This window comes from Pseudorhodoplanes sinuspersici (assembly GCF_002119765.1).
Classification (GTDB): Bacteria; Pseudomonadota; Alphaproteobacteria; order Rhizobiales; family Xanthobacteraceae; genus Pseudorhodoplanes; species Pseudorhodoplanes sinuspersici.
Map to the genome: position 1 here is coordinate 5,720,758 of NZ_CP021112.1, position 228,577 is coordinate 5,949,334.

The 228,577-nt window shown below is 59.9% G+C and carries 212 protein-coding genes, 1 tRNA gene and 6 pseudogenes (2 of these 219 running past the window's edge); 93 read left to right on the forward strand and 126 right to left on the reverse strand.

Features of this window, described 5'->3' with window-relative positions; genetic code table 11:
- The 9 genes from CAK95_RS27730 to CAK95_RS27770 form a co-directional block, all read left to right on the forward strand.
- On the forward strand, positions 1-495 hold the 3' portion of the coding sequence (locus CAK95_RS27730) for an alpha/beta fold hydrolase (protein ID WP_086090903.1). It extends 366 nt beyond the left edge of the window; only the last 495 of its 861 coding nucleotides appear in the window; its start codon lies off the left edge, out of view; the stop codon is at positions 493-495.
- A gap of 26 nt (positions 496-521) precedes the next feature.
- The gene (locus CAK95_RS27735) at positions 522-1,301 is read left to right on the forward strand and encodes an enoyl-CoA hydratase-related protein (RefSeq protein WP_086090904.1); all 780 of its coding nucleotides are present in this window, start codon (positions 522-524) and stop codon (positions 1,299-1,301) included.
- 69 nt (positions 1,302-1,370) lie between these two features.
- Positions 1,371-2,183, forward strand: a complete 813-nt coding sequence (locus CAK95_RS27740; RefSeq protein ID WP_086090905.1) for an SDR family NAD(P)-dependent oxidoreductase — start codon at positions 1,371-1,373, stop codon at positions 2,181-2,183.
- Between the two features lie 20 nt (positions 2,184-2,203).
- Positions 2,204-2,524, forward strand: coding sequence for a hypothetical protein (locus tag CAK95_RS27745; RefSeq protein WP_086090906.1), 321 nt, complete (start codon positions 2,204-2,206; stop codon positions 2,522-2,524).
- Positions 2,525-2,697: 173 nt separating this feature from the next.
- A complete protein-coding gene (locus CAK95_RS27750; protein ID WP_183044193.1) occupies positions 2,698-3,906 on the forward strand; it encodes an ABC transporter substrate-binding protein in 1,209 nt (402 codons plus the stop codon).
- A gap of 82 nt (positions 3,907-3,988) precedes the next feature.
- On the forward strand, positions 3,989-5,875 hold the full coding sequence (locus tag CAK95_RS27755) for an ABC transporter permease (RefSeq protein WP_086090907.1): 1,887 nt from the start codon (positions 3,989-3,991) through the stop codon (positions 5,873-5,875).
- A complete protein-coding gene (locus CAK95_RS27760; RefSeq protein ID WP_086090908.1) occupies positions 5,872-6,645 on the forward strand; it encodes an ABC transporter ATP-binding protein in 774 nt (257 codons plus the stop codon). Before CAK95_RS27755 ends, CAK95_RS27760 begins: the two co-directional genes overlap by 4 nt.
- Positions 6,642-7,373: an ABC transporter ATP-binding protein gene (locus tag CAK95_RS27765; RefSeq protein WP_086090909.1), complete on the forward strand. Its 732-nt coding sequence runs from the start codon at positions 6,642-6,644 to the stop codon at positions 7,371-7,373. The genes CAK95_RS27760 and CAK95_RS27765 overlap by 4 nt, the downstream gene beginning before the upstream one ends.
- A 147-nt stretch (positions 7,374-7,520) precedes the next feature.
- Positions 7,521-7,982 (forward strand): MarR family winged helix-turn-helix transcriptional regulator, encoded by a 462-nt coding sequence (locus CAK95_RS27770; protein WP_086090910.1) that lies wholly within the window; start codon positions 7,521-7,523, stop codon positions 7,980-7,982.
- A 55-nt stretch (positions 7,983-8,037) separates the two neighbouring features.
- On the opposite strand, the gene CAK95_RS27775 is transcribed toward CAK95_RS27770, so the two are convergent.
- The 6 genes and pseudogenes from CAK95_RS27775 to CAK95_RS27805 all read right to left on the reverse strand — a co-directional run bounded on the left by CAK95_RS27775 (position 8,038) and on the right by CAK95_RS27805 (position 16,059).
- Complete coding sequence (locus CAK95_RS27775; protein ID WP_245303546.1) at positions 8,038-10,296, reverse strand: xanthine dehydrogenase family protein molybdopterin-binding subunit; 2,259 nt, start codon at positions 10,294-10,296, stop codon at positions 8,038-8,040.
- Positions 10,297-10,343: 47 nt separating this feature from the next.
- The gene (locus CAK95_RS27780) at positions 10,344-10,823 is read right to left on the reverse strand and encodes a (2Fe-2S)-binding protein (protein WP_086090912.1); all 480 of its coding nucleotides are present in this window, start codon (positions 10,821-10,823) and stop codon (positions 10,344-10,346) included.
- The gene (locus tag CAK95_RS27785) at positions 10,820-13,150 is read right to left on the reverse strand and encodes a xanthine dehydrogenase family protein molybdopterin-binding subunit (protein ID WP_086090913.1); all 2,331 of its coding nucleotides are present in this window, start codon (positions 13,148-13,150) and stop codon (positions 10,820-10,822) included. Before CAK95_RS27785 ends, CAK95_RS27780 begins: the two co-directional genes overlap by 4 nt.
- Entirely contained in the window at positions 13,147-14,004 is an 858-nt protein-coding gene (locus CAK95_RS27790) for an FAD binding domain-containing protein (RefSeq protein WP_086090914.1), read from the reverse strand. The genes CAK95_RS27785 and CAK95_RS27790 overlap by 4 nt, the downstream gene beginning before the upstream one ends.
- A gap of 220 nt (positions 14,005-14,224) precedes the next feature.
- A pseudogene (locus tag CAK95_RS30530) lies at positions 14,225-15,189 on the reverse strand (amidohydrolase family protein).
- A gap of 21 nt (positions 15,190-15,210) precedes the next feature.
- Positions 15,211-16,059 (reverse strand): cyclase family protein, encoded by an 849-nt coding sequence (locus CAK95_RS27805; RefSeq protein WP_157699775.1) that lies wholly within the window; start codon positions 16,057-16,059, stop codon positions 15,211-15,213.
- Positions 16,060-16,222: 163 nt separating this feature from the next.
- On the opposite strand from CAK95_RS27805, the gene CAK95_RS27810 reads away from it, so the two are divergent.
- From CAK95_RS27810 to CAK95_RS29460, 3 genes are all read left to right on the forward strand, one after another.
- A complete protein-coding gene (locus CAK95_RS27810) occupies positions 16,223-16,825 on the forward strand; it encodes a cupin domain-containing protein (protein WP_183044194.1) in 603 nt (200 codons plus the stop codon).
- Positions 16,743-18,176 (forward strand): amidase, encoded by a 1,434-nt coding sequence (locus CAK95_RS27815; protein WP_198343775.1) that lies wholly within the window; start codon positions 16,743-16,745, stop codon positions 18,174-18,176. The genes CAK95_RS27810 and CAK95_RS27815 overlap by 83 nt, the downstream gene beginning before the upstream one ends.
- Positions 18,177-18,375: 199 nt before the next feature.
- Positions 18,376-18,543: a hypothetical protein gene (locus CAK95_RS29460; protein WP_157699776.1), complete on the forward strand. Its 168-nt coding sequence runs from the start codon at positions 18,376-18,378 to the stop codon at positions 18,541-18,543.
- A 106-nt stretch (positions 18,544-18,649) separates the two neighbouring features.
- Here the strand turns inward: CAK95_RS29460 and CAK95_RS27820 are convergent, their stop codons facing one another.
- The 9 genes from CAK95_RS27820 to CAK95_RS27865 all read right to left on the reverse strand — a co-directional run bounded on the left by CAK95_RS27820 (position 18,650) and on the right by CAK95_RS27865 (position 27,886).
- Positions 18,650-19,663, reverse strand: a complete 1,014-nt coding sequence (locus CAK95_RS27820; protein ID WP_086090920.1) for a formate dehydrogenase subunit gamma — start codon at positions 19,661-19,663, stop codon at positions 18,650-18,652.
- A gap of 76 nt (positions 19,664-19,739) precedes the next feature.
- Entirely contained in the window at positions 19,740-20,336 is a 597-nt protein-coding gene (fdh3B, locus tag CAK95_RS27825; protein WP_086090921.1) for a formate dehydrogenase FDH3 subunit beta, read from the reverse strand.
- A 12-nt stretch (positions 20,337-20,348) separates the two neighbouring features.
- Positions 20,349-23,321, reverse strand: a complete 2,973-nt coding sequence (locus CAK95_RS27830; RefSeq protein WP_086090922.1) for a formate dehydrogenase subunit alpha — start codon at positions 23,319-23,321, stop codon at positions 20,349-20,351.
- A 258-nt stretch (positions 23,322-23,579) separates the two neighbouring features.
- The gene (locus CAK95_RS27840; RefSeq protein ID WP_086090924.1) at positions 23,580-24,356 is read right to left on the reverse strand and encodes a Cro/CI family transcriptional regulator; all 777 of its coding nucleotides are present in this window, start codon (positions 24,354-24,356) and stop codon (positions 23,580-23,582) included.
- A 123-nt stretch (positions 24,357-24,479) separates the two neighbouring features.
- Positions 24,480-25,169 carry a DUF3306 domain-containing protein gene (locus CAK95_RS27845; RefSeq protein ID WP_086090925.1) on the reverse strand — a complete coding sequence of 230 codons (690 nt, stop codon included), beginning with the start codon at positions 25,167-25,169 and terminating at the stop codon, positions 24,480-24,482.
- Positions 25,166-25,696 (reverse strand): DUF3305 domain-containing protein, encoded by a 531-nt coding sequence (locus CAK95_RS27850; protein ID WP_086090926.1) that lies wholly within the window; start codon positions 25,694-25,696, stop codon positions 25,166-25,168. The genes CAK95_RS27845 and CAK95_RS27850 overlap by 4 nt, the downstream gene beginning before the upstream one ends.
- On the reverse strand, positions 25,693-26,700 hold the full coding sequence (locus tag CAK95_RS27855) for a DUF6352 family protein (RefSeq protein WP_086090927.1): 1,008 nt from the start codon (positions 26,698-26,700) through the stop codon (positions 25,693-25,695). Before CAK95_RS27855 ends, CAK95_RS27850 begins: the two co-directional genes overlap by 4 nt.
- On the reverse strand, positions 26,697-27,236 hold the full coding sequence (locus tag CAK95_RS27860) for a DUF6505 family protein (RefSeq protein WP_086090928.1): 540 nt from the start codon (positions 27,234-27,236) through the stop codon (positions 26,697-26,699). The genes CAK95_RS27855 and CAK95_RS27860 overlap by 4 nt, the downstream gene beginning before the upstream one ends.
- Positions 27,233-27,886, reverse strand: a complete 654-nt coding sequence (locus tag CAK95_RS27865) for a biotin/lipoate--protein ligase family protein (protein WP_245303547.1) — start codon at positions 27,884-27,886, stop codon at positions 27,233-27,235. The genes CAK95_RS27860 and CAK95_RS27865 overlap by 4 nt, the downstream gene beginning before the upstream one ends.
- On the opposite strand from CAK95_RS27865, the gene CAK95_RS30100 reads away from it, so the two are divergent.
- The 3 genes from CAK95_RS30100 to CAK95_RS27875 all read left to right on the forward strand — a co-directional run bounded on the left by CAK95_RS30100 (position 27,885) and on the right by CAK95_RS27875 (position 31,470).
- Positions 27,885-28,022, forward strand: a complete 138-nt coding sequence (locus CAK95_RS30100; protein ID WP_245303548.1) for a hypothetical protein — start codon at positions 27,885-27,887, stop codon at positions 28,020-28,022. The genes CAK95_RS27865 and CAK95_RS30100 overlap by 2 nt on opposite strands.
- Before the next feature lie 124 nt (positions 28,023-28,146).
- Positions 28,147-30,123: a 4Fe-4S dicluster domain-containing protein gene (locus CAK95_RS27870; RefSeq protein ID WP_086091702.1), complete on the forward strand. Its 1,977-nt coding sequence runs from the start codon at positions 28,147-28,149 to the stop codon at positions 30,121-30,123.
- Between the two features lie 102 nt (positions 30,124-30,225).
- Positions 30,226-31,470: a c-type cytochrome gene (locus tag CAK95_RS27875; RefSeq protein ID WP_245303549.1), complete on the forward strand. Its 1,245-nt coding sequence runs from the start codon at positions 30,226-30,228 to the stop codon at positions 31,468-31,470.
- A gap of 39 nt (positions 31,471-31,509) precedes the next feature.
- Here the strand turns inward: CAK95_RS27875 and CAK95_RS27880 are convergent, their stop codons facing one another.
- Genes CAK95_RS27880 through phnG form a run of 10 tightly spaced genes read right to left on the reverse strand, consistent with a single transcriptional unit; the run spans position 31,510 to position 39,149 of the window.
- Entirely contained in the window at positions 31,510-32,121 is a 612-nt protein-coding gene (locus CAK95_RS27880; RefSeq protein ID WP_086090930.1) for a pyridoxamine 5'-phosphate oxidase family protein, read from the reverse strand.
- On the reverse strand, positions 32,121-32,825 hold the full coding sequence (locus CAK95_RS27885) for a DUF1045 domain-containing protein (RefSeq protein ID WP_086090931.1): 705 nt from the start codon (positions 32,823-32,825) through the stop codon (positions 32,121-32,123). Before CAK95_RS27885 ends, CAK95_RS27880 begins: the two co-directional genes overlap by 1 nt.
- A complete protein-coding gene (gene phnN, locus CAK95_RS27890) occupies positions 32,825-33,433 on the reverse strand; it encodes a phosphonate metabolism protein/1,5-bisphosphokinase (PRPP-forming) PhnN (RefSeq protein WP_086090932.1) in 609 nt (202 codons plus the stop codon). Before phnN ends, CAK95_RS27885 begins: the two co-directional genes overlap by 1 nt.
- The gene (locus CAK95_RS27895) at positions 33,430-34,587 is read right to left on the reverse strand and encodes an alpha-D-ribose 1-methylphosphonate 5-triphosphate diphosphatase (protein ID WP_086090933.1); all 1,158 of its coding nucleotides are present in this window, start codon (positions 34,585-34,587) and stop codon (positions 33,430-33,432) included. The genes phnN and CAK95_RS27895 overlap by 4 nt, the downstream gene beginning before the upstream one ends.
- A gap of 2 nt (positions 34,588-34,589) precedes the next feature.
- Positions 34,590-35,288, reverse strand: a complete 699-nt coding sequence (gene phnL, locus CAK95_RS27900) for a phosphonate C-P lyase system protein PhnL (protein WP_086090934.1) — start codon at positions 35,286-35,288, stop codon at positions 34,590-34,592.
- Between the two features lie 7 nt (positions 35,289-35,295).
- Positions 35,296-36,084 carry a phosphonate C-P lyase system protein PhnK gene (phnK, locus tag CAK95_RS27905; RefSeq protein ID WP_086090935.1) on the reverse strand — a complete coding sequence of 263 codons (789 nt, stop codon included), beginning with the start codon at positions 36,082-36,084 and terminating at the stop codon, positions 35,296-35,298.
- A 54-nt stretch (positions 36,085-36,138) separates the two neighbouring features.
- Positions 36,139-37,020, reverse strand: coding sequence for an alpha-D-ribose 1-methylphosphonate 5-phosphate C-P-lyase PhnJ (locus CAK95_RS27910; RefSeq protein ID WP_086090936.1), 882 nt, complete (start codon positions 37,018-37,020; stop codon positions 36,139-36,141).
- Positions 37,017-38,129, reverse strand: a complete 1,113-nt coding sequence (locus tag CAK95_RS27915; RefSeq protein ID WP_086090937.1) for a carbon-phosphorus lyase complex subunit — start codon at positions 38,127-38,129, stop codon at positions 37,017-37,019. The genes CAK95_RS27910 and CAK95_RS27915 overlap by 4 nt, the downstream gene beginning before the upstream one ends.
- 2 nt (positions 38,130-38,131) lie before the next feature.
- Positions 38,132-38,731 carry a phosphonate C-P lyase system protein PhnH gene (gene phnH / locus CAK95_RS27920; RefSeq protein ID WP_086090938.1) on the reverse strand — a complete coding sequence of 200 codons (600 nt, stop codon included), beginning with the start codon at positions 38,729-38,731 and terminating at the stop codon, positions 38,132-38,134.
- Position 38,732: 1 nt separating this feature from the next.
- On the reverse strand, positions 38,733-39,149 hold the full coding sequence (gene phnG, locus CAK95_RS27925; RefSeq protein ID WP_245303550.1) for a phosphonate C-P lyase system protein PhnG: 417 nt from the start codon (positions 39,147-39,149) through the stop codon (positions 38,733-38,735).
- A gap of 164 nt (positions 39,150-39,313) precedes the next feature.
- On the opposite strand from phnG, the gene phnF reads away from it, so the two are divergent.
- From phnF to CAK95_RS27955, 6 genes are all read left to right on the forward strand, one after another.
- Positions 39,314-40,057 (forward strand): phosphonate metabolism transcriptional regulator PhnF, encoded by a 744-nt coding sequence (phnF, locus tag CAK95_RS27930; RefSeq protein WP_086090940.1) that lies wholly within the window; start codon positions 39,314-39,316, stop codon positions 40,055-40,057.
- Positions 40,058-40,343: 286 nt separating this feature from the next.
- Positions 40,344-41,273, forward strand: coding sequence for a phosphonate ABC transporter ATP-binding protein (phnC, locus tag CAK95_RS27935; protein WP_086090941.1), 930 nt, complete (start codon positions 40,344-40,346; stop codon positions 41,271-41,273).
- 103 nt (positions 41,274-41,376) lie between these two features.
- Positions 41,377-42,462 carry a phosphonate ABC transporter substrate-binding protein gene (phnD, locus tag CAK95_RS27940; RefSeq protein WP_245303551.1) on the forward strand — a complete coding sequence of 362 codons (1,086 nt, stop codon included), beginning with the start codon at positions 41,377-41,379 and terminating at the stop codon, positions 42,460-42,462.
- Positions 42,463-42,525: 63 nt separating this feature from the next.
- The gene (gene phnE / locus CAK95_RS27945) at positions 42,526-43,335 is read left to right on the forward strand and encodes a phosphonate ABC transporter, permease protein PhnE (RefSeq protein WP_086090943.1); all 810 of its coding nucleotides are present in this window, start codon (positions 42,526-42,528) and stop codon (positions 43,333-43,335) included.
- Between the two features lie 558 nt (positions 43,336-43,893).
- Positions 43,894-44,679 (forward strand): GntR family transcriptional regulator, encoded by a 786-nt coding sequence (locus tag CAK95_RS27950; RefSeq protein ID WP_086090944.1) that lies wholly within the window; start codon positions 43,894-43,896, stop codon positions 44,677-44,679.
- Between the two features lie 208 nt (positions 44,680-44,887).
- Complete coding sequence (locus CAK95_RS27955; protein ID WP_342587976.1) at positions 44,888-46,402, forward strand: EAL domain-containing protein; 1,515 nt, start codon at positions 44,888-44,890, stop codon at positions 46,400-46,402.
- 76 nt (positions 46,403-46,478) lie between these two features.
- On the opposite strand, the gene CAK95_RS27960 is transcribed toward CAK95_RS27955, so the two are convergent.
- Entirely contained in the window at positions 46,479-46,805 is a 327-nt protein-coding gene (locus tag CAK95_RS27960) for a DUF2853 family protein (RefSeq protein WP_086090946.1), read from the reverse strand.
- Positions 46,806-47,289: 484 nt separating this feature from the next.
- Between CAK95_RS27960 and CAK95_RS27965 the strand changes: the two genes are divergently transcribed.
- The 3 genes from CAK95_RS27965 to CAK95_RS27975 all read left to right on the forward strand — a co-directional run bounded on the left by CAK95_RS27965 (position 47,290) and on the right by CAK95_RS27975 (position 48,849).
- Positions 47,290-47,748: a YidB family protein gene (locus CAK95_RS27965; RefSeq protein WP_245303552.1), complete on the forward strand. Its 459-nt coding sequence runs from the start codon at positions 47,290-47,292 to the stop codon at positions 47,746-47,748.
- 83 nt (positions 47,749-47,831) lie between these two features.
- The gene (locus CAK95_RS27970; protein WP_086090947.1) at positions 47,832-48,089 is read left to right on the forward strand and encodes a GlsB/YeaQ/YmgE family stress response membrane protein; all 258 of its coding nucleotides are present in this window, start codon (positions 47,832-47,834) and stop codon (positions 48,087-48,089) included.
- Between the two features lie 157 nt (positions 48,090-48,246).
- Positions 48,247-48,849 carry a lipase family protein gene (locus CAK95_RS27975; protein WP_157699778.1) on the forward strand — a complete coding sequence of 201 codons (603 nt, stop codon included), beginning with the start codon at positions 48,247-48,249 and terminating at the stop codon, positions 48,847-48,849.
- A gap of 33 nt (positions 48,850-48,882) precedes the next feature.
- Here CAK95_RS27975 and CAK95_RS27980 read toward each other — a convergent pair whose 3' ends face one another.
- The 15 genes from CAK95_RS27980 to CAK95_RS29480 all read right to left on the reverse strand — a co-directional run bounded on the left by CAK95_RS27980 (position 48,883) and on the right by CAK95_RS29480 (position 65,466).
- Entirely contained in the window at positions 48,883-50,166 is a 1,284-nt protein-coding gene (locus tag CAK95_RS27980; protein WP_086090949.1) for a cytochrome c, read from the reverse strand.
- A gap of 11 nt (positions 50,167-50,177) precedes the next feature.
- Positions 50,178-50,723 carry a (2Fe-2S)-binding protein gene (locus CAK95_RS27985; RefSeq protein ID WP_086090950.1) on the reverse strand — a complete coding sequence of 182 codons (546 nt, stop codon included), beginning with the start codon at positions 50,721-50,723 and terminating at the stop codon, positions 50,178-50,180.
- Complete coding sequence (locus CAK95_RS27990) at positions 50,720-53,542, reverse strand: xanthine dehydrogenase family protein molybdopterin-binding subunit (protein ID WP_086090951.1); 2,823 nt, start codon at positions 53,540-53,542, stop codon at positions 50,720-50,722. The genes CAK95_RS27985 and CAK95_RS27990 overlap by 4 nt, the downstream gene beginning before the upstream one ends.
- A gap of 262 nt (positions 53,543-53,804) precedes the next feature.
- Positions 53,805-54,893 carry a transporter substrate-binding domain-containing protein gene (locus tag CAK95_RS27995; protein ID WP_086091704.1) on the reverse strand — a complete coding sequence of 363 codons (1,089 nt, stop codon included), beginning with the start codon at positions 54,891-54,893 and terminating at the stop codon, positions 53,805-53,807.
- 126 nt (positions 54,894-55,019) lie between these two features.
- Positions 55,020-55,352, reverse strand: coding sequence for a PsiF family protein (locus tag CAK95_RS30330; protein ID WP_086090952.1), 333 nt, complete (start codon positions 55,350-55,352; stop codon positions 55,020-55,022).
- Positions 55,353-55,634: 282 nt separating this feature from the next.
- Positions 55,635-56,123 (reverse strand): hypothetical protein, encoded by a 489-nt coding sequence (locus tag CAK95_RS28005; protein WP_147413585.1) that lies wholly within the window; start codon positions 56,121-56,123, stop codon positions 55,635-55,637.
- 1,724 nt (positions 56,124-57,847) lie between these two features.
- On the reverse strand, positions 57,848-58,582 hold the full coding sequence (locus CAK95_RS28010) for a GntR family transcriptional regulator (protein ID WP_183044195.1): 735 nt from the start codon (positions 58,580-58,582) through the stop codon (positions 57,848-57,850).
- A 1,137-nt stretch (positions 58,583-59,719) separates the two neighbouring features.
- A complete protein-coding gene (locus tag CAK95_RS29470) occupies positions 59,720-59,863 on the reverse strand; it encodes a hypothetical protein (RefSeq protein ID WP_157699779.1) in 144 nt (47 codons plus the stop codon).
- A gap of 10 nt (positions 59,864-59,873) precedes the next feature.
- Positions 59,874-60,431, reverse strand: a complete 558-nt coding sequence (locus CAK95_RS28020) for a hypothetical protein (protein WP_086090955.1) — start codon at positions 60,429-60,431, stop codon at positions 59,874-59,876.
- A 274-nt stretch (positions 60,432-60,705) separates the two neighbouring features.
- A complete protein-coding gene (locus CAK95_RS29475; RefSeq protein WP_157699780.1) occupies positions 60,706-60,876 on the reverse strand; it encodes a hypothetical protein in 171 nt (56 codons plus the stop codon).
- A gap of 18 nt (positions 60,877-60,894) precedes the next feature.
- The gene (locus CAK95_RS28025; protein WP_157699781.1) at positions 60,895-62,226 is read right to left on the reverse strand and encodes an RHS repeat-associated core domain-containing protein; all 1,332 of its coding nucleotides are present in this window, start codon (positions 62,224-62,226) and stop codon (positions 60,895-60,897) included.
- A gap of 223 nt (positions 62,227-62,449) precedes the next feature.
- Positions 62,450-62,524 (reverse strand) — tRNA-Glu (locus tag CAK95_RS28030).
- A 60-nt stretch (positions 62,525-62,584) separates the two neighbouring features.
- Positions 62,585-63,787, reverse strand: a complete 1,203-nt coding sequence (locus CAK95_RS28035; protein ID WP_245303553.1) for a M48 family metallopeptidase — start codon at positions 63,785-63,787, stop codon at positions 62,585-62,587.
- Positions 63,771-64,928, reverse strand: a complete 1,158-nt coding sequence (locus CAK95_RS28040; protein WP_342587977.1) for a YjgN family protein — start codon at positions 64,926-64,928, stop codon at positions 63,771-63,773. The genes CAK95_RS28035 and CAK95_RS28040 overlap by 17 nt, the downstream gene beginning before the upstream one ends.
- Positions 64,929-65,304: 376 nt before the next feature.
- Positions 65,305-65,466 (reverse strand): hypothetical protein, encoded by a 162-nt coding sequence (locus CAK95_RS29480; protein WP_157699782.1) that lies wholly within the window; start codon positions 65,464-65,466, stop codon positions 65,305-65,307.
- 131 nt (positions 65,467-65,597) lie between these two features.
- Here CAK95_RS29480 and CAK95_RS29485 point away from each other — a divergent pair, with 131 nt between their 5' ends.
- Complete coding sequence (locus CAK95_RS29485) at positions 65,598-65,840, forward strand: hypothetical protein (protein ID WP_147413589.1); 243 nt, start codon at positions 65,598-65,600, stop codon at positions 65,838-65,840.
- 226 nt (positions 65,841-66,066) lie between these two features.
- On the opposite strand, the gene CAK95_RS28045 is transcribed toward CAK95_RS29485, so the two are convergent.
- Together CAK95_RS28045 and CAK95_RS28050 are read right to left on the reverse strand one after the other, a co-directional pair.
- Entirely contained in the window at positions 66,067-67,086 is a 1,020-nt protein-coding gene (locus tag CAK95_RS28045) for an NAD-dependent epimerase/dehydratase family protein (RefSeq protein ID WP_086090957.1), read from the reverse strand.
- 587 nt (positions 67,087-67,673) lie between these two features.
- Entirely contained in the window at positions 67,674-67,985 is a 312-nt protein-coding gene (locus tag CAK95_RS28050; RefSeq protein WP_120265379.1) for a hypothetical protein, read from the reverse strand.
- Between the two features lie 347 nt (positions 67,986-68,332).
- Between CAK95_RS28050 and CAK95_RS28055 the strand changes: the two genes are divergently transcribed.
- Positions 68,333-68,932 (forward strand): PadR family transcriptional regulator, encoded by a 600-nt coding sequence (locus tag CAK95_RS28055; RefSeq protein WP_086090959.1) that lies wholly within the window; start codon positions 68,333-68,335, stop codon positions 68,930-68,932.
- The gene (locus CAK95_RS28060) at positions 68,929-69,234 is read left to right on the forward strand and encodes a DUF2218 domain-containing protein (RefSeq protein ID WP_086090960.1); all 306 of its coding nucleotides are present in this window, start codon (positions 68,929-68,931) and stop codon (positions 69,232-69,234) included. Before CAK95_RS28055 ends, CAK95_RS28060 begins: the two co-directional genes overlap by 4 nt.
- A 59-nt stretch (positions 69,235-69,293) precedes the next feature.
- On the opposite strand, the gene CAK95_RS28065 is transcribed toward CAK95_RS28060, so the two are convergent.
- The 4 genes from CAK95_RS28065 to CAK95_RS28080 form a co-directional block, all read right to left on the reverse strand.
- Positions 69,294-69,497: a hypothetical protein gene (locus tag CAK95_RS28065; RefSeq protein ID WP_120265380.1), complete on the reverse strand. Its 204-nt coding sequence runs from the start codon at positions 69,495-69,497 to the stop codon at positions 69,294-69,296.
- A 329-nt stretch (positions 69,498-69,826) separates the two neighbouring features.
- Positions 69,827-70,129 (reverse strand): hypothetical protein, encoded by a 303-nt coding sequence (locus CAK95_RS28070; RefSeq protein WP_147413591.1) that lies wholly within the window; start codon positions 70,127-70,129, stop codon positions 69,827-69,829.
- A 104-nt stretch (positions 70,130-70,233) separates the two neighbouring features.
- Positions 70,234-70,443, reverse strand: coding sequence for a cold-shock protein (locus CAK95_RS28075; protein WP_086090963.1), 210 nt, complete (start codon positions 70,441-70,443; stop codon positions 70,234-70,236).
- 217 nt (positions 70,444-70,660) lie between these two features.
- The gene (locus CAK95_RS28080) at positions 70,661-71,014 is read right to left on the reverse strand and encodes a hypothetical protein (RefSeq protein WP_086090964.1); all 354 of its coding nucleotides are present in this window, start codon (positions 71,012-71,014) and stop codon (positions 70,661-70,663) included.
- Positions 71,015-71,044: 30 nt separating this feature from the next.
- Between CAK95_RS28080 and CAK95_RS28085 the strand changes: the two genes are divergently transcribed.
- The 6 genes from CAK95_RS28085 to CAK95_RS28110 all read left to right on the forward strand — a co-directional run bounded on the left by CAK95_RS28085 (position 71,045) and on the right by CAK95_RS28110 (position 76,539).
- Positions 71,045-72,040, forward strand: coding sequence for an RluA family pseudouridine synthase (locus CAK95_RS28085; RefSeq protein WP_086090965.1), 996 nt, complete (start codon positions 71,045-71,047; stop codon positions 72,038-72,040).
- A gap of 229 nt (positions 72,041-72,269) precedes the next feature.
- Positions 72,270-73,178, forward strand: coding sequence for an RNA polymerase sigma factor RpoH (gene rpoH, locus CAK95_RS28090; RefSeq protein WP_086090966.1), 909 nt, complete (start codon positions 72,270-72,272; stop codon positions 73,176-73,178).
- A 222-nt stretch (positions 73,179-73,400) separates the two neighbouring features.
- Positions 73,401-74,495, forward strand: a complete 1,095-nt coding sequence (locus CAK95_RS28095; protein ID WP_086091708.1) for a linear amide C-N hydrolase — start codon at positions 73,401-73,403, stop codon at positions 74,493-74,495.
- Between the two features lie 350 nt (positions 74,496-74,845).
- Positions 74,846-75,688, forward strand: coding sequence for an alpha/beta fold hydrolase (locus CAK95_RS28100; protein ID WP_086090967.1), 843 nt, complete (start codon positions 74,846-74,848; stop codon positions 75,686-75,688).
- 181 nt (positions 75,689-75,869) lie between these two features.
- Positions 75,870-76,151 (forward strand): hypothetical protein, encoded by a 282-nt coding sequence (locus CAK95_RS28105; RefSeq protein WP_086090968.1) that lies wholly within the window; start codon positions 75,870-75,872, stop codon positions 76,149-76,151.
- Positions 76,152-76,281: 130 nt separating this feature from the next.
- The gene (locus CAK95_RS28110) at positions 76,282-76,539 is read left to right on the forward strand and encodes a DUF6894 family protein (RefSeq protein WP_086090969.1); all 258 of its coding nucleotides are present in this window, start codon (positions 76,282-76,284) and stop codon (positions 76,537-76,539) included.
- 67 nt (positions 76,540-76,606) lie between these two features.
- Here CAK95_RS28110 and CAK95_RS28115 read toward each other — a convergent pair whose 3' ends face one another.
- Together CAK95_RS28115 and CAK95_RS28120 are read right to left on the reverse strand one after the other, a co-directional pair.
- Positions 76,607-78,100, reverse strand: a complete 1,494-nt coding sequence (locus CAK95_RS28115; protein WP_086090970.1) for a hypothetical protein — start codon at positions 78,098-78,100, stop codon at positions 76,607-76,609.
- A gap of 53 nt (positions 78,101-78,153) precedes the next feature.
- Positions 78,154-79,440 (reverse strand): adenylosuccinate synthase, encoded by a 1,287-nt coding sequence (locus tag CAK95_RS28120; protein WP_086090971.1) that lies wholly within the window; start codon positions 79,438-79,440, stop codon positions 78,154-78,156.
- 321 nt (positions 79,441-79,761) lie between these two features.
- Here CAK95_RS28120 and CAK95_RS28125 point away from each other — a divergent pair, with 321 nt between their 5' ends.
- Together CAK95_RS28125 and CAK95_RS29680 are read left to right on the forward strand one after the other, a co-directional pair.
- Positions 79,762-80,694: a DMT family transporter gene (locus CAK95_RS28125; protein ID WP_183044196.1), complete on the forward strand. Its 933-nt coding sequence runs from the start codon at positions 79,762-79,764 to the stop codon at positions 80,692-80,694.
- Positions 80,695-80,871: 177 nt separating this feature from the next.
- A complete protein-coding gene (locus CAK95_RS29680; RefSeq protein ID WP_086090973.1) occupies positions 80,872-81,348 on the forward strand; it encodes a hypothetical protein in 477 nt (158 codons plus the stop codon).
- A 117-nt stretch (positions 81,349-81,465) separates the two neighbouring features.
- Here CAK95_RS29680 and serA read toward each other — a convergent pair whose 3' ends face one another.
- The 3 genes from serA to CAK95_RS28145 form a co-directional block, all read right to left on the reverse strand.
- Positions 81,466-83,052 carry a phosphoglycerate dehydrogenase gene (serA, locus tag CAK95_RS28135; RefSeq protein ID WP_086090974.1) on the reverse strand — a complete coding sequence of 529 codons (1,587 nt, stop codon included), beginning with the start codon at positions 83,050-83,052 and terminating at the stop codon, positions 81,466-81,468.
- 179 nt (positions 83,053-83,231) lie between these two features.
- Positions 83,232-84,404 (reverse strand): phosphoserine transaminase, encoded by a 1,173-nt coding sequence (locus tag CAK95_RS28140; RefSeq protein WP_086090975.1) that lies wholly within the window; start codon positions 84,402-84,404, stop codon positions 83,232-83,234.
- Positions 84,405-84,558: 154 nt separating this feature from the next.
- The gene (locus CAK95_RS28145) at positions 84,559-85,461 is read right to left on the reverse strand and encodes an outer membrane protein (RefSeq protein WP_157699783.1); all 903 of its coding nucleotides are present in this window, start codon (positions 85,459-85,461) and stop codon (positions 84,559-84,561) included.
- Positions 85,462-85,659: 198 nt separating this feature from the next.
- On the opposite strand from CAK95_RS28145, the gene CAK95_RS28150 reads away from it, so the two are divergent.
- Positions 85,660-86,688, forward strand: coding sequence for an acyltransferase family protein (locus tag CAK95_RS28150; RefSeq protein ID WP_245303554.1), 1,029 nt, complete (start codon positions 85,660-85,662; stop codon positions 86,686-86,688).
- Between the two features lie 51 nt (positions 86,689-86,739).
- On the opposite strand, the gene CAK95_RS28155 is transcribed toward CAK95_RS28150, so the two are convergent.
- The 8 genes from CAK95_RS28155 to CAK95_RS28190 form a co-directional block, all read right to left on the reverse strand.
- Positions 86,740-87,603, reverse strand: a complete 864-nt coding sequence (locus CAK95_RS28155; RefSeq protein WP_086090978.1) for an outer membrane protein — start codon at positions 87,601-87,603, stop codon at positions 86,740-86,742.
- Positions 87,604-87,883: 280 nt separating this feature from the next.
- Entirely contained in the window at positions 87,884-88,366 is a 483-nt protein-coding gene (bfr, locus tag CAK95_RS28160) for a bacterioferritin (RefSeq protein ID WP_086090979.1), read from the reverse strand.
- Positions 88,367-88,492: 126 nt separating this feature from the next.
- Complete coding sequence (locus CAK95_RS28165) at positions 88,493-88,735, reverse strand: (2Fe-2S)-binding protein (protein WP_086090980.1); 243 nt, start codon at positions 88,733-88,735, stop codon at positions 88,493-88,495.
- Positions 88,736-88,833: 98 nt separating this feature from the next.
- On the reverse strand, positions 88,834-89,640 hold the full coding sequence (locus tag CAK95_RS28170; RefSeq protein WP_086090981.1) for a phosphate/phosphite/phosphonate ABC transporter substrate-binding protein: 807 nt from the start codon (positions 89,638-89,640) through the stop codon (positions 88,834-88,836).
- 3 nt (positions 89,641-89,643) lie between these two features.
- Entirely contained in the window at positions 89,644-90,648 is a 1,005-nt protein-coding gene (locus CAK95_RS28175) for an ornithine cyclodeaminase family protein (protein ID WP_086090982.1), read from the reverse strand.
- Positions 90,649-91,623 carry a Bug family tripartite tricarboxylate transporter substrate binding protein gene (locus tag CAK95_RS28180; RefSeq protein ID WP_198343776.1) on the reverse strand — a complete coding sequence of 325 codons (975 nt, stop codon included), beginning with the start codon at positions 91,621-91,623 and terminating at the stop codon, positions 90,649-90,651.
- An 82-nt stretch (positions 91,624-91,705) separates the two neighbouring features.
- The gene (gene vapC, locus CAK95_RS28185; RefSeq protein ID WP_157699784.1) at positions 91,706-92,116 is read right to left on the reverse strand and encodes a type II toxin-antitoxin system VapC family toxin; all 411 of its coding nucleotides are present in this window, start codon (positions 92,114-92,116) and stop codon (positions 91,706-91,708) included.
- 7 nt (positions 92,117-92,123) lie between these two features.
- Complete coding sequence (locus CAK95_RS28190) at positions 92,124-92,324, reverse strand: type II toxin-antitoxin system VapB family antitoxin (RefSeq protein WP_086091710.1); 201 nt, start codon at positions 92,322-92,324, stop codon at positions 92,124-92,126.
- 42 nt (positions 92,325-92,366) lie between these two features.
- Between CAK95_RS28190 and CAK95_RS30260 the strand changes: the two are divergent.
- Positions 92,367-92,527, forward strand: a pseudogene (locus tag CAK95_RS30260) (cyanase); the annotation flags it as partial.
- A gap of 34 nt (positions 92,528-92,561) precedes the next feature.
- Here the strand turns inward: CAK95_RS30260 and glmM are convergent.
- Together glmM and CAK95_RS28205 are read right to left on the reverse strand one after the other, a co-directional pair.
- Positions 92,562-93,905 (reverse strand): phosphoglucosamine mutase, encoded by a 1,344-nt coding sequence (gene glmM, locus CAK95_RS28200; RefSeq protein ID WP_183044197.1) that lies wholly within the window; start codon positions 93,903-93,905, stop codon positions 92,562-92,564.
- A 52-nt stretch (positions 93,906-93,957) separates the two neighbouring features.
- A complete protein-coding gene (locus CAK95_RS28205) occupies positions 93,958-94,245 on the reverse strand; it encodes a hypothetical protein (protein ID WP_086090985.1) in 288 nt (95 codons plus the stop codon).
- Between the two features lie 131 nt (positions 94,246-94,376).
- Between CAK95_RS28205 and CAK95_RS28210 the strand changes: the two genes are divergently transcribed.
- From CAK95_RS28210 to CAK95_RS28225, 4 genes are all read left to right on the forward strand, one after another.
- A complete protein-coding gene (locus tag CAK95_RS28210) occupies positions 94,377-95,567 on the forward strand; it encodes an alpha-hydroxy acid oxidase (RefSeq protein ID WP_086090986.1) in 1,191 nt (396 codons plus the stop codon).
- 133 nt (positions 95,568-95,700) lie between these two features.
- Entirely contained in the window at positions 95,701-96,315 is a 615-nt protein-coding gene (locus CAK95_RS28215) for a TetR/AcrR family transcriptional regulator (RefSeq protein WP_183044198.1), read from the forward strand.
- A gap of 86 nt (positions 96,316-96,401) precedes the next feature.
- A complete protein-coding gene (locus CAK95_RS28220) occupies positions 96,402-97,262 on the forward strand; it encodes a DMT family transporter (protein ID WP_086090987.1) in 861 nt (286 codons plus the stop codon).
- 343 nt (positions 97,263-97,605) lie between these two features.
- Positions 97,606-98,796 carry a D-alanyl-D-alanine carboxypeptidase/D-alanyl-D-alanine-endopeptidase gene (locus CAK95_RS28225; RefSeq protein WP_086090988.1) on the forward strand — a complete coding sequence of 397 codons (1,191 nt, stop codon included), beginning with the start codon at positions 97,606-97,608 and terminating at the stop codon, positions 98,794-98,796.
- Positions 98,797-98,982: 186 nt separating this feature from the next.
- On the opposite strand, the gene CAK95_RS28230 is transcribed toward CAK95_RS28225, so the two are convergent.
- Together CAK95_RS28230 and CAK95_RS28235 are read right to left on the reverse strand one after the other, a co-directional pair.
- On the reverse strand, positions 98,983-99,951 hold the full coding sequence (locus CAK95_RS28230) for a Bug family tripartite tricarboxylate transporter substrate binding protein (protein ID WP_086090989.1): 969 nt from the start codon (positions 99,949-99,951) through the stop codon (positions 98,983-98,985).
- A 72-nt stretch (positions 99,952-100,023) separates the two neighbouring features.
- Positions 100,024-101,010, reverse strand: coding sequence for a dihydrodipicolinate synthase family protein (locus CAK95_RS28235; protein WP_198343777.1), 987 nt, complete (start codon positions 101,008-101,010; stop codon positions 100,024-100,026).
- A gap of 140 nt (positions 101,011-101,150) precedes the next feature.
- Between CAK95_RS28235 and CAK95_RS28240 the strand changes: the two genes are divergently transcribed.
- The 4 genes from CAK95_RS28240 to CAK95_RS28255 all read left to right on the forward strand — a co-directional run bounded on the left by CAK95_RS28240 (position 101,151) and on the right by CAK95_RS28255 (position 105,068).
- Positions 101,151-102,098 (forward strand): LysR family transcriptional regulator, encoded by a 948-nt coding sequence (locus CAK95_RS28240; protein WP_086090990.1) that lies wholly within the window; start codon positions 101,151-101,153, stop codon positions 102,096-102,098.
- Between the two features lie 107 nt (positions 102,099-102,205).
- Positions 102,206-102,787, forward strand: a complete 582-nt coding sequence (locus CAK95_RS28245) for a Spy/CpxP family protein refolding chaperone (RefSeq protein WP_086090991.1) — start codon at positions 102,206-102,208, stop codon at positions 102,785-102,787.
- 275 nt (positions 102,788-103,062) lie between these two features.
- Positions 103,063-103,749, forward strand: coding sequence for a response regulator (locus CAK95_RS28250; protein ID WP_086090992.1), 687 nt, complete (start codon positions 103,063-103,065; stop codon positions 103,747-103,749).
- 80 nt (positions 103,750-103,829) lie between these two features.
- A complete protein-coding gene (locus tag CAK95_RS28255) occupies positions 103,830-105,068 on the forward strand; it encodes a sensor histidine kinase (RefSeq protein ID WP_086090993.1) in 1,239 nt (412 codons plus the stop codon).
- A 53-nt stretch (positions 105,069-105,121) separates the two neighbouring features.
- Here CAK95_RS28255 and CAK95_RS28260 read toward each other — a convergent pair whose 3' ends face one another.
- Positions 105,122-106,021, reverse strand: coding sequence for a LysR family transcriptional regulator (locus tag CAK95_RS28260; protein WP_086090994.1), 900 nt, complete (start codon positions 106,019-106,021; stop codon positions 105,122-105,124).
- 123 nt (positions 106,022-106,144) lie between these two features.
- Here CAK95_RS28260 and CAK95_RS28265 point away from each other — a divergent pair, with 123 nt between their 5' ends.
- Together CAK95_RS28265 and CAK95_RS28270 are read left to right on the forward strand one after the other, a co-directional pair.
- Entirely contained in the window at positions 106,145-106,357 is a 213-nt protein-coding gene (locus CAK95_RS28265; protein ID WP_086090995.1) for a tautomerase family protein, read from the forward strand.
- Between the two features lie 70 nt (positions 106,358-106,427).
- Positions 106,428-107,168 carry an SDR family oxidoreductase gene (locus CAK95_RS28270; protein ID WP_086090996.1) on the forward strand — a complete coding sequence of 247 codons (741 nt, stop codon included), beginning with the start codon at positions 106,428-106,430 and terminating at the stop codon, positions 107,166-107,168.
- Positions 107,169-107,238: 70 nt separating this feature from the next.
- On the opposite strand, the gene CAK95_RS28275 is transcribed toward CAK95_RS28270, so the two are convergent.
- Both CAK95_RS28275 and cnbZ read right to left on the reverse strand, forming a co-directional pair.
- Complete coding sequence (locus CAK95_RS28275) at positions 107,239-108,234, reverse strand: Bug family tripartite tricarboxylate transporter substrate binding protein (protein WP_157699785.1); 996 nt, start codon at positions 108,232-108,234, stop codon at positions 107,239-107,241.
- 10 nt (positions 108,235-108,244) lie between these two features.
- Positions 108,245-108,997 carry a 2-amino-5-chloromuconate deaminase CnbZ gene (gene cnbZ, locus CAK95_RS28280; RefSeq protein ID WP_086090998.1) on the reverse strand — a complete coding sequence of 251 codons (753 nt, stop codon included), beginning with the start codon at positions 108,995-108,997 and terminating at the stop codon, positions 108,245-108,247.
- Positions 108,998-109,311: 314 nt separating this feature from the next.
- Between cnbZ and CAK95_RS28290 the strand changes: the two genes are divergently transcribed.
- The 5 genes from CAK95_RS28290 (at position 109,312) to CAK95_RS28310 (ending at position 113,458) form a co-directional block, all read left to right on the forward strand.
- Complete coding sequence (locus tag CAK95_RS28290; RefSeq protein WP_086091000.1) at positions 109,312-110,178, forward strand: enoyl-CoA hydratase-related protein; 867 nt, start codon at positions 109,312-109,314, stop codon at positions 110,176-110,178.
- Between the two features lie 130 nt (positions 110,179-110,308).
- Positions 110,309-111,490, forward strand: a complete 1,182-nt coding sequence (locus CAK95_RS28295; RefSeq protein WP_086091001.1) for an MFS transporter — start codon at positions 110,309-110,311, stop codon at positions 111,488-111,490.
- A gap of 133 nt (positions 111,491-111,623) precedes the next feature.
- Positions 111,624-112,085 (forward strand): CBS domain-containing protein, encoded by a 462-nt coding sequence (locus CAK95_RS28300; RefSeq protein WP_086091002.1) that lies wholly within the window; start codon positions 111,624-111,626, stop codon positions 112,083-112,085.
- A gap of 55 nt (positions 112,086-112,140) precedes the next feature.
- Complete coding sequence (locus CAK95_RS28305) at positions 112,141-112,596, forward strand: acyl-CoA thioesterase (RefSeq protein ID WP_086091713.1); 456 nt, start codon at positions 112,141-112,143, stop codon at positions 112,594-112,596.
- Between the two features lie 163 nt (positions 112,597-112,759).
- The gene (locus tag CAK95_RS28310; protein ID WP_183044199.1) at positions 112,760-113,458 is read left to right on the forward strand and encodes a hypothetical protein; all 699 of its coding nucleotides are present in this window, start codon (positions 112,760-112,762) and stop codon (positions 113,456-113,458) included.
- 518 nt (positions 113,459-113,976) lie between these two features.
- Here the strand turns inward: CAK95_RS28310 and CAK95_RS28315 are convergent.
- The 6 genes from CAK95_RS28315 to CAK95_RS28340 form a co-directional block, all read right to left on the reverse strand.
- On the reverse strand, positions 113,977-115,410 hold the full coding sequence (locus CAK95_RS28315; protein ID WP_086091003.1) for a hypothetical protein: 1,434 nt from the start codon (positions 115,408-115,410) through the stop codon (positions 113,977-113,979).
- 28 nt (positions 115,411-115,438) lie between these two features.
- The gene (locus tag CAK95_RS30110) at positions 115,439-116,563 is read right to left on the reverse strand and encodes a hypothetical protein (protein WP_245303555.1); all 1,125 of its coding nucleotides are present in this window, start codon (positions 116,561-116,563) and stop codon (positions 115,439-115,441) included.
- A 181-nt stretch (positions 116,564-116,744) separates the two neighbouring features.
- Positions 116,745-117,233, reverse strand: a complete 489-nt coding sequence (gene cynS / locus CAK95_RS28325) for a cyanase (protein ID WP_086091004.1) — start codon at positions 117,231-117,233, stop codon at positions 116,745-116,747.
- Between the two features lie 127 nt (positions 117,234-117,360).
- Positions 117,361-118,260 (reverse strand): ABC transporter ATP-binding protein, encoded by a 900-nt coding sequence (locus tag CAK95_RS28330; RefSeq protein ID WP_086091005.1) that lies wholly within the window; start codon positions 118,258-118,260, stop codon positions 117,361-117,363.
- A 6-nt stretch (positions 118,261-118,266) separates the two neighbouring features.
- Positions 118,267-119,106, reverse strand: coding sequence for a nitrate ABC transporter permease (gene ntrB / locus CAK95_RS28335; RefSeq protein WP_086091006.1), 840 nt, complete (start codon positions 119,104-119,106; stop codon positions 118,267-118,269).
- Between the two features lie 61 nt (positions 119,107-119,167).
- Positions 119,168-120,565 carry a CmpA/NrtA family ABC transporter substrate-binding protein gene (locus CAK95_RS28340; protein WP_086091007.1) on the reverse strand — a complete coding sequence of 466 codons (1,398 nt, stop codon included), beginning with the start codon at positions 120,563-120,565 and terminating at the stop codon, positions 119,168-119,170.
- Positions 120,566-120,872: 307 nt separating this feature from the next.
- On the opposite strand from CAK95_RS28340, the gene CAK95_RS28345 reads away from it, so the two are divergent.
- Positions 120,873-122,726 carry a sigma-54 interaction domain-containing protein gene (locus CAK95_RS28345; protein ID WP_245303920.1) on the forward strand — a complete coding sequence of 618 codons (1,854 nt, stop codon included), beginning with the start codon at positions 120,873-120,875 and terminating at the stop codon, positions 122,724-122,726.
- 42 nt (positions 122,727-122,768) lie between these two features.
- Complete coding sequence (locus tag CAK95_RS28350) at positions 122,769-124,085, forward strand: DUF3422 family protein (protein ID WP_086091008.1); 1,317 nt, start codon at positions 122,769-122,771, stop codon at positions 124,083-124,085.
- A gap of 85 nt (positions 124,086-124,170) precedes the next feature.
- Here the strand turns inward: CAK95_RS28350 and CAK95_RS28355 are convergent, their stop codons facing one another.
- The 5 genes from CAK95_RS28355 to dapA all read right to left on the reverse strand — a co-directional run bounded on the left by CAK95_RS28355 (position 124,171) and on the right by dapA (position 127,981).
- Positions 124,171-124,800, reverse strand: a complete 630-nt coding sequence (locus CAK95_RS28355) for a hypothetical protein (protein ID WP_245303556.1) — start codon at positions 124,798-124,800, stop codon at positions 124,171-124,173.
- A gap of 117 nt (positions 124,801-124,917) precedes the next feature.
- Positions 124,918-125,703: an SDR family NAD(P)-dependent oxidoreductase gene (locus CAK95_RS28360; protein ID WP_086091009.1), complete on the reverse strand. Its 786-nt coding sequence runs from the start codon at positions 125,701-125,703 to the stop codon at positions 124,918-124,920.
- 9 nt (positions 125,704-125,712) lie between these two features.
- On the reverse strand, positions 125,713-126,216 hold the full coding sequence (hpaR, locus tag CAK95_RS28365) for a homoprotocatechuate degradation operon regulator HpaR (RefSeq protein ID WP_245303557.1): 504 nt from the start codon (positions 126,214-126,216) through the stop codon (positions 125,713-125,715).
- The gene (locus tag CAK95_RS28370) at positions 126,213-127,070 is read right to left on the reverse strand and encodes a fumarylacetoacetate hydrolase family protein (RefSeq protein ID WP_086091010.1); all 858 of its coding nucleotides are present in this window, start codon (positions 127,068-127,070) and stop codon (positions 126,213-126,215) included. The genes hpaR and CAK95_RS28370 overlap by 4 nt, the downstream gene beginning before the upstream one ends.
- Complete coding sequence (gene dapA, locus CAK95_RS28375) at positions 127,067-127,981, reverse strand: 4-hydroxy-tetrahydrodipicolinate synthase (protein ID WP_086091011.1); 915 nt, start codon at positions 127,979-127,981, stop codon at positions 127,067-127,069. The genes CAK95_RS28370 and dapA overlap by 4 nt, the downstream gene beginning before the upstream one ends.
- Positions 127,982-128,133: 152 nt before the next feature.
- Here dapA and CAK95_RS28380 point away from each other — a divergent pair, with 152 nt between their 5' ends.
- The 3 genes from CAK95_RS28380 to hpaD all read left to right on the forward strand — a co-directional run bounded on the left by CAK95_RS28380 (position 128,134) and on the right by hpaD (position 131,203).
- Complete coding sequence (locus CAK95_RS28380; protein WP_086091012.1) at positions 128,134-128,517, forward strand: 5-carboxymethyl-2-hydroxymuconate Delta-isomerase; 384 nt, start codon at positions 128,134-128,136, stop codon at positions 128,515-128,517.
- Positions 128,514-130,034, forward strand: coding sequence for a 5-carboxymethyl-2-hydroxymuconate semialdehyde dehydrogenase (gene hpaE / locus CAK95_RS28385; protein ID WP_086091013.1), 1,521 nt, complete (start codon positions 128,514-128,516; stop codon positions 130,032-130,034). Before CAK95_RS28380 ends, hpaE begins: the two co-directional genes overlap by 4 nt.
- Positions 130,035-130,219: 185 nt before the next feature.
- Positions 130,220-131,203, forward strand: a complete 984-nt coding sequence (gene hpaD / locus CAK95_RS28390; RefSeq protein ID WP_086091014.1) for a 3,4-dihydroxyphenylacetate 2,3-dioxygenase — start codon at positions 130,220-130,222, stop codon at positions 131,201-131,203.
- 922 nt (positions 131,204-132,125) lie between these two features.
- Here the strand turns inward: hpaD and CAK95_RS28395 are convergent.
- The 5 genes from CAK95_RS28395 to CAK95_RS28415 form a co-directional block, all read right to left on the reverse strand.
- Positions 132,126-133,520, reverse strand: a complete 1,395-nt coding sequence (locus CAK95_RS28395; RefSeq protein WP_086091015.1) for an NAD(P)(+) transhydrogenase (Re/Si-specific) subunit beta — start codon at positions 133,518-133,520, stop codon at positions 132,126-132,128.
- A 7-nt stretch (positions 133,521-133,527) separates the two neighbouring features.
- The gene (locus tag CAK95_RS28400) at positions 133,528-133,839 is read right to left on the reverse strand and encodes a proton-translocating transhydrogenase family protein (RefSeq protein ID WP_086091016.1); all 312 of its coding nucleotides are present in this window, start codon (positions 133,837-133,839) and stop codon (positions 133,528-133,530) included.
- A 12-nt stretch (positions 133,840-133,851) separates the two neighbouring features.
- A complete protein-coding gene (locus tag CAK95_RS28405) occupies positions 133,852-134,985 on the reverse strand; it encodes a Re/Si-specific NAD(P)(+) transhydrogenase subunit alpha (protein ID WP_086091017.1) in 1,134 nt (377 codons plus the stop codon).
- Between the two features lie 26 nt (positions 134,986-135,011).
- A complete protein-coding gene (locus CAK95_RS28410) occupies positions 135,012-135,164 on the reverse strand; it encodes an aa3-type cytochrome c oxidase subunit IV (protein WP_086091018.1) in 153 nt (50 codons plus the stop codon).
- A gap of 103 nt (positions 135,165-135,267) precedes the next feature.
- Positions 135,268-136,629, reverse strand: a complete 1,362-nt coding sequence (locus tag CAK95_RS28415) for an ABC1 kinase family protein (RefSeq protein ID WP_086091019.1) — start codon at positions 136,627-136,629, stop codon at positions 135,268-135,270.
- Positions 136,630-136,719: 90 nt separating this feature from the next.
- On the opposite strand from CAK95_RS28415, the gene CAK95_RS28420 reads away from it, so the two are divergent.
- The gene (locus tag CAK95_RS28420; protein ID WP_147413595.1) at positions 136,720-137,472 is read left to right on the forward strand and encodes a hypothetical protein; all 753 of its coding nucleotides are present in this window, start codon (positions 136,720-136,722) and stop codon (positions 137,470-137,472) included.
- A 15-nt stretch (positions 137,473-137,487) separates the two neighbouring features.
- Here CAK95_RS28420 and CAK95_RS28425 read toward each other — a convergent pair whose 3' ends face one another.
- The gene (locus CAK95_RS28425; RefSeq protein ID WP_086091718.1) at positions 137,488-138,270 is read right to left on the reverse strand and encodes a 3-hydroxybutyrate dehydrogenase; all 783 of its coding nucleotides are present in this window, start codon (positions 138,268-138,270) and stop codon (positions 137,488-137,490) included.
- 155 nt (positions 138,271-138,425) lie between these two features.
- Here CAK95_RS28425 and CAK95_RS28430 point away from each other — a divergent pair, with 155 nt between their 5' ends.
- Positions 138,426-139,130: an SIMPL domain-containing protein gene (locus CAK95_RS28430; protein ID WP_086091021.1), complete on the forward strand. Its 705-nt coding sequence runs from the start codon at positions 138,426-138,428 to the stop codon at positions 139,128-139,130.
- Between the two features lie 23 nt (positions 139,131-139,153).
- Here the strand turns inward: CAK95_RS28430 and CAK95_RS28435 are convergent, their stop codons facing one another.
- Complete coding sequence (locus tag CAK95_RS28435; protein ID WP_086091022.1) at positions 139,154-141,049, reverse strand: M3 family oligoendopeptidase; 1,896 nt, start codon at positions 141,047-141,049, stop codon at positions 139,154-139,156.
- Between the two features lie 208 nt (positions 141,050-141,257).
- Here CAK95_RS28435 and CAK95_RS28440 point away from each other — a divergent pair, with 208 nt between their 5' ends.
- The 6 genes from CAK95_RS28440 (at position 141,258) to CAK95_RS28465 (ending at position 150,236) form a co-directional block, all read left to right on the forward strand.
- Positions 141,258-143,606 (forward strand): tetratricopeptide repeat protein, encoded by a 2,349-nt coding sequence (locus tag CAK95_RS28440; RefSeq protein ID WP_086091023.1) that lies wholly within the window; start codon positions 141,258-141,260, stop codon positions 143,604-143,606.
- An 88-nt stretch (positions 143,607-143,694) separates the two neighbouring features.
- Positions 143,695-144,003 carry a type II toxin-antitoxin system RelE/ParE family toxin gene (locus CAK95_RS28445; RefSeq protein WP_086091024.1) on the forward strand — a complete coding sequence of 103 codons (309 nt, stop codon included), beginning with the start codon at positions 143,695-143,697 and terminating at the stop codon, positions 144,001-144,003.
- A 4-nt stretch (positions 144,004-144,007) separates the two neighbouring features.
- Positions 144,008-144,370 carry an addiction module antidote protein gene (locus CAK95_RS28450; RefSeq protein ID WP_086091025.1) on the forward strand — a complete coding sequence of 121 codons (363 nt, stop codon included), beginning with the start codon at positions 144,008-144,010 and terminating at the stop codon, positions 144,368-144,370.
- A 248-nt stretch (positions 144,371-144,618) separates the two neighbouring features.
- The gene (locus tag CAK95_RS28455) at positions 144,619-146,106 is read left to right on the forward strand and encodes a sigma-54-dependent transcriptional regulator (RefSeq protein WP_086091719.1); all 1,488 of its coding nucleotides are present in this window, start codon (positions 144,619-144,621) and stop codon (positions 146,104-146,106) included.
- A 150-nt stretch (positions 146,107-146,256) separates the two neighbouring features.
- Complete coding sequence (locus CAK95_RS28460; RefSeq protein WP_120265383.1) at positions 146,257-148,311, forward strand: L,D-transpeptidase family protein; 2,055 nt, start codon at positions 146,257-146,259, stop codon at positions 148,309-148,311.
- A gap of 251 nt (positions 148,312-148,562) precedes the next feature.
- Positions 148,563-150,236: a peptidoglycan L,D-endopeptidase MepK gene (locus tag CAK95_RS28465; protein ID WP_157699786.1), complete on the forward strand. Its 1,674-nt coding sequence runs from the start codon at positions 148,563-148,565 to the stop codon at positions 150,234-150,236.
- A gap of 34 nt (positions 150,237-150,270) precedes the next feature.
- Here the strand turns inward: CAK95_RS28465 and CAK95_RS28470 are convergent, their stop codons facing one another.
- The 3 genes from CAK95_RS28470 to CAK95_RS28475 form a co-directional block, all read right to left on the reverse strand.
- A complete protein-coding gene (locus CAK95_RS28470; protein WP_086091028.1) occupies positions 150,271-150,885 on the reverse strand; it encodes an HdeD family acid-resistance protein in 615 nt (204 codons plus the stop codon).
- A gap of 270 nt (positions 150,886-151,155) precedes the next feature.
- Positions 151,156-151,338: a hypothetical protein gene (locus CAK95_RS29495; RefSeq protein ID WP_147413597.1), complete on the reverse strand. Its 183-nt coding sequence runs from the start codon at positions 151,336-151,338 to the stop codon at positions 151,156-151,158.
- 447 nt (positions 151,339-151,785) lie between these two features.
- Positions 151,786-152,124, reverse strand: coding sequence for a DUF1236 domain-containing protein (locus tag CAK95_RS28475; RefSeq protein ID WP_086091029.1), 339 nt, complete (start codon positions 152,122-152,124; stop codon positions 151,786-151,788).
- 327 nt (positions 152,125-152,451) lie between these two features.
- Between CAK95_RS28475 and CAK95_RS28480 the strand changes: the two genes are divergently transcribed.
- Positions 152,452-152,742 (forward strand): hypothetical protein, encoded by a 291-nt coding sequence (locus CAK95_RS28480; RefSeq protein ID WP_147413599.1) that lies wholly within the window; start codon positions 152,452-152,454, stop codon positions 152,740-152,742.
- A 60-nt stretch (positions 152,743-152,802) separates the two neighbouring features.
- Here the strand turns inward: CAK95_RS28480 and CAK95_RS28485 are convergent, their stop codons facing one another.
- The 7 genes from CAK95_RS28485 to urtA all read right to left on the reverse strand — a co-directional run bounded on the left by CAK95_RS28485 (position 152,803) and on the right by urtA (position 159,398).
- Entirely contained in the window at positions 152,803-153,162 is a 360-nt protein-coding gene (locus CAK95_RS28485) for an FmdB family zinc ribbon protein (protein WP_086091031.1), read from the reverse strand.
- Between the two features lie 81 nt (positions 153,163-153,243).
- Complete coding sequence (fmdA, locus tag CAK95_RS28490) at positions 153,244-154,473, reverse strand: formamidase (RefSeq protein ID WP_086091032.1); 1,230 nt, start codon at positions 154,471-154,473, stop codon at positions 153,244-153,246.
- A 95-nt stretch (positions 154,474-154,568) separates the two neighbouring features.
- Positions 154,569-155,258 (reverse strand): urea ABC transporter ATP-binding subunit UrtE, encoded by a 690-nt coding sequence (gene urtE, locus CAK95_RS28495; protein ID WP_086091033.1) that lies wholly within the window; start codon positions 155,256-155,258, stop codon positions 154,569-154,571.
- An 8-nt stretch (positions 155,259-155,266) separates the two neighbouring features.
- Complete coding sequence (gene urtD, locus CAK95_RS28500; protein WP_086091034.1) at positions 155,267-156,013, reverse strand: urea ABC transporter ATP-binding protein UrtD; 747 nt, start codon at positions 156,011-156,013, stop codon at positions 155,267-155,269.
- A 9-nt stretch (positions 156,014-156,022) separates the two neighbouring features.
- Entirely contained in the window at positions 156,023-157,156 is a 1,134-nt protein-coding gene (urtC, locus tag CAK95_RS28505) for an urea ABC transporter permease subunit UrtC (RefSeq protein WP_086091720.1), read from the reverse strand.
- 8 nt (positions 157,157-157,164) lie between these two features.
- Positions 157,165-158,091, reverse strand: a complete 927-nt coding sequence (urtB, locus tag CAK95_RS28510; protein ID WP_086091035.1) for an urea ABC transporter permease subunit UrtB — start codon at positions 158,089-158,091, stop codon at positions 157,165-157,167.
- 101 nt (positions 158,092-158,192) lie between these two features.
- Positions 158,193-159,398, reverse strand: coding sequence for an urea ABC transporter substrate-binding protein (urtA, locus tag CAK95_RS28515; RefSeq protein WP_086091721.1), 1,206 nt, complete (start codon positions 159,396-159,398; stop codon positions 158,193-158,195).
- A 445-nt stretch (positions 159,399-159,843) separates the two neighbouring features.
- Here urtA and CAK95_RS28520 point away from each other — a divergent pair, with 445 nt between their 5' ends.
- Positions 159,844-163,224 (forward strand): hybrid sensor histidine kinase/response regulator, encoded by a 3,381-nt coding sequence (locus CAK95_RS28520; RefSeq protein ID WP_086091036.1) that lies wholly within the window; start codon positions 159,844-159,846, stop codon positions 163,222-163,224.
- Positions 163,217-164,146, forward strand: a complete 930-nt coding sequence (locus tag CAK95_RS28525) for a response regulator transcription factor (RefSeq protein ID WP_086091037.1) — start codon at positions 163,217-163,219, stop codon at positions 164,144-164,146. The genes CAK95_RS28520 and CAK95_RS28525 overlap by 8 nt, the downstream gene beginning before the upstream one ends.
- A gap of 226 nt (positions 164,147-164,372) precedes the next feature.
- On the opposite strand, the gene CAK95_RS28530 is transcribed toward CAK95_RS28525, so the two are convergent.
- From CAK95_RS28530 to CAK95_RS28540, 3 genes are all read right to left on the reverse strand, one after another.
- Positions 164,373-165,299 carry a methylenetetrahydrofolate reductase gene (locus tag CAK95_RS28530; protein WP_245303558.1) on the reverse strand — a complete coding sequence of 309 codons (927 nt, stop codon included), beginning with the start codon at positions 165,297-165,299 and terminating at the stop codon, positions 164,373-164,375.
- A 495-nt stretch (positions 165,300-165,794) separates the two neighbouring features.
- Entirely contained in the window at positions 165,795-167,207 is a 1,413-nt protein-coding gene (gene ligM, locus CAK95_RS28535) for a vanillate/3-O-methylgallate O-demethylase (protein WP_086091038.1), read from the reverse strand.
- Positions 167,208-167,337: 130 nt separating this feature from the next.
- Entirely contained in the window at positions 167,338-168,069 is a 732-nt protein-coding gene (locus CAK95_RS28540) for a GntR family transcriptional regulator (protein WP_086091039.1), read from the reverse strand.
- Positions 168,070-168,675: 606 nt separating this feature from the next.
- Between CAK95_RS28540 and folD the strand changes: the two genes are divergently transcribed.
- Positions 168,676-169,539 (forward strand): bifunctional methylenetetrahydrofolate dehydrogenase/methenyltetrahydrofolate cyclohydrolase FolD, encoded by an 864-nt coding sequence (folD, locus tag CAK95_RS28550; RefSeq protein WP_086091040.1) that lies wholly within the window; start codon positions 168,676-168,678, stop codon positions 169,537-169,539.
- Between the two features lie 470 nt (positions 169,540-170,009).
- Here folD and CAK95_RS28555 read toward each other — a convergent pair whose 3' ends face one another.
- Positions 170,010-170,786, reverse strand: a complete 777-nt coding sequence (locus CAK95_RS28555; RefSeq protein WP_086091041.1) for an IclR family transcriptional regulator — start codon at positions 170,784-170,786, stop codon at positions 170,010-170,012.
- 297 nt (positions 170,787-171,083) lie between these two features.
- Between CAK95_RS28555 and CAK95_RS28560 the strand changes: the two genes are divergently transcribed.
- Entirely contained in the window at positions 171,084-171,920 is an 837-nt protein-coding gene (locus CAK95_RS28560; RefSeq protein ID WP_183044200.1) for a tripartite tricarboxylate transporter substrate-binding protein, read from the forward strand.
- Positions 171,917-175,141, forward strand: a complete 3,225-nt coding sequence (locus tag CAK95_RS28565; protein ID WP_086091043.1) for a 2Fe-2S iron-sulfur cluster-binding protein — start codon at positions 171,917-171,919, stop codon at positions 175,139-175,141. The genes CAK95_RS28560 and CAK95_RS28565 overlap by 4 nt, the downstream gene beginning before the upstream one ends.
- Positions 175,142-175,416: 275 nt before the next feature.
- On the opposite strand, the gene CAK95_RS28570 is transcribed toward CAK95_RS28565, so the two are convergent.
- On the reverse strand, positions 175,417-175,980 hold the full coding sequence (locus tag CAK95_RS28570; protein WP_183044201.1) for a trypsin-like peptidase domain-containing protein: 564 nt from the start codon (positions 175,978-175,980) through the stop codon (positions 175,417-175,419).
- Positions 175,981-176,810: 830 nt separating this feature from the next.
- Here CAK95_RS28570 and CAK95_RS28580 point away from each other — a divergent pair.
- The 5 genes from CAK95_RS28580 (at position 176,811) to cutA (ending at position 182,465) form a co-directional block, all read left to right on the forward strand.
- Entirely contained in the window at positions 176,811-177,791 is a 981-nt protein-coding gene (locus tag CAK95_RS28580) for an isopenicillin N synthase family dioxygenase (protein WP_086091046.1), read from the forward strand.
- Positions 177,792-177,816: 25 nt separating this feature from the next.
- Positions 177,817-178,593, forward strand: a complete 777-nt coding sequence (locus CAK95_RS28585) for an alpha/beta fold hydrolase (protein ID WP_280949888.1) — start codon at positions 177,817-177,819, stop codon at positions 178,591-178,593.
- A 63-nt stretch (positions 178,594-178,656) separates the two neighbouring features.
- Positions 178,657-179,535 carry an FAD binding domain-containing protein gene (locus CAK95_RS28590; protein WP_086091048.1) on the forward strand — a complete coding sequence of 293 codons (879 nt, stop codon included), beginning with the start codon at positions 178,657-178,659 and terminating at the stop codon, positions 179,533-179,535.
- The gene (locus CAK95_RS28595) at positions 179,532-180,059 is read left to right on the forward strand and encodes a (2Fe-2S)-binding protein (RefSeq protein WP_245303560.1); all 528 of its coding nucleotides are present in this window, start codon (positions 179,532-179,534) and stop codon (positions 180,057-180,059) included. Before CAK95_RS28590 ends, CAK95_RS28595 begins: the two co-directional genes overlap by 4 nt.
- A 12-nt stretch (positions 180,060-180,071) precedes the next feature.
- Positions 180,072-182,465: an aerobic carbon-monoxide dehydrogenase large subunit gene (gene cutA, locus CAK95_RS28600; RefSeq protein ID WP_086091049.1), complete on the forward strand. Its 2,394-nt coding sequence runs from the start codon at positions 180,072-180,074 to the stop codon at positions 182,463-182,465.
- Between the two features lie 11 nt (positions 182,466-182,476).
- Here cutA and CAK95_RS28605 read toward each other — a convergent pair whose 3' ends face one another.
- The 11 genes from CAK95_RS28605 to CAK95_RS28655 all read right to left on the reverse strand — a co-directional run bounded on the left by CAK95_RS28605 (position 182,477) and on the right by CAK95_RS28655 (position 195,119).
- A complete protein-coding gene (locus CAK95_RS28605; protein ID WP_086091050.1) occupies positions 182,477-183,178 on the reverse strand; it encodes a cysteine hydrolase family protein in 702 nt (233 codons plus the stop codon).
- Positions 183,179-183,194: 16 nt separating this feature from the next.
- Positions 183,195-184,133, reverse strand: a complete 939-nt coding sequence (locus CAK95_RS28610; RefSeq protein WP_086091051.1) for an ABC transporter permease — start codon at positions 184,131-184,133, stop codon at positions 183,195-183,197.
- Positions 184,134-184,135: 2 nt separating this feature from the next.
- Positions 184,136-185,254, reverse strand: a complete 1,119-nt coding sequence (locus CAK95_RS28615; protein ID WP_198343778.1) for an ABC transporter permease — start codon at positions 185,252-185,254, stop codon at positions 184,136-184,138.
- On the reverse strand, positions 185,247-186,767 hold the full coding sequence (locus tag CAK95_RS28620; RefSeq protein WP_086091052.1) for an ABC transporter ATP-binding protein: 1,521 nt from the start codon (positions 186,765-186,767) through the stop codon (positions 185,247-185,249). The genes CAK95_RS28615 and CAK95_RS28620 overlap by 8 nt, the downstream gene beginning before the upstream one ends.
- 93 nt (positions 186,768-186,860) lie before the next feature.
- On the reverse strand, positions 186,861-187,958 hold the full coding sequence (locus CAK95_RS28625) for a BMP family ABC transporter substrate-binding protein (RefSeq protein WP_086091053.1): 1,098 nt from the start codon (positions 187,956-187,958) through the stop codon (positions 186,861-186,863).
- Positions 187,959-188,440: 482 nt separating this feature from the next.
- Positions 188,441-189,640, reverse strand: a complete 1,200-nt coding sequence (locus CAK95_RS28630) for an amidohydrolase family protein (protein ID WP_245303561.1) — start codon at positions 189,638-189,640, stop codon at positions 188,441-188,443.
- A gap of 342 nt (positions 189,641-189,982) precedes the next feature.
- Positions 189,983-191,344, reverse strand: a complete 1,362-nt coding sequence (locus tag CAK95_RS28635; protein WP_086091055.1) for an FAD-binding oxidoreductase — start codon at positions 191,342-191,344, stop codon at positions 189,983-189,985.
- Between the two features lie 6 nt (positions 191,345-191,350).
- On the reverse strand, positions 191,351-192,424 hold the full coding sequence (locus CAK95_RS28640) for an aromatic ring-hydroxylating dioxygenase subunit alpha (protein WP_086091056.1): 1,074 nt from the start codon (positions 192,422-192,424) through the stop codon (positions 191,351-191,353).
- A 19-nt stretch (positions 192,425-192,443) separates the two neighbouring features.
- Complete coding sequence (locus CAK95_RS28645; RefSeq protein ID WP_425349718.1) at positions 192,444-193,247, reverse strand: ABC transporter permease; 804 nt, start codon at positions 193,245-193,247, stop codon at positions 192,444-192,446.
- A 1-nt stretch (position 193,248) separates the two neighbouring features.
- Positions 193,249-194,106 (reverse strand): ABC transporter ATP-binding protein, encoded by an 858-nt coding sequence (locus tag CAK95_RS28650; RefSeq protein WP_086091725.1) that lies wholly within the window; start codon positions 194,104-194,106, stop codon positions 193,249-193,251.
- Between the two features lie 11 nt (positions 194,107-194,117).
- Positions 194,118-195,119 (reverse strand): ABC transporter substrate-binding protein, encoded by a 1,002-nt coding sequence (locus CAK95_RS28655; RefSeq protein WP_086091058.1) that lies wholly within the window; start codon positions 195,117-195,119, stop codon positions 194,118-194,120.
- A gap of 224 nt (positions 195,120-195,343) precedes the next feature.
- Here CAK95_RS28655 and CAK95_RS28660 point away from each other — a divergent pair, with 224 nt between their 5' ends.
- The 6 genes and pseudogenes from CAK95_RS28660 to CAK95_RS29685 all read left to right on the forward strand — a co-directional run.
- Positions 195,344-196,246 carry a LysR family transcriptional regulator gene (locus CAK95_RS28660; RefSeq protein WP_086091059.1) on the forward strand — a complete coding sequence of 301 codons (903 nt, stop codon included), beginning with the start codon at positions 195,344-195,346 and terminating at the stop codon, positions 196,244-196,246.
- A 128-nt stretch (positions 196,247-196,374) separates the two neighbouring features.
- Entirely contained in the window at positions 196,375-197,778 is a 1,404-nt protein-coding gene (locus CAK95_RS28665) for a cytosine deaminase (RefSeq protein WP_086091726.1), read from the forward strand.
- Positions 197,779-197,783: 5 nt separating this feature from the next.
- The gene (locus CAK95_RS28670) at positions 197,784-199,316 is read left to right on the forward strand and encodes a class I adenylate-forming enzyme family protein (RefSeq protein ID WP_086091060.1); all 1,533 of its coding nucleotides are present in this window, start codon (positions 197,784-197,786) and stop codon (positions 199,314-199,316) included.
- Between the two features lie 148 nt (positions 199,317-199,464).
- Positions 199,465-200,283 carry a creatininase family protein gene (locus CAK95_RS28675; protein ID WP_086091061.1) on the forward strand — a complete coding sequence of 273 codons (819 nt, stop codon included), beginning with the start codon at positions 199,465-199,467 and terminating at the stop codon, positions 200,281-200,283.
- A 52-nt stretch (positions 200,284-200,335) separates the two neighbouring features.
- Complete coding sequence (locus tag CAK95_RS28680) at positions 200,336-201,943, forward strand: CocE/NonD family hydrolase (RefSeq protein WP_086091062.1); 1,608 nt, start codon at positions 200,336-200,338, stop codon at positions 201,941-201,943.
- A gap of 51 nt (positions 201,944-201,994) precedes the next feature.
- Positions 201,995-202,121 (forward strand): annotated as a pseudogene (locus CAK95_RS29685) (transposase); the annotation flags it as partial.
- A gap of 72 nt (positions 202,122-202,193) precedes the next feature.
- On the opposite strand, the gene CAK95_RS28685 reads toward CAK95_RS29685, so the two are convergent.
- Positions 202,194-202,724 carry a VOC family protein gene (locus CAK95_RS28685; RefSeq protein ID WP_086091063.1) on the reverse strand — a complete coding sequence of 177 codons (531 nt, stop codon included), beginning with the start codon at positions 202,722-202,724 and terminating at the stop codon, positions 202,194-202,196.
- Positions 202,725-202,834: 110 nt separating this feature from the next.
- Here CAK95_RS28685 and CAK95_RS28690 point away from each other — a divergent pair, with 110 nt between their 5' ends.
- Entirely contained in the window at positions 202,835-203,647 is an 813-nt protein-coding gene (locus CAK95_RS28690; protein WP_086091064.1) for a helix-turn-helix transcriptional regulator, read from the forward strand.
- Positions 203,648-204,013: 366 nt separating this feature from the next.
- On the opposite strand, the gene CAK95_RS28695 is transcribed toward CAK95_RS28690, so the two are convergent.
- From CAK95_RS28695 to CAK95_RS28725, 7 genes are all read right to left on the reverse strand, one after another.
- Entirely contained in the window at positions 204,014-205,069 is a 1,056-nt protein-coding gene (locus tag CAK95_RS28695; RefSeq protein WP_086091065.1) for a phenylacetaldoxime dehydratase family protein, read from the reverse strand.
- Between the two features lie 32 nt (positions 205,070-205,101).
- Positions 205,102-205,827 (reverse strand): ABC transporter ATP-binding protein, encoded by a 726-nt coding sequence (locus CAK95_RS28700; RefSeq protein WP_086091066.1) that lies wholly within the window; start codon positions 205,825-205,827, stop codon positions 205,102-205,104.
- A complete protein-coding gene (locus tag CAK95_RS28705; protein WP_086091067.1) occupies positions 205,824-206,603 on the reverse strand; it encodes an ABC transporter ATP-binding protein in 780 nt (259 codons plus the stop codon). The genes CAK95_RS28700 and CAK95_RS28705 overlap by 4 nt, the downstream gene beginning before the upstream one ends.
- A complete protein-coding gene (locus tag CAK95_RS28710; protein ID WP_245303562.1) occupies positions 206,600-207,790 on the reverse strand; it encodes a branched-chain amino acid ABC transporter permease in 1,191 nt (396 codons plus the stop codon). Before CAK95_RS28710 ends, CAK95_RS28705 begins: the two co-directional genes overlap by 4 nt.
- Positions 207,791-207,804: 14 nt before the next feature.
- Positions 207,805-208,725 carry a branched-chain amino acid ABC transporter permease gene (locus CAK95_RS28715; protein ID WP_086091068.1) on the reverse strand — a complete coding sequence of 307 codons (921 nt, stop codon included), beginning with the start codon at positions 208,723-208,725 and terminating at the stop codon, positions 207,805-207,807.
- 90 nt (positions 208,726-208,815) lie between these two features.
- Positions 208,816-209,994, reverse strand: coding sequence for a branched-chain amino acid ABC transporter substrate-binding protein (locus CAK95_RS28720; protein WP_086091069.1), 1,179 nt, complete (start codon positions 209,992-209,994; stop codon positions 208,816-208,818).
- 151 nt (positions 209,995-210,145) lie between these two features.
- Positions 210,146-211,261: a LysR family transcriptional regulator gene (locus CAK95_RS28725; protein ID WP_245303563.1), complete on the reverse strand. Its 1,116-nt coding sequence runs from the start codon at positions 211,259-211,261 to the stop codon at positions 210,146-210,148.
- On the opposite strand from CAK95_RS28725, the gene CAK95_RS28730 reads away from it, so the two are divergent.
- A complete protein-coding gene (locus CAK95_RS28730; RefSeq protein WP_086091071.1) occupies positions 211,167-212,249 on the forward strand; it encodes a carbon-nitrogen hydrolase family protein in 1,083 nt (360 codons plus the stop codon). The genes CAK95_RS28725 and CAK95_RS28730 overlap by 95 nt on opposite strands.
- A 654-nt stretch (positions 212,250-212,903) precedes the next feature.
- Here CAK95_RS28730 and CAK95_RS28735 read toward each other — a convergent pair.
- Positions 212,904-214,037, reverse strand: a pseudogene (locus tag CAK95_RS28735) (IS3 family transposase).
- 65 nt (positions 214,038-214,102) lie between these two features.
- Here CAK95_RS28735 and CAK95_RS28740 point away from each other — a divergent pair.
- Positions 214,103-214,305: pseudogene (locus CAK95_RS28740) on the forward strand (SOS response-associated peptidase); the annotation flags it as partial.
- A 126-nt stretch (positions 214,306-214,431) separates the two neighbouring features.
- Here the strand turns inward: CAK95_RS28740 and CAK95_RS28745 are convergent.
- Entirely contained in the window at positions 214,432-214,866 is a 435-nt protein-coding gene (locus tag CAK95_RS28745) for a MarR family winged helix-turn-helix transcriptional regulator (RefSeq protein ID WP_157699789.1), read from the reverse strand.
- A 409-nt stretch (positions 214,867-215,275) separates the two neighbouring features.
- Here CAK95_RS28745 and CAK95_RS28750 point away from each other — a divergent pair, with 409 nt between their 5' ends.
- The 3 genes from CAK95_RS28750 to CAK95_RS28760 are packed head-to-tail and all read left to right on the forward strand — an operon-like array spanning position 215,276 to position 217,835.
- Positions 215,276-216,247 (forward strand): ABC transporter substrate-binding protein, encoded by a 972-nt coding sequence (locus CAK95_RS28750; protein ID WP_245303922.1) that lies wholly within the window; start codon positions 215,276-215,278, stop codon positions 216,245-216,247.
- Positions 216,244-217,086: an ABC transporter ATP-binding protein gene (locus tag CAK95_RS28755; protein WP_086091073.1), complete on the forward strand. Its 843-nt coding sequence runs from the start codon at positions 216,244-216,246 to the stop codon at positions 217,084-217,086. Before CAK95_RS28750 ends, CAK95_RS28755 begins: the two co-directional genes overlap by 4 nt.
- Positions 217,083-217,835, forward strand: coding sequence for an ABC transporter permease (locus CAK95_RS28760; protein ID WP_086091074.1), 753 nt, complete (start codon positions 217,083-217,085; stop codon positions 217,833-217,835). Before CAK95_RS28755 ends, CAK95_RS28760 begins: the two co-directional genes overlap by 4 nt.
- 8 nt (positions 217,836-217,843) lie before the next feature.
- Here CAK95_RS28760 and CAK95_RS28765 read toward each other — a convergent pair whose 3' ends face one another.
- On the reverse strand, positions 217,844-218,788 hold the full coding sequence (locus CAK95_RS28765) for an ABC transporter substrate-binding protein (protein WP_198343779.1): 945 nt from the start codon (positions 218,786-218,788) through the stop codon (positions 217,844-217,846).
- A 277-nt stretch (positions 218,789-219,065) separates the two neighbouring features.
- Between CAK95_RS28765 and CAK95_RS28770 the strand changes: the two genes are divergently transcribed.
- From CAK95_RS28770 to CAK95_RS30115, 4 genes and pseudogenes are all read left to right on the forward strand, one after another.
- A complete protein-coding gene (locus CAK95_RS28770) occupies positions 219,066-220,196 on the forward strand; it encodes an FAD-dependent monooxygenase (protein ID WP_086091075.1) in 1,131 nt (376 codons plus the stop codon).
- A gap of 39 nt (positions 220,197-220,235) precedes the next feature.
- Entirely contained in the window at positions 220,236-221,168 is a 933-nt protein-coding gene (locus tag CAK95_RS28775) for a polysaccharide deacetylase family protein (protein ID WP_183044202.1), read from the forward strand.
- Positions 221,165-222,130, forward strand: a complete 966-nt coding sequence (locus tag CAK95_RS28780) for an acetamidase/formamidase family protein (RefSeq protein ID WP_086091076.1) — start codon at positions 221,165-221,167, stop codon at positions 222,128-222,130. Before CAK95_RS28775 ends, CAK95_RS28780 begins: the two co-directional genes overlap by 4 nt.
- Before the next feature lie 189 nt (positions 222,131-222,319).
- Positions 222,320-223,119, forward strand: a pseudogene (locus tag CAK95_RS30115) (IS630 family transposase); the annotation flags it as partial.
- 489 nt (positions 223,120-223,608) lie between these two features.
- Here CAK95_RS30115 and CAK95_RS28790 read toward each other — a convergent pair.
- The 4 genes from CAK95_RS28790 to CAK95_RS28805 form a co-directional block, all read right to left on the reverse strand.
- Complete coding sequence (locus CAK95_RS28790) at positions 223,609-225,567, reverse strand: TRAP transporter permease (RefSeq protein WP_157699791.1); 1,959 nt, start codon at positions 225,565-225,567, stop codon at positions 223,609-223,611.
- A 65-nt stretch (positions 225,568-225,632) separates the two neighbouring features.
- On the reverse strand, positions 225,633-226,595 hold the full coding sequence (locus CAK95_RS28795) for a TAXI family TRAP transporter solute-binding subunit (RefSeq protein WP_086091079.1): 963 nt from the start codon (positions 226,593-226,595) through the stop codon (positions 225,633-225,635).
- 96 nt (positions 226,596-226,691) lie between these two features.
- Positions 226,692-227,345 (reverse strand): NADPH-dependent FMN reductase, encoded by a 654-nt coding sequence (locus CAK95_RS28800; RefSeq protein WP_245303564.1) that lies wholly within the window; start codon positions 227,343-227,345, stop codon positions 226,692-226,694.
- Positions 227,346-227,354: 9 nt separating this feature from the next.
- Positions 227,355-228,197 carry an SDR family NAD(P)-dependent oxidoreductase gene (locus CAK95_RS28805; RefSeq protein ID WP_086091080.1) on the reverse strand — a complete coding sequence of 281 codons (843 nt, stop codon included), beginning with the start codon at positions 228,195-228,197 and terminating at the stop codon, positions 227,355-227,357.
- Between the two features lie 182 nt (positions 228,198-228,379).
- Here CAK95_RS28805 and CAK95_RS28810 point away from each other — a divergent pair, with 182 nt between their 5' ends.
- Positions 228,380-228,577, forward strand: the start of a protein-coding gene (locus CAK95_RS28810; protein ID WP_086091732.1) for a GntR family transcriptional regulator. The gene runs 492 nt beyond the window's last position; only the first 198 of its 690 coding nucleotides appear in the window; it begins with the start codon at positions 228,380-228,382; its stop codon lies off the right edge, out of view.

Here is a 228,577-nt window from a genome sequence, read left to right on the forward strand (position 1 = left end):
TGGGGATCGACGCCCGATCCGGCACAGCGCGACGCGATGAAGGCGATGGCGGCGGAAACCGGCAAGATGTTTCTCGAAGAAACCATGGCCTCGTCCGCTGCGAAATATGCCGACGCGCCGATGCGCCAGACGCACAAGCATAAAGACCCGCGCGGCTGGGCCGAGTTCGCCCGCATGCTGGCGGAGCATTCGCCGCTCGGTCACGGGTTGACCATGTACAATCTGCAGCTCAAGCGGCCGACCTTGTGGGAAATGGAAGAGCAACTGAAAGCTCTTTCCATTCCACTGCTGGTCGTGGTCGGAGATGAGGACTTTCCCTGCCTCGACGGCAGCCTGTTCCTCAAACGCACCGTGCCGACCGCAGCCCTACTGGTCGTTCCGCGCTCGGGTCATACCATCACCAGCGAGGAACCGGCGATCTTCAATGCGGCGCTTGCTGACCTCTTCTCTGCGGTGGAAAGCGGCCGCTGGATGTCGCATCGGCCTGCATCGTGATGCCGATCTTGAGGATATCCGCATAGATGGCCGGCGATATCGCAATCACGGTTGAGGACAACATCGCGACCTTGCGGGTGCGCAATCCCGAGCGCCGCAATGCGATCTCCGCGACGATGTGGCAGTCAATCGCGGCGTTCGCGCAGTCGGCACCTTCGCGCCGCGACATTCGTGTGGTCATCATCCGCGGCGACGGCGATCTCGCCTTCTCGGCTGGCGCGGACATCATCGGCTTCAATGAAGCGCGATCGGGCACCGCCAATGCGAAGGGTTACGACGATCTGGTCGAGGACACCTGCCGTGCGATCGAGGCGATGCCGCAACCGGCGATCGCAATGATCAAAGGCGCCTGCATGGGCGCCGGCGCATCGCTCGCGGCATCTTGCGACCTGCGCGTCGCCTCGCAAAATGCGTTCTTTGCCGTGCCCGCCGGCCGTCTGGGCCTTGGCTATGATCCGCGCGGCATCAAACGCATGCTGCGTGTGTTCGGCCCGCTCACCGCACAGATTCTTTATACGGCACAGCGCATCCCGGCGCCCCGTTTCCATGATGTCGGCGGCGTTCACGCCATCGCGGAGGACAACGATGTCGAAGCACTCGCCACGTCATTGGCCCGTACGATTGCCGACAATGCGCCACTGACATTGAAAGCCGTGAAGGCCTCGATCCGGGCGCTGAACGCGAATGATCCGGCGTTGCTAGCCGAGGCGGAGCGACTGTCCGCACAAGCCGACGCCAGCAACGATTATGCGGAAGGGCGTGCAGCCTTCGCCGAAAAGCGCACGCCTCGATTTACCGGGAGCTGAAAGATACCGGTCTTTGCCTCCCCAACTATTTCGATCCTGAAACACACGGCCATACAAAGGAGCTCACGAATGGAACTAAAACTGACCGGAAAAACCGCCCTGGTTACAGGCGGCAGCGAAGGCATCGGCAAAGGCATTGCACTTGCCCTCGCCAGGGAAGGCGTCGATGTCGCGATCTGCGCGCGGCGCATGGAACCATTGGAAGCAGCGGCGAAGGAAATCGCCGGTGAAACCGGCCGCAAGATCGTTCCGATCACCGCCGATCTGCGTAGCGACGCCGACGCCAAGAATTTCATCGCGCAGGCCCACAAGGCGCTCGGCAAGGTCGATATCATGGTCAACAATGCCGGCTCCGCCGCTGGCGGGGTGATCGAACACCTGACCGAGGACGACTGGGAGAAAGGCCTCCAGCTCAAGTTCATGGGCTATGTACGATGCCTTCGCTACGTGCTGCCGATCATGGTCCAGCAGGGCGGTGGCCGCGTCGTGAATCTGATCGGCAATGACGGCGTGAAGCCCTCCTATTGGGAGATCTGCCCCGGCGCCGCCAATGCGGCCGGACAAAATTTGACTCTCTCGCTCGCCGGCCAATACGGAAAACACGGCATCAGCTTCTGCGCGGTCAATCCCGGTCCCGTGCGCACCGAACGCTGGGCCGGTCTCGTCAAGGCGATGTCGCGCGACATGAACCTCTCCTATGACGAGGCCGATCAGCTCGCCCCCGCCTCGATCCCGATGGGCCGTATCGCCGAGGTGGAAGAGGTTGCCAATCTCGTTGTCATGCTGGCTTCGCCGCTGATGCACATGGTCAACGGCACGATGATCGAAATCGACGGTGGACAAGAAAAGTCGCTGATGGATCGCGCGCGCGACAAGCGGTGATGAGTGTTGGGAGATGCAAAGTGACTATTCTTTGCACGCTCCTTTCAAAAAATGATCATGCGGTGAAGGGACAACTCTTCACCGCTTTTTTATTCGCAGCGATGCTGGTGGCGGCGTCGATCATGCAAGCACACGGTCTTGGCAAAGGGATAGTAGCAAAGGCATGGTCTCGCATCGTCAAGACTGATACAAACTTCATCATGCGTGCTGACTTTTGCGGCATTGCAAACATCGCGCGATCAACCGTCGCATCCGTGCAGCTTTGCCTTGACAAGACAAAAGGTCCGCCGGATTATTTGTGTACAAATAATTTCGCGACTGAGAGGCACATATTGTCGTGAGTGTTGATGGCATGCTGCAACGCCTCGCGAAGTCCGCGCCACCGTCAAAATTTTCGGCGCCACAAAAACACGTCACCGGAGCCAGCCGGTCGAACCCTCAACGTTTCCGGCCATTTTTTCGTGGCCTTCAGTATCGCTCGGCGACTATCGTTCGCAGATCAAGGAGTCTGATCATGTCGAGACGTTTTTCATTCTGTGCTGCCCTCACCGCTTCAATGGCCATTGGCCTTGCCAGTCCCGTATCGGCGCAGGGTACAATCAAGATTGGTGAACTAAACAGTTACAAGTCGCAGCCGGCCTTCCTCGACCCCTACAAGAAAGGCTGGGAATTGGCGGTCGAAGAGATCAATGCCAAAGGCGGCCTGCTCGGGAAAAAGCTTGAGATCGTTTCCCGGGATGACGGCGCCAATCCCGGTGATGCAGTCCGCGTTGCCGAAGAGCTGATCACCCGCGAAGGCGTCAACATCATCACCGGCACCTTCCTCTCCCATATCGGTCTTGCGGTGACCGAGTTCGCCGGCAAGAAGCAGGTTTTCTTTCTTGCCGCTGAGCCGCTGACCGACAAGATCACCTGGTCGAATGGCAATCGCTATACATTCCGCCTTCGTGCATCGACGTACATGCAAGTGGCGATGCTGATGCCGGACGCCGTTGCCGCGAAGAAGAAGCGCTGGGCGCTGGTCTATCCCAATTTCGAATACGGCCAATCGGCGGCAGCAGCCTTCAAGGACATGCTCAAGAAGGCGCAGCCGGATGTCGAGTTCGTGACCGAGCAGGCACCGCCGCTCGGCAAGGTCGATGCCGGCGCCGTGGTGCAGGCGATCGACGATGCCAAGCCGGACGCCATCTTCAATGTGCTGTTTGGTCCGGACCTCGCCAAGTTCGTTCGCGAGGGCAACACCCGCGACGTGTTCAAGAACCGCATGGTGGTGAGTCTGCTCTCCGGCGAGCCGGAATATCTCGATCCATTGAAGGATGAATCGCCGGTCGGCTGGGTCGTGACCGGTTATCCCTGGAGCGAAATCAACACGCCGGAGCACAAGGCCTTCGTCGACGCCTACAGGAAGCGCTGGAACGACTATCCCCGCCTCGGCTCGATCGTCGGCTATGCGACGATGCATTCGCTGGCAGAAGGCATCAAGAAGGCCGGCTCGACCGACACCGAAAAGATGATCGCGGCCTTCCGCGGCTTGAAGGTCGACAGTCCGTTCGGGCCGTTCGAATATCGCCCGAGCGATCATCAGGCGACGATGGGCGCCTATGTCGGCAAGATCGCCGTGAAGGACGGCAAGGGCACCATGTCCGACTTCAAATATGTCGACGGCAAGGACGTGCTGCCCGGACCGGAAGAAGTGAAGAAGCTGCGTCCGGCCGCACCATAAGCTTTGCAAAGCCTCCCGGCTTCGCAGCCGGGAGGCTCATCGTTTAACCACACTCTCCTCACTCCTGGTTCCGTAATCGCCCATGTCATTTGACGTTGTATTCGTGTGGGCGCTGAATGGTCTCGCATCGGCGTCGGGACTGTTCTTCATCGCTGCCGGCCTGTCGCTCATTTTCGGCGTCACGCGCATCATCAACATTGCGCATGGCTCGCTTTACATGCTCGGCATCTATCTCGCCTATACCTTCGCGACCAAGATCGGCGGTGGACTGGGCTTCTGGGGCGGCATTATTGCGGCGGCTCTTATCGTCGCCGGCATCGGGGCGTTGATCGAAATCCTGCTGTTGCGGCGCATCTATCGCGCACCCGAACTGTTTCAGTTGCTCGCCACATTTGCGCTCGTTCTGGTCATCAACGATCTGACGCTTTGGATCTGGGGACCGGAGGATCTGCTTGGCCCGCGCGCACCCGGCCTTCGCGGCGCTGTCGAAATTTTCGGTCGCCGCGTTCCAAGCTATGACCTGTTCCTGATCGCGATGGGTCCGGCGGTCCTCATCATTCTTCATCTGGCACTCGCCAAGACACGCTTCGGCCGGCTGGTGCGGGCGGCGACGCAGGATCGCGAGATGGTCGGCGCACTCGGCGTCAATCAGGCAGTCCTGTTCACCGCGGTATTTGCATTGGGCTCGTTTCTGGCCGGCCTTGGCGGCGCGCTGCAAGTCGCACGTGAGCCCGCCAACCTGCTGATGGATCTGAGCGTGATCGGCGACGCATTCGTCGTCGTCGTGGTGGGCGGTATGGGCTCCATCACCGGCGCCTATCTCGCGGCCGTCCTTATTGCCGAGATCAAGGCCATCTGCATCGGCATCGGCGTCGTCCATATTGGCGATTTCAGCATCAATTTCTCGAAGCTGACGCTGGTGGCGGAATTCATCGTCATGGCGGTCGTGCTGATCATCCGGCCGCACGGACTTTTGGGGCGCGCGCAAGGCGCGGTGCGCAGCACCGCCGAGGTCGAAGCGCCGATCCGGCCCGCGACGAATGTGGTCAAGATCATCGGCTTTGCAGCACTGATCATGCTGGCCTGCCTGCCGCTCTTCGCCAAGACCTCACCCTATTCCATCGTGCTCGGCACTGACGTCTTGATCGCGATTATCTTCGCCACCAGCCTGCATTTCATCATGGGGCCGGGTGGCATGCATTCCTTCGGCCACGCCGCCTATTTCGGTCTCGGCGCTTATGGTGCGGCCTTGCTGGTCAAGTTTGCCGCGATGCCGATGCTTGGCGCCATTGTGCTGGCGCCTTTTGTCGCGCTCGCCGGCGCGTTGCTGTTCGGCTGGTTCGCGGTGCGGCTCTCCGGCGTTTATCTCGCGATGCTGACGCTCGCTTTCGCCCAGATTGTCTGGTCGATCGTATTCCAGTGGGAGAATGTCACCGGCGGCTCGAACGGGGTTGTCGGCATCTGGCCGACCGCGCCGTTCAACACCTACGCGACTTATTATCTGCTGACGCTCTGCTTTGCGGTTCTGAGTGTGCTGATCCTGCGGCGCATCCTGTTCGCGCCCTTCGGCTATGCCATGCGGGCCGGACGTGACTCGCCCTTGCGTGCGGAAAGCATCGGTATCGACGTGAAACGCGTGCACTGGCTTGGCTTTGCCATTGCGGGAGCGATCTGCGGCATTGCCGGCGGACTGTTTGCCTTTGCCAAAGGCTCGATCTCGCCGGAAACGATCGCCGTCGGCCGCTCGATCGATGGCCTTGTCATGGTGCTGCTCGGCGGCATCCAGACGTTGACCGGCCCGATCGTCGGCGCGACGGCGCTGACCTTGCTGCAGGATACGATCATGCGGCAGGCGGAATACTGGCGCGCGCTGCTCGGCGGCATCATCCTGCTCCTGGTGCTGGTCTTCCCCGGCGGGCTGGTCGGTGGCCTGACCAAACTGTTCAACGACAGGAAGCAGCGCGCATGAGCGTTCTTGCCGTCGACACATTATGCAAGTCGTTCGGCGGCGTTCACGCCGTCGATCACGTCAGCTTTGCCGTCGGCGAGAGCGAGTTTCTGGCGCTGATCGGGCCAAACGGCGCCGGCAAATCCACCTGCTTCAACATGATCAACGGCCAATTGCCGCCCGATAGCGGCAAGATCCTGCTCGACGGACAGGATGTGACCGGGCTGACGCCGCGGCAAATCTGGCGGCGGGGCGTCGGACGCACATTCCAGATCGCCGCGACCTTCGGCTCGATGACCGTTGCCGAGAATGTGCAGATGGCGCTGCTCTCGCATGCCGGGCAGATCTTCGCGCTGTGGCGTCCCGCCGCATCGTACTATCGCGAACGCGCGCTGGAGTTGCTGGCGCAGGTCGGCATGGCCGATGCCGCCGACCGGCCCTGTCATGAACTCGCTTATGGCGACGTAAAGCGTGTCGAGCTTGCGATCGCGCTCGCCAACGAGCCGCGCTTGCTGCTGATGGACGAACCCACCGCCGGCATGGCGCCAGGCGAGCGCAACAAGCTGATTGCCCTGGTGAAGGAACTTGTGGTCAAGCGCCGGATGTCGGTGCTGTTCACCGAGCATTCGATGGATGTCGTTTTTGCCTTCGCCGACCGCATCATCGTGCTGGCGCGCGGCAAGCTGATCGCCGATGGCGATGCCGCCGCGATCCGCAAGAACCCGCAGGTGCAGGAGGTTTATTTCGGCACCGGCAGGACGTTCGAACGCAGAGGCGCTGCGGCAACATGACCGTGAACACAATGCTCACCGTGCAAGACCTGAGCGCATGGTATGGCGGCGCCCGTATTCTCTATGACATGACACTGGACGTCGCGCCCGGCGAAGTCGTCGCGCTGATGGGCCGCAACGGTGCCGGCAAGTCGACGACGATGAAAGCGATCATGGGTTTGATCGGCAAGCGCGCCGGCCATGTCGAATTCTGCGGCCGCGATATCTCGCGGCTGAAGCCGTTCGAGATCGCGCGGCTCGGCCTCGGCTTCGTGCCGGAAGATCGCCGCATCTTCTCCGAACTGACGGTGATGGAAAATCTCGATATCGGCCGCCAGCCGCCGCGCAATCTGCTGGACGGCAAGCCCGCGCCGATGTGGACACCGGAGGCTCTCTTCACACTCTTTCCCAATCTCGGCCGTATGCCGGATCGACAGGGCAGCCATATGAGCGGCGGCGAGCAGCAGATGCTCACAGTCGCCCGCACGCTGATGGGCAATCCCCTGCTGGTCCTGCTCGACGAGCCCTCCGAGGGCGTCGCGCCGGTGATCGTCGAGCAGATGGTGATCACCATTCTGGAGCTGAAAAAGCAGGGCCTTTCGATTCTCCTGTCCGAGCAGAACATCCATTTTGCCGAACTCGTCTCGGACAGGGCCTATGTCCTCGAGAAGGGCCAGATTCGCTGGCAGGGAAGCATGCAGGACCTCGCCGACAATATTGATGTCCAGCGAAGTTTTCTGACCGTCTGAACGGGCTGGGACAAAACCGATGGCCGGATGGAGCAAAGCACGTTATGCCATCCGCCGAATCGCCTCGAATACGTTAGAGCATGATGTTGTCCGAAAACCGCTTCGCACTTGTCAGCATCATGTTCTAGAGCGGCAGGAAAGCTGTTGATGCTCAACCAGGCTCGTCCGAAATCGGTCTCCCGCAAGCCGGCTGCGAAGCCGCCCTATGTGCTTGACGACCAGGTTGGCTTCCTGATGCGCGTGGCGATGCAGCGCCATACCTCGATTTTCATGTCGGAGATGACCGACAAGCTCACGCAGACGCAGTTTGCGGCGCTGGCAAGGCTCCTCGAAGTCGGCCCCTGTTCGCAAAATCATCTCGGCCGGCTCATTTATCTCGATGCGGCAACGATCAAGGGGGTGGTGGACCGGCTGAAGCTGCGCCGCCTCATTACCACGCAGGACGACCCGAATGACCGCAGACGGCGCGCGGTCACGCTGACCGAGAAGGGTCGCAATGTCGCAAAAGCCGCCGTTGAACATGCGGCAGAGATTACCGCGACAACACTGAAGCCGCTGTCACCCGACGAGCAGGAAACGATTGTCCGGCTGCTGAAGAAGCTAACGTAGAGCGTTTTCAAGCGAAGTTGCGGTTCGCGTGAAGAAAACGCGTCAAAACAATAAGCTAGCGCTTTTCCGGCAAGACGCGATCGAGAATATCCCGCATCCGCTGCGGCGTAACCGGCAATTGCGTGACGGCGCCGGGCACGCCGAGCGCGTCATCAATCGCGGACGCAATGGCGGCCCCCACGGCATTGGTACCGCCTTCGCCCGCGCCTTTGAGGCCCAGCGGGTTGAGCGGGCTCGGTGCATCCTCGCAGATCAGCACATCGAGGGCCGGAACTTCCCTTGCTGTGGGCATCAGGTAATCGGCGAACGTAACGTTCATCGGCTCACCGCGTTCGTCATAGGTGAACTCCTCGAACAACGTGCCACCGAGTCCCTGCGCAAACCCGCCGGCGATCTGGCCTTCGACCAGCATCGGATTGACCGCACGGCCGATGTCATAAGCGACGAGATAGCGTTCGACTGCGACATGGCCAGTCTCGCGGTCAAGGCTCACAACGGCGACATGAACGCCATAGGGATAATTCATGTGGTTGGAGAAGAACCACCCCTCTCCGGTAAGACCGGGCTCGCGGCTGCCACGCGTCTTTGAAGTCGGAAGAAGATGCCTTGCGATCTCGGCCAGGGAAATGGACGGACCGGACGCTTTTGCCGTCTTCCTGATTTCGCCATTCACGATGCCGAGCTCATCCACCGTGCATTGCAGGAGTTCGGCGGCCATTTCGGTCGCCTTTTGCCGAACCTTGAGCGCGCCAAGCCGTGTGGCCTCTCCCGTCATCACGGTGACGCGCGAGGCGAAGGCCCCGAGTCCTTCATCGATCCGGTCGGTCTGGCCGTGGATGACGCGGATGCGGTCGAAATCGACGCCAAGCGTGTCGGCGCAGATCTGTGCAATGACGGTCTCGACACCCTGCCCGACCGACGCCGCGCCGGTGACGATCTCGACCGCGCCGCCGGGATCGACGGTGATCTTCACGTTGTCGAATGGACCAAGGCCGCTTTTCTCTACAAAAATGCCAAGACCCGCGCCGACCAGTTCGCCTTTCGCGCGGCGTGACTTCAATTCATCTTGCAGTGTCGTCCAGCCGATCCGCTTCAGCGCCTTGTCGAGCAGTCCCGCATATTCGCCAGAATCGAGCACGACTTCCGTGCCCAGCGTATCGATCGGACGCTTGTATGGCATTTCCGCGGACGCGATCAGATTGCGGCGGCGCGCTTCAACCGGCGTAATGCCGGCCCTTGCCGCGATGGCATCCATCAGGCGCTCACGCACGAAGGTGCTTTCGAAGCGCCCCGGCGCACGATAGGTGCCCGCGGGCGTCTTGTTGGTCAGCCTGATATGGCCGACGGCACGATAATTCGGAATCCGGTAGGGACCGAGCAGCATGGCCGCCGCAAGATCGGGAACGGTCGCTGCATGCGTCCGTACATAGGCGCCCTGATCGTGAAAGAACTCATTCTCGATGCCGAGGATTCGACCTTCTACGTCGATTGCAGCCCGGACATGATGGCATTGTTGGCGCGAATGATTGGCGGCAATAAGGTGCTCGCGCCGGTCTTCGATCCATTTCACCGGCCGCCCGAGGCGCAGCGCAGCCGCGCAGACCAATACATCTTCGGGGTAAAGTTCGCCGCGGATACCAAATCCGCCACCGACATGGCCTTCGTGGAGGTGCATCGCGGTCCGGTCGCGGCCGAGCATGCGGGCGAGCTGATCGCGGTTCCAATGCGGCACTTTTGCGGCGCCATACATCTCCAATATGTCACGCGCAGCATCATAGCGGCCGATCGCCCCGCGTGTCTCCATCGGCACGCCCGAATGCCGCCCGATCGACAGATCGAGTTCGACAACGGCATGCGCTGCGCCGAAAGCGCCATCCACATCGCCATAGCCTTTGCGAATGACGGCAGGCTCCGTCAGGCGTCCCGGTTCAAACTCGGTCGGCGCGTCACTTGCATCAAGCGTAACCGGCAGTTCCTCGATCTCTAGGTCAACGAGATCGGCGGCGTCTTCCGCGACATAGGCGTCCGTCGCAAAAACGGCAGCGACCGGCTCGCCAACATAGCGCACCCGGTTCTGCGCCAGTACATGCTGGCGATAGCTTTCCAGCCCTTCGATCCGCGTCAGGCGGAAATCGATCGGCGGAATATCGGCGACATCGTCACCGGTCCATATCGCAACGACGCCCGGCAATGCGGATGCAGTTTGCGTATCGATGCTCCTGATCAAGCCATGGGCAAAGGGCGAGCGCACGATCCGCATATGCAGTTGCCGCGGAAACGAGACATCCGCGGCAAACATTCCCTTCCCGGTCACGAGAGGGGGGTCCTCCTTGCGGCGGATCGATCGTCCGATCAGCGACATCAGCTTGACCGCATCTGCTCCGCCGCCATGCGGACGGCCTTGATGATGTTCTGGTAGCCCGTGCAACGGCAGAGATTCGATGACAGCACATCAACGAGATCCTCGTCGCTGATATCCGGCTCGCGCTCCAGTACGCCGGTCGCCAGCATCAGAAATCCCGGTGTGCAGAAACCGCATTGCAGACCGTGACAATCCATGAAGGCCTGTTGTAGCGGATGAAGCTTGCCACCCTCGGCAAGACCCTCGACGGTGCGGATCGCCTTGCCGTCAGCCTGCACGGCGAACATCAGGCAGGACCGCGCCGGGACGCCTTCGATCAGGACGGTGCATGCCCCGCAGACACCATGCTCGCAGCCGATATGCGTGCCGGTCTGGCCGCAATCCTCGCGGATCGCATCGGCCAGCGTGCGGCGCGGTTCCACAGAGACGTTGTGCGTCTGACCGTTGATGTTGAGCGTTACATCGGTTTTCTTCGTCACGACCACTTCCCTGACTGTTGCAGCGCCGTGTGAATCCGCTGCGGCGTTGCCGGGGCTTCGTTAAGTGTAATGTCGAACGGCGACAGCGCGTCGTTGATGGCATTGATGATCGCCGCCGGTGCACCAATGGCGCCGCCCTCGCCCAGACCCTTCGCCTGAGTGAGCGTGTCGCCAGTCAGCGTCTCGAGGTGAAAAATCTCAATGGCCGGAATTTCGTGCGATGTGGGCGGCAGATAATCGGCAAGCGTTGTTGTCAGGATATTGCCGGTCTCGTCATAGATGATTTCCTCATAGAGCGCGTTGGCGATGCCCTGCGCGACGCCGCCATGGATCTGGCCTTCGGCGATCATCGGATTGATCAGCCGCCCTGCATCTTCTGCAACGATGTACCGCTCGATCTTCACGCCACCCGTTTCGACATCAACCTCGACAATAACGGCATGGCAGGCATTGGAGAAAGTGCCGCCCGGATCATAGCTCGCCGTCTCGCTTAAGCCCGGCCCAAGATCGGTAAACAAATGCGCCTTGTGATAGGCCGCCCGCGCAACCTGCTCGACCGGGAGAAAGCGATTGGTGCCTTTCACCTTTGCCGCGCCATCCTCCAGCTCGATCTCGTCGGGATCGGCCTCCAGCAAGCGCCCCGCAATCTGCAGGAGCTTGCTGCGGACCTTTCGTGCCGCGAGCAAGGTCGCGCCGCCGGCGATCACCGCAGAACGGCTGGCGAAGGTGCCAAAGCCGTAGGGTGTGCGGTCCGTGTCGCCGTGCACCACAGTGACCTTCGACGGATCGACGCCAACCTGATCGGCGACGATCTGCGCCAAGGTCGTCCGCAAACCTTGACCATGCGGCGACGCGCCAATGCGCGCTTCGACACGGCCGGACGGGTCCATGCTGAGATCGACGACCTCCCAGCCAGGCGTGATCTCCATGCCGCGAGCAGCAAAAGCCGGCGTGCCATAACCGGTGCGCTCGGAGAAGGTTGCGAGGCCGATACCAAGATAGCGGTTGTGCTTGCGGGCCTCGGCTTGGCGCTGCCGGAAGCCCGGAATGTCGAGCGCCTCGACCGCGATCTCCATCGTCTCCCGATACGATGCATCGTCAAAGACGAGACCCGTCGCCGAGGTGTAAGGAAACGTGGTGATGAGATTGCGCCGCCTGATGTCGACCAGATCGAGCGCCAGCGTCTTTGCGGCCTTGTCCATCAATCGTTCAAGGGCAAGGGTGATGACCGGCCGCGACACACCGCGATACGGTGCCATCGGGCAGGTGTTGGTGACAACGCCGCGCGCATGACAGGCATAAGCGCGCACGTCATAGGGGCCGGGCATTTCCGCCATTGCCATCAGCGGTTCGACGGCGCAGGTGGTCGGGAAGCAGGAATAGGCGCCGATATTGGCGAGGACATCCGCGGACAAGGCCAGCAGCTTGCCGTCGGAGGCGAACGCTCCTTGTAGCGTGACATACTGATCGCGGCTATGGAAACAGGCGATCAGATTCTCGCGCCTGTCCTCGGTCCATGCCACCGACATGCGCAACCGCCTGGCGAGCCATACCAGCGCGACATATTCCGGCGTCAGTGACATTTTCTGACCGAAGCCGCCGCCGACATCGGGAGCGATCACCCGCAGATCCGATTCCGGGATACCCACGAGATCGGCAATCGCCGTCCGCATCAGATGCGGCATCTGCGTCGAGCAGGTCAGCGTGATGCGTCCCGAGACGGAATCGAAGGCCGCGTGCGCGCCGCGCGGCTCCAGCGGCAGGGCGTTCTGACGCCGTGACCGGATGTCGACGCTGACGATTTGTGCGGCGCTCGTCCAGACGTCATCGAAGCCTGGCGTTTTTACACGCCCCTCAACAATGACATTGGCCGGCGCTTCACTGTGCACTGCTGGCGCGCCCTCACCGATCGCCGCTCTTGCATCGACCAGCGGCGGCGTTTCCTCGATCTCGAGTTCGACCTGCTCGGCGATATCCTCGGCATCTTCCTCGCTGTCGGCGACCACGACCGCAACCGGCTCACCCATGAAGCGAACGACGCCGTCGGCGAGAACGGGATGACTGATCGGGATATAGTTGAACTTGTGCAGCATCGGCCGGATCGGCTTCACGCCATCAAGATCCGCAGCCGTGATCACCATCGCGCCTGGCGGTAGGGTGATCGCCTTGATGCGCCCGGATGCAACGGGGCTGCGCACGAAGCTCACCCAGCGCTGCGCGGCAAGATCTCCGGTGAAACGGCCACGGCCTGTAATCAGAGCCGGGTCTTCAACGCGCCGGATGGAGCGGCCAACCCAGGTTTTGATGTCGTGATCGTGGGCGCTCATGCGGCCGCGCGTTCCAACGCCCGACGCGTGACCGTGCGAACGAGATCGCGCCGGAATTTCGCATTCGCTTGCAGGTCCTCCATTGGATCGACAGTCGCAGACGCTGCTTCCCCTGCGGCGGCAAACGCTTCCGCGCTCGGCGCTCTTCCACTCAGAGCAGCCTCAGCTTCGCTGATGCGGCGCGGACGCCCCTCGGCACCACCAACACCAACGCGTGGCTCGACAATAAGACCGTCCTCCAGACGATACGTCACGAGCGACATAGCAATGGCATAATCGCCCGCGCGCCGGCTGAATTCGTAAAAGCCAAAATGCGTATCCGGCGGCAGAAGCGGCAGACTAGCCTCAGTCAAAAGCTCGTTCTCGGCGAGATTGGTCGTCATCGCCCAGTCGAAAAAATCGTCGGCCGCAAGCTGGCGCGTCCCGCTCACACTGCGCGCGGTGATCGTTGCGCCGAGCGTTGCGGCGACCAGGCACCATTCCGACGCCGGATCGGCATGCGCAAGGCTGCCGCAGAAGGTGCCACGCGTTCGGATCGGGTAATGGGCGATGTGCCGCATCACGAACGACAAAAGTGAGCCCAGCGGCCCCTCAACCACCGGACGCTGAAAGGCCGCGTGCCGCGTGCCCGCGCCGATCACCAGACGACCGTCAGCCACCGCAAGCTTATCGAGCGCGGCGATGCCGTTGATATCGACCAGATGCGCCGGACGCGCCATGCGGAACGCCATTGTCGGAACAAGGCTCTGCCCCCCCGCCAGCACGCGCCCGTCGCTCGGGGCCACCTCGCCAAGGATCGCGACAGCATCCTCGACCGTTTTTGGCGCGTGATAGGTAAAGGCCGCAGGCTTCATCGGATCGGGCTCGTACCAGGCTTCTCACCAGGAGATTGCTTGTATGCTAACAATCTCCCCGCCAGCGTCAATGCGTGTTTTTCTTCACTCCAAACTGAAAAATGCCGACGATCGCGGCACCCTGCATCGTCGATCATCAGCCTAGGATAAAAAAGCGCGGCAGCCCGCGACGGACGCAGAAGCGGCTGCGGTGGCCGTCGTCGCGCCGCAGCCGTTTGCGCTACATTTTCAGCAGCCTCTTGGCGTTTCCGCTCAGGATCTTGACCTTGTCGTCGTCGCAGAGCGGCACGCCGCGCATCCAGTCCACCGCCGGTTTGCTCTCAGACACGAACGGCCAGTCGACGGCAAAGAGGATGCGGTCGACGCCCATTTCCATGACGCTGCACAGCAAAGCCGGATTGGAGAAAAAGCCACTCGTCGTAACCCAGAAATTCCGGCAGAAAATATCACGGAAGCTCAATGACTTTTGCCCCGGCCGCGACAGGGCCTGATCGATGCGCCACACCAGAAATGGCAGCGTCTCGCCGAAATGCCCGACGATAATCTTGAGATTGGGGTGATGCTCGAAGATGCCCGACAGGATCAGCCGGATCGCCTGCGTGCCGTTCTCGATCGTGTAGCCCCAGGCCGGACGCGCGAAACTCGGAAACTGCTTTTCGTAATCCTGGAAATAGGCACCCCTGACCGCGTCATGCGGGACGGCGGGGTGAAGATAAATCGGCACATCCAGTTTTCGGCGCGTGTGAAAATCGGCCAGGATTTCGGCAGGTCGAGAAATTCGCCGTTGGACAGCCCGTTAATGATCGCCCCCTTGAAGCCGAGCCCCACGCAGCGTTCGAGTTCGTCGGCCGCGGCCTCCGGCGCATTGGTCGGTAGCGACGCAAAGCCGGCGAAGCGGTCCGGTTTGTCAGCAACCACCGCGGCCAACCTGTCATTGACGCGCTTCATCAAAGGTATGGCGACATCTGGAGCGAGCTTCTGCCCGGCCGGTGCGCCATGCGACAGCACCTGGATATCGATGCCGGCTTCATCCATGTCGCGAATGCGTTCGCCACCGAAATCCTCCAGTCGCTTCTGTATTTTGTCGCCTTTGCCGATCTCGCTTCCGGTGAAGTGAGACGCGAGTTCCGGATCCCAGTAATGTTCTTCTATCGCGATAACTGAACAATGCGGTTTCGCAAACATGCCGTTCCTTCGCCGCAGCCGCTAGGTCAAGATGGCCTTCGCAGCATTGCCCATCGCTTCCACCGAGGCATCGCCAGTATCGAGGAACGCAACGATACGGCACGGGCAGCCTTCAAGGCCTTCGTAGCGCCAGGGGAAGGCCCCGATCAGGCAGCGCTGGTTGAGCACCAGCTCGATGTCACCGCCGAGATTCTCCGCATGCAGCAGGCCTTCCTGGAACGCCCAGCTATGGAACGGAAACATATCCTGCTGCACTTTTCTGCCGGATTTCTTGTGTGTGTATTCGAAGATTCCGAAGAATTCTGCCGGCGTTTTGCCATGCTTCTTGGTGAATTCATCCGCGAGATCTGGCCGCATACGGCGGATCGACGTGTTCATCGCGTGATCGCATGACCCCGTATCCATGCCCCACCACTTGATTTTTTTGTTCAGCATCCAGTGGAGCGTGTCGAGATTCGGCCCCGGGTGATAGCAGAAGTATTTCACGAGATCCTGCTGCGACTGCCCCTCATAATGCTTGTGCCAGCCGGTATGCAGGATGAGGATATCGCCTTCGCGGATATCGGCGCCGGCGCTTTCGATGATCTCCGGCGTGATCACCGCCCAGTCATGCATATACCCGGAGATATCGACGACCACCGCCTTGTTGAACAGATAATCGAGCGGCAGATGCGCCATGTCGCCATTGCGGTTGTCGGTCGCATGCATCGCGCCGTCGAAATGGGTACCGACGTGCAGGGCGGTGTCGATGCGTTGCGCGACGATCATCTGCGTCTGCAGGTTCTGAGCATAATACATCTTGTTGCCGGCATAGCCGACCCAACCCGGCGTATGCACGTTCATGACGTGCGTGAGATCGACGATTTTCAAGAGACCCTCCACAAACTTCGAACCAACCGGCAAGCGCTTCAGATGATGTGAACCGGCAAGCTTCACACCCCGGCCCTCCCGAATTTGAATATTATTAATGAATAGTTTAATCATGTCAAAATTGGTATTTGCAGCACTCAAGGACGCGCACGAGGAACATTCCATGACCGGCGAATCCGCGCCGAAGGATCAGGTCGATTTCGACGGCACAACCGCGACCACGCTCAGCGCAATCGGCAACCGAATTCGCGAATTGCGTCAGGCACGCGGACTGACGTTGCAATCGCTTGCCGATGCCTGCGCCCTGAGCCAATCAATGTTGAGTCTGGTTGAACGCGGACGCGCCTCCCCCTCGATCGGCTCTTTGATCGTCATCGCCAATGCGCTCGGCGTGCCAATGTCCGAACTCATCGTCGCGCAGACGACCGACGATACGCGGTTTGTCGTGCGTCGCGAGGATCAGCGCGTGATCAAGACCGCGACCAATGTCATTCGACGCCTCCTTCGTGAAGATCGCATGCGTGGCGTTTCCATCGCGATGAACGAATATCAGCCGAATACGGGCGCCAACGCCGCCCCGATCACGCATGACGGATACGAATACGGCGTTGTCCTGGAGGGCACGCTGACGGTGGAAATCAACGGCGCGGCGTATATCCTGAACGAGGGAGATTTGATCTCCTATGGCTCGCGGCGTCCGCACCGAATCTGGAATCACGGGTCCACAAAAGTGCGCACGCTCTGGATCAATCTTCAGCAGGACTAGACCGTTGCACGTGACTGATCGGCGAGAAAGCTCCATGTCCATTCGTGATCTGGTCGAGACCTGCCTGGCCAACATCCACAATCTCGACGGCGAAGGCTCTCGCGCGTTCACGCGAATCTATCACGAAGCGGCCCGACAACGGGCGGACGTTCTCGACCGGACACAAGCACGCGAGAAAGGGCTGCCATTGGCAGGCATGCCAATATCGATCAAGGATCTTTTCGATATCGCAGGAGAGCCGACGCTGGCCGGTTCTCAGGTCTTAAGAGACGCGCCCCCCGCAGCAGACGATGCCGAGATCGTCCAACACCTGCGAAACGCCGGCGCGATCATTATCGGCAAGACCAACATGACCGAGTTCGCATTAAGCGGCCTCGGGCTCAACCCGCATTATGGCACACCGGCCAGTCCATGGCAGCGCGAGACGCGGCGCATTCCCGGCGGCTCGTCATCCGGCGCCGGCATTTCCGTCGCATACAACATGGCAATCGCCGCGATCGGCACCGACACCGGCGGCTCCATCCGCATTCCGGCTGCGATATGCGGCCTTGTTGGATTCAAGCCGACCGCCGCAACCATTCCTCAACGCGGCATGCTGCCGCTGTCGCGCAGTTTCGATTCCATCGGTCCGATCGCCCGTGACGTCAGCACCTGCGCAACCATCTATTCCGTGCTGTCGGGGCAGCAACAAACTTCGCTAACACCTCTCCCACTCCCATCGATCCGGCTGGGCGTTGTGAAGAACATTGTCCTTGATGATCTCGATGCTCAGGTCGCAAAGACATACGAGGCTGCGTTAAGCCGTCTGTCGGCGACCGGCATTCAATTGCAGGATATGGCACTGCCGGTGCTGGATGGGCATTCCCTCTATTCCGTTCACGGTGGCATGATCGTAGCCGAAGCCTATGCCTGGCATGAGAAGCTTTTCGCCGAGCGCAGCCATGCGTACGATCCGCGGGTCGCTTCCCGGATTGCACACGGACGTCGTATTTCTGCGGACGACTACAAGGCCTTTCAGGCCGAGCGCGCCCGCCTGATCAGGCAATGGGACATTGAGACGGGGTCCGTGGACGCAGTCATCATGCCGACGATCCCGATCATTGCGCCGACCATCAGGGAAGCGGACGCTGATGCAAACTACAACCGGCTCGACCGACTCATCCTGCGCAACCCGACAATCGGCAATCTCATGGATGCATGCAGCATCACCCTGCCATGCCATGAAGCATTAGACGCGCCCGTCGGCCTGATGCTGACTGCGCGCGGCGGACGCGATCGTGAACTCCTCCGTATTGCCAAGATGCTGGAGGGAGTCTTGCCACCGCGACAGGATGCGATGATCCAGTCCTGATCGGCCGGCACGGCTTCACGTCGCCTGCGCGATCTCGTCAACCGAACGAAACGCCGCGAGCAGCCGGTCGCTACGCCAGCCGGTCGCAGGAGGTCCAAGTATGCCAAATTATCCAGCGATACGTGACTGTTTACGCAAGAAGATATATTATATTGATACCAAATACGGGCCTGTCATTTTGGCCCCTGGAGTACTGAAAATGCGCACCTTTATTTTCGCACTCGTTGTTGCCGCGTTGCTTGGTCTGGGTTGGGCCTTCGGTTTGAATTCCTTCCAGCGGAGCGTCGCAACGGCTGACACCAGCAGCAGCGGATCGGTTCGTCTGGATCAGCAGGAAGTCGTCAATTATTACGGCCGCGAAGGCTGACCGTAAAACAGAAGAACAGCAAAAAACGCTCCAGTTTCATCATTCGTAAAACAATCGCCCGGCGGAGCGATCCGCCGGGCGATTGTTTTAAAGCTCCGATTGCGGCCTATTCAGCCGGCGTTGCGCGTGGCTCCGCCCCGTGGGTACGGCGATTTTCCTCTTCGAGCCACAAGGCGTGATGCTGCTTGGCCCAGTTCACGTCGACCTCGCCAGTACCCATCGCCTCGAACGCGCCCTCCATGCCGATAGTGCCGATATAGATGTGAGCGAGCATCACGGCGATGAAGAGCACGCCGACGACGCTATGCACGATCTGGGCAATCTGCATGCCCGAGATGGTCAACCCGCCATAGAAGGGGAACATCAGGATATAGCCGCTGATCGCCACAGCCGCACCGCCCAGAACGACGATCCAATAGATCCCCTTCTGGCCGGCATTGAAGCGATAGGCCGGCGGATGATCATCGCCGACGATGCCGCCGCCCCGCTTGAGCCAGTCGATGTCGACGCGGTTCGGGATATTGCCGGCGAGCCACATCAGAAAGATCACGACAACGCCGATTGTGAACGGGAAGCTGAGATAATTGTGGGCGTATTTGCCCCACTGTGACCAGCCGGCAAAGGCGGCCTCGCCCATCAACGGTAACAGCAAGGCCTTGCCGAAGGTGATGTTAAGGCCGGAGATCGCGAGGACGATGAAACAGGCTGCCGTCATCCAATGGATGAACCGCTCGAAAGCGTTGAACCGGACGATGGTTCGGCCGGAGCGTCCATTCTGCAGCTTGACCATGCCGCGGACGAGATAGAAGCCGACCAGCAATGCAAGCATGCCAATGATGGCGATCGCGCCGATCCAATAGAGCGTGACCTGATGAAATTCACGCCATTCGCGCCCTGCCGGCTGCTCGATATTGTAGGACTTGGTGTCGGGAATCGTACCCCGCCCCCGGATGATCCGCAGTTGCTGGAGAAGTTGATCCTCCTTGACCGAACTTGCCGTCGGATTCACCGAATGATCCGGATTTAGCTGCTGTGCGCTGACCGGGGCCGCGATGGCAAGGACGCAGAACATCACAATCGCGCCGATGGCAACGCGAATTGAAGTTATCGATTTGGCCATCCCCATCTCCTCGTTGTCCATTATCGTTCCGAAAAGCGGCCGACGGGAACGTCCCATCGGCCGTATCGTCAGGAAATCAGGATGCAATCGTCTCTTTGTACGCGGTCTTCCAACCCCAGGCACCGGAGCCATAGCCGCGCTTGACGACACGCTCCTTGTAGATCTGCGCGATGATCTCGCCATCGCCGGCCAGCAGCGATTTGGTCGAGCACATCTCGGCACACATCGGCAGCTTGCCTTCGGCCAGACGATTGGCGCCATACTTGTCGAATTCGGCCTGCGATCCATCGGCCTCCGGACCACCGGCGCAATAGGTGCATTTGTCCATCTTGCCGCGTGAGCCAAAGTTGCCAACGCGCGGATATTGCGGCGCACCGAATGGACATGCGTAGAAGCAATATCCGCAACCGATGCACAAGTCCTTCGAGTGGAGTACGACCGCATCGGCCGTCGTGTAGAAGCAGTTCACGGGGCATACCGCCGCACAGGGCGCGTCAGTGCAGTGCATGCAGGCCATGGAGACCGAACGCTCGCCCGGCTTGCCGTCATTGATGGTGACAACGCGACGGCGATTGATGCCCCACGGCACTTCGTTTTCGTTCTTGCAGGCGGTGACGCAAGCGTTGCACTCGATGCAACGGTCGGCGTCGCAAAGGAATTTCATACGAGCCATTGTTGCGTCTCCTTATGCTGCCCGGATTTGGCAGAGTGTTGCTTTCGGTTCCTGCATGCCGGTCACCGGATCAAAGCCATAGGTCGTGACCGTATTGGCGCTTTCGCCCAGTACGATCGGATCGGCCCCCTTCGGATAATTACCGCGCTGATCGACGCCCTGGAACCAGCCGGCGAAATGGAACGGGCACCAAGCCACGCCCTTGCCGACACGTTCGGTCACCAGTGCTTTCATGCGAGCCCGAGAGTTGTTCTCAGGTCCGGTAACCCAAACCCAGCCACCGTCCCTGATGCCGCGCTCGGCGGCGTCAGCAGGATTGATCTCAACAAACATGTCCTGCTGCAATTCGGCGAGCCACTTGTTGGAGCGGGTTTCCTCGCCGCCACCTTCATATTCGACGAGTCGGCCGGAGGTCATGACAATCGGGAATTGCTTGGCAATTCCCTTTTCCACAGCCGCCTTCTGCACGTCGAAACCGATGTTCGGTACGCGGAACTGCCGCGCATTCGGCAAGGTCGGATATTTCGCGACGAGATCGGGGCGCGGCGAGTAGATCGGCTCGCGATGCACCGGGATCGCGTCAGGAAGACCGTAGGCATTCGCCCGGGCCTTGCCGTTGCCGTAAGGGATGCAGCCGTGATTGATCGCCACGCGCTGGATGCCGCCGGAGAGATCGAGGGACCAGGACACGGCATCGGGATTGGCGGGATTGACCTTCTGGATCACAGCCATCTCGGCCTCCGTCAGATCCTTGTCCCAACCAAGTTTCTTCAGAACGGCGAGTGTGAATTCTGGATAGCCGTCCTGAATCTCAGAGTCCTTGGAATAGGAGCCCTCAGCGAGTAGGTTGAATTTCTGCTCCTTCTCGACTTCCTGGCCATTCTCCATGACTTTGGTCTTGACCACACGCTCAACACCAAAGCGCGCGCGGAATGTGCCGCCGCCGTCCTTGACTGCCAGATTGGTGTTGTAGAGCGTGTGGGTGCCCGGATGCTTGAATTCTGGCGTGCCCCAGCAGGGCCACGGCAGACCATAGTAATCGCCCTTGGCCGGTCCGTCCTTGGCACGCAGTGAGACCAGATCAAAATCCTTCTGGTTCGCCATGTGCATCTTCAGGCGTTCCGGCGACTGCCCGCAATAGCCGGTCGACCAACCGCCGCGGTTGATCTCGCGGAGAATATCCTCGGGCTCCGGCTGATTGTTCTCGACCTTGATGTTCTTAAACATCAAATCAGCGAAGCCGAGCTTCTTGGCCAGCAGATACATCACTTCATAGTCGTTCTTCGACTCAAAGATCGGCTTGACGATCTGTTCGCCCCACTGGATCGAACGGTTCGAAGCCGTGCGCGAGCCGGAGGTTTCGAATTGGGTGCAGACCGGCAGCAGATAGGTGCCGTTCTTGCGCTCCGAGAGAGCCGCCCAGGTCGTGGGATGCGGGTCGGCGACGACAAGAAGATCGAGCTTCTCGATGCCTTCCGCCGCTTTCGGCATGCGGGTGATGGTGTTGCCACCATGCCCGAACACCATCATCGCCTTCACATTGTCTTTCTGAGACACCTGATCCTTCGGCAACATTGCGGCGTCGAACCACCGCGTCGACGGGATGCCAGGCGTATTCATCATCTTCACGGGCTTGCCGTCTGGACCGGTGAACGTGTCGAAGCGGCCTTCGAACCACGAATAATCAACTTCCCAAACGCGCGCCCAATGCCGCCATGCACCTTCCGCGAGGCCATAGTAAAGCGGCAGTGTCACGATATCGAGGCCAAGGTCGGTCGCGCCCTGCACGTTGCAATGGCCGCGGAAGATGTTTGCGCCACTGCCGAAGCCGCCGACATTGCCTGTCGCCAGCAGCAACACGCAGCTTGCGCGAACGTTCGCCGTACCAACCGTGTGCTGGGTCTGTCCCATCGCCCAGATCATCGTCGCGGGACGCTGCTTGGCGAACATCTCGGCGACGCGCTTGAGCTGCGCACCCGGCACACCGGAAACACGCTCCACCTCTTCTGGCGTCCACTTGGCGACTTCCTTGCGGATATCGTCCATTCCGTAGACACGCTGGTTGATGAACTCCTTGTCCTCCCAGCCGTTCTGGAAAATGTGCCAGAGCATGCCCCAGATCACCGGAATATCGGTGCCGGGACGCAAGCGGACATATTCGGTTGCATGCGCAGCCGTGCGCGTCATTCGCGGATCGATGACGACAAAGTTCGCCCGATTGAGTTCCTTGCCCTCAAGAAGATGCTGCAACGACACCGGATGCGCTTCGGCGGGATTGCCACCGAGGAAAACCAGGGTCTTCGAATTGCGGATGTCGTTGTAGCTGTTGGTCATCGCGCCGTAGCCCCAGGTATTGGCCACGCCCGCGACTGTCGTCGAATGGCAGATACGCGCCTGATGGTCGGAGTTATTCGTCCCCCAGAAGGCTGCGAATTTGCGGTTCAAATAGGCGCCCTCGTTGGAGAATTTTGCCGAACCGAGCCAATAGACCGAGTCCGGCCCCGACTTGCTGCGGATCTCCATCAGCTTGTCGCCTATTTCATTGATGGCGGAATCCCAGGAAACCCGGGTCCATTGTCCGTCGACCAGCTTCATCGGATATTTCAGCCGGCGGTCGCCGTGCACGAGTTCGCGCACCGACGCACCCTTGGCGCAATGCGAACCGCGATTGATCGGGGAGTCCCAGCCGGGCTCCTGACCTACCCACACGCCGTTCTGGACTTCGCCGATGACGGTGCAGCCAACCGAACAATGCGTGCAGATATTCTTGCGGACAGTGACGCCCGCGCCCGTCGGCATCGTGCCCGCAGCGTCAGCCTTGCGCATGCCGGCGAGCGGCAACGCTCCAACCAGGGCCACTCCGCCCGCGGCCAAACCGGAGCGGCGCAAGAAGGTACGGCGATCGAGACCGCCGACGGATTGATTGCCAAGCGAGTCCGCAAGACTGCCGCGGCGTTTCTCGCGTTCTGTTCTTCTGATCAGCACGGCTATGCCTCCCTCAGCTCGGATACCGGTTGACCCGGTAAAAAGTCTGAATCTCTGCGGAATTTGGCTGATAACGAGCCTTCCGTTTTTGGTCGGTGGTCTCGCTGTCCGCTTGCGCAGGTGTGGCAAGCGGAGCTGCAGCCGTGACGGCAGCGCCTGCACCGGCGCCAAGGACTCGCAGGACATCGCGGCGTCCGATTGCCGTTTTGCTGTCTCGTTTCATCGCCGTCTCCTTTGTGGTCCTCGTTCGCCTCGCGCTCAGACCGGTAACGCGAAGGACTCGATCTCGATCTCGATAAAAACCCGGCCAAGCGTGCCAACGCGCCGGTAGAAATTGGCCTCTTGCGCATTTTCAAGATCGGCGAAGAAGCGGCCGATCCATGGCGCGAGGTGCTTTTCGAAAATTGCCTGATCCGTTCCGGCAGGGGCCGGGAAACGACCGCTGGCAAGACCAGACATGATCTCGCACAGGATTGCAGCGTGATCCTCCGGCTCGGCATTGCCCTCGTTGCGTTCAAGGTCAATCTTCAGAAGATCCTCGCGCAGACGGGCGAGCGGCCGCTCGTGCAAGAAGCCAGTCAGATAATAGGAGCCGTAGGGCAACAACTCGCCGCGACCGAGACCAATGAAGAGATTGAAGTACTCGCGTTCAACAGCTTGCACGCTGATTCGCGACGCTGCCTCCGCGAGTTCGATATGAGCCATGCCCAACGGCGTCGCGTCCCCTTTTAATCGGGTCAGCGTCTTGAGCAGCGCAGCGTCAGGGGCGCGCGACAACAATGCAGAAAGCAGCGCATATTCATGCGCGCGCGCGACATCGATTTCATCGACATCGGTGTCCGCTCCATTGTCGCTGAAAAGATCGGGCCGCAGGACGGCGCGGCCGACATTCGTCGCGGACTCAACGGCCAGCACTCGCTCGGCAGGCACGCGGTCCCAATTGGAAACCGATGGTTGGGAGATACCAATCCGGCGCGCCAGTTCGGTGATACCGCCGGCGGCCTTTATTGCTTCCTCAAGCCCGAAGTCACGCATGGCATTGCCGAAAAAGAGTGCACCAGCTTCACATCAGAAGCCTTCAAAACAATGATCCCTAGATTGGAATCGGTCAATAGTCAGAGGCTATAGGAAGGAAATTTGCCACATCAGACCAAAGGATTAGGTCGGAAGCGCTCCGCCATGGCGGCGCCTCGGCGCGGCATTCGGAAGCTCGTCAGCGCGCGTTTCCTGCTGCGTTGCAGGATTAGTTTTTGTGCGATGCAATGCAGCTTCCAATTGCGTTCGATCCCCGCTGTGGGTTGCAACGGAATCCCGATCGATCTCAACCCCTTGAGAGATAGCCACCTCGTCCCGCGCCTCGGTATCGGGTTGCTGCAGTGCCGTCCCCGACGTCTGCTCTTGCTCGTCTTTGTCGTCGCGGATGATGCTCGCCAGCAGTTTTTTGACGTTGTCCGTTGGCAAAAGCGGACCAAATCCCGTCATGCTGTCGGGTTTGGTGAAGTCCCAGGAGTTCTCTGACAGGCCGATAAAGTCGCAAATGGCAGGGTCGGCAGACCACGCGCGACGAAGCGCCGCACGCGAAAGCGACGCCGGCACACCAGGCTGCATAAAAAGACTCAAGTCGGAATCGGGGCCGATCGAATCCAATGACGGCAGCTTGCTGAGATCGAATCGTGGCTCGGTCTTGGGCGTTTCAGGAGCAGCAGTATCAGCTGCAGATACGACAGCCTGATCCGCCTTTTCGGCTTTGTCCTTTAGAGACGCAGCCTCCTTCAGGGACGCAGCTTCTTTCGTCGCCTGCTGCTTGCGGCGCGACCAGCGCGAAAGAAAATCGTCAGACTGGCTCATGACTTCGGTCCATCCGACTTCGATTTGCTCATATCATAGAGCGGACTATGCCGGGCGAGCGCTTCTGGATCCGCTTCTGTTCGCTTGCGCTTGAAAAACGGCTGCTCGACGTGATGCTCCGCGATGAAGGCGGCTACAAGCTCACGCAAATTCTCCGGCATTGACAAGCTCTCGACGATATTGTCGCCGACGCTCGCAAAGGCCTCGCCCTCGGTTGGATCGGCCGTCACCTTGATGAGATCGTATGGGAAGTCACCGACTGAGGGCTGCAAAACGACCCATACGGCGTTATCGCCCGAGAGGTTATCGCGATAATTTGCCGTCTCACTACGATACAATTCAAAGACCGCACCTCCCGCGTAAAACATCGCGGTGTCGCCGTCGTCTGACAATTTCGTCCAGGGCATCGTTTCCGGCTGCCCGACCAGTATCGAAACCGGCTGCCACGTATAGTCGATCCATTTGCTGGCCGCTTTGCGCCGAGCGACGACAACCCCAACCGGAATCTGGGCAAACGCTGTGCTCATGACACCATATCGAGTTGGTGGATCGGAAGACCGGTAATGAGATTCTGCGGCTTCATGCGAATGACCTTGGCCTGCGACATTGCAAGGATCAGATAAACCGGTTCTTGGCCCACTTGCTGCAGAACGATATGTGGGTCGTGGAATGTCAAACGGAAGAGGCCCACCACCTGGGCCTGCGTGGCCTCGCTGAGGTTCTCGCCGTTCCACAAGGCATCGCCGATGCGCGTTGCGTCGGCATCCAGGCCAACATACCAGGTGAGATTGACGTCGTGCATCTGCGTCAGCGGCTCGACGTCAACCTCGATCGCCATGACATGTCCAATCCAGCGCTGAATGACGCTGGCCAGTGCCGCAAGACCGTTGCGCCCGGCCGTCAGATCGATGGCACTGTGGAACAGGTCGCTATGCTCCCAATAGAGATGCGCATTGTCGTCGTTCAGCACATCGATATCGGCCTGCGCTGGGATACCCAGCATCGACACCAACGGGGAAGCCGGTGTGGCGCCGGTCCCGCCAATGGTTTCCTCGTCGGCCGCGATCAGTGAGCCATCATGCAAAGTCAGACGCTGCGGACGGAAAAAGATTTCCGCTGCGCGCAGCACCAAGGGTTCCTCGCAACCATCCAGCGCATTGCGCAGGATCACATGCACAAGCTGATTGAGAAAAAGCGGCGGCGTCGAGCCCGCGCCATTCCGCACCAGGTCAAGATAGGCTGATTCGAGCGTCCTATGCCGGATGAGATGATCGCGGAAAGCGATCATGAAGGACCAGTTTTCACGCGCGTCGGCATCCGCAATTGCGGCAATATCGCTCTTGGAGACAGCACGGCGCGGTTCGGCCAGCAGCGCGGCATGGAGCGTCTTTTCCACGGTACAGGCCTCCGGCGGGGGCGCGAGTTCGGGCCGCGCTAGATAAACCTTCAGAAATTCATCGGTGACGACGAGACCGCCGCCCTCCTCCCGGTCGAGCAGATGATGTCCGCAGGCAAACCAGAAATCCCTCACTTGCTGTTCTCCCGCACCAGATTCATCAGATCGATTGTCTCGTCCGGCTCCTCCTCTTCACCTTCGACCTCCATGAAGGAAAAAGCCCGGAGCGGCTTCGGACCGCCGCGATGCTGCAAGCTGCGAAACGCCTCGCGCAATTCTCCATTTTCAAAGCTTCGATGCACGGCGATCAGGGTATCGCTGGGATGGGTGCAAAGCGCTTCAGAAAAGCTCACCTCTTCTTCGGCCGCGGCCCGCGCTGTCTCGAGATCCGGCGCGCCGAAATTCCGCATCAGTCGCTGCGCCAATGCATTAACCAGATTGGCGCGATCCTCGGTACTAGCATCGACGATTTGCACCAGAGTAGACCACCCCAGCGAGTCGACGCCCAGAAAGCCCGCGCGAAAAGCGGTCCGTGCCTTGCCCTGCAAACTCGCCGGATCGGTATCGGAAAATACAAAGCCGCCAGCGACCGCCCATTCACCGGGTTCGGCCGCACGCTCGAACACGAACGTGTCGGAGGGGTCAAGACGAATGGTTCGCAACAATTTCACGAACGCGGTCCTCGTGTCTGCGGGTCGAACCAGGTCGGCTGCGTCAAGGCCGGCAGCAATTTCTGCCGCTGCACGTCCGCTTTGCCCATTTGGCGAACAAGCAGGTCGCCATCCTGGTCGATGTCGCGCCGCACACCTTTTTCGGAAACGGTGGCAAGATAAGGCAGGTAAGTTTTCGCGACGCCGTCGAAGCCTTGTTCCTGCCAGGTGTCCAGAATCATCATGAAATGGCGGGTAAACGCCTCAACCATCCGGTCGGAAGCTTCGCCATCGAACCCCTCATCTTCAAGGGCCGACGTGAGGGGACGCAATCCGGCCTCACCTTCGGACAGCGACACGAGGCGGATCATTGCACTGAAGACCATCCATTGCGGCGGCTCATTCTCATCGGCGTCTGCCGGCCAGCCCAATCGACCACCCCCGACTAGACCGAGATTGACCCTGATGGCGTCGGGCCAGTCGATCGTGATCGGCGTCTCCGGTGGTGCGATCACCGACAGCGCGTCAGCAAGCGCCGCCATGCCCGCATATAATGTGCGACGCGCCATGCGGAGTGGTTCGTCCGGCTCCAGCACCACTGCGAATTCCGCTAGATCGAAGCGCCCGACATAAATGAGGGTTCCCGCCCCCTCCTCCGCCGCATGCGCCATGGCATGTGCAAAGGCATCCCCGACCTCACGCAAGGTGACCAGCCGGAATGGTGGCGGCAACGCGAGGGTCGGCGCCGTGGAACTGGAAATGCGGGTGCGCGTGGCTGGCGGCATCTGCGACATGACCTATCTTTAGTTTGGTATAGTTATAAGCTATTGATCAACAAGGCCACCCGGACATCCGATCCGGCCGGGGCGAGTTTGGAGAGCCGATGGCAGACGGTAAGCGGCAGATCGTGGTGTGTTCCTGCGAGGACACCATGCCGCTCGATATCGACACAATCCGACAGTCTTGCCGCGGCGCCGAGGTGACGGCCGGTCGCCAATTTTGCCGGTCCGAGCTTGACCGATTCCGCAAACTGGCAACATCCGGCGATCCCATGACCGTGGCCTGCACGCAGGAAACTCCGGTTTTTTCCGAAGTCGCTGCCACGACCGGCGGTCCTGCCATCAGCTTCGTCAATATCCGCGAGAATGCCGGATGGTCGAAGGACGCTGCACGCGCCACGCCGAAAATGGCAGCGCTCCTTGCCGCCGCGGCCGAGCCTGTCTCGGACATTCCCTTTGTCAGTTTCAGCAGCGAAGGCATCGTCCTGATTTACGGCGTCGACGAGAAGGCGATCGATGCGGCCGACCTGTTGAAGGATCATCTCGACGTAACCGTGATGATCTCGCGGCCAAAGGACATCGCACCCCGCCGAACTACCGAGTTTCCCGTGGTGCAGGGGACGATTCGCTCCGCCAAAGGCTTTCTCGGACAATTCGAGATTGCGGTCGACGATTACGCGACGCCGGCGCCATCCTCGCGCGCGGCATTGTCATTCAGCAACGCGCGCGATGGTGCAACATCCCATTGCGACATTATTCTCGATCTATCCGGCGGCACGCCGCTTTTTGCGGCCTCCGACCTGCGCGACGGCTATCTGCGCGCCGATCAGCGCGATCCTGCGGCCGTTTTGCGTGCAGCACTGAAGGCGCGCGATCTCGTCGGAACGTTCGACAAGCCGCGTTACATCGAATTTAAGGAAGATTTGTGCGCACATTCGCGCTCGCGTCTGGTCGGCTGCCACCGCTGCCTGGATCTTTGTCCCGCCGGCGCAATCACGCCCGCGGGCGACCATGTCGCCATCGATCCGCATATCTGCGCCGGCTGTGGCCAATGTGCGGCTGCATGCCCCACCGGCGCAGCCGGATATGCCTTGCCGGCAGCCGATGCCTTGATGCGACGGCTGCGTACGATGCTGACCACTTATGGCGAGGCCGGCGGCAGCAATCCGGTTCTGCTCATTCACGACGAAACGCATGGCATCGAGATGATCGACGCCCTTGCGCGCTATGGCGACGGGTTACCGGCCAATGTCATTCCAGCCACCGTCAATGAAACAACACAGGTGGGGCTAGAGACGATTGCCGCCGCGTTCGCTTACGGAGCGACGGCGATTCGGTTTCTGCTGCGGGCGCGACCGCGGCACGACGTCGCCGGCCTGCGCAGAACGATGGAGCTGGCGGAGACAATCCTGGTTGGCCTCGGCTTCAGCGGCGGTGCCGTTGCGACAATCGAAACGGACGATCCCGATGCACTGGGTGAAGCCCTGCACAGCATGGCGCGGGGCATCGCCACAGCCCATCCCGCATCATTTCTTCCGGTCGGCGGCAAGCGTGATGTGCAACGGCTCGCGTTGCGTGAATTGCACCGTGCCGCGCCTTCACCGGTCGACGTGATTGCGCTACCGGCCGGAGCCCCGTTTGGTACCGTCGAGGTCAATGTCGAAGGCTGCACGTTGTGCCTTGCCTGCGTATCTGCTTGTCCCACCGGCGCGCTCTCGGCCGATCCCGAACGGCCGATGCTGAAATTCACCGAAGATGCCTGCGTGCAATGCGGACTTTGTGCGGCCACCTGCCCGGAGAAGGTGATCACCTTGCAGCCGCAGCTCGATTTCCGCGCCGCGACCGCCGCATCACGTGTCATCAAGGAAGAAGAGCCCTTCCATTGTATCCGCTGCGCCAAGCCCTTCGGTGTGAAAAGCACCATCGAACGCGTCACAGCAAAGCTTGAAGGCAAGCACTGGATGTTCAAAGGCCAGGCCACACGCCTTGAAGTCCTCAAAATGTGCGAGGATTGCCGCGTGATCGCCATGACCGAAGATTCATTCGATCCTTATGGCGCACCGGAGCGTCCGAAGCCGCGGACGACCGACGATTATCTGCGCGAGCGGGAAGAAAACCCGCAGGGCTGAGCAGGATCGGGCCCCGCCAGATTGGAACGACCGGGCCTGCCGTGTTATTCTGACATAATGATTTCTTGCAAGCGCGCACTGATCGCCGTTTCGCTAATCTTGATGCTTCCAACCGCGGCTCACGCCCAACTGCGTGGCCATGGCGGTCCGGTGCGGGCCGTAGCCATCGGTAGTAACGGCCAGACCGCAATCTCCGGCAGCTTCGATACATCGGCAATCCGCTGGTCGCTCACGCGCAACGCAGCGGAAGAAGTACTGCGCTTTCACGACAGCGCAGTGAATGCTGTCGCCATCATCGATGCCGAGCGGCAGGCGACCGGCGGCGAAGATGGCAAGATCGCGATCTGGCGAAATGGCAATCCCGTTCCCGAACACAGCCTCGAGGGCCATACCGCTCCAATCGTCTCGCTTGCGATCTCGCCGGACGGCAACACTATCGCTTCGGCATCGTGGGATCGCAGCATTCGGCTCTGGCCTCTGTCGGGCGGCGAAGCACGCGTACTGAACGGTCACGACCAAAATGTGAATGGTGTCGTCTTCACGCGCGACGGAAAATCACTCGTCAGTGCCTCATATGATGCAACCATACGCATCTGGCCGCTCGACCAGGGCGAGCCGATAGTCGTGACATTGCCAACACCGCTCAATGCCGTCGCTGTGTCACCGGAGGGCGAAATCGCTGCTGGTGGCGCCGACGGTCGCGTCTATCTCCTCGGTCTCGATGGCAAACAACGCGGCGAAATCCAAGTTGCCGACAGCCCCATCATCTCCGTTGCGGTATCGCCCGACGGTTCGCTGATCGCTGCTGCAAGCATCCGAGGTTCGGTCGGCATTCTCGATCGCAAGGACCGCAAGATCCTGCGCACGCTTGTCGGACCAGGGCTGCCGGTCTGGTCGGTCGCTTTTTTTGGCGACAGCAAAACGCTCCTCACCGGTGGAACGGACCGGCTCGTACGCCGGTGGGATACGCTGACTGGCGATCAACTCGGCTCGGCCGTTGCGAATGGCGCGGATGATCCGCTCGCCGCTTTTGCCGGTCATCGCGGCGCTGAAGTCTACAGGGCCTGCGTTGCCTGCCACACACTTTCCCCCGACGAAGGCAATCGGGCTGGGCCAACCCTGCATGGCATTTTCGGTCGCCGCATCGCGACACTGCCCGGCTACAATTTTTCTCCAGCGCTCAAGCAGATGAACATCGTCTGGACCAGAGAAACGGTTGCCGAGCTGTTTGAGAAGGGCCCGATGCACTACACGCCTGGCACCAAAATGCCCGAACAGCGCATCACATCCGCGGACGATCGCAACGCATTGATGGACTTTCTCGAGAAAGCGACAGCCAAAAAATAATCTGACAGCTTGTGCTCATCCGATAGTGCTTATCGTATCTCACCACATCGTTCGCGCCGCGCGGCCGGGCCATTCGCGATCGTAGTTCTCGCCACCGACCCGGTTTTCGCTGAGCGTCGCAAGGATTTTACCGGGTGTCGGCAAGGTCCTGGGATCGACGCGCAGTTCGGGATTCCACAGGTCCGATCGCACGATGGCACGCGCACATTGAAAGTAGACCGCTTCCACAGTGATCACCAGCACCGAGCGCGGCGCCTTGTTCTCGACCACGAAAGACCCCAGCAATTCCGGGGCGGTCGAGACGACGGCCGTGCCGTTGACCCGCAGCGTGGTGCCGGACCCCGGGATCAGAAACAACAGACCGACCCGCGGTTCGCGGACCACATTGCGCAGCGAATCGACGCGATTGTTGCCGTGCCGGTCTGGCAGCATCAGCGTGCGTTCGTCATGCACGCGGACAAAGCCAGCCTTGTCGCCACGCGGAGAGCAATCCAGCCCCTCCGGCCCGCAGGTTGCCAGGGCAACGAACGGAGACGCTTCAATGAGGGCTCGATATTCCGGCGTGATCCAGTTGACCTCCTTGACGAGCGATGTCTCGCCCGGCTCGTCATAGATCGCCTCCAAAGCCTCGATTGTTCTGATCACTGTCATCAACGCTTCCCTTGCAGATCTTTGCGCGCCATCACTTCGAAACAGGAATGGGAATCGGCCTGCCGCAGCAGCGACACCGCATCGACGTCATAGGTTTGACCGGCCAGCGGAGCGAACGCATCGGCGAGTGCTGTGAGAAAGCGCGATTTCTCGTCAGCAGCGAGCGAGCCCGTCAGCGTCATGTGGAAACGGAAATCCCCAAAAACATATGGATAGCCCCACCGCGTCAGATGCGCCTGCTGCCGCGGCGTCAATCGGCCGTTGCTGCGGCGGGCAATATCGCCCGGGCCAAGTGGCGTGCGGAACGTATCGAAGAACGTGACGCATTGACGCGCGAGTTCATCGACAAGCGATCCCCCATCGGGCGTCAGGGCAATGAAATCGCCGAGCGCGTTCACACGCAATGATCCAAGCAATACCGGGTTGGCCCGATCGCAGAACGTATCCAGAGCCTCCAGCAAATTCCCCTCGGTCCGATTGTCATGGAGATAGAACGGCGCCACCAACGTCGCATGAAATCCATACTTGCGTGGTGCGGCGGTTGCCGCTTCAAGCGCCGCCGCTGCAATGCCATCAAGGGCAAGACGCGTGACACTCTCACCTGCAAATGAATCATACCCGAGGACGGACGCTCCAAATTGCGCAAGCGATGTCGAAGGCTGCGGCGTAAAATAGATGGCGTAACGGGGCGACGAATCCTGCATCAGATCTTCAATGTGGAGGTGAGCCGCGATTCCAAGGCATCCAGCAATTGGCGCGCGCCGTCATCGATCGAGCCGGTGTTTTCGATTACAAGATCAACATCGAGATTGTCACTCACCTTGGCGGATCGCGCCATGCGTTGTGACAGATCGCCGTCGGTTGCGCGGCCCCGCGCTGCCAGACGTGCCTGGAGGACGTCTTGCGGGGCGGTGACTAGAACAGCCACAACGTGGGAATACTTGTGGCGAAGTCCGGGGATCACTGTCCGCGAGACATTACACATGACACAGCGCCCGGCACGAATGTCTTCGTCGATTGAGGCGGCAAGCCCATATTTCAGGCCATGCGCATCCCACCAGAACGCAAATCCGCCGCTTGCCAAAGTGCGGTCGAACTCCTCGGGAGTCGCGGTGTCGTGCTCCTCAAAATCGGAGACAAGCCGCGTCACGGTCCGGCGCGGAAACACAATCCACGCCGCGTCATTGTTTCTTTCCTGAACCCGGCGCAGCAATGAATCCTTCCCCGCCCCGCTCGGGCCGCAAACTGCGACCAGCGCACCCGGACCGATGCGTGCCTGTAGCGCCCGATCGGGGTTAGGTGACACACTCACGCGACACGCCTTCCGGCCCGCCAGACCGAGCGCACCGCTGGCACATCATGCGCCACATGCACCCGGATCAGGTCGGCGCGCTTGCCGGCAAGGATTTCGCCGCGGTCGGTAAAGCCCACCGCTTCGGCGGGCGTCTTGGTAACCGTCCGAATGGCCTTCGGCAAATCGATCTCGGCAACAAACTTCGGCATGGTCAGCGCGGCGGCCAGAAGGCTCGAGGGGACATAATCGGACGAGAGGATATCCAGCTTGTCCGCCTTCGCCAGATCCGCGGTGGCGATATTGCCGGAATGCGATCTGCCCCGCACGAGATTGGGCGCTCCCATCATCACACGCACGCCGGCCTCATGCAGCGCGCCGGCGGCTTCCAGCGTCGTCGGAAACTCTGCGATCGATACGCCATCGCTGATCGCCTGCTCGACATGGTCGAGCGTCGTGTCGTCGTGGCTGGCCAGCGGCGTCGCCTGCTCGTGCGCCAGCTTCACCAGCGCGCGGTGATTGTTGTCGCCATACTGCTTCTGATAGGCGATGCGCGTCGCGAACATGTTGTCGAGATCGGCTTCGGTCATGCCGGCATTCTTGCCGCGATAGTAAGTCCGAAGCTTCTCCTCGTCGCGAAACTGGCGCTGGCCCGGCGTGTGATCCATCAACGATGCCAGCCTGACCTCCGGCCGGACAAACAGCGATGTCGCTTCGTTGACCACGCCCGGCATCGGCACCTCGCAGCGAAGATGCAGATAATGGTCGGCGCGAAGCAATCCGGCCTCGCGTGCGGTGGCGATGGCATTGGCGAGCTTCATCGCCTCGCCGTCAACCTCGTCATCGGTGTCCTCGCGCCAGACCCTCAGCGAATCCAGAACGGTCGTAATGCCGCACGTCGCGAGCTGTCCGTCATAGGACACAACCGCCGCCAGCGGATTCCAGTAGACCTTGGGGCGCGGCACGTAATGCGCCTCAAGATGGTCAGTATGCAACTCGACTAGACCCGGCATCACGAGGTCACCATCCACGTCTTCGCCTCGCTCAGGTGGGCATCCCTCTCCAATCTCGGCGATGCCTTCGCCTGATATTGCGAGCCAACCGTTCTCAATGATGGCGTCTGCAAGAACGATCCGGGCGTTACTCAGAATATGGATGTTGCGATCATTGGTCATGGTCAGGCTGCTTTCGAGAATGCGGTCACGTCGACAAGCGTGTCGGCGATGGCGGCGCGGACATCGTCGTCATGCACGATGGCGACAATGCCGGCGCCCTGTTTCTTTTTCTGTTGGATGAGGTCGACGACGATGGCGCGGTTAACGGCGTCAAGCGACGCGGTCGGCTCGTCGAGTAGAAGTAATGGGCGCTCCGGCAGGAGTCCGCGCGCGATGTTGACCCGCTGCTGTTCGCCGCCGGAAAAGGTTGCGGGCGGCAACTGCCAGAGACGGTCTGGAAGGTTGAGCCGCGAAAGCATTTCACCCGCTTTGGCACAAGCCACTGCCGGCATTATCCCGTCGGCTTCCAGAGGCCCCGCGACAATATCGATGGTCGGCACGCGCGGTACCGCACGCAGGAACTGCGACACATAGCCGACCGACTTCCGCCGCAACGCCAGAACGCCACGTGGTCCCGCGCTGGCAATGTCGGTGACCTGGCTGTCATGGCGCAGCAGGATCTGGCCTTTATCGCAACGGTAGCTGCCGAAAATCATCTTAAGCAGCGACGACTTGCCGGTGCCAGACGGCCCCGCCAGCACCACGCATTCGCCGGGGTGCACGTGGAAGGTGGCGCCGTTCACCACCGGCAGGCGAATGCCGCCCTGCAAATGCATGGTGAAGCTTTTCGAAACGTTCGCCAGTTGCAGGATTTTTGTCACCGCTCCCTCATGCCGGCAAAATCGATGAGACCAAAAGCTGCGTGTAAGGTTCTTGCGGATCGTCGAGTACCTGATCGGTCAGCCCCGTCTCGATCACGCGGCCATCCTTCATCACGATCATACGATGCGACAGCAACCGCGCCACGCCGAGATCGTGCGTGACGATGACCACGGCAAGTCCGAGTTCGTGCACCAGCCGGCTCAACAGGTCGAGCAGCCGCGCCTGGACCGACACATCAAGACCGCCGGTCGGCTCGTCCATGAACACCAGCCGCGGAGCGGTGACCAGATTGCGCGCGATCTGCAGGCGCTGACGCATGCCGCCGGAGAACGTACGAGGCGCATCGTCGATACGGCCGGTATCGATCTCGACCCGCTCCAGCCATTGGGCAGCGGACCTTCTGATATTGCCATAATGACGCTGACCGACGGCCATCAGTCGTTCGCCGACATTGGCGCCGGCAGACACACCCATCCGCAGCCCCTGGGCGGCATCCTGGTGCACATAGCCCCAGTCGGTCCGAAACAGGAAGCGCCGCTCGGCTTCTCCGAGTTGCGCGAGATCGCGCGTTATACAGTCGCGCATGCGGTAGAGCACGCGGCCGGTGTCGGCTTCGAGTTGGCCCGAGAGAAGCTGCAGCAACGTCGACTTGCCGGACCCGGATTCTCCGACGACGGCAAGCACCTCGCCTTCGTAGAGCTCAAACGAGACGTTGCGACAACCAAGTTGGTGGCCGTAGAGCTTGGTGAGACCTTCGGCCACCAGAAGCGGCTGTTCGTTCGCGGCGAGCGTCATACCGGCGCTCCGTCAAACGCAACGTGGAAGCTGAAGCCCTTCCGCGAAGGGATGTCAGGCATGATTGCACTCTCCCGCGACGACCCATGGCGCCTCAATACCCGCATCGGCGCGATTGGCTTCGCAGAAATCCGTATCCGAACAGACAAACATTCGTCCGCCTCTGTCATCGGTGATGACCTCGTCAAGAAAGGTGTGATTTGCACCGCAGAGTGCACAAACCTCATCTGTGCGGCTCGCTTCAAAGGGATGATCTTCGAAATCGAGCGACACCACCTGGGTATAGGGCGGAATGGCGTAAATACGTTTCTCGCGGCCGGCGCCGAACAGTTGCAACGCCGGACTATTGTCCATCTTCGGATTGTCGAATTTCGGCGTCGGAGACGGATCCATGACGTAACGGCTATCGACCTTCACCGGATAGGCATAGGTCGTCGCGATATGGCCATGCCGCGCGATGTCTTCATAGAGCTTCACGTGCATCAGCCCATAATCTTCATGCGCGTGCATACGGCGGGTTTCCGTCTCGCGCGGCTCAAGGAAACGCAGCGGCTCCGGAATTGGGACCTGATAGACCAGCACTTGATCTTCGGCGAGCGCTGCCTCCGGAATGCGATGCCGCGTCTGGATCACGGTCGCTTCGTTTGTATGCGTCGTCGTCTCGATACCGGCGGTCTTCTTGAAAAACTGACGAATGGAAACGGCGTTGGTGGTGTCGTCCGAACCTTGATCGATCACCTTGAGGACGTCATCCGGACCAAGAATGGCGGCCGTGACCTGCACCCCGCCGGTGCCCCAGCCATAAGGCATCGGCATTTCACGACCGGCGAACGGCACCTGATAACCCGGGATCGCGATCGCTTTCAGGATCACACGCCGGATCATGCGCTTGGTCTGTTCATCGAGGTAGGCGAAATTGTAGGTCGGCGCGCTCATTCGGCAGCCTCGCGCACTGAACTCGTATCGACAGCGCCGGAAACCTGCGTCGTCTCGGCGCGCATGCGTCGCACAAGGCCAAGCTCAGCCTGGAAGTCGACGTAGTGCGGTAATTTGAGATGCTCGACGAACCCAGTCGCCTGCACATTGTCTGAGTGCGACAGCACGAATTCCTCGTCCTGTGCTGGCGCGGTGATATCCTCACCGAGTTCGCGCGCGCGCAGTGAGCGGTCAACGAGCGCCATCGACATGGCCTTGCGTTCGCTGTGACCGAAGGTCAGACCATAGCCGCGCGTGAAGCGCGGCGGCTCGGCAGCCGATCCCTTGAACTGGTTGATCATCTGGCATTCGGTGACGGTGATGCGCCCAAGCGGGACAGCAAACCCCACCTCTTCCGCAAAAAACTCGACCTCCACCTCGCCGAGACGAATTTCGCCGGCAAAGGGATGGGTGCGGCCATAGCCACGCTGTGTCGAATAGCCAAGCGCCAGCAGAAAGCCCTCGTCACCGCGGGCGAGATTCTGCAGGCGCAATTCACGGCTTGCCGGAAATTCCAGCGGCTCGCGGGTCAGGTCTTCAACAGGCTGATCGGGCGCGGCCGCAGGCGACGCCTCGATCAGATCATCCGCACTCAAAAGATCGGTAACACGCGGCATCGGCTGCGACGACGCTTCCGCAACAGCCGGGGCTTCCGGCTTGGTGTTTTCGGCCAACGCTGTGTCGAGCAGCCGGTGCGTGTAGTCAAATGTCGGCCCCAGCAGCTGACCACCGGGAATATCCTTGAATGTCGCAGAGATACGCCGGCGAACCTGCATTGCTGCCGTATCAAGCGGCTCCGACGATCCAAAACGCGGCAACGTCGTACGATAAGCACGCGCCAGGAAGATCGCCTCAATCAGATCACCGCAAGCCTGCTTTATAGCCAGCGCAACCAGCTCTCGATCATAAAGCGAGCCTTCGCACATCACGCGATCGACGGCACGGCTGAGCTGTCCATCGATCTGCGATAGGCTGAGTTCGGGTGTGTTCTGGTCACCGCGCCGCTCATGCGCCAGCAGGCGATGCGCATTCGCAATCGCTGTCTCGCCGCCCTTGACTGCAACGTACATAACTAGGCGCTCCCTTCGATACGCGTCGAGCGCGGGACAGCGGCCACCGCGTTATCTGTCAACAGCAGCACATCGACACCACGTGGAAACAAAGCGCGGTTGTCGGTCATACGATGAACGAAGTCCTCCGGTAGCGGTCGCGCTGACAGCATCTGCACGCCGTCAATACCCGGCCCCTTCAGAGCGATCGAAGGCCCGCTTGATAGGCTCTCAACTTGCAGGATCAACGTTGTCGAGCGATCCGGATAATCCGGCGCTCCAAGCGCAAACCCCATAAAGTCAGGCGCATTCGCCGCATCCGCGATCAATGCGAAAGCCGCCTGCTGCGGATCATGCGTGATCGGCGCACCCGTGTGGAAACGCAGCCAGAGCGAAACATCGTTCGCATCGGCCAGAGCAGCGTCCAGCCAGACCGGGGTTTCGTAGTCAAGCAATGTCAGAATAGTCGCGGCAGCACCGCCAGACAACGGCGCTGGCGGCGACAGGTCGTGGCGCAGGTCGTGAACAAGACCCGGCCGCGACATTGCTTTCATGACCGCACGGAAGGCGGATTGCGATTCAAAAACCGGTTCGGAGAATGCAGGAGCGAGCGAGACGATCATTCTAGTCCTCACCCCGCACCATGGTGAAGAAATCAACGCGTGTCGCCGCCGTCCGGCACTCGTTCTCAGTGCGTTCTGCATCGATGCGCATCCGCACCGGCGACAACACATGACGTTCGACAGCCTCACGGTGTTCATCGCTCTGCCACAGCGCGTCGCACACGGCTGCAAGCCGCGCTTTGTGCCGGTCACGACCAAGTGCGTAAGAGAATCCAACTTGGCCCGACTGCAACTGTACGGCGCAACGCGTGACAGTCGCTTCACCGACGTTGAACGGGGCACCATCACCGCCGATCCGCCCGCGCAACATCACAAGACCGGATTCCGGCGGACGCAGATCGGTATGCTGAATGACCTCGCCGATGACAGCCAAACCGTCGGCAATCTCTTGCAGCTTCGCCTCGGCCAGAATCCGCATAGCGTTCTGCCGGGCAAGGCGAGAAGCGAGTTTCGTCTCTATGGATGCGCGCTCGGTCATGAGAAAAAATGTAGCATGAAGTTGTCTAGTGTGATAGACAACTTTCTAGCGCATGCACAATGACGCTTTGATGACATTCCGCAGTCCGATGGGAACAAAAAAGCATGGCGCATTCCGGTGAGGCCCTGAACACTGTGTCGCCGGCCGGCGTGATGCTATGGCGGAAAATTGCTGACGATATCGAACATGCGATCGTGCGTGGCGACTTCGCCACTGGTGAAAAACTGCCTAGCGAACAAGACATTGCAGATCGGTTTGGTGTAAATCGTCACACCGTGCGCCGGGCCTTGGCTGAGCTCACCGAACGCGGGCTGGTGCGTGCCGAGCGCGGCAGCGGAACCTATGTTGAACCTGCCCGGATTAGCTATCCCATCCGCGCACGCACACGCTTTTCCGAAATCATCAATGCATCCGGGCGCATGGCGGGCGGACGTTTACTGGCAAGCTCCAAGGAGCCTGCACCGCGTGACATCGCGCTCCGGCTCGATCTTCCGCCGAATGCGATGACGATCCGCCTCGAAATCCTGCGCAGCGCTAACCGCGTCCCGATTTCACTCGGAACGACCTGGCTACCAGCTGACCTCGCTCCCGATGCTGCCAAGATTTACCGAGCCGCGCGCTCGGTCAGCCGCCTGCTCGCGCATATCGGCTTTCGGGATTACAAGCGCCGCGACACACGCGTGTCCGCGGCCATGGCGGATGCGATCCACGCTGCAAAGTTGCAACTCACGCCTGGAAGGCCGCTGATTGTGGTCGACAGTGTCGATATTGCGTCCGATGGTAGGCCGATCCTCACGAGTCATGCACGCTTTGCTGCGGATCGTGTCGAACTTGTCATCGAGAACTGAGCTGCACATCATTTAATCGCCGCGACAGCAAAATTTCAAAAATTAAAACTATTGATGTCAGCAGCCATCTTCAAACGATGGCAAAGCGCTTTTCCGGCCTGTTCACAAGCGCTTCGCCGGCAAAAGATCGAATGACAATTCCGCGACAAGACAATGACGGAAAAGTCGGCAGGGCTATAAATCCAGCAAAATCAACTGCTCAGAAGATAGACATCGCACGGCACCGCCTTCATCGCACTGTCATATACCACTGTTAGCCCCGTTTCATGGATGCGGGAGCTATGACATGAAGGCTGAACCAATTCTGGTCGTGCGACATGTCTCAAAGTCTTTCGGCAACTGCCAGGTTCTGGACGATGTCTCGTTCTCGCTGTCGCGGGGCGAGATGGTTGGGTTGATCGGCGCATCCGGCTCCGGCAAATCCACACTCATTCGTACCATCGCTGCCCTGACGCCGATTGACCGCGAGAAAGACAAAGGCGCGCCCTGCTCGATTCACCTGTTTGATCAGGCGATTCAGAAGAATGGCTGCGTCACACGCGCAGCCGCCGGCTTGCGCTCGCGTGTCGGCGTGGTGTTTCAACAATTCAACCTGGTGCCACGACTGTCGCTTTTGATGAATGTCTGCCTTGGTCTCCTCGGACGCATGTCCGTGATCCCGGCGACCTTCGGGTATTTCACGCAGGATCAGAAGGTCAGTGCCATGACGGCGCTCAAGCGCGTCGGCATCGCCGAACATGCGTTGAAACGCGGCAGCCAATTATCGGGTGGACAACAGCAGCGTGCCGCGATTGCGCGTACATTGGTGCAAAACGCGGAAATCATCATCGCCGACGAGCCCATCGCCTCGCTAGATCCAAGCTCGGCCCGCCGCGTCATGGACATTCTCGCGGACCTGAACAAGCGCGACAACATTACCGTTCTGGTGTCGCTGCATCAGGTCGAATATGCGATGCGCTATTGTCCACGAACAATCGCCCTGAAAGGCGGCAAGATCATTTACGACGGCCCCTCAAGCGCGCTGACGCCGGAATTCCTGAGCGCACTCTATGGCGCGGAGAGCGAAGAGTTGTTCCTGCCGCCAATTGAATCCTACGCAGCGACGATTCAGACCGGCGCAAAATCGATGCCCGACGCTGCTGTTGCAAATGGGCATCTTGCTGCGCTCGACCAGCAGCGCGCAGCCATAAACGGCGCGCGACATTTGAACAGTTAGACGGCATGCCCCTCACAGGGCTGCACGTATTCTTTTGATCCTAGATACATAAGGGAGAATTGCGATGTCTGGATTCACAGCCAAATTGTCGGCGCGGTCGGCTTTGGCCGCTGCCGCCTTGGCAATGACCGTCGCCACAGGCGCGGCGCAGGAACTCAAGGAGCTAAACTTCGGCATCATCTCCACCGAGACGTCTGCCAATCTCAAAAAGGGCTGGGAGCCGTTCTTACGGGCGATGGAGAAAGGCACAGGGCTAAAGGTGAATGGCTTCTATGCTTCCGACTATGCCGGCGTGATCGAGGCAATGCGCTTTGGAAAAGTGCATATCGCTTGGTACGGCAATAAGTCCGCAATGGAAGCCGTCGACCGCTCAAGCGGCGAGGTTTTCATCCAATCCGTCGATTCGGACGGCAATCCCGGTTATTGGTCGCATCTGATCGTTCACAAAGATTCACCAATTCAGACGCTCGATGATGCGCTGAAATGCGACAAGACTCTCGATTTCGGCAACGGCGATCCCAATTCGACCTCGGGTTTCCTCGTGCCGACCACTTACGTTTTTGCGTCCAAGGGCATCGAGCCGAAACAATGCTTCAAGTCGGTTCGAAACGCGGCGCATGAAGCCAACGCAATGGCCGTCGCGAACAAGCAGGTTTCCGTTGCAACCAACAACAGTGAAAATCTGCGGCGCCTCGAAGTCACCGCTCCGGCCGCCCGCAAGAACATCAGGGTGATCTGGACATCGCCGCTGATCGCCAGCGATCCGTTGGTCTGGCGCAAGGACCTGTCCCCCGACGTGAAAGCCAAAGTTTATACATGGCTTGCCTCCTATGGGCGCGTCGGCACTCCGGAAGAGATTGCAGAAGCAAAGAAAGTTCTGGCGGAATTGCAGTGGGCGCCTTTTAACCCGTCTTCGAACCGTCAGCTGTTACCTATTCGGCAACTCGAAGCCAGCAAATCGCTGTTGCGGGTGATGTCCGACGACAAGCTCTCCGAGCAGGAGAAAAAGACCAAGAGCGCTGAATTGAAAGCTGAAATCGCGAAACTGGAGCAGGCACAGAAGCAGGCCGAATCCGATTCATTTACCAAACGAGTGTCGGCGTTCATTGAAGCCGATAAAGCAAGAGATCAGGCGCAAATCAAAAAGATGATCTCCGATTTCGCCGCCACCTTTGCAAGCACCAACTAACATCAGAGTTGGAGGCGCCGGGGGGTCCCCGGCGCCCCCTCTTCCCGCGAACAAAGCTCCGACATGACGGACGCCTCCCTTCCAAAGCCCGAGCCCCTTGTTCCGCAGCAGCCGCTGTCACGGCGCATGCAGAGCTGGATTCTATTCGTCACGTTGGTCGCGATACTGGCCTGGAGCTGGTCGCCAGCGGAGATGTACCGTTTCACCGCCATCTTCACCGACTGGCGCAACATGGCCGAGTTCGGTCAGGCCTTCCTGAAGCCCAACTTTCTTGACTGGCGCGCTTATGTCAGCGACATGGTCGTGACCGTGCAGATCGCGATCTGGGGTACGGCCCTCGCCGCCGTGGTCGGTGCTCCCTTTGCGATCCTTGCCTCTTCCAACATATCACCGACCTGGATCGTGCAACCGATCCGCCGGCTGATGGATGCATGCCGCGCCATTAATGAAATCGTCTTCGCGTTGCTGTTCGTCGTCGCCGTCGGCCTCGGACCTTTCGCCGGAGTCATGGCGCTGTTCATTCATAATATTGGAGTTTTCTCAAAGCTCTATTCAGAGGCGGTCGAAGCCATCGATCCCCGTCCCGTCGAGGGCATCAGAGCCACGGGCGCGCATCGCCTGCCGGAAATCATCTTTGGCGTGATTCCGCAGGTGATCCCGCTCTGGAGTTCCTATGCGCTTTATCGTCTCGAAACCAACGTACGCTCCGCCACGACACTCGGCATTGTCGGTGCCGGCGGGATCGGACAGACACTGTATGAGAGCATTCGCTCTTTCCATTATGGCGAGACAGCCGCACAGATGATCATCGTCGTGGTGACCGTCATCATCATCGACATGATCAGCGCACAATTGCGTAAGAGACTGATCTAACGGTTCATTACTGGAAGAGAATCGGGCTGCCCGTGAGAACTTCCGGGCGGCGCGGTGCACAATGTTCGCAGCGCGTCCGCCGGTTAGCACCTGCAAATTTGTGATTTCCGGGCGGGCTGCTGAAGCGCCGGCTTAAAAATTCCGACCTGCGGCATTTCCGCTCTTGGGAAGCGACTCTACTCGTCTCATCCCTTTGAACCCACATCAATATTGGCAACAACGAAACTCACAAAGCCTCACCGTCACCTCCCACCGTTGCCTGAGCACTGCCCACGCGATGACGGAAAATCGTGGCGAACCAGATTGATAGTCACCCTTGGCGAATCTTTGGCGCCATCCAACACGCCATCCTTTGACGTGTTAGCGGATGAATAATGCTCTTCACACAATGGGCTCGCACTTTTTAAACGTGAGGATATTCTCAACTTATGCGTGAGAAAATATCAAAATAATCAACTTATGCGTGAGGGGATTATCAGCACAGGAAATTCAGACGCAAAATAGTGCCTGGATTATGGCCGGTTCGCGGAATTGCATGTCAATAAGAGGAGAGGGCCGATGCGCAACGCACAAGAAGCCTACGTTTTTGATAATAAAATTCCTGTCCCCCTGGACAATGGATCTCCTACCCACCGATTTTCCACCTGCCCGTTATATCTTCAGGTCCGTAACGCCATCGCGCAGCGCATCATAGCGGGCGAATGGAAGCCGCGCACCGCCATTCCCAGCGAAAGCGAATTAGCGCGCGAGTTCAACGTCAGCGTAGGCACCATGCGGAAAGCCTTGGACGTGGCAGAAGCTGAGCGGCTGCTCACACGGCGCCAAGGCCGGGGTACTTTCGTTAATGATCACGCCTCCAGCGAACATGCCGCACGCTATGGGAACATCAGAAACCGAGAAGGCAGTCATATCAATGATGATGTCACAATTTTAAGTGTTTTCGAAACGACCGTTAACGAACGGGAAGGTATGCGGCTTCGCCTGCGAGCACGCGAGTGTGTCCACCGCATTCGTCGCGTCCGCTCGATACTGAGCAAGCCCTATATGCTGGAGGATGTAGTAATGCCTACGAAATTATTCCCTAGCTTTGCAACCCGCGAACATGCGTCTCTGCATATCGCGACATTGGCGCAGCAAGTCGGCATCCTGCTCGGCCGGCACGACGAGCGCATCGGTGTTAGCAGCGCTGCGCCCGATGTGGCCACGGCGCTCCATATTGATGCCGGAGCCCCTCTTATGCGGCTCGATCGTGTGATCTACACACTGCAAGATATTCCGGTGGAATGGCGTTTGGGACAATGCCTGATGGAGGATGGCCGATATTATCTCGCTCAATTCAAATAACCATCTCATGCTCTCAAGACCGAGTACCGCTTTCTATTTCGGGCAGTGTTTTCTTCTCAATAAGATATACGCACCCTGAAAAGTGCGTCTGATTACTGGTTGGTAGCTTGACTGCGCCGAGTGCCTTTTTCCGGCAGAAGGCGTCTGCGCCAGAGGTCGGAGGCACATGAACAGATCGAGCGTCATCGTTGCAGCGGTGGGTCTGGCATTGCTCGGCGCAATCATTCCGATCGCGGCGATGCTGTATTTCTCGCGCGTGCTGGCAATCGAGAACGAGCATCAACAGTTGGCGCTGATCGCCCAACGCATTATTTCGCGCGCCGACATATCGTTTGCGGACGCCACCCTTGCCTTGCGCCAAATCAACGCCTTCACCGAAATACCTTGTTCGCCCGCCCATATTGCTCGCATGCGCGAGATCACGGCCAGCACGCGGGCAGTCGAAGAAATCGGTTATTTTGAAAACGGATTGATGAAATGCACCTCCTGGGGAGTCACGGAAGGAGAGGTTCGAGAAGAAGCCCCGAATTTTACCATCGCCGATGGCATCGGCGTCACGGTCGATGTTCACCCACTGGTCGCTGAGCGAACTCCAATGATGGCGTTGCATCTTGGTGCGTATAATGTACTCATCGATCCTGTGCGCTTTGTCGACGTCATCGTCGATCCGGATATTAAGCTCGCAATCGCCACCGATAAGGGCATGCTCTTGGCCCGCCTGAACAACCCCGATCCAACTCTCATTACCAGGATCATCGCTGGACATCGCACCAAGGGTATAGAAGACGGCTATCTCTTTGCCGTCTCACGCGCCCGCAATTGGGCCGCCGTTGCCGTGGAAGATCAGCGCCAGGCTCTTGACGGCCTGCGGCAACAGCAGGCGCTCCTCGTGCCTTTCGGCATTTGCATGGCGCTTCTGAACATCGGCGGGATCGTTTGGTTTTCCCGCCGCCGTCTCTCGCCGCTTGGCGAACTTCAGATCGCTGTACGCAGGCGCGAGTTTATCGTCCACTATCAACCGATCGTCGAAATCCGCACCGGCCGCTGTGTTGGCGCCGAAGCGTTGGTGCGCTGGCGACCGCCGGACGGATCGCTGCTCAGCCCCGATCTTTTCATTCCGCTTGCAGAAAGTAGCGGCCTTATCAAGCCGATTACCGACCAGGTCATCACTCTCGTGGTGGCGGACCTGGGACAGCTTCTCGCCACCGACCGCTCGATGCATATCGCAATCAACCTCTGCGCCGAGGACGTTGCCACCGGGCGCGTGCTTCCCGTCATCGAAAAAGCACTTCGGAACACCGGAATACAACCTGACCAAATCTGGCTGGAGATGACCGAGCGCGGCTTTATCGATATCGATGCGGCTTGCACCACGCTCACACGCGCCCGCGAACTGGGCTATTCGGCGGCGATAGACGATTTCGGTACCGGCTATTCGAGATTGTCCTACCTCGAGAGCTTGCCGCTCGATGCCCTCAAGATCGACAAATCATTCATCGATACGATTGATACCGACTCGGCGACCAGTTCAGTCACCTCGCACATCATTGATATGGCCAAGACGTTGAAGCTCGTTATTGTAGCCGAAGGCATCGAGTCGCAATACCAGGCCGATTATCTCACCAAGCGTGGCGTCGAATACGGCCAAGGCTGGCTGTTTGCCCGGCCGATTCCTGCCGAGGAATTCGTCGACTATTATCAAAAGACGAAGACGGCCGCTTGAAACCGGAAACGCCTGAAGCCGGCAAGAAAGTTCAATGAGGATGCCCGCGGCTGCGGGCATGCTCAGGGTATTCCGCTCAGGAAAACAGTGAAAGCTTGCCATATTTCTCCGCGAGCATGTAGTAGAATGCAACGCGCGATTTATCCCGGTCACCATGCATCTTTTTGCAGATTTCGACGATCGATTTTTCGAGCTCGGCATCAGCGTCCGTCAATCCAAGCTTCTTTTTGAGGAAGCTGTCGCGAACGCGGTCGCGTTCGGTCTTATCCTCACAGGCTACAAATGACGCATCTCGACTTTGCAGCGCGATGCCAAGATGCTTCACAATACCAGCGATCGCCGCCTCGTTGGCAGACGGGATATATTTCTTCACGTCGTGAGACCAATCGTGAACTACAGCCATGCCTCTACTCCTCTCGTGTCGGAAAGCCTCGCATGGTAAGCGATCGCCTTGAACAAGATCGTGATCGCAGGACCTGATGTTTGAACTAAATTGATCGCAGCTCGGCGTGCAATCGATTCAATCTTTCAAAGTTTTTCAAAAGAATATTGTCTCTCGCTGGAAGAACGCCCTGCTTTCAAAAGCAGCGATCGTGATCTCCGACGCGCAGAGATCAGAACCCCTCGTGGGCCCGGCGGGTTTAGAGCAATTTTTGGCGAGAGTTTCCTAACTTCTCTAAACCTTCCGCAACACACCCGCGTTCAATATGCGCGTCAGTGCTGCTTTACCAAAAACCCATCGTCGAAAGAGACACGTCAACGGCGCCAATAGCAACGGCACTCTCACATGATTCCAAATGAATGCCCGCTATTACGGCAATATGGACCGATCAAACGGATAAGCAGAAACCACCACACATCATTCCAGCTCAAGAAGGAGATTAGATATGGGACTGTTAGACGAAGTAACCGGGGCGATGGATAGCTCGGCGCCCGGCGGCAATCTCACCAAGCCACTAATGATTGCTCTCGGTGCTCTTCTTGTCGGCAAGATGATGAGTGGTGGTGGCGCACAGGCGTCAACGCCGGCAGCCAGTGCGCCGGATGGCGGGCTTCTTGGCGGCGTAGGTGGCCTGCTCGACAAACTCAAGAATGCTGGCCATGGTGATAAGGTGAACTCCTGGGTAGGCAATACGGCCGGCGATCAAAAGCCGATTGCACCGGGGGAGCTCGGCGCGGCTCTCGGTCCGCAGACCGTTAGCAATGCGGCACAACAGGCCAACATGAGCGAACAGCAGCTGCTATCGATGCTGGCACAGAATCTTCCGCAGATCATCGGCAAGCTGACGGCCAACGGTACCATTCCAAGTCTTCAACAGGTTGCTGCTGCCCTCACTCAGAAGTGAGATAGCGGCGCGCCACGTCATTTGATTGAACATGTAACGCTCCGCGACTCTTTGAGTCCGGAGCCGCTGGAAGGACATGCGTCATGTCGATTTTCGGATGGATTCTGCTTGGCCTGGTGGCTGGCTTTCTCGCTAGCAAAATTGTCGACAAGAGCGGGCAAGGTATGCTGTTCGATATTTTTCTTGGCATCATTGGCGCTCTCGCCGGCGGCTTTCTGTTCAGTCTGTTTGGTGCAACCGGCGTTACCGGATTCAATATCTACAGCCTGATCGTTGCTGTGATTGGCTCCGTCGTGGTGCTTTGGCTCTATCATATGCTGATGGGGCGGCGAGCAATCTGATAGACTATGCTGGCCTCGGCACCCTCGGCCCACATCCTTATCTAGTGGGTTTAAGTGCGGGCCGTACCGTCATCGATTCGGTTCGCGCCGCGCGTACGCTGACCAAAGCGAGCGAGACGTTCACGGTCTGGGGGCACTCACAAGGGGCCATGCGGCGTTGTGGAGCGGTGACCTGACGGCCAGCTACGCGCCGGAGTTAAAGCTCGTCGGAGTTGCCGCGGCGGCTCCAGCCATTGAGCTCGCCTCGCTATTCAAGGACGATCGCTCCACCTCTGCAGGTCAGGTCTTTACCGCGCTTGCCCTATTGTCCTGGTCGAGGGTCTATGGTGCAGAGCTCGATGCAATCATCGACGCCGATAAGCTTCGATATGTGAACTGGATCGGCGACGAATGCCTCACCAGCCGGTTCGATCTTTTCATCGACAGCATGGCCATCCGCTTCATCAAGAAGCAATTCCTGAAATCCAATCCAGTAAAAACCGAGCCTTGGAGCGAATTCATTGTCCGTAATACACCGGTCCGCCGGCCACCGAATGCGCCGATCTTGTTGGCGCAGGGGCGTGACGACCGCCTGATCATTCCAGCCCTCACCCAGGACTTTGCAAAAGCCCTCTGCCAGAACGGCGGCGTCGTCCAAGTCCTCGAAATGAAGGCCGACCATCTCTCAATTGCTCAGCTCAGCGCCAATTCCGTGATCGACTGGATTGTCGGCCGTTTCGCCGACAAACCGGCGCCGACAACATGCGCATCAAAAAAATAATGTCGAGATTGGCGATTGGGATAGGCAGTCATCCTACCGCAGCTTCGCAATATCCTGGGCCGTCAGATTGGGCTGCTGTCCGCCCCAACGCGCACGCATCCAGTTGGCAAGATCGGCAATGGCGTGGTCATCAAGGAGGTCTGCGAAACCCGGCATCGGCTCCATCCGCTCAAGCCCGGGAAAGCGCTGGGCTGGAATTCCATGCAGCACGGCGTGGACCAGGTTGCGTGCGCTCGCGATTCTCAACGATACATTCGTTAAGAGTGGAACGGCGACATGCGGAATCCCTTGACCATTGGCGCCATGACATCCTGCACAGAGGTTGTCGTAGGTGGCTCGCGCGGCGGTCGCCACTTGAGCTGGCACATCGACGGGTGCAGGTGCAGGAGGCGCAGGCGATGTGGCGGGCATGCTATCAAGGTCGAACAGGTAGGCCGACATGGCCGTCAGATCCTCATCGCGCATATATTGCGTCGAGAAATGGACGACCTCGAACATCTGGTTAGTCATCGAGCCTAGCGCCGACACACCCGATTTCATGAACTGGGCAAGTGTCAACGGTTGGAAGCCCATCCGAGTGAGACCTTCCTTGGTGATGTCGGGAGCCTCCACTCCTTCAATCACCGCACCTTTGAGATAATCCGCCGCTTTCATGCCCTGCATCAGGTTCCGCGGCGTATGGCACTCGCCGCAATGGGCCAATGCATCGACGATGTAGCGACCCCGGTTCCAGACCGCCGAACGTTTGTCATCGGGGACAAAACCGCCGCCATGCAGGTTGATGAGATTCCAGAAAGCCAGGGATCGGCGGATGCTGAAAGGAAAAGCGAGCTCGTTCTTCCTGTTTTCGACCCGCATGGGCTCGCGGGTCATGAGATAAGCGAAGATGGCATCGACATCCTCGGAAGACATCTGACGATAGGACGTATAGGGCATGGCCGGGTAGAGATTTGCTCCGGTCTTGCCGATTCCATCTTGCATGGCGCGGTGAAAATCGGCGCGGGTCCAGTTGCCGATGCCGAACTCCTTGTCCGGAGAAATGTTTGTCGCATAAAGCGTACCGAACGGCGTCTGGAAAGGCATCCCGCCGGCCCAGGGAGCTCCGCCTTTCGCGGTATGACAGGCGTAGCAATCGGCAACTGTCGCTATATAGGCGCCTCGCGGTGCAAGCCGCTTCATCTCGTCGGCCGTGAGCGGTGTTGCGACATCCTTCGCCACGACACTGGACTGAAAGAGACCGAAAAACACGCCTGCGGCAACGGCAAATCCCGCAATGGCTACGGCAGCGATTCCGAGCAGGATTGTTCGTTTCCTCATGGACAATCCAATCAGCCGACCACCAGACCGGGTGTCTTCAGTGCGACATCGCGCACGGCTTCAAGATACCGCACATAACCGGTACAGCGACAGATATGCTTGTCGAGTGCGGCGATAATCGCCTCATCGAGCTTTGCGCGGGAGACGGGCTCACGTCTCAACTGTTCAAGAAAGACAGTGGCTCCTGTAACGAAACCGGGCGTGCAATAGCCACATTGGAATGCGAAATGCTCGATGAAAGCCTGTTGCACGGGCGACAGGGCGACGAGTTTGCCGTTCGCGTCATGCTTTGCATGACCTTCGATTGTCCGCACCTGCTTGTCGGCGAACCAATGTGCTCCCGTGATGCAAGTGCGCATCTCGCGAAGCGAACCATCCTTGTTTTCAACGATGACCGTGCAAGCATGGCAGATTCCCTGACCGCAACCCATTCGCGCACCGGTAAGGTTGAGATACTCGTGGAGAAAATCGAGCATCATCATTCCTTGCGGCACCTCGAAGGGACCGGCTTTTTGGCCGTTGATGGAAAGGGAAAAAGGCTTCGTCTCAATCGTCATGACACGGCCTTCAGGACCTTATCAGGGGTGATCGGCAGTTCGTAAAAACGCTTGCCAATCGCATGGGCGACCGCATTGGCGATGGCAGGCACCACCGCGATCATCACCACTTCCGCGATCCCTTTCGGCGGATCGGTCTCGGAAAGTGGCGGCAGCAATTCTGCACTCTGGGTCCAAACGGCGGCATCCTTCGCCCTCGGCAGCACATAGCGATTCCAATTCCACGTGCCGTTGCCGGGGCCGTCTTCATAAAGAGGGAGATACTCCTTCAAAGCATGCCCGATCCCCATGGCGATACCGCCCTGGAGTTGGCCGGACACAAGCTCCGGCACCACCTGGCGACCACAATCCATCAGCGAATGGTGGGAGAGGAGATGCACGTCGCCCGTCGCCGTATCGACTGCGACTTCGACCAGTGTCGCAACCGGCGAATAATAGGTGACACCGGCATTATTACGTTGAACCGGCGGATAGCGCACCGCCGCGCGTTCAATGAAGTGCCAGCCACCGGCTGTCATCAGTGCTTTCCGCTCCGCTGATGACCCTTCACCATAGCGCAACGCAAGCGCATCAACTGCAAGGCTCACCCGCCGCAGGTCCGGAACGTCGAAATCCGCTTCAGCCCATTGCCAGCGGTTGAAGGTATGGACGGTTACCCCGCAGACCAGCCCCAAGCGATGCGCTTCCGCCGCCACTTGTTCGAAGGTCAGCGTCGGCAGACCGCCGGCATTGACCTTGCCGTGTGCGAAGCGAAGATCTTCTCGGCGCACGTCGTAGGGGGCGAACATTCCACCGCCGATGCCGCGAGACCATAGCGATTTTGCCGCCGGCCAGAGCGCAAAGTCGACAAGGGTGCGCGCCGCTTCGCGCGTTGCATGGCCGAGAAAATAGACACTGTTGGTCGCGGAGATCGCCGCTGTAAAGCGCGGTGTCCAGCGCGGATTATTCTTGCGCCGGTCCTCCTCCTCCTGGCTCATCGTATAGGGCTCGTCCGTGGTCTCGAGCGGCATTTGTGGCCAACGCACGACGCCAAATTCGGTGGTGTCGGGCACACGACCGAGGATTTCGCCAACCATGATGGGCTGCGAAGTTGTTGCCCCGGTCCCCATCTCATTCGCAACATGGCGAAGAGTTATCCGACCGCGTGGATCGAATTCGACGGAGGCGACCGCGGCCTCTGCTCCGCAGCCATAATCCTTCTGCACGTGGCCGTAACCGACGCCATATTTTTTGCCGGGGTTCTCTCCTTCAAACGTCTTTTTCTTTGCCGCGCGTTGTGTCCAGAGGGGGTGCGCTCTTGCCTTCAGGAGAATTTCCTTGTTACGCAAAACACCAGCAGGGATTGCGCCCTGCGTATTCTTCATGCCTGAATCGAAGACATTCCTGAGCCGCAGTTCGATGGGATCGATGCCGAGAAGCTCCGCCGCCTCATCGACCATCATCTCGGTGGCTGACATGCTTTGCAGCGTGCCGTAACCGCGCGTCGAGCCTGCCTCCACCGCACGTGAGGCCAAGGCGGCAACAGACATATCGCTCTTCGGCAGGTAGTAGATTGACTGCGCCGCCGTGACACTCACGTTGGCGACATCGAATGAATAGTTTTTCCTGCCGCCGCCATTCATCTTGAACTGGCAGGTCATCACGCGAAACTTGCCGGTGGCGCGATCGATGACGAGCGTGTTGTCCATCCAGAAGGCATGACGCTTTAAAGCCATCTGAAACTGCTCGAACCTGTCATTGGCGAGACGCACCGGCCTTCCCTCGCCATAAAGTCCGGCGACCGCGCAGAAGAACGGAAATACATGATGGTCTTTGGTGCCGTAGCCGACCGTATAGCCGACGTTGAGATCGACTTGCTTCAGGGGAAACTTCGATTTCGATATCAGCTCGGCCATGAGCTTGGCCATATCATAGGGCGATTGGGTCGCGACCATTACGTGCAGCACGTTTGCAGCCGCGTCGTACCAGACGTTTCCGTTGTCCGCCTCCATGGCCGACGCATCGATCGATTGAGAGAAGTAATTGCGCCTGAGCACGAGCGCGTCATCGCCTGAGGCCGCAATTTCTTGCTTGATCTCCGCCGCCACTTGCATGCCACGCGCCATGGCGTTGCTTTGACCTGCAGCCGGCCAGACGACTTCATCGCCAGCAAATGTCCCGAAGATCACGGCGTCCTTGAAGGCGGAATAGCGGTCCTCTGCAGTCGCAGACCCGCCATCGATACGGACGTAGCGCGCCGCGCCATAATGAGGCGGATGGTTATACGGCGTCTGCTTTCCATAGCGGACGACCTTATCATCGAAGCGGATCCGGCGTTTCGCTGCATCGAAACGGGCGAAGTCGCGATAGATCAGCAAAGCCACCGGCTGACCCAGCAGCCGAGGCGTCTCACCTCGTGGCACCAGAAACACATCGCCGTAAAAATCGGGCTGCGGCATAGCAATTCCATCGGCAACCAGATCCTCATGCATCACCACGCGATCGGGCTTGAGATCATCACCTAACACTGTGAGATCGATGCCCTCGAATATGTGATCAGCCTTGGTCGCGCGAATCAGAAATGCATGAGATTGCTCCGGTGGCCAGCCGGAAAGATCGCGGGCACGATAGTCGCGCGAGAAGGTCTTTGCCCCAGTGACTTTGGCTAGCGCGTCGATCCGGTATCTCGGCCGTCCGTCGGCAGATATCCAGTCCGGACCAGGTTGTGGCGGAGTTTCCAGCAACCGCGCGTGAGCGACCAGGGGCAGCGACGTAACATTAAACACAACGCCTGCTGCCGCACCGGTCTGAAGGAAGCCCCTGCGGGAAACGCTCCTCATAACTCCCCCTCAGAAGGTCGTCTGACTTGGTGCGGGAGCCGGCGAGGTCGGCTCTTCTTCTGCTTCGGCGTTTCCATAGATTCACCACAGATCAGGCTTCTGATATGGCCTGTCGTCATCGGAACCAAGCTAGGATCTTCATCGTAGTTTTCGGTTTCTCTCGGCTTCTTATCGCAACAAAATAAAACATTCGATAAGATGCCGGCGCTCGGCACCGCCCCGCTACCGATATCGCTGGCCAAGACAAATCGCATGGCCACGATCAAGGCTTGAAACCGAAATACCGTGCTTTCAGTTTTTCGACCTCCCCATTTTCCTGAAGCCCGATAATCCTTAGAGAGACCGGTTTGGTCAGCGCGCTTCCGGCGGTGAAAGCAAAACCGTATTTCTCGGATCGAAATGTATTGCCAACGACATCCAGTGGCAGGTGCGGATGCGTATGGGTGAAATACTCCAGAATTGAACTGTCATCCACGACGGCCGCTATCTCGCGCTTCACCAGCGCCTCTGCCGCCTCATTGATGTGATTGAAGGGCCTCCTTCTGAGCTTGAAGGTTTGCAGATAGTCTTCGGCCACGCTTCCCGCGCGCACACCCACAATCCTGCCTTGCAGATCGGCGACACTCTTGATCTGGTTCGAGATGTGGGACGCCGTCATGACGCTCGTGATCGAGGAGGCGACATACGCGATCACAGCAACGCTGCACAGAAGCCACATGGCCTCTCCAATTCGCCCTACCCAGCCGAACAGATTTTTGCGGGACGCCTCGCCTGTGGTCGCAAGAGAAATGACGTGATAAAGATTTTCTGCGAGCCCCTCGCGCCACCGTTTAGGAAACTCGGCATCCAGCTTTCGATCAAAGATCGTCATCAGCGCCGTCGCCACCAGCATGATGGCCGCGATCCAGGCAAAATTCGCAAGATGCCCAGCCTCCCTCAGCCCTTCCCATAGAGCCATCATGCTCCCGCGCGCATCGGAATGGACCATCACCCTTAAACCGGAATCGAACCAGGGCTGTGTGAAATCGACGGTCTGTGCGCGGGCTTTTGTGATCGTGAGGTTTGTCACCGCGGCATGGACCCTGCCGTCTGCTACGGCGCCCATGAGATCGGCCGTGTTCGGAAACTCCTGATATTCTGAAACGACGCTCAAATCGGCAGTGGCCTTTTGCCAAAGCTCTACCGCCATTCCCGAATAGCCATCGTCGTTCTTCAGGACGAAGGGCGGGCTGACATACACACCGACCTTAACGATCTGCGGCGTTGGAATATTCTGCGGAGTTGGCTGTGCGTCGGCTCGTCCCCCAGTCACAAAGAATGCCAGGACAAATAGAAACGGCAAACGTTTCATCGGTTGCCGTTTCATCCAAGACCAGTTTCTCATCGTCCCCATCTATTCGTCGATCGCCCTCATTCTGAAGAGCGTGCCGAACGACGCATCTCGAAGAATAAGGGCGATCTCATTGACGAAAGCCCCTTACTGACTCCGGCCAAAGCCTTTTTGGCTGTCCCGCCCCCAGAGCTGGCGGCTATCTTCGCTGGTGAAGCGGCCACGGCTATCCCGGGGCTGGCTGTCCCGGCGACCCATTCCGTCAGTGCTCATGCCGCCAGTTTTTTTGAGATCATACTTGCACTTTTCCCGGAATTCCTTGCGCTTCTTGCCATGCAAGCCTTTCGCATCCGCCTCCTTCGAACACTCAATCGATGCGGCGCTGCGCTGGGTCGATGGCGCAGCGGAGGCCGGACCGACTGCAAGTGTGAACACTGCCGTCGCCACGAGTATGGACCACGTCTTCATCTTCTTCTCCATGGGTTTTACAGGACGATAATTTCAAACAGACTCGAAAATGATGCCAAGCGATGATCGATATCGTAGTTATGGCTTTCCGGAACCGAAGCGCAGCAAGTAAGTAAAAGTCGCTCCTTCCAGCCCGTGGCCAATGATTTTGACCTCTCTTCACGACATCGAAACCGAACACGCGAACCCTTGAGTGCCCGGCCGCAGGGAGCGCGGCCGGGCACTGAGGTGACGCATCGAGCGCGCCGCGCCAGAACACACTGAGTTAGATCCAAGCGCGTGCAAGACCGCCGGCTATTTGCTGCCGTTCGAACCCGGGGCCGGCGTGCTCGGCGTACCTGCCCCCGTGGTCGCGCTGCCATCTGACGCAGAAATCATGCCGACGATCTGGCCGGTGGCCGGGTCGACAATCAGGATGGTCTGGTCATCCATCTTCGCAACATGATGATCCTTGACCTCTGGAACAGCCGCTGCAGCGGCCGGCGGCATCGGCTGCGTTTTCACGCCTTCAGGAACTTTCGCACCCACGGCCGGGGCGGGACCAGCGAGCGACTGGCCCACGAAATTCTCGAGGCTTTGGACGAATGACTGAACCTGATCCGCCGTTGGACTGATATTGCCCTGTGCCGTGTAGCCGCTGGAGCTGGCAGCGGGAGACGAAGCGGGGCTGCCTGTTTGAGCAACCGCATCACCGGCTGCAAAGAACATAGCTGGGGCGGCAGTAACCAGTGCGGCGCCCATGACAACGACCGCAATGGCGCAACGCCCTTTCAGATTCACCATAATCATCTCCATCTTTCTGTCTGCAAAAGCCCTCTTGGGGCATGGGAGAGAGATCCCGTCGAGATCGGGTGGGAAGAGGCTCGCAAATCGATCCTGCGAGCTGGCGCATTTAAATCGGCAGATGTAACCGCGGGCTTTGCGAAATCATGAGATTTATTAGCCGTATTTCGTCATTCTCTGATCGAATTAATCGAAAGACCCGATTGGATAAGACCAGAGATCGGATGAGGCATGCGTCATCGCCCCTGTTGTTTAGCGGCGCGGGGTACGCCGTCGTCCAAACCGCCGCTTGAAGCCCTTCATAATGAAGGGCGCGCGGAACGCCGGGCTCTCAGCCTGCCCGCGGCCCCATGCGCGATGTGAGTAAAGCGCATGAGATTGGTAGCACCACGAACCGCCGAAAGAATCCGGCGTTCCGCGCGCGGTGTTTGAGACTTGCTCTGCGACAACCCCGGAGGACAGACACCGTGGACCGGACGACACCGGGCGGCTCTTCTTGTTATCCTCCGCTGGTGACCCACGGCCGGTGAGCCGGATCATCGCAGCTTGGGCCTCCGCTGCATGCGATACGTCCTTCGCACCCAACGGCCACCGCTCCCCGCCCCGCCCCGCCCCGCCCCGCGTCTCACGACGCTCATGAAACGCCCTCTTCAGCGGGACGAGGTGAAAGGAAATAAATCCTATATCGAGGGAAATGTCAAGCGACGATTTTGCGCAAGGGCCATTATTTCAATTTCGGTCGTCCCCGCGACAGCGGGGATCCATACGCCGTGACGTTTCGATCGTGTTTGCTCTTCGGAAATTTCGGAGCAAGAACGGCAAGAACAAAAGGCAACTGTCGCTGCCACCACTATTGCGATCTGGACCGTCGGAAATGGTGGTCCCCTCCCGGCGCCGACGATCCTCATGGATAGCATCGTTCGCATTTCACCGTGGATGGGTGGGTCTCCATTACCACCATTGGGGCTGAGGCCAGCGCTCTCCTTGGCTCAAATGACTCATTCGGCGGCAGCGCCTCATATGCCGCCTGGATGTGTCAAGGAGACGATACAACGGTGCTCGGCCACTATCGCCGCACAAGATTTGTCATCAACACCACGATATGGGCGCCGCCAATCGATGGCGGCGCCCATTTTTATGCAGGCGCCCATTTCACTGCGGCGGTCAAGGCAATGATCTCTTGAGCGGCCGTGCCGTTCGAGCATCGACGCGCCTCTCCGTCACAAAACGCCGCAAACCAAAATGACGGCTGCGCGACGGGCAATCGCCGCACAGCCGTCAAGTCGTCGCAAAAAGTCTTTCAGGTGTAAAAATCACTTCCTCCGAAAAGTCCGCAAGGCTGCATCGGGTAACCCCAATCGCTTGAGGCCTGCGGCTCCGTATCGTCTCGGGCCTTCGCATCGCGCCGACATGGACATGTCCGAAATTGGACGCTTCCGAAATCTGCCCGTTCGGCCAAGAACTCATGCAAGGCTCGTGACGCAGAAAGATTCTGGCACGCGACTGTTATGATCTCAACCGATTGGTGCGCGGAGCGTTAGCGCTTCACAAGTCCGGTGACGAATAGCGGATTTTCGAATGCGCACGATCGAGGTTGCGCGCAGATAGCGATCGACGACACACAAAATAATGTGGAATGTGGTCGGCGCGCATCGATACGGCGTGTGCATGAATGCGAATGCAGGCGCGCCGTTATCGGCGCACTGCATCGCATCGCAATCCGGCTAGTTCAGTTCCGCCAGATAGTGCCGGCCTTCCATCAGGCATTGTCCGAGGCGCCATTCTGCGGGCTTGCCTTCGAGGGTGTAGATCACGCGATCGAGCCGCATGACCGTGGCCCCCTCCTCAACCTGCAGCGCCGCCGCCACATCGGGCGCCGCGGCGCCGATGGCCAGCCGCTCCTCGCCTTTACCGAGCAACACGCCGAATTGCTGCGCCAGCACTACGAAACGCTGGGAGGCGTCCTGATGCGTCGTCAGGTTAGGGAACAGCTTCGCAGGCATCGCTACATCCTCGAGCATATAGGGCTTGCCATCCGTCAACCGCAGGCGGCGGATACGGATCACCCGTTCGCGCAGACGCAGGCGCAAGCGCAGGCACTCGCGCTCATTCACCGTGGTCTCGAGAAGGTTCAGCACCTCCACGTCTCCACAGATCCGCTTGCCGTCACGGCCCCGGATGCTGTTGTAACGCTCCCGCTGCTCGCCGGACGATGGATCATTGACGAACGTGCCGCGGCCCTGGCGGCGAGTCAGCAAGCGCTCTGCTTCCGCCAGGTCCAGGGCCTTGCGCATCGTTCCGGGACTGACGCCGAACGTGCGTGCCAGCTCGTTTTCGTTCGGAATGGCCACGTGCGGCTTCCACTCGCCGGCGGCGATGCGCTGCGCAATGGCGTCACGGGCCTGAAGATACAGCGGGCGGGTCGAGAACCGACTGACCGAAATTCCATGATCGGGCATATCTCTTTCTGGCGAGTCTCGTTCTGGCAGATTTCTCATGGAACGTTCCCTTGAATTGACGCCTCGTTTCAATCGCTCAGGAGCCAGCAAATGGCTCAGGCCGCTCTGACTGATATGTCAGTAACAGGATGTGCATCGATCATGTCATCATCTCAAGGAAAGCGCGAAGACATCGCGTGAAGAGCGTTATTGTCCCGCTAGTGCGCCGACGGACAACGGACGAACGACAAAGGACAACGGATAAAGGATAGAGGACTGTAGGTTTGAGCACATCGCCAGAGCGTTTCGCGCGAACCGTCACGCAAAAATTGACATCACTCCGGGAACGTCCTGACCATCCAGGGGGTTTTCGTTTGAATCCGGAGGAGGCCTTCATGCCTGGCGCGGACAAACACCAACGTCGTTTCGAGAACCCCGCTCAACCGGAGAAAAATCGGGATATCAGGGGCGGGACTTATGACGTGGATCCCGCTAAAGCGAAGGACGTGGGACAGGGTGAGTATGGCGGTCAGCCGCCGGAGGGGCTTTCGCGTGAGCGCAAAGGTCCTCTTGGTCCGACACAAGGCCGCCGCCAAAGATAGTCACGCAGCGCTACGCCGGTCGAACCGAGAAGCCCGGCAATTCGAAGAATATGGTGTATGCTTTGATCTCCGTGCGCGCGCTGCTGAATTGTCCAGGGTGACGACGATGATATTCATCATCTGGCTTGGTGCATTGCTGACAATCGCTGGAGTACTGTACCTCGTGAAGCAAATTATCTGGCAAGGGCCGCTCAGCGGTCCGGCCCGGCGCCGACCGCGCGCAACCCTGGAGCCCCGCACTGGCCTCTTCGGACTTGCAACACATTGGCCCGGCCTGGCGCTTATCGCGCTTGGCGGCATTCTTCTATTAGCGGGCGCAGCTTTATTGGAGCCTCAGGTTCCCTAGTGTCCCGAATCCCAAGTCCGCATGACTATGCCGCACCTCTTTTGCGAACTTCGGCTTCGAGGGACACTGGCAATGTACTGATTCTAGTGTGATTGGGATCAGAAGCTCGCTTGGTGAGAGTGCAGCAACAATGAAGCGGACTTTCCGATCCACCACACTAGGATGTCGCGGCATTTGATGCCGCGTTGATTTTGCTTTGATGTGTTTTCTTCACGCGAACTGGCCGTCGTCGGGCAGCATCTCGTGCCCGGCATAGCTGCGTGTCGTCTGGCTGATGATGGCGCCGGCCGGATCGTCGGTGCCGTTCGGATGCCGCCGCTTGCCGAAGGCATCGTAAGACAGGCGCTCCACCACCGCCCCGGTCTCATTGGTGATGGTGGCGATCGAGCCGAGATGATCCTTGTGGAAGTATCGCGTGTAGGTGGTCTCGTCGCTGAAGTCGACGCATGCCGATCATCTCGCCACCGGCAAACAAATAATTGGTCCAGCGCACAGGACCGCTACTGGTGAACCGCTCGGCATTCACGCCGCTGCCCCGCGGGTCCCACAGATACAGCGTCATGCCGCTGGGTGTTGATTGACGGAAGCGGTGATGCTCGGGATCGTAACTGATGAGGATAGTTGTCGTACCGCGGGTGATATATGTCGGCATGTCGAACGATCTATATTCGTATGACAGCCCCGCTCCTGAGGTCACATTGCCATTCTGGTCATAAGTGAAGGTCGTAGTCAGCGCACCGCCGCTGATACCCGTCACCGCATGCGGACGCGGCTGGCCTGGCGCCGGATAGCTGTAGGTCCCGACATCCGACTTCGAGAGAAGGTTGCCGATCGCATTATAGGTGAAGGTTTTGGCCGGATTCATCCCGACGGTGGCCGAGGTCAGACGATTGAGCGCGTCATAGCGGAAGCTCTCGCTCAAGCGGTATTGGCATCGGCACGGCTCAGCTAGTTGCCGAGATCATAGGTGTAGGTGAAGTTCTGGACGCTGTTGCCCGCGCCCGCCTGAATGCTGGTAAGCAGCCCGCTCGCTCGGTTGCCTCAAGGCGTCGGATAAATTTCGGCACATAGAGGTGCGATCCGGATGCGCTACGATTCATCCGGACTACGTTTGCTGCGATGGCGACCTAGCCCGATTCGGTCGGAATCAGCGTCGGCTCGTCACGCAACAACACATCGCCCGGACGTATCCTATGTTAACGCGGGCGGGCCGCATCTTCCTCATTATGCAAATCAAATACGCGACCTTCACCGTATTCCGCCTCCAAACGCCTTTTGGCATCATCCAAGTTTTCTGCAGCTACACTTACACGTTGCCCCGGCTTTTCCGGATCATCTGACCAAATCATCGCTTTATAGATTTTCATGTAGCGACCCTCGATCTGCTAGCGATATGGCGCAAGACAAGCCCCACTATTGCAGAAAGCTCCAATTGTCGTTCCGGGACCATTCAGAAGATTTTTGATCTGCCCTGGCGATAGCTCGGGGAGATTATAGACTGTCACGCCGGGCAGATTTCCGAACCGAGCAACATCTGCTCGGAAAAGGCTTACATCCACTGCCATTGCTCCAGTTATCTCGCCATGGACACCACTTAGAATATTAACATTGCCTCTATACAGCCCGCTATTAACAAAGGGAGCAATGTCATTCTGATTAATAAGACCTACCGAAGTTACGACTTTCCCTCCGACAGCATTGGTTTCCGAAGTAAGGACGCCTCCGAGACCGCTTAGCCCGCGTGATGCTGCACTCTCAGCGGCTCTGACGCCAGCACCAGCGCGTGTACTTAGCCCAAGCGTAGCGACTCCAAGCGCTGCATCGGCAATCGAAACAGTGCCATATATCGCCGCGCTACCATAGTTACCAGCCCAGAACTCCTGCTGCGCCAATCCAGCATAATGCGCACCCGGAACAAGATCGAGCGTGCCTTGCAACAGGGCTTGGCCTGTCCCTCCGCTGACATACCGATAAGCATTGCCGTTGACGGCCGCCCCCGCTCCTCCCGGCGCTGCATCTGTCGCCGGACTATGGGCTGTATTGTTGACAGTCTTGCCGCTCTTCACACCCGGCACGTGTGGCGCATTGTTTTGCAACGACGAAGCTGCCGTTACGGAGCTCAGGCGCGTGGTATAGTTGTTTCCGGAGAGATAGACGCCGCCTGATCCATCAGGACCTCCGGAAAATCCATACACATTACCGAAGTGGATCCCGCTGCAATAACACCCGGTGCCAAATCCGTAGACGAACAGATCGCCATAGGTGAAGCTAAAGGGATTACCACCACTACTCACATCTATTATGGGAAGAGGGTGAGGCCCAGGGCCATTAAACTCATGCCCCGTCGGATCTGTATATTTCAGCGGGTTGTTGATGACGTAGCTGTAGCGGTTCCAGGCCTGGCTGTTGGCAGCGTCGGGCACAATGGTGTCGGCCGTGGTGACGCGGCCGATATACGGATCGTAGAGCCGCGCATTCATGTTCACGAGGCCGACATCGGACAGCATCTCGTGCCCGGTGTAGCTGCGCGTCGTCTGGCTGGTGATGGCGCCGGCCGGATCGTCGGTGCCGTTCGGATGCCGCCGCTTGCCGAAGGCATCGTAGGATAGCCGCTCGACGACCACACCAGTCTCGTTGGTGATGGTGGCGATCGAGCCGAGATGATCCTTGTGGAAGTAGCGCGTATAGGTGGTCTCGTCGCTGAAGTCGACGCGCATGCCGATCATCTCGCCACCGGCAAACAGATAATTGGTCCAGCGTACAGGGCCACTGCTGCCGCTGAACCGCTCGGCGTACACGCCGCTGCCGCGCGGATCCCACAGATAAAGCGTCGTGCCGTCCGGAGCTATTGGCGCCTACGCTGGTGCGCCGGATCGTAGTTGAGTGTGTTTGGGAAAACCGGCAAAAAGTGAAAGGAAATCAACATGGAATGATCAGAGCTGGCGCTCCCTAGGGGAATCGAACCCCTGTTTCAGCCTTGAGAGGGCCGCGTCCTAACCGCTAGACGAAGGGAGCGTTGGCCCCTCAGATAGCCGCGTTCGGCCGGACGTGCAAGCAAAGGTCGCGGGCGCCGCCTCACCTGCCCTCCTTCGCGGCCTTATCCTTCTCCTGATTAGCCGTCCTGCGGGGCGGCCGGGCACCGGCGCTGGTATGTCCACGCTCCGCCTTGCAGATGTCCTTCAGCGCCTTCCACTCCTCTCCGGTCAGGATCGGCGCGCCGGTGACCGGGCGAGCGTCCTTTTTCATCCGCTCCAGCCGCTCGGCGCTGACCGGATGACTGTCGATGATGGTCGCGACCCGGCTGCCGCCGGTCATCCGCACCAGCAATTCGCCGAGCGGTTCGGGCGAGCGGCCGAGCGCATGCATGCCGTGGATGGCGAAATCGTCCGCCCGCGTCTCGGCATCGCGCGAATAGGACGCATCGAGGATCGAGCGCGCGGCAAACAGCACCGCGCCACCGCCCATCACATCGCCGAACAAAAGGCCGATCAGGAACGACGAGCCGCCGGTCTGGATCATCTTGCGCAGGCCGTCGCGATTGTGCGCGTGGCCGAGCTCATGCGCCAGCACGCCGGCGACTTCATCGACATCGCGCGCCTTGGCCAGCAAACCGTCCAGCAGATACACCTTGCCGCCGGGCAGCGCGAAGGCGTTGGGAATGGACGATGACAACACATGCGCGTCGAGCGGCGTATCGAAACCGCTCGCGTCCTTCAGCTTGGTTACCAGCTTGGTGAACGCCGCCTGCCCTTGCGGGTCGGTGCATTCCCTGCCGCCGAGAATGGCGCGCGCCTGCCGGTCCACCGCCTCCCCCATCCGCTGTTCGATTGCGAACGGAACAAGCGGCGCCATGCGATCGGCAATCAACGGAATGCCGAACACGGTGACCAGAATGATCGAACACGCCGCCGCCAGCGACCAGGCGACGATGCGGCCGGTCTGCTTGCCCGATTGCGCGGCATCAAGCGAGGGACACAGCGCAGCAATGCGGCCAGCCGTGGCCTTGTCCTCGATCTCCAGCCGCGCCAGCGCCGGCGCCGAGACCGAACTCAATCGCATCGCCCGCGTGGAATCGACCTGCCGGATATCGGCATAAGGCCAGGAGGCAATGACACTGCCGTCTTCGACGATATCGAGCTGCGTGTTGAATTGCAGATCGACGCGCCGCTTGCGGTTGGAGCTGCCGTCGTAGAACACGGCGGCGACATCGTTTTCCGGTGGCGGCAGAGCGGCGTCGCCGCGTGCGCCATCGGGCATATGATCAGAAACCGCCGACATCAAGACTATCCGCAAAACCTTCGCCAAGCGCATTCACCGCATCGCCCTGGGCGGTGACATTATCGGCGGCCTCGAGGTGATGCACCACGGTCGTCCCGGCCACCTTCGCCCAGATATCGCGCATCAGATAAAGGCGCATGACGATGTTGAAGCCGATCGCCATCAGAAGATAACCCAAGCCAAGCGCAACGAGGATCGCCGGGTGAGCGGTGACCATCGCCATCTTGAGTTCGGTCGAACCGGCGGACGGCGCAACTGTCGCCATGCCGATGCCGAACACCGCACCGAACCACACGCCGAGCAGCGCGGCGAACAGCACCATCCAGCCGACGAGCTTCCAGTAAACGCCGAGCAGATCGCCGATATCGAGATCATTCTCGAATTTCACCGCGCCGAGGCGAAGGCCCGACATCCACCAGCGCCACTCGATCGCCTTGTACATCGCATAGATGAACGGCAACGGGACAATCATGAACGCCGCCGGCCAGGCGAGCAGCCACAGCCACCAGCCCTGTTTGAAGAAGCTGCCGCCGGTGCCTTCGAACGAGCCCTGCAGATCGCCATAGGCTGTGTGGCGCATCTTGAAGCGTTCAAGCGCCGCATTGCGCCACGGCAAGGCGAGACCCAGTGTCACGACCGTGAACGCGCCCCACAACGCCGCACGCCAGGCATAGCTCCAGCCGGAACCGCCCATCCAGAAGCGCACGCCGCGCCAAATGGTGCGGGTCAGGCGATAGCGCCGCGCGCGGTACATCGCGAAATGCGAGAACAGATAGAAGAAGGCGATCAGCGGAATGGAGGCGAAGGCCTGGTAGCGTTCGGCTTCCAGGCCGATGAAGAAATAGATCAGATAGATCGGCACGAGGATCGCCAGCGCCACCAGGAAGCCGATCAGCAGTTCCTTCGCCGTGCCGGTATATTCCGCCGTGTCGCCGCCAACCGATGTGTGCGACCACAGATGCCGGCGCATGTCGGTAGCGAGCCAGAAGCGATAGAAGCCAAGCGTGATCAGCTCGAGCCACGAGCCGCGGGTCAGCATCTTGCGGAATTCGGGGCGCTCGCCAGTGAAGGTGACGCCCTGTGGCGCCGATGGCTGCCGCGGAGGAACCGACGGAACGGAGGCTGGCATAGGCATATGCATGACGATCACTCAAAGCTGGCTGTCGGCGCGCGATCGGAGAACATCCCCCCGCTCTCTTACGCCCCATGGATGGATTGGCCTTATGCCCTGAGACGATGTCAGCACGATTCCGGTTCAATGACCATGACGCGGCTGTGACGGGGTTTACGGTTCGTTGGAGGAATTGAAAACAGCGCCTCTTTGCCCTCCCCCTTATTGGGAGAGTCAGGAAAACAAGACGTGTGAAAACCGCCCTGTCTTTTTGCCGGCGCGGGCGCGTCCACCGTCCCCACCGCCGCTTCATGCCCTCTTGCATGGCCCGCCGACGCGGGATGCACGGGTCAAGCCCGCGCAGGACGACGTCCACTTGGCCGGATCAAGACCCAACGGCGCGAATCTATCTGAAAAACAGCCACCAGATCACTGCGCCGGTCATACCGGCCATACCCATCATGATGCCGACCAGCAAAATCCCGAACAGCACAAAATAGATGCGATCGACGAGTTTCTCCCGGTTCTCGGCATATGGCCGGGCCGCTATTCCAAAATTGCGTGCCATGCGATTCACCGCTGCTGACGAGATTATGCTGGATGCATCACACCGTTCGCGGCCTGAACCCGCGGACCGTCGTAACGATCGGAATCGTTATCACAAAGTAACCAGTCTTGCGATATTGGATTGCACGCGCGATGCCACTCGTGATGACCCGTTGCCGCCATCATTGGAAAATCCGACGTTTCTTCAAAGACAGCAAAACAGGCGGCACAATGCCAAATGTGGCGATGTTTGTTGGGCGCAACATACATCGACACAGCTGGAGCGATAATCAGCTCATGACAATTAAAGCAAGTCATTGGCATGAGTTTTCCTCCATGGGATTCGGTTCCGTATTTTTGTACCTGTTTCCCATGCCGGCCGGCTGCCGCAAATGACTTACATCAATGACATGCAGGTTCCCTTGTCCGAAATATTTGTGACTGCGACACAATGCACGTTGCACAGCTTGGCAATTTTCAAATTCCAGCTTTTCGCCGGGCCGCGGCCGTCTCTGACTTGACTTTCCTGGAACCGCAAACGGTCTCCACCTTCAACCTCGGCAAGGCTGAAGCCTGAGAACGCCGGCAAGCTCAGGACAAAGGATCGCGGCAGATTGTAAGATCAGAAGCATAAAGCCGACATCGCCAGGAGTGTCGCAGAGCGCTTATCCGGACGAAACCATTGCAAATACCAGTTCACGGTATCACGCAGCCCTTTTTCAAAGCTGCGTAGCGGCGTCCAATTGAGCGTTTTCCGGGCCTTGTCGCAAGACAAGAACATGGATGGTATTTCGTGCGTGATGGTGTTGGCGATCGTTGGTTTTTGCCGGCACCGCGCAATTTCAAGAATATCATCGACGATGTCGATAACTGACATTTGCACTTCATGGGAGAAATTGAATACCTCACCTCGCAGCTCCGGCCTGCTTGAAAGCCGCTCCGCCAACATGAGGTGCGCATGAGCCGCCTCTTCGATGCCAAGAAAATCTCGAACGAAACGTCCGTTGGAACGGAGCTCCGGCTGCTCTCCAAGAGCACAACATCTGGAGATATAAGGAATGATGCGCGTGAAATTAAAATCGTAAGGGCCAAAGAAATTTGCGCAGCGTGTCACCGCAACATTCATACCATAGACCTTGCCGAAGCTTTGGGTCAGCAGATCCTGGGATGCTTTGGCCACCTCCTGTGGATGCCGGGGCTCAAGCGGCTGTGTCTCCCGGTAGGGTAATTCCAGAGAGCCGTAGGCCTTGTCGGACGAGCACACCACCATGACACATTCGGGACGCTGTTGCCGGATGATATCGAGCAAGTGCCAGGTGCTCTCGACAGTCGAGCGCAAGCATCCGATCGGATCCGCAAGGGTTGCCTGCACGCCTCCACCGGCCATGGCGGTATGAAAGATCACATCGATACGGTGGCGATCGATTGTGTCCTCAAGCAGCTTTTTGTCGCACACATCGCCAACGATCAGCGCGACGCGCCGATCAAGCCCGCGCAGGAACAACTGAGAATCTTTTTTGTCGCGCCGCACGAGCGCCGCAACCTTTGCGCCGCGCTCAAGCAACTCGTGAACGAGCCAGCCACCCAGAAAGCCAGTGGCGCCCGTCACCAAAACCGATTTGTCTTGCCAGAAAACACCCATTGATGACCCCTTTCTACGCTTTCAATAGAGGTCGCGCGTGAACCGAAAAACGCTTGTCGGGCACCCTCAATATCGAGCGGTCAATCAAATTACGCTTCTCAGCCTTCTCCGGTCGAGTTCCGCCGGCCGAACACAATGAGTTCAAATGAACCGATATCGGATATTTTGGTATCAACTCCATACGCCTGACCACAGGCGCTTTGGCGTTGTATTGGTGTCACTTTTACCAATTTTGAGAGTCGTCAAGTCCTGCCCGTGACGTCTTGCCTCCCATCGAATGGGAATAGCAGAGAGAGAGAGGGAGAACCGGAAAGACTCCGGTTCATTCGTCAACGGATCGCTATTGCAAACGGTGCAGGTTCGGAGAGAGCCGGGAAAATCCGCGGCACATAATCGTCTGACCTGGTGGGGATTGGCGCTGGCCAGGCGATCAGACTCACGCGCTTTTCTTGTTGGGCCAGTATCAACAACGAAGTTCTGCGCGAATATTGACGCAGCGGTGTCCGGTCAATCAAGATGCGTTTCTACCGACAAAAGCAGCCATGCCCGACACCGTCCTCATGTCCGATACAGTCATGCCGACCGGTCTAAACACCATCTTTCGGGTTGCTCTTGCCTGTCAGAGACAGCCGCAATTGCTCGACGACCCGCAGCGCCTCCGGGACATGGCCGGCATCTGCACCACGCGCGATGCTGAGTTTCTCGAGAAGGTCCGCTGCATTGTCGAAGGCTTTCGCAAAGAGCGATCCGAGCGGGATCCTGGAATTTCCAATCACCGTGACCGTTTCGATGATGAGTGCCTGTAGCGCGAGGGTTTCTGCCGACAGCGAAGCGATCTTCGCCTGATGGGCGGCGACCATTTGCTGTAAAGCCTCAAGTTCGTCCAGTGGATCTGCCATGGCGGCACCTCGGCAACCTGGATGTCTTGCATTCCATGGACCGGACAGGACGACGCGAAGCGTATGAGTGTTATCGCCGGCCGGGCGGGCTCTTTGGCATCCCCGGACTTTCCGTCTCGCGGGCAACCCCAATGGGGGCGATCCGAGCACGAGTACAACTTCAGCCATAGAAGAGTCGTGGCGCGATTCGCAATCAAAATTCACACAGCAATGATGTGAGACGCCGCTCAGGTGGCCGCCAGCAAGGAACGTCCGGCCGAGGCATAGGAATAAATGGCTTTCCGGAGCCATCTCGATCGATTTCGATATATCTTGAAATACGATATATCGAGACCTATATCGCGGTCATGAAACACAGACACAGAGGCGGCCCAGGCCGCGAATTCAGCCATTCCCAACACTCAGACCAAGACGCAGGCGACGAGCGTCATCCTCATCGCCGCGGCCGCCATGCCGGCCTCCGGGAGGGCGGCGGCCGGCACGGCCGGCGGCTTTTCGATTATGGCGAGCTTCGGTTGCTGGTTCTGGCGATGATCGCCGAAGAGCCGCGCCACGGCTACGAACTGATGCGCGCGATCGAAGAGCGCATGGGCGGCAGCTACAGTCCAAGTCCCGGCGTCATCTACCCGACCCTCTCCTGGATCGAAGACATGGGCTATGCCGTGGTCGAAACCGAAGACTCAGGCCGCAAGCGTTACCGCGTGACGCCGGAAGGCGAAGCGTCCATTGCCGCCAACAAACCCGCCATCGATGCCTTGTTCGCGCGGATCGGCATGGCCGGCAAAGGCCGCCGCGAAGGCGTGCCGGCGCCGATCATCCGGGCGATGGAAAATCTGAAACTCGCGCTGCGCCTCCGGCTCAGGAACGGGCCGGTGGATCAGGCGGATGCCGCACGCATTGCCGAAGCGATCGACGAAGCGGCGCAGAAGGTGGAGCGCAGCGCATGAATACCACGACCACGCATCGCGTGCGGAGCATCGCCGAGGTCGTAACGCCGGTCCCTGCGCGCTACCTCGCCCAGCTCTGCAAGCATTTTCAACACAAGCTCGATGTCGCGTTCGACAGCCAGTCAGGACACATCGTGTTCCCGTTAGGCGATTGCCGCCTCACGGCCGGCGACAGCACACTGACATTGTCTGCGGAGGCCGACGATCAGGAGAAACTCGCAAAGTTGCAGGATGTCGTCGCGCGGCATCTCGTTCGTTTTGCATTTCGCGAGGAGATGCAGATCGACTGGCGCGCGGCCTGAGGCAAGCCTTGCGCCGAAAGGGCTGTTGTTGTCTGAAACCCGCTTCGCATTTTTCGGCATCATGCTCCCGGCGCTTTGTCCTTTTTCTTCGCGACCGGGTACAGCACGCCACAGGCGGTACACCGAAACACATTCACAACGGCTTCGACGGCTTTGTGCATCGGCGCCAGCACCGTGTTTGCACCACAGAGTGGACAGTTCGGTGTTGCAATCGCATCGCTATGACTATCGGGCTTGATATCAGACGTTTTGAAATCGGACATGAGAAAGCCTCCTCTGCTTGCGCGCAGAAAATTTCTCTCCGAATTGTCGGGTGAGCTGATGCCGTTGAGCGGCACAGGATCAACGCGTTCGCACGGGGATCGGTGCCATAACGAAATGCTGACAGGATTTTGAAAAAATGCGGGAACCCGCAAATTGCGAGCGGCAGCAGTGCATCACCCGCTCATTCTCGCCCAAGCGGGAATCCAGTTCTAAAGCTTCCGAGTGCGCCGCTTTCGCGCGACGTCCGCGGGATGAGCGGGTGGAAGGGTTATTCAGCTGAAGGAAAAAATGAGAAAACCTGAGTGTGAGTAGACAGAGCAGCCCTGCCCTATCGCTTCTTTTTCTTCTTTGGCTTCGTGGATTCTTTTGTCTTCTTCACCGGAGTGAGATCCGGAATCGGCTGGCCGGCATCTCTGGCCAGACGCGCGGCGCGCAACGCCGCCATCCGATCGACTGCGGATGTCTGACGGTCGTTATATTCCTTCAGCGCCGCTATCTTGTCCGCCTCGGTCTGCTTGCCAATCATCGATAAAGCCTCAGCGATCATCGTCGAACTTGTTAAGCAGTCCGGAAATGCAGCAACAACTCCGCCCTTCGCGGGAATGTTTGCGAAGGGCAGAGCCGGCAGCAACGCTCAACGCATCATGCGATCCGGTAAACGCATCGCTGCCTTGAAAAGCAACCTTCGCCAGTACATCCGTGGTCGAGGATCGCTTTGCTGTTCATGCGCCGATGTTATGCGGCGCGCAGGTTGTCGGCCGAAGACTTGCCAGTCTTGCGGTCGGCACGGACTTCGAAGGAGACCTTCTGGCCTTCATTCAGTCCCGACAAGCCGGCACGTTCGACGGCACTGATGTGCACGAAAACGTCCTGACCGCCGTCATCCGGCTGAATGAATCCGAAACCTTTGGTGCCGTTGAACCACTTCACGGTTCCCGTCTGCATGGGAGCCAATCCTTTAGATATGCGTGTATAGAGCCGCGCGTTAACGCAGCCGGTTTAGTCGAGTTTTAGGAGTGAATGTCGTTGTCAGGCGCGTAGTGCGCGGCAGGCCAAGTCGTTCGGCCCGAAAGCTCGATGAAACCATGTATAGACATCTTTGAAGGAATTACAACCCGACGGCAGCCGATCTTTTCACCGCCACAATTCGCGGGGTCGCTCATTACGGCTCGCTGGCGAACCGCAAACGTCCCGCAGGCTGCAGCGAGCGCGCATCGAAAGTGCGGATTTCGGTAGTACCGCCGACGTCGAGCGTCACCACCACACGGTCTCCCGCAATCGCCGTCGACAGCACCTTGGCTCCCTTCGGCAGCATCGACACCACATCGACATTGACCGGCGCGCTTCCCTCGCTGCGAAAAACCCGGTAGCCGATCATGACGATGACGACGGAAATGCCGAGCAAGGTGGCAAAGCCCGACAGCATCGACATTCTGCGGACACGGTTGACCACCGCCTGCGCGCCGGGATCGAGTGGTTTGCCGTCAGGGTCTTTGAGATCGTCGGTCGAAGACATGGTTGAAACTTGCAGGGCCAGACTGGTGTGATGACGGAAGAACAGGTTGAGACGGTGCAGGTCGGGGCGGAGCAATCCGGCGACCGGCTCGACCGCATGCTTGCCTCCGGGCTCCCGGCCCTGTCGCGTACGCGGCTGAAGGCGCTGATCCTGGATGGCGCCGTGACGGCCGGCGGCCGCACCATCCTTGATCCGGGGTATCGCGTCAAATCCGGCGAACTGCTGCAGGTTCATGTGCCGCCGCCGGAACCAGCCGAGCCCGAAGGCGAGAACATCCCGCTCTCGATCTTGTATGAAGACGACGAGTTGATCGTGATCGACAAGCCGGCCGGCCTCGTGGTCCATCCGGCCGCGGGGCATCAGACCGGCACGTTGGTGAATGCGCTGATTGCCCATTGCGGGGCATCGCTGTCGGGCATCGGCGGGGTGATGCGGCCAGGCATCGTGCACCGTCTGGATAAGGACACCTCGGGGGTGATGGTGGTGGCCAAGACCGACCGCGCCCATAAGGCCTTGTCGGAGCAATTCGCCGATCATGGCCGCACCGGCCCCTTGGAGCGTGCCTATCTCGCTTTCGCCTGGGGCGTCCCGGAGCGGCCTCGCGGCACGATCGAGGCGCCGATCGACCGGCACCCCCACTCCCGCGACAAAATGGCAGTGCGCGGCAGCGGCCGCGAGGCCATCACCCATTGGGACGTCAGGGAGAAATATGCCGGCGCCGACGGCAAACCGGTGGCCAGCCTGATCGAATGCCGGCTGGAGACCGGCCGGACGCACCAGATCCGAGTGCATCTGGCGCATATCGGCCATCCGATTCTCGGCGACGAAACTTACGCGACTGGCTTTAAAACCAAGGCCGCCCGGCTTCCATTACCTGCGCAGGACGCTTTGGAGGGGCTTGGAAGACAGGCTCTTCATGCTTACTTGCTGGCTTTCCAACACCCACAATCGGGCAAGATCGAGCAATTCCGGTCGGAACTGCCGATCCCACTCGCCCGTTTGCGTAATAGCTTGTCAGGCAGGTAACCAAGGCCGGCTTCGACCGTGGTTTCTGAAAAATATGAACTAAATCATAGACTTAATCCGCGGCTTTCGGTCACCGATAGGTGACAGGATTGTAACTTCCCTTCCGGGGGTGAGTCTCATATTCTGCATCCGCGGTTTTGCACCGCAGCATGCACCACCGGGCCGAACAGGTCGGCGGGGCATATGTCCGCCGATCCTCGGGGACATGAACTTAATGGAGGGCGCAAAAATGGCCCGTTCAACGGCTATGCCGATGATCACCGCCGAAGGCGGTTTGTCGAAGTATCTTGAAGAAATCCGCCGGTTTCCGATGCTGGAGCCGCAGGAAGAATACATGTTGGCGAAGAGCTGGCGCGAACACGGCGATCGTGACGCGGCGCACAAACTCGTCACCAGCCATCTGCGGCTCGTCGCCAAGATCGCGATGGGGTATCGCGGCTACGGCCTGCCGATTTCCGAGATCGTCTCGGAAGGCAATGTCGGCCTGATGCAGGCGGTGAAGCGGTTCGAGCCTGAAAAAGGCTTCCGCCTCGCGACCTATGCGATGTGGTGGATCAAGGCCGCCATCCAGGAATACATCCTGCGTTCGTGGTCGCTCGTGAAGATGGGCACCACCGCGAACCAGAAGAAGCTGTTCTTCAACCTGCGCAAGGCGAAGAGCAAAATCTCGGCGCTGAATGACGGCGATCTCAAGCCCGATCAGGTCGCGCAGATCGCCAAGCGTCTCGGCGTGACGGAAAAGGACGTTGTCGACATGAACCGCCGTCTCGGCGGCGATACGTCGCTCAACGCGCCGATCCGCGACGATGGCGATTCCGGCGAGTGGCAGGACTGGCTTGCGGACGAATCCGCCGGTCAGGAAGAAATCCTGGCCGACAACGAGGAGATGGACAATCGCCGGTCCGCGCTCGATCACGCGCTGACCGTGCTCAACGATCGCGAACGCCGCATCTTCGAGGCGCGGCGTCTCGCCGACGATCCGGTCACGCTCGAGGAGCTGGCGGAAGAGTTCGGCGTCTCGCGCGAACGCGTGCGTCAGATCGAAGTGCGTGCGTTCGAAAAGGTGCAGAAGGCGGTGAAGAATAAAGTCGCCGCGCTCGAAACGCCGAAGGCGCAGGAAGCGCTGGCCGCCCACTGAAAAGCGGTACATTTTGAATTTGAAAGCCGGGCTTGATGCCCGGCTTTTTTATTGCCGGCGGATATCATCGACAATGACACGGCCTTGAATCGCTTTTCACTTCATGACGTCATTTTACATTTACGGCGTCATAAGCATGATCGCCATCAACACGGCCTGCCCGCCTCTCCTGTGAGTATCCTTGCGAGGATCTCGGACGGCATTCGGCAACAGGAGCACATCATGGCGCGCCGCATCTCGCAATTTGCAGCCTTCGGTCTATTGGCGAGTGTGACGGCGATCTCCGGCGCGGCCCTCGCCTGCACCCGCACCTTGTATGTCGGCGCCGACAATATGGTCATCACCGGACGGAACATGGACTGGAAAGAGGACATGGCCTCCAACCTCTGGGTGTTTCCGGCGGGGCTCAAGCGCGACGGCGCTTCGGGACCGAAATCCATCACATGGACATCGAAATACGGCAGCGTGATCGTCTCGGGGTATGAAGTCGGCAGCACCGACGGGCTGAACGAGCGCGGCCTCGTTGCCAACCTGCTGTATCTGGCGGAATCGGAATATCCGAAACCGGTCGACGGTCGTCCCTATCTGTCGATCGCCGCGTGGGTGCAATATGTGCTCGATAATTTCGGCACGGTCGCAGAGACCGTCACCGCGTTGCGGGCCGAGCCGTACAACATCCTGGCTCCCAGCCTGCCGAATGGCGTCGCCGCGGCACTCCATCTGTCGATCTCCGACGCCAGCGGCGATTCCGCGATTTTCGAATATATCCAGGGCAAATTGGTGATCCACCACGGCAAGCAATATTCGGTCATGACCAACTCGCCGAGCTACGACAAACAGATTGCGCTCAATGAGTACTGGAAGGACATCGGCGGCCTCACCTTCCTGCCCGGCACCAACCGCGCCGCAGACCGTTTCGCGCGCGCATCATTCCTGCTCAATGCGATCCCAAAAGAGATCGACAAGAATTATATCCAAAGCGTGCCTGAGCAATCCTACGCTTATCAGGCCGTCGCGAGCGTGCTCAGCGTGCAGCGCGCCGTCAGCGTGCCGCTCGGCATCTCGACACCGGATCAGCCGAATATCTCGTCCACCATCTGGCGCACGGCATCGGATCAGAAGAACCTGATTTATTATTTCGACTCCGCTACGCGTCCCAACACATTCTGGGTGTCGCTCGCCAAGCTCGATCTCAAACCTGGAGCGCCCATAAAGAAACTCACCATTCAAAATGGCGAGGTTTATTCTGGCGATGTATCAGAACAATTCAAACACGCCGAGCCGTTCAAGTTCCTGCCAGGAACGCCGCCTCAATAGGCAGCACGCGATCATCATGCCGAAATGTTGAGCTTTCTCGTCGTCGCCGCGCATTAACGCAGCAACTTCAACATAGAAACAGCAAAGCCGGGCACGCAGCCCGGCTTTTTTTATTTCAATTTTTGACACGCGTTCTTGATTTCAACCGCCGGAATTCGGTCCGAGAGCTGGACTAGAGCGTTTTCGAGCGAAGTGCGAAGTGGGTACCGGTTCGCATGAAGAAAACGCTCAACACAAAACGTTAGAGCCCCGACTTTGATTCCGTCAAAGCCGGGGCTCTAAGTCGCCTAGCTCACGTGCTTCGAGTTTCGTCCGACAATTCCAGTCAACGAAGAGAAAGGCAGAACACCATGTCGATGTTCACGACCAAAGACGGCACGCAACTTTATTACAATGACTGGGGCAAGGGGCAGCCGATTGTCTTCAGCCATGGCTGGCCGCTCAGCGCCGATGCGTTCGAAGACCAGATGTTCTTTCTGGCCTCACGTGGCTATCGCTGCATCGCGCATGATCGCAGAGGTCACGGCCGATCGAGCCAGCCGTGGCATGGCAACGATCTCGACACTTATGCCGACGATCTCGCCGAACTCGTGCAGCATCTCGATCTGAAAGATGCGGTCCATGTCGGCCATTCCACCGGTGGCGGCGAAGTCGCGCGCTATATCGGCCGGCACGGCACGAAACGCGTTGCCAAAGCGGTGCTGATCGGCGCAATCCCGCCGCTGATGCTGAAGACGCCGAATAATCCGAACGGCACACCGATCGAAGCCTTCGACCAGATCCGTGCCGGCGTGCAGGCTGACCGCTCGCAGTTCTGGAAGGACCTGACCATGCCCTTCTACGGCTATAACCGGCCGGGCGCGAAAGTCTCGGAAGGCGTGCGCAATTCCTTCTGGCTGCAGGGCATGATGGCCGGCTTCCCGGCTTCGTATTTCTGCGTCAAGGCGTTTTCGGAAACCGACACCACCGAAGACCTGAAGAAATTCGATGTGCCGACGCTGGTGCTGCACGGCGATGACGATCAGATCGTGCCGATCGCAGCATCGGCGATGCTGTCATCCAAACTGATCAAGAACGCGCAGCTCAAGATCATCAAAGGCGCGCCGCACGGCATGTGCACGACGCTGAAGGACGAGGTCAACGCGACTCTGTTATCCTTTATCGAAGCCAAGGCCGGCAAAGCCGCCGCGTAAAAACGCAAATCCGCACCAAACATCTGGAAAAGCCGGGCTGCCTGCCCGGCTTTTTATGTTCAGGCCGGTTTTCATCGCAGCCGTTAATGGATCATTGCGGACGATAATTGGGCGCCGGGAACCGCTATCCAAGGACCAGCGTTATTTTATCGAGATTGGAGGAACCGTCCGGAGAAATGCCATGAGCTATGATCCGTATGATCCATATCGCAATACAACGTCGCCGCCGCGGGAGCCGTATCAGGACTTCCATCGCGACCCGGATGCCGGCACCGGTACGAGCTTTCTGTTGGGCGCGCTGATCCTCGTCGCGCTGGGAGCCTTCATTTACTACTACGCAGGCACCGACAGATCGAACGTCGCGACCAACGATATGCGCCCACCGATCACACAGCCCAATACACCCGCCGAAACGACAGGTTCGAACAGCGCGACGCCCAAGCCTGAGCGTCCGGCGCAGTAGGACTTTCCGCCACGCCCGGGCATAGCCGTCAAGACGGCGTCATTGACGCCTGACGTCGCAGGATTGAATTTCTGCGATTCTGCCCGGGCTTCGCCGCGATCCTGTCACAGCCTCATGCCAAACTGCGATCATGCCACGCTACTATTTCAATACCCGTATCGACGGCGAACTGATCCGCGATCCCGACGGAGCCGATCTGCGTGACCCCGATCAGGCCTGGACCATGGCCCGCGCCATGATCCGGGATATCCTGCACGACGAGGAAACGGAGCCGCGTCTGCTCCGTGCCGCAATCGAGGTGACCGACGAGGAGGGTGAGATCGTGCTCGAGTTCCCGTTCACCGAAGCATTGATCGAGCCCGGGCAAGGGTCGGTTTCGGTTCACTGAAAAATCCCCGCCGCACTGTGCGCCGCGGGAAGGAAGGCGCGCGAGTCCTCAATGATTTGAGGACGGTTTATTGCTTCCAGGCCGCGAAGGCTTCCGCAAAGGCACGCTCGCCGGGCGTGCCTTTTTCAATGGCCAGAATGGCTCTGCGATTGTTGTTGTAGACAATCGGAATATCGAACCAGGCGCGTTCCTTCAGCAGCTGGATATTGCGCGCCTGATCGGACTCGACGGCCGACAGGCCAATCAGGAAGAAATTGTTGGTGACCTTCACGGCGAGCCCGGCCAGCGGCGTGCCGCGGGTCTGCTCGGCCTGCTTCATCAGCACACCCGGTACGTTGGAAATGCCGCCCGGCGCGAAGTCGGCCGGCAGATTGAACATCACTTCGATGGTGTGGCTGGCCGGCAGCGTCTGATCGGTGTTGCGCCGGATCGAGAAGCTCATGGTCATCTTGCGTTCCGGAATTTCCACATCGGCGCGGATCGCCAGTTCCGGCGGCCGGCCCGGCCCCGGTGACACCGTTTCGGTCCGCCAGACCGCAGAGCCGACGAATTGCTTGCCCTGCGGATCGTTCGGCTCCTCCTCGTAGAGCACGACTTTCTGGGCCACGGCCGGGCCGTTTTGCGTGCTGGGACCACCGAGCCGATCGGTGATTTTTCCCGAGCCCTGTTTGGCCGGCTGGGCCGGCCGGCTATCTTTCGCCACATCGGTCGCCGAGCCGCGGAAGGCCTGCCAGAATTCGGTGATCACGGCCCGCTGCGAATAAACGACGCCGGCGACCGCCAGCAGCAGCACCACTGCGATGGCGGCCTTGATCAAAGGACCGAAGGAACGCGGCTTGCGGCGGTCCTCTTCAAGCTCTTCATCCAGGTCTTCCGCTGGTGGCCGCGGCGGGGGCGGCCCGCGGAACGACGGGTCCTGCGGCGGCCCGCCGCGATAGCCCATCTGCGGATGCATTTCGTGGCCGAAATCTTCCTGCGCCAGCCGCGGTTCCAGCGACTGGTCGAACTCACGCTGCATCTCCGCAAAGGGATCGCGTGGCGGGCGGTGCGATGGGCCGAGCGGCGGCGGCGGCGCATCAAATGGCGATGGCTTTGGAGGCGGCGCGGACTGCGCCGACGGCCGCGGCGGCAATGGCGGTAGCGTTTTCGGGCCAAGATCCGGGGCGGCAGGCGCTGGTTTCGAAGGAGCAGGCGCAGGTCCGTTCGGCGGCGGCGCGGCAGGGCGCGGTGGCGCCTTGGCCGCAGGCGCCGCCGCATTCGGAAAGCGCGGCGCGGATGGTGCGGGGCCGGGAGACGGCGGGGCGGAAGGTGCTGCGGCCGGAGATTGCGGAGCCGTTTCGATTCGCGAGCGGCGGGCCGCCTCGGCTTCGACCTTGCGGATCGCCTCCTCAAGGGCCAGGCGCTCCTTGGTGATCTCCGATTCCTGAAGCGGTGGCTCGGTCCCGCGCAGCTGCGCGACAAGCGCCGTCCGCGCCCTCTCATAGAGCGCACGACGAGCCTCGCCGGTGTTCTTGTCGAGACCGGTGATGGCACGGGCAATGAGCGGGTAATAATCAGCCATGCTTTCTGTCGTGGCCCTGGATCACACCTCGTCGTCCCCAATTCCCGATGGTGTCATGTCTCGAACGGATTCTGCACTAGAATTGTATCGTCGCGCTCCGGAGACGTGGACAAAAGAGCCACCGGACATCCGATCAGCTCCTCGACCCATCTTACATACTTGATGGCCTGGGCTGGCAAATCCGCCCATGAGCGCGCCCCCGCTGTCGGCTCGTCCCATCCCTCGATCGTTTCATAGATCGGCTCGACCTGGGCCTGCGCATGCTCGCTGGCCGGGAGATGATCGATCTCGCGCCCATCCAGCCGGTAGCCGACGCAAACCTTGATCTCCTTGAAACCGTCCAGGATATCGAGCTTGGTTAATGCGATGCCGTTGATGCCGCTGGTGCGAACAGTCTGCCGCACCAGCACGGCATCAAACCAGCCGCAACGGCGCGGACGGCCGGTCACCGTGCCGAATTCGTGGCCGCGCTCGCCGATCAGCCTGCCGATCTCGTTGTCCTGCTCACTCGGGAACGGCCCCTCGCCGACCCGCGTCGTGTAAGCCTTGCAGATGCCGAGCACATAACCGATCGAGCCGGGCCCCATACCCGAGCCGGTGGCGGCCTGCGCCGCGACCGTGTTGGAGGAGGTCACATACGGATAGGTGCCGTGGTCGATATCGAGCAGCGCGCCCTGCGCGCCTTCGAACAAAATGCGTTTGCCTTCGCGGCGGCGCGCATCGAGCAGCGACCAGATCGAGTCCGTGTAAGGCAGAATGCGTGGTGCATAGCCGGCGAGTTCTTCGTAAACCGTCTCCGGCGACAACTCGCCCATGCCGTAGCCGCGGCGGAGCGCGTTGTGGTGCACCAGCATGCGCTCGATCTTGCCGCGCAAAGCCGGCAGATCGGCCAGATCCATCACCCGAATCGCACGGCGGCCGACCTTGTCCTCATAGGCCGGGCCGATGCCGCGCTTGGTGGTGCCGATGCGCGAGGCGCCGGATTCACGAATCGCTTCGAGCTCGCGGTGCAGCGACAGGATCAGCGTCGCATTTTCTGCAATGCGCAAACGATCCGGGGTCACGGCGACGCCCTGCCCGCCGAGGCGATCGATCTCGTCGATCAGCGCTTTTGGATCGACGACAACGCCATTGCCGATGATCGACAGTTTCCCCTCACGCACAACGCCCGAGGGCAACAGCGAGAGCTTGTAGACCTGATTGCCGATGACGAGTGTGTGCCCGGCATTGTGGCCGCCCTGGAAGCGGACGACGATATCGGCCTGTTCGGACAACCAATCGACGATCTTGCCTTTGCCTTCGTCGCCCCACTGCGCTCCGACGACAACTACATTCGCCATTCCAACAAATCCCTCCAGCGGGCCGCCGCCCGGACCCTGATATCAAACCGGGTGTGCCAAACCGGGTATGCTTTGCCCGGCCGAAGCTGAGGGCTAGCCCCGGATAATGGATGCAGCGCTCCGAGGCAAGGCGACGGACCGATCCATAGCGGATTTGGCGGCCAATAACCGGTTGAAAAAGATGAAATTTCCGGAAGGTTTCCAAGGCGCCGGCACAGCCCGGTCATGCGCCGGGCAGCCTTCCGGACGGGAGCGGCATTGTGTAGCAAGGCTCATTCCGCCGTCCGGCGGACGTCTCATGACCCGGGTGGAGGCATTTCCATGGCCGCCTATTTCGGCCGGATCGGCGGCTGGCTGTATCATCAGGCCTATCTGCTTGTCGCCCTCACCTATCTGTTCTGGGCGCTGAATATCGTCATTGGACGGCACGCGATGGCGTCGATGCCGCCGGTGGCGCTAAGCTTCTGGCGATGGGCGCTGGCCGCACTGATCCTGCTGCCGTTCACCTTATCCTATCTGAAGCGTGACTGGCCGGTGATCCGGGCCAATCTGGGCATGCTCTGCATCCTCGGTTTGACCGGCACCACCGGTTATGCCGTGGCGTCCTACTGGGGCCTGCAATACACGCAGGCGATCAACGGACTTCTCATTCAATGCACGATGCCGATCATCATCGGCGTGACCACCTATTTCGTCGTCGGCGACAAGCTGAGCGCACGGCAGATGAGCGGCATTGCCGTATCTTTCTTCGGCGTCCTTATGATCCTGTTGCGCGGCGACCCGGATGTGCTGCACGCCATCTCGTTCAATCGCGGTGACATGTGGTTCGCTGCAGCAGTTTTGATCTTCGCATTCTATTCGCCGCTGACACGCAAATATCGCCCGCCAATTCATCCGATGTCGTTCCTGGCGATCACAATCATCACCGGCACGCTGCTGGTCATCCCGCTTTTCATCTGGGAGAGCGTCGCCATAGGCATGCCGACACTCGACATGCATACGGCTCTGATCTTTCTGTATATGGCGATCTTTCCATCGATCATCGCCTATATCTGTTTCAATCGCGCCATTCAGTTGATCGGCCCCAATCTCGTTGCTGCGCTCTATCCGCTCATTGTCGTGTTCGGCGTCACACTCGCCATTGTCTTTCTCGGCGAGCGGCCTGAATGGTACCATTTCATCGGCACGATCTTCATCGTCGGCGGCGTATTGCTGGCGACGCGGCAACGCCGCGCCGCCGTTGCGAAGGCGTAAGGTTTTCGTGCTGAGATTACTAACAACATTCGCGCAATATGAGTGATGCCTGCGAGCGATCAACATACCGATCGTTCATCCTAGCGCACGAACGCGGCGACGTTTCCTCATGTCGCGGTTGCTCCCCTCGTTGAACGCCCGCTAAATCCAAACCGCGAGAAAACGCTGGAGACAACAATGCGTCAGTTTGTGTTGGCGATCGCAACCGCTTTCATTGTTGCGCTTGGATTATTCGGCGCCGGCCGCGCCGAAGCTGCGCCGATCGGCGCGGCGGGTGCGCTTCGCACCGCAACCGACAATCTCAACCTTGCCGAGCCGGTTCAATATGCCGGCGGGCGCTGCTGGCGGAACGGTTGGCGTGGTCCGGGCTGGTACCCGTGCTGGCATCCCGGCGTCGTCTATGGCGGCGGCTCTTGGGGATGGCACAACCGCTATGCCTGGCACGGCAACTGGCACGACCATTATAGCTGGCGCTGGCACGATGGCGGGCGCCGCGGCTGGCACGGACACGACGGCCGCCGTCGGCATGCTGGCGGACGCCACGGTGGCGGCCGGCACGCCCATGCCAGCGGTCATCGCGGCGGACGCCATGGCGGCGGGCATCGCGGAGGCCATCATGGCGGCGGGCACCACGGTGGTGGACATCGCCGCTGATTGCTTGAAGTCTCTGCAAAAAATAGGCCTCGAAGGATGATCACATCCTTCGAGGCTTTTGCATGCGCGTGAAAACCGCCGTCATGCCCGGCACGAGGCCGGCATAACGATCAAGCTTCAGAATTTCAGCGGTTTGGCCGACTGCACCTGCGGCAGCGCCCGCACCGCTTCCAGCACCTTCGGCGGCATTTCGCCATCGATCTCGATCAGCGCCACTGCGTTTCCGCCCGGTGCTTCGCGACCGACATGGAAGGTCGCGATATTAATGCCGGCATCGCCCATCGTCCCTGAGAACTTGCCGATGAAGCCCGGTTTGTCGAGATTGGTGATGTAGATCATCGAGTGGCCGAATTCCGCATCCATGCGGATGCCCTTGATGTTGACGATACGCGGACGCGCATCGGCAAACACGGTGCCGGAGACGTTGCGCGTCACGCCGTCGGTAAACACGGTCACCGTGATCAGGCTTTCGTAATCGCCGGCCGCCTCGCGCGTCACTTCCTCGACGATGATGCCGCGCTCCTTGGCGACGATCGGCGCCGACACCACGTTCACATCCTGCAGCATCGGCCGCAGGAAACCGGCGACCGCGGCCGATGTCAGCGCCTTGGTCTTCATCTGCGCGACATGGCCCTCGTAGCTGATCTGGATCTTCTTCAGATCGCCTTCCGTCAACTGACCCGCGAACGAGCCGAGTTTCTCGGCGAGTTCGATGAACGGCTTCAGGCGCGGCGCTTCTTCCGCCGTGATCGACGGGAAATTGACCGCATTGGAGATGGCGCCGCGCAACAGATAATCCGACATCTGGTCGGCAACCTGCAAAGCGACATTCTCCTGCGCTTCCGAGGTCGCGGCACCCAGATGCGGCGTACAGATCACGTTCGGCTGGCCGAACAGCGGATTCTCGTTCGCAGGTTCGGTCGAGAACACATCGAAAGCTGCACCTGCGACATGGCCGGAATCGAGCGTGGCGCGCAGCGCAGCTTCATCGACAAGACCGCCGCGCGCGCAATTGATGATGCGCACGCCCTTCTTGGTCATCGCCAGAGCCTTGGCGTCGAGGATGTTCTTGGTCTTTTCGGTCAGCGGCGTGTGCAGCGTAATGAAATCGGCGCGCTTGAGCAGTTCCTCAAGCTCGACCTTCTCGACACCGAGTTCAACCGCGCGCTCCGGCGACAGGAACGGATCATAGGCAATGACCCGCATGCGCAGGCCAAGCGCACGATCGATGACGATCGAACCGATATTGCCGGCGCCGATCACACCCAGCGTCTTGCCGGTGATCTCGACACCCATGAAGCGGTTCTTTTCCCATTTTCCTGCCTGCGTCGACTGATCCGCCGCCGGAATTTCCCGCGCCAGCGCCAGCATCAGCGTGATCGCGTGTTCGGCCGTGGTGATCGAATTGCCGAACGGCGTGTTCATCACGATGATGCCCTTCGCCGTCGCAGCCGGAATATCGACGTTGTCGACGCCGATGCCGGCGCGGCCGATCACTTTCAGCTTCTTGGCATTCTGCAGAATCTTCGGCGTGACTTTGGTGGCCGAGCGGATCGCAAGACCATCGTAATGGCCGATGATCTCGGCGAGCTTGTCCTTGTCCTTGCCGAGATTGGGCTGGAAATCGACCTCGACGCCGCGATCCTTGAAGATCTGCACGGCGGCGGGAGAGAGTGCATCGGAGATGAGAACTTTGGGGGCCATGGTGGTCTTCCTTCACCCTCCCCTGGAGGGGAGGGTCGGCCCGCAGGGCCGGGGTGGGGTGAAATATGTGATGCGCTGAGCGGCGGCGGTGTTTTCGGTGAAACTGTCACCCCACCCCGCTCACCTGCGCTATCGCTCCGGTGAGCGACCCTCCCCCTCCAGGGGAGGATGAAAAGCAATCAAGCCGCTTTCGCCAGCGACTCTTTCGCCTTCGCGTAAGCGAAGTCGAGCCACGGCAACAGCTTCTCGACATCGCTGCGTTCAACCGTGGCGCCGCACCAGATGCGAAGGCCGGGCAATGCATCGCGGTGATTGGCGAAATCGAACGCCACGTTTTCCTTCTCGAGGATGGCGACGAGCTCCTTCACGAAGGCCCATTGCGCATCGACGGACAAGGCGGTGACGGCCGGATCGACGATCTTCAGACAGACCGAGGTGTTCGAGCGTGTCTTCGCATCGACAGCGAGATTGTCCACCCAGGCCGTGCGCGCGACCCAATCATTGATCGCACCGGCATTGGCATCCGCTCGCGCGATCAGACCCTTCAGGCCTCCGGCCGACTTCGCCCAGTTGAGCGTGTCGAGATAATCCTCGACGCACAGCATCGACGGCGTGTTGATGGTTTCGCCGACGAAGATGCCTTCGTTCAGCTTTCCGCCCTTGGTCATGCGGAAGATCTTCGGCAGCGGCCAGGCCGGCTTGTAGGTTTCGAGCCGTTCGACCGCGCGCGGCGACAGGATCAGCATGCCATGCGCGGCTTCACCGCCCAGCGCCTTCTGCCAGGAGAAGGTGATGACATCGAGCTTTGCAAAATCGAGCGGCTGCGCGAACGCTGCCGACGTTGCGTCGCAGATCGCAAGACCCTTGCGATCGGCCTTGATCCAGTCGGCATTCGGCACGCGCACGCCGGATGTCGTGCCGTTCCAGGTGAAGACGATGTCGGTGTCGCTGTCGACCTTGGAAAGATCGGGGATCTCGCCGTAAGGCGCCTTCAGCGTGGTCACGTCCTTCAGCTTGAGCTGCTTTTCAACGTCGGTGACCCAGCCTTCGCCGAAGGATTCCCAGGCCAGCATCGTGACCGGGCGCGCGCCGAGCAGCGACCACATCGCCATTTCCATCGCGCCGGTATCCGACGCCGGAACAATGCCGATCCTGTAATCGGCCGGGACTTCAAGAATTTCGCGGGTGAGATCGATCGCCAGTTTCAGCTTCGCCTTGCCCGGCTTCGAGCGGTGCGAGCGTCCAACCAGCGCGTCTTTGAGGGCTTGGAGGGTCCAGCCGGGGCGCTTGGCGCAGGGGCCGGAGGAAAAGTGCGGATTAGCCGGCCGCAGACCGGGAGCAGCTGTCGTCATCTCTATCCTTCCAGATAGTAGCCTCTCGTTGGGGAGAGGTGTCCCACTGGCGGAGATAGTCGAGCGGAGGTTCAGCGTCAACTTTTTTAGTGGACGGGCGGCTTTGACTTTCGCATGGGACGGCCGTCACAAGCGCGTCAACTGGCACAGCCGCCTAGAATTTCACGCCGACCGCGGCGCGCGCCGTGTTGATGCGCAGATCAATGCCTTCGATATCCTGCAACTGCACGAGTTCCCACTCACCGCGCACGAACAGGTTCTGGCTCAAGGCCCAGTCGAAACCGAGACCGATCGAACCGCCATACGTGAAGACACCTTTGCGAGAGACGGATTGTGGTCCGGTCAGGTTCAGGGGACCTCCGAAGTTCGTACAAGGAGTGACAGACCCGTCGCAAACCGCATTGAGGTTACCCGAAACCGATGCGGTCGTGGTGACATCGGCGCGTGCGACGGCAAAGCCGAGGAAAGCATAAGGCAGCAGCGAACCGACAGCCCAGCCCGCGCGCGCACGGAACGTCGCCAGATCGGTGAGCTTCACGGTCGAGCTGCCTGAAACCAGCACTGAATAATTGTAGTTGTAGCCCGGCAATGCGCCGGCGTTATCGATGAAAGAGCGGCCAAGCGAATCCGACGCCGACTTGCTGAGCGACATATGGCTGTAATTGGCTTCGACGCCGACGACGACATCGTCCCATTGCCAGTTATAGCCGATGAAGCCGCCATAGCTGGCGCCATTCGTGCTTCCGTTCGGAAGCGTCGTCCACCCTGACACATTGTCCTGAATGGTGCTGTTGCGCAGGATGTAATCGGTCAGCGGCTGGGTGGCGTTGCCGAATTTGACATCGATATTGGTGTAACCGGCCTGCCCGCCGGCATAGAACCCGTCCCACTGATAATACTGGGGCGACGTCACATACGAGCCGCGAAGAATGTCCGCGGCGCCGGCCGGCGATGCGAAACCCGCGCTCAATGCGCCCGCCAACAGGATCGCCTTGCGCCGGACAGATGTCTTAACAGGCAACGCCCGTGACAAAATCGCGGTCATCGCAGCACGCATAATCATCTTCCTTCCGGCAACGCGAAGCAGCGGCAATACTTTGGAAACCATAACCGCCAGAAGTTAAGGCAACGCTAACCATAAAAACTGCGCTTTTTAACAAACAGACATTGACTCTAATTTGAAGCAACGGATGCAAGATCGTCCCGCAGGGCATAGGTAGTACCGTGCGCGGCCATGTCCGCGCCGGAGTGCGCCATGCCGCAAAGCCAACGCATCGATTGGGTCGATTACGCCAAGGGCATCTCGATCATCCTGGTCGTGATGATGCATTCGACTCTGTCCACCGAAGACGCGCTCGGCCATGCCGGATGGCTGCATGGCGTGGTCGAATTCGCGCGCCCGTTCCGCATTCCGGCTTTCTTCATGATTGCCGGGCTGTTCGTCGCACATACGATCGACCGCGACTGGCGCACCTTCCTCGACCGGAAGGTGCTGCATTTCGTTTATTTCTACGTGCTGTGGCTCATCATCCAGTTCGCGTTCCGCGCACCGTTTTTGGTCGCCGATCACGGCGCTCTCGGCGCGCTGCAGGCGTTCCTTACCGCCTTCATCGACCCCTACGGCACCCTGTGGTTCATCTATCTTCTGCCGGTGTTTTTTCTGGCCACGCGGCTGACCCGCTCCATTCCGCCTGTCATCGTGTTTCTTGTCGCCGCTGCGCTCGAGATTGCGCCGATCGACACGCACTGGACGCTGATCGACGAATTCGCCAGCCGCTTTGTCTATTTCTACAGCGGCTATCTGTTCAGCGTTTATATCCTGCGTGGTGCCGCATGGAGCCGCTCACATATGGCGCTGGTGCTCGCCGGTCTCGCCGCGTGGTTCCTTGCCAATCTCTGGCTCGTGCATGCCGGTCTTTCGACCGACTATGGCATCTCGCTGGCGCTCGGGTTTGCCGGCGCCGCAGCGGTCGTTGCGATTTCGGTGCTGCTCGCCAGGTCGCATCTGTTGGAAGGCCTTCGTTACTGCGGCCAGAACTCGATCGTTATCTATCTCGCCTTCTTCCTGCCGATGGTGATCACGCGCATCGCGCTGGCGAAAACGCATGTCATCACCGATCCGGGAACCGCCGCCGCGCTGGTGACGACCATGGCCGTCGTCACGCCGTTGATCCTGCATTGGATGGTCCGCGGCACGATGTTCAAATTCCTGTTCGAGCGCCCTGCCCGCTTTCATCTTGTGCCGGCCAAGCCGAAGAAAACCACGCTGCTGCCGGCAGAATAAAAAAAGGCGGAGCCAGCGGCTCCGCCTTTTTATTTCGATCTGAAATGCCGATCAGCCTTTGCGCATCAGCGGCGGCGGCGGCGAATAAACCGGCGCCGGAGCTGGTGTATAGGCCGGCGGCGGCGGAGGCGGTGCATAAAACGGTTGCGCCGCCGGCGTATAATCGGAGGCGCCAAGCGCCCAGCGCAGCGACAGCCTGATGTCCTGCGAGGTCACGTCCTTGAACAGCATCGGATTGTTGACGTTGTTGGTGCCATCGTAGGCGATGATGTCGCCCGACTGGAAATCACCCAGATTGACGTAGCGATACGACAATTCGGCGGTGAAGTTCTTGTTGACCTTGTAGGCAAGGCCGGCATGCAGCGCCCAGGCCATCTCCCATTGCGAATTGTTGTTCGCGTAAGCAATGCCGTTGTTCGGAACGTTCACGTCGCGGAAATTGCTGATGGTGTTTTTCGAATAACCGATGCCGGCGCCGATGAACGGCGTGACGCACCACCAGGTGCCGAGATCGACATAGGCGTTGGCCAGGAACAGCCATTCGGACTTGTCGCCGTAATAATCGTTGGCGCCACCGGGATAGAAGTCAAAGCCGCGGAACGCAGTCTTGCCGCGATATTCACCGGTGACATCGACGCGGAACCAGTCGTTGAACTGATAGCCGAGGCCGGCGCCGAACAGCATGCCGGATTCGAATTCCTTATGGACGACCTGAACGCTCGGATCGAACAACACATTGTCGATCGATTTCACCTTCTGGTTCGTCATGCCGATATCGCCGCGCAGATACCAGCCGCTGAACTCTTTCACCGGCGCCTTGAAGACCATGGGAGCAGGCATGTCCGCCGCATATGCTGGCGCGACGATTGCGGCAATGGCCATCCCTGCAATCAAGCTCGTGTGAATTTTCTTCATGACTCATCCTCACTCGGCGAAACTGATGTGAGGACACTCGCAGAAATTGCTTAAGCGGCGCTTAACCTTGATTTTTAACTGCGAATATTAACGATTGCGCGTCTCGTACCGGTGTTTTGCGCCCTAGGACCGGCAAAGATTTACGAAACATAAACCTTGGTGAAGCGGGCATTAAAAAAGCGCGGCGATTTTGTGTTCGCCGCGCTTCAAAACGAATCAATCTCGGCCTCATCCCGAGAGTCTGACCGGGACTTCGCCCGGCCATGACGGCGACACGACGTCAGTCGTCGCTCATTTCGCCGATGTGCTTCTGCGAGTAGAGTTCCAGGCCGACTTTTTCGATCAGGCCGAGCTGCGTCTCGAGGAAGTCGATGTGTTCTTCCTCATCCTTCATCAGTTTTTCGAACAGATCGCGCGAGACGTAATCTTTCACCGAGTGGCAATAGGTCGCCGCTTCCTGATAGAGATTGCGCGCGTCGATCTCGGCCGCGAGATCGCAGTCGATCACTTCCTTGACGTTCTGGCCGATGCGCAGCGGGTCCAGCACCTGCATGTTCGGGAAGCCATCGAGGAATAGGATCCGCTCGGCGAACTTGTCGGCGTGCTCCATTTCCTCGATCGATTCCTTGCGCCATTTCTTGGCCAGTTCCTCGAAGCCCCAATTGTCGAGGATCCGGTAATGCAGCCAATACTGGTTGATGGCGGTCAGCTCGTGGCGCAGGCCCTTGTTCAGATATTCGATAACCCTTGCATCGCCTCGCATGGCTGCGCACTCCAAAAAATCCCAGTTTGGATTAGTTCTAAATAACGAACACAGCGAGCGCAAGGGTCTTCGAACCGTCCAACAACGATCCGTCAACAGGCGAGCGATTGAGGAGAAGGCGGAATTTCAGGCTGCTTCGCTGGTTTCGGCGGACGCTTCTTCCGCTGCCATCGGGCAGACGGCACAGCCGCTGGTGCAGGTTCCGCCAAGAGCCTGATCCATAATGGCCTTGATCGTCCGGGCACAGCGGCCACATTGGGCGCTGCAGCCAAGGCATCCATAGACCTGTCCGGTGGTCCGCGGTCGCGCCGTATGGCAGGCCGTGCGGATGGCGCTATCGGTCAGGACGTTGCAGGAACAAACGATCATCAGCGTTAGTCGGCCAGGGTCGATAGTTCAAACTGAAACCATCGATAGCAGGGCCAAAGCGCATACCGCAAAGCCAAAAACGCCGATTTACACGTTGTCTAAACTGGCTTTGCGCCATCCGGACCGGCCTGCCGCGCCTGCCGGAGCAACTCGGCATAATCGGCAGGATTGGGAGCCGAAAAGCCTTTGATGGCAAGGCTTTGGAGGACCGGCAGCAGGGCCGGATCGGCCGCAGCCGACAGCAAAGCCTGCCGCAATGGCCCGACCGTATCGCCGGCCACCTCCGACGAGGCCACCAGCGCCGGATTAGGGGTCATCGCTGTGGACTCGACGACCCGCAGCCGCGCCGCCGTTTCCGGCTCGTGCAGCCGGAGCAGATCGTGCGCATAGGAATCCAGCGGGCCGACATCGATGCGGCCGGAGAGTACAGCCTCGATCACGCGCCGCGGCGTGATCAGTGGTCCAATCCATTCGGCGAATAGCGGTTCGGGCCGGTCGCGATAACGCAGCAGGTGATAGCGGACGGCATGATAGCCGGACTGCGAATGTTCGACGGTCCAGCCGATGCGGCCGCCGAAGGTATCGCGCAGCTGCGCGAAGGGCGCATCGGCACACACGACAAGATCGGTGCAATAGCGCGGCAGGCCACCATAGCGCGGCGCGGCCGGAACCGGGGCGGCGACGAGATGCGGCTTACGCGCGGCCGACGCGAACGGAAATCCGCACATGAAGGCAGCGCCGAGATCATCGCGTGACCACAAATCCTCGAGCGGCGCAGGCGCCGTGTGATCCAGATAGATCAGCGGGATGCCGGACGTTTTTGCCACCCGGTCAAACAGCGCCTGCCACGCGTCGCGCACGGACGGCGTGATCGCATACATCCGCGCATTGGCGATCAGCGCCATCGCTCAGGCGTAACGCAGGGTCTGGCCGATGCCGAGCCTTGCTGCTTTTTCCAGCATGGCGTGGCCCAGCGCGATATCGGACAGCGACAGACCGCGATGCCAGAACAGAATGGTCTCGTCATCGCGCTCGCGTCCGGGCTTGAGACCGGCGACGATCTCGCCCATTTCCGCATGCAACGTCGCTTCCGATAACTTGCCGGCCTCGACATGCGCGCGCAGCGAACCGAATTGTCCGCTCTTGCACTGCCCCCAATCGTCCACGACCATCTTTGACATGATGTCGGTAAGCGACAGTTCGACCGCGCTCATCGTGCCGTAAGGCACCACGAATGCACCCGGCTTGATCCACTGCGTCTTCAACATCGGCGCCGGTTCGTTCAACCGCGACGCCTCGACCACGATGTCGGCGCCCTCCACACAGGATCGCCAGTCCGATGTTGCGACCACGGGCTTGCCGAGATCCTTCGAGAGGCGTTCCGCGAAGGCATCGCGGCTTTCGGGCCGGCGCGAATGCACCCGGATTTCATCGAAATGAAACAGATGATCGAGCAGGCGCACATTCCAGTAGGCGGTGCCGCGCGCGCCGATATGGCCGAGCACCCGCGATCCCTTGCGCGCCAGATGCTTGGCGCCGATGGCGGTCACCGCACCGGTACGCATGTCGGTCAGATGGCTGCCGTCGATAATCGCCTTCGGCACGCCATTGCGTGGGTCCATCAGCAGCAAGAGCCCGATCTCGGACGGCAGGCCTTCCTTGTAGTTGTCGACGAAGTCGCTGATCACCTTGACGCCGGCAAGATTGATCGGCGCGCGGAACGCGCCCCTCAGCACGTTGAAATGCCCGTTGCCGCCGGCATTGGGCACAAGATGCATGCGCGGTTCGATCACGGTTTCGCGGCGTCCCTGTGCCGCCAATCCTTGCTCGACCGCGGCGAGGACCTCATCGTCGGTCAGCGCCAGGGCCTGGACATCGAGAGCGTTCAGATATTGCAGATGGATGGGTTGCATTTATTGCGCGATCTTGATGTTGGCGTCCTTGATCACCTTGCCCCAGCGCGCCGTGTCGGCCTCGATGCGCGCCGCAAGCTCGGCCGGCGTACTGCCGACCGGCTGCGCACCCTGCGCCTGAAGCGACGCTTTCGCGGCCGGCGCGTTGATCGCCGCGACCACACCATCGCGAAGCTTGTCGATGATCGGTTGTGGCGTTCCAGCCGGCGCCATCAGCGCATACCAGGACACGGCCTCAAAGCCGGGCATGTCGCCGGCTTCGGCAATCGTCGGCACGTTGGGCAAAGCCGCGTTCCGCGTCGTGCTGGCGACGCCGAGCGCACGCAGCTCCCCGCTCTCGATCAGGGGCTTGGCGGTGGAGATTTGCGAGACCATCGCCGTGACCTCGCCGCGCATCACATCGGTCAAAGCCGGCGTGACACCGCGAAACGGGATATGCCGCATCTCGATGCCGGCGTTGCGCGCCAGCCATTCGGCGGCGAGATGGGCGATGCTGCCGGCGCCGGGCGTTGCGTAGGTCAAGCCTGTGCCGCTCTTGCCGAGCGCAATCAGCTCTTTCAGAGATTTCACGGGCGACTTGGCGCTGACCACCAGCACATTCTCGACATCGGCGATCAGCGTGATCGGTGCGAATTGCGACATCTTGTACGGAAGATCGGGCATCAGCGAGGGATTGACGGCGGCATTGCCGACAGGAACCAGCGCCAGCGTGTAGCCGTCCGGCTCGGACTTGGCGACTGCAATCATCGCGAGATTGCCAGCGGCGCCGGTACGGTTTTCGACCACGACCGTTTGCTTCCACGCCTGGCCAAGATGCTCACCGACCGTTCGCGCGAGTGTGTCTGGCGCTCCACCCGCCGCAAAGCCGAGGATGATCCTGATCTGCTTGGAGGGATAATCACTCTGAGCGTAAGCGGAGGACGCCGCCAGAGACATAAAAATGGCGGCTGTCAGAAACCGTGCTGCAACAATCATTGCTCTTTCCGTCCGTTTCGCTTGGGCTTCCGGCACAGCGAAAGTGTAGACCGTCACGGCCGGGCTTGCCCCGGCCCATGTTTTAAAGGGGAGGCTGCCAGACTTTCAGCGCTGCGTGCTTTGCGACGTGTCTGAAATCCTCGTCTGTGGTCAACATCGTCAGATCGTGGCGGATGCACAATTGCGCCAGCAGCGCATCGATCGTGCCGATCTGCACGCCCTTGCGGCGGCACTGATTTCTCAACTCCGCCGCATGAATGTGATCGTCGCGATCCGGCACGATCAAAGGCAAAGCTGAAAACCGTTCGACGATCTGATCCCGGCTTTTGGGGCCCGCAAAGCCCTGCAGCAGTTCTTGCAGAACGAGGCCGGTCGTTGAAAGCGTTTCGCCGCTTTCAATGGTCCGGATCAGCATCCCGACTTCCGCGCTGTCAGCCGTCTGGTCGCGGCGCAGCGCCAGTGACCAGACACTGGTGTCCACAAAAAGGGGCACTTGAGGCTCACTTGCGCTTGCGCTCGGCCTTATAATCGTAGGCCTCGTCCCATTCGAGCTTGCCGAACAGCTCGAGCAGGCGTTTTTGCCGCCGGCGCGCAATGAATTCCTGCAGGGCTTTGGTTACCGCCGCTTTCTTGGTGCGCTCGCCGCTGACTTCCAGCGCTTTTTCAATCAGCTCGGGGTCGATAGACAGATTGGTTGCCATGTGTGAACCTCCACACATAGCATCACACAAGCGTGGTTTCCGGTCAACGGTCCGGCCTGGAAGCGGCTGATCAGAATTGCGCGACGGCATCATCAGCGAAGCGATCTCACATGCAGTTGGAACGCGTCGCCAATCCGAAGGGCGACCGCGTGAAGATCACCATGAGCGGCAAATTGCTGCCCTACTTCGCAGCCTCAGGATGAGGCCGAAAGAGGCGACAGGATCAGGCCAAAGAGGCTAAGCCGCCGCCTGGGTCAGCGCCTCGACGATCTCGTCGACCACCTCTTCGACGAGATACTGGTCGTCGCCCTCGCCCATGACCCGGATCACCGGCTCGGTTCCGGAGGGGCGGATGACCAGGCGACCGTTGCCGTTGAGCCGCGCCTGGGCGCCGGTGATGATGCCTTTGACCTTGGCATCTTCCAGGGGCGTGCCCTTCTTGTAGCGCACGTTTTTCAGGATTTGCGGCAGCGCCTCGAAACGATGGCAAACTTCCGATACCGGCTTGTCCTGCCGCTTCACCACCGCCAGCACCTGCAACGCCGCCACGAGACCATCGCCGGTGGTCGTATAATCGGACAGGATGATGTGGCCGGACGGCTCGCCGCCGAGATTGAAGCCATGCTCGCGCATGTGCTCCAGCACATAGCGGTCGCCGACCGGCGTCCGGGCGAGGCTGAGACCCATATCCTTCAGATGCCGCTCGAAACCGAGATTGGACATGATGGTCGCGACCACGCCGTCCTTGGTCAGCCGGCCGTCTTCCTTCCAGCTTCCGGCAATCACCGCCATGAGCTGATCGCCATCGACCACATGGCCCTTCTCGTCGACGATCACCACGCGATCGGCATCGCCATCGAGCGCAATGCCGACATCGGCGCGCACTTCCCGCACCTTGGCGGACAAGGCCGCCGGATCGGTCGAACCGCAATCCTTGTTGATGTTGAAGCCATCGGGATCGACGCCGATCGAAATCACTTCCGCGCCCAATTCCCACAGCGCATCCGGGGCGACGCGATAGCCGGCGCCATTGGCGCAATCGACGACGACACGCAGGCCGTCAAACGACAGATCGCGCGGCAAGGTGCGCTTGGCGAATTCGATATAGCGATCCTGCACGCCTTCGATTCGCTTGGCGCGGCCGAGGTCGGCGGACTTGGCCAGCCGCCGTGAGAGGTCCTGACCCAGAAGGTCTTCGATCTCACGCTCGACGGTGTCGGACAACTTGTAGCCGTCCGGACCGAACAGCTTGATGCCGTTGTCGTCATAAGGATTGTGCGACGCGGAAATCATGACGCCGAGATCAGCGCGCATCGACCGCGTCAGCATCGCTACGGCGGGCGTCGGCATCGGGCCGAACAGCAGCACATCCATGCCGACCGAGGTAAACCCGGCCACCATCGCCGTCTCGATCATATAGCCGGACAGACGGGTATCCTTGCCGATCACAACCCGGTGTCGATGGTCGCCGCGCTGGAAGACAAGCCCCGCCGCCTGTCCGACCTTCAGGGCGAGTTCCGGCGTGATCGTGCCATTGGCGCGACCTCTGATGCCATCAGTCCCGAAATATCGACGTACCACGCTGAAATCCCCCACCCGCCGCTAACCATGCCGGCTGGCTTATAGGGGCATCCTACAGGACTTTGGCTTCAAAAGTTATGAGCAAAAGTTGCAGCCCGGCCGCCGGCTTCGTTAGCGTTAAATGATCGCTAATTGAGGCCGAAACCGGCCGGCCTGGTCTAGTCTTTTGACTTACCGCTTTTCCTGTCTTCGACGCTGGGGGAGGCTGGGTGACATTGATCGGATCCGAAGCCGGGAAAGTGTCCTCCAGACCCTCCTCCAGGGCTTCCTCCAAGCGGCGCCGTTCTTTGGCCTTCGCCTCGGCGGACTGAGCGTCGTGGTGCTTCTTGCCGGAAACCATCGGTAATAACCTTCTGTCCCATCAAAATCAGCGCTAACAAAGTCAATGCATCGGAGGCAATGAAGTTCCCGCGCATTTTCCGCTCGCGTACGGATATGCTAAGCGAGAACTTGATAAAACGGATACTGCTAATGACCCCGATCACCTGCATTGAAGACCTGCGCCAGCTTGCCGAGCGCCGCGTGCCGCGCGCCTTTTTCCAGTATGTCGATTCAGGTTCCTATGCCGAAGAGACGTTCCGCGCCAACCGGACCGACATGGAGCGGGTGAAGCTGCGCCAGCGCGTGCTGGTGAATGTCGACCAGCGCGATCACTCCACAACCATCGTCGGTCAGAAAGCCTCTCTGCCGATCGCGCTGGCGCCCATCGGACTGTGCGGCATGCAGCACGGCAATGGTGAAATTCTCGCGGCGCAGGCGGCGAACGAAGCCGGCATTCCGTTCTGCATGTCGACGATGTCGATCTGCTCGATCGAGCAGGTCGCCGAAGCAACCAAAAAGCCGTTCTGGTTTCAGGTCTATGTGATCCGCGACCGCGGCTTCATCGAAGACCTGATCTCGCGGGCGAAAGCCGCCAATTGCTCGGCTCTTGTTCTCACCGTCGATCTGCAGGTGCTCGGCCAGCGCCATCGCGACATCAAGAACGGCATGACCGTGCCGCCGCAGATCAAGCTGTCGAACATCATCGACATGGCGACCAAGCCGCGCTGGGCCATGAGCATGGCCAATGCCAAGAGTCGCACCTTCGGCAATCTCGCCGGTCACGTGAAGGGCATGGACAGCGTCAATTCGCTCGCGCAATGGACCAACAGCCAGTTCGATCCGACGCTGAGCTGGAAGGACGTCGAGTGGATCCGCAAATTGTGGCCGGGCAAGCTGATCCTGAAAGGCATTCTCGATACCGAGGATGCGAAGCTTGCGTGCAAGACCGGCGCCGATGCCATCGTCGTCTCCAATCACGGCGGCCGTCAGCTCGACGGTGCCGCGTCGTCGATTTCGATGCTGCCGAAGATCGCCGATGCGATCGGCTCGGAGATGGAAATCATGTTCGACGGCGGCATCCGCTCGGGCCAGGACCTGATGCGCGCGCTCGCGCTCGGCGCCAAGAGTTGCCTGATCGGCCGCGCCTATATCTATGGGCTTGGCGCGATGGGCGGCGCCGGCGTCAGCAAGGCGATCGAGATCATCCGCAAGGAGCTCGACATCACCATGGCGCTGACCGGCGTCACCAAGATCGCCGATATCGATCGCCGCGTGCTCGCCACCGAAACGGTACCGGAAGAAACGCATGTGCTCGATATGGCGGAGCGGAAGACGGCGTGAGGCGCTGGATGTTCCTTCCATGAACTGTGGTCGTCGCCGCGAAGGCGAAGGACGACTGAGTAAATAACTGGAAGTGAATTTTGACCCAAAGCGGCCACTTTCAATTCAAGACCGATTGGTCTATATATCCTCAATGAGCCGCCAAACCCCGGTGCAATCGGCCCGTGGCCGCCCCCGAAGTTTCGACACGGACGCAGCTGTCGAACGCGCGATGCATGTGTTCTGGTCGCGCGGCTATCACGCCACGGCGCTGCCCGACCTTCTGCGAGCGACGAAGCTCTCGCGTGGCAGCCTTTACGCCGCGTTCGGTGACAAGCACTCGCTGTTCCTGCGTGCGCTCGATCGCTATATTGCCGACGCCCTGACGCGGATGGATATCGAACTCGATCCACGCAAAGACCCGTTCGACGGCCTGCGGGCCTACCTCGCCGGCTACGTTGACCGCACCAGCGGTGCCAATGGTCGGCGCGGATGCCTGCTGGTGGCCACAGCCATGGAACTGGCTGGCCGTGATGCTGAAGTCGATCGCCGCATCGGGGGCTTTTTCAAAGCCATGGAGGGCCGGGTGGCCGCTGCACTAACCCGTGCGAAGGCGGCGGGCCAGTTGGCCGATGGTGCTGAGCCGTCAAGTGCCGCCCGCATTCTCGTTTGTTTCGTCGAGGGGCTGCGCGTGGTCGGCAAAACCGCACCCACACGGATGACCTCGCAAGCCACCGCCGACGCTCTTCTCGGCCGCTTCATCAAATAGACAATCCCAAACTGGGCAATCGCAAGGACGCAGCTGCTATGAGTGCATCCATATCTAGACCGAACGGTCTTGAAAGGAAGAATGTTATGTCCGCCATACAGATCCTCTGCGCGGTGGCAGTCCCTTTGCTCTGGGGTTATCAGTTCGTGGCCATCAAGGTCGGCGTGATGGAGTTTCCGCCTCTCTTCTTCCTCGCGCTGCGCTTCCTTGCCATCGCGCTGCTGCTCATTCCGTTCGTCAAACGGCCCACGCGTGAGCAGTTCGTCCCTGTCGCAGCGATTTCGGTTTTCCTCGGCGGGCTGAATTTCGGGCTCTTCTATGTTGGCCTTGGGCTCGGCTCGGGAAGCATGTCGGCGATCGCCTATCAACTCGCAACGCCGTTCACCGTCCTGTTGGCCTGGCCGCTGCTTTCGGAGAGGCCGTCTCTCACGACGTCCGCCGGAGTGGCGATTGCCTTCGTCGGCGTCGTCGTGTTGGCAGCGGGGCCTGGCCTGACGGCAAACTTAGCTCCGCTGTTGCTTGTGGTCGGTGCCGCCTTCGCGTTTGCGATGTCCAACGTCCTGACCAAGCGTTACGGCCCCTTTGACCCTTTGATGTTGATGGGATGGTCGTCGCTGCTGACGGTGCCGCAAGTCGCGGTGATGTCGCTGCTCCTTGAACAGGGACAACTGGCGAGCCTTATCACGGCGGATCAACGTGGTTGGCTGGCCCTCGCCTACACGATTTTCATCGGAGGAATTGTCGGGTTTGGCCTTTGGTTCTGGTTGATCGCCCGTTGCTCCATGAATCGCGTCGCACCATTCGGCCTGCTGCTTCCGGTATTCGCCGTGATGTCGAGCGTGTTGTTCCTTGGCGAGCAGATGACTCCAAAGTTGATTGTCGGTGGGCTGCTCGCGATCTCCGGGGTTGCCATCACACAAGTAAGATCGGGCGCCCGGCCAGTTTGAACTTGGAAGTCGCATCGTAGCGACTTCCGAGTTTGCACGACGCAAGGAGCCGACATCACCATGGCGCTGACCGGCGTCACCAAGATCGCCGATATCGACCGCCGCGGTGCTCGCCACCGAAACGATCCCGGAAGAAACGCATGTGCTGGACATGGCCGAGCGGAAGACGGCCTGAGGCGGGTTGTCTAGTTTTTTCCATAAATAAAAGCGGTCGTCCTCGCGCAGGCGAGGACCTATATTCCAGAGCGGTGGCTATGGGTCCCCGCTTTCGCGGGGACGACAAAAATCAATTTCGCGGGGCGACACACCAAGTAGATCACGCATCAAAATAAGTAGGTCACGTATGAAGTTTGCTTTGCTCGCCCTCGCTTTGCTCCTCTTCCCCGCCACCGCGTTCGCCGGCGTCAAGGAGGTCAGCGAGAAAGTCGCGTCCCTTGCGCCGCAGGCGGTGGTGCTGGTGATGGACGCCAGGAACAACGAGCTGGTGGCCCAGAACGCGGATGAACCTTTCATCCCGGCTTCCGTGACGAAGATCGTGACCGCCTGGCTGGCGATGGAGGTCCTTGGCGGCGACTATCGCTTCGAGACCCGCTTCTACCTCGACGACAAGCGCATGCTTTACATTCGCGGCGGCGGCGATCCATTCCTGATTTCGGAGGAGCTGGCCCAGATCGCAAAGAAGCTGGTCGCAGTCATCGGCAAGAAGCCGATCACCGGCATCGTGCTGGACGCGAGCTATTATCCTTCGGACCTGCGCATCCCCGGCATCGAGGAGACCGGCGAAGCCTACAACGCGCTGAACTCGGCGCTGGCGGTGAATTTCAACACCGTCAATGCCGTGCGCAAAGGCGACACGGTGCGCTCCGCCGAAAAGCAAACGCCGATCACGCCTCTTGCGATCAAAGAATTCCTCCAGCGCGGCCCCAAAGGGAAAGGCCGCATCAGCCTGACCCAGGATCCGGCAGTGAGTTTGCAATATGCCGGCGAACTGATCGCAGCGTTCATCGAACGCGCCGGCGGCAGCGTGAAGGGCGGCATCTCGACCGACGCCGTGCCTGAAGATCTGAAGCCGGTCTACATTCACCGGCAGTCGCGGCCGCTCTCGAAAATCCTCGTCGAGTTGCTCAAGGTCTCGAACAACTACATCTCCAATCAGGTCTTTCTTGAAATCGGTGCACACCGCTTCGGCGGGCCGGCCAGCCTCGAAAAGTCGCTGAAAGTCGCGAACGAGATGCTCGCCGCGCACGGCCTCTCGGCCGACATCCATCTCGAAGAGGGCTCCGGCATCAGCCGCAACAACCGCTTCACCGCCCGCGGCCTCGCCAAAGTGCTGGCGCTGTTTGCACCTCACGCCAATCTCCTCCGCGGTCATGACGGCGGCATGAACAAGACCGGCACCATGGACGGGGTCAGCACGCTCGCGGGCTATGCCGACACCAAGAGCCACGGACGCGTGCGTTTCGTGATCTCGCTCAAGAGCAATGACGGTTCGATGCGGTTCAAGCTGCTGCGGGCGATCGAGGCGGGGCTGTAAGCGGAATGTCGTTCACCGCGTCGCGGCATCGCTCGCGCAAGTTCGCTGGAGCGCTTTTCGGCTTTGATGGAACAACGCCGAGGCTCCAGCTTCTTGTTTTGATGCGTTTTCCTCACGCGAACCGGCCGTCGCTGGACAAAGCCGGCTATGGCCTGCGAAGGCGACACCACTTCGCTCGAAAACGCGCTAGTTCTGCATCGGGATGTTTGAGTCCTTCACGATCTTCGCGTATTTCGCAACATCATCCTTGAACTTCTGCGCGAAAACTTCCGGTTCATTCGCAACGGGCTCCGCCACAAAGGCCTTCAGCCGCTCGCGCACATCGGGAGCGCTGAGCGCCTTCTTCGTTTCCTGATAAATACGCTGCACAATGTCGCGTGGCGTATTGGCTGGCACAAAGAACCCCTGCCAGCTGCCGGTATCGAACCCGGAAACGCCCTGCTCCGCTATGGTCGGAAGATCCGGCATGGCTTTGGATCGCTGTGCCGTCGTCACGGCCAAGCCCTTGACCAGTTTGTTTTCGACATTCGCCCGTCCTGTAGCAACCGGCACGATGGCGATATCGACTTCGCCCGCAATGAGGGCTGTATTCAATGGCGCATCACCGCGATAGGGCACTGCCGCGATGTTCATATTCGTTGCGTTCTTGAGCATCTCCATTGAAAGATGCAACGGGTTGCCCACGCCGGTCGAACCGTAGTTTAAACTGCCGGGCTTTTGCTTCGCCAGGGCAACCAGGTCTTTCAACGAATCGACCGACAGCTTGTTGGAGGCGATCAGCAGCAACGGAGACTCGATGAGTTGAGTCACCGGAATGAAGTCCTTCATCACATCGAATGGCAGCATGCGATAAAGTGAAGGGCTGATGGCATGGCCATTCGTGGTCAGCAGAATGGTATAGCCATCGGGCGCGGCGCGGGCGACGGTCTCTGCCGCCAGATTTCCGCCGGCCCCCGGCTTGTTCTCGATCACGACCGGCTGGCCGAACGATTCGGACATCTTCTGCCCGACGATGCGCGCGACGCTATCGACTGCCCCGCCAGCGGCGAACGGCACAACGATACGCACGGGCTGGCTCGGATAAGTCTGCGCGCCGGCACTCTCGAACGCGAATGCGCCCAGAATGCATGCAAGGGCGAAATACGCTCTCATCATGTTTGTCTCCCTGGTTTGGTTTTTACGTCCCGGCCTTGTTCGGCCGGGTTATGTCGCAGAAGGGCAGCGGTCTCACGCCGCGACGCGCGTCTCCTTCATCTCGATCACATCAAGATTGAGGTTCTTCAAAAGCCGGTAGATCGTGTCGATCTCTTCCTGCTTCGGCTTCGGCATCGGCGCGCGCATGAACGGATTGGGGATCAGGCCGCGCAGCCAGGTCGCTGTCTTATAACGGATATGCAGCCGTCCCATGTCGGCAATGTATTCGTGCAACTCACATAATCCGCCGTTCCAGATCGCGCAGGCCTTGTCGATGTCGCGTGCGTCCCATGCATCGAGATGATCGAGCATGGGCTCCTTGGCAAAGGTCCAGAAGCCGCTCAATGTGCCGTCGAACATTCCCGTCGCCTTGTATTCGTGGAAACGCGACGCGAGAGCACCCATCACGGCGACAGGGCGATCAAGGCCGCGCAGTTCCTTCGCTATGATGCGGAACCCGTCATACATATAGGTCATCTTCCAGCCGACGACGTTTTTCACCTCACGGCAGATGCGCAATGTCGCGGCCAGCGGCAGACCGGGATAGAACGGTGGCTTGGCGCCGCCGACCGGGTGCGTGACAATGGGAAGATCGACCGCGCGATCCTGCGCGATGATCTGATCGAGCCAGATTTCCGGATAGCCGTCCGCATCCCAGCAAGAGGTGACATCTTGGGCGCCGCCGGGCGGGGTGACGAAAATGCCATCGACACCGAGAGCCTTGCAGTCCCTGGCGGTCGCAACGGTTTCATCGGTGGTCAGCGCCCAGGTGCCGGCGATGATCGGAAGTTTGCCGTGCGCCTCCTCCATCGCGATCTCCAGCACGCGGCGCTTTTCCTCGCGCGAGAGATAGAAGATCTCGCCGGCTTCCGGATTGATGCAAAGACCGCCTTCACGCGCAAAGCGCGGATCGTCGGCGAAATAACGCACATAGCGACGATAGGCCTGCTCATCGATCTTGAAGGATTTGTCGAAAGGCAACAGGACCGCGACATAGCGGCGATGGCCGATGGTGGTCATTGCAACCTCCCACATTTCGTTTTTTGGGGACGCGGACGGCCCGTCGTCCATTCAGCACCAGTGATATTGGCTTCTCATATAAATGCAATTTCGTTATATTCATTTATATATGAATCTCATTTATATGCTCGGGCCTGCCGATGAACTTGAATGCGGTCGATCTCAATCTTCTTGTTGCCTTTGACGCGCTTGTCACCGAGCGCAGCGTATCGCGCGCTGCCGGAAAACTGGGCGTAACCCAGCCGGCGGTCAGTCATGCGCTGAAGCGCCTGCGTCATCTGTTCAAGGACGAGATTCTGACACGCGGCCCGCATGGCATGCAGCCAACCGGACACGCTCTGTCACTCCATCCGGGAATTCAATCGGTGCTCGCGGATATCCGGTCGATGGTCAGCACGGGAACCGTGTTCGATCCGGCAACGACATCACGCACATTCCGCCTGTCGATGAGCGACGCGATGAGCGTCGAAGCGCTGCCGTTGATTGTCAGCCGGGTGCGGCGCGAAGCCCCCAACATCGACTTCGTGATCAGCACATCAGGACCACAGGAATCCTGCCGCCGCATTGCCGACGATGACATCGATTTGGCGATCGGAGTCTTCCCGCATGTGCCGAAGGAGTTCCGCAGCCGTGAGCTGTATCGCGACACTCTGATCTGTGTCGCCGACAAACGAAACAAGCGGCTGAAAAACGGGCGGATGGAATTGGAAGCCTATCTGGATTCTCCGCATGTCACCGTTGCCCGTAACCGGGACACCGGCATTCAGGTCGACGAAATTCTCGATTCAATGGGGATTCCAAGGCGGATCATCGTGGCCGTCCCGCATTATCTGAGCGTGCCGTCCCTCATCCGTGGTACCGATCTCGTTGCTCACACCCGCAGGCGTCTACTGTCGGTTTTCAAGATGTCTTCGGACCTCACCGTGTTTCCTGTGCCACTGCCGATGAAAGTGCCTGAGCTGGAATTCATCCAGATTTGGCACAAGCGCTACGAGGGTGATCCCGGACATCGTTGGCTGCGTGATCTGGTGCTCGACGCGGTCCGCAAAAATCCTCCTGACAATCCGGCCGTGAAGCGACAACGCTGAACCCGCGCCTTTACAAAACTTTACACTCCGCACATTCCCCCGAAACGAGCCTCCTGCAGATTTCCGTCCGTGGCCGCAAGCCACAGTGACCTTCAGGAGAACCCCCAATGACCGACCAGCACAACGCTGATCGTCCGGAGCCGTCCCCCGCTCCGCACGTCCCCACCCCTCGCACCAAACGCGGCCGCACTCTTTTGTTCGCAACGCTCGTCGTCGCCGCAGGCCTGACCGGCGCTGCCGTGACCAAGGCCGTCAGCAATCCATTCGGTATGGGATGGCATGGCGGCGGCATGCGCGGCCATTGGGGCGGACCGCTCGATCCCGCGCAGATCGAAGACCGCGCCGACCGCATGGTCCGTCATCTTGCCGTCGAACTCGATGCCAATAATGAGCAGCAGGAGAAGCTGCGCGGCATCATGCGCGGCATGCTGAAGGACGTGATCCCGGCCCGCGACAAGGCGCAGGCCGCACGTCGTCAGGCGCGTGAATTGCTGACCCAGACCACGATCGATCGTGGCGCAATGGAAAAGCTGCGCGCCGAACAGATTGCTCTCGCCGACTCGGTGTCGAAACGCATCGTGCAGGCGCTTGGCGATGCCGCAGACATTCTGTCGCCCGAACAGCGGCGCAAGCTCAACGACCGCTTTCCGCCATTCGGCGCCGGCGGCCCTGGCTGGCGCCACGGCTAAAGCGTTTTTCGAGCGAAGTGGTCCCGGTTTTCCGGAAAGATCATGCTCGAATGAAGGGATGAATGCCGGAGTCTGATTCAACGCAATTGAAACAGACTCCCGACACCGAAATACCCTCCGGGCGATGTTGTATCCACCCACGCTTCGCCATGTTTCAGGTCCGGATCTTTCAGCCCGCTGATCCGGATGGGAGGGTTGGGTGGGGGCCTTCAATTCGTCCCCTGAATTCGACGGCCCCCACCCCACTTTGTCTGCTGATGTATTAGAATGCCGCCGTGACCGACCGTATCCTGCTCATTGAAGACGACCGGCGGCTGGCCGAGATGATTTCCAATTATCTCGGCGAAGCCGGCTTCCAGACCGCGATTGCCCCCTCCGGCGGGACCGGCATGGCGATGCATGATCGCGAACCCTTCGACATTCTTATTCTCGATCTGATGCTCCCGGACATCGACGGCCTGACCGTGTGCCGGCGCATCCGGGAAAAATCGGCAACGCCGATCCTGATGCTGACCGCGCGCGGCGATGCCATGGACCGCGTGGTCGGCCTCGAGATGGGCGCCGACGATTATCTGCCCAAGCCCTTCGAACCGCGCGAATTGCTCGCGCGTCTGCGGGCGCTCCTGCGCCGCGCACGATCGGACAAAAAGACCGAGCTGATGCGGTTCGGCCGGCTGGAGATCGACACCGCCGCGCGGCAGGTCCGCCTCGATGGCGAGGAACGTCCGCTCACCAGCTATCAGTTCGCACTGCTGCTGGCGCTTGCGGAAAATGCCGGGCGCGTGCTCTCGCGCGACACCATCATGAACCTGTTGAAGAGCGAGACGCTGGAAGCCTTCGACCGCTCCATCGATGTGCACATCTCGCGCATCCGCGCCGCGATCGAGGACGATCCGAAAAAGCCGCGGCGGGTGATCACCGTGCGCGGCGCAGGCTATGTCTTCGCCAAGGCGCAGGATTAGCGCATGATGCCGAAAAGCGCGCAACGGTTTTCGGATAGCATCATACGCCAGAAAACAACGCGTCGAGAAACAACCCACGCATGAAGCGGCTCTATCAGAAAATCTACCTGACGATCGTCGTTTCGCTGCTGATCGTCGTCATGGTGGCGGGCGGCATCTGGCGCTTCGGAACGCGGCCGGCTTCCTTTGGCGAGGGCTTTGAAGTCGCCGGCGAACTGATATCGGCGGCCATGCCGCCGGCCAACGCGACACGCGCGGCGCAGCAGCAATCGATCGACCTGTTCGCGCAGCGTCTGCGTCTCGATCTGTCGTTGTTCGACGCCAATCTTAATATCATCGCCTCGTCGGGTTCGCCGCTACCGCCGCCGACCGACCGCACGCCGGGCTGGTCGCCGGTTGCAGGCGGACCAACCTGGAGCATTCCGCTGCCGGACGGACGCTGGATCGTGGCGCGTGCGATGTCGCGGCATCGTCACCCCGCCATCGGCCTGCTGATCTTTCTCGGCACCATCGCCATCGTGGTCGCGCTTTGCGCCTATCCTGTGGTGCGCGGACTGACACGGCGGCTGGAGCGATTGCAGGAAGGCGTCGAGACGCTGGGCTCCGGCGACCTTTCCGCGCGCGTGAAGGTCGAAGGCCGTGACGAGGTGGCGCAACTCGCCGAAAGCTTCAACCATTCAGCGGCGCGGATCGAAGAGCTTGTCAACGCGCATCGGCTGCTGCTTGCGCACGCCTCACATGAAATCCGCACGCCGCTCTCGCGCATCCGGCTCGGCATCGAATTGCTGCAGCAGACGCGGGACGACAAATACAAGGCGGCGCTCGAGCAGGACATCACCGAGCTGGACGCGCTCGTCGACGACATCCTGCTGGCCAGTCGCCTCGACATCGCAAAAAGTCTGCCGACCCGCGAGAGTGTCGATCTCTTGGCGCTCGCAGCCGAGGAAGCCGCGCGTTACGAACACGCGCTGGCCGAGGGCGAGGCCATCACCATCGACGGCGACGCGCGATTGCTGCGCCAGTTGATCCGCAATCTTCTCGACAACGGCGCGCGCCATGGCGAACCGCCGGTACGCGCCAGAGTGCATCGCGATGGCGGCAACGCCCTCATCGATGTGCTCGATACCGGCCCCGGCATTCCGGCCGCCGAGCGCGAACAGGTATTCATTCCGTTCTACCGGCTGCCGGGAGACACGAAGGGATCGGGTCTTGGCCTGTCCATCGCGCGCCAGATCGCGCGGCTGCATGGCGGCGACGTCATCGTCATGCCGCAGCTCGATCACGGAAGCTGCATCCGCGTGACATTGCCGATCGTTTGATTTCAGCAGAATGTCGAAAACGCCCGTCCGGACTTGATCCGGGTCGGACACCATCATGCTCTAATCGGTGAGGCTTGAAACACCTCCGCCAGCCAATCAATAAACACCCGGATCCGCGAAGAGAGATGGCGGCTCTGCGGATAGAGCACCGACACCGGTATCGGCGGCGGTGGAAAGGCTTCCAGGATCGGCACCAATTGTCCGGCAGCGATCTGATGCTCAACGCGATAGCGTGGGACCTGTATCAGCCCCAACCCCGCCATGCCCGAAGCAGTGTAGATTTCAGCGCCTCGCACGATGACCTCGTAAGGCAAGGGGATCTCCCATTCCCGACCGTCCTTCTCGAACTCCATCGGATAGGGCTGGCCAGTCGCCGAGGCGGTATAGGCGACCATCCGATGGCCATCGAGATCGTCCGGCGTTGACGGCACGCCATGGCGCTCGAGATAAGCCGGGCTCGCCAGAGTGAGTTGTTCGAACACCGTGATGCGGCGACCGATCAGAGATGAATCGGAGAGTTCGCCCGCGCGCACGACACAATCCACGCCCTCGGTGATGAGGTCGACCATCCGGTCGCCCTCGCTGAGGTTCAGCGAAATCCCGGGATAGCGCGCGATGAACCCGGGCAGCGCGGGCAGCACGAAAAACCGTGCGATGGTCCCCTGCATATCCACCCGGAGCGGCCCCCTGGGTTCGGCATTCCTGAACACGTTCTCCACCTCGTCGAGATCCGCGAGAAGCCGAATACAGCGTTCGTGGTAGAGCGCGCCATCGAGCGTCGGCCGCACATTTCGGGTGGTCCGTTCGAGCAGCCGAACGCCGAGATCCGCCTCCAGGCGCTGGATCGCATGGGTGGCGGTGGGACGCGGGACCTGCAGGTCACGCGCGGCCTGAGCGAAGCTCCCCCGCTCAACGATCCTCACGAAAAGCCGCATGACGTCGATGCGATCCATGACCCTTCCCGTAGCCGATTGTTATGTTTTTTGAAATGGTGATGTTGAAAATGGCTTTCTACCCCTGAATTTCAAAACGGCTAATTTCGCCCCTGAGCAAACCAATCACCAGGAGGAGAGATCATGCCATTTGCCAATTTCAAGATTCCGGAGGCCGCACTGAGCCGCGCCCAGAAAGAAGAGATCGTCCATCGGACGACGGCGATGCTTGTCGAATATTTTTCGGAGGCCGCTCGCCCGCACACCATGGTTCTGATCGAGGAGGTCAAGGATGGCGGCTATGCACGCGCCGACGAGGTGTTCGTGATCCCCGAGAACTATCGAGCGAAAGAGTGATGTCCGCCGAACGCGGCCACCATCGATGCGCCATGCGGCGACGTAACAACACGACAAAGGAACAACGACAATGACTCCATCAGCGAACAGAGTCGCGATCGTCACCGGTGCGTCTCGCGGCATTGGAGCCGCCATCGCGCGGCGGCTGGCGAGGGATGGCCTCACGGTCATCGTCAACTACGCAGGCAGCGCCAACGCCGCCGCCAGGCTGGTCGACGAAATCGAGAGAGCCGGCGGTCGCGCCATCTCTTGCCAGGCCGATGTCAGCGATCCGCTAGCGGTGAAGCGGATGTTCGATTCCGCCGAAGCCACCTATGGCGGGGTCGACGTGCTGGTGAACAATGCCGGCATCATGAAGCTGGCACCCGTGGCACAGTTTGATGATGCAGCCTTCGACCAGACCATCGCGGTCAACCTCAAGGGCACGTTCAACGGGCTCCGCGAGGCAGCGAAGCGGCTGCGCGACGGCGGCCGCATCGTGAATTTCTCCACGAGTGTCGTCGGACTTTATCAGCCGACCTACGCCGTCTATGCGGCCACCAAGGCGGCGGTCGAAGCGCTGACGCATATTCTCGCGAAGGAGCTCGGATCTCGAGGCATCACCGTCAATGCCGTCGCACCCGGACCGGTCGCCACCGAGCTCTTTCTCGAAGGCAAGGACCAGGCGACGCTCGATCGCATCAAGCAGATGAACCCGCTCGGCCGCTTGGGCGAGGTCGACGACATCGCGCGCGTCGTCTCGCTGCTGGTCGGGCCGGACAGCGGCTGGATCAACGGCCAGATCGTGCGCGCGAATGGCGGCGTGGTCTGAGGCGTGGCAATCGTGAAGCACGTCATTCTCATGATCACCGCATTGTCGTAAGTCTTCTCGGCAAACCCGTTCAATCCACCTTGGCGCCGGAGAAGGCCACAACGTCTGCGTAACGCTTCATTTCCTTGGCGATGAAATCGGCGGTCTGCGCCCGCGTTGTCGCCTTCACCTCCACGCCCTGCTTCGTCAGCGCCTCTTTCACTGCCGGCAGGTTGAGCACCTCGACAAAGACGGCGTTGAGCCGGTCGAGCACGTCCGGCGGCGTGCCGCCGGGCGCAAAGTAGATAAAGCCGGAATTCGACTCGAAACCCGGATAGCCCTGTTCGGCCACGGTCTGCACGTCAGGCAGTTGCGGGGCCCGCGTCGGATGCGCCACCGCGATGGCGCGCAGCTTGCCGTCCTTCACCAGCGGGGCTGCGTTCGGCGTGTTGGCAAAGGCCATCTGGATGTTGCCGGAGATCGCGTCGGTGAGCACCTGACCCATCCCCTTGTACGGCACATGCACCATGTTGGTGCCCGACAGTTTTTTCAGTTCCTCGGTGCCGAGATGGAACGAGGTGCCGTTGCCGACCGAGCCGTAATTGATCGCGCCGGGCTTGGCGCGCGCGAGATCGAGCAGCTCCTTGAGGGTCTTGGCTGGGACATCGTTGTTGACGACGATGGTGTGCGGCGTGACGCCGGCATAGGTGATCGGCGTGAGATCCTTCAGCGAGTCATAAGGCAGCGTCTTGAACAGGCTCGGATTGATCATGAACGTGTTCGCCACCAGGAGAATGGTGTGTCCGTCCGGTGCGGACTTGGCGACGGCGCTGGTGCCGATCTGGGTGGCGCCGCCGCCACGATTGTCGATCAGCAGCGGCTGGCCAAGACGCTGGCTGATGGGCTCGGACATCGTGCGGGCGATGATGTCGGAGGTGCCGCCGGGCGCATAGGGAATGATCACGCGGATCGGCTGCGTTGGTGCCCATTGCGCTAGGGCGGGCGCAACAAACCCGGCAACAGACAAAAGCGTGGCCAAGCCCAGCGTGAACCTGCGCCCCGCAAACCGAACCGGGATCGATGTCATCGTCTGCTCCTCACATGATGAGTTCGCGTGCGGCGCCCCGTACATCCATTTCGTATTCAAGCCCGATCACCGGCGGGCGGACGTAGCTCCACACCAGTCCGCCTGTCATTGCCCCGCGCCGCGCAAGCTCCTCGCCGACAAGATGGCCGATATTCTGCACGGTATAGGCCTGTGTGGAGACGGCATCCCGCCAGCCAAATCCGAGAAGCTTGAGCCGGCGCTCCATTTCCGCGATGACGAAAGCCACTTTCTCGCGCAATCCCTCGGGAGAGGTGTCGCCGAAACGCACAATGCGGTCCTTGTATAATTCCGTTCCGGCGCGGACATCGCCGCCGCCCGACAGCATGAAGCTGCGGCGGCGGGGCTTTGCCGCAGGCACGGTATAGGTGAAGGCGAACATTGAAGGCGTAGTTGGCTCATCGTACATCGGGCAAACATTGGTCCGAGCCACCGGGTTCACACCATCCTTGTAGATGCCCCAGCGTTCGAGCGTCAGCACATATTGCTTGTTGAAATCGATGAAGCCCTGATCGGTGAATTGCGACGGCGAGCGCAGTTCACAATGGGCGAAGGCGGTGAACGGTCTGCCGATAGACGTGAGATGCTCCTCGACCTTGCCGAACGCTTCCGCGAGCGGAACGGGCGTCAGGAAGCGAACACGTTCAAGCTCAAAGCCGTCTTCGGCGGCGACACCGGCCGAGTATTGAAACACAGCCGGAATATAACGATAGCCACCCGGAACGAAAACGGCAGTGCCAGTCATAGAGACGATCTCCTGGTCTGTTGTCGTGCAAGCGACGTGCCACGAAAAGACAGATCGGGACGCGGCGCATGGACAGAGTATAGGCAGCTTCGTCAGGCCGGCGCCAATCGTGAATGCTGGCAGGCACCGCGACGTGCTCGCCCTGCCCGCTGCCCTTCATGCAGAGCAAAATTTCGCCTTTGACAGCAAAAAAGTGCATTTGTGAAAGCCGCAAATGAACATATGTCACTTTGGTCAACAGCGGGCGGGATCGTGTGATCGTGTCACCCTCGGCGGGAGCTGATGGACGACCACCACTCATTGGGAGCCCATCAATGGACCGTGACGCGACTATCGCCACTGAGGAGGCTGTAGACAGAAGCGAACCTACAACTCTGGCAGAAATATCTGTTTCCTTGAACGCAAAGCTGACGATCGAACGTCGCGGGCAGCTTGCGCTGTTCGGAATCAATCGTCCCTACATCCAGAACAGAATCGATCCAGAGACCTTCCGGGCGATGGCTAAGGCGTATTACGACTACGATCGCGATCCTTCACTGCGCGCAGCGATCCTGTTCGGCCATGGCGATCATTTCTCGCGGGGCATCGATGTAGAAGGCTTCAAGGCGCTCGCTCTAACGGGCAAACCGCTGATCAGCGGACCGGGCATGACGGATCCGCTCGCCACACATAAACCGCATCGGGCAAAACCGCTCATTGTCGCGGTACACGGCGATACCTGGAACATGGCTCACGAGCTATTTCTCGTTGCAGACGTTCGCGTCGCCGCCGCGGATACGAATTTCGGTCAAGACGAGTGCACGCACGGACGCTTCCCGGGCGGCGGCGCGACGATCCGCTTCGTTCGTGAAGCGGGCTGGGGCAATGCAATGCGCTACATCCTTACTGGAGATCATTGGACGGCCCAAGAGGCCTATCGCATGGGAACGATTCAGGAGATCGCCGACACAGCCCAATCGGCGCTCGAGCGCGCCGTCGATCTCGGGAACAGGATTGCCGCCTGTGGGCCACTGGGGATCGGCGCGTCGTTGGCGTCCGCCCATTCGGCGATCGATTCCGGCGAGGAAGGAGCTCTGTCGCAACTTGAAGAGCAATATAGCGCGCTCTATCGCACCAAGGATTTCCTCGAAGGAAGAGCTGCTGAGGCGGAGGGTCGCAAGCCGGTGTATCACGGCAACTGATCGGGGATGCGGCTACGCATCGCTCAAATCCTCATAGCGCCCGCGGCGCCGGGTCGCATGACGAAAACGCGTCAGAGCAATAAGCGCGGAGCATTGGAATCGGGCCCAGCGTTGGTCTATTTTCGCCCGCATGCATGCCGGTGCCCGCGGTCCCTTCCTTACAGTCGTCTGTCTTGGCATCGTCCAGATTCTCGCCTGGGGCTCGTCGTTTTATTTTCCGGCCGTTCTCGCAGCGCCGATCGTCGCCGATACCGGCTGGCCCTTGTCATGGGTGGTCGGCGGCGTGTCGATCGGGCTGTTGATTGGCGGGCTGATCTCGCCGCAAGTCGGCAAGCTGATCGAACGGCATGGCGGCCGGCCCATCCTCGCCGCGAGTTCAATACTGTTCGCATGCGGACTGGCCGCGATCGGCCTTGCACCAGCGCTGCCCTATTATCTTGCCGGATGGGTCGTCGTCGGCCTTGGCATGGGAACGGGACTTTACGACGCGGTGTTTGCTGCGCTCGGCAAGCTCTACGGACAGGCCGCGCGCGGACCGATCACCAATCTGACCTTGTTCGGCGGTTTCGCTTCGACCGTCTGCTGGCCGCTCAGCGCCTTTCTGGTCGAGAGCGTCGGCTGGCGCGCGACCTGCCTTGTCTATGCCGCTTTGCATCTCGTCATCGCCTTGCCGCTGCAGCTTTACGCCATGAGCGCGACCGCGAAGCCGGATGATGCGGCTGCGGCCACACCTGAGATTGCGACCAAGACAACGAAAGTCGCCGCACACGAGACATCCATTCTGGTTCTGCTGGCGCTGATCCTGTCGATCGCCGCCGGCATCGGCTCGATCGTCGTTGTGCATCTTCTGATCTTCCTGCAGGCGCGCGGCATGGACTTTGCCGCCGCCGTCGCGCTCGGCACTTTGTTCGGGCCGGCGCAGGTCGGCGCGCGCATCTTCGAAAGCCTGTTCGGCCGCCGTTATCATCCGATCTGGACACTCGCCGCCTCGGTCTCGCTGATGGCGATCGGCCTCATGATGCTGATGACCAGTTGGAGCATCGTCCTGCTTGCGGTGGTCCTGTATGCGGCCGGCTACGGCATCTCATGGATCGCCCGCGGCACGCTGCCGCTGACGTTGTTCGGCGCGGCGCGGTTTCCGCGGCTGATGGGCAAGATCGCGATGCCGAGCCTGATCGTGCAGGCCTTGGCGCCGGCCGCCGGGGCGCTGTCGATCGAACGCTTCGGCACGCAATGGACCATCGCCGCGCTGGCGCTGTTCGCCGTCATCAATGTGGCGCTGATGGTAGCGCTCTCCTTTCGCCGGTCCTGACACTTAAAATTGAATCGCGGCCGCGCGCCGGAACGTCGGCAAGCGCCATGCGTTCCCCGCCAAGGCGGGAGCGAAACCATGGGCGGGAAAAGCCGTGCACAGCAATTGATCGCGCAAAAACGGAGGCAAAGCCATGGAAGTCAGCGAAGTCATGACGACCAATGTGAAACTCGTCAGCCCTGACCAATCCGTCGCGCAGGCCGCGCGCATGATGCAGGACCTCGATGTCGGCCTTCTGCCGGTGGCCGAGAATGACCGCCTTGTCGGCATGATCAGCGACCGCGACATCGCCATTCGCGCGGTCGGCGCCAATAAATCGCCGGACACGCCGGTCCGCGAGGTGATGAGCAAGGAAGTGCTGTATTGCTACGAGACCGACGAGGTCGAAGCCGCGGCCCAGAACATGGCCGACATCAAGGTCCGCCGGCTGCCGGTGCTCAGCCAGCAGAAGCGCCTCGTCGGCATCGTCTCGCTCGGCGATCTCGCCGTGATCGACGGCCCCGACAATGCCGGCGAAGCCCTGTGCGGCATTTCCGAACCCGGCGGCGCGCATTCGCAATCGCGCGACGGCGGCCGCAGCCCGACATTATTCTAGGCGCATTATTCTAGGCGCATTGTCTTTTGCCTGTGTCATGGCTTCAATGGACGCCATGACACAGAGACTTGCGACACCAAGACCTGCGCCGCACGCCCGCTCCGCCTACCCGCACCATCGCGCGATCGCAACGCGCTGGATGGACAACGACGTCTACGGCCACGTCAACAACGTGACCTATTATTCCTATTTCGACACCATCGTGAACGGCTACCTGATCGAACGCGGCGCGCTCGATATCGCAAAGAGCCCCGTCATCGGCCTCGTGGTCGAAACGCAATGCCATTACTTCAAGCCGGTCTCGTTTCCCGACACCCTCACCGGCGCCTTGCGCGTCGCGCATCGCGGCACATCGAGCGTGCGCTACGAGATCGGCCTGTTCCGCGAGGACGACGACCTCGCCTCAGCGCAGGGCCATTTCGTGCATGTCTATGTCGATCGCGTCAGCGGCCGCCCGGTCGCCCTGCCGGAGGAATTGCAGCGCGCACTGGCGGGGTTGGTCATGCCTTGAGCGGAGCCAAAAACTCCGCTCGTCCCCGCGAAGGCGGGGACCCAGGGCCACAATCGCAAGCATTCATGCCCTTGGCTTTCTGGGTCCCCGCTTTCGCGGGGACGAACGGTGGATGGGCCCCCACTTATCCCCCCTCTCCTCCACGCCGCTATAATTCCGCGCCATGCGCAATCCCCTCTTCCGCCCCGCCATCGCCCGCCTCCGGGTCACCCCCGAGGATCCCTTCGCCACCAACGGGCCGCGCCCGAAAACCTCACGCCGGCCGCACACCGATGCCAAGGTCGCAAGCGTCCGCAAGCTGGTCGAGGAGACGACGCTGACCTATGGCGAAATCGAAGCCAAGACCGGCGTCGGCCGGGCCTCGATCTGCCGCTGGACGCGCGATCATGGCTGGGTGCGTCCGCTGTTCGCGCCGCGCGCGACCGACACCGTGCCGCGCGCGAGAGCCTCGGCGAAGCTGAAGCGCCGCCTGCTCGCGCAGCGGCTCTCGGCGCTGGCCGAGCGCACCGTGCATGAGCTTGAAACAAGCGCGGACATCGATCTGGAAAAGCTTGCGCAGGCGCTGATGCTGATGCGCATGATCAAGCTCGCCGCCCGCCCGAAGCGGCGGCGGAGCGGCAATGCGCGCGCCCTCCAGGGCGCGGAGCGCACCGCGCTCGATTACGAGGATGTACACACCATCCTCGCGCGCTTGCGCTCAGCCGGCGTCGATCCGCAGCAGGCGCCGGAGGTGGCGGTGAAGGATTTCATCGACGCCCATCTTCCCCCGCGCGACGACGAGCGGCACTTCCGCGCCCGCGGCGGCCACAAGTCGCGGCGCGTCAAGGCGCATGCACGGTTGCTGGAGCGGGAGCGGCGTTGAGGCGCACGCGCGGCGATGAGGCCTCCTCTTTCCCCGTTCGTCCCCGCGAAGGCGGGGACTCAGAAGCTACACAGTAACGGCGCCAAGGTGATGAGCGCAAATTGTCAACTGAGCGGATCAGAGTCTGGACAGAGCCCACAGTCTCTGTGCTCATCGCTTAGCTTGATCAGGGTTGTGTGTCCACATTTCAAACAAATAGACGCCTTCATCCCAACCGGAACGAAAATTGGATTCGGTTTGATCGGTGGCCAACCAGACTTTTCTGGGGGGACGAAGCGGACCTCCCATTGATCATTCTCATTCTTCCGAACGGAGTAACCGTTCTTTCTTAGCGATTCTTTGTTCGCGTGCCAGACTTCCCAAAACCCTGGCTTAACAGGCCCCCACTTCCCATGCCGCGGCGCCCATTTTGGCTTTGACATTGTATTGGTCAACCAGAACAGAATAGCCTGTTGCACAATGGAGGATTAGGAGCTCTCTTCGAGAAGGGCACAATTGTGACGGGTTGATGTGGACTGTCATACTTTTGGAAGTGGCGTATCGATTAGCGGCAACGCCGGTTCAGCCTCGTACTTCGCGAGTTCCGCCTTCACAGCATTTTCGGCATCAAAGAACATTTGGTCGGCGTTAGGCTGTATGAGCGTGCGGTTGATTGCCTGCTCAACAGTCTCCATTGTAACCACCCGAATTCCAAGCCTTCCAGCTGCCTCCATATCCGGCTTCACCTCGGCAACAGTTTTGGACGTCACGATCATCGGAAGGACACGCTGATACGTGTTGTTCGATGCGGCTAGGCTGCGCCTGACAGCCTCGGCCCGCGCATGAAGAAGTGCCAGTTTGTTTTCCGCTTTAAGCAAACCAGTCGTACATTCTACAACCAAGAAATGCCCGGCCGGACTAACAGCGATTAGGTCCGCCGCATCACGCGTTCTGGGCATTCCGCCTAGATGAACGACGCTAAAACCCAACATCCACATTATCCACGCAACTGCCGGTTCGAGTTGTCGCGCATCCTGTCCACGCATTGATGCGTTTCTGATCATGCCTTCGAGCGCTTCTAACTTAGGATCAAAAGCTTCATAAACCGCACGTCGAGAGTTCTGAGATCTCTCGGGGTCACCGACCCACTGATGGTGCAAAGCACAACCGTCATAGCTAACAACGCAGTTGATTACGGCCGCAGGAGGCACCTGGACTTCGGTACGACCTCGCTTGAGCGCACCGTCGTTAGTCCACACCATGCTCGCCCCTTCGACGGTCTTTCGTTCAGTCGGCAATGCGGGATTATAGACCCTATATCCAAGCTTGACTTTCTCAGAATCAAGTCCACTGGCAACAACAACACCGAGAACAGCCGTGGAGCCACTGACCTTTGAATCTTGCATATCGATTGCTGCAACATTAAACGCAATGATCTCTATCGTCGAAGTTGCGACTGAAATTGACCCAAAACCGAGCTCTGTCGCCAGTTCTTGTAAGCCGTCATAAGGCGGCGTTGCCGATTTGACTTCCCAGTCAATATTTGGTTGCGCAATTGTGACCGGACCAGCCATCAGGCGCAGCACACTAGTGCGGTTCTGATTTTGCAGCCCGTCAGGATGGAACGGCATATAGCTAACGGCGTAGTCACCATTTTGTATCGCAACAAAATGCAAGTCGCCGTCTGGCGTAGTGATTTTTCCGGTCAGCAGCTGGGCGACAAACGCTCTCATATCGAGCTTGAGCTCTGACAATTGATAACGTCCGGCCCGAACATTCGGTGACTGGAAAATGTAAGTCGGCATTTTTGGATCAATCGAGTTCAAGAATAGACGGCCTTGAACAATAACAAATCGATCTTCAGATCGGATGGCTACAAAATTGAATGCAACATGTGCGTAGCCCGCTTCGTAGCGGGCAACTTCTGCAAAAAAATCATCAACAAACTTCTGATGAACCGGGAAAAGAGGCATGGCAATGTTGTCTTATAAACAGCGGAATTCACAACAATTTCGTGATCATACTCTGAATTCCGGCTGCAACCAAATTGCCGGCAGCACTTTCAGCGATTGTCAGGATGGACTGCAGAGCGACCTGCAGCTTCGACGGCTCAGGAGAGCAGCTTCTGATCTCATCTTCTAAAAGCTTCAGCGGCACGAGTATCTCCGTGCGTTGCGGCTCAGGCAAAGAACCCACATGCGGCTTAATCTGCTCGACGAGTTGAGCAACAGCCAGTGGCTGAAGCTGGTTGACTATGTTGACGCTGTTATCCGTTCCAAACGTGACGCGCGAATTGTCACCATGAAAATGATTCGTTATTCGCTGAATGACCTGATGCGGAGGGGCGGCAGCTTCCCGGCTCCGACGCACTTTTGACTGGAAGCTAGAGGGGATGCCGTGAATGCCTGTCATGAAGTTCGGGTCATCCACCACGTAATCCTCGACCAGCCCGGAAGGGAGAGACCGAAGAAAATGGTCGCCTGGCTCCAGTGGCAGATCAGCATCGAAGGTGATGATTTGACCAGGGGAAACCTGCGCTTGGATCTTTTCGCGTACGACCGTTCCGTCGGTCTTCACCAACGTTACCCTATCTCTCATCATATCCCTGAAGACCATGCCGTCCCCTCCCTTAGCGACCTCAATGTCGCAATAAATATGTCGCAATGTCGCTATGCGCGATTCGATGTCGGAAGGTTGCGCTCCAGCCCAATTTCCGAGGTCCTGTGCGGACGGAAACGCGAAGCCATTCCCCCTCAGAATACGGTCTTTATCGACTGCCGCCTTGCGGATTTTTGTTATGAAGACACGAATAAGCGAGTGGGCCTCATTCAGTGCTTTCGACCTTATTTCGAGGGGATAGTTCTGCAACTCCCGCTCGATCTCGTCAAACAACTGCCCAACCTTCTGCCGGGCATATCGCTGGATCGTACCCCAATAAACGTCACGGGCCGTACCGGAGAACTTGATGCCGCCATATCTGATCATTCTGCCGTCGAATCCGTCGATTTCGACGACGCTGTCGCGTCCAATCTGGTGCCAGTTGAAAAACCACTCGTTTTGCATACGCAAGTATTCAGCATCTAGCGCGATCTGCAGTCGCGCTCCAATCGGGGTCAGCGTGCTCATGCCCAGAACTTTACGGACGAGCCAAACCCCACACAATAGACTGGCTTAGGTTCAGACAATTAGCGCCAAGGTCGCGGCATGTGCCAGCCAAGTAGTGGCTTGAAAAGAAAAGGGTGGATTACGGCGTTACGCGCGTAATCCACCCTTTCAGCCTGCAGATTGCGAGACGCGTAAGCGCGCCTCAATCCTCCTTGAACCCGTATTCCGGCACGTTGCCCGTCGCGCCGTAATACTTGTAGGGCAGGAATTTGCCGCTCATGGTCAGCTTGACGCGGTCGCCCTTCGGGTTGGCGGCGCGCTCCATCTGCATGTCGAAATCGATCGCCGACATGATGCCGTCGCCGAATTCCTCCTCGATCAGCACCTTCATCGCCGGGCCGTTGATCATCACCAGCTCGTACAGGCGGTAGATCAGCGGGTCCTGCGGCGGCATCTGGATGTTTTCGCCGCGCATCGGCGTCTCGTTCAGCATCGTCTCCTCGGCCTTGGACAGGCCGAACAGTTCCGCCGCCTTCATCGCCTGCGGCTTGGTCAGCTTCATCTGGCCGAGCAGCGCGCCGACGATCAGCGTGTCGGAAAAGCCGCCGATCTCGCCGCAGATGTATTTCCACTTCCAACCCTTCTCGCGCTTGATGTCGAGAATCTTTTCGGTGAGGTCGCTACGTTTCATGGGTGGTCTCCCAGCAGAGTGACGGATTCAGATTTCGGGCGTGACATTTCAACCCGCTCGTCTCCGCGAAGGCGGGGACCCAGAGTCTGGATTCCCGCCTGCGCGGGAATGAGCGGAGCAAGTGGCTTCAACCATTGGCCGCACGCGGCTTCGCAGCGTCGCTTGCCGCAACCACCTGCGGCTCGACCGCGCCCGGCCGGATCAGCGGCACCTGCCGCGGGTCGAAATCCGGCGTTTCCTTCGTGAAGGTGCGGCTGCGCGCAATCAGGAAATCGATGATGTGGTTGCGCACCGCGTAATAGAGCGGATGCTTGTGGAATTCGGTGCGGTTGCGCTCTTTCGGCAGCGGATTCTCGACGATTTCCGCCAGCACCGCGCCGGGCCCGTTGGTCATCAGCACGATCTTGTCGGCGAGATAGATCGCTTCGTCGACGTCGTGGGTGATCATGAACACGGTCTGGCCGGTCTCCTGGCAGATGCGGCGCACCTCGTCCTGCAGCGTGCCGCGGGTCAGCGCGTCGAGCGCCGAGAACGGCTCGTCCATGAGCAGGATCTTCGGCTCGATCGAGAGCGCACGCGCGATGCCGACGCGCTGCTTCATGCCGCCGGAGAGTTCGGACGGGCGCTTGTGCTCGGAGCCGGTCAGGCCGACGAGGTCGATGAATTTTTGCGCGTGCTTGTTCACCTCGGCGCTGGACCATTTGCGCCATTTCGAGGTCACGGCATAGGCGACATTGCCGAGCACGGTGCGCCACGGCAAGAGCGAGTGCCCCTGGAAGATCACCGCGCGGTCGAGGCTCGGGCCCTCGATCGCCTGGCCGTCGACGATCACCGCGCCCTCGGTCGGGGCGTCGAGGCCGGCGAGGATGTTGAGCACGGTGGTCTTGCCGCAGCCGGAATGGCCGATCACGCAGACGAACTCGCCGCGGTTCACGCCGAGCCACAGGTTTTCGAAGATCGTGGTTAAGCCCTTCGGCGCGGGGTAACGCTTGGCGATGGATTCGATGGAGATGAAATGGTCGGTCACGCTGCGCTACTCCGGGAACGTCACGAGCTTGGCGCAATAGGCGAGGATCTGATCGAGGATCATCCCAACGAGACCAATCAGCAAAATCGCGTTGATCACATTCACAATCGACAAATTATTCCATTCATTCCAGACGAAGTAACCGATGCCGGTTCCTCCGACGAGCATTTCGGCTGCAACGATCACAAGCCAGGCGATGCCGATGGAGATGCGCATGCCGGTGAGTATAGTCGGTGCTGCGGCGGGGAGGATAACTGTAAAAGCGCGGCGGATCGGTCCGACTTCGAGTGTGCGCGCAACATTCAGCCATTCCTTGCGCACAGCCGAGACACCAAACGCGGTGTTCAGCAGCATCGGCCACACCGAACAGATAAAGATCACGAAGATCGCCGAGAGGTTCGAATCCTTGATGGTGTAGAGCGCGAGCGGCATCCAGGCGAGCGGCGAGATCGGCTTCAGGATTTGAATGAAGGGATCGAGCGCCCGGCTCATCAATGGTGACATGCCGATCAGAAAGCCGATCGGAAGCGCGACGATCACTGCGAGGAAATAACCGGTCAGCACCCGCGCGAGCGAATAAGCCAACTGAATGCCGACGCCCTTGTCGTTCGGGCCTTTATCGTAGAAGGGATGATTGAGATGATCCCAGAGCGTCTTGGCGACGTCGAGGGGACCTGGCATCGCCGATTTTCCCTGCGTCGCCGTAATGCCCATCAGCTTTGCATATTCCGGGTCCATGGATGCGACAGTGCCGGAGCCGCGCGTCGCCAGATGCCACGCGGTGATGAACAGCGCGAAGATCGCGATCGAGACGATGGCGGCGCGGAGGGAGAGAGAGCGGGTCATGCTTTATGCTCGGGCACGGGCCTCTCCCCACGCATGGGGAGAGGGCGAAGAGAATTTTGACTTACGCCGACTTCTTGATCTTGAAGCTGCCGAGATAGTCCTCCGGCTTTGCCGGATCGAAGGTCTTGCCCATGACCACGAACGACTTCGTCGTCGCTGTTGGCGGCGTCAGACCAACCTCCTTCATCAGCTTGGCGGTATCGGTGGCGAGGAAGACCTGATTGGCGATCCCGGCGTAATCGACATCGCCCTTGATCTGGCCCCAGCGCTTCATCTGCGTGAGAATCCACACGGCAAAGGACTGCCACGGGAATGGATCGAAATCGACGCGATTCGGCTGCTTGACGATGTTGCCGAGGCCATCGGCGAATGTGCCGGTCAGAATCTGTTCCAGCACGATCGACGGCTGGTTGAGATAATTCGCCGGCGCGATCGCTTCGGCGATCTGCTTTCGGTTCTCTGCCTTATGCGCAAAAGCGGTGGCGTCGATAATCGACTTGAGCAATGCGGCGTAAGTGTTCGGCATCGTCTTGACGAATTCGTTCGATGCGGCGAACGCGCAACATGGATGTCCTTCCCAGATGTCCTTTGTCAGAATGTGGATGAAACCGACGCCATCATAGACCGCACGCTGGTTCATCGGGTCGGGGCCGAGGTAACCGTCGATATTATCGGCGCGAAGGTTCGCAACCATTTCTGGCGGCGGCACGGCGCGGATCTGCACATCGGTGTCGGGATCGATGCCGTGCTCCGCGAGGTAGTAGCGCAGCAGATAATTGTGCATCGAATAATCAAAGGGCACGGCGAACTTGAAGCCTTTCCACAACTTCGGGTCGCGCTTGTCCTTGTGCTTGAGCGACAGCGTAATCGCCTGGCCGTTGATATTTTCGACCGCCGGCATGGTGTAGGGCGTTGGATTCGAGCCCACCCCCATGGTGATGGCGAGCGGCATCGGCGACAGCATATGCGCCGCGTCGTATTCCTTGTTCAGCGTCTTGTCGCGGATCACAGCCCAGCCGGCCGTCTTGATCACTTCGACATTGAGGCCGTGCTTTGTATAGAAACCCATCGGATGCGCCATGATGATCGGCGTGGCGCAAGTGATCGGAATGAATCCGACCTTCAGGTCCTTCTTCTCCAGCGGAGCGCCCTGCCCGAACACTTCGGTTGCGGTCTTCAGCGGGAAAAATTGCGAGATCGCGGCCAGCGCCGTCGAAGCACCGACCGATTTCAGGAACGCTCTGCGGCTTGCATCCTGCGGAAACATCGCCCGCATGACCGCGGAGGCGACCACGCCTTCGTAGCGCGCCTCCTCGCTTTGCGGCGCCTCGACGGCTGCGCATTGCAATTGCCGGATCGCGTCGCGCTCATGTTCGGTCTCGTTGATGTGACGGCCGCAGGAGCAACCTGCGGAGTGCAATCTGCGCTTGGGATCAAATGCATCGTCGAATGTGGACATCGAAGCTCTCCCGTCTGAAGCAACCGCCTGCAATGGACCGGGATCGCGCCGAGAGGCGCAGCGGCCGGCCTTTACGGGAGAATGAGCAAACTCGGTGCCAGATCACCGGCGCGCCGCCGGCCAATCTGACGCAAGCGAAATAGCGTAGGAAAACCGAGATCGATGGATTACTATTTTTCGTGATTTACGAAATTTGGTAGCAATGCTACGAATTTCGGATCAATCACGGCTTCGCGCGATGCATTCTCCACTGCACGAAAAACAGGCAATAGCGCATCACGCTGCCGATTTCGGCCGCATCTTCGAAATGTGTCCCGAGGCGATGCTGGTATTGCGCCCGGCTGAAGACCGCATTGCCGATGGCAACCCGGCCGCCTGCCGGCTTCTCGGCTATGATCGCCAACAACTGCGTGGGATGGCGGTGACCGCCCTTCATCCCGGTCAGTTGCCGGCATTGATCGTGTTTACCGACGGCGTCATGGCCAAGGGCGAATACTGGACGCGGGGCCTCAAGCCCCGCCATGCCGCTGGCCACGAACTCGTGCTGGAATATTCCGCCAGCGTGCTGACGCGCGGCGGTGCGCCCGAATTGCTGCTGACGATGACCGATCTCGCCACGCAACGCCGGCGCAATGTCGATACCGAAGCCGATCTCTATGTGCGCGGCGGGATCGAGGAATGGCAGCGGGTCGAACGCTTCTTCCGCGATGTCGAGCGAGAGAACCAGTTGATCCTGCGCGCGGCCGGCGAAGGCATTTATGGCGTCAATGCCGACGGCAAGACCACGTTCGTCAATCCGGCGGCCGAGCGCATGTTGGGCTGGAAAGCGGAAGAGCTTGTCGGCAAGGACATGCATTCGATCGTGCATCACACGCATGCGGATGGCTCTTATTATCCGGCGATGCATTGCCCGATTTATGCGGCGTTCCGCGATGGCGCGGTGCACCAGGTCGACAACGAAGTATTCTGGCGCAAGGATGGCACCCGCTTCTTCGTCGAATATACATCGACGCCGATCAAGGATCGCGGCAGCGTCGTCGGCGCGGTGATCGTGTTTCGCGATGTCACGCAGCGCAAGGAAGCCGACGAGAAGCTGCGCAGCGCGCTGGCCGAAGTGGAGCAGCTTCGCAAACAGCTCGAACGCGACAATGAATATCTGCAGGAAGAGATCCGCCGCGAGAGCAATCATCGCGGCATCATCGGCGCCAGCGCCCCGATGCAGAAGACCATCCGGCAGATCGAACTCGTTGCACCAACCGATGCCAGCGTGCTGATCACCGGAGAATCTGGCACCGGCAAGGAATTGATCGCGCGCGCCATTCACGATGCCAGCAAGCGCAGCCACCGTCCGCTGATCCGCGTCAATTGCGCCAGCATACCGCGCGAATTGTTCGAGAGTGAATTCTTCGGCCATGCCAAAGGCGCCATTCCCGGCGCGCTGCGCGATCGGCTCGGCCGTTTCGAATTGGCCGATGGCGGCACGCTGTTTCTCGACGAAGTCGGCGAAATCCCGCTGGAGCTGCAGGGCAAGCTTTTGCGTGTGTTGCAGGAAGGGCAATTCGAGCGCGTCGGCGAATCCCGCACGCGAAACGTCAATGTCCGGGTGATCGCTGCAACCAATCGAGACCTTGCAGCCGAGGTGCGGCAGAAGCGATTTCGCGAGGATCTTTATTTTCGGCTGAATGTCTTTCCGGTGGAATCCGTACCCCTGCGCGAACGCACCGACGATATCTCCCTGCTCGCGGCGCATTTTCTGCGGCTCGCCAGCGGTAAGTTGAAGATCAGCGATCTGCGCCTGACCGAAGGCGATGTCCGGCGGCTGACGCAATATGCCTGGCCGGGCAATGTCCGGGAATTGCAGAATGTCATTGAGCATGCGGCCATCCTGGCTCGCAACGGACGCCTGCGCATCGACCTGCCCGGCGGTTTAACGCGCGGCGCCGGCGGACCGAACAATGCTTCCCTGCTCACCGAGGATGAACGGCGCGACCGCGATCGCGCCAATATCATTGCGGCGCTCGACGCCTGCGGCGGCAAGGTGTTCGGACATGGCGGCGCGGCGGAATTACTCCATGTCCGGCCAACGACGCTGGCGTCACGCATCAAGGTGCTGGGCATCAAAGTCCTGCGGAAAGGGCAGTCATCTTCTCTTACCGATTGATATGCTACATTGGCGTGCAGCGATCGCGTGAAGACAGCCGGCATGAGCGCAGACGTAACCATCGGCGAGACCAATCTGAAACCGCATCGGCTTCGCGCCACGGTGCTCGGCGAAGTCCATGCGCGGCCATTCACGGCTTTATCGACGCCAGCGCGTGTCCTGCATTTCGCTTTCGACACCATGAGCGATCAGGCCGAGGCCGACCGAAACGCCCTCGCCGACCTGTGCGTCAGACGTGGTGTCCAGCCGCCTCGGCCCGGCGACAAGCACCTGCATGTCTCGTTCGGTGACCTGAGTTTGCGCTGGGAACAACATTCGGAATTCACCACCTACACCTGGGAATTGCCGTCCAATCCGGCCGAGGCGCCGTTCCAGCCGCCCGCTTCATCGCTTGCCACCCCGATGGGACTCGTGCCGCAACCAGGCCCGCTGCTGGTGGCGATCGATCTGCAACTGATGAACGACGAATCTGACCGGATCGACGTGACGCGTCTGTTCAACCGGCCGAGCCTTGCGGTCGCGGACAACTCCGACGGCACCGCCTTGTACGCGACAGACTTTCAGCCCGATGCCGGCGGCTTTGTCCATATCCTCGTGCTCGATCGGGGGCTTGGACCTGAGCGCGCTGGCGCATTGGTCCAGCGCCTGATCGAACTTGAAACCTATCGGACGCTCGCCCTTCTCGGCTTGCCGAAAGCGCAGGAGCTCGCCCCCTCGATCAATCGTATCGAAAAACGGCTCGCCGAGCTGACTGAGGAATTGCGCAGCACCTCCGCGCTGGCCGACAATCGCCGACTGCTGGACCAGCTCACCGCACTCGCAGCGGAACTGGAAGCGGGCGCCACCGGCAGTCTGTTTCGCTTCGGCGCCAGCCGCGCCTATGACGAGATCGTGCAGACCCGGTTGAAGATCATCGGCGAACGCAAGGTCGGCGGCTTGCCGACATGGTCGTCGTTCCTCGCGCGCCGCATGGCGCCCGCCATCCGCACCTGTGCCACCACCGAAGAGCGGCAGGCCACGCTCTCTCGCAAGCTTGCTCGTGCCGCCAACCTGTTGCGCACCCGCGTCGATGTCGAACTCGAACAGCAGAATCAGGAATTGCTGAAATCGATGAATGCGCGCACTCGCCTGCAGTTGCGTTTGCAGGCGACGGTAGAGGGATTGTCGGTCGCCGCGATCAGCTATTACGTCGTTGGGCTGTTCGGCTATCTGGTGAAGGGCGCGCACGATGCCGGCTGGCCGATCGAGCCGTCATTGGCCACGGCCGCTTTTGTACCCATTGCGGTGCTTGCGATCTGGTGGACGGTCCGCCGCATCCGCAGCCGGCATATCGGCCGGGACCACGAGCACGCGGTATGAGCATCGTATCCGCTCGTCCCCGCGAAGGCGGGGACCCAGCGCATGACTCTGGATTCCCGCTTTCGCGGGAATGAGCGGAGTTTGTTTACATCGGCGGCGTGAGCCCATCCTTGCCGACATTCACACGCGCTGCGGTGAAAGTGCCGTCGGCTTGCGGGATCGCGGCAACGATGAAGATCTTCGCGCCCGGTTTCAGATCGGCCATGCTGCCCGGAACATAGGTGACGATCGGCGCCTCTTTCGGAACGATGATCTTCTTTTCACCGTCCTTGTATTTGACGGTAATGGTCTGGCCGTCGACGCCGGCCACCGTTTCGGCAACCGTTGCATTGGTCATCGTGCTCTGCGGCCGCACGTCCCAGGGACCGAAGCCTTCGGCGACGCCGCGCATGGCTTCCGGGAAGATATGAACATGCAGCGCGCGTTGACTACCGTCCGGCTGCGGCATGGCGGAGACGCCGATATAGGAGTTCGGCTTGATATCGCCGATGTTCATCGGAACGATGCCGGCGACACTGACATTATCCGCGAGCTTGATCTTCAGATCCTTGCCGTCGCGCGATTTCACCGTCATCATCGGACCATCGACAGCGACGATCTCGCCACGCACGCGGATCGGCTTGTCCTGCGCGAGCGCAAAGCCGATAAAGCAAAAGACTGCAATTGCAGCGGCCACTATCGTGGAGATATGTGACAAATTGATACGAGCGGTCATGATGCCCTCCCTTGCTTCCGGCGCTTTACACGCCGCGTGCATGCCCGGGAGAACACCAACCGCCCGATGCTATTCCCTACGCAGGCGGGACCTTGGCAACAAAAGCGAGGCTGTCTGTCAGTAATATCCCGGCTGCGAGCCGCCATCGACCGGGATTGCCGCGCCCTGAATATGACGCCCCTTCTCACTGCACAGAAACAAGATCAGTTCGGCAATATCCGCCGGCTCTCCCATCCGCTTGATACCGTCACGAGCGACGGCTTGCGCGCTGATTTCACCGACTGTCTTGCCCGCGGCGGTCGCGCGTTGCGCAAACAGATCCTGCACGCGATCCGTTGCGGTCAGCCCGGGATGGATGATGTTGACGTTGACGCCTTCCTTCATGCCGAGACGCGACAATCCCTTGGTGAAGTTCGCCATCGCAGCGTTGCACGAGCCGCCGATCAGGAAATCGGCGCTCGGCGATCGGGCCGCACCGCCACCGATATTGACCACATGACCCTGCGCATCCTTCAACATCGGCCAGAACAGCCGGGACAACCGCACACAGCCGAAGAATTTCAGCGCGAAACCGTCGAGCCAGCTTTCATCGCTCAGCTCAAGAAAATTGCCGGCTTTGGTCGCACCTGCGTTGTTGATGAGGATGTCACAGCGCCCGAGCCCCTTCCTCACCAGCGCGTACAGCTTCTCGCAATCCGACAGCTTGCGCAGATCGAGTGCTGCTGTAACAGGATGGGGACCGCCAGTTGCGACAATGGCCTGCGCAGCCGTCTCCAGATTTCTTTCCGATGTCGACGCGATGACTGTCTGCGCGCCCTCGCGTGCGAACGCTTCCGCAATGCCGCGCCCGATTCCGCGGCTGCCGCCGGTAATGACAACAACCTTGCCGGTGAACGCGCCCATCCATCGCTCCTATCGCAAGGCCGCGCGCCGAACGGCAACCCGCGACCGCGCCGCAGCCGATGGCACCCGTCGCTGTGGCTTGGCGAGGACGCCGATCACCTCATCGAGCAATCCATAAATCTGTTCGAGCCGCATCGGTCCAATCTCCTGCGCAAGCGCGGCATAGATCGCTTCGGATTGGGGCGCGACCGTCTCAAACAGACGACGCCCTTTGGCCGTCAGCGAAACAATAATCCGTCGCTGATCCTGCTTGTTGCCACGCCGGGACACAAGCCCATTGGCTTCGAGCTTGGGCAGGATACGCGACAGGCTTGCGGCATGCAGGCAGCAGGCGCGGCCAAGCTCAACGATTTCGAGCGCCTCGACCTCGTTGAGCGCACGGACGATCCGCCATTGCTGATCGGTCAGGCCGTGCGCCGTCAGATGTGGCCGGAAACGCTGCATGATGGCTTCCCGCGCCAGCATCAACTGCATCGGCAGCGAGCGCTGGAACGGGCGCATCCGCACGCTCATAGTCCATCCTCAACGCCGTTGCGCAGCGTCCCGATCTCCGGGACGGTCACCTCGATCACATCGCCCGGCTTGAGCCATTTGGGCGGATCGAAACGGGCGCCGGCGCCGGTCGGCGTACCGGTGACGATCATGTCGCCAGGCTTCAATGTGGTGAAGGTGGTGATGTAGGCGAGCAGCGCACCGTAATCGAAGATCAGGTTCGCCGTGGTGTCGTCCTGCCGCACTTCGCCATTGACGGTCGTCGTCAGATGCAACGGCTTGCCGTATTCGATCTCGTCGGCTGTCACCATCCACGGACCGATCGAGCCGGAGCGGTCGAAATTCTTGCCTTGCGTCACGTTGAATTTGGCATGCCGCACCCAGTCGCGGATCGTCCCCTCGTTGCAAAGCGTATAGCCGATGATGTGGTCGGCGGCCTGTTCGGCGGTAATGCGATGGCATTCCTTGCCGATCACAATCACGATCTCGCCCTCGTAATCGAGTTGCGGCGATTCCGGCGGGCGGATCAGCGGCTGACCGTGGCCAACGAACGAGCCCGGCGTGCGAAAGAACATGCTGGGATATTTCGGCTTTTCCGAACCGTCCTTGTATTCCTCATTGCGGTTGCCGTAATTCACACCGATGCAAAGGATCTTCTCCGGTCCGATCACAGGCGGCAGCAATTGCACGTCCGTCAGTGGAAAGTCCGGCCGCACATTCGCGGCGACGTCCATCACTTCTTTCAGTGCATCGGCACGCAGGACATCGAGCAAACTATGAAGGCGCGGCATGCGCGGACGCACATCGACAATGCCATCGCCGATCACCGCGCCATATCCGGGGCGGCCACGATGCGTAAAACTCGCTAATTTCATTCTGCAGCTTCGCTCGTCAAAAGACCCGCACGCGACAGCACATCGTCGAGGCGCTTTTCCAGTTCCGGCGTGGCCGGCACCATCGGCAGGCGATGTTCGTTGCGCTCGATGATGCCGAGACGCTTCGCCATGTATTTGATCGGGATCGGATTGGTGTCGTAGAAAATCGCCTTGTTGAGACCGTGCAGGCGATGGTGCAGATCCTGCGCCGTCTTCAGGTCGCCGCGCCACACCGCTTCGCACAGATCCGACAGGACGCGCGGCCGCAGGTTGCCGACCGCATTCATCAGTCCACAGGCGCCGATCGCCATCATCGGGAACGACAACTCCTCAAGCCCGACGAAAATCCTGAAATCCGGCCCGGCGACAGCCAGGCACTCGGTCACGAAATCGAGATCGAGCGAGGCGTGCTTCATGCCGACGAAGTTCGGCGATTTGTCGCGCAGTTCCTTGACCGTGTCGATCTTGATGTCGATCGCGGCGCGGCCTGGAATGTGATAGATCATCCACGGCAGATCGATGCCCTTCATCACCTCGAGATAATAGGCGATCATGCCGCGCTGCGGCGGCCGCGTGTAATAGGGTGTCACGATCAGCAGAGCATCGGCGCCCGCCTTGGCGGCGTGCTCGGTGAGAATGCGGGTTTCCCAGATCGCCTGCGAGCCGGTGGCGGCCACAATCGGCACCCGCCCCTTCGCCACCTCGACTGACAAGGTTACCAGCCGGTTGCGTTCTTCCGTCGTGAGCGATGCCGGTTCCGACGTGGTCCCGTTCACCAGGATACCATGCGATCCTTCCCGGATCTGCATTTCGATCATGCGAGCATAGGTATCGTAGTCGACCTCGCCGTTTCGAAACGGCGTCAGCAGCGGCGGAATTGAACCCTTCAGGCGATCAAGGGGTAACGGCATGGACGGCCTCCCGTTTTCTTAGGCGATAAACGCTCTTTTGTTTCCGGTAGCAACCGGCTTGACGCCCGGCCCGGACCAATGATTAACATGTTAAATGTCTCCACCGGGGCGCGTCAACGACCCCGCCAACAGGCGACAAGGAGGATCGACGCATGCCGCATATCATCGTGGAATATTCAGGCAATCTGGACGATTCGGTGGACGTGCCCGGCCTGTTGAGTGCCTTGCACCAGGCGATGATCGAGACCGGGGTCGCCGATACCGCTGCCATTCGCACCCGCGCGATCCGTCTTGAGCACTTTTGCATTGCCGACCGCGATCCGGCGAACGGCTTTGTCCAGATTACCGTCCGCATGCGCGAGGGGCGGCCGGCGGAAGCGTATCAGAAGGTTGCGGAAAACCTGATGGCGGCCGCCGAAAAATCGCTCGAGCGCGCCTTTGCGTCGCATCCGCTGCAACTGGCGCTGGAAATTCACGAGATCACCCAGCTCACGCTCCGCAAGAACACCGTTCGCGGAAAAGAGAAGGCAGCATGACGACGGCACTCGACGAGACCATGGCCCGCGCGGAGGGATACCTCGCGCGTTTTCGCAAAGGCACCGTGGCCCATCTGATCGACGGCAAGCCGGACCTCGGCACTGGCGAAACCTTCGAGACGGCCTCGCCGATCGATAACACGGCCATTGCCAAAGTTGCGCGTGGTGGTGCAGCCGAGATCGATCGGGCCGCGAAAGCGGCGATGAAAGCGTTTCGCACCAATTGGGGCCGCACCTCCGGCGAGAAGCGCCGCGCAATCCTGCATAAAATCGCCGATGCGATCGTGGCGCGCGCCGACGAGATCGCCTATGTCGAATGCATGGATACGGGTCAGCCGATCCGTTACATGTCGAAGGCGGCCCTGCGCGGTGCGGAAAATTTCCGCTTCTATGCCGACCGCGCACCGGATGCGGCCGACGGCCTGTCGCTGCCGACCGAGACGCATCTCAATTACACCTTGCGCCAGCCGATCGGCCCCGTGGGCGTGATTACGCCGTGGAATACGCCGTTCATGCTGTCGACCTGGAAGATCGCACCTGCCCTCGCCGCCGGCTGCACGGTCGTGCACAAGCCCGCGGAATGGTCTCCCCTCACCGCGCAATTGCTGGCGGAGATCTGCCTCGAGGCCGGATTGCCGGCGGGCGTGCTCAATGTCGTCCATGGCTTCGGCGAAGACGCCGGCAAGGCGTTGACCGAACATCCCGACATCAAGGCGATCGGCTTTGTCGGTGAAAGCGCGACCGGCTCCGCCATCATGCGCCAGGGCGCGGCCACACTGAAGCGCGTGCATTTCGAACTCGGCGGCAAGAATCCGGTGATCGTGTTCGGTGATGCCGATATCGACCGCGCGCTCGATGCCTGCCTGTTCATGATCTACTCGCTCAACGGCGAGCGCTGCACATCCTCCAGCCGCGCGCTGGTGGACGCATCGATCTATGACGAATTCGCCAAGCGCGCGGCCGAACGCGTCAAGAAGATCAAGATCGGTCACCCGCTCGATCCCGCAACCGAGATCGGCCCGCTGATCCATCCGCGCCATGTCGACAAGGTGCTCAGCTACGTCAATGCCGCGCGTGAGGCCGGCGCGACGGTTGCCGTTGGCGGCGGCCGCGCCAATGGTGGTGTCGGCAATTTTGTTGAACCGACGCTCTACACGCATGCCCGCAACGACATGAAAATCGCGCAGGAAGAAATCTTCGGGCCGGTGCTGACGATGATCCCCTTCGCCGACGAAACCGAGGCGATCGCGCTCGCCAACGATGTGCGTTACGGCCTTGCCGGCTATCTGTGGACGCGTGATGTCGGCCGGGCGCATCGCATGGCGCAGGCGCTGGAGGCCGGCATGATCTGGGTGAATTCGGAAAATGTCCGCCACCTGCCGACCCCGTTCGGCGGCGTGAAATCATCCGGCATCGGCCGCGACGGCGGCGACTATTCGTTCGATTTCTACATGGAGACGAAGAATATTGCGATTGCGCTCGACAATCACAAGATTCCAAAGATTGGAGCTAGCTGAACGACTCTAAAATTTGCCCCGTCATCCTGAGGTGAGAGCATCGCTGGCAAGTTTACGCAGCAGCGTAAACTTGGTTGCGTGCGAGCCTCGAAGGATGAACGGCCACAGAACGGGCCGTCGCCCTTCGAGGCCCGCGCTTCGCGCGGGCACCTCAGGGTGACGGAGAAAAAACCAAGGAAACGTCCATGCCCATTCGTAAACCGAATTTCACCCCGCCCTTCAACATCGTGCGCGCCAGCCATATCGAATTCGACGTGCGCGACATTGCAAAGTCACGCGCCTTCTATGTCGACTGCCTCGGCTATCTCGTCACCGACGAGGACAAGGATTCGCTGTATCTGCGCGCGGTGGAAGAGCGCAATCATCACTCGATCGTGCTGCGCAAGGCCAACGATGCCAGCATTCCGGCGTTGGGCTTCAAGGTCGCAAGCGAGGAAGATCTCGATCGCGCCGCCTTCTGGTTCGCCCATAAGGGCTTCCCGACATCGTTCCCGGATGTGCCGCATCAGGGCCGAACCTTACGCACCTGCGACATGTTCGGCATGCCGCTCGACTTCTATTTCCGGATGGAACAGCCCGAGTGCATGCTGCGCAAATATGCCGAATACAAGGGCGCGCGCATCCAGCGCATCGATCACATCAATTGCTTCACGCCGGATGTTCAGGCGTCCTACGATTTCTATACCGATCTCGGCTTCCGCCTGACCGAATATACCGAGACGGATGGCGAGAATGGTCAGCTCTGGGCGGTGTGGATGCATCGCAAGGGCAATGTGCATGACCTCGCCTTCACCAACGGCCGCGGCCCGCGCCTGCATCATATCGGCGTTTGGACCGCAAGCTCGCTCGACATCCTGCACATCTGCGATGTGATGGCGTCGTCCGGCTTTCTCGACAATATGGAGCGCGGCCCGGGACGGCACGGCATTTCCAACGCTTTCTTTCTCTATATCCGCGATCCCGACGGTCATCGCGTCGAGCTGTTCACGTCGGATTATCTGACAGTCGATCCCGACCATGAGCCCCTGCGCTGGTCGTTGCAGGACCCGCAGCGCCAGACGCTATGGGGCCATCCGGCGCCCAAGTCCTGGTTCGAGGAAGGTTCGGTATTCACTGGCGTTCCGGTCCGCGAGCCGGTGCTGGAGGCGCAGCCGATCGTGGCAAGGTAGCGAGGAAACCCAAGCGTATTCCGCTCGCCCCCCGCGAAGGCGGGAATCCAGAGCCACAAGCAAGGCTGTCGGTTGAAGCCCTGGATTCCCGCATGCGCGGGAATGAGCGGGTGTTGAGAGAGCGAGGTAAAACAACAACCGCAATCAACGCGTTTGGATCGCGATAGGTTTTGTTCGCTCAGCCATCCTTGCCGCAATGTCAGTCGCATTGGCTCGCGGGCAGTCCATCCTCGTCCGCTCATTCCCGAAGGCTGTTTGAAAAATGGATCCGGCAATGAGGCGGCACTCTTACCCTCCCCTGGAGGGGGAGGGTCGCTGTGAGCGAAGCGAGCAGCGGGGTGGGGTGATTTCCATGTTCAGAATTCACCCCACCCCGGCTCGTATCTCACTTGCGTTCGATACGCGCCGACCCTCCCCCTCCAGGGGAGGGTGAACCGCGCGGCCGTTGGCTGAAAATTCCCGCTTGACAATTTTCCTATTATATGATTTTTTTCCTTCATCCCGCTCCGCTGAAGGGGCGTTTCATGAGCGTCGTGAGACGTGGGGCGGGAAGCGGTGGCCGTGTGTGCGCTTGAGACGTGAAGCGCCGCGCGGAGGCCCAAGCTGCGATGATCCGGCTCACCGGCCGTGGGTCACCAGCGGAGGATAACAAGACCAGCCGCCCGGTGTCGTCCGGTCCACGGTGTCTGTCCTCCGGGGTTGTCGCAGAGCAAGCCTCAAACACCGCGCGCGGAACGCCGGAATCTTTCGGCGGTTCGTGGTGCTACCAATCTCATGCGCTTACCACACTTGCGCATGGGGCCGCGGGCAGGCTGAGAGCCCGGCGTTCCGCGCGCCCTTCTCTTCGAAGGGTTCCGAGCGGCGGTTTGGACGACGGGCGCGCCCGCGCCGGCTAAATAACAGGGCCGGCGGAGCTATGTCCTCACATCGCCTTGACGATGCTCTCGGTCATCTTCTTGGCATCGCCGAGCAGCATCATGGTGTTGTCGCGATAGAACAGCGGATTGTCGATGCCGGCATAGCCGGAGGCGAGCGAGCGCTTGATGAACATCACGGTGCCGGCCTTCCATACCTGCAGCACCGGCATGCCGTAGATCGGCGAGGACTTGTCCTCTTCCGCGGCCGGATTGGTCACGTCGTTGGCGCCGATGACAAAGGCGACGTCCGCCTGCGCGAATTCCGAATTGATGTCCTCGAGTTCGAACACCTCGTCGTAGGGCACGTTGGCTTCGGCCAGCAGCACGTTCATGTGGCCGGGCATGCGGCCCGCGACCGGGTGAATGGCGTATTTGACCTCGACGCCGTCCTTCTTGAGATGGTCGGCCATCTCGCGCAGCGCGTGCTGCGCCTGCGCCACCGCCATGCCGTAGCCCGGCACGATGATGACCTTGGAGGCGTTCTTCATGATGTAGGCCGCGTCTTCCGCCGAGCCGAGCTTGACCGGCCGCTGCTCCTGCGCACCGCCCGCCGCAGCCACCTCGCCGCCGAAGCCGCCGAGGATGACGGAGATGAAGGAGCGGTTCATGCCCTTGCACATGATGTAGGACAGGATCGCGCCCGAGGAGCCGACCAGCGCGCCGGTGATGATCAGCGCGGTGTTGCCGAGTGTGAAGCCGATGCCCGCCGCGGCCCAGCCCGAATAGGAATTCAGCATCGAGATCACGACCGGCATATCGGCGCCGCCGATCGGGATGATGATCAGCACGCCGAAAATGAGCGAGGCGATCACCAGCAGCCAGAACAGCATGTGGCTTTCAGTGCGTGCGAGCAGCGTGATCAGCACGATCACGCCAATGGCAAGCGCGATGTTGATGGCATGCCGCGCCGGCAGCATGATCGGCGCGCCGCTCATGCGGCCCGACAATTTCATGAAGGCGATGATCGAGCCGGTGAAGGTGACGGCGCCGATGGCGGTGCCGAGCGACATTTCAACGAGACTCGAGCCGTGGATCGCTCCCACCTTGCCGATACCGAAGGCCTCCGGCGCATAAAGCGCGCCCGCAGCCACCAGCACCGCGGCCATACCGACCAGCGAGTGGAAAGCCGCGACCAGTTCCGGCATCGACGTCATCGGCACCCTGCGGGCGATCACCGCACCGATGCCGCCGCCAATGCCGATACCGAGGATCACCAGCAGCCAGGCAATGGCGCCGGCCGGAGGATGGGCCGCAAGCGTTGTGAGGATCGCGATCCCCATGCCGATCATGCCGAACAGGTTGCCCTGCCGGCTCGTTGCCGGAGACGACAATCCGCGCAGCGCGAGAATGAAAAGAACGCCGGCGACGAGATAAAGCAGCGCGACGAAGTTTGGGCTCATGTCACGCTCACTGCTTCTTTTCTTTCTTCTGGTACATCGCAAGCATGCGCTGCGTCACCAGGAAGCCGCCGAAGATGTTGATGGATGCGAAAACCAGCGCGATGAAACCGAGCACGCGCGCAAACACCGTACCGGAGTCCACGATCTGCACACCGACCGCCAGCAGCGCGCCAACCACAATCACCGAGGAGATTGCGTTGGTCACCGACATCAGCGGCGTGTGCAGGGCGGGCGTGACCGACCACACGACGTAATAGCCGACGAATACGGCCATCACGAAAATCGAGAACTGGAAAACGAAAGGATCGACGTGTTCCATTGCGGTCGCTCCTTAAGCCGCGCCCTTCGGCTGGAAATTTGGGTGGATGATCTGGCCGTCGCGCGTCAGCGCGGTCGCCTTGACGATCTCGTCGTCCCAGTTGATCGCAAGCTTCTTCTCTTTCTTGTCGATCAGGATGTCGAGGAAGGTCAAAAGGTTCTTCGCATAAAGCGCCGATGCCGAAGCGGCGAGTCGGCCGGGCACGTTGTTGTGGCCGACGATCTTCACGCCGTTGACGTTGACGACCTCGCCGGCCCGCGCCCCTTCAACATTGCCACCGCGTTCGACCGCGAGATCGATAATCACCGAACCCGGCCGCATCGACGCCACCATTTCTCTGGTGATCAGCCGCGGCGCCGGACGGCCCGGAATGAGCGCCGTGGTGATGACGATATCCTGCTTCTTGATGTGCTCGGCGACAAGTTCGGCCTGCTTGGCCTGATACTCTTTCGACATTTCCTTGGCATAGCCGCCAGCGGTCTCGGCCTGCTTGAATTCGTCGTCCTCAACCGCGATGAATTTCGCACCGAGGCTCTGCACCTGCTCCTTCACCGCGGGACGGACGTCGGTCGCGGTCACCACGGCGCCGAGACGGCGCGCCGTCGCGATCGCCTGCAAGCCAGCAACGCCGACACCCATGACGAATGCCTTAGCCGCGGGCACCGTGCCGGCCGCCGTCATCATCATCGGCAGTGCGCGGCCATATTCGGCGGCGGCATCGATCACAGCGCGATAGCCGGCCAGATTCGCCTGGCTCGACAGCACGTCCATGGATTGCGCACGGGTGATGCGCGGCATCAATTCCATCGCGAACGCGACAAGACCGGCATCGGCCAGGCCCTTCAGCGCCACTTCATGGCCATAAGGATCCATGATGGCGATGACCAGCGCACCCTCTTTGTAGAGGAGCGATTCCTCAGGAGATGGACGCCGGACGCGCAGAACGACGTCGGCGTTCTTGGCCGCGTCTTTCGAGACCGTCGCACCGGCAGCCGTGTAATCGGCATCAAGGATTCCCGACTGAACGCCGGCGCCGGGCTCAACAGCGACCTCAGCCCCCAGACCGATCAGCTTCTTGACCGTTTCAGGCGTACCGGCAACGCGCGGCTCAGCCTTATCGGACTCCGCAGCAACCGCAATTTTCATTTGGCCCCCGCCCCTTCAGCCCGCTGTCAAAGCAGGAAATAGGCCATCAGAAGGAGAATACCGATGACGATGCCGACAGCCCATTTGGTGAGGGTCAGAAAAGCGACATAGGTGCGCTCGTGCTCCCGGTAGTCATTGCCGTCGGCCGTTGTGTAGGCCACTTCGCTGTGTTCAGCCATTCCAGTCCTCGTAAGGCGATCGTTCCCAATCCGGTTACCGCAATTGCGCCACAAGGGCAACGGGACGAATTAGGATGTCGGTTCGGCGTGGTGAAAATCGCGCTCAACCGGGCGGCACAAGGCCAACCTGCGTCAGTATGGCCGCCTGTTTCGACGCCACCTGAGCTACAGAGAAATTTTCTATCGCCTCATTGAAAAGTTGGTGGAAATTCAGTTCAGCGTGCAGGTGCAGAAATACACCGCCGAGCCCGATGGCGGCGCGGTCCATGAATACGAATTCACGGGGCACGCGCACCGGCCCCTTTTCTTTCAGCGCCTGATGCACGCGGAAGGCTTCGCGCCGGCCATATTCGCCCGGTTTGACGCCATCGGCGATGCTGCGCACGCGATCGTCAAGCAGAGGACCGTAGATGAAGCGCGCCCAAATATTGAGGATATCGATCAATTCACGTGACAAACCTTTGAAGCCCCAGGTCTCGTAGGCGTGAACGACCTTGGCATCGTCGCCGTCGCGCAGACCATGATAGAGATCGACCACGCCGCCGACGAAACGCGGCGGGAAAATCCGGATACAGCCATAATCGAGAAGATTGATTCCGCCCGGTTCGCCGTTCTCCTCGAACACGCTGTAATTGCCAAGATGCGGATCGCCGTGAATGACTCCGAAGCGGCTGAACGGAAACCACCATGCGGTGAACATTGCCCGGGCGATGCGGTTGCGATGCTCGAGCGATGCCTCCTTGTAGGTCAGCAGCTTGTTGCCTTCGAGCCAGTCGAGCGTCAGAAGCCGCGCTGTCGAAAGCTCGGGCCATACACGCGGCACATGGATCAAATCGGTCCCTGACAGCATCTCGCGATAAAGCGCGACGTGTTTCGCTTCACGCAAATAGTCCAGTTCCTCGCGAATGCGCTCGCCAATCTCCTTGTTGATCTCGCTGGTGTCGATCGCCGGCTCCATTCGGCGGTGCAGAGCGAACAGGAGCTTGAGCTGTTTGAGGTCGGCTTCGACCGCGGACTGCATGTCCGGATATTGCAGCTTGCATGCGAGTTGTGTGCCGTCATGCGCGCGCGCCTTATGCACCTGCCCCAATGATGCAGCGGCCGCCGGCTTGTGCTCGAATTCGGCGAATTTGGATTGCCAGTCCGCGCCGAGTTCCGCCATCATGCGCCGCTTGACGAAAGCCCAGCCCATTGGTGGCGCTTCGCTCTGCAGTCTGGCCAGTTCGGCGACATATTCCTGCGGCAGCGCATCGGGAATGGTGGACAGAAGCTGCGCCACCTTCATGATCGGGCCTTTCAGCCCGCCCAGTGCCGCTGCCAGTTGTGCCGCGTTTTTGGCCCGATCGAGATCAATACCGAAGAACCGTGCACCGGCGATCCGCGCTGCCACACCACCGACATCGGTTCCTACCCGCGCATAGCGCCGGGCGCGGGCTGAAAAGCGATTGGCTTCGGAATCCGTCATGCAGGTCAAAGCTAGGTGCTCAGATCATGAAACGCCAGTCTCTGGAAAGCGATAGAGCGGCATGACAGAATGACGAAAATGGAGTCGGCCATGCGCCAGATCGTCGCCCTGCTTGTTCTCGTCTTTCTCGGCTTCCCCTCGCAGGCTTCGGCTCAGGACGGTCCGCGGCTGTCACTGGCCGCGGTTCAGGCGTCGAAAGACTTCAAGGCCTACCTTGACAAAACGGCTAACGACAAAAACCAACTCGATCTGTCATCCCCACCCGGTTCGACATTATTCGCAGCGATCTTCGACACGAAGGCCGTCGAAGCCCTGCCACCACCGACAGGCCCCGATCTGCCATGGCTCTCGGAATGGCTCGGTGTTGCGGCCTCCAGCTATGTTGGCATTATTAACTTCAGTGCTGATCCCCGGGGCGAGCCATTGCAGAAGGCAGTGCAGGAAAACGTCGCCCGCTATGAAGACAATCTTTCAGTCGCGATGGATTTCCTGCTGCGATTGATGCCGCGGATGGCCATTGCCGCCGATGCCTTCATGGAATCGCTGCCGGAAAAGGATCGCAATCTGCCGGCGCGGCAACAGGGCATGGCGCAGGTGCGTAACGGTTATATGCAGACCGTGACAGGCGCTATCACCTTCATTGGCGGCAGCCCGAAGGCGGACAATTCGCGGCTGCTTGCAAAGGCGCTGCGGGACACGGTCGATGTCTGGAGCAAACGCGCCAACGCCGAGGAACGGACCCAGTTCCTATCACAATTGGCGCAAGCTCGCACAGGCGCCAAGGATTCCACCGTCGACGATCATTTGATCGCAGTTTCAACCGCTATTGCCGCGATTCAATAATCACCAGTCGCCCCACTACTGCGCCGTCCAACCGCCATCAACACCGATGGATTGTCCGCGGATCTGCGCCGCGGCATCCGAACACAGAAACACCGCGACACCGCCGAGTTGTTCGGGCGTCACGAATTCGAGGGATGGCTGCTTTTCACCTAACAATTCGAGCTTGGCTTTCTCGACCGAGATGCCCTCGTTCGCTGCACGCGCGTCGATCTGCTTTTGCACCAGCGGCGTCAGCACCCAACCGGGACAAATCGCATTGCACGTCACCCCCGTCTTTGCGGTTTCCAGCGCAACGACCTTGGTCAGACCAACCAGGCCGTGTTTCGAGGCCACATAGGCGACCTTCTCGGCGCTGGCAACAAGACCATGCGCGCTGGCAATGTTGATGATCCGCCCCCAATTGCGATCCAGCATCTGCGGCAAGGCTGCGCGAGTGGCATGGAAGGATGACGATAGGTTGATCGCGATCACCGCATCCCATTTCTCGGGCGGAAAATTCTGGATCGGCGCGACGTGCTGAATGCCGGCATTGTTGACCAGGATATCGACATGGCCGAGCTCCGAGGTTGCGTGTTGCACCATCTTTTCGATCTCGGCCGGCTTTGACATATCCGCCGGTGAATAGACCGCGCGGACCATGCATTCACTCTCGATGCCTGTGCGCAGCTTTTCGATCTCGCCGGAGTCGCCGAAGCCGTTCATGACGATGTCGGCGCCAGCACCCGCCAGCGCCCGCGCGATGCCAAGTCCAATGCCTGAGGTCGAACCAGTAACAATGGCGACTTTGTTCTTCAGCATGTCGTAAATCTCCATGGGCGAGCCGATCTTGCTCATGATCGAAATCACGTCCCGTGTCATTTGAAAACATCTCCATTCGGAGAACAGCCATTCAGGCTGACACACAATTGCCGTGCCGAGTGACTATCCGGCGTCGGCAATCTTTGGAGATTCGTATGAGCCATCGTCTATCTGCCGCCTTCATCGTACTTTGTCTCGCCTGCACGGGCGCTTCTGCGCAGCAAAACACGGCGCGTGTTCCGAGCATCAGCGTGCAGGGCGAGGGCCGCGTCGATACCGCGCCCGACCATGCTAAACTGACCGCCGAAGTCGTGACTCGCGGCAAGACACTGGAAGCGACAACGGCAGCGCATCGCGAGCGCGCGACCAAGGCCGACGGTATCCTGCGCGGCATGGAGAATGACGGATTGAAAATCGAACACGCGACATTCCGTCTCGACCAGAGCCGGCTGCCCGCGCCTCCCGGACAGAAGCAGCCAGAGCCAGAATATGAAGCGGTGACATCGTTCTCGCTCAAAACGGATCGCGTGGCTTCGATCGACCAACTCGTCACTGCCATTGCCGACAGCGGGCTGTTCGAAATCCAGAATCTGCGATTTGGCATTGAAGAAAAAAATCCGGCCATTGCCGCCGCCCGACGCGATGCCGTCGCCGACGCCCGCGAGCGCGCCAAGACCTATGCCGAAGCTGCCGGCCAGCAACTCGGTGAAGTGCTGGAAATGTCCGACAATTCGGCGCGTCCTATGCGCGACATGGCCGCGCCGATGGCCATGCGTGCCAGTATGAAGGTCTCGCCGCCGGAGACGCTGTCTGTCACGGCGATGATCAACATGACCTGGCGAATCGTGCCTGCGCCGTAAGCGGCGCGGCCATTCTCCCAATGTCAGGACGCTGTGCGGTCCAATTCCTCCAGCTCAGTGATTAGGCGGTCGACGACGCCGAGGCCGCCATTCCAGAAATCGGGGTCGCGAGCATCGAGGCCAAAGGGGGCAAGAAGCTCCGAATGGTGCTTGGTTCCACCCGCCGCGAGCATGGCTAAGTACCTGTCTGCAAAGCCGGATTCGGCCTTTTCGTAGACCGCATAGAGCGAGTTCACAAGGCAGTCGCCGAAGGCATAGGCATATACGTAGAAAGGCGAATGTACGAAGTGAGGAATATAGCTCCAGAACACCTCATAGCCTTCTTTCAGCTCGATTGACGGGCCGAGGCTCTCCTTCTGCACCTCCAGCCAGATCTCGCCGATCCGCTCGGCCGTGAGCTCCCCGTGCTTGCGCTCGGTATGGACCCGCCGCTCGAACGTATAGAAGGCGATCTGCCGGACCACCGTATTGATCATGTCCTCGACCTTGGACGCGAGCATCGCCTTGCGTTCGAGGGGATTATCGATCGTCGCCAGCAGCCGCTTGAAGGTCAGCATCTCGCCGAACACGCTTGCCGTCTCGGCCAGCGTCAGCGGCGTCGGCGCCATCAGCGGACCGTTCGGCGCCGCCAGCACTTGATGCACCCCATGGCCAAGCTCGTGCGCCAGCGTCATCACGTCACGCGGCTTGCCCTGGTAATTGAGCAGCACATACGGATGCGCCGACGGCACGGTCGGATGGGCAAAAGCACCGGGCGCCTTGCCCGGCCGCACCGGCGCGTCGATCCAGCGATCGTCAAAGAAGCGCTGCGCGATCTGTGCCATCACCGGCGAGAACGCGCCATAGGCCGACAGCACCGTCTCGCGCGCATCCGGCCAGCGGATCGTGCGCATCGGCACCGCCGGCAGCGGCGCATTGCGATCCCAATGCGGCAGCCGCTCCTTGCCGAACCATTTCGCCTTCAATGCGTAATAGCGGTGCGACAAGCGCGGATAGGCCGCCTGCACCGACGAGACCAGCGCATCCACGACTTCGCGCTCGACCCGGTTCGACAGATGCCGCGCATCGGCGACATCGGCAAAACCGCGCCAGCGATCGGAAATGTCCTTGTCCTTCGCCAGCGTGTTGGTGATCAGCGAGAAAACCCGCACATTGTCCTTGAATGTGACGGCGAGCGCTTCAGCCGCGCTCTTGCGCTTCTTTTCATCGGAGTCCTGCAGCAGGCTCAGGGTCGGCTCAACCGCCAGTTCCTGCCCGTCAACCTTGAAGCGCAGCGCCGAGATCGTTTCATCAAACAGACGATTCCACGCCGAGTAACCGCTGACCGACTTTTCATGGAAAAGCTGCTCGATCCGGTCTTCGAGCTGATAGGGTTTTTCCTTCCGCAGATCCTCGATCCAGGGCCGGTAATGGCCGAGCACCGGATCCTGCATCGCCTTTTCGATCGCGGCATCGTCAACGCGATTGAGTTCAAGCGTGAAGAACAGAAGATGCAGCGAGATTGCGGTGATGCGCTCCTGCACGTCGCCATAAAATTTCGCGATAGTCGGATCGGCGGTGTTGCCGGCGTAAACCAGCCCGGCAAACGACATCAGCCGGCCGAGCAAATCCTCGATCGCTTCGTAGCGGCGGATCGGTTCGACCAGCGACTGGCCGGGCTTCGCACTTTTGGCGAGATCATCCAGCCGGCCCTTATACGACTTCTCGAAAGCGATGCATTCGGCTTCCGCCTTGTCGAGATCGCGCTTGAATTCGGGCGCGTCGATCGATGGGTAAAGATCGGCCAGATTCCATTCCGGCAAAGGACCGAGGTCGACAGCCAGTTTTTCGCCTGGTTTGACAGCGTCGCTTGATTTGCTGGCGTCGCTTGGCTTTGCACCAGCTTTCTTTGACTTTGCTGCGGCGGCTGGTTTGGACATGGTCGGGATGCGCTCGCTGACGGGCTCTTTGCGGGGGTTGCCAACATATCGCCTCTTAGGCCGCGCTCCGCAACCGCATTGCGGAGAAAATCATTCTTCGCACAAGCGTCATGCGCTTCAAAAAGCCGAAACATTCGCGTAGTTTCCGCCGCCTTGCGGCCTGAACGGCTGCTTTCCCAAGGATTAGTTCGAATTAAGGACGCTTTGCATGAACCGCAAAGAACGACGCGCCGCGCAGAAACGAGGCAGCCCCACCGCCTCCCCCATGGCGGCGACGCTTGCTTCGGCCTTCCGGGCCCATCAGGCGGGGCACCGGGCCGACGCCGAGCGGTTGTATCGTGACGTCCTGATGACGGAGCCGGGCAACGCGGCGGCGTTGCACCTCCTCGGCGCACTCCTGCACCAGAGCGGCCGCACGCGTGAAGGGCTCTCGCTGATCGGCCAGGCTGTCGCCATTGAACCACTCAATGCCGATTACCAATACAATTTCGGATTGATCCTTGCGAGCGCCGGACGGCTGGACGAAGCCGCCTCGCATTTGCAGAAAGCACTTGTTCTCAATCCAAAATACGCCGCGGCACATTTCGAGCTTGGGCGCCTGCATGCACAGGGAGCACGCTGGCCAGAAGCCGCCGCAAGCTTCCGGCAGGCGCTGACCTTGAAGCCGAACGATGCTGCAACCCTCAACAATCTCGGCATGGTGCTGCGGGAACAAGGACAACTTGCCGAAGCCACGACACTATGGCAGCGCGCCATCTCGGCAGCCTCGTCATATCCGCTCGCGCACATGAATCTCGGCCTCGCCTATCAGGCACAGGGAAAGGCCGACGACGCCATCGCCAGCCTCAATCGCGCGCTCGAACTTGCGCCCGGCAATGCCGAGGTGACACACAACCTTGCCGTTGCATTGCTGAATCATGGCCAGCACGAGCAGGCGTTGCAGACCATCATGCGCAGCCTCGACAAATCAGCAAGCGCTGAACTGCGCGCCCTGTTCGTCACCTGCCTCACCACGATGCCGCGTGTTCCAGCGGAGGATCGTATCCGCAATCTCGCGGCACGCGCGCTCGTCGAGGGATGGTCACGCCCCGATCAGCTTGCGTCCATCGCCACTACCATTCTGAAAAACAATCCGATTATGTCCAGAGCCGTTGCGCTGGTGAACCAGCATTGGCCGCGACCGGTGCCGGTGCAAGAGATGCTCGGCCCGGGCGGCCTTGCGGTCATCGCACAGGACGAGCTTCTGGCCGCCCTCCTTCAGTCCGCGCCGGTCGCCGATATCGAACTGGAGCGTGTCCTGGCGGGACTGCGCTTCGCGTTGCTGGCGGACGCGCGCCAGAGCGATGGCATTGCAAGCGCCGAAAAGGTCGTGCGCCTGTCGGCTGCATTGGCGCAGCAATGCTTCCTCAATGGCTATGTCTGGGTGCAGTCGGAGGATGAAGCCAACCACGTGCGCGAGTTGCAAAAAGCGGTCACGGCGGCACTCGAAAATAAACAACCGGTCGCGCCGCAGTGGCTGACATCGATTGCCGCTTATGTCCCGCTTCATGCGTTGCCGATCGCCGGGCAATTGTCGAAACAAACTGTAGGCGAGCCGCTGACACTGCTGCTGGATCGGCAGATCAAGGAACCGGCGGAGGAAGCGGCTCTGCGTCCGTCGATCCAGATCATCGCCAAGCCCAGCGATACCAAAACAAGCGATGCACCGGACGATACGCCAGCGCCCCGCTGGACAGCGGTGACGCCGCAACGACCCATATCCGTCGAAGCGTATCTCCGACGCGGGTTTCCGGACGCGGATGTCCGGACGTCCGACAAAAACGAACCGTTTGATATTCTCATCGCCGATTGCGGCACCGGGCAATCGGCGATCGAGATGGCCGCCCGTCATGCCGGATCGAATATGCTGGCGATTGATCCGAACGCAGCCAATCTGGCTTATGCAGCCCGTCAGGCTCGGCGGTTGGGTCAATCAGCGATCGGTTTCGCGGTTTGTGACGATCTCAGTTCGGTCAAGCAAAGCTTCGATGTGATCGATGCCACTGGCGCGATGAGCAAAGCTGCAAATGCTGAACAGACGCTTGTAATGCTCACATCTCTGCTGCGGACCGGCGGCTTCATGCGTGTCGGCATTCAGGGCGAAAATCTGCGCCGGGCGATCAAAAGCGGTCAGGATTTTGTCCGCAGCGGCAATTATCAATCCGACCAAGACGGCATTCGTCTGCTGCGGCAAAATATTCTGAAATTATCGGAAGGGCATCCCGCCCGCATTCTGTCGCAGCGCGTGGAATTCTATACCACGGCGACATGCCGCGACCTTCTTTTCCGCCTTCAGGAGCCGACAGTGACGCTTGCGAATGCCGCAATGCTGCTGACGAAGGCCGGGCTTGCCGTCATCGGCTTCGATATCGATACGCGTATCGGCGATCGATACCGCGCTCGCTTTCCGCAAGATCCCCGCATGACCAACTTTGCCAATTGGCAATCGCTGGAAAGCGGAGAACCGGACATGGCGGCGATGAGCTACAATGTGTGGGTGCAGAAGATCTCCAGTTGAGAACTACGGAACCCACCAGCTAGAATGGTCAAATATTTTCAGGAAGTTTTGTTGCCGATCCATTGAATGTAATTTATAGGTTACATATATGGCTGACACAGCCTTTGATGTCCGGGTAACCGAGGAATACAGAAAATGGTATGCGGGGATACGCGACATTGAAGCTAGGGCGCGTATCCGGACGAGACTTCGCCGATTGTCGTTAGGCAATCCCGGCCAAACGAGGCCGGTTGGCGAGGGCGTGAGCGAACTCAAGATTGATTACGGCCCCGGCTATCGGATCTACTACGTAAAGCGCGGCAAAGTGATCTATCTTCTGCTCTTCGGTGGCACCAAGAAAACACAGCAAAATGACATTCGAACCGCGCTGGAACTGGCGAGACTATTGAAAGAATAAAACCATGGCATTGAAAACATATCCTTGGGACCCCGTCGACGAACTCACATCTGAAAAAGAGATTCAGGCTTATCTGGCAGCCGCCTTAGAGGATGGCGATCCTGCTCTCGTCGTTGCGGTGATCGGCGACATTGCAAGAGCGCGCGGCATGGGCAAGGTGGCCAAGGACGTCGGCGTGTCGCGCGAGGCTCTCTACAAATCGTTGAGCCCGTCAGGCAATCCAGGCTTCATTACGATGATGAAAGTTGCAGAAGCGGTCGGACTTAAGTTTACAGTGCAGCCTGCCAAACGCCGACGGCGTTCCACGCCGGCTCTTCGCGCAAAAAAAACAACAGCTCCCAAACGACGGCGGCTGAAGGCTGGCTAGTGTCCTGAAACCGAAGTTCGCATGATTATGCCGCCCCTCTTTTGCGAACTTCGGATTCAGGACACTCGCAACATATTGATTTTAGTGTGGTTAGGATCGGAAGTCCGCTTGGCGAGGGTGCAGCAACAATGAAGCGGATTTCCGATCCACCACACTAGTCGCCTCACTTAACACCCTGTTAAGTGAAACTGCCGACACTGCCCCGAAACGGCACAACCATGCCGCGGTTCAGCGTGTCGGGAGATTTCATGTCCGAGTGCATCCTTGTCGTCGATGACGATCCGGTTCAGCGTCGCCTGCTCGAGAATATGGTGCGCAAGTTCGGTTACGACGCGATCGTTGCCGAAGGTGGCGAGGAAGCGGCCCGCATTCTGAATGGCGACACGCGCGTCGATGGCATGATCCTCGATCTCGTGATGCCCGATCTCGACGGCCTTGGCCTGCTCGCGCGCATGCGCAGCGAGGGCATTTCGATCCCGGTGATCGTGCAGACCGCGCATGGCGGCATCGACAACGTGATCTCGGCGATGCGCGCAGGCGCCGCCGATTTCGTGGTCAAGCCGGCGAGCCCCGAACGCCTGCAGGTCTCCTTGAAGAACGCGCTCAACACCAGCGCCCTCGCCGGCGAATTGCAGCGCATCAAGCGCAGCCAATCCGGCACGTTGAGCTTCCGCGATATCGTCACGCGCAGCCCGGCGATGAGCGCGGTGATCAATCAGGCGCAGAAGGCGGCAACGTCGACGATCCCGGTTCTGATCGAGGGCGAATCCGGCGTCGGCAAGGAACTGATCGCGCGCGCCATCCACGGCAGCGGCGATCGCCGGGCCAAGCCATTCGTTGCGGTCAATTGCGGCGCGATCCCCGACAATCTTGTCGAGTCGATCCTGTTCGGTCATGAGCGGGGCGCCTTCACCGGCGCCACCGAAAAGCATGTCGGCAAATTCGCCGAAGCGAATGGCGGCACATTGTTTCTCGATGAAGTCGGAGAATTGCCGCCGGCCGCGCAGGTGAAATTGCTGCGCGCGTTGCAAGAGGGAGAGATCGAACCTGTCGGTGCGCGGCGAAGCTTGCCGGTCGATGTCCGGGTGATCTCGGCGACCAACCGCAATCTCCTGGCCGATGTGAGGTCCGGCCGTTTCCGCGAAGATCTTTTCTACCGGCTGCACGTCTTCCCGATTTCCGTTCCGCCACTGCGCCAGCACGCCGAAGACATCCCGGATCTGGTCCGCCATTTCCTGGCGCGGTTCTGCGCTGAGGAAGGAAAGACCATCAAGACGGTCACCGGGGACGCCATGGCGTTGCTGAGGGGGTTACGGTGGCCCGGTAACGTTCGCCAGCTCGAAAATGCAGTGTTCCGCGCGGTGGTATTAGCGGATGGCGACGAGATCGGATTGCACGAATTTCCGCAGCTTGCCGGCCGCGATGCCGATAGCGGCTCATCCGCATCGCTGGTTCCGGCCGACGCTCATCAGCACGCCGCCGAGGACCTCGTGATCGAAGCCCTGCCGGCCTTCCATCCCGATCACCTCCCCTTGCTTCAAGGCGAGCATTTGCGGCCGCTCGACGAGCTCGAAGCCGATATCATCCGCTATGCCATCGCCCATTACCGTGGGCAGATGTCCGAGGTCGCGCGCCGCCTGCGAATCGGGCGATCGACGCTGTACCGCAAACTCGAAGGGCTCGGCCTGTCGGACCCGGAAAAGCCGAAAAGTCCCGATCCAGTGGCCGCCGAGTAACATTTCCGGCGATAACGCATTGAGGCCTTGCGTTATTGCCGCAGCGACATTGCCTCACGACAAATTTTCGCGTCTGTTGCGGCACGTTCGGCTATGCTGCCTACATGCAACGAATCCTTTCTTTTCCGGGACTTGGCTGAGGAGAATGTAATGCGCGGCCCCTTACTCGACCGCATTCTGGCGAGCACCGCGCTCGCTCTCGTTCTGGGAATGTCCGTCCCCGCATTGTCGCAATCGGTCGATCCGGAAGAGACGGCCCGCGTCGAGTCGCGCATTCCGGTGCCGGACACAACGCTCCCCCCGCCACCCGATGCGACCGACGTGATGTCGCCGATGCCGGCGAATACCGGGACGGTGGATGCGGCACCCGCCGCCGAAACCTCGTCAGAGCCCGCGAATCAGGCAGCCACACCAGCGCCGGTGGCCGAACCGGCTGCGCCATCGACAGCGACCGCTCCGGCCGCAACACCGGCGGCTCCGACAGCTTCAGCCCCGGAAGCCGCACCGGCCAAGACCGCAGATGTCGACCCGGCCTTCGCTGACAAGCTGCGTGATCTGCTCACCGCCAAGACCGCGAGCCGTTACTTCGCGCGCCCGGCCGAACGCGCCGCCGCCGAAGCCTTCTACAAGGACCGCAACTACGCGCCGATCTGGACCGACGGCCAGGCACCGTCAGCCCGCGGCGCGGCCGCCATATCCTATCTGCAGAATGTCGATGCGGATGGCATGGAGCCGGCGGATTACCCGACGCCGGATTTCAAGACCGGCGATAGCGATGCATTGGCGGAAGCCGAATTGCGGCTGACCGGCGAAGTGCTGGAATATGCGCGTCACGCCGCGATCGGCCGCGTGCATTATTCGCGCATCAGCAACGACATCGGCTTCGAGCTCAATACGCCGGAGCCGGCGGATGTGCTGGCCAAGATCGCCGGCACCGACAATCTTAGTCAGGCGCTGGATTCGTATCAGCCGCAACATCCGCAATACAAGGCGCTGAAGGCGAAGCTCGCCGAAGCGCGCGGCAAGGCTGCAGCGCCGGCGGAAGAGATTGTGCGCATTCCCGAAGGCGGCAAGTTCAAGGTCGGCGCGGAAGACCCGCGCGTGCCGCTGCTGCGCAAGCGCCTGAAGATGAGCGACGACGAGACCAGCCTTGTCTATGACAAGGACGTCGTCGACGCGGTGAAGAAGTTCCAGCAGGGCGCCGGTCTCAGCACCGACGGCATTGCCGGTCCCGCCACGCTTCGCGCATTGAACGGCGTCCAGAAGCGCGAGCGCACCGCCGACATCATCGCCGCCAATATGGAACGGTGGCGTTGGATGCCGCATGATCTCGGCAAGAATTACGTGATGCTCAATATCCCTGAATATCGCGTGCGTCTGTTCAAGGATCAAAAGCTCTATTGGGACACCAAAGTCGTTGTCGGCAAGCCAACCCAGGCGACACCGCTCATGACCGGTTCGATGAGGTTCATCACCGTCAATCCGACCTGGAACGTGCCGCCATCAATCATTGCCAAGGAATATCTACCGGCCGTGCGTCAGGACCCGACCGTGCTCGATCGCATGGGCCTTCGCATGGAGCAGAACCGCGACGGCACCGTGCGCATCTATCAGCCGCCGGGTGACCGCAACGCCCTCGGCCGCATTCGCTTCAACTTCCCGAACAAGTTCCTGGTCTATCAACACGATACGCCGGACAAACATCTGTTCGCGCATGAGCGGCGCGCCTACAGCCATGGCTGCATGCGTGTCGAGAACCCGCTGATGTATGGCGAGAAGCTGCTGTCGATCGTGGCGCCAAACGAGAAATACACCGCGGAAAAACTGCGCTCGATGTATGGCCCGTCGGAAATCAACATCAACTTCCCGACGCAATTGCCGGTCCACCTGACCTATCAGACCGCGTTCGTGGACGATGCCGGCAACCTGCAGATCCGCGACGATATCTACAATCTCGACAAGCGTTACCTTGCGATCGTCCGCGGTGACGAGCGCCGGGTGGCCGATATCGCGACACCACGCGCTCCGACCGGGACCAATATCAGCCAGGACCAGCTCCGCTTCGAGGGCGTCCGCGAAGCCCGCGAGATGAGCCCGTTTGCCGACTGGTTCCAGTCCCGCCAGGCGTCCAATAACCCGAATGACCGCCGCCGCGGGGCGCAGATGAACGGACCACAGGACTTCTTCAGCCGATTGTTCCGCTAGGGCGGCGCTCACCCGTTAGGCCACTGACCGACCCTTTTCAGGCGCCGTCCGTTAACCCTGCCGGTTGACGGACGGCCTTTGCCGTTGGGAAGAGGCCATTTTTTGCCATACTCTGTCCCTATCACGAATGCTTGAATTCGTCGGGGGACACTAATCTCACGTTAACTCCACTCGGTAACACTGCGTTCACCATGGCCGCGGGGGTCTCGCGGCGTCAGCGTTCATTCTTTGTCATTTCAGTAGGATCGTTCGTGCCAGTCGGTAACGCGCGCAAGGCCAGAGTTCTGACCGCCATCCGCGTCTCACAGCGCCTTGCGCTCGCCTCAGCCCTCACGATCATCAGCGCCAACAACCTGAACACCGCCGTCGCCAATGGCGATACCCGCACCATCACGATGCACCATACGCATCGCGGCGACGACATCACCGTCACTTTCAAGCGCAATGGCCGCTATGACGACGAGGCGCTGAAAAAGCTCAATTACTTCCTGCGCGACTGGCGCACTGATGACGTCACCACTATGGATCCGCAATTGTTCGATGCGGTCTGGGAAGTGGCGCGCGAATTCGGTCCCGACAAGCAGATCAACATCATCTCGTCCTATCGCTCGCCGCGCACCAACGAGATGCTGCGCGGCCGTTCGGCTTCGAGCGGCGTCGCCCGCCATAGCCTGCATATGCAGGGCAAGGCGATGGACTTCTTCATCCCCGGCGTGCCGCTGGACAAGATCCGCGAAGCGGGACTGCGCCTGCAGCGCGGCGGCGTCGGCTTCTATCCGACCTCGGGCTCGCCCTTCGTGCACATGGATGTCGGCAATGTCCGCCATTGGCCGCGCATGACCCGCGATCAGCTCGTCCGCGTCTTCCCCAATGGCCGCACCGTGCATCTGCCCACCGACGGCAAGCCGCTGGCCGGCTTCGCGTTGGCCCAGGCCGATATCGAAAGGCGCGCCTCCTCGCCCTCGGCTTATGAAGCGGCCCGCATCGCCAGCGCCGATTCCAAGAAACCCAACACCCTCACCCGCCTGTTCAGCAGCTTGGGCAAGAAGGAGCCGGCCGATGGTACGCCTGCCGCGGCTGCAAAGCCGACGCAGATCGCAGCCGCGGGCACTCGTGACAATCTCTTTGCCGGCATGGACACGGCGGCGCCATTGCCTGCTCCGGCCCCGGTTGGCGTAGCCGCGTCAGCCCCGGTGCCGATGCCGAAATCGCGCCCGGCTGCCGCTGACCGCCGGATGGTCGCCGCGGCACATCCTGTTGCCGAACCGGCCGAGGTCTCCGGCACCTATACGCTGGCCGCCGCCAGCACACCGAACGACATCATCCTGTCGCGCGGTTATTGGCATGGTCTGCCGGAAACCCCGGATGAGAATTCCGCTCTCCGTCGCCGTGGCCCTGAATTGGCTTCCGCCGATCACTCCACCGGCAGCATTGGGCCCTTCGCAGCGCCTCCCGGCTATGGCGAAGGCAAACTCCGCCATGCGTCGCTGTCTTACGCCAGCCAGACCGAACCGGAGATGGAGCCAGCACCGCAACGCGCCAAATCGGCTGCCATCCCGCGTGCAGCCGCCATTGCCGCGAATACCACGATCGCCTCGAAGGCCGGCCCCAATGCTCCGACCGAAGTGCAATCCGCTCCGGCCATGGTGACCGATGCCCGGGAGATCGAACAGCGCCGCTGGGATGGTCCCTGGATGCGGGCGCTGATCATGACGCCAAGTGTCGAGCACTTCATGAACACGACACTCTATGGCAGCCAGGATTTCCTCAGCCTGCGGCCAATGCTGCAGAAGCCAACCGAAATGGTGCTGATGGCCTTTGCACCGGAGCCCAATTCCAATCTGACACATGTTCGCTTCGAAGGCCGGGCGATCGAATTCATCGCCACCGCGACCTTCACGCCGCGCACGACGGCCTTCCGCTAACTTTCAGCCTGCGCTCACCTTCGCCGGCGTATCGCTACGCTGGCGCGTGGTGCTGCCTCAACCGAAACGCGAGCGCGATGTTGACTGCGCCGAACAGGACCGCGAACCAGGCAATCAACCAGACCAACGCCAACGCCCCCGCGCCCGGCTGAACGATCAGGATCAGACCAAAGGCGACCGACAGAAGACCGGCGAGGATCAGCAACCACTCACCCTCGATTTCCTTGCGCAGCTTGACGGCCCCCCAAATCTCCATGACGCCTGTGACGATCGCCCAGGCTGCGACGAACATCAGAAGAATGACCGCCGTTATTCCCGGCCAGGCGAAGGTCAGGATGCCGGCAGCGATGCCGGCAATCCCGACGATGCCCAGCCACCAGCGGGGGCCAACCGTCATTGAGGTCATTGAGGGCAACCGCCCTGAAAGGGCAGCCCACAGAGCGAGGACGCCATCAACCAGGGCATAAGCGCCCCAGAACAGAACGAGGGTAAGAAGGGTGATGCCCGGCCAGAAGAAGGCCAGGACACCGAAAACGATGGCGGCGATTCCGCGCAGCAGCAGAAGCCACCAATTGTCGGCCAAAGCGCGTAGCATCAAAACGTTGTTCAGCGGCGAGGCCGGCCCGGTTGGAGCGTGCATGCTGGTCATTGCTGACCTCCTTGGACAGATTGCCAAAGAATTTAACGGCGCGTGTTCGAAAAAAGTTCCCGTCCCGGGCGGCCCACTCAGGACCCGGTTCATCCGGCGCAGCCGCTTTGGGCCCCCCTGGGGGCCAGTCTTGCTGCCCGGTTTCCGTGTGTCAGGCGGTCGCGGCGGCGGCCTGTTCAATCAAGTGAATTGAGCTTTGCTCGGGCTGCCGTCGTAAGGCGATCGCGCCTTTGGGCAGAGCGAAGATAAGGGTTAAAGCGTACGGGCGTCTCAAGTCCTTGGTGGCGCGTCTCCGCGATCGAACACCGGCAGCTTGTTCGTGTTGTCCTTCTTTCCGATCGGAGTTTCCTCAGCGCCTTTGCGCGTCGACTCGGTATAGGAATCGAGACCGTCGAGTGTCTCGTTCGCCTGGCTTCCGCTATCGTGTTTTTTCGGCTCCACTCGTCCTGCCATTTTTTGCCTCCTATTTCTTTTCCTTTCTGTTTCGAAGTGCAGCTGCTCTCCACTGGATGAGCCTCCGTATTCGTCCGTTCAAACCTCACTGACGCTTGAAGTTCCAGGACCTGCGGACGCGCGCGCTGTGGGAAAATTGCTGTTGAGCTGCAACTTTCACGTGGTTCGTCGGTTTCTTCACTGTCGCACACGCTGGCGACAATCCCTCCCCCCTCCCCCCTGTTCGCCAGTGCGCTGTGACCCACACGCGTCCGGGTCAGGCTGCATGCCGGGCGCGTGCGGCTTGCTCGCGCAATACCTTCGACGTTGGTGAGGCGCGAGGCCCGTCGCACGTTTTGAGAGGACCAATCGCTTCCGCTTGAAACGAAAGGCCACCCCGGAAGAAGAAATATCTTCCACTGGACGAAAGTCCGCCGCACCCTGTCGATGCGGCGGCATTCACATCGTTTAATCAAGGATATGGACGACGCGCCGGCTATCCGGCTCGACGAAGTAGACTCGGTCACCCGAATAGACATACCGATACTTCGAGGCCGAAGGTCCCCAGTCGGCCGGTGCAGAGCGAATTTCAACATCTTCCGGGAGAGTTGTGCCGACAGTGACTTGTTCACGGAAAGTGACGGGGCGCTCGCGCTTCACGTACTCCCTAACGATGGTGCGCTGTTCGGGCGAAAAATCGATACCGGCACCGACAGGGCCTACGCCGACGCCAACCGTCTGTGCATTGGCGAGCGGCGCTGCAACGATGGCTATTGCTGCAACGCCGGCGAGCAGAATGGATTTCATCTGGTTTTCTCCCTGTTGCGTATGATTGTCCGGTCATGAAACGTGGAGCCAAGGCCAGCGTTCCAGATGGCTATGCGTTGCAGCAGATAGTCGACGTCTGATTTCAGAGGCGGCTCGAGTGCCCGTCTGTTTCGCGTTGCCGCAATGCGCTCACTCGCGCCAGGGCCCAATCCCGACAAGCAACGCGCGGCAACAGCAATTCGGCACGCGACAAGCATGGTCCGAGCCGCGGCCCATACTTCTTTGAAGATTTTGGATATCGCGGCTAGTTGAGGCCGTTACCCCTCGCTCGGAACCGGTTCCCTCATGACAGCGTTGGCTATCACCATGAGCGACGCAGTGTTGCAGTTTCTGGAGTTACTTCGCTCTGGCGAGGGTGTCGCTGAGCAGGCCCAACGCATTTTGGCTTCCTACCGGTGTCAGGAGGCGGATATGTCAAAAGTTAAACTGGTAAAGCGTGTCCGCGGAATGCTTTCCAACGGTACCGCTACGGAGCTGCGCAGACGAGCGAAGGACGCTCGACGCAGGGCCGGAACGTCTACCAACGACATGGACCGGCTTGTTCAAATTCGCCGCGCCCGCGACTTCGAAAAATTGGCCGAAGAGGCGGAGCATTGAGCTGTCCGCGGCTGCTGTGTCGACCAGCCAAATCGTCGCCTCTTATTCCCGTGCAGGCCTTCAATGCGAAATCATCCAAGGCCGGCTGGTCGGGAAGCTTTTTGAACCGTCTTTGCCGCGCGCGGTGAAACGCGAGAATGTCTTGCTACCGCCGGAACAGCAACTGCAACCCTTGCCGTGCCGGTCTGCCTGTTCGGCTTTGAATTGAGCAGACGTTCGCGGTGCATGCGCGTTCTTTTCGTTGGTCGCATGGGCGACGCGCCGCTCCGAGGACAGGCCGGAAAAATGCGGCGCCGTGAGAATGACCCTCTGCGCCAGGGCGCCGCAATCGGGGCAAGCCTGCGGGAGATCGTATTCGGCCATCGGCCGCATGTCCGTGAAAGGACCGCAACTGGTGCAGAGATAATCGTAGATGGGCATGGTTTCACTCTCATCTCATTCCGTCTCATCCTGAGGAGCGCACCGAGAGGTGCGCGTCTCGAAGGATGAGGCGGATGTGGGCTACTTGTCCGGCGACATCGGAATATCGACACCGCCCTTGATGTGCTTGATCGGTCCGGCGGCGCTCGGCATGACATCGAAATCGAAAATGTCGGTCGGCAACCACAAGGTGGCGCAGGCATTCGGAATATCGACGACGCCCGAGATATGACCCTGCACCGGCGCGGTACCAAGGATGGCGTAGGCCTGCGCCTTCGAGTAGCCGAACTTGGTCAGATATTCGATCGCGTTCAGGCAGGCCTGCCGATAGGCGATATGCACGTCGAGATAATGTTGCTTGCCCCATTCATCGACCGAGATGCCTTCGAAGATCAGATAATCGTTGTAGGTCGGCGTGATCGGCGACGGCTTGAAGATCGGATTCTTGATGCCGTATTTCGAAACACCATCCTTGATCAGCTCGACCTTCAGATGCAGCCAGCCGGCCATCTCGATCGCACCGCAGAAGGTGATTTCGCCGTCGCCCTGGCTGAAATGCAGATCGCCCATCGAGAGCCCGGCACCTTTGACATAGACTGGGAAATAGATCTTCGAGCCGCGCGACAGATCCTTGATGTCGCAGTTGCCGCCATGCTCGCGCGGCGGCACGGTCCGCGCGCCCTCGGCTGCAACCTTGGCTTTCGCGTCGCCCCTGGCCATACCGGCATGCGCAGTCGACGGGAATGGTGGATTGGCGAGCGGCGGCACGCGCGTCGGATTGGTGGCGATGAAATCCACCTCGCGTTTGTTCCAAGTGTCGAGCAGCTTCTGATCCGGCAGACAGCCGATCAGACCGGGATGGATCAGACCGGCAAACTTGACGCCGGGCACATGACGCGAATGCGTATAGAGGCCGGAAATATCCCAGATCGATTTCTGGGCCATCGGGAAATGATCGGTGAGAAAACCACCGCCATTGTTCTTGGAGAAAAAGCCGTTGAAGCCCCAGAGGCTCTCGGGCTTCGCCCCCACATCAAGCAGATCGACTACCAGAAGATCGCCGGGCTCGGCGCCTTCCACCCCGATCGGGCCCGAGAGGAAATGCACAATCGAAAGATCGATGTCGCGCACGTCGTCCGCGGAATCGTTGTTCTTGATGAATCCGCCGGTCCAGTCATACGTCTCGATAATGAAGTCATCGCCCGGCTTGACCCACGCGACCATCGGGATGTCTGGATGCCAACGGTTATGGATCATCTCGTTCTTGTAGGGAGATTCCGACAGATCGACTTTGACGACGGTTTTGGGCATGTTTCCTGCTCCTTCACTTGAACTTTTAAAGAGGCACACAGAATGAACCGCCGGCTGGCGCGCGCCCCTGGCGCCGGCACAGCAGAGAACGGGGTTTAAACCGCGAGAAAGCGCGCAATGGCGGCCTCATCGACGCGGTCGCGGGTATCGGAATGGACGATGCTGCCGTTTTCCATCACCAGAATGCGGTCCGCCGCATCCAGCACGAAACTCAGCACCTGTTCGCAGACGACGATGCAGAGATTCTTGAGATCGCGGATCTCCTTGAGAACCTTGGCGATGTCCTTGATGATCGAAGGCTGTATGCCTTCGGTCGGCTCGTCGAGGAGAAGAATTTTCGGATCGCTCGCCAGCGCCCGCGCGATTGCGAGCTGCTGCTGCTGCCCGCCGGACAGATTGCCGCCCCGGCGCTTTTCAAATTCACGAAGGATCGGAAACAGCGAATAGATTTCGGGCGGCACGTCGCTCTTGCCGGTGACCACAAGCCCGGTCTCGATATTCTCCTTCACCGTCATGGTGCCGAAGATCTGCCGGCCCTGCGGCACATAGGCCAATCCCTTGGCGACCCGCTGGTGGCTTTGCAGCGCCGACACATCGCTGCCGTCAACCATGATCTGCCCCGACCGCGACGGCATCACGCCGATCAGGGATTTCATCAATGTCGATTTGCCCATGCCGTTCCGGCCGACCACGGCGACAATTTCTCCGGGCTTCACCGCCATATTGATGTCGTGCAGCACCGTGCTTTGACCATAGGCGGCGGAAAGATTGCGGACTTCAAACATCTGTTTCCTCAATGTCCGAGATAGACTTCCTTGACTTTCGGATTGTCCTGGATCGCCTCCATATTGCCTTCCGCCAGCACCTGTCCCTGATGCAGCACGGTGACATGATGGGCGATGCTCGCCACGAACTTCATGTCGTGTTCGATCACGATCACGGACCGGTTCTTGATGATTTCCTTGAGCAACTCTGCAGTTTTAACGCGCTCGGACACGCTCATGCCGGCGACCGGCTCATCAAGCATGAGCAATTCGGGATCCTGGATCAACAGCATGCCGATCTCGAGCCATTGCTTTTGGCCATGGCTCAGCGTTTCGGCGAGCTGGTCGAGATGCTTTTCCAGAAAAATCATGCGCGACGTCTCGCGCACGCGCTCGACAATCTCGTCAGTTCGCTTCCAGAATAGGGCGCCATGCACATCGCGCCCGCGCGGGAATGAAATCTCCAGATTCTCGAAGACGGTCAGATCTTCATAGATCGACGGTGTCTGGAATTTGCGACCGATACCGCGCCTGACGATCTGCTGCTCCTTGAGCCCAGTGATTTCCTGATCCTTGAACTTGATCGAGCCTTCACTCACTTTGGTGCGGCCGCAGATCAGGTCGAGCACCGTGGTCTTGCCGGCGCCATTCGGGCCGATAATCACACGCAGCTCACCCTTATCGACATAGAGGCTGAGATTATTGACCGCCTTGAAGCCGTCGAACGATACAGTGACGCCTTCGAGCGCGAGTAGAAAATCGGTGTTGCTGGACATGCTGCTTTCCTACTCTGCCGGCGCCGGTTGCGCGTTCGCCTGCTCGCTCGCCGCGCGAGAGCGCGACATCAGCTTGGAGATGAACGGAATCATCTGATCGGTCACCAGGCCGGCAAGGCCGCGCGGGAAAGCCAGAACCACAGCGATGAACAATCCGCCCATAGCGAACAGCCAAAGTTCCGGAAAACTTTCGGAGAACAGCGTCTTGCCCCAGTTCACGAGCAATGTGCCGACCACCGCGCCAACCAGCGAATGACGACCGCCGACCGCGCAAAAGATCACCATCTCGATCGATGGCACGATCCCGACAAAGGACGGCGACATGAACCCGACCTGCAGCGTGAACATGGCGCCGCCTATTGCGGCGATCGCGGACGCCAGGCAAAAAATAAAAATCTTGAAATTGGCGACGTCGTATCCCGAGAAGCGGACACGATCCTCTTTGTCGCGCACGGCGACCAGAATGCGTCCGAGTTTGCTGGTCAGAACAAAGCGAGCCAGAAACATTGTGCCGAGCAAGCAAAGACAGCAGACGAAGTAGAGGATGTATTTAGCACCGTCGGTGCGGATGTCCCAGCCGAGCAGCGTTCGCAGGTCGGTGATACCGTTGATGCCGCCGGTATAGCCCTGCTGGCCGATGATCAGGATGGTCATCACGGCGGCGAGCGCCTGCGTGATGATGGCGAAATAGACGCCGCCCACGCGCCGCTTGAACATCGCGGCCGACAGTACGAAGGCGAAGAAAGCCGGGACCGCGATGACCGCGATCAGCGTGAAGGGGAACGATTTGAACGGCACCCAGAAGAACGGCAGCTCCGTGATCTGATTCCAGTCCATGAAGTCCGGAATGCCCGGCGTGGACTGGATCTTGGTGTTGGCGGGCGACGATGCTTCGAGCTTGAGGAACATCGCCATGCAATATCCGCCGAGACCGAAGAACACACCCTGCCCGAGACTGAGGATGCCAGTATGCCCCCAGCACAGGACGAGACCGACCGCAACGAAGGCATAAGTGAGATACTTGCCGACCAGGTTGAGCCGAAAGATATCGAGGGCGAGCGGCAATACCACCAAGATCAACAGAGCGATCAGAGCGAAGCCGATGAGTTCGAGATTGCGTTTGTTTGTTATTGCGGCCGGCATGACGACGGTCACCTTCTGACCTTGAGGACGAAGAGACCCTGCGGGCGCAGCATCAGGAGGCCGATCACGATCAGCAGGGTGAGAACCTTTGCCATCGATCCCGACAGGAAAAATTCGAGGGTCGATTGCGATTGGGAAATGGTGAGCGCCGACGCGATCGTGCCGAGCAGGCTTTGTGCGCCTCCGAACACAACGACCAGGAAGGTATCGACGATGTAAAGTTGGCCCGCGGTCGGACCCGTCGAACCAATCATGGTGAAGGCGGAACCCGCGACGCCGGCAATGCCGCAGCCAAGACCGAAGGTGAGCCGGTCGACGCGGCGAGTATCGATGCCGACGGCGCCGCTCATGGTGCGGTTGGTCACCACTGCGCGCACCTGCAAGCCCCAGCGCGAGCGGAACAGAAGCAGCGCGACGATGCCGGTAATAACAAGCGTCAGCCCCATCACGAACAGGCCGTTAATCTGCACATCGATCGTGTCGGTCACCGGCAGCGAACCCATCATCCAGTTCGGCAGCTGCACGCCCACTTCACGCGCGCCGAAAATAGAACGGAAGGCCTGTTGCATGATCAAGCTCAAGCCCCAGGTTGCCAGCAGCGTATCGAGCGGACGAGCATAGAGACGGCGTATCAACAACCACTCGACAGCAAGCCCAAGCGCGCCGGAGACGACGAAGGCGATGGCCATCGCAACAAAGAAGTAGGCGCTGAAAAGAAGCGGAACGTATTGTTCGAAAACATTCGAGGTCAGATAGGTCATGTAGGCGCCGAGGATCATGAACTCCCCGTGCGCCATGTTGATCACGCCCATCTGTCCGAAGATGATGGCCAGTCCGAGCGCCATCAGCAGAAAGACCGAGAACAGGATCAGGCCGGAAAAGGCCTGCATCGCGAAGATCGAGCCAAGCTCTTCGAGCGTAAAGCCGCCAAACATCGCGCAACCTCGTGCGTGCACCGCCGGCAGCGGTGGCAATTGCAGAAACAATAAAGAAGACAGGCGTCCCGGCAGACCTCGCGCCGGGACGTTCGCGACGCCTATTGGTAGCCCTTCGGGAATGGATCGGGCTCGACCAAGTCCGCGGTCTCAAAAATCAGATCATATTGGCCATTGGTTTTCGCACGGCCGACGCGCGTCTTCGACCAGAGATGATGATTCTCATGGACCTTGACGTAGCCCTCCGGCGCCTCCTTGAATTCGACACCGGGCGAGGCGGCGGCAATCTTGTCGATATCGAACGAGCCTGCTTTTTCGACGGTCAATTTCCACAACCATGGTCCGAGATAGGCGGCCTGGGTGACGTCGCCGATCACCGTCTTCTCGCCCCACATCTTCTTGAAGGCGCCAACGAATTGCTTGTTGTTCGGATTGTCGAGTGACTGGAAGTATTTCATGCAGGCATAGGCGCCGGCGATGTTCTCACCGCCGATGCCGTCGATCTCATCTTCGGTGACCGAAATGGTGAGCAGCGTCTGCTTGTTGAGATCGACGCCGGCTGCCTTGAGCTGCTTGTAGAAAGCCACGTTCGAGCCGCCGACGATGATCGCGTAGATCACATCGGGCTTGGTCAGCTTGATCTTGTTGATGACGGAGTTGAACTGGGTGTGGCCGAGGGGGAAGTATTCTTCGCCGACCACCTTGGTCTTGAGGAAGTTTTCGATATGCTTGCGGGCGATCTTGTTCGACGTGCGCGGCCAGATGTAGTCGGAGCCGAGCAGATAGAAGGTCTTGGCGCCCTTCTCCTTCGCCACCCAGTCGAGGCCGGCGATAATCTGCTGGGTTGCTTCCTGACCGGTATAGATGACGTTCTTGGACTGCTCGAGGCCTTCATAGAAGGTCGGGTAATAAAGCATGCCGTTATATTGCTCGAACACGGGCAGCACAGCCTTACGGGAGGCCGAGGTCCAGCACCCCATCACCGACGCGACCTTGTCGTTGACGAGAAGCTTCTTGGCCTTTTCCGCGAAGGTCGGCCAGTCGCTCGCACCGTCTTCCTGGATAAACTTGATCTTGCGGCCCAGCACGCCACCCGACGCATTGATCTGCTCAATGGCGAGTTTTTCGGCCTGGACCGAGCCGGTTTCCGAGATCGCCATTGTGCCGGTCACAGAATGCAGAATTCCGACTGTGACCTCCGTATCGGTGACCGCCAGGCCCGTGGTGTTCACCTTTGCTGTCGGAAATTGCTGAGCCAGTGCGGCCGACGGCAGCAGCGCGGCCGCCGATACCGCCGCCGTGCCCATGAGCAATTGCCGCCGCGACAGAGCTTCCAAATCGAAAGGCTGTTTTCCCCAAGACTGCTTTTCCCAAGATCGTTTATCCCAAGACATGCGACGCCCCCATCCACGTTGTTCGATCCCAAGAGCGCGTGAGCCACTCTTTCGGCGGTCATGCTGGGCCTGAATATTGCAATGCAGCATACGTCAATTGACGTATTCGCCTACGCCGAATGACGTAACAAACTGAATGTGGACCAAGGCTCTAGGTCGCAGCGGGACGAGCGCACCAAACAATGGGGACATGCATTTTTTTGCGGCGCACGCTGCTCGGATTTTTGTCAATCCAGTGCGCCGACAACCGGCTAGATTTTGACGTCGCGGGACAATCGAGCAGCGCAGCGACCGGCAAGAGCGGAAACGGCAAGCCGAGCTTGCGGGCATTTGCGCGCAAACGAACAAGCGATCGGCCATGACAGCGCAACAAAGAATTGTCCGTGTCCGGCGCAACTACAACAAGTGGGTCGCCAATCAGACGCTCGAGGACTACGCGCTGCGTTTCACCGCCAAAAGCGCGCGGAAATGGTCGAACTTTCGCGTCGCCAATACAGCAATCGGCGCGATTTCATTTTTGGCGCTGGAGGCCATCGGCGGCGCCATTACCGTCAATTACGGCTTTACCAATGCCACATTGGCCATCCTGGTGGTCGGCGCGATCATCTTCCTCACCGGCTTGCCGATCACCTATTACGCCTCAACTTATGGGGTCGATATCGATCTGCTGACGCGCGGTGCCGGTTTTGGCTATTTCGGCTCGACGATCACATCCCTTATCTATGCGTCTTTCACGTTCATCTTCTTTGCGCTGGAAGCGGCCATTATGTCGCTCGCGCTGGAGATGTGTTTCGGAATACCGCTTTTTATCGGCTATGTGATCAGCTCGCTCGCGGTCATTCCGCTTGTCACCCACGGCATTACGCTTATCAGCCGGTTTCAGCTCTGGACGCAACCGTTCTGGATCGCGCTGCATCTGCTGCCATTCGCATTCATTGCCGTTGCCGATGTTGCATCCTTCGATGCATGGACGCGATATGGCGGCGTTTCCGAAACGGACGGCCGGACGTTCAACATTATCCTGTTCGGCGCGGCAACGACGGTTGTTTTTTCGCTGATCGCGCAAATTGGCGAACAGGTCGACTTTCTTCGGTTTCTGCCACCGCGCGACAAAAGCCGGCGATTGGGTTGGTGGGGCGCCTGTCTGTCCGCCGGGCCAGGCTGGATCATTCCCGGCATGCTGAAAATGCTGGCAGGATCTTTCCTGGCTTTCCTGGCGGTCCAGCACCTTGTGCCGCCGGACAAGGCCGCCGAACCGACGCAGATGTATCTGGTCGCGTTCCAATATGTCTTCTCGTCGCCAGCACTCGCCCTCGCTTTTACGGGCGCATTCGTGATCATTTCCCAGATCAAGATCAACGTCACCAATGCCTATGCAGGATCGATCGCCTGGTCCAATTTCTTCTCTCGCCTGACCCACAGCCATCCCGGCCGTGTCGTCTGGCTCGTTTTCAATGTCACGATCGCGCTGATGCTGATGGAGCTCGGCATCTTCAAGGCGCTGGAGCACATTCTCGGTCTCTATTCGATTCTCGCCGTGGCATGGGTCGGCGCGCTGGTGGCCGATCTTGTAATCAACAAGCCACTGGGACTGAGCCCTCCCGGAATCGAATTCAAACGCGCTCATCTCTACGACATCAATCCGGTCGGTGTCGGTTCGATGGTGCTCGCGACCCTTGCTGGGATAGCCGCCTTTTCCGGGCTGTTTGGCACGACGCTACAAGCGCTGCCGGCATTTCTCACGCTGGCCGTCGCTTTTGTGGCAGCACCCGTCATCGCCTTTGTCACCAAGGGAAAATATTACATCGCGCGCAATCCCTGGCAGAACTGGGGACAAAGCCCGACCATCCCCTGCTCGATTTGCGAACATCACTTCGAGCCGGAGGATATGGCGCAATGCCCGGCGTATTCGGGCGCCATCTGCTCGCTATGCTGTTCGCTTGAGACCCGCTGCCGCGACTGCTGCAAGCCGGACGCGCGGATTTCCAGGCAAATCGTTGGCGTTGTCGGAAAAGCCTTACCCAGTTGGATAACGCGGCCACTGGGTTCCGACGTGGCGCATTTCCTCGGCGTTTTGTCATTGTTTGCCGGCGTGATCGCGACCGTTCTTCTGTTCGTCTATTTTCAGGTTTCCTTCGATTCCATCGTCAACAAGAGCGTCCTGAGATCGACGCTGTGGACGATTTTCTTCATCCTCACGATCATCGGCGGCATCGCCGCATGGCTGTTTGTTCTGGCCCATGAAAGTCGCAGGGTGGCGGAAGAAGAATCCCGCCGCCAGACAGACCTTCTGATGCGGGAAATCGAAGCGCATAAACGCACCGACGCCAAACTGCAAAAGGCGAAGGAAATTGCCGAAGCCGCCAGCAAAGCCAAAAGCCGATATGTGGTCGGCTTGAGCCACGAGTTACGCACGCCGCTGAATGCTATTCTCGGCTACGCACAGATCCTCGAGCGCGATCCGGACATGCCGACACGGCGGCTCGACGGCATCAGGGTCGTGCGTCGCAGCGCCGAGCATCTTTCAGGACTGATCGATGGATTGCTGGACATTTCCAAGATCGAGGCAGGACGCTTTCAACTCAATCGCAACGAGGTGCGCCTGCCCGAATTCATCGATCAACTGGTCGACATGTTCCGCCTGCAGGCGATTGCTAAGGGAATAGAATTCCATTTCGCAGCGTCCGGGCGGTTGCCGGTCGCGGTTTTTACTGACGAAAACCGGTTACGCCAGATTCTGATCAATCTGCTGTCGAACGCGATCAAGTTCACGGAGGCCGGTCAGGTCACGTTTCGCGCTAGCTACCGTTCACAGGTTGCCGAGTTCGAGATTGAAGATACGGGTATCGGCATCGGCGCCAAGGATATCGACCGCATCTTCCAGCCGTTCGCACGCACTGAGACGGTGCGCGCGCGAGGGATTATCGGGACGGGCCTTGGACTGACAATTACAAAGCTCCTGACCGAGACCATGGGCGGACAAATTACGGTGCAGAGCGAGATCAACAGGGGCACCACGTTTCGCGTCAAATTATTCCTGTCCGAAGTCGCCCGTCCCCGCACGGCGCCGACAAAGGAAAACGCCGTCCGCGGTTACATCGGCGCAAGGCAGACCGTTCTTGTGGTGGATGACAACAGCACACAACGCGACCTCGTTCGCGAATTGCTGGCTCCGCTGGATTTCATCGTGATCACGGCCGCAAGTGGCAAGGATTGCATGACCCTTGCCAACAAACACAAGCCAAACCTCATTCTTCTCGACATCTTTATGCCGGAGATGGACGGCTGGGAGGTCGCCAGACGCCTCCGTCAATCGGCCGGAGAACGAGCTGCGATCATCATGCTGTCCGCCAATGCGATCGATAAAGCGCATGACGTTGGCCCCAACAGATTGCATGACGATTATCTGATGAAACCTTTCGACCTGCGGCAATTGCTCGAGAAAATTCACACGCTACTCGATATCGAATGGACTTATGATTCAGAGAGTGGCCCGCCACGACCCCGAATCCCCCCAGTACAGCCCCTGACCCCTGCCCTGGCAATTCGGGACATCGACGACCTGATGCATCTTGCACAGATCGGTCATATCCGTGGCATCCAGGAGAAACTTACCGAGATCGAAAGCAACTCGCCGGCTCATCAGGCTTTTGTCGTCCAAATGAGGGCGATTGCGGACAGCTTTGACCCGAAACGATTGGCGACAATGCTGGAGGCGCTTCGCAGCACGCATGTCTAAACGGGAGCCGCGCGATATCGTGCTTGTTGTCGACGATTCGCCAGACACATTGAGGATGCTGACGGACGCGCTCGAACAGGCCGAGATGACCGTTCTGATTGCGCGCGACGGCGATCAGGCGCTTTCCATGATTGAACGGGTCACGCCTGACATTGTTCTGATGGATGCCATTATGCCAGGCCGAGATGGCTTCGAAACATGCCGCGAACTCAAGCGCAACAAAACGCTCACACATGTCCCTGTCATTTTCATGACTGGCCTCAGCGATACGGATGATATCGTGAAAGGGCTCGAAGCCGGTGGGGTTGACTATGTGACCAAGCCCATCATTCCGGACGAGTTGTTGGCCCGCATCCGCGTTCATCTGGCCAATGCCAGAATGACACATAGTGCGAGAACGGCTCTCGATGCTTTCGGTCGCTTCCTTCTCGCAATCAATCGCACCGGTCATGTGCTCTGGTGCACGCCGCAAGCGGTGAAGCTCCTGAACGCGGCCTTCAGAGGTTTTGATTCGGAGACATTCATATTTCCGCAGGATATTCAGGAATGGTTGCGACAACGCACGAGCGGCGGAGCGCCGTCATCGACCGATACGATCAAACTTCAGCACGATCAAACGGCCGGCTCTCTCGAGTTGTCCTACATTGGCCAGATCGGCCCCGATGAGATCCTGTTCAGGCTGGTGGAAGGAAACGGTACCAGCGATCAGACAGTGCTTCGTAACAAGCTGATGCTGACGCATCGCGAAAGCGAGGTCCTGCTGTGGATTGCCAGAGGCAAATCCAACCGTGACATCGCCGACATTCTGACGCTCAGCCCGCGGACGGTGAACAAGCACCTTGAACAAATCTATGCCAAGCTCGGGGTCGAGAACCGGACATCGGCAGCGGCATTGGCTGTGCGCGCGCTGGGGCTGCGATAGGATCATCGCGGATCGCTTTGTGATGGGCGATCCTAGAGCCCGGCTTTGATGGAATCAAAGCCGGGCTCTAGCTTATGTTTTGACGCATTTTCTTCGCGCGAACCGGTAGCCACTTCGCTCGAAAATGCTCTAGCCTCTACCGCGGTACGTAGCAGCATCGCTGCACGACAAGACTCATCTGACGGCAGGCCAGCAGTTTTCGTTGCGGACACACTCTAAAGCCAGCTTACGCGACACCTGCCTCCGCGACAGCATTGCTCTGTGTGTTGGCCCATTTGGCACTCGCCGTGATCCCGCCCAGCGGGAAAATATGGACCTGCTCGATCATGCTGTTTGGATGCGCCTCGCGATACGCCGCAAGCTCGCCGAGCACATCGAATGGCTCATAGGGCGTCATCAGCTTGGTGAGGTCCATGGCACGCTTCTGTAGCACCTTCAGCGAGGGTCCCACGCCGCAGGCGATCGCGAATTTGATCAGCGTCTGCAATTTGGTCGGGCCGGCTACGCCGACATGAATTGGCAGCGTGATTCCAAGCGCATGCAAGCGTTCCGACCAGCGGATGACCGGCTTTGCGTCAAAGAAGAATTGCGTCACGATGGCCATGTCGGCATCGGTGCGTTCTGAAAAGGATTGCTTCCAGAGCAGCGCCTCATCCGCCTGACGCGACGAGCCATCAGGATCGATGTCGCGATTGCCTTCCGGATGCCCGGCCACATGCAGGCGGCGGAAACCGTATTTGTCGAAGAGCCCCGTCTCCAAGAGCTGCATCGCACTGTGCAAGTCTCCATGCGGCTCCCGCGGTCCGCCAGCGAGAAGCAGCGCCTCTTCTACACCGGCCTCGTCCCGATATTGCCGCACCCAGTCTTCCAGCGTGGCGGTGTCTTTGATGATCCTGGCGGGGACATGCGGCATGGCCGCATAACCTTCATCGCGCAGGCGCCGAGCCGTGGTCACCATGTCGGCGATCGGCGTGCCCTCGATATGGGCGATGTAGACACGCGTGCCGCGCGGCAGGAGATCGGCAAAGCGCTCCACCTTGGCGGCGGTCCGCGGCATGACCTCGATCGAATAACCGCTCAGGATTTTCCCGAGGCCGCTACCGCCGCCTCCGCTGGTATCGGCCTGCCGTCTCAAAATATCCGCGAACGCCACGGGGGCTCCTCCAAACCTCTTTCTGTATAGCACATGTATACATTTAACCGGACGCCAAAGAAAGCCTATTCCTGTATCGAGATCAAAAGTAGGATTTTTTTTGGGATTTTGCCCATCTCCGCCCCAAGATGAAGCATCCATGCGGATCAAATCTGGATACAGAATGGTGGTTTGGTATACATAAAGGCACTCGCCCACCTATCTGAAGCGCCGGCTGCCCATTGCCTGCGATCGGTTTTGCAGGACGATTTCGTAGGTCGGGAGTGCGCAACATCGCGCCAACGTCGGCTTGGCGACGGCGCTCATTGGCGAGCTCAGGGCCGGAAGGTCGTGCCCGCCGACACTTTAAAGCGCCATTTGGATCAGGCCGCTTTTTGAGCGATGTGCGCGGCAGCGAGAATGCCGCCGCGCATCTTTGTCTGTGCAAAGGAAGAGGGTCTTTCGACAATAATCGTTAGATTCCCGCTTTCACCGTCAGGATTCCTTCCTTTAACGTCAGGATTCCTTCTTCGTGCGCCAGCTTTCTGCGTAGTTCTCGCGCGCTTCGCGGGCATAAGGCGTCGGCGAAACGCGTACGCGGATCTCGGCCTGCTTGTGCCGTTCGGTGGACGTCTTCTGGGTGCCACCGTCCGGCTCGCCCCAGACGAGCGTCAGGATGTCCCCCTCCTTCACGTCCGGATCGACGATGCCAAGCGAGAGCATGCAGCGCTCGTTGTAGCTGTAGCCGTTGAACATGGAGAGGCCCACGACTTTGTCGCCGCGCATAACTTTGTCAAAGCTGGAGGACGCATAGTTAGGCTGCGGGAAATCGATCCACTTGGCGGCCATCTCCCCGGGCCGGAAGGAAGAAGCAATGACATTCATCAAGTCATCAGCGTGCCACTCGAAGGTTACCTTCTTGCGGTGGGGCTTGTCCTTCATCTTCTCCAGCGCGTTGCGGCCGACGAAATCGTGGTCGAACTTGATGTAGATGCCGTACCCGAGCTCGTAGGGCGTGGTGTAATAGTCACGGATATCGTCAGAGACGAAGCTGCCGCCGATCGAGCCGGTCGCCTCATAACTGTCAGCGGTGAGCCACTCGCGATACCCCTTCAGCGCGTCGCCGGAATAGATCGCAGGCAGCGGCGACGGAATCCAGCCCGATTCCAGCGTGTTGGTTGAGTAGGCACGCGAGCCGACCTGATACAAATCCGACCCGGCCGCCGCGGCCGCCTTGAGGATGGCGTCACGGATCTCGTCCTTCTCTGCGTAGGGGCCCCAGATTTCCAGCCCCGGCGCGCCGGCCATACCGTGGCGCAATGCACGCACCTTGCGCCCGGCAATGTTGATCCAGTCCACATGGAAGAACTTGATGTCCGGCACCGGTCCGCCATGCAGCTTCTCGAAGATCTTCGGCGCGTCCGGCCCCTGGATCTGGAAGCGGTAATGGATGCGATCCACTTTCTTGCCGTCCGGCCGCGAGGGCGAACGCGGATCGTGGGTCAGCTTCACGTCATGTTTGCCGAGCGAGGCATTATAACGCAGCCAGTTCGCGGTCGGCGCGCGGCCAACGAGGACGAATTTGCTCTCGTCCTCGCGGAAGATGATCATGTCGCCGATGACAAAGCCGTCGGGCGAAACCGGCACATAATGCTTGGCACGGCTGGTGCCGAAATTGGCGAAGCTGTTGATTGCGAGCCCTTGCAGGAATTTTGCCGCATCGGGGCCCTCGACCACGAGCTCGTCCATGTGATGCGACTGGTCAAACAGGACTGCGGAATCGCGCCAGGCGCGCTGCTCGTCACGCCAGTTCGTGAACTCCGTTGCGACTACTGGGTATACATAAATTCCAATTTTGGAATTACGCAACACCGGAACAATGGTTCCGCGCTCGTCAATTATGGCCTGTAGACTGGATTTTTTTGTCATGATTGCTCCTCCCACCGAGATTTCGTGTATACATCATGTTGACAGAAGCAATGTCAACAGCAAGAGCACAAGCGTGCCGACGAGCGCTGCCCGTCAGCTTCGGGAACGATGACTACAGAGGGCGAGCCGCTCAGCCGACGACGAGCGCCATTCCTGGCAGCCGGTCAATGAGACCGCGATGTTCGGCAATGACATGTTCGAGATTGGCCCGCGCGGCGCGCGCATGTTCGCGCGCAAGGGCCTCGGCTCGCATCCCTTCCCTGGCCTCGATAGCTGCAAGGATTGCCCAATGCTGCTCATGCTGGGAGGGCAGAGTGCGGCGGAAGGTTGCGATATAGGCTCTGTCCGGCAGGAAGGCGGACGGCGAAGCAAATGGCAGCCGCTTCACACGCTCGACCTCCCGCCTTACCAACTCACTGCCGGCGAGCGCCGCCAGTTCGTCGTGAAACTGGGCGTTCAGCTCAGAATATGCATCGAGATCGATATCGCCGGCCGCGCCAAAGCAGCGATCAATCGCTTCCAGGGTCTGCCGAATTCGCGCCAGATTGAGCGGCTCCACACCGCGTTCGGCGGCCAGCCGCGCAGCCGTCCCCTCCAGTACACCACGCAGCTCGATCGCATCGATCACATCGGCAAAGCGGAAGCTGCGCACGATAAATCCACCGCCCCGCGCGCGGTCGAGCAACCCCTCCTCCGCCAGACGCGACATCGCCTCCCGCACGGGCGTCCGTGAAATGCCGAGATCTTCCGCCAACGGCACCTCGAACAGTCGAGTCCCGCCGGGGAGCGCGCCGCTGAATATCCGCTGCCGCAGCTCGATGATTGCCCGCATCGTATGTGTCTTGTGGGAAATCTGTTCCATGTCGCTCTGCCTCCCTGAAGGCGCGATCAAAGGCACCGGGCAGGCTTTCCATCCGATCGCGCGACAGATGCCAGTTATGCGCATTGTATACATAGCGGGAAGAACGCACCATCCGGCAAGCACTCGCCCACCCGCAAATGGCCGATTGACCGGAAAATCCGTATCTCCAAAGTGGCACCGAACACGCCAGGGGACAGCCACATAGTTGACACCAAACCAGATCGTGCATACATCAAGCATGCAATCAACCGTGTTTTAGGACTTTCCACCTAGAATCGAAGCTGGAATGTATTCACGCCAGCCTGAGCTCTGCACCAAATACCGGGTACGCACCGCCCACGTGGCGACGGATAGATGACGACACTTGTTCTGATTCCCGGTCTGATCTCGGACCGTATCGTGTGGCATAAGCCTGCATGATTGCCTGGAGCAGTTCGGATCGGAAGGCGCGGAGCTGATGATATGGCTGGTGATGCGAGCGGCGATGAACTCGCGCGTTAGGCTTGTTCACAAGCATTATCACGCGCCGGCCTCGATGACGGGAGCCGGCATGGTTGTTCTGGAAAACGCAGCACCACAGCGGATTTAGACGGATCACACCCTACCATGCTTGCCCGGACCGCAAAGATCATCGATGGCATCGCTGTCGCTACGGCCATTCGCACGGAGTGCAAAGAGCGGGTAGCGGCACTCGCCACCCGCGGGGTGCAGCCGGGACTGGCGGTGATTCTTGTGGGAGACAATGCCGCCTCCGCGGTCTATGTGCGCAACAAGATTCGTGCTTGCGCAGACGTCGGCATCCATTCCGTCCGATACGATTTCGCAACGGACGTCGCGCCTGACACAGTGTTGTCGACCATCGAAGAACTGAATGCTGATCCGACTATCCACGGCATTCTCGTGCAGCTGCCGCTGCCGCCGCAGTTCGCCACCAGCCAGGTGCTTCGGGCGATTTCCGCCAACAAGGACGTCGATGGCTTTCACCTCTACAATGTGGGCGGGCTCGTGGTCGGCGACACCGTCTTCCCTCCCTGCACGCCTTATGGCGTCGTGAAAATGCTCGAATACGAAGGCATCTCGGTCGAGGGCAAGAACGTGGTCGTTGTCGGCGCCAGCAATATTGTCGGCAAGCCCATGGCGCTCATGCTGATGCAGCGCGATGCGACCGTTTGCATCTGTCACGCCAAAACACGTGATCTCGCACAATTCACGATCCTGGCGGATATCCTGGTCGTGGCGGCGGGAAAGCCGAACCTGATCCTGCCGCAGATGGTGAAAACCGGGGCGGTAGTTATCGACGTCGGCATCAACCGTTTGTCCGATGGCAAGCTGGTCGGAGACGTTGATTTCGAAGGCGTTCGCCAAAAAGCATCTTACATCACGCCGGTGCCCGGCGGAGTGGGTCCGATGACGGTGACGATGCTTCTCGTCAATACAATTGCGTCAGCGGAACGCAGTGCTGGCGAATAAAGCGGAAACGTCTGGTCAGAATACCAGCGCTCTGACCACCGCGTCCCACGTTTCCACAACAGCCAGTGTCACAAATCGACATTGAGCAGTATTCGCTTCACACAATGAGCAGCCTCACCCTGTCGCCGCTGGATCAGGATGACGCCAGCCGAGAAACCGTGCAGCTAACATCAACGCCGCGACACAGCCGATTACAACAAGAACGCCCTGCGCCGCGATCTGGACGCAATATTTGCGCGTATTGCTGTTACCGCCACAAAATGAGCAACTACAGCTAATCAGAAGATGTGGGACACTCGGATGCGGATTTCCTGAGGGTAGCGAGCGTTCGCGTCTTTCGGATGCTTGGCTCTGCCGCAGTTGCGTTCCGCGGCCCTTGGTTGCCCCACCCACCCTGCGACCATAATTCTCCGCGAACAAAACAAGGCGCGCTCGCATTCATGATGGCAATGCATCGTTTGGGGACCGACTTATTGCTGCGCCCCGGAATATTGCAGGCCGATCTTGCCCGACACCTCTCGCAACTTCGGCACCAGAACATTGTCGACCTGGCTTTGCGGCAGCGCATCACGAAGGAAAATCAGCACCATCGCGGCAACCGCCGTGTCGCCCGAGAACACGGGCACCGAAATCGCCCTCGTTCCCTCGATCGGTGTGTTATAGTCTTGAACACCGTAGCCACGCGCGAGCGCTTCGGAAATCTTGCGCCGAGTGGTTTTCGCAACATCGGCTCGCTCCGACGACTTTTCCTGCAACAGGGCGGAGCGGATGATGTCCTCGCGCTGCCGCGGTTTCGACCATGCGAGGAGTGCGATACCCGAAGCGGAGTGCAGAAGCGGAAATCGCACATGTTCGAATCGCCGCAAATTGATCGGCGCGCTGTCGCGGTTTGACACCTCAATGACCATAGTTGCGCCTTCCCGGACCATCAATTCCGCCGGCCATTTCACGATGGTCGCAAAGTCGTTGAGCATACGGCGAATGATCTGCGTGGGTGCGCTCTCACGGTCGACCGAACTGAACAGATCTCGGACCCGGGGCAGTAACCGATAGCCCTTGTTCTCCGCACGCTCGACATAACCCGCCGCTCTGAGCGTATGAAGCAGACGAACAATTGTCGCTTTCGGAAGATCCGTGGCGTCGACCAGCATTGAAAGGCTCGCCGGCGAAAATTTGTTGATGGCTGCAAGCAGTGAAAGCCCCCGTTCGAGCGCATGAACGGTCTGCGGTGTCTGTGTTCCAGCCATAGGCTGCTCCAAAGGCCAGATTCGATGGTTCCGGTTTCTGGTCCACTGTTCGGACCTATGGTCTATTCTGCTTTTCCTCGATCCAGTTGTGAAGTCACTATTGACCCAACCGTCGCGAAAAGGCGGAGCGACAACGCGTGGGAGGATGCAATGCGGGTTGAACGTCCAAGTCGACGATCAGTTCTGAAAGGCGCGGTGGTCTTGCTGGGGGCGGCAGTTGCACCGGACGTAGGCGCGCAAAACCAAAACACAGTGCGGGTCATATACGGTTTTGCCGCCGGAAGTGGCGGCGATGCTATGGCACGTATCGTGGCCGACAAGCTGAGCACGGGGCTGTCGATGCCCGTGATTGTCGAAAACCGCACAGGTGCCGCCGGCCGGCTCGGCACCAAGGCCGTGGTGAGCGCGGAGCCCGACGGAATGACGCTATTGTTCACGCCCAATCCGCCCGTCTCCATCTATCCGCATTCCTACTCCAATCTCGAATATGATCCTGTGCGCGATCTCACACCGGTTTCGCTGATCGCCACCTTCGACGTCGCGCTCGCCGTTTCGTCAAAGAACGATATCAAGACTGTTAAAGAGCTGATCGCCTGGGCGAAGGCCAATCCGTCGCACGCCAATTACGGCTCGCCCGGCGCGGGCGGCCTTGGTCACTTCTTTGCGGTCATGGTCGCAACCAGCACTGGGTTGGGTCTCAAACATGTCAGTTATCGCGGGTCCGGAGCGGTCATGACCGACTTGCTCGGTGGACAGATTCCTATCGCTGTCGTTCCGCTTGGTGACGCCCTGGAACTGCATCGCGGGGGCAAGGCGCGGGTGATTGCGACATCGGGTAATGATCGCTCTCCACTTTTGCCTGATGTCCCGACCATGAAGGAGGCGGGAATTAGCGCCGAAGGCCAGGGATGGTATGCGATTTATGCGCCTGCCAAGACGCCGGCCGAAACGGTCAAACGGCTCAACGAGATCATCGTTGATGGTCTGTCGGACGCAGACACCAGGGCAAAGGTTCTGCGCCTCAACATGGTCCCGCAAACATCGTCCCCTGAGCAACTGGCCGCGTTCCGCGACGCGGACAGCGCGCGCTGGGCACCTGCAGTGAAGGCGTCGGGATTCAAACCGCAACAATGAAGCTATTCTCCTACAAAGACCGTCCGGTTCATCTCGGCCCATATCCGCTGGAACGGCTGCGCCGATCGCAGGCACAGCCGAGACTTGGCGATGTGCCTGCCATGCAGGCCGTATCCTTCGTCGAAGCCGGCAATCCGGAATCGCTTGTCAATGCGATGACCCGCTACATCGGCATGTTCGACGTCGTGCGTGACGGATCGGTAACGGCGCTGAAGTCCGAGATTCCCGACGATCCGCAGGAGCGCAGCAACCATCTGAAGGCCGCCGGCTATTATTACGACGCCACCATGGTCGGCGTCGCCGCTCTGCCGCCGGAAGTGCTGCTCGACACCCCGATCCGCAATCCCGGCCTGCCAGCCCTGGTAGCCGAACTGGAGAAAGGACAGCCCAAGACCTTCGCCGCGGGCATCGATGTCATCTATGCGGACGTGCTCGAATCCGCGCGCAAAATGCTAGGTCCAATACCTCATCACACTCATGCTCTGGTCTTCCTGGTGGAATACACGCGCGACCCCGCACCGTCGGAGCCGGGGACCGAATGGCTTTCGGATAGTCAGGCACAACGGGCCGGACTGCTCGCCGCCAACACGGCAATCCTGCTCTCGAGCTATATCCGCCTACTTGGCTATGAAGCCCGCGCACATACGGTGACCAGCAGCGACGTCGATCTGAACAAGCTTGCGGTCATGGCCGGACTCGCGCGCGTGAATGCGGACGGCCAGGCAATCGAAAACCCTTACGTCGGGAGCCGCTTCGGCCTCGCCGCCGTGACCACGACGCTGGCGCTCGCACCTGACCAGCCGCTGGCGTCACAGAAACTTTCGGACCGGCTCAGGAGCCACGGCCCGGCCTGGTGGCTCGGCAAGGGCACCGTCAAGAATGCGTTCAACCGTGTGCCCTATCACAGCCGCCCGTTTCATCTTGGTGCCTATCCATTCGAAAAGCTCAAGCGGCGAGACGAGACCACGACATTTATCGACGAACCGCGCGTCCCGCGTTTCCCGAAGCGCGCCGACTTCTTCGCCCGCGCTGTGTTCGGCGACATGGGCAAGGAAATGCAGAACAACGCCAAGGGCGGCTTCTATGTACAGAAGTCCGCGATCGGCGCCTGCGCCCGGCGCGCGCTGGGCGCGCTGCTGCTGCTGCAATTCGGCGAGGCACGAGGCGCGATCTCACCATCCGTTTCCGATCCCGCTCGCAATGCCGCGAACGTGAAGGCCGCATCCTATTACATGGCGACCGATGCGGTCGGGCTCTCGCGTTGTCCGGACTGGGTCTATTACAGTCACGATGCTGCCGGCAACGAGATGAAGCCATATCACAAGAACGCGGTGTCGATGCTCTATGATCAAGGGCATGAGACCTTCGAGGGTGCGAGCGGCGATGACTGGATTTCGGTGGCGCAGAGCATGCGCGCCTATCTGCGCTTTTCGCTGTTAGGTGGTGTCATCGCCGAGCAAATTCGCAGGCTCGGCTATTCGGCACGTGCGCACACCGTTCTCGACGGCGACGTGCTCCAGCCGCCGCTGCTCCTGCTGTCGGGACTGGGCGAAGTCTCGCGCATCGGCGAAGTAATCCTCAATCCGTATCTAGGCCCGCGGCTCAAATCGGGCGTGGTGACGACGGACCTCCCGTTCACCTACGACAAGCCGCTTGACTTCGGCCTGCAGACCTTCTGCAACAACTGCAACAAGTGTGCGCGCGAATGTCCGTCCGGCGCGATCACCGCTGGTCCGAAGCTGATGTATAACGGCTACGAAATCTGGAAGTCGGATGCCGAAAAATGTGCGCGCTACCGGATCACCAATCAGGGCGGCGCCATGTGCGGCCGCTGCATGAAGACATGCCCGTGGAATCTCGAAGGGCTGTTTTCGGAGGCTGCCTTTCGCTGGCTCGCGATGCGCTTTCCGAAGGCGGCGCGTTGGATCGCCTGGCTGGACGACAAGCTCGGGCGCGGCGGCATCAATCCGGTCAAGAAGTGGTGGTGGGATATCGAGCTCGACCGTTCAACTGGACAGCACAAGCGCGCCAAGGCAACGCATACGCGTGGCCTCAATCGTGACCTCGATCTAAAATACGAGGACCAGACGCTCGCCGTTTATCCCGCCGACGTGATGCCACCGCCGTACCCGGTTTCATTCCCGGTCAATCGTGAAGCCGGCATTGAGCGTTATCGTTCCCTGCTGACACCGATCGAACACAAGGCCAAGATTGCGCGTGGTGAGACCGCAAACCTCGTGCCACAATTCAAGATGCCGGATGGTCCGCCTCCGGTCTTCCCCGTTATCCTGAAACGGCGTGAAGACATGGCCGAAGATATCGCGCGTTTCGAGTTCGTTGCGGCCAATGGCGGCGAACTCCCGAGATTCGATGCTGGCTCCCACGTCGACGTTGTGATCGCGCCGGAATATCTGCGACAATACAGCCTTGCTGGCAATCCGGCCGACAATTCAAAATACGTTCTGGGCGTTCAGCGTGAGCCACAGGGTCGGGGTGGCTCGATCCTGATGCTGCGTGCGTTCCGCGAAGGCCGGCGTGTGTTCATCTCGCCGCCCCGCAACCACTTTCCACTCGACGAGACGGCGATGAAATCGTTCCTGTTTGCGGGTGGAATCGGCATTACGCCAATGCTGACCATGGCGCACCGGCTGCACGAACAGGGCCGCGATTTCGAGCTGCATTACAGCGCCCGCAACCGGCCATCAGCCGCCTTCATGTCCGACTTGTCGAAGGTGCCGTGGCACAACCGTGTCCGCTGGCACATGAAGGATGAAGGCGCGCGCGCAGACTTCGACGCTTTGCTGCCGTCCTTTTGCGAAGGGTACCATCTCTATACCTGCGGCTCGCCGCGCTACATGGATGGGCTTTTTGCGGTCGCCACTGCCAAAGGCTGGCCGGAAGAAGCGCTGCACCGCGAATATTTCACCGTTCCGGAACTGCCGGATTACGTCAACGAGCCATTCGTGCTGAAGCTAGCACGGAGCGGCAAGCGCATCGAAATTCCAGCCGACAAGCGGGCGACCGACGTTCTGGCCGAACGCGGCATCGCGGTGGATACTAAATGCTCCGACGGAATCTGCGGCGTCTGCGCGGCGAAGGTGCTGAGCGGCGAGGTCGAGCATCGCGATCATGTTTTGAGCAAAAAGGAACGAGAGAAAAAGATGATACTCTGCTGCTCACGTGCCGCGGACGCTGGCGGCGAGATCGAGATCGATCTGTGATCCGACCGTTGAAATCGCAAACGTGGCAGCTAGCGCTATTGAGGCACACCCACAAAATGATTGATGCAAAAATCTGAGGGTGTTCTGCTGGCCCGAGCTGATACGGATTTTCCATGACTTGATGGAACTTCGCAAAGCTAACGCCCGTCAAAGCGTAAACCGAATCAATCAAACTAATGATTAGCGTCGCTGTTCACAAAATATCGAAAGTTCGCTCGCGTCCTGATCGAGACTCCTAAAGGACTCAATGGACAGTTTGCGATAAAGCGACCTTTCTACACTTTCCGATCGAGACCGGAGAGCGCACGCCGCACGGCTTCGATACAGTTCTCCACCATCTTCCCACAGCGTATATATAGATTCACGATCGGCTTTGGCCGGAGGATCAGTGCCGCGGCTACACCTGTGGCAGACATGACGGCAATCACCAGAGCGAAAATCAGCCCCCAGTTCGGCAGCCGTTGAGAATAACCGAGGCACGGGGCGGATGCGCGGATCGTGGCCTGATCGATCTTGGCTAGACGCGTCAGCAGCGCATCGACGCCCCCCAAAAAAAATACACCTTGGATTGGATCCGAAACCAGAGGTATGCCGAACAGGCCCATTATCACCTGGATTTCGCGCTGGGTATTGACCCCAACAACCTCGCCACAAACATTCAACAGCGATCCTCCGCTGTTACCCGGATTGATCGCTGCCGTGTGTTGGACGATCGAGAACGGCTGGTCCGTTTCCGCCCTCCAGCGGCCGGCGAATCGGCGGCTCACCGTACCAGAAACGAAACTTGTTGTTCCGACTGGGCTCAGGCGGTCTGCTGAGCTGGCAACGAATATGCGCACGATGCTTGGATCAACCCGCGCGCTATTGTTTCTCGATCGAGGTCAAATACGAACGCAGCACGACCAAGTTACGCCAAACAGTCACAGCACGTCCTCCAGTAGGGCGGTCGCACCGACGGAGGCTGCAGGGTCGGCGATGCTCGCACTTCTAAACTAAATTCGCTTGAGTGTAATGAATAGTTACATGGCGCAGCCGTCATGGCCCTTTCGCGCCTTCCCACCGCCCTGACTTGTGGACAAAGACCAGCTCGTTCTGGCTTTGGTAGAGGGAACCCATTCCGCGCCGACGAGATCGAAACAGAGCACTTGTTTGGCTTCGTAAGCGGAAGGATGTCGGAGAAGTCGGAGATCAGTTTTTGAGCAGCCATGTCATATTGAACCACCGATGCTGACGGCACAGGGCTATGCGCTGGCGGAGGCGATCCGCACGATCGGCGTGACCAAGTTCTATCGCAGCGACGGCTGACGTTCGTTTGCGTATTTGATTTTATTACACAATTGCTGGCGCCGTCGGAACAAACCCTAGAACATCTATGCGATTGAAATTGCTATATAATTCGAAGCAATGAGGTCGACGAAACGGAGCCACTGCGTGCGCATCCACGTATAACGGAAGTTGTTACCGCTTGCCGTGATCAAGACGACATGCCCGGCACCGACTATCCATTCGGACGCAACGGTCGCATCGTCAATCCCGACACCATGTAGGAAAAAGCACGAGGCTAGCATTTCGCTCGCCGAGGCATGGTGCGAAACCAACTTTGGCATCATGTTTGCTTGTACACACCCGATCTGCGCGTCGCAGACGCACGGTTCCAGCGGAGGTGCACATGACGGCAACCCTCGAAGCAGCGCGTGTTTCCACCGCAGCTCTGCCGGTCATCGACATCAGTGACTTGTTCAGCGCGAATTTCGCCGACCGCAAGGCGGTTGGCGCCGAGCTGCGCGCGGCTTGCCTCGACAAAGGTTTTTTCTACATCACCAATCACGGTGTTCCAGAAGACCTGATCGCCGACGTCTTCGCCGAGGCTGCGACGTTTTTCGCGTTACCGGCCGAACAGAAAGCCGAAGTCGACAAGGCCAAGTCCAAAGCCAATCGCGGCTATGAGCCGCTTCAAGGACAGACCTTGGAGCCCGGAACTCCGCCCGATCTGAAGGAAGGTTATTACATCGGCCCGGAACATGGACCGGACGATCCACGGGTTGTCGCCGGCATGTTCAATCACGGCCCCAATCAATGGCCGTCGCAGCGGCCGCGTTTCCGGCCTGTGATGGAGGCCTATCGCGACATCATGTTCGACCTTTCAGCCACGATGATGCGCGGCATGGCGCTTTCGCTCGATCTGCCCGAAAACTTTTTTGACGGTTATACCAGCGATGTCATGGCGACCGTTCGCCTGTTGCACTATCCGCCGCAACCGGCCCATGGCAATCCGGCGCAAAAAGGCGCCGGCGCCCATACCGATTTCGGCGGTCTGACCTTGCTGCGCCAAGGTGACATCGGCGGTCTGCAGGTTTGGGATCAAGGCAGTGGGAGCTGGATCCATGCCGATCCGTTGCCCGGCACTTATGTCGTCAATCTCGGCGACATGATCTCGCGCTGGACCAACGATCGCTACCGGTCCACGCTACATCGTGTGGTCAATATGTCTGGAAAGGAACGTTATTCCATTCCGTTTTTCTACACCGGCAACTACGCCTACACGGTCGAATGTATCCCGACTTGTCTCGCGCCAGGTGAGCAACCCAAGTATCCACCCGTTACGGTCGAGCAGCATATGCGAAACATGTACCAACGGACCTATAAGTAAGGGCCGAAGCAACGTGAAATCCGACGTGGTCGCCGGCACATCACCTCGCTTCACTTTCATTTTGGTGCACGGCGCGTGGCAGGGCGCTTGGGCGTGGGAGACAATCGTGCCGCGGTTACGCACAGCCGGGTATGAAGCGATTGCAGCAGATTTGCCGGGCGATGGGCATGACAATACACCGCCAAACGAGGTCAATCTTGCATTGTACGCCGCGAAAGTCGCCAACCTGATCGACACGATAGAAGGTCCGGTTATCCTGGTCGGTCACAGCATGGGCGGCGTGTCGGTATCGCAAGTCTGTGAGATGCGCGCGGAACGGGTGGCGCTCGCGATCTACCTGTGTGCTTTCATGTTGCCGGATGAATTTTCAGTGCTCGATTTCTACGACAAGTATCTTGAATCCTGGATGCGTGGCGCGCATGCTCGCATCACATATGATGAAGCCGGTTTGACTTCGGCGATCGATCCGACATCCGCCGTCGAGGTTTTCTACCACCTGTCGGATCCCGCAGTGGCGCAGGCAGCGGCCCGCCGTCTGACACCACAGCCGGAAGGCGCACGCCGCTCCCGGTTGCGACTGTCGGCTGAACGCTATGGCATGGTTCCGCGTGTCTATATCGAGGCAAGACATGATTGTTCGGTGCATCTGCCGCTTCAGCGAAAGATGCAGGAGATCACGTCTTGCACAGCTATCTATGGCCTTGACAGCGATCACGCGCCGCAATTGTCGATGCCCGATGCGCTCACCGACCTTTTGCTCACGGTGACAGAACATCATGCGCGTACAATTGCCGTGTGCTGATTTGACAGAGAGAGACAGCTTCTATCCTGAATACGTCCGTTGCCGGACATGTGATGAGGCCTGATGAAGCCTTCCCTTTTCGGCTATCGAGCACCAAAAACACTCGATGAAGCCATTGCGCTTCTCGCCGGCAATGCTGATGCCGCCGTGCTCGCGGGAGGGCAGACCCTCCTGCCGGCGATGAATTTCCGTGTTGCTAACCCGGCTCTGCTTGTCGATATCCAGCATGTTGGCGGCCTCAGGGGTATCATAATTACCGCGAGCCACATTGTTGTGCGGGCAATGACGCGGCACCGCGAGTTGGAACTGCATGCAGATGTACGGCGCGCCAATCCGCTCATTGCCGAAACCATGCATCATGTCGCCCATGTTCCGATCCGCAATCGCGGAACAGTGGTTGGCAGCTTATGTCATGCCGATCCATCGGCGGAAATGCCACTCCTTCTGGTATTGCTCGGTGGCAATGTTCTCGCACAAGGACCAGTGGGGGCACGCGAGATTGCTGCTGAAGATTTCTTCCAGTCGTTTCTGACCACGGCTCGCCGGCATGACGAAATCGTTGTGGAAGCGCGATTTCCAACTTTGCCACCCGGTGCCGGTTGGGCATTTGATGAAGTCACTCGCCGGCGTGGCGACTATGCCATCGTCGGTGTTGGATGCGTGCTCAATCTCGATGATCAACACCTGGCGCGAAACCTCCGGCTCGCCGCCTGCGGCATTGCTGATCGTCCGATCCGACTAAAAAAAGTCGAAGCCTTGCTCGAAGGCACCGCCCTTGCAGAGGCCGATCTCGACGCCGCGGTCGCCGCCTCCGCAGATGCGGTGGCGCAATCTGATGACGTGAACGTCACAGCCAGTTATCGCCGCCGGGCCCTGGCGGCGTTGATCCGGCGCATAGTGGCCAAAGCTGCTGCGCGTGCAACTTCCGGGATGGTGCAATGAAACGGATGATCAGGCCTTCCATCCCCGATCGGTCAGATGATCCGCGTGTCGATGTCTCCCTCGTCGTCAATGGTGAGAAAGTCATGCGACCGGTCAGCATCCGCATGTTGCTCAGTGATTTCCTGCGCCACGAACTCGGGCTGACCGGGACCCATGTCGGCTGCGAGCACGGCGTGTGCGGTTGCTGCACGGTCCATATCGATGGCAAAGCCGGCCGCTCGTGTCTCACCTTGGCCGTGCAGGCCAATGGCGCTGAAATCCGCACCATTGAGTCCGTGGCGCATCAGGACGGCGCGCTGCATCCGATTCAGCAGGCATTCAAGGAATGTCATGCTTTACAATGCGGGTTCTGCACACCCGGCATGGTTATGAATATTCTCGCCCGCTTCGAGGAGGAGGAGAAGCTCGATCTCTCCGATTCCGGCATCAGAGACATGCTGTCGGGCAATCTGTGCCGTTGTACCGGCTACATCAACATCATCGCTGCGGTTCGCCGTGCGGCTGAGCTTCTCGGGCGCGCTTGAGGGAGAGCCAACATGTCGACACGGACCTTCGGCGCCCGCATCGAGCGCAATATCGACCCAAAGCTGCTGCGCGGTGAAGGCGCTTATGTCGATGACATTCCGCTGGCGGACGCGTTGCACGCTGTCTTCCTGCGCAGTCCGTACGCAAGGGCACGCATCACCGCGATCGATGTGTCAGCGGCGAAGCGCCATCCTGGCGTGGTGACGGTTTATACCTGTGACGGTATCGGCGCACTCGACAAGGAGATGCCGCTGCTGATCCCCCACCCCTCTATGCAAGATCCGCAAACGCAACGGCCGCTGGCGCGTGACGATGTCTATTATGTTGGCCAGACCATCGCCATGATCGTTGCGATCGACCGCTACACAGCCGAGGATGCGATTGCGCTCATCGATGTGACCTATGAGCCGTTATCGGTCGAGATGGACATTGAAAAGGCGCTACAGAACGGGGCGCCTGTTCTGCATCCGAAATTATCGAGCAATCTTGCCGCTCACTTCATTCAGACCAGCGGCGACCCTGATGCCGCCTTTGCGCGCGCAGAACACATCACCAGGATCAAGGTGCAGGTCGACCGATCAACGGCCGCACCCATGGAATGCCGCGCTGTCGCCGCACGTTGGGACGCCATTTCCGGTGAGCTGACGGTGTGGGACGGCACACAAGCACCAATCTCAGTCCGTGGTGGACTCGCGTCGGTGCTCGAACTCGATGAAGACAAAGTACGGGTCATTGCGCCGGATGTCGGCGGCGGTTTCGGCCAGAAGGTGCTGTTCTTCTATCCCGATGAAGTATTGGTGCCGATGGCGGCGATGCAGCTTGGTCGTCCCGTAAAGTATATCGAGGACCGGCGAGAGAATTTCATCGGCTCATCGCATGAGCGAACGCAGATCCATACAATCGAACTGGGGGCACTCAAAACAGGCGAGATCATCGGCCTTCGCGACAGTTTTTTGCACGACACCGGCGCCTTCATTCCCTATGGCATCGCGGTGGCGCAGGTGGCATCAACCTCGATTGCGGGGCCTTATCGCATTCCCAACATCTGGGTTGAGTTCAAGGCGGTCTATACGCCGACCGTGCAGGTCACGCCGTATCGCGGCTGCGGCCGACCGCAAGCCTGTTTCGCGCTCGAGCGCGCCATCGATCAACTCGCAGAGGAGCTCGGTATTGACCGGTTCGAGATCCGCCGTCGCAATTTCATCGGCGAGGCTGAATTTCCCTATACGCGCGACGGCTTGCTGTTTGCCGATGGCCTGAAAGTAACGCTCGACAGCGGACAATATGCGAAGGCGCTCGACATGGCGGCGCATGAGCTCGGCGCGGCGGATTTCGCCGCCGAACAAGAGCGCGCACGCGCCGACGGCAAATATTTGGGCCTGGGCCTTGCCTGTTATGTCGAAGGCACCGGCCTTGGACCTTACGAGGGTGGCCATGTCCGCATCCATCCGATCACCGGCAAAGCCTATGTGAACACCGGGCTCACATCGCAAGGGCAAGGCCACGACACCATCTTCGCGCAAATCGTTGCCGATCAGCTCGGCCTCAAGCCAGAGGACGTCATCGTGGTGGAAGGCGACACCAAGGCATTCGACTGGGGTGTTGCCACCTTTGCCAGCCGCGCAGCAGTGGTGAGCGGAAACGCTATTCATAAGGCCGCACGCATCGTGCGTCAGAAGGCGTTGCAAGCCGCAGCCAATATGCTGGAAGCCGATATGGATCAGGTTGAGCTGCGCGACTCGGCGGCCTGGGTGAAAGGCTCCAATCGTTTCGTTCCGCTGGCCGCGGTGGCGACAGCCAGCAATCCGTTGCGTTACGCGTTCAACAAGGCGGCGCAGGCCGCAACCCAATTCGCGCCGGCGAGCAGGCATGACGGACCGCCGCTGGCGGAAGGCGAGGCGCCAGGTTTAGAGGCCACTGACTATTACAGTCCACCGGCTTCCACCTGGGCCTATGGCGTCCACGCCGCGATTGTCGAAGTGGATCCTGGCCTCTGCACGGTCAACATCAAGAAGTATGTCTGCATCCATGATTGCGGCAACATGATCAACCCCATGATCGTTGAGGGGCAGGTCCTCGGCGGCATCGCTCAGGGAATCGGCGGTGCGCTTTATGAGCGGCTCGACTACCAGCCGGATGGCAATCTTGCCAATGCCAACTTCATGGATTTCCTCGTTCCCTACGCAACAGAGATCCCAAACGTCTCAATATTGCATTTGGAGACGCCGTCGCCACTCAATCCGCTCGGAGTCAAAGGCGTCGGCGAGGCCGGCTGCATCGCCGTCGGTGCGGTGATCGCGTCGGCCGTCGAGGATGCGCTTCGCGTGTTTGGACCGCTGAAGTTTCATCATGTTCCATTGACGCCGACGATGATCAGCGACGCACTGGACGCCGTTGGGCACTGAGGGCTGCTGCACTATTCGATCATCCGTGCGGGCGATGATTGGCGTTGGCTCCAGGCCTGCAAAATGTCGGCGCTGTCCATCACCAGCCCAAGATGCAGCGAGATCATCTTGAGGGCAGCGTCTTCCATTTCCTCGTTGGTGCCGCGCGCCAGATCACGGGCCACGATCACGCGATAAGTGCGATTGCTGGCGTCGAACGCAGTGTTGAGCACACAACAGTCGGTGAAGCCGCCGTTGAGAACGAGCGTCGTGACGCGCATGTTGCGCAACAGGAAGTCAAGATCGGTCGGATAGAATGCCGAGAGGCGTTTTTTTGTCTCGACGATCTCATCGCCTTCCGCCACCTCGGTGACGAAATTGGTCCAGCGAGACCCCTCGATGGCATGAGCATCGGCGCCGGAAATCGGCCCGACATAGAGCGGAAAAGTAGCACGCCAGGCAGAGGGAATGCCGTTCAAGTCATCCACCCCGCTCTTCCGCAGCACGCTGCGCACGTGAATGATCGGTACACCAAGCACCCGCGCGCTCCGATGAAAAGCGTTAATCGGCGCAACGATTTCTCGCGCCCGTGGCGCCGGGCAAGGACAATCCGGTGAATCGGCGAGATGGCCTTCGTGCATGTCGATCGACACGATCGCGGTGGCGGAGCGATCGAAATAATCCTCGAAACCTGCAGGCAGCGACCGCTTGACGCCATAAACATAAGCTTCCATTCGTCTTCCGCGCGCTTCAGCGCCGCTCCTCCCGTACATGCGGCTGGCCCAGCGCCCCCGGCTCGTCGGCCGCTCCTCCGCGGCTCTTCCAGGCCACCCAGATCATGACGCCAAGCGTGGCCAGATAGGGCAGCATCAGCATGAAATATTGCGGCACCTTGATGCCCGCGGCGGCGATACGCGGCATAGCGGATTCGATGCTACCGAACAGCAGCGCGCCGAACAGGGCGCGCCAGGGACGCCAGCGCGCGAAGATCACGAGCGCAATTGCAATCCAGCCCCGGCCGCTGGTCATATTATCGATCCAGAGCTTTGTGCTCGCCACAGAAATGTAAGCACCGGCAAGCCCCATCAGCGCCGAGCCCGCAACCACGGCGAAAAACCGGTAGGCCGACACATTGATGCCAGCCGCATCTGCCGCTTCCGGATTTTCACCGACGGCGCGCAGGCGCAGCCCGGTCATGGAGGAGTTGAGTGTCCAGTTCACGGCAAGGAAAATCGGAATGACGAGGAATACCACCAGATCCTGCGAGAAGAACACACGACCGATGACGGGAATCTCCGACAGCGGCCAGAGATCGATATGGCCGAGTCCGCTGATCGCCCGGTTTTTCCAACCGAACATAATGCCGATGAGGCTTGTCAGACCCTGGCAGAAAAACACCATCGAAAGGCCAGCAATGACCTGATTGATGCGTAGATAAACCACGATAAAGGCGAACAAGGTTGAGACCAGCGAAGCCATGATCATTGCGATGAAAATAGCAATGATCGGGTAGCCGCCCATGAGCAGGAAGCTCGCGATGCCGGCCAAGGCGCCGACGAGCATGATGCCTTCGGCGGTGAGGTTAAGCACGCCGGCACGCTCGCTGATGATCAATCCGAGCGCGGCCAGCGCATAGGGAGCGGCATAACCCGCAGTGTTGGCAAGCCAGTTGATGAAAAGATCATACATGGCTAGCGGATGACATGAATGCGGTGGCGGATGAGAAATTCCGATGTCGCAACACAGATCACGACAATCGCCTCAATGAGCTGCACCATCGAGAACGGCACTTGATAGAATACCTGCAGGCTCTGCCCTGAGATGAACAACATGGCAACCAGTACCGACACGATCACGGCGGCGAGAGGATTGTTGCGGGCAAGAAAAGCGATCAGGACACCGGAAAACAGATAGCCCTCGAAAAACGATTGCGTCAGCCGCCCCTCCTGCCCCGAGACGACGACAAAGCCTCCAATCCCAGCGAGTGCGCCCGAGATCAAGACTGCACCAAGTGTTACGGTGATCGCCGGAATGCCAACGGCATGCGCAACACGATCATTGGCCTGGACGAAACGAAGATAAAAGCCGAACCGTGTGAAACCGACCAGCCACCAGACGAGTATCGCGATCGTCAACGCCAATGGAAGCGCGGCGCTCAAACCCCAGCCGATCTCGCCGAGCCGCTCGAATGGTTCGAACGCCTTCGAATGGGGGAAGCCGTCGTGCGGATCGCGCCACGGACCGTAGACGAGGTGCAATAGAAAATTGAGGGCGACATAGTTCATCAGCAGCGTCGATATGATCTCGTTGACGCCCAGCCGGATCTTGAGAAGTGCGGCGATTGCGATCCAGGCCATGGCCAACGCGCTGGCGAACAAAATCATGATCGGGATGCGGATCGATTCCGGGCCGATCCCATAGAGCGATACGATGGTCGCACCGATGCCTCCCCAAATCATCTGGCCCTCAAGCCCGAGATTCCAAAAGCGCGCGCGGAATGCAATCGCCGCACTCAAGCCGATCAGCATCAGTGGTGCAGCGCGAAACAATACCGAGCGCAGATTATCGACGTCCGTCAGCGTCGAGACGACGAGCTGGTCGAACAGGTCGGCGGCCGGCACACCGGCTTCGACCAGGATCAGGCCGGAGATGAGAAAGCCGAAACCAAGAAAGACAACGAGATATACCGCTTGCTGCCACGGCGGCATGTCATGACGGACTTCGAGATTGAAACGCCACAACCGTCGCCGCGACGCCCCGTCAGGCGCTGGCGACGCAACCGGCATTGTCACGGCTGCTTGCTCAGACATGGTCCACCATGGCCTGTCCGACCTGTTGACGATTTGCCGGCGCCTCGAACTCGGCAACGATCCGCCCACGCGTCATCACGCCGATGCGATCAGACAGGGCGAGAACTTCGTCGAGGTCTTCGCTGATCAAAAGTACCGCGGCCTGTCTGGCGCGCGCCGCCGCCAGCCGTGCGTGGACGGCGCTGGTGGCGCGGGCATCGAGTCCGCGGCTTGGGCTGTGCGCGATGATAATGTCCGGCGCGTTGCTGAACTCGCGCGCGATGACCAGCTTTTGCGCATTTCCACCGGAAAGTAATGCTGCCTTCTGTGCCAAGCTGCGAACGCCTTGCACATCGAAATCCGCAATAGCCGTCTCGGCATCAGTCCGCATCGCCTTTGTTCGCAGACGCAGCCAACTTCCGTAACGGCCGCCGGTGATAGCACCGACTGTAAAATTATCCAGCACCGGCAACGTGCTCGCAAGCGCAAGCCCATAACGATCGGCCGGAATGAAGGCAGCCCCGCGAGCCCGCATTCCGCGAGGCGTCACCATCTTGAGGGCTTCGCCGGTCTCCTCGATCTGAATAATGCCACTGAGCGGAGTGCGCACACCCATGAGCACGTCCGCGAGCTCGCTCTGGCCATTGCCGCTGACGCCGGCGACACCGTAAATCTCTCCGGACCGGACGTGAAACGTTGCATCCTCGAGCGCAACATGACCGTCGGCACGTGCACATCGCAGATTCATCACTTCGATGCGTCGGCGGCCAAACGTATCTGCGCTGCGCGCCGGTGAGGGGAGATTTGTGCCAACCGTCAGCTTCGTCAATTCTTCTCTGCTTTTTGTTGCCGGATCAACCGTGGCGATTGTGCTACCGCCGCGCATAATGGTGACCCGGTCGGCATATGTCTTGACGTCGGCAAGCTTGTGAGTCACGAGCACGACCGTGGCGCCACTGCGTGCGATGCTGCGCACGGTCGTGAGCAGACGTTCGGCCTCCTGATCCGTCAAGACTGCCGTCGGCTCATCGAGGATCAAAATACGAGCGCCGCCGATCAGCACCTTGAGAATTTCGGTTCGTTGCTGCTCGGCAACCGATAAATCATCGACCCGACGATCCGGATCGATTTTGAAGCCGAGGTCGTCCGATCGCCGCCGAATATCGTCGCTGATCTCGCGTATGCCTTTCCCGAAACGGCCGCGTGGATTGGCGAGCAACACATTCTCGGCCACCGTGAAAGGGCGCACCAGTTTGAAATGCTGGTGCACCATGCCGATGCCCCTGGCGCTGGCGTCGCGAGGGCCGCTCAGCATGACATCAACACCGTCGATCATCACGCGTCCAACTTCCGGCGTATAAAGGCCGCAAGCAACATTCATCAGGGACGATTTGCCGGCGCCGTTCTCACCAAGGAGTGCGTGAACTTCGCCGCGCTGGGCTGCAAACATGGCGTTGTCCAGCGCAACGAAGCCGTCGAACGTTTTACGGATGCCGACGAGCTCCAAGGCAGGCGGTGTCAGCACTTGTTGCATCGAGCCTCGAACGACTTGACAAAGGAACGACCTAAGAGGTGCGGCAACCTCGTGCCGACGGCTCGAAGCTGTCCGTCTGTCGGCCGATGGACCTTATCTCTGAGCGATGACGCCGGGAACGTACCAATCCATTTTCCACAAACTGCCATCGTCGAGCACTTTGCCGTCTGTGATAACGTCCTTACCATCCGCGCTTTTGAGCGGGCCGGCGTAGATTTCCTTGCCATCGATCAGCGCTTGACGTTCTGCCATCACCTTTTTCACGACGTCTTCGGGCACGAGCTTTTTGTTGATGGCGATATCGGTCGGGCCATCCTTGACGCTCGGGAATGCCCCATGAGGGTTTGGCTTCCAGTTCCCGGCGATGATCTTTTTGATTTCGGGCGTGAGATACCGATCCCAGAACCAGATCGATGAACACACCGTCGCCTTCGACGCGAATTCCGACAGGTCGCGATGATGCCCGGTGCCAAAACCCTTGCGCTCTTGGGCGACGATTTGCGGCGTTGGCGTGTCGACATGCTGTCCGATGATGTCGGCGCCACCGTCCATCAAGGCTTGTGCGGCGGCACGCTCCTTGACCGGATCGTTCCAGGCGCCGGTATAGATCACGGTCGTGGTCACATCCGGCTTCATGAGCCTGGCGCCCATTTCGAAGCCGTTGACGGTCCAGATTACCACACCGAACGGATTGGCGCCGACAAAACCGAGCTTGCCGGTCTTGGTCATTGCGCCAGCGACCATCCCGCAAAGATACTGGCTCGCGTAGGTGCGACCGTAAAAGGATTGCAGGTTGGGGCCGTTGGTGGTGCCTGACGCATTGAGGAAAGCTACATCAGGGTATTTCTTGGACAACGTCAGAAACGTGTCGGAGTAGCCGAATGCTGTTCCGATGATGATATTGTATCCCGCCTTAATGAAGCGCTCGACGGGAGGCGTAATCGCAGCGGCATTCTCCGGAACGTTCTCGACATAGGCAATCTTCAAGTCGAGCGCCTTCTCCATCCGTACCCTCGCCTCCTCGAAGGCCTGCGTCCAGCCGCCATCCTTTTTGTCGGCGAACATGATCATGGCGATCCTCGGCTTGGCCTTGAGGGTGAAACCTCGCTCCTCGGCGAACACCGCACTGGTCATTGACCCGATCGCCACGACCACTGTTGCGATGACCCCCAGCCATGATTTGATCTTCATCTCGGTCCCTTCCTCTCGATCTTCCCATCACTGCTGAGGACGATCTCGGTCCGGTCTTGCAGGTAGCCGGTTCTTCAACAGAACCTGCGTCGTTAAGCTCGGTCTGCTCAGACTTATTTCGGCAACGACCGTCACATCACCTGCCCTGCCCTCAAGCCAGTGATCTTAGTTTCAATTTTTGTGCCATTCTCATGGCGCAGGATCCGCTCGAGCAACTTCGCAGAATGTCTTTCGATGAAGTGGAGGAAATGCCAAACGCCGGAAAATTGTGCGCCTTGTGCGCATCAAAGAAGCGGCCCGCAATAAGGACTAGCGGTGACGCGAGCGCGATGGTCAGTGGGTGCGGCCCCGCTATCTGCGCCCGCCAAGGGCCTGCCCAGGTTAGGCAATCTCCTTTTCTCGTCCGCCGGAACCTGTTGGATCCTTTGCACTAATGACTAAACTCTTGCCGAAGATTTCCTGCGTGTCGATTGGCAAGCGCCCTATACAGAGCGAAGTCCGGCAAGCTCCCGCATCTGACGAAGGTCCACGAGCCGACCATGACTTATCACGCAAGCCGGTTCGCTGTGGAAGCGCACGGCCTCAAGCACATCGCGCTCGCTAAGGACGACCATGTGCGCCGGACTGCCGACTGCGAGCTTGAGCGGGACGTTGATGGCCTTCCCGGCGTTTACAGTGACGAGATCGTAAAGCTGCTCGATCTCATCGCGTGCCATCATCCATAGGAGGTGGGACGCCAGGAAGACGACTTCGAGCATATTGTTGCGACCATAAGGATAATAGGCATCAGAGATGTCATCCTGGCCAAGACAGACATTGACCTTCTCCGCCAGCAGCTCCTGCACGCAGGCATGCAGAGGTCCCGTGTGTGGATCACTGACGATCGAAATGTCTGCTGCAAGCAGCGTTCCGATCAGACGGTGCAGATATGGCTTCGGATACTGGCTCATGGCGCGGCAGTGATGCGCGAGAGTCCTGCCGGTCCAACTACGGGCCGCCGCTTCGATCGCGAAGGTCTCAAGCGTCCGCAGGCCCGGATCACCAGCATCATCCAGGAGCATCGACACGTCTTTGTCGAACTCCTGCGCGAGATCGAAACAGAACGAGATATGCTCGGCCGCAGCTTTGTCGGTATATTCAATCCACGGAATACCGCCAACGACGTCCGCACCTCTGATCATCGCCTCCCGCATCAGCTCCCTGGTACCAGGCTCGCGAAGGATACCATCCTGCGGAAAGGCAACGACCTGGACATCGACGATACCACGGAACTCATCACGCACCTTCAGGAGCGCATTGAGGCCCTCAAGACGGGCCTTGCCGTCCACATCCGCAAAGGCGCGGATGTGAAGATTTCCGTAAAGCGCAGCCAGCGCTACCGCGCGCCGCGCGTTCTCGACGATCCAGCTTTCGGCGTAACGCTCCTTCACGCGGCTCGCGACTTCGATGGCGGCCATGGCTTTCTCCATGGTTGCACCATGATAGTTTTGCCGGGCCTCATCCTCCATCATCGTGAGCGTCCATACCTTGCACAGATGCAGGTGCGGATTGGCGAAGGATTCGGTGACAAGTCTCCCATCTGCCTCGATGATGCGCTCGGCTGTCAGCGCGAGCGACGGAGCAATGGCCGTGATCAGACCATCGCAAATTGCAATGTCATTAAGTCCCGCGCAACCACGCAAGCGGGCGTCCCTTACAAGAATATCACAGCGCTTCATTGGACGTTCAGAAAACCATTCGCTTACAACGTCCAAGCAATGTTTATGCCAACATGACGCGTGCCATAAAAGCGGCTCGTGAAGTGACGCCCATTGGAAGAAGGAGCCGCCACGCATCGATCACGCGATAGATTTGACAAATGCATTCGCGTCAGGCTCGGGCGCCATTGAGCCATTGTCGCCGTCGTTTAAATTGCCTTTGTCCATTTGATAACAAGGCGCCTGCTTAGCGCATCTGCCCCGCCGCTCGATCCGGCGCGCCTGGAGCAAGAGATCCCCGGCAACACGCGCAAATCTGACTGTGACCTAAAATGGCCCGGAACGTCGTAAAAAACTGCGCATCTTGCCGGGATTGAGCAGCCCCAGCGGATCGACTTCGCCCTTGAATCCGAACTGGTCTGCATTCGCTCGCTTGTGACGGCTGCCATCCTCGAGCGTCACCACATGCGGATTTGCAACCATGATGCCGTTGTCTTCGTGGATCGCGATGATTTCCCACAGCCGCTCGCGCGTCGTGTAGCGCACCACTGGCAGACCCGAGAACGTCATCTTGCCGCCGAAGCGAATGAACTCGAAATGCGGCATCAACTCGTCGCCGAAGATGTCGACCATTTTCAGCGCACTCTCGATGGCACGGTCAGCTGGATAGAGACATTGCAGATACGTGTAGGAGCGGTCGCTCTTCAGCACCTGAAGCGTAGAATGGTTCCAGCAATATTCATAGAGCGGGATACTACCCGGTTCTTCCGCCGTCGGCTTTTCGTGCGTAATGGTGCCGCCCGCTCGGCGCACGAGGTCCTTGAACGGCTCGATCGAATTCTGCGCGATCATGCACAGGAGCAGGCTCTTGCCCTCGGGCGCGGCCTCCTTCAGCGGCGTAAAATAGCTTGGCAGCGGCCAGCCGATCGGCGTCACCAGTTTCTTGGCGATCCCATCGGCATAGGCGACGGCTTGTCCGCCCTTGAGCGCGGCCTCGACGCTGTCGAAGGCAACGATGATATCGATCCAGGGATAAGCCGGCGCCAGAGGCATCTCCAATGCCGTGATGATGCCGGTCGTGCCATAGGCGCGATTGATCTTCTGCGCCGCGTCGGCGCGCAGTTCGATGACGCGCGGCTCGGCTTCCAGCGTGACGATGCGCGCAGCAAGAATGTTTCCCGGTTCGACCAGCCCGCCCCACGTCACCGAGCCGACGCCACCGGAGCCGCCAGCGATGAAGCCGCCGAGCGAGGCCGTGCGCTTGGTCGAGGGATGCATGCGCGATTCCCAGCCATTCGGCCGCAGCGTATCGTCAAGTTTGTTGAGGCGGATACCTGGCTCAGCTCGCACCACATCAGCGCGGTGCCATTCGATCTTGTCCATGCCCATGATATCGAGCACGACACCGCCTTCTAGCGGCACGCATTGCCCGTAATTGCCAGTGCCGCCGCCGCGCACGGTGAGCGGCACGCCGTGCCGTGCGCAGGCCGCCGCGGTCGCGATCACATGCGCTTCGCTCGTGGCTTCAACCAGCACCTCGCCGCTGACGTCCTTCAGCTCTTCGTTGAGCACCGGGCTGTACCAGAAGAAATCGCGGCTCCTCTTGCGCACGCGCTGTGGATCGGTGACGACCGGAACGCCGCCGAGGTCCTGCAGCAGGTTTTCGATGCGTGACGTGCGTGCGAGCATTGGCAATTACCTCGTCAGGCTGGCGAGGTCGGCGCCGATCTGGCCGGGAATGACATAGGCTTTCTGAGCGTGCGAGACTTCCTTCTCGCCATGCTGCTCCAGCAACTCCATCAGGCGGCGGCGCATGATCATGCCGGGCCGGTCGGAGGGCATATGCGCCTCGACCTTGCGGCTCATGTCGACCGGTGCGTCGGGATCGGTGGATTCCAGAATGTCACGGTCTTCCTCGAGGATGACGGCGTCCCAGGCGATCAGCGCCTGCGTCGAGCAGCTTTCCTCGGTGTCGTTGCGATAGAGGATCTGCGCAAGCTTGATATTGCCGTCATCGACCGGCGTTGCGCAGTTGAAGATGATGTGGCGCAAACCCGACGGATATTCCATGTCGAGCCGGCGGCAGAACGGCATGAACCACTTGTTGCGCATGTGGCGCTTGGTTTCTGATGCTGTGGTGCCGGTGATGCGATGCGCCATCGGTGGATTGCCGATCGTGATAATCGTCTCCGCCTCGAAGCCGTAGTCGGTTTCCTTGATCTCGTATTTCTCAGGCTTCGGCTGGTTCAGTTGGCCGAAGGTGTTCTTGTGCACGAAAGCGAAATGCGCATTGTCGAAGGAATTCTCCATCATGCGCAGCGGCGCGGTCTTCCAGTCGTCGTGGAACTGCTGGACACGGCGATAGGCCGGATCGCGATCCTCCGGAATGTCCGGGATCGGCATCAGTGGCTCGTCGAGGCAGACCCAAGCATAGCCGTAGCGCGAGGCGCAATGATAGGGCCGCACACCGAGCCGCGGCACGATTTGCTCCGGTGAGAATTGCGGGATTTTGACCAACGTGCCGTCGCGGTCATAGGTCCAGCCGTGATAGCCGCAGACGATGTTGCCATTCTCGCACCAGCCTTTTGACAGCTTTGCCGTGCGATGACAGCAGCGGTCTTGCAGACAAGCGGGTTCGCCATTGGGATCGAGCCAGATCACGAGCTTCTCCCCGAGGAGAGTAAAGGATTTCGGCCCATTTTTTAGGTCTTCCAGACGCAGGGTGGCGTACCAGAAGCGGCGGAATACCTTTTGCTGGGTCGTCAGCATGGCTGTCTCCAGTCGTTGATCAGGTTTCGGGTGCGACTTCGCTTTCGTGCCACTCGCCCAGCGCCAGTCGCGACAGGCTGGCCATAGCGACGAACAGGACGATTCCGGCAACGGTGATCAGGAAGAGAGCTGCAAACATGCGCGGGATCGCGAGCTGGAATCCGGCTTGCAGGATTTCGTACGCCAGTCCGGCGCTGCGGCCGCCGGTGCCGGCGACAAACTCGGCAACGACCGCGCCGATCAGCGCGAGGCCGCTGGAAATGCGCAAGCCGCCGAAGAAATAAGGCAACGCGCTCGGGATGCGCAGCCGCACCAGCGTCTGCAGACGGTTCGCCTTGTTGAGAGTGAACAGGTTGGTGAGACCATGATCGACGCTGCGCAGGCCGAGAATGGTGTTGGCGATAATTGGGAAGATGGCAATGATCGTGGCGCAGATGACGAGCGCGATCTGTGTGTCTTTCACCAAAATGATGATCAACGGTGCGATGGCAACGATCGGCGTGACTTGCAACACTACGGCATAAGGCAGAAAAGCACGCTCGATCACCTTGCTCTGTACGAAGGCGAAGGCGATGAGAGTGCCAAGAATTGTCGCCAGCGCGAAGGCGATCAGCGAAACGCGCATGGTTACCCACAGTGCGCGCAGGAGCGACGGAGCGTCAGTGACCAGCGATTCCGCGATCGCACTCGGTGCGGGAAATAAATAACTCGGAATCTGGTGAGCGCGGCAGAATCCCTCCCACAAGGCGATCAACGCAAGTCCCGCAATGGCTGGCGAAACGATCCGTAGAAAGGCTTCCGACTTGATCAGGGGCATGGCGATTTCATCCGGTGCTTGCAAGCGAGGCTTCGGTCAGCATGTTGGAGAGATCACGGCAGAGCTGTGCGAATCGCTGACTGGTACGGAAGGAATCGTCGCGCGGATGCGGCTCGGAGATGATCATCTCGCCGAAGATGCGGCCCGGCCGCGCCGCCATGATGATGATCCGCGTCGAGAGGAAGATGGCTTCGTAGATCGAATGAGTGACGAAGATCACAGTCAGCGACTTGCCCCACCACAGCGAGACGAGATCGCTGTCGAGCTTGTTGCGGGTGAATTCGTCAAGCGCACCAAAAGGCTCATCCATCAGCAGGAGATTCGGATCGGTGACAAGTGCGCGCGCAATCGAGGCGCGCATGCGCATGCCGCCGGAGAGCTGGCGCGGGAAGTGACGCCGGTATTCGGACAGTCCTACCGTATTCAGGGCCGCATCGACCCGCTGATTCGCTTCCGCCGTGTTCTTGCCTGCGAGGTCGAGCGGCAAACGCACATTCGTTTCAACACGGCTCCACGGCATCAGCGTGGGATCTTGGAAGACAAACGACATTTGCCGACCCGGTTGCCCCACTTGGTCGAAGCCGCCGCGCCACCACACGAGTTTTCCGTCGGTCGGCTCGGACAGCCCAGCGACGAGTTTTAGCAAGGTGCTCTTGCCGCAGCCGGAGGGACCGATCAGCGAAACGAACTCACCGTCGCGGATGGTCAGGTCGATGGGATCAAGGCCGCGCGTGCCATTCGCGAAGACCTTTTCCGCCGAAAGCACTTCGACGACTGGCTCTCCGCTCTTCTGCCGCGCACGAACGGTGCCGGCCGTCACGAGATTGAGGGTGGGAATGTGCTCCACGGCGGTGGTGGCTCGCATCGCATCCGCCTTCACATCATGATCTTCAGGTCTTTGACGAACTCGGTGGTGAAGGCCCTCTTCCAATCGGTGCCGGGCTTCAAGAGACCGGCCTCGACCAAATAGTCATAGGTTTTCTTCCAGCGCTCCTCGGTCATGACGCCGATGCCTTGCGTCGCAGCATCTCCGCCATCCAGCACCTTCAGTTCCTTCATCTTCTGGATGCCGAAGGCGATCTGCGCATCCGACATCTTCGGATTGGCTTCCTTGATCAGCACGTTGGCCGGGCCTGGATTGGAGATGTAATCCTTCCAGCCCTGCAGCGAGGCGCGTACGAAGCGTTTCACCAGATCGGGATTCGCCTCAAGGAATTTGCGCGTCGTCACCATCGTGGTGCCGTAAGGCGGATAGCCGTCGGCTGCGAACAGGAAGAACTTCGCCGGCGCGTTGTTCTGCTGTGCCTGGAATGGCTCGGATGAAGGATAAGCTTGTTGTGCGATATTCTTGTCGGCAAAGAATGGTTGCAGGTTGAAGGTGTAAGCCTTGGTCTGCTCGTCGGCGTAGTTAAACTTCTTCTTCAGCCACGGCCACCAGGTGGTTCGACCGGAGGAGGCGATCAGGATTGTCTTGTCTTTGAGACCGGCAAGGCTCTTGACATCGTCATGCGTCATCATGCCCTGCAGGTCATACTGAAACGACGCGCCGACGGTGACGACAGGAAGCCCCTGTTCGATACCCTTCAGGACCTGGATGTCGTAGCCCATGATCATGTCGACTTCGCCGGCGAGCAGGAGCTGGATCGCGTTCACCTGCGGGCCGCCCATGCGGATGGTCGCATCGATGCCCGCCTTCTCGTAAAGACCCGTCGCCTTGGCCTGATAAAAGCCGCCGTGTTCAGCTTGCGCGTACCAGCTGGTGAGAAATGTGATCTTGTCGGCAGCGGCGGCGGGAACTGAGGTGCCAAGTCCGACACCAGGACCAGCGGCGAAAGCAAGCAAGAGGAGGAGAGTGCGGCGGGTGAGACGTGTCGCCATGATGTTCGATCCTTCCTGCGCCCCGAGGGAGGGCTGGGCTGGCGGGCGCCACGGCCAATCGCGCGAAAACCCGCATTTCCACGATTTCAGAGGATCGGATCGAGCAAGAAAAGCATCATTTTTTGATCATCTTGCTCTCTTTTTTAGAACGCTGATGCTAAAGACCCACTGATCTGGTGCCTAGCGATTAGGCGCGCTCATTCGACCATCAGGACCGCCACAGGATGCTGCACGCCCGCCTGCTCCGTTATCTCGACGAGGTGGCCCGCAGCGGGTCAATCCGAAAAGCCTCGAGCCGGCTCAATGTCGCCTCTTCCGCCATCAACCGGCAGATCCTGGCGCTGGAACAGGAGATCGGGTCGCCGATTTTCGAGCGGTTGCCGCGCGGCTTGCGGCTGACCACGGCTGGCGAATTGCTGATCAACCATGTGCGCCAGACGCTGAAGGAGCACGAGCGCGTCCGCACCCGCATTGAGGCTCTGCGCGGCTTGCGGCGCGGCGACGTCACCATCGTAACCACAACGGGGATTGCTGCGGGATTTCTGGCCCCTGTTATTGAAAGGTTCACCGCCGCACATCCCGGCATCAAGCTGCGGGTGCTGACGCTGCCACGCGACAACACGATTGCGGCGGTGGTGAGCGGTGAAGCCGATATTGCACTCGCCTATAATCTCGAAAACAATCCGCGGCTTACCACTTTCCTGCGCTGCGAATTCCGGCTCGGTGCGGTGATGGCTCCCGATCATCCGCTGGCGCGGCGAACCTCACTGCGGCTGGCGGAATGCTTCGATTATCCGATGATCATCGCCGATCCCTCGATGACCATCCGCGACGTGCTCGAATCAGTGGCCGATCTCGATTACGACCTCAGTCTTGCCATCGAAACCAATTCGATCGGCCTGATGAAGCGCCTGGCCCAGACCAAGCCCAACATCACCTTCCTCAACTCCGTCGATATCGGCGAGGAATTGCGCGCCGGTTTGCTCAAGGTTGTTCCCGTGCGCGAGATCGACAGCAAGCCGCAGGTTCTGAGCCTGGTCCATCGGGCGAAAGGACCGCTGGAAAGCGCAGCGAACTTGCTGGCGAGCGCCATCAAGGCGGCCATCGAGACAGGAACGCCGCTCTGATAGGCAGCAAGCGTTCTAAAAACTGCAGCACCTTGATCGCAAATTGCTGCTTTTAAGGCTCGGCATCCTTGCCGAGAGTCATGCTCGTAGAAGCCCGCTTCCTCAGACAATTCCGAGCCTTCCTCGCGATGAGAAACCCCAGATCGCTGAACCTTCCTTCCGCTCCCGACTACGTTCTGCATCGCGCTCGCGTGCCGGCCTGTCTGCTGGCGGATGCACCGCAAGGTGTCCCTTCGGACCTCGATGATGCCCTGCTGATCGACATCCGCATCTCCAACGGGACGGTCGCGGCCCTCACTCCGGCGGGACAGGCGCCCTCCGACGGGATCGCGGCGGTGGATCTCGCCGGCCGCCATGTCTGGCCGACGCTCGTCGACACGCACGCGCATCTCGACAAGGCTCACATCATCGACCGCACGCAAAATCCGGACGGAGACTTTGCCGGCGCGCGTGACGCGACGAGCTACGACCGCATGCGTTACTGGCGCGCGGAGGACGTCCGCCGCCGCATGGACTTCGGACTGCGCTGCGCCGAGGCGCATGGCGTGACCGCAATTCGCACGCATCTGGATTCGCACGATCCACAGGGCGATATCTCGTGGGCGGTGTTCCGCGAGATGCGCGATCTCTGGCGCGGCCGCATCGAATTGCAGGCGGCCGGCCTGATGCCGATCGACATGTATGCGGGCCGCTATGGCGATCATCTCGCCGATCTGGTGGCTGAGTCCGGCGGCATCATGGGCGGTGTCACGCGCGCGAGCGGCGCGGTGCACGGCCCGGAGATGGACGATCTCGACGCGCTGATTGATCGCGTGTTCACGCTTGCCGCCGAACGCGATCTCGACATCGATCTGCATGTCGATGAAACCAGCGACCCCGCCGCAACCACGCTCTGGAATGTCGCGCAGGCCACGCTGAAGCACGGTTATGAAGGCCGCGTCACCTGCGGCCATTGTTGCAGCCTGGCTGTGCAGGATGATGATCGCGTCGCGCGCACCATTGAGCTGGTGGCAAAGGCGCGCATCAACATCGTCACGCTCCCGACTGTGAACATGTATCTGCAGGACCGCGTGGCGGCGCGCACGCCGCGCTGGCGCGGCGTCACGCTGGTCAAGGAACTGCGCAAGGCCGGCATTCGCGTGGCGATGGCCGGCGACAATTGCCGAGACCCGTTCTACGCCTATGGCGATCACGATATGCTCGACACCTTCCGGCAGGGCGTGCGCATTCTCCATCTTGACCATCCGCATGGCGACGCGCCGGCACTCGCCACGAATGTACCGGCGTCGATCATGGGGCTGCCGCAGAGGCTGATTGCGGTGGAACACCCCGCTGATCTGATCATCCTGAATGCACGCTCGATGAACGAATTGATCGCACGGCCGCAATCCGATCGCATCATCCTCCGCGCAGGACGGCGGCAATCGCTTGAGCTGCCGGATTACGGCGAACTGAATTTCGTCACCGAAGCGAAGCCGTTCCCACGCGAGATTTCCGCCCCTCAGTCTGTGGCCGCAGTTGCGGCGGAGTAGTCCTCATGCTGATGCATCAATTGCTGCTCGACAATGCCGAACGCCAGCCGTCGAAAATCGCGTTGCGCTGGGTCGATCGCGACATGGCTCTGACCAATACGCAAGCAGTCGCGGCGATGGAGCGGTTTGCCGGGGCACTGCACCATCTCGGCGTGACGAAGGGCGATCGTGTCACCATCTTCGCGCATAACGGCATGGATTATCTGATCTGCATGCTTGCCTGCTGGCGCATCGGCGCTATCGCGGCATTGGTCAATGTGAAATTCGCCGATCAGCTTCCCTATTATTTCGCCGACCACACCCCGAGCGTCGTCATTTACACTCACGACATGGGCGAGCCGGTGCGCGCGGCGGCGGCCCATGCGCCGTCGGTGAAGCATCTGGTCTGCATGGACGGTCCGCAGGAAAAGGCACATTCGCTGCCCGAACTGCTGGCCGCGAATTTCGCGAGCCCGCCCGATCCGTGGGACGAGGGCGCGATCGCGCATCTGTCCTATACGTCGGGCACGACCGGCCAACCCAAGGGCGCATGCCTGTGCCACGAGCCGACCGTGCGTGCCTCGCGCTGTATTGGCGAGCGTCTGCGCATCACGGGTGACGACATTTCGTTCGGACCGTCAGCCCTGTCGAGCTCGTATCAGCTTGTCGGCAACCTTCTGCCGCCGCTCGCGGTCGGTGCCACCATCAATGTGATGGGCCGCTGGACACAAAGCACCGGCTATGCCGCGATCGACAGGCTGGGGGCCACGTTCCTTGTCGGCAATCCGCCACTGCTGGAAGAGGTGCTGACCGAAAGCCGGCTGAAGGGCCGCGCGCCAGGCAACTTGCGCTTCTCGCTGTCGGGCGGCGGCCCGGTGCCGCCGACGCTGAAGATGGCCTGGCGCGACGAACTGAAAATCCCGCTGGTCGAGAGCTACGGCCAGAGCGAGCTTGGCGGCTTCGTCGGGCTCGGCTTTCCCGATCTCGAAATGGATGACGACAAGCTGCAGCGCGTCGGCCCGGCGCTGCCGGATAAGGAGGTGCGCGTCTTCGGACCGGAAGACAAACCGCTGCCGGTCGGCGAGGTTGGCGACATCGTGCTGCGCGGCGGCTTCATGTGGGGCTATTGGGGCAAGCCGGAGAAGACCAAGGAGGCGAGGCGCGGCGGCTGGCTGCGTACCGGCGATCTCGGCGTCTTTGATGACGATGGTTATCTGACGATGCGCAGCCGGAGAGCAGAGCTGATCGAGGTTGCGGGCACGGCCTGGTATCCGCGCGATGTGGAAGAAGCGCTATGCCGTGTGCAGGGCGTGCGGCAGGCGGCGCTCGTCGGGATACCTGACCCTGTTCTCGGCGCACGCCCGACCGCCTTCGTGACGTTGCACAGCGATGCCAAGGCGGACCGCATCGCTTTGAAGAAGGCGATCACCGGCCAGGTGCCTTACGATCTTGAGGCGCTGGTGGTGAATGTCGTCGCCGAATTGCCGATGACGCCAACCGGCAAGATTGCCAAGAGCGAACTGGCGTCGCTGGCCGTCAGCGGACGGCTGGTGGCATGAGTATGTTCCGTCATTCCGGGGCGCGCCTGAAAGGCGCGAACCCGGAATCCAGAGCCACAAACACCACGCACGCCGCCCCTGGATTCCGGGTTCACGTGCTGACGCACGTGCCCCGGAATGACCGTTCCCTTGTTTTCCCGGATCACGCATGAAACTCAAATCCCGTTACTGGTGGGACCTGTCGACCCGCGACTTCGCCGCGCTCGACATGTCGAAGATCGTCGCCTTGCAGCAGATCGGCGCGGTCGAGCAGCACGGACCGCATCTGCCGGTGCGGGTCGACGCCGCGATCAATGACGGCATCGTCAAACGCGCGGTCGCACAGATGCCGGACGATCTACCGGTGCTGATTCTTCCGCCGATGCCGGTCGGCAAATCCGACGAGCATCTCGCTTTTCCCGGCACGCTGGGTTTATCCTATGAAACGCTGGCGCGGATGTGGACCGAAATCGGCGAGAGCGTGCATCGCGCCGGCTGCCAGCGCATCGTCTATTACAATTCGCATGGCGGACAGCCGCAGGTGATGGATATCGTCACCCGGGAATTGCGTGTGAAGCTCGGCATGCTGGCGGTGGGTTGCTCCTGGTTCCGCACGGTCGATTCCAGCGATCTGATCGGCGCGCAGGAGCGCAAGCACGGCATCCATGCCGGCGAGTCGGAGACCAGCATCATGCGGCATCTGCATCCCGATCTGGTGGATATGACACAGGCGAAGAATTTCGTGCCGCTCTCGGTGAAACTGGAAGAAGCCGGCGCCATGCTGACGCCGGAAGGTGCGGTCGGGTTCGGCTGGCAGATGCAGGACCTTCATCCGGCCGGCGCGGCGGGCAACGCGGCGGCAGCCGATCCGCAGAAAGGGCGAGAGCTTGTCGAGCGTGCGGCGAACGCCCTGGTGCGTCTCCTGGGCGAAGTCGCGCAATTTCCGATGACCACGCTGACGCCAGGCACCGATTATGCACGGAGCTAGACCGATATCCGGCGGGCGGCGTCTCTCTACGGTCTCCGGGCCCGAGACCGTGATGATGCGTTGCGCGGACGGCGTTGAGCTTGCAACCGACATCTATCGTCCCGACACGCCCGGGCCACATCCTGTCCTGATGATGCGCCAGCCTTATGGGCGGCGCATTGCGTCGGCGGTCGTGTTTGCGCATCCCGCCTGGTATGCGGCGCATGGCTATATTGTCGCGATCCAGGATTCGCGCGGACGCGGTGACAGCGGCGGCACATTCCGTCTTTTTGCCAACGATGTCGACGATGGTGCAACAGCACTCGACTGGGCGGCGGACCTGCCGGGCGCCAGCGGTAAGGTCGGGCTCTACGGCTTCAGCTATCAGGGCACCAGCCAGTTTCTCGCGATGGCCGGTGCGCGCACGCGCGGCGGCAAGCGTCCCGATGCGATTGCGCCGACCATGGCGGCATGGAATATCCGCGACGACTGGGCTTATGAGGGCGGTGCGTTCCGGCTCGCCGGCAATATCGGCTGGGCATGCCAGATGGGCGCGGAGCAGGCGCGGCTTGCGGGCGATGCTGTGGCTTTTGCCGCGCTCGCCGCGGCCGGGCGCGGCGCACCGGTTGGCGGCGCGACACCGGCTTTGCCCGATGCGCTCGTGCGCTACGCGCATTACACACACTATCAAGACTGGCTGAACGACGACCCGGCCTATTGGGCGACGATTGCGCCGTCGGCTCATCTGCGCGAAGACGCGCTCGACATCCCGGCGCTTCACATCGGCGGCTGGCAGGACACGATGCTCGGCGGCACGCTTGCGTCCCATGCCGCATTCACGGCGGGCGGCGCGCCGCAACGTCTGCTGATCGGTCCGTGGCAGCATATGCCGTGGGGCCGCAATGTCGGTGCGCTCGATCTCGGAGCGGAGGCGGCCTCCTGTATCGACGCCGAACAGATCGCGTTCTTCGATGCGCATCTGCGCGGCATTGGCGAGCCGCCTTCCGGCGTGCGGCTGTTCGATATTGGCCGCAAGGCTTGGGAGGATTTCGCAAGTCTGCCGCAGACGCGCGACGTGGTCTTTCATCTTGGCTCGAACGGACTCGCAGCAGCGACGCCGGATGACGGTGTGCTGGCAGCCGAGCCGGGGCATAAAGGCGTCGATTGGCTGTTGCACGATCCCTGGCGGCCGGCGCCGGCCATCGGCGGCGCGACCGGACAGCCGGGCGGTTTCCAGAACCGCGCAGCGATCGACGATCGCGGCGATGTTGCGGTTTACACAACATCGCCTCTCACCGCGCCGCTCACGTTGTTCGGCGAAATTGCTGTGGAACTCGATGTCGATTGCGATCAGCCGACGCACGATCTTTATTGCACGCTGTCGCAGGTCTCGCCGGACGGGCGCGCCATTACACTTACGACCGGATTCTTGCGTGTGACCGATCGCAGCATACCTGGACCGCGTCGCAATGCGCTGCAGGCAACGTTTTGTACCGTGCCGCAAGGAGCCGCGTTGCGCCTGTCGGTGCAAGCGGCGGCGTGGCCAGCGTTCATGATCAATCCGGGCAAAAGCGTGCCCCTGCCCGACACACGATTGATGGATTGTGCGGTGACGACAGTTCGCATCCTTCACGGCGGTGATCGTAAATCTCGCGTCGTGCTACCGCTGCTTCTCCCATAGGAACTGGCCGCGCGCGGAGCGAAGGTCTCACACAATGCGGTGTGGGTGTTTAGGCCCGGCGACATTGTCGTGATCGACAATCTCGGCAGCCACAAGTCCGCGACCATCCGCCGAATGATCAGGGGACGCCGGCGCGAGACTCTGGCACTTGCCGCCCTATTCGCCGGATTTCGCTCCGCCCGCACCTATGGCCGAAGCGAAATAAGCAGCTCTGCCGCTTCGTCTCGATGTATGCATGTTCGGACATGGGTCAGCCCTCCGCGAGCATCCTCGCCTTCTTCTCCATCCATGCATTCATGCCGTCATGGGCTTCGGCCGCGGCCTTCTCCAGATAGCCCGGCTCGTCGACCCGCGCCGTCACTTCGAGGCGCAGGCCGTTCGGATCGTAGAAATAGATCGAGTTGATGAAGTGGTGGTCGACCAGATCGGTCGTCTTGACGCCGGCATCATTGAGGCGCCGCTTGATCGCCAGCACCTGGTCGACGGTTTCGACCTCGACAGCGAAATGCATCACCCAATCCGGCGTGTTGGGAGACGGAAGCGGCATCTCGTTGCGACCCAGGTCGAAGAACGCCAGATACGAGCCGTCGCCCATTTCAAAAAAGAAATGCGCATAGGGTCGCTTTTCGCCGGTGCTCGGCACGGTGTCCGACTGCATGCAGTTCACCAGCGGCAACCCGAGCAGGTCCTCGTAGAACCTGCGCGTTTCCTCGCCGTCGCGGCAAGGATAGGAATAATGATAAAGGCCCTTGATCCGGGGCGGTTTGCTCGCCGAGTCCATCGCCGTTTCCTCCGAATGCTTGTTCGATTGCGGCGCCGCAATCGGGCATCTCTCTTGACAAGCTAGTCCTCCGGAAGAGACAGAATGTCCCCCTTGAGGGATGACATCCGATGGACACCCCCGGTTCCAGCCAGAGCGACCTGTTGGCGGACCTCGTCTCCCATATCGGCGAGACGGGATTTGCCGACCGGATCATGCGGACGTTCCACGGTCTGTGCGCGGCCGATATGTGCTCGGGCTTCGCGATCTTCGATGACACGCCACAGTCATTGTTCGCCGAGAGTGTCGACCCCGACCGATCCGCCTTCGCGCGCAACGCGACCCTGCGCTACGTCCAGAAATATTGGAAACGCGATACCGCAACCGCATCAACGCTGGGACGGGCCCATCGCAACGTCAAGATCATACGCCGTCCGTCCAGCGTCATTCGTGATCTCGACTACCGCCACGAATGCTATGCCGAGGGCGAAGTGGTCGAACGCATCTCCATCTGCAAGGCCGGCACCGTTCCGATCATCGCCAATGCCTATCGGAACCGGACCAGCGGCCCGTTCGCGCAAGCCCAGATCGAGTGTTTCGAGGCCGCTGCCCCGATCGTCATGGCGGCCATCGAAAGGCATGTGCGGCTGACTTATGGATCGCATGACGCAAACTTGGCGGATCATCCGGCGGCAATCGCACAGCGGCTTCACGGCATGGAGAACATCGGCCTTAGCCGGCGCGAGGCGCAGGTTCTCGCCTTTATCTTCTCCGGCATTGACCAGAACACTATCGCCCGTGAGCTCGGTGTCGGGGTCAGTACGATCGTGACCTATCGCCGTCGCGGATATGAGAAGCTTTGTGTGCGAAACAGATCAGAGCTTCGACAATGTCTTATTGATCGCTTAGCCGGCCATGTGAGCGTGTCGTATGACAAATGCTGACTCATCGAGCAGCCGGGTCCCCTTCGCGAGCCTTGCCCTCGTCGTCGCTGCTCCTCTTCGCCGCTGTTTGGCGCGCATCCCCGCTTCCGCCGCCGAAGCCGAGCACCTCGACGATGATGATGATTCAGAATGGCGGAATAGGCCCGTTCAGAATGGAACATGGCCCCGCCGACAAGCAATTACAAAATAACGATAATTTGGCTGGGACGCCTGGATTCGAACTGGACACATTCCTTCTGCAGAAAAGCCCTTTGAAACTGCGACAGAAAATCGCCTCCAAATGAACGATTTCGGGCCCAGAGACTTTCACAGCTTGAGGCTGTGGAAAAGCAACTCACATCTTGGTGCTGCCGCCACGAAATTTTCTCATGCAAGCCGTTTAGCCTCAAAATAGGGAAGAATACCCGTCTCCGGCGCGCAATTGATGTATTCGAAATGCTGCCCTTCGGCCGGGAGCACGAAGACTTCGTGCCAGGTGCGGAGTTGGTTGAGCTTGCCATATTTTTTGTAGCGCGCGATCGCGGCCGAAAAGATCGCATGGTGCGACGGATGCCCTTCGGCCCATGTCTCCAAATGCGATAGCGACAGGAAATAGCCGAGCGCGTGTGCCTCGGGCTCGACATTCCCGGCTGCGTCGCAGGTCTGCTGATAGCGCAGCGAGCAGCACCCGGTCGCAGTGGCATTGTTGCGAAGATAGTCCATGCCCTTTTCCAGCGGCGAGCGCAGGTTGGTCATGAAATCCTCGTGCTGCTCGTCATCGCAAGCGCCCCAATAGGCAGCGGAGCGAATGACTGCGAAATTATGCGGCGTATGGATTCTCCAGCGCGCGCCTTTCGTCGCGCGCACAACCGCCTCGCCGATCCCTTCAGTCTTCGGCGTCTCCAGCAGATCGGCGGCGGCCATCGGAATCCGGTCACGCATCGCGCCGTAATAGCCGCAGTAAGGCGTCGGATAGATTCCGACCTCGGCCGCCCTGCTCAGGCCCCCCGGATAATCCTGCCAATACAGCGTTTCCTGGCGGTCCAGCGGCACCGTCAGGCATTCGCGGAAATAACCCCACGGCTCGTTCAGCCGCGCCGGGTCGTTCCACCAGGTGACATTCGCGGGTGCGTTAGACCACGCCTCGTATTGTTCCGGGTCGATCCAGTACATGGCGACGATGTGAGTGGTCAGCCCCTGATCGTCGACGAAGCGCGCGTGGTCATGCACGATGGGCGCGTCGGACAACGCAAGAGCCTCGGCAACCCAGCGGAAGAACGACGGCGCAGTTACGCCATCGTCGTTCTCGCTTTGAACGCCAAAGAAGGAGACATAGAACCGGTCATAGCGGTTCGGCAGCGCCACCGACCAACGCTGCACCGCCGGCACGAAGTCTTTCGGCTTGCGCAGCGGGTGAACCCGTTCAAACACGGATACGGCCATGAATATTTTCTCCTGAGCCCCGAACTCCGGTGCTAATGCACGCCGAAATAGGCCTTGTGCAATTCGGGATCGTTCTTCAGCGTTTCCGTCGGTCCGGCCGTCACCACACGGCCCTGCGACAGCAGATAGCCATAGTCGGCAACGTCAAGAGTCTGGCGGACATTTTGCTCGACCAGCAGGATGGTAACGCCACTCTCCTTCAGCCGCCGCACGATCTTGAACACTTCGCCGACAAAGAGCGGCGATAGGCCGAGCGACGGCTCGTCGAAAATGACAAATTCGGGATCAGTCATCAGGCCGCGCGCGATTGAGAGCATCGAGCGCTCGCCGCCTGACAGTGTTCCCGCAAGCTGATTACGGCGCTCTTCAAGCCGGGGAAAGATATTGAACAACTCATCGAGGCGCTTGCGCTCGCGCGCGGCATCACGCACCAGCAAGCCGCCGACCCGCAGATTTTCCAGCACCGTCATGCGCGGGAAGACGCGATTGCCTTCTGGAATGGTAGCAATCCCCAAGGCAGCGATGCGATGTGTCGGCATATCGGAGATTACGTCGCTCCCGAACCGGACAGTTCCGCTGCTGACGCGACAAAGTCCAAGTATGGAACGAATAAGCGTCGACTTGCCAGCCCCATTGGCTCCGAGAATACACGTCACACTGCCCGCCTTGGCGGACACATTCATCTCAGTCAGCACATCCGCCCGGTCATAGCCGGCCGACAGATTGACCACGTCGAGATCGCGCGTCGCGGTCATCATGCCGCCTGCCCCAGATAGGCCGCCTGCACCTTGGGATCGGCGATCAGCCCGTCGAAATCGCCCTCATAGATCTTGCGGCCGAAATTCAGCACCACGCAGCGGTCGCTGACGCGGCGGATGACATTCATCTCGTGTTCAACCAGCACGATGGCGAGGTCCGACATCAGGTCACGCATCGCAACCACGTCGTCCATCAGCTTGTAGGTTTCTTCGTGCGTCATCCCGGCGGAGGGTTCATCCAGGAGCAAGAGACGCGGCTCGCCGATCAGTGCGCGGCAGATTTCGATACGCCGGCGGTCGATCATGGTAAAGGTGCCGACCGGCTCGAACAGACGGTTCGCGATCGCCGGATTGAAGCGCCGCACCAGCGCGCCAACACGGTCGATCATACTGTCGAGCTCGCGCCGCCAGGCCCCGCGACGTAAGATATTCGCTGCAAAGCCGAGGTTCAGCTTACGCAGCGTGCCGACCATGACGTTGTCAAACACGGTCTGGTCCAGCATCAGGCGCGAGCGCTGGAAGGTGCGCGCGATCCCGGCCGCCGCGATCTTCTGCGGCGGCTTGGCAAAAAGGTCGACGCCATCGAAGGAAACCGCGCCGGCCGACGGCTGGTAAAGCCCGGTCAGCACGTTGAAGAAGGTGGTTTTACCGGACCCGTTGGGTCCGACGAGGCCGACGATCTCGTCGCGCGCGATCGCGAAATCGAGCGCATCGAGCGCGGTCAGGCCGCCGAAGGTCATCGTCAGATCGTTGCAGACCAGAAGATCGCAGCTCATGCCCGCTCTCCCCGCGACAAGACGCGTGACAGCATGCGCAGGGACCGCGGCATGATGCCGGAGGGCCGAAAACGCAGGATCAGCATCACCAGGATCGCGAAAATCAGTAGCCGGTATTCCTGAATCGCCTGCAGCTTCTCCGGTAGCACCAGGATGACGACGGCTGCACCGATAGTGCCCCAGAGATTGCCGAGTCCTCCGAGCACGATGATCGAGAGCAGGATCAGGGAATCGCCGAGGCCTGCGCCGTTGGGATTGATGAAGCCGTTCATCATGCCATAGGCGCCACCGGCTACGCCGATCAGCATGTTGCCGACGAGAAAGGCGAAGGCCTTCCAATAGGCGATGCTGAGACCGAAGACGGACGCCGCAACTTCATCTGCGCGCACCGCATCGAGACTGATGCCTATCCATGAATTCTCGATCAAGCGGACGAGGACGAAGGCGCCGGCGAAGAGCAGGATTCCGAACACCGCATAAGGCACGTAAAAAGACAGATCGATCGGACCGATCTCCCGGACATTGTTGAACTGCAGACCGAAGAGATCGAGACCGGGCACTTTCAGCCCCTGTGGACCGCCGAGCAGATCGTTCACTTCAAGGAACGTCCTGATCAGTAGGCCGAATGCAATCGTGACCAGCGCCGCATAGTGTCCGCGCGTACGCAACACCGGCAGCAGCACGCAAAGGCCGAGCACCCCGGCGACGATCCCGCAGCCAGCGAGCACAAGGAGATGTGGCAGAGCCGTATGATTGCCGAGGATCGCAGCCGTGTAAGAGCCGATGGCGAAGAACGCGGCACCCGCGAAATTCACGACACCGGCGAAGGCAAGCTGCAGATTGAGCCCGATGCAGGCGGCCGCATAGAGCGCGACCGTTGTCATCATCAGCAACGTGTAATGGTCGTCACGGAAAAGCACGACCAGCGCCAGCGCACCGATAAGGGCGACCCCGTTACCGAAGCCGGCATGGCGACGGCACGTCGCGGTCAAGTCGCGTCCGATAGCGGTGCCGTCAACGACGCCGATTAGCGCCACGAAACTCACAAGCACGGCCACAACGCTAATCTGGTTTTCGGCATGCAACAGAAACGCGAGCGCCGCGAAGACGAGCCCGACGACGCCAACGATAACAAGACGGGGGAAGCGCCGCACCAAAGGCGGCCAGGCAGTTTCGGTGGAGGGCACGAGCAAGGTCACCTTTACACCCGCTCGCTGCTCTTTTCCGGAATAAGCCCGGTCGGGAACAGGCCAATCAGCACAATCACCACCGCAAAAGCGACCACGTCCTTGTAGGCGCTCGAGAAAGGCAGCGCGATGGTTGCCAGCGTCTGCGCACCGGCAAACAGAAAGCCGCCAAGGATCGCGCCGAGCAGATTGCCAAGACCGCCCACCACCGCCGCGGCGAATCCGATCACGCCAAGCAGAACGCCCATGTTGAAGTTGATCTCGCGATAATAGAGACCGAGCATCAGGCCGGCGAAGGCCGCGAGCGCGGAGCCGATCGCGAAGGTACCCAGCACCACGCGCTGGAAATCGATGCCGGATAATTGCGCGACATCTGGTTCCTGCGCCACTGCGCGGATGGCGAGACCGAGCCGCGTATGCGTCACAACAAAATGCGTGATGCCGACCAGCGCCAACCCGCAGGCGAGAATGATCACGCTGTCGATGCCGATGCTGAACGAGCCGAACTGGATATTGCCGGCTGGCAGCAAAGCCGGGAACGGTTTGGGATTGCCGCCATTCGGCACACCGAGGCGGATGATCTCGCGCAGCACCGTGCCCGCCATCAGGGTTGCGAGCAGCACATTGACGGCCGGCGCATGCCGAAGCGGCAGTACGAGCGTACGGCCAACGATCACGCCGGCGATCGCGCCAGCGGCGAGACCAGCCAGCAGGCCCACAAGGAGAATGACAATCGCCGGCAGTCCGGAGTTGACGCCGACAAGAGTGACCGCACCTAGACTTGCAAAGGCGCCGGTGGCCAGCACATCGCCGTGCGAGAACTTGATCACATCGAGCACGCCGAAGAACAGCGAAAAGCCAACCGCTATCATCGCGTAGATCACACCAAGCATAAGCCCATTGAAGATGTGCTGGGCAAGAAGGCCGAAATCCATCTCAGCCTCCTTGCTGCGAGATCACGAGATGCAGGTCTGCAAGAGTCATCGTCGCTCCATTCCACCCACGACGATAAGCTTGTATCGACCTCATTTGGCAAGGCCGGTGAGCGACTTCTTGCCGCCGGCATATTCGCTGTCCGGCCAATAGGTCCATTTGCGGTTCTGCACGACATAGACATACGGCGTGACGATGTTCTGGCGATGATCGTCGAAGTTGATTGTGCCGACAAGACCAGCATAACCTTTGGTTTTGTTGAGCGCGTCCTGCACCTTCTTGCGGTCCGGACCGACTTTTTCGATGGCGTCCATGATCAGATTGGCGGCGGTGTAGGCGAAGGGCCCATAGGCGTCAGGATCTTCGCGGAAACCGGCCTTCGCATAAGCATCGAGGAAGGTGCGGCCCTGCGCATATTTCTCGATCGGAGCGCCGTTATGGAACGACACCGTTCCTTCCGCCGAGGCGCCGGCGCCTTCGATGAAGCCCGCATTGAGAATGCCGGACACCGCGATGAACTGGGCATTCACGCCGACGCGATCCATCTGCGCGCGGATGCGCACACCGCCAGGAGTGAGACCTCCCCAGTAGATCACTTCCGGCCTCAGCTCCTTGATCTTGGTCAGCTCGGCCGTGAAATCCTGCTGGTCCGGTGCGACAGGGAATGTTGCGGCGATTTCTCCGCCCGATTCGGACAGGAACTTGCTGAAGTATTTGTTCTGACCTTTGCCGTAGTCGGTCGTGTCGTGCAGGATCGCGACGCGCTTGTATTTATTGTCGGCGAGGAATTTCGCGGCGAGCTTGCCTTCATCGACCATGGTTCCGTTGACGCGATGAATTTCCGCGTAGTTGTTGCCATAGGTGATCTCCGGCAGCACGGCGCCCCACACCACCACCGGAAGCTGGAAGCGGTGATAGGTGTCGACCGTCGCGATGCCGACCGTCGAGCAATAATGCGTCACGCCAGCTATGATGGACTTGTCCGACGCCGCCTTGGTCGCGACCTGGATGCCGACATTGGGCTTGCACTCGTCGTCGAGGGTGACGAGTTCGTAGGAATATTTCGCTTTCGGATCGGCGTTGCGCAATTGCACGGCGAGCAGCGCAGAGTTGCGCCCGCCGAGGCCAGGCGCGGAACTGCCGCCCGTGAGCGGGCCGATGAAGGCGATTTTCACGGTATCCTTTGCGGCTGCATCGCCGGCCGCCCACAACCCGACCGAGATCGCCACGGTGGCTGCAAATACGGATGCCACAAGACGTCGATTCATCATTGTCCCTGTCCCTCTGCTAAATCGCTGACCCCGGCGGCCGGAATGAAATCTGGCCCGGATTGGAAAACAGGCCAGCGGGCGAGAGCAATGGGAAAAGCGCGCAAGGCTCTGTGCGATTCTGGGGCAACTGAATGCGCTGCACAAAGATACGTCAGAGAATGCCTGCTTGCATATCACTCTGGATTTGCCTGGTCAGGAACGCGATGACCGTTCGAATGCGCGGCGAGAACTGAAGGTCCTGATGCACGCTGGTCCAGATTTCCCGCGTGGTGAAAGCCTTGTCGTGCAGGATGGGAACTAACGGCGTTGTCTCGTGGATGGAGAACCGCGGCAGCAGCACAATCCCTAAACCACCGATCGCAGCATTGCGCTGCGCGATCATGCTGGAGGAATGCATCACCACACGCGGGTTCTGGATTACCTCGTCGAGCCAGCGAACGGTGTCCACTTGGATCAGATCTTCGACATAGGTGATGAAGTCATGATCCGCGAGATCAGCGAGATCGGCGGGGCAACCTTTGCGATCGAGATAGCTTTGCGAGGCATAAAGCCCGAGACGGAAGCTGCCGATTTTCTCCGACACCAAACCCTGTCCCGGCGGCTTGAAGAAGCTGATGAACAAGTCTGCCTCGCGCCGGTTCACGTAGATCATTTGTGGTGAGGTCACGAGTTCCAGCGTGATATGCGGCGCCGCATCCCGCAGAAGAATTGCGCGCGGCGCAAGATAGAGCGACGCGATGCCCTCCATCGTTGCTAGCCGCACGGTGCCGGCGGCCTCGGGCGCGGTTTCGTTCACTTCGGATCGCACTTTCAGCATCGCGCTCTCGACTGCCTCTGCATGAGGCAGCAGCCGCTTGCCGAGATCGTTCAGTTTGAAGCCAGAGCGTGTTCGCTCGAACACACCGGAGCCCAGCGCCTGCTCAAGCTGGGAAATGCGGCGGCTGACCGTCGAGTGATCGATGCGCAGCCGGCGCGATGTCTGGGACAAATTCCCGGTCCGGGCCACATCCAAAAAAACGCGCAGGTCGTCCCAATCGAGCAGATCAATAGAGCGCATGAAACGATTTCCGGCCTCCGGTCGAGATTTGCAAGCCACCTTGCGAGAATACGCGATCCCGCCCGCCAAGCCTCCATGATACCCAAAAGCTGCGGCAATTCGGAAGGGTGCGTTCATGGACAATCTGCCCCGGTTCAAGGCAGCGGCGGTGCATGCGGCACCGGTCTTTCTCGACAAGAACGGCACGACGGAAAAGGCCATCTCCATCATACGCGAGGCCGCGGCTGCGGGCGCCGCTCTGGTCGCCTTTCCGGAAACATTTCTGCCGGCCTTTCCGATATGGGCGGCGCTTTGGGCACCGATCGACAATCACGATTTGTTCGCCCGAATGGCGGCCGCATCTGTGCTGGTCGACGGTCTCGAAATCCAGCGCATTCGCGATGAGGCCAGACGGCAAGGTGTCTTCGTCTCGCTGGGATTCAGCGAAAGGTCGCCCGCCAGCGTCGGTGCCCTCTGGAATTCCAATCTGCTGATTGGCGACGATGGCTCTGTCCTGAACCACCATCGCAAGATCGTGCCAACCTTCTACGAAAAGCTGATCTGGGCCTCAGGCGACGGTGCCGGCCTGCGGGTCAGCGCAACGCGCATCGGACGCATCGGTTGTCTGATCTGCGGCGAGAACACCAATCCGCTTGCACGTTATGCTCTGATGGCGGAGGGTGAACAATTGCACATTTCGTCTTGGCCGCCGATTTGGCCGACGCGGCGCCCCAAAGGAGGTGGCAATTTCAATAATTTGGCCGCGAACCGTCTGCGCGCCGGAGCACATTCCTTCGAGGCCAAGGCATTTGGGCTGGTCACCGCCGGATTTTTAGACGCGGCCGCACGCGATTTTCTAGTTTCGCGGGACTCGTCGATCGCCGAGGTTCTCGATGAAACACCACGCGCCGCCTCCTATTTCATCGACCCCACCGGTGAGGCCACCAGCGACGAATTGCGTGACGCCGAAGGCATCGTTTACGCCGACATCGATCTGAACCGATGCGTTGAGCCGAAACAATTTCACGACGTCGTCGGCTACTATAACCGCTTTGACATTTTCGATGTGCGGGTCCGTCGCACGCGCCTCAATCCCGCAACCTTTGTCGAAGATATTTCTGGATTGGAAGATCCGCATGCGCCAGCATTGAATGGTGGCACACCTGAACTACTGCAGAGGCGTGCTAAATCATCTGCCATCGAGCTAGGAGGACTTTAGTCTCGACCGGCATCCCCGCGGCGTGCATTCGGAAAGTTGCAAGCCATAGTGCAAGGTGATCATGCGGCACGAAATCGGAGCGATGTGATCGACCTGATCGACTCATGGGTCGGCGCAATCAGGCGCACATTTGCAGGCGCAGACTGCCGCCCCGGTCACGCAGTGGTTTTATTCTTCGGTCTCCGGAGCGAGTATCCAGAAAATGGGAATTCTCGTTATAGTAGCGGGAGACTTTTGAGAATTTTGTGCGTGAAAGTTCGACAATCGGCCGATCAGAGACTGTGACCAAATAACGAAAGCCGGCGATTACCGGGCATTTCTGGCATATTGGAAGGAAATTCTCCAAATCAAAGACTGGCTGGCTGGGGCGCCTGGATTCGAACCAGGGAATGGCGGAATCAAAATCCAACCATTCTTGATATTCTAGCAACGCTCGTTCCGAAAAACTGGCCGAAAAGCGGTCCAGCGGAATCAATAGGTTAGGGCCCATTTCGGAATGAAGAATTACCGCTCAGCTTTCCCGAAGCCTTCAGCGCATGAGACATTGCTGGTTATCCACCCGTGTTTTCGGGTTTTGCAACCCGAATGAGCAAGTTCGCAACATCTGCGGAGCCATTGACCCGACCGAGATTCTAGTCCAGGCGCGGTGAGAGATTATTGCATCGCGATCTCCATTTCGAGTGGCTTCATGTCGCTGTAGGCTGCAGGTGCGGGAGGTCGATATCCAAGCGATGAGTGTGGGCGTTTGTGATTGTAGTGTTGTCGCCATTGCTCGATAACGATCCGAGCCTCCTTCAGGCTGTAAAAGATTTCGCCGTTGAGCAATTCGTCACGCAGCTTGCCATTGAAGCTTTCGCAATAACCGTTTTCCCAAGGGCTGCCGGGCGCAATGAACAGAGTGTTGGCACCAAGCTGAGCGAGCCACGCCCTGACAACCTTGGCGGTCATCTCGGGACCATTATCGGACCGAATGTGAGTGAGGACACCCCTTTTCAGCATCACATCCGCGAAGGTCTCGATGACGCCGAAGCTCGTGATCCGTCGGGCCACCCGGATAGCAAGGCACTCACGTGTGTATTCGTCGATCAACGTCAGCAGGCGGAGCGATCGACCATCATGGGTTTGCGCTGAGACAAAATCATAGCTCCAAACATGCCGTGGTCGTTCCGGTCGCAACCGGACACACGATCCATCGTTGAGCCATAAGCGCCCCCTCGGACGCTGCTTCCTGGGGACTTTGAGGCCCTCCCGGCGCCAGATCCGCTGCACCCGATCTTTCCCCACTTGCCAGCCGCTGATCTGCAGCAGCGCCGTGATCCGACGATAGCCGTAACGGCCATATTCGGATGCAAGAGTGACAATGGCCCGGGTGAGCGCATCCTCGTCGGCACGAACCGTGGGAATATAACGTTGCGTTCCCCGCGGCTGGCTGACGATCCGGCAGGCATGACGTTCCGAGAGCTGATACTTGCGTCGGATCGCTTCGACTGCCTGCCGGCGCCGGTCAGGCGCTACAAGTTTCCCTCAGCGACATCCTTCAGGATCTGCTTCTCCAGGGACAGATCGGCGACCAACCGCTTGAGCCGAGCGTTCTCGCTCCAGCTCCTTGAAGCGCTTGGCCTGCTCCATCTCCAGCCCGCCATACTCATTGCGCCACCGATAAAAGCTCTGCTCCGATATCTCGGCTTCCTTGCAGGCCTGAGCAATTGTCCGTCCCTGCGCAACCAGCACATCGATTTGGCGGAGCTTGGCAACAATCTGCTCCGCACTATGTCGCTTTCTTGGCATCGTCGGGTGTCCTTTCCATGCCGATTATTTCAATCAGCCTGGTCCAAGAAAACCCGGTCAGGTCACTAACGACCGACCCGAACAGTGAAGTCCGCGCCATACACCCCAAGGCCATGCCCCGGTGATCCTCACCAAGCCAGAAGAGATCGAGATTTGGATGACGGCGCCGGTTGCGGAGGCCTTGAAGCTGCAGCGCCCTCTTCCTGATGGATCGCTGCGGATCGTCGCGATCGGCGAAAAGAAAGATGAGGCAAAGGAAGCGGCCTGATAGCAAGCGGATACGAAAAGTCGAGTGACTATGGCGGTCCACCATCCGCGTCCTAGCGAGGCTCCGCGATCCATCAGAGCAGCTTGAGATATGCAGCATTCCCGGCTGAAACTTGCAATAACCACTTCACTCGCGTGAAGCATATGAATTGATCGTGTCCGCAAATCGCGCCAAACTTTCCACCAGAGCGCTGCGATCTCCTGCGCTCAGCGCCGATAACAACGTCCACTGAATTTCAAAGACACGCGGAATAGCATCATTAATCGTTGCTTCTCCGGAGACGGTGAGCTGAATGCGCAAACTGCGGCGATCGGACGGTTCCGGCAAACGAGCGATATAATGCAAGCGCTCCAGCTTGTTCAGACGACTATTCAAGCCTGCGCCGCTCAAAACCAGATACTGAGTAAGCTCCTTCGGCGATAAGGAATAGGGTGTGCCGGCACGCCGCAAGGCGGTGAGGACATCGAATGTTCCGCGCACCAGTTTGAAAGGCGCTAGGACTTCGTCGATACAAGCGGTCGCTTCGGCCTGAATGCGGCCGATCAGACCGTAGATCAGCACGGGGTCCGGATTGATATCCGGCCGCTCGGTCTGCCATTGCTTGAAAATCTGCTCGACCTTCTCGCGTGCGGTGGTTTTGACAAGTCTGCGTTTGGCTTTTGCCCGTGATCTGGTCTCAGTCACCGAGCTCGTTCTGGCCGCACTCAAAATCGACATCCCCATATTCGAAGGCGCTGTCTCATACAGGCCAATTCGTTAGCTGTAGAAATACTATTCAACACCTCACCGGCACCAGTGCAAGAGGCGTTAGAACCTGCACCAAAGCCTATAAATCAACCAATCTCTGCCCACAATCCGGGCGTGACGCTCCTCTACGCCTCGCGATAATCTAATTGTTCGATAGCGAACGGTTTGACGGCTGCCGGATCCCATCCCTTGGTGAACACGTGATTGCAGGAGACGTGAAGTGATGCAGAACAAGTTCTTCGTAGCCGTCATGGGGGCGGTGGCCGCTCTGGCCCTGCTCCAACAGCCCGCGGCCGCAGCAGACGTGAACCTGATCACGGATTTTGGCTATAACGGCCGCCATTCCTATTTCTATGTCGCCCTCGAAAAAGGCTATTACAAAGACGAGGGGCTGAATGTCACCATTCTGCGCGGGCAGGGCTCCGGCGACGCGATCAAGAAAGTCGCTGCCGGCGCAGCAACGTTCGGCTTCGCAGATGCGGGCTCACTGGTTCTCGCCCGCGGCAATGACGGCGTGCCGGTCAAGCTCGTATCTGTTGTCTATGTTCAGCCGCCGCAGGCGCTGTTTGTGCTGGAAAGCAGCAACATCAAGACGCCGAAGGACCTCGAAGGCAAAACACTGGCCGAGACCGCGGCCGGTGCGATCCGTCTCCTCTTCCCGGCCTACGCGAAAGCGGCCGGTATCGACGAGAGCAAGGTGAAGTGGGTCGCTGCAGAAAGCTCCGCGCTGCCCTCGATCCTCGCATCGAAGCGTGCCGATGCCATCGGCCAGTTCACGGTCGGCGCGCCACTGCTTGCTGCTGCGACAGCGCCAGAGGGCGTCCGGGCCCTCGCCTACAAGGATGCCGGCCTGAGCTATTATGGCAACGGTCTCATCGCAAGCGAGAAGACCATTGCGGAAGACCCGAAGATGGTGCGCGGCTTCGTTCGCGCAACCCTCAAGGGCATGAAGGATGCCTTCGCAAAGCCTGAGGAAGCCGCAACGATCATGAACAAGCATCAAAAGCAGCTTTCCGTTCAGGTCATCGAAGGCGAAACGCGCCTCGTCGAGCAGCTCGCGACGACCAAGGGCTATCCGATGGGCAAGATCGATCCCGCCCGGATCGACGAAACCGTCAAGGTCATCGAGACCTATTTCAAGCTGAACAATCCGGTGAAGCCGGCCGACCTGTTCGCTGACGGATTTGTTGAATGACATTGCAAGGCGCCTTGGCCGGGGGCGACCTCGCTCACACGAAACAGCAGACGATAACGGGCGACGTTCCCGTCATCTCGCTGAAGGATGTCACGAAGGTTTTCACCGACAATCAGGGCAGGACGATCGAAGCGCTGGCGCCGCTGGATCTTGTGATCGAAAGTGGCACCTTTGTTTCTGTCGTCGGTCCGTCGGGATGTGGAAAATCCACGCTGCTCAGACTAATTGCCGGGCTCGATGCACCGACAAGCGGAACCATGTTTCGCTATGGTGCTCCGCTGGACAGCCCGTCGCACGAAGTCGGCATCATCTTTCAGGAACACGTTCTGTTTCCCTGGCTGACGGTGCTTCAGAACGTCATGCTGCCGGCGGATATTCTCAGCCTTCCAAAAAGTGGCGCCGAGAAGCGGGCATGGCATCTCCTGGAACTCACCGACTTGAAGGATTTTGCACATCACAAGCCACAGGCCTTGTCCGGCGGCATGAAGCAGCGTGCCGCCTTCTGCCGTGCGATGCTCGCCAATCCGCGTTTCCTGCTGCTCGACGAGCCATTCGGCGCACTCGATGCGCTGACACGGGAAGAGTTGTCGCTCGAGCTTTCACGGTTATGGGATGAAGTCGGACGCACAGCCTTCCTGATCACCCATGATATCGAGGAAGCGATCCTGCTCGGGGATCGCATTCTGGTCATGTCGCAGCGGCCCGGCCGCATCGTCGCGGATATTCCCGTCAAGCTGCCGCGGCCACGAACCATGCGCACATCGCAAGACCCGCTCTTTCAGGACATCAAACAGAAGGTGCGCCAGATCATCTTCGGCCGCCAAGAAGACGCGTCATGAACATTGCAGCGGTAGCAAGCCGTGCCGTCACTCCGCTGGTCTACATTGTCGCGCTGGTGGTGTGGGAGATTCTTGCGCGTAGCCTGAAGATTCCATTGTGGATGTTGCCGGCGCCAACGATGATCGCCGCGGCGGCGATCGAATGGGCGCCGGAGCTTCTTTCGAATTCGATCGTCACCACCCGCGAAACCGTTCTCGGCTTCCTGCTTGCACTGGTGATCTCGTTGCCGCTGGCATGTGCGATTGCATTCAGCACCTGGGCGCGGAAGATCATCTATCCAGCCATCCTCGGTCTGCAATCGATACCGAAAGTCGCACTCGCCCCACTTGTCACGCTGTGGCTCGGATTCACCGAATGGCCAAAGATCGTGATCGTGGTGCTGGTGTGTTTCTTTCCGATCCTTGTCAATGTCGTGGCCGGCTTCGAGAGCGTACCGAAGTCGATGGTCGACCTCATGCGCTCGCTGAATGCGCCCCAGCATTTGGTGCTGTGGCGCTTGCGCGTTCCGGCGGCCCTGCCGGCCTTCTTCACCGGCTGCAAGATCGCCATCACGTTCGCCGTGATCGGCGCAGTGATCGCCGAGTTCGTCGCCGCACAGGAAGGGCTGGGTTATCTCATTCTGATGTCAACGTCGCAGTCACAGACGCCTCTGGCCTTCGCCGCGATTATCGCGCTGACGGCGATCAGCATTCTTCTTTTTTACATACTCGAATTCATCGAGAAGAAGACCATCACCTGGACGCCGTAAACGGCGTCTCAGGCCAGCGCGATACTGTCCCAGATCGGCCTGAACTGCGTCGCCACGGCATCTTCGTACTTTACGGGTTCGGTCAGAAGACCGAACCCGGCCGCAAAACGGCTAAGGCCTGCAAACGTCTTCTCAGAAATATGCGGCGTATAATATGATAGATCACGCGCCACAACATCGGCGATCATGGCCGCTTCCGCAGGCGGAAACAGCGCCTCGCCCACTTTGGTTGCGAGCGACACATCCGACCGGAGCGCGGCCTCTGCGGCAGTGATAGCCCGCACACCCGCGGCGACCAGATCCGGATCGGCAGCAAGCGCGGCCTCGCTCGTGACGAGCGCAGGAAATGTGTAATCGAACGCGAAATCAGGGCCGAGTCCACGGCGAACATCGAGAACCACTGCCCCGACGCCGGAGCGGATGGCCACCTCAGCGCCAAGGCCATTCGCCCAAAATCCATCCATTGCTCCGGCCTCGAGCGCCTTCGCCGCGGCAATGCCGAACGAGACACCGGGCTCCTTCGCGCCGGGGACTTCTACGATGCGGATGTCATCGCGCTCAAGGACGAAGCCAGAATCAAGCAGCAATTGGCGGAACGAAAGTTCGACAAAGGGCGCCGCACCAATGCGGCGGCCTTTCAGTGCATCGAGATCTCCCGGCGCGATGCCAAGCTTTCTGTTCATGATCAGCAGCCAATAAGTCCCCTGTCCGAGAGAGGCTATGAGTCTGGCGCCAGATCCGTTCGGGAAAGCGGCTAGGACCGAATGAGCCGGCGCGGCAACGAAATCAACCTCGCGATGTCGCAACGCCTCGAATGTGCGATTGCTCGGATAGATCAACTCAATCGTGGCATCGACGCCCTCGCGATCGAAAAATCCCAGCTCCACGGCGGCGATCGCCGGGAAATAGGAGTTCGAAACAAGATCGGGAACGCCGAGCTTCACCGTTTTCATTCAGACGCCTCGCATATGTGCTTAAGGCCGGATTCCAAGCCTATGGCCTATGCAGCCAATACTTCTCTAGAGAACGAGATCCACCGATATCCGAGGCAATCGGCGATCCCGGCCGAGCTGTGACCAATCCAGCCGACCCTTTTCATACCATTGAATTTTATGCCATTTCTGCCTGAATAACGACCGCGTTGCCTGGATTTTCGGCGCGCCCCAGGCTGCCTCAGCGGCTATATTGTTCGATATAGAACAATTGGCTTTGGCGGGTGCATCTGTGGGGATGGACAAGAGCGCGCGAATTGCGATCGTCGGTGGCGGCCTCGCCGGCCTGGCGCTGGCCGGGCTGCTGTACAAGCAAGGCTATCGGATCACCGTCTTCGAACAGACTCCCGAATTCCATCGGATTGGCGCCGGCATCATTCTCGGCGCGAGCATTGCCAAGGTCATCCAGCGGATCGGTATTCTCGAGCCCTATATTGCGGCCGGCATGAAGCCGGATGCCTTCGTCAGCCGAAAATGGGACACCGGGGAGACCCTCAACGAACTCCTTTTCGACGCCGAGGCAGAAGCGCGGTTCGGCGGACCTTTCATCAATATTCATCGCGCCGATCTTCATGACGTTCTCCGATCTGCCATCCCCGACGAAGCCATTCGTTTCGACCACATGCTTGTTGGTACAGAGCCAGCCGGAAGCGCCGTGCGTCTCACCTTCAGCAATGGCCTGACGGAAGACGCCGACATTGTTGTCGGTGCGGACGGTATACACTCGCGTCTGCGGAATGCCATTTTCGGAAAAAGACCGCTGCGCTATGTCGGCAGCGTCGCTTATCGCGCAGTTTTTTCCACCGCCCGCGTCGCCGGATTGTCGATGCGCGATTGCACCAAATGGTGGGGCCCCGATCGGCACGCCCTGTCCTATTATGTCACCGGCCGCCGCGACGAAATGTATATCATGGGAGCCGTGCCAGACAAAAGCTGGAACGCGACCAGCGAACCGGTCATCCAGAACCACGATCGCTTCCTCGAAGCCTTCAAGGATTTTCACCCCGAACTCACGGCATTGATTACGGCCGCCGAAGAGGTTCAGGCATTGCCGATCTGCGATCTCGAACGCAACGACAGATGGAGCGAAGGTCAGGCCGTCTTGATGGGCGACGCCTGCCACGCCGTCCGGCCGTACATGGCTGCCGGCGGATCGATGGCCATCGAGGATGCTGCCATCCTGTCAGAAGCCATCAGCACACACGACACGCCGGCCAAGGCATTCGCGGCCTACGAGAAGATCCGCATCCCGCGTGTGGGAAAAGTGCAGCGCATTTCCGAAGAGAATTCCTGGCTGAAGTTGCCGACCGACACCGGCTGGTTCTTTGGCTATGATCCCTTCACCGAAGATCTCAAGCAGGCCGCCTGAGGCTTGCCCGACCGTCGCCCCTTTCTCAACAGCGCTTCCATGTCCGATCATCAGCAAGACCTCATCCCCAGCCGCGATCTTGTCGGTTATGGCGAGCATCTACCCGATCCGAAATGGCCGGGCAGCGCCGTCATCGCGGTCAATTTCAATCTGAACTACGAAGGCGGCGGGGAAGCGACGCTCGCGAATGGCGATGCCGTTTCCGAAGGCATGCTAAACGATATCGGCGTCGATACCCGACATGGTGTCCGCGATCCGCTGGTGGAGTCTGTGTTCGAATATGGAAGCCGCCGCGGCGTCTGGCGCATTCTCGATATCTTCTCGAAATACGATGTGCCGCTGAGCGTCTTGGCCGTGGCGCGCGCCGTTGAACAGAACCCGGATATCGCGCAGGCCTTTATCAAGCGCGGGCACGAAATCGTCAGCCACGGCTATCGCTGGATCGACTATTGCCAGGTGCCCGCAGAAGTCGAGCGCGAACATATCAAACGCACCGTGGAGATCCTGACGCGACTTGCCGGAGAACGTCCGCTCGGATGGATGACGGGACGCCCCGGCCCCAATACGCGCCGTCTCATCATTGAGGAAGGCGGTTTCCTCTATGACAGGGACTCCTTGTCGGATGAATTGCCTTACTGGGTGGAAGGTCCCAAAGGCCCGCATCTTGTGATCCCCTATTCCTATGAGACCAACGACAATCGCTTCAACGGCAATGCGGGCTTCGCCACCGCCGATCAGTTCTTCCACTATATTCGCGATGCCTTCGATCTTCTGGTCGAGGAAGGTCGCGCTGGTTCACCGAAGCTGCTGTCGATTGGATTGCACGACCGTCTGATCGGACGCCCTGCCCGGGCCATGGGCCTCATCAAACTTCTGGAGCACATGCGAAGCATCGAAGGTGTGTGGTTCTGCAGAGGAATCGACATCGCCCATCATTGGCGCAAACATTTCCCACCAAAGAGCGCAATATGATCCATCGCCTCGATGCAGCGCCGGGCAATGTCCACTGGGGCTATTTCGACGCGACACTGAAGCCCGTTCTGAGTGTGTCATCCGGCGATACCGTGGTCATCTCATCGGTTTCCGGAAGCAAGGACGAACTCCCGCCGCCTGGCGTGGGCACAGCCCTGCAATCGCATCTGGACATTCTCGATTCCGTACAGCCTGAACTCGGTCCGCACATCCTCACCGGCCCGGTCGCAATCGAGGGCGCAGAACCCGGCGATGTTCTGGAGGTGCGGGTCGAAAAGGTCGAACTGATTCAGGACTGGGGCTTCAACTACACCAAGCCCGGCAAAGGCGTGTTGCCGCAACGATTTCCCGAGCGAAAGCTCTATCAGATTTCCATCGACCTTGAGAACAATGTCGCGAAATGTCCGTGGGGCGGAGAACTGCCGCTCGCACCGTTCTTCGGCATCATGGCGGTCGCGCCGGCGCCGACTTACGGTCGTGTCTCGACGATCGAGCCGCGCGAATATGGCGGCAATATCGACAACCGGGAATTGACGGCCGGGTCGCGCCTTTACCTGCCAGTCTTCGTGCCGGGCGCATTGTTCTCGGTTGGTGACGGGCATGGCTGCCAGGGCGACGGCGAAGTGAATCTCACCGCGCTGGAAACAGCGTTGCGCGGCAACTTCACGCTCATCGTGCATAAGGCAAGAAAACTTGCGCTGCCGCGTGCGCTTACTGCCGATCATCTCATCACGATGGCTTTCCATCCGAACCTCAATGAGGCGGCCACCATCGCATTGGATCAGATGATCGATGCCTTGTCCGCTGCCACGAGTCTGACCGCGGAAGATGCTTATGCCTTGTGCAGCCTGGCCTGCAGCCTGCGCGTGACACAGCTCGTCGACGGCAATAACGGCATTCACGCCATGCTGCCCAAAAAGCTTTTACCGGAGCTTAGCGCAGACCGTTTCGCGCTTGAATAAACCAACGCGCTCCAACCGTTGGCCTGCCCCGATCTGAGCATCTCGGTCGCGCAGGACCATGGGGGCCCTCGCAAACCAGACATCAGCGTCTCATCCAAGTCCACCGCGCTGACCAAGACATCTTCCCATGACCGTTAGAGCGTGTTTCGATCTGATTGAATCGATTTGGGATTCCCAAATCGACTTGGGGGCGATGCCCGTCCCGGTCCACTGGGCGGCGACCGGCACTCGCACGGCCTCGAGCGCCATGGCGCGACGATCCTGGACATCGTCGCAGGCAACCGTGACGTCACGCTCGCAGAGATCAGGACCGCTCTGGAGGCCAAAGGCGTGCGCAGCAGCATCGGAGGGCTCTGGCGCTTCCTCGATCGGCACGAGATCACGCTCAAAAAAGTCGGCGCATGCCAGCGAGCAGAACTGTCCAGACGTCATGAAGCGGCGGCAGGACTGGTTCGACAGCCAGCCCGATCTTGATCCCGAGCACCTCGTCTTCATCGACGAGACCTGGGCTTCGACCAACATGGCGCGCCGCCATGGCCGCTGCCCGCGCGGCGAGCGGCTGCGGATGGCCGTGCCGCACGGCCACTGGAAGACGACCACCTTCGTCGGGGCGCTCACAATGCGCGGTTTCATCGCGCCTTGGGTTCTGGACGGGCCGATCAATCGCGATGCCTTCGAGACCTATGTCGCCAAGGTGCTCGTGCCGGAACTCAGGTGCGGCGACGTGGTGGTGATGGATCTCCAGCCACAAGGGTCCAAAGATGCGCGAGATGATCGAAGCCGCTGGCGCCGAGCTGCGCTATCTCCCGCCATACAGTCCCGATCTCAACCCGATCGAGATGGCCTTCGCCAAGCTCAAGGCCCTGTTGCGCAAGGCCGCTGAGCGAACCATCGATGGCCTTTGGACCGCCATCGGCCGCATCATCGACCTTTTCCCGCCCCCCGAATGCGAAAACTATTTCAAAGCAGCAGGCTATGATTCAACCTGATCGAAAAATGCTCTAGCCGTAGATCATGAAGTTGTGGAGGCCGTGATTCCAGCGAAGCGTCGACTTTATGAACACACCGCCCATTGTTGGTGTTCGACCCGACACTTCGTGCCAGCGCTGCCCGATTGATCTGAATTTCTTTGCCGGAAACTCATCTCTTCGTCCGCGTGCAACTTCGCATCCGCAAGGCAGGCGCCGCCTGCGATAAAAACCTATTCTTCCGAAATGCTATATCCCGAGATACCGAAAAGGCGGTCGGTCTGCCCCATTCACCAACGGGTTCGAATCTCTAATGGTGAAATGGCGCGCCCGAAGAGATTCGAACTCCTGCCCCCAGATTCGTAGTTTGAATCTTGTGAGATTGTTCTGCGCGTGGCGACTTTGCAATTGAAAAGAGCCGCCGTTGAGTGCGGCTCTTTTCAATTGGCAACGATCTCAATATCTTAAGCTGGTGGCGTATCGCCTATGGTGGTCCTCCCTGTGGCGGGCCTATTCGGCCGCGACTTCTCGGGTCAGGGCGCGCTCGCCGCGGCGCCCGGCGATTTCGAACAGTAGCACCGCCGCGGCGAGGACGCAGCCGACGATGTTGGCGATGGTCGACCACGACGCCATCTCCAGCGGCACCAGCAGCAGGGCGCCGCCGATGATGGAGGCAGTCCGCAGCGCTAAGCCCATGCGACACAGGCCGTAGCCGATCATGCCCGCTGAGACGAACCAGACGCCGATCGCTGCGGTTGTGATCGACAGTGCTGTGTCGAACCAGGAGCCGCTCTGCAGCAGGAGGCTCGGCGAGAATACGAACAGGAACGGTACGATGTAGGCTGTCCACGAGAAGCGCATCGCAACCCATCCGGTCTTCATCGGGTTTGCCTTGGCGAGGTTCGCCGCGAAGAAGGCCGCAATCGCCACCGGCGGCGTCACGAAGGACATCATACCGAGATAGAGAATGAACATGTGCGCCGCCATCGGCGTGACGCCGACCTCGACCAGCGCCGGCACGATGAGCACTGCCAGCAGCACATAAACGCCGAGGGTCGGCATGCCCATGCCGAGCACGATGCACAGCACCGCGGCGATGAGCAGGAGCAAGAAGATGTTGCCCGCGCCGACATTGACCAAGAACACCGTCAGGGCGAAGCCAAGGCCGGTGATCTGCAGGATGCCCATGATGAAACCAGCGGCGGCCGAGATCATGATGATATCCGCCGACGAGACGCCGGTACGCACTAGGCAGTCCCACACCGCCCGCGGCGTCAGCCGCTGCACGCGATAGCCGAAAAGGAAGCCGATCACTACGACCGCGGTGCAGGCGAAGATCGCCGCGTTCTCGGGCTCACGGTTCTGCCAGAACAGAGCGTAGACCAGTACGGCAAAGGGCAGCAGAAACAGCCAGCCCTTGGCAAAGACCTTGACGAGGTTGGGGATCTCCTTTGCAGGCACCCGCAGGATGTTGCCCTTCGCCGCTTCGAGGTCGGCTTGGATGAACAGCGAGAGGTAATAGAGCAGCGACGGGACGGCCGCCGCAATTGCTACTTCGGTGTAGGAGATCTGGAGGAAATCCGCCATCAGGAAGGCGACTGCGCCCATGACCGGCGGCATCAACTGGCCGCCGTTCGAAGCGCTGGCCTCAACCGCTGCCGCATGCTCTGGCTCGAAGCCCGACTTCTTCATCATCGGAATGGTGATGACGCCCGTGGCCAAGATGTTGGAGACCACGATGCCATTGATCGAACCGAACAGCGAAGAGGCCATGATCGAGATCTTGGCAGCGCCGCCACGGAAACGGCCCATGAGCGCCAGTGAGACGTCGTTGAAGAAGCTGGCTCCGCCCGACGCCGACAGCAACTGCCCGAAGAACACGAAGGGGATAACGACCGTCACGCCGATCAGGAGCACCAAGCCGAACAGGCCGCTGGTGTCGAGGCCGAGATAGACGACCATGTCGTTGATCTTAACGTCGCGGGTCTGCAAGTCGCCGCCAACCATATGGCCAACGAGCGCGTAGAAGAAGAACGCCAGAACGACGATCACCAGCGACCATCCGGAAGCCCGGCGCAGCCCCTCCACCACCAGCAGGAAGAGAAGCCAGGTTACGACCACCACGTGCCATGGCGAGTTGAAGAACTCGCCCAGCATGCGGGGATAGGACCAGCCCATATAGAGCCCTATGCCCAGTGAGGTGGCGGCGAGCACCCAGTCATACCATGGCACTGAGGTGCGTGGCAGCGCAGTCCGGCGGAACGGCCGGACGATGTAGACGAGCGCCATGGCCAGACCGAGGACGACGGCAAGGAACTGTTCCGCGAGGAAATTCCATCCGACGAGCGTGAAGAGATTAGCGCCCCATGCGATGCCGGCGAGCGCGATTGCGGCGCCGAGCACGGTGCTCGCAACGCCGACCACGCCGCGCGTCGGTGCTTCCATTTCGATTCCGGCCTGTACACTCATGGCTGTCGTCGTCCCCGATCGGCTTTGCATGTGCGTAAGAAGCGGTCGGCTTGCGCCGTCTCGCCTCACTCGCCCTTCCAGATGCCGATCTCTTTGTAGTAGCGGATCGCTCCGGGATGATACGCCACGTGCTGCTGCTGGACGGCGAGGTTGCCCGGGTTCATCGCATTGAAGGACGGATGCGCCGCGACCAGGGCCGCCTTGTTCTCGTGGATCGCTTTGACGGTCTCGTAGACCGTCTCCTCGTCGACAGCCGAGCTGACGGCCATCGTCATCGCGTACTGCATGAGGTTAGTCTCGCCGATGACGCCATTGAGGTGCGGCAGCGGCGCCTGCGGGGCGATCGTGTATTCTGGACGGATCAAGGCCATCGCCTTCTTGGCTTCCTCAGAGTTGTCCAGGCTGATGAACTTGATGCCCACGGCCGCGTCGATTTCCGCCATTTTGGGGGCGCCGACGGCGAAGACCGTGGCGTCCAGGCGGCCGGCCTTGAAGTCATCGGCGGCGCGCAGCAGATTTGCGGTCGGCACGCCGTGAGTGTCGTCGAGCGACAGGCCGGCGGTGGCGAGGATGGCGTTCGACAGCGCGATGCCCTGTGGGAAGCCCTGCCATCCAGTCGGGAAGCGCTTGCCTTTCAGCTCGGCGATAGTGTTGATGCCGGAATCCTTGCGCACTAGAACGCCCACCCTGAACGGGAAGACCGTCGCAGCGAGCCGCAGCTTGTCGAGCGGCTTTCCCTTGTGCTCGTCTTTGCCGCGGACCGCGACGCCGACCTCGTCGTTTGACATGAAGGTGAAGGCCGCTTGGCCGACCTGCACGGCACCCATGGAGGCGGCCGGCGAATTGAACGTGACGACGCGCATCTGGATCCCAGCCTTGTCCTGCACGACCTTGGCGATCGCCTGGGCTTGCACGTTGTTGATAGAGCCGGGCGGCAGCGTCGAGATGCTGACGGTCTGCGCGGCGGCCGCGCCGACAAGCATTGCCGAGGCCGTGATCGCGGCCGTGAATCGAAGTATGTTCTTCATGCACTTCCTCCCTCTTCCCCGACTCTGCGGGGTTTGCGGTTTTCTGTCGTCCGACGCCGCGGAATTCTCCTCCCGCTGGCGTCCAACTGGATCTATTCAGGCACTCTTTGCCGCCCTTGGTTGATCATCTGCACTGTTTGCCCCTTGAAGCTGTTGCACCATCGCGAAGGTGTAGATCTGCCGCGCGACCGTCTCCAGTTGAGCGGCGACCTCGTCATTGGCGGGCCTGCCGTCCTCGAACGGACGGTTCTGCGAGTTGAGTGCCGCCGCGAAAGGCGTCGGCCAGCCGCGCAGCGCGTGGACGACCGAGCGCACCTCGACAAGCGTGGTGCCGAGCGCCTGGGCGCCGAACGCAGACACGATCACGCCCACTGCGCGCCCGTCGAAATAGGCACGCTTATCGTCACGCATGTCCTCGACGTAGTCGAGTGCGTTCTTGATCACGCCCGACATCCCGCCATGGTAGGACGGCGTCGCAATGATGATGCCGTTCGCGCGGCGCAGCGACTGGATCAGCCGACGTGCCGAAGGGCTGCGGTGCTTGTCGGAAGGGTCATACATCGGCAGGTCGAGCAGCGGCCCAACGATCATCTCGGTCGTGGCTCCCATCGCCTCAATCGCGGAGAGCGTGCAGCGCAGCGCCGTTTCGGATGATGAACCGATGCGGGTGGTGCCGCCGATGCCGACAATGTGCGGCCGAAATCCGCCGAACCCATTGTGCGAACCGAAGAGACCGTTCATGTCGAGCATTGCCATCTCCTACTCCGCCTCGGCAATGTCTGACATGCGAGCCTTGGCGAAGGCCGCGTCGATGGCGGCATGCCGACGGTCAAGCCACATCTTCGTCTCGGGATGAGTGAAGATGTAGAAATCGCCCGCCTGGATGGCGCCGGCAACACGCTCGCCGATTTCGACTGGTTGGGTCCCGCCCTTGATCAGTTCACCCACGAAATGGTTCTGCCGCCGTACATACGCGCCACCCATCCGCTCCGGGCGGCTGCGCTCGGAGAGGTGTATCTTCGTATCGACAGCCGCTGGAGCCAGCACGGAGACCCCAACCTGGGTGCCGGCGAGTTCGTTCTGCAAAGCTTCGCTCAGCGCGACGACGGCATATTTGGTCATCGAATAGGCGCCCGTCAGGAAATCCGGGTTGACCTGGAAGCCGCCGATCGAGGCGGTGTTGACCATGTGCGCCGGCTTGCCTCCCTCGAGCATACGCGGGACGAAGGACTGGATGCCGTGGATGACGCCGTAGATATTGACGCCGATGACCCAGTCCCAGTCCTTGGCGGCGATCTCGTGCAACGGCACGCCGTGCATGGCGATGCCGGCATTATTGCAGGCGACGGCGACCGCGCCGTAGGCCGTTTCGATCGCGTCGGCTGCGGCCTCGACCGAAGCGCGGTCGGAAACATCGACGCAGACCGCCATCGCAGTACCGCCCTCGGCCTGGATCACCTGCACGGTTTCGACGGCATCGGCTTCGCGGATGTCGCAAACGCCAACCTTCAAGCCACGGCGCGCAAGGCTCATCGAAATGCCGCGCCCGATGCCCGAGCCAGCGCCTGATACGTACGCCACCATGCCCTTTTCTAGTTCCATTTCGCTCCCTTCGACGGCCTCGTGGCCGCGCTTATTGTATACAGTTTTCAGGCATCACCGATATTTACACGCTAGTTCTTCTGATCATCCTTGTTCTGGTATACAATAGCAGGCCTTGCCGCGATTTACACTTGCATGCGAAAGGCGTCGGACACACTGGACCAATGGAATCGGCAAATCGGATGAGCAGACCGGACAGCGCCACGATCGCCCGTGACGGCGACGCCAGCGGTGCGGTCGAGACCGCCTACCGCTTCATCCGCACCGCGATCATCTCGGGCGACCTGCGGTCTGGCGAGACGCTCCAGGAATCGCGCCTGGCCGAGCGCATTGGCGTCAGCCGCACCCCGGTGCGCGAGGCACTGTCGCGCCTCTCCAAC

What these genes read in the sequence shown, in the direction of transcription:
- serA (WP_086090974.1), bottom strand. Translation starts at nt 83,052, where the DNA reads ATGGCCCCCAAAGTTCTCATCTCCGATGCACTCTCTCCCGCCGCCGTG.
- CAK95_RS27985 (WP_086090950.1), bottom strand. Translation starts at nt 50,723, where the DNA reads ATGACGATTGAGACGAAGCCTTTTTCCCTTTCCATCAACGGCCAAAAA.
- CAK95_RS28190 (WP_086091710.1), bottom strand. Translation starts at nt 92,324, where the DNA reads ATGGCAACCAATCTGTCTATCGACCCCGAGCTGATTGAAAAAGCGCTG.
- CAK95_RS27995 (WP_086091704.1), bottom strand. Translation starts at nt 54,893, where the DNA reads ATGAAACGTTTGCCGTTTCTATTTGTCCTGGCATTCTTTGTGACTGGG.
- CAK95_RS30330 (WP_086090952.1), bottom strand. Translation starts at nt 55,352, where the DNA reads ATGGAGAAGAAGATGAAGACGTGGTCCATACTCGTGGCGACGGCAGTG.
- CAK95_RS29475 (WP_157699780.1), bottom strand. Translation starts at nt 60,876, where the DNA reads ATGAAAATCTATAAAGCGATGATTTGGTCAGATGATCCGGAAAAGCCG.
- CAK95_RS28095 (WP_086091708.1), top strand. Translation starts at nt 73,401, where the DNA reads ATGGCGCGCCGCATCTCGCAATTTGCAGCCTTCGGTCTATTGGCGAGT.
- CAK95_RS27950 (WP_086090944.1), top strand. Translation starts at nt 43,894, where the DNA reads ATGCGCAACGCACAAGAAGCCTACGTTTTTGATAATAAAATTCCTGTC.
- phnE (WP_086090943.1), top strand. Translation starts at nt 42,526, where the DNA reads ATGACGGACGCCTCCCTTCCAAAGCCCGAGCCCCTTGTTCCGCAGCAG.
- CAK95_RS28640 (WP_086091056.1), bottom strand. Translation starts at nt 192,424, where the DNA reads ATGCTGACGACCCAGCAAAAGGTATTCCGCCGCTTCTGGTACGCCACC.
- CAK95_RS27750 (WP_183044193.1), top strand. Translation starts at nt 2,698, where the DNA reads ATGTCGAGACGTTTTTCATTCTGTGCTGCCCTCACCGCTTCAATGGCC.
- CAK95_RS28415 (WP_086091019.1), bottom strand. Translation starts at nt 136,629, where the DNA reads ATGACGGATTCCGAAGCCAATCGCTTTTCAGCCCGCGCCCGGCGCTAT.
- CAK95_RS27915 (WP_086090937.1), bottom strand. Translation starts at nt 38,129, where the DNA reads ATGTACGTTGCAGTCAAGGGCGGCGAGACAGCGATTGCGAATGCGCAT.
- CAK95_RS28275 (WP_157699785.1), bottom strand. Translation starts at nt 108,234, where the DNA reads ATGACATCGATCCCGGTTCGGTTTGCGGGGCGCAGGTTCACGCTGGGC.
- CAK95_RS28420 (WP_147413595.1), top strand. Translation starts at nt 136,720, where the DNA reads ATGCGCCAGATCGTCGCCCTGCTTGTTCTCGTCTTTCTCGGCTTCCCC.
- folD (WP_086091040.1), top strand. Translation starts at nt 168,676, where the DNA reads ATGCTTGCCCGGACCGCAAAGATCATCGATGGCATCGCTGTCGCTACG.
- CAK95_RS28075 (WP_086090963.1), bottom strand. Translation starts at nt 70,443, where the DNA reads ATGCAGACGGGAACCGTGAAGTGGTTCAACGGCACCAAAGGTTTCGGA.
- urtB (WP_086091035.1), bottom strand. Translation starts at nt 158,091, where the DNA reads ATGTTTGGCGGCTTTACGCTCGAAGAGCTTGGCTCGATCTTCGCGATG.
- phnG (WP_245303550.1), bottom strand. Translation starts at nt 39,149, where the DNA reads ATGCGGATTCTGGCCGAGGCGAAGCTGCAAGAGATTGCCGACGGTTTG.
- CAK95_RS28520 (WP_086091036.1), top strand. Translation starts at nt 159,844, where the DNA reads ATGACAGCGCAACAAAGAATTGTCCGTGTCCGGCGCAACTACAACAAG.
- CAK95_RS28605 (WP_086091050.1), bottom strand. Translation starts at nt 183,178, where the DNA reads ATGGAAGCTTATGTTTATGGCGTCAAGCGGTCGCTGCCTGCAGGTTTC.
- CAK95_RS27850 (WP_086090926.1), bottom strand. Translation starts at nt 25,696, where the DNA reads ATGAGCACAGCGTTTGCCCAGATTCCGGTTGGGGTTGTCGTCGCTCGG.
- CAK95_RS28770 (WP_086091075.1), top strand. Translation starts at nt 219,066, where the DNA reads ATGGACAAGAGCGCGCGAATTGCGATCGTCGGTGGCGGCCTCGCCGGC.
- CAK95_RS28660 (WP_086091059.1), top strand. Translation starts at nt 195,344, where the DNA reads ATGCTGCACGCCCGCCTGCTCCGTTATCTCGACGAGGTGGCCCGCAGC.
- CAK95_RS28050 (WP_120265379.1), bottom strand. Translation starts at nt 67,985, where the DNA reads ATGGCAGATCCACTGGACGAACTTGAGGCTTTACAGCAAATGGTCGCC.
- rpoH (WP_086090966.1), top strand. Translation starts at nt 72,270, where the DNA reads ATGGCCCGTTCAACGGCTATGCCGATGATCACCGCCGAAGGCGGTTTG.
- CAK95_RS28730 (WP_086091071.1), top strand. Translation starts at nt 211,167, where the DNA reads ATGGACAATCTGCCCCGGTTCAAGGCAGCGGCGGTGCATGCGGCACCG.
- CAK95_RS28010 (WP_183044195.1), bottom strand. Translation starts at nt 58,582, where the DNA reads ATGCCCGATCATGGAATTTCGGTCAGTCGGTTCTCGACCCGCCCGCTG.
- phnC (WP_086090941.1), top strand. Translation starts at nt 40,344, where the DNA reads ATGAAGGCTGAACCAATTCTGGTCGTGCGACATGTCTCAAAGTCTTTC.
- CAK95_RS28430 (WP_086091021.1), top strand. Translation starts at nt 138,426, where the DNA reads ATGAGCCATCGTCTATCTGCCGCCTTCATCGTACTTTGTCTCGCCTGC.
- hpaD (WP_086091014.1), top strand. Translation starts at nt 130,220, where the DNA reads ATGCCCATTCGTAAACCGAATTTCACCCCGCCCTTCAACATCGTGCGC.
- CAK95_RS28350 (WP_086091008.1), top strand. Translation starts at nt 122,769, where the DNA reads ATGAGCGCAGACGTAACCATCGGCGAGACCAATCTGAAACCGCATCGG.
- CAK95_RS28400 (WP_086091016.1), bottom strand. Translation starts at nt 133,839, where the DNA reads ATGGAACACGTCGATCCTTTCGTTTTCCAGTTCTCGATTTTCGTGATG.
- CAK95_RS28025 (WP_157699781.1), bottom strand. Translation starts at nt 62,226, where the DNA reads ATGCGCGTCGACTTCAGCGACGAGACCACCTATACGCGCTACTTCCAC.
- cutA (WP_086091049.1), top strand. Translation starts at nt 180,072, where the DNA reads ATGTCGACACGGACCTTCGGCGCCCGCATCGAGCGCAATATCGACCCA.
- CAK95_RS28620 (WP_086091052.1), bottom strand. Translation starts at nt 186,767, where the DNA reads ATGCAACAAGTGCTGACACCGCCTGCCTTGGAGCTCGTCGGCATCCGT.
- CAK95_RS28155 (WP_086090978.1), bottom strand. Translation starts at nt 87,603, where the DNA reads ATGAAGAAAATTCACACGAGCTTGATTGCAGGGATGGCCATTGCCGCA.
- CAK95_RS28580 (WP_086091046.1), top strand. Translation starts at nt 176,811, where the DNA reads ATGACGGCAACCCTCGAAGCAGCGCGTGTTTCCACCGCAGCTCTGCCG.
- CAK95_RS27910 (WP_086090936.1), bottom strand. Translation starts at nt 37,020, where the DNA reads ATGAGCGCGCCGACCTACAATTTCGCCTACCTCGATGAACAGACCAAG.
- CAK95_RS28775 (WP_183044202.1), top strand. Translation starts at nt 220,236, where the DNA reads ATGTCCGATCATCAGCAAGACCTCATCCCCAGCCGCGATCTTGTCGGT.
- CAK95_RS28110 (WP_086090969.1), top strand. Translation starts at nt 76,282, where the DNA reads ATGCCACGCTACTATTTCAATACCCGTATCGACGGCGAACTGATCCGC.
- CAK95_RS28225 (WP_086090988.1), top strand. Translation starts at nt 97,606, where the DNA reads ATGAAGTTTGCTTTGCTCGCCCTCGCTTTGCTCCTCTTCCCCGCCACC.
- CAK95_RS28445 (WP_086091024.1), top strand. Translation starts at nt 143,695, where the DNA reads ATGGCTGACACAGCCTTTGATGTCCGGGTAACCGAGGAATACAGAAAA.
- CAK95_RS28085 (WP_086090965.1), top strand. Translation starts at nt 71,045, where the DNA reads ATGACGGAAGAACAGGTTGAGACGGTGCAGGTCGGGGCGGAGCAATCC.
- CAK95_RS30110 (WP_245303555.1), bottom strand. Translation starts at nt 116,563, where the DNA reads ATGAGCACGCTGACCCCGATTGGAGCGCGACTGCAGATCGCGCTAGAT.
- urtA (WP_086091721.1), bottom strand. Translation starts at nt 159,398, where the DNA reads ATGGGCACGGCGGCGGTATCGGCGGCCGCGCTGCTGCCGTCGGCCGCA.
- CAK95_RS27740 (WP_086090905.1), top strand. Translation starts at nt 1,371, where the DNA reads ATGGAACTAAAACTGACCGGAAAAACCGCCCTGGTTACAGGCGGCAGC.
- CAK95_RS28150 (WP_245303554.1), top strand. Translation starts at nt 85,660, where the DNA reads ATGCCGCAAAGCCAACGCATCGATTGGGTCGATTACGCCAAGGGCATC.
- fdh3B (WP_086090921.1), bottom strand. Translation starts at nt 20,336, where the DNA reads ATGGCTCGTATGAAATTCCTTTGCGACGCCGACCGTTGCATCGAGTGC.
- CAK95_RS28140 (WP_086090975.1), bottom strand. Translation starts at nt 84,404, where the DNA reads ATGACGACAGCTGCTCCCGGTCTGCGGCCGGCTAATCCGCACTTTTCC.
- CAK95_RS28525 (WP_086091037.1), top strand. Translation starts at nt 163,217, where the DNA reads ATGTCTAAACGGGAGCCGCGCGATATCGTGCTTGTTGTCGACGATTCG.
- CAK95_RS28300 (WP_086091002.1), top strand. Translation starts at nt 111,624, where the DNA reads ATGGAAGTCAGCGAAGTCATGACGACCAATGTGAAACTCGTCAGCCCT.
- CAK95_RS27770 (WP_086090910.1), top strand. Translation starts at nt 7,521, where the DNA reads ATGCTCAACCAGGCTCGTCCGAAATCGGTCTCCCGCAAGCCGGCTGCG.
- CAK95_RS28560 (WP_183044200.1), top strand. Translation starts at nt 171,084, where the DNA reads ATGGCACGTATCGTGGCCGACAAGCTGAGCACGGGGCTGTCGATGCCC.
- CAK95_RS28720 (WP_086091069.1), bottom strand. Translation starts at nt 209,994, where the DNA reads ATGATGAATCGACGTCTTGTGGCATCCGTATTTGCAGCCACCGTGGCG.
- CAK95_RS28540 (WP_086091039.1), bottom strand. Translation starts at nt 168,069, where the DNA reads ATGGAACAGATTTCCCACAAGACACATACGATGCGGGCAATCATCGAG.
- CAK95_RS28615 (WP_198343778.1), bottom strand. Translation starts at nt 185,254, where the DNA reads ATGTCTGAGCAAGCAGCCGTGACAATGCCGGTTGCGTCGCCAGCGCCT.
- CAK95_RS27885 (WP_086090931.1), bottom strand. Translation starts at nt 32,825, where the DNA reads ATGCAGGATTCGTCGCCCCGTTACGCCATCTATTTTACGCCGCAGCCT.
- CAK95_RS27810 (WP_183044194.1), top strand. Translation starts at nt 16,223, where the DNA reads ATGACCGGCGAATCCGCGCCGAAGGATCAGGTCGATTTCGACGGCACA.
- CAK95_RS28715 (WP_086091068.1), bottom strand. Translation starts at nt 208,725, where the DNA reads ATGGATTTCGGCCTTCTTGCCCAGCACATCTTCAATGGGCTTATGCTT.
- phnK (WP_086090935.1), bottom strand. Translation starts at nt 36,084, where the DNA reads ATGACGCTCGCCGCGAACGAACAGCCGCTTCTGGTGGCCGAAGGTCTC.
- CAK95_RS27880 (WP_086090930.1), bottom strand. Translation starts at nt 32,121, where the DNA reads ATGACAGTGATCAGAACAATCGAGGCTTTGGAGGCGATCTATGACGAG.
- phnH (WP_086090938.1), bottom strand. Translation starts at nt 38,731, where the DNA reads ATGATCGTCTCGCTCGCTCCTGCATTCTCCGAACCGGTTTTTGAATCG.
- CAK95_RS28120 (WP_086090971.1), bottom strand. Translation starts at nt 79,440, where the DNA reads ATGGCGAATGTAGTTGTCGTCGGAGCGCAGTGGGGCGACGAAGGCAAA.
- CAK95_RS28210 (WP_086090986.1), top strand. Translation starts at nt 94,377, where the DNA reads ATGACCCCGATCACCTGCATTGAAGACCTGCGCCAGCTTGCCGAGCGC.
- CAK95_RS27870 (WP_086091702.1), top strand. Translation starts at nt 28,147, where the DNA reads ATGCCGCTCGATATCGACACAATCCGACAGTCTTGCCGCGGCGCCGAG.
- CAK95_RS28690 (WP_086091064.1), top strand. Translation starts at nt 202,835, where the DNA reads ATGGACACCCCCGGTTCCAGCCAGAGCGACCTGTTGGCGGACCTCGTC.
- CAK95_RS28165 (WP_086090980.1), bottom strand. Translation starts at nt 88,735, where the DNA reads ATGATCGTTTGTTCCTGCAACGTCCTGACCGATAGCGCCATCCGCACG.
- CAK95_RS28345 (WP_245303920.1), top strand. Translation starts at nt 120,873, where the DNA reads ATGTGTCCCGAGGCGATGCTGGTATTGCGCCCGGCTGAAGACCGCATT.
- CAK95_RS28805 (WP_086091080.1), bottom strand. Translation starts at nt 228,197, where the DNA reads ATGGAACTAGAAAAGGGCATGGTGGCGTACGTATCAGGCGCTGGCTCG.
- CAK95_RS28175 (WP_086090982.1), bottom strand. Translation starts at nt 90,648, where the DNA reads ATGCAACCCATCCATCTGCAATATCTGAACGCTCTCGATGTCCAGGCC.
- CAK95_RS29495 (WP_147413597.1), bottom strand. Translation starts at nt 151,338, where the DNA reads ATGGCAGGACGAGTGGAGCCGAAAAAACACGATAGCGGAAGCCAGGCG.
- CAK95_RS28260 (WP_086090994.1), bottom strand. Translation starts at nt 106,021, where the DNA reads ATGGATCGCATCGACGTCATGCGGCTTTTCGTGAGGATCGTTGAGCGG.
- CAK95_RS28265 (WP_086090995.1), top strand. Translation starts at nt 106,145, where the DNA reads ATGCCATTTGCCAATTTCAAGATTCCGGAGGCCGCACTGAGCCGCGCC.
- CAK95_RS28565 (WP_086091043.1), top strand. Translation starts at nt 171,917, where the DNA reads ATGAAGCTATTCTCCTACAAAGACCGTCCGGTTCATCTCGGCCCATAT.
- CAK95_RS27970 (WP_086090947.1), top strand. Translation starts at nt 47,832, where the DNA reads ATGTCGATTTTCGGATGGATTCTGCTTGGCCTGGTGGCTGGCTTTCTC.
- hpaR (WP_245303557.1), bottom strand. Translation starts at nt 126,216, where the DNA reads ATGAGCGTGCGGATGCGCCCGTTCCAGCGCTCGCTGCCGATGCAGTTG.
- CAK95_RS28045 (WP_086090957.1), bottom strand. Translation starts at nt 67,086, where the DNA reads ATGGGTGTTTTCTGGCAAGACAAATCGGTTTTGGTGACGGGCGCCACT.
- CAK95_RS28700 (WP_086091066.1), bottom strand. Translation starts at nt 205,827, where the DNA reads ATGATGACCGCGACGCGCGATCTCGACGTGGTCAATCTGTCGGCCGGC.
- CAK95_RS28765 (WP_198343779.1), bottom strand. Translation starts at nt 218,788, where the DNA reads ATGAAAACGGTGAAGCTCGGCGTTCCCGATCTTGTTTCGAACTCCTAT.
- CAK95_RS28255 (WP_086090993.1), top strand. Translation starts at nt 103,830, where the DNA reads ATGAAGCGGCTCTATCAGAAAATCTACCTGACGATCGTCGTTTCGCTG.
- cnbZ (WP_086090998.1), bottom strand. Translation starts at nt 108,997, where the DNA reads ATGACTGGCACTGCCGTTTTCGTTCCGGGTGGCTATCGTTATATTCCG.
- CAK95_RS27820 (WP_086090920.1), bottom strand. Translation starts at nt 19,663, where the DNA reads ATGGCCAAATCGATAACTTCAATTCGCGTTGCCATCGGCGCGATTGTG.
- CAK95_RS27755 (WP_086090907.1), top strand. Translation starts at nt 3,989, where the DNA reads ATGTCATTTGACGTTGTATTCGTGTGGGCGCTGAATGGTCTCGCATCG.
- CAK95_RS27845 (WP_086090925.1), bottom strand. Translation starts at nt 25,169, where the DNA reads ATGAGCCAGTCTGACGATTTTCTTTCGCGCTGGTCGCGCCGCAAGCAG.
- CAK95_RS28475 (WP_086091029.1), bottom strand. Translation starts at nt 152,124, where the DNA reads ATGAAATCCATTCTGCTCGCCGGCGTTGCAGCAATAGCCATCGTTGCA.
- CAK95_RS28455 (WP_086091719.1), top strand. Translation starts at nt 144,619, where the DNA reads ATGTCCGAGTGCATCCTTGTCGTCGATGACGATCCGGTTCAGCGTCGC.
- CAK95_RS28145 (WP_157699783.1), bottom strand. Translation starts at nt 85,461, where the DNA reads ATGCGTGCTGCGATGACCGCGATTTTGTCACGGGCGTTGCCTGTTAAG.
- CAK95_RS28040 (WP_342587977.1), bottom strand. Translation starts at nt 64,928, where the DNA reads ATGCATATGCCTATGCCAGCCTCCGTTCCGTCGGTTCCTCCGCGGCAG.
- CAK95_RS28295 (WP_086091001.1), top strand. Translation starts at nt 110,309, where the DNA reads ATGCATGCCGGTGCCCGCGGTCCCTTCCTTACAGTCGTCTGTCTTGGC.
- dapA (WP_086091011.1), bottom strand. Translation starts at nt 127,981, where the DNA reads ATGCCGTTACCCCTTGATCGCCTGAAGGGTTCAATTCCGCCGCTGCTG.
- CAK95_RS28170 (WP_086090981.1), bottom strand. Translation starts at nt 89,640, where the DNA reads ATGGCGCTGATCGCCAATGCGCGGATGTATGCGATCACGCCGTCCGTG.
- CAK95_RS28100 (WP_086090967.1), top strand. Translation starts at nt 74,846, where the DNA reads ATGTCGATGTTCACGACCAAAGACGGCACGCAACTTTATTACAATGAC.
- CAK95_RS29485 (WP_147413589.1), top strand. Translation starts at nt 65,598, where the DNA reads ATGCCACTCGTGATGACCCGTTGCCGCCATCATTGGAAAATCCGACGT.
- CAK95_RS30100 (WP_245303548.1), top strand. Translation starts at nt 27,885, where the DNA reads ATGGCATGTGCAAAGGCATCCCCGACCTCACGCAAGGTGACCAGCCGG.
- CAK95_RS28435 (WP_086091022.1), bottom strand. Translation starts at nt 141,049, where the DNA reads ATGTCCAAACCAGCCGCCGCAGCAAAGTCAAAGAAAGCTGGTGCAAAG.
- CAK95_RS28395 (WP_086091015.1), bottom strand. Translation starts at nt 133,520, where the DNA reads ATGAGCCCAAACTTCGTCGCGCTGCTTTATCTCGTCGCCGGCGTTCTT.
- CAK95_RS28725 (WP_245303563.1), bottom strand. Translation starts at nt 211,261, where the DNA reads ATGATGGAGATGGCCTTTTCCGTCGTGCCGTTCTTGTCGAGAAAGACC.
- urtC (WP_086091720.1), bottom strand. Translation starts at nt 157,156, where the DNA reads ATGCCGGCCGCAATAACAAACAAACGCAATCTCGAACTCATCGGCTTC.
- CAK95_RS28590 (WP_086091048.1), top strand. Translation starts at nt 178,657, where the DNA reads ATGAAGCCTTCCCTTTTCGGCTATCGAGCACCAAAAACACTCGATGAA.
- CAK95_RS28080 (WP_086090964.1), bottom strand. Translation starts at nt 71,014, where the DNA reads ATGTCTTCGACCGACGATCTCAAAGACCCTGACGGCAAACCACTCGAT.
- CAK95_RS28555 (WP_086091041.1), bottom strand. Translation starts at nt 170,786, where the DNA reads ATGGCTGGAACACAGACACCGCAGACCGTTCATGCGCTCGAACGGGGG.
- CAK95_RS27960 (WP_086090946.1), bottom strand. Translation starts at nt 46,805, where the DNA reads ATGGCTGTAGTTCACGATTGGTCTCACGACGTGAAGAAATATATCCCG.
- CAK95_RS28125 (WP_183044196.1), top strand. Translation starts at nt 79,762, where the DNA reads ATGGCCGCCTATTTCGGCCGGATCGGCGGCTGGCTGTATCATCAGGCC.
- CAK95_RS28625 (WP_086091053.1), bottom strand. Translation starts at nt 187,958, where the DNA reads ATGAAGATCAAATCATGGCTGGGGGTCATCGCAACAGTGGTCGTGGCG.
- CAK95_RS29480 (WP_157699782.1), bottom strand. Translation starts at nt 65,466, where the DNA reads ATGGCACGCAATTTTGGAATAGCGGCCCGGCCATATGCCGAGAACCGG.
- CAK95_RS27815 (WP_198343775.1), top strand. Translation starts at nt 16,743, where the DNA reads ATGGCTCGCGGCGTCCGCACCGAATCTGGAATCACGGGTCCACAAAAG.
- CAK95_RS28440 (WP_086091023.1), top strand. Translation starts at nt 141,258, where the DNA reads ATGAACCGCAAAGAACGACGCGCCGCGCAGAAACGAGGCAGCCCCACC.
- CAK95_RS28470 (WP_086091028.1), bottom strand. Translation starts at nt 150,885, where the DNA reads ATGACCAGCATGCACGCTCCAACCGGGCCGGCCTCGCCGCTGAACAAC.
- CAK95_RS27735 (WP_086090904.1), top strand. Translation starts at nt 522, where the DNA reads ATGGCCGGCGATATCGCAATCACGGTTGAGGACAACATCGCGACCTTG.
- CAK95_RS27760 (WP_086090908.1), top strand. Translation starts at nt 5,872, where the DNA reads ATGAGCGTTCTTGCCGTCGACACATTATGCAAGTCGTTCGGCGGCGTT.
- CAK95_RS28240 (WP_086090990.1), top strand. Translation starts at nt 101,151, where the DNA reads ATGAACTTGAATGCGGTCGATCTCAATCTTCTTGTTGCCTTTGACGCG.
- CAK95_RS27980 (WP_086090949.1), bottom strand. Translation starts at nt 50,166, where the DNA reads ATGAGGAAACGAACAATCCTGCTCGGAATCGCTGCCGTAGCCATTGCG.
- CAK95_RS28355 (WP_245303556.1), bottom strand. Translation starts at nt 124,800, where the DNA reads ATGACCGCTCGTATCAATTTGTCACATATCTCCACGATAGTGGCCGCT.
- CAK95_RS28595 (WP_245303560.1), top strand. Translation starts at nt 179,532, where the DNA reads ATGAAACGGATGATCAGGCCTTCCATCCCCGATCGGTCAGATGATCCG.
- CAK95_RS28405 (WP_086091017.1), bottom strand. Translation starts at nt 134,985, where the DNA reads ATGAAAATTGCGGTTGCTGCGGAGTCCGATAAGGCTGAGCCGCGCGTT.
- urtD (WP_086091034.1), bottom strand. Translation starts at nt 156,013, where the DNA reads ATGTCCAGCAACACCGATTTTCTACTCGCGCTCGAAGGCGTCACTGTA.
- hpaE (WP_086091013.1), top strand. Translation starts at nt 128,514, where the DNA reads ATGACGACGGCACTCGACGAGACCATGGCCCGCGCGGAGGGATACCTC.
- CAK95_RS28755 (WP_086091073.1), top strand. Translation starts at nt 216,244, where the DNA reads ATGACATTGCAAGGCGCCTTGGCCGGGGGCGACCTCGCTCACACGAAA.
- cynS (WP_086091004.1), bottom strand. Translation starts at nt 117,233, where the DNA reads ATGAAACGTAGCGACCTCACCGAAAAGATTCTCGACATCAAGCGCGAG.
- fmdA (WP_086091032.1), bottom strand. Translation starts at nt 154,473, where the DNA reads ATGCCCAAAACCGTCGTCAAAGTCGATCTGTCGGAATCTCCCTACAAG.
- ligM (WP_086091038.1), bottom strand. Translation starts at nt 167,207, where the DNA reads ATGACAAAAAAATCCAGTCTACAGGCCATAATTGACGAGCGCGGAACC.
- CAK95_RS28635 (WP_086091055.1), bottom strand. Translation starts at nt 191,344, where the DNA reads ATGCTCGCACGCACGTCACGCATCGAAAACCTGCTGCAGGACCTCGGC.
- CAK95_RS28055 (WP_086090959.1), top strand. Translation starts at nt 68,333, where the DNA reads ATGAAACACAGACACAGAGGCGGCCCAGGCCGCGAATTCAGCCATTCC.
- CAK95_RS28670 (WP_086091060.1), top strand. Translation starts at nt 197,784, where the DNA reads ATGCTGATGCATCAATTGCTGCTCGACAATGCCGAACGCCAGCCGTCG.
- CAK95_RS28215 (WP_183044198.1), top strand. Translation starts at nt 95,701, where the DNA reads ATGAGCCGCCAAACCCCGGTGCAATCGGCCCGTGGCCGCCCCCGAAGT.
- CAK95_RS28005 (WP_147413585.1), bottom strand. Translation starts at nt 56,123, where the DNA reads ATGGTGAATCTGAAAGGGCGTTGCGCCATTGCGGTCGTTGTCATGGGC.
- urtE (WP_086091033.1), bottom strand. Translation starts at nt 155,258, where the DNA reads ATGTTTGAAGTCCGCAATCTTTCCGCCGCCTATGGTCAAAGCACGGTG.
- CAK95_RS28655 (WP_086091058.1), bottom strand. Translation starts at nt 195,119, where the DNA reads ATGGCGACACGTCTCACCCGCCGCACTCTCCTCCTCTTGCTTGCTTTC.
- CAK95_RS28610 (WP_086091051.1), bottom strand. Translation starts at nt 184,133, where the DNA reads ATGTATGATCTTTTCATCAACTGGCTTGCCAACACTGCGGGTTATGCC.
- CAK95_RS28360 (WP_086091009.1), bottom strand. Translation starts at nt 125,703, where the DNA reads ATGGGCGCGTTCACCGGCAAGGTTGTTGTCATTACCGGCGGCAGCCGC.
- CAK95_RS27895 (WP_086090933.1), bottom strand. Translation starts at nt 34,587, where the DNA reads ATGACCAATGATCGCAACATCCATATTCTGAGTAACGCCCGGATCGTT.
- CAK95_RS28115 (WP_086090970.1), bottom strand. Translation starts at nt 78,100, where the DNA reads ATGGCTGATTATTACCCGCTCATTGCCCGTGCCATCACCGGTCTCGAC.
- CAK95_RS28760 (WP_086091074.1), top strand. Translation starts at nt 217,083, where the DNA reads ATGAACATTGCAGCGGTAGCAAGCCGTGCCGTCACTCCGCTGGTCTAC.
- CAK95_RS28245 (WP_086090991.1), top strand. Translation starts at nt 102,206, where the DNA reads ATGACCGACCAGCACAACGCTGATCGTCCGGAGCCGTCCCCCGCTCCG.
- CAK95_RS27875 (WP_245303549.1), top strand. Translation starts at nt 30,226, where the DNA reads ATGCTTCCAACCGCGGCTCACGCCCAACTGCGTGGCCATGGCGGTCCG.
- CAK95_RS28290 (WP_086091000.1), top strand. Translation starts at nt 109,312, where the DNA reads ATGGACCGTGACGCGACTATCGCCACTGAGGAGGCTGTAGACAGAAGC.
- CAK95_RS28450 (WP_086091025.1), top strand. Translation starts at nt 144,008, where the DNA reads ATGGCATTGAAAACATATCCTTGGGACCCCGTCGACGAACTCACATCT.
- CAK95_RS27840 (WP_086090924.1), bottom strand. Translation starts at nt 24,356, where the DNA reads ATGCGTGACTTCGGGCTTGAGGAAGCAATAAAGGCCGCCGGCGGTATC.
- bfr (WP_086090979.1), bottom strand. Translation starts at nt 88,366, where the DNA reads ATGCGAGGCGATGCAAGGGTTATCGAATATCTGAACAAGGGCCTGCGC.
- CAK95_RS28105 (WP_086090968.1), top strand. Translation starts at nt 75,870, where the DNA reads ATGAGCTATGATCCGTATGATCCATATCGCAATACAACGTCGCCGCCG.
- CAK95_RS28230 (WP_086090989.1), bottom strand. Translation starts at nt 99,951, where the DNA reads ATGATGAGAGCGTATTTCGCCCTTGCATGCATTCTGGGCGCATTCGCG.
- CAK95_RS28650 (WP_086091725.1), bottom strand. Translation starts at nt 194,106, where the DNA reads ATGCGAGCCACCACCGCCGTGGAGCACATTCCCACCCTCAATCTCGTG.
- CAK95_RS28795 (WP_086091079.1), bottom strand. Translation starts at nt 226,595, where the DNA reads ATGAAGAACATACTTCGATTCACGGCCGCGATCACGGCCTCGGCAATG.
- CAK95_RS28790 (WP_157699791.1), bottom strand. Translation starts at nt 225,567, where the DNA reads ATGAGTGTACAGGCCGGAATCGAAATGGAAGCACCGACGCGCGGCGTG.
- CAK95_RS28035 (WP_245303553.1), bottom strand. Translation starts at nt 63,787, where the DNA reads ATGTCGGCGGTTTCTGATCATATGCCCGATGGCGCACGCGGCGACGCC.
- CAK95_RS28685 (WP_086091063.1), bottom strand. Translation starts at nt 202,724, where the DNA reads ATGGACTCGGCGAGCAAACCGCCCCGGATCAAGGGCCTTTATCATTAT.
- CAK95_RS28380 (WP_086091012.1), top strand. Translation starts at nt 128,134, where the DNA reads ATGCCGCATATCATCGTGGAATATTCAGGCAATCTGGACGATTCGGTG.
- CAK95_RS27990 (WP_086090951.1), bottom strand. Translation starts at nt 53,542, where the DNA reads ATGAGGAGCGTTTCCCGCAGGGGCTTCCTTCAGACCGGTGCGGCAGCA.
- CAK95_RS28220 (WP_086090987.1), top strand. Translation starts at nt 96,402, where the DNA reads ATGTCCGCCATACAGATCCTCTGCGCGGTGGCAGTCCCTTTGCTCTGG.
- CAK95_RS28460 (WP_120265383.1), top strand. Translation starts at nt 146,257, where the DNA reads ATGCGCGGCCCCTTACTCGACCGCATTCTGGCGAGCACCGCGCTCGCT.
- CAK95_RS28480 (WP_147413599.1), top strand. Translation starts at nt 152,452, where the DNA reads ATGAGCGACGCAGTGTTGCAGTTTCTGGAGTTACTTCGCTCTGGCGAG.
- CAK95_RS28695 (WP_086091065.1), bottom strand. Translation starts at nt 205,069, where the DNA reads ATGGCCGTATCCGTGTTTGAACGGGTTCACCCGCTGCGCAAGCCGAAA.
- CAK95_RS28780 (WP_086091076.1), top strand. Translation starts at nt 221,165, where the DNA reads ATGATCCATCGCCTCGATGCAGCGCCGGGCAATGTCCACTGGGGCTAT.
- CAK95_RS28180 (WP_198343776.1), bottom strand. Translation starts at nt 91,623, where the DNA reads ATGATTGTTGCAGCACGGTTTCTGACAGCCGCCATTTTTATGTCTCTG.
- CAK95_RS28305 (WP_086091713.1), top strand. Translation starts at nt 112,141, where the DNA reads ATGACACAGAGACTTGCGACACCAAGACCTGCGCCGCACGCCCGCTCC.
- CAK95_RS28675 (WP_086091061.1), top strand. Translation starts at nt 199,465, where the DNA reads ATGAAACTCAAATCCCGTTACTGGTGGGACCTGTCGACCCGCGACTTC.
- CAK95_RS28750 (WP_245303922.1), top strand. Translation starts at nt 215,276, where the DNA reads ATGCAGAACAAGTTCTTCGTAGCCGTCATGGGGGCGGTGGCCGCTCTG.
- CAK95_RS27965 (WP_245303552.1), top strand. Translation starts at nt 47,290, where the DNA reads ATGGGACTGTTAGACGAAGTAACCGGGGCGATGGATAGCTCGGCGCCC.
- CAK95_RS28340 (WP_086091007.1), bottom strand. Translation starts at nt 120,565, where the DNA reads ATGTCCACATTCGACGATGCATTTGATCCCAAGCGCAGATTGCACTCC.
- CAK95_RS28370 (WP_086091010.1), bottom strand. Translation starts at nt 127,070, where the DNA reads ATGAAATTAGCGAGTTTTACGCATCGTGGCCGCCCCGGATATGGCGCG.
- phnF (WP_086090940.1), top strand. Translation starts at nt 39,314, where the DNA reads ATGGCGCATTCCGGTGAGGCCCTGAACACTGTGTCGCCGGCCGGCGTG.
- CAK95_RS28485 (WP_086091031.1), bottom strand. Translation starts at nt 153,162, where the DNA reads ATGCCCATCTACGATTATCTCTGCACCAGTTGCGGTCCTTTCACGGAC.
- CAK95_RS28410 (WP_086091018.1), bottom strand. Translation starts at nt 135,164, where the DNA reads ATGGCTGAACACAGCGAAGTGGCCTACACAACGGCCGACGGCAATGAC.
- CAK95_RS27765 (WP_086090909.1), top strand. Translation starts at nt 6,642, where the DNA reads ATGACCGTGAACACAATGCTCACCGTGCAAGACCTGAGCGCATGGTAT.
- CAK95_RS28270 (WP_086090996.1), top strand. Translation starts at nt 106,428, where the DNA reads ATGACTCCATCAGCGAACAGAGTCGCGATCGTCACCGGTGCGTCTCGC.
- CAK95_RS29460 (WP_157699776.1), top strand. Translation starts at nt 18,376, where the DNA reads ATGCGCACCTTTATTTTCGCACTCGTTGTTGCCGCGTTGCTTGGTCTG.
- CAK95_RS28315 (WP_086091003.1), bottom strand. Translation starts at nt 115,410, where the DNA reads ATGCCTCTTTTCCCGGTTCATCAGAAGTTTGTTGATGATTTTTTTGCA.
- CAK95_RS27785 (WP_086090913.1), bottom strand. Translation starts at nt 13,150, where the DNA reads ATGAGCGCCCACGATCACGACATCAAAACCTGGGTTGGCCGCTCCATC.
- CAK95_RS28705 (WP_086091067.1), bottom strand. Translation starts at nt 206,603, where the DNA reads ATGAGCTGCGATCTTCTGGTCTGCAACGATCTGACGATGACCTTCGGC.
- CAK95_RS29680 (WP_086090973.1), top strand. Translation starts at nt 80,872, where the DNA reads ATGCGTCAGTTTGTGTTGGCGATCGCAACCGCTTTCATTGTTGCGCTT.
- CAK95_RS28065 (WP_120265380.1), bottom strand. Translation starts at nt 69,497, where the DNA reads ATGTCCGATTTCAAAACGTCTGATATCAAGCCCGATAGTCATAGCGAT.
- CAK95_RS28665 (WP_086091726.1), top strand. Translation starts at nt 196,375, where the DNA reads ATGAGAAACCCCAGATCGCTGAACCTTCCTTCCGCTCCCGACTACGTT.
- CAK95_RS28310 (WP_183044199.1), top strand. Translation starts at nt 112,760, where the DNA reads ATGCGCAATCCCCTCTTCCGCCCCGCCATCGCCCGCCTCCGGGTCACC.
- CAK95_RS28205 (WP_086090985.1), bottom strand. Translation starts at nt 94,245, where the DNA reads ATGGTTTCCGGCAAGAAGCACCACGACGCTCAGTCCGCCGAGGCGAAG.
- CAK95_RS28425 (WP_086091718.1), bottom strand. Translation starts at nt 138,270, where the DNA reads ATGCTGAAGAACAAAGTCGCCATTGTTACTGGTTCGACCTCAGGCATT.
- CAK95_RS28060 (WP_086090960.1), top strand. Translation starts at nt 68,929, where the DNA reads ATGAATACCACGACCACGCATCGCGTGCGGAGCATCGCCGAGGTCGTA.
- CAK95_RS27865 (WP_245303547.1), bottom strand. Translation starts at nt 27,886, where the DNA reads ATGGCGCATGCGGCGGAGGAGGGGGCGGGAACCCTCATTTATGTCGGG.
- ntrB (WP_086091006.1), bottom strand. Translation starts at nt 119,106, where the DNA reads ATGACCCGCTCTCTCTCCCTCCGCGCCGCCATCGTCTCGATCGCGATC.
- CAK95_RS27790 (WP_086090914.1), bottom strand. Translation starts at nt 14,004, where the DNA reads ATGAAGCCTGCGGCCTTTACCTATCACGCGCCAAAAACGGTCGAGGAT.
- CAK95_RS28680 (WP_086091062.1), top strand. Translation starts at nt 200,336, where the DNA reads ATGATGCGTTGCGCGGACGGCGTTGAGCTTGCAACCGACATCTATCGT.
- CAK95_RS28235 (WP_198343777.1), bottom strand. Translation starts at nt 101,010, where the DNA reads ATGACCACCATCGGCCATCGCCGCTATGTCGCGGTCCTGTTGCCTTTC.
- CAK95_RS28800 (WP_245303564.1), bottom strand. Translation starts at nt 227,345, where the DNA reads ATGCTCGACATGAACGGTCTCTTCGGTTCGCACAATGGGTTCGGCGGA.